Source organism: Lysinibacillus sp. NPDC096382, from assembly GCF_044762845.1.
Lineage (GTDB): Bacteria > Bacillota > Bacilli > Bacillales_A > Planococcaceae > Lysinibacillus.
Genome location: NZ_JBIWFC010000005.1, coordinates 1 through 230,686, shown reverse-complemented (window position 1 = coordinate 230,686; position 230,686 = coordinate 1). Strand labels below are relative to the sequence as shown.

At 36.6% G+C, this 230,686-nt stretch carries 222 protein-coding genes, 3 pseudogenes, 2 riboswitches and 2 other annotated features; of the genes and pseudogenes, 168 read left to right on the top strand and 57 right to left on the bottom strand.

The window, feature by feature from the left end:
* Positions 1–53 precede the first annotated feature (53 nt).
* From ACIQZA_RS10420 to ACIQZA_RS10410, 3 genes are read right to left on the bottom strand one after another with little or no spacing between them, the layout of a single operon-like run.
* A complete protein-coding gene (locus ACIQZA_RS10420; RefSeq protein WP_402881224.1) occupies positions 54–866 on the bottom strand; it encodes an ABC transporter ATP-binding protein in 813 nt (270 codons plus the stop codon).
* 15 nt (positions 867–881) lie between these two features.
* Positions 882–1,898: a FecCD family ABC transporter permease gene (locus ACIQZA_RS10415; RefSeq protein WP_400940301.1), complete on the bottom strand. Its 1,017-nt coding sequence runs from the start codon at positions 1,896–1,898 to the stop codon at positions 882–884.
* On the bottom strand, positions 1,895–2,950 hold the full coding sequence (locus ACIQZA_RS10410) for a FecCD family ABC transporter permease (protein ID WP_402881225.1): 1,056 nt from the start codon (positions 2,948–2,950) through the stop codon (positions 1,895–1,897). The genes ACIQZA_RS10415 and ACIQZA_RS10410 overlap by 4 nt, the downstream gene beginning before the upstream one ends.
* A gap of 654 nt (positions 2,951–3,604) precedes the next feature.
* Here ACIQZA_RS10410 and ACIQZA_RS10405 point away from each other — a divergent pair.
* Complete coding sequence (locus tag ACIQZA_RS10405) at positions 3,605–5,377, top strand: oleate hydratase (protein WP_402881227.1); 1,773 nt, start codon at positions 3,605–3,607, stop codon at positions 5,375–5,377.
* A 48-nt stretch (positions 5,378–5,425) separates the two neighbouring features.
* On the opposite strand, the gene ACIQZA_RS10400 is transcribed toward ACIQZA_RS10405, so the two are convergent.
* Entirely contained in the window at positions 5,426–7,090 is a 1,665-nt protein-coding gene (locus tag ACIQZA_RS10400; protein ID WP_400940295.1) for a methyl-accepting chemotaxis protein, read from the bottom strand.
* Between the two features lie 355 nt (positions 7,091–7,445).
* Here ACIQZA_RS10400 and ACIQZA_RS10395 point away from each other — a divergent pair, with 355 nt between their 5' ends.
* From ACIQZA_RS10395 to ACIQZA_RS10345, 11 genes are all read left to right on the top strand, one after another.
* On the top strand, positions 7,446–7,964 hold the full coding sequence (locus ACIQZA_RS10395; RefSeq protein ID WP_400940292.1) for an RNA polymerase sigma factor: 519 nt from the start codon (positions 7,446–7,448) through the stop codon (positions 7,962–7,964).
* A complete protein-coding gene (locus ACIQZA_RS10390; protein ID WP_400940290.1) occupies positions 7,961–8,977 on the top strand; it encodes a DUF4179 domain-containing protein in 1,017 nt (338 codons plus the stop codon). Before ACIQZA_RS10395 ends, ACIQZA_RS10390 begins: the two co-directional genes overlap by 4 nt.
* Positions 8,978–9,230: 253 nt before the next feature.
* Entirely contained in the window at positions 9,231–9,638 is a 408-nt protein-coding gene (locus ACIQZA_RS10385) for a GNAT family N-acetyltransferase (RefSeq protein ID WP_400940288.1), read from the top strand.
* A gap of 174 nt (positions 9,639–9,812) precedes the next feature.
* A complete protein-coding gene (locus ACIQZA_RS10380) occupies positions 9,813–10,277 on the top strand; it encodes a helix-turn-helix transcriptional regulator (RefSeq protein WP_400940286.1) in 465 nt (154 codons plus the stop codon).
* 78 nt (positions 10,278–10,355) lie between these two features.
* Positions 10,356–10,556 carry a helix-turn-helix domain-containing protein gene (locus ACIQZA_RS10375; protein WP_400940283.1) on the top strand — a complete coding sequence of 67 codons (201 nt, stop codon included), beginning with the start codon at positions 10,356–10,358 and terminating at the stop codon, positions 10,554–10,556.
* A gap of 154 nt (positions 10,557–10,710) precedes the next feature.
* On the top strand, positions 10,711–11,214 hold the full coding sequence (locus tag ACIQZA_RS10370; protein ID WP_400940280.1) for a GNAT family N-acetyltransferase: 504 nt from the start codon (positions 10,711–10,713) through the stop codon (positions 11,212–11,214).
* A gap of 221 nt (positions 11,215–11,435) precedes the next feature.
* Positions 11,436–11,741 carry a monooxygenase gene (locus tag ACIQZA_RS10365; RefSeq protein ID WP_402881230.1) on the top strand — a complete coding sequence of 102 codons (306 nt, stop codon included), beginning with the start codon at positions 11,436–11,438 and terminating at the stop codon, positions 11,739–11,741.
* Positions 11,742–11,989: 248 nt separating this feature from the next.
* The gene (locus ACIQZA_RS10360) at positions 11,990–12,847 is read left to right on the top strand and encodes an ABC transporter ATP-binding protein (protein ID WP_402881232.1); all 858 of its coding nucleotides are present in this window, start codon (positions 11,990–11,992) and stop codon (positions 12,845–12,847) included.
* Between the two features lie 4 nt (positions 12,848–12,851).
* The gene (locus ACIQZA_RS10355; RefSeq protein WP_402881235.1) at positions 12,852–13,466 is read left to right on the top strand and encodes an ABC-2 transporter permease; all 615 of its coding nucleotides are present in this window, start codon (positions 12,852–12,854) and stop codon (positions 13,464–13,466) included.
* A gap of 338 nt (positions 13,467–13,804) precedes the next feature.
* Positions 13,805–14,182 (top strand): GntR family transcriptional regulator, encoded by a 378-nt coding sequence (locus ACIQZA_RS10350; RefSeq protein WP_402881237.1) that lies wholly within the window; start codon positions 13,805–13,807, stop codon positions 14,180–14,182.
* Between the two features lie 110 nt (positions 14,183–14,292).
* Positions 14,293–14,907 carry an ABC-2 transporter permease gene (locus ACIQZA_RS10345; RefSeq protein WP_402881239.1) on the top strand — a complete coding sequence of 205 codons (615 nt, stop codon included), beginning with the start codon at positions 14,293–14,295 and terminating at the stop codon, positions 14,905–14,907.
* A gap of 23 nt (positions 14,908–14,930) precedes the next feature.
* On the opposite strand, the gene ACIQZA_RS10340 is transcribed toward ACIQZA_RS10345, so the two are convergent.
* Positions 14,931–16,565 (bottom strand): hypothetical protein, encoded by a 1,635-nt coding sequence (locus ACIQZA_RS10340; protein WP_402881240.1) that lies wholly within the window; start codon positions 16,563–16,565, stop codon positions 14,931–14,933.
* A 2-nt stretch (positions 16,566–16,567) separates the two neighbouring features.
* A complete protein-coding gene (locus tag ACIQZA_RS10335; protein WP_402881243.1) occupies positions 16,568–17,344 on the bottom strand; it encodes an ABC transporter ATP-binding protein in 777 nt (258 codons plus the stop codon).
* A 584-nt stretch (positions 17,345–17,928) separates the two neighbouring features.
* On the opposite strand from ACIQZA_RS10335, the gene ACIQZA_RS10330 reads away from it, so the two are divergent.
* From ACIQZA_RS10330 to ACIQZA_RS10280, 11 genes are all read left to right on the top strand, one after another.
* A complete protein-coding gene (locus tag ACIQZA_RS10330; RefSeq protein WP_402881246.1) occupies positions 17,929–19,080 on the top strand; it encodes a Gfo/Idh/MocA family protein in 1,152 nt (383 codons plus the stop codon).
* 18 nt (positions 19,081–19,098) lie between these two features.
* Entirely contained in the window at positions 19,099–20,091 is a 993-nt protein-coding gene (locus tag ACIQZA_RS10325) for an ABC transporter permease (RefSeq protein WP_402881248.1), read from the top strand.
* 13 nt (positions 20,092–20,104) lie between these two features.
* Positions 20,105–20,983 carry a carbohydrate ABC transporter permease gene (locus tag ACIQZA_RS10320; RefSeq protein WP_400940255.1) on the top strand — a complete coding sequence of 293 codons (879 nt, stop codon included), beginning with the start codon at positions 20,105–20,107 and terminating at the stop codon, positions 20,981–20,983.
* A 23-nt stretch (positions 20,984–21,006) separates the two neighbouring features.
* The gene (locus ACIQZA_RS10315; protein ID WP_400940325.1) at positions 21,007–22,620 is read left to right on the top strand and encodes an extracellular solute-binding protein; all 1,614 of its coding nucleotides are present in this window, start codon (positions 21,007–21,009) and stop codon (positions 22,618–22,620) included.
* A gap of 257 nt (positions 22,621–22,877) precedes the next feature.
* Entirely contained in the window at positions 22,878–23,543 is a 666-nt protein-coding gene (locus ACIQZA_RS10310; protein WP_400940252.1) for a YesL family protein, read from the top strand.
* Positions 23,540–24,718 (top strand): N-acetylglucosamine-6-phosphate deacetylase, encoded by a 1,179-nt coding sequence (gene nagA / locus ACIQZA_RS10305; RefSeq protein ID WP_400940250.1) that lies wholly within the window; start codon positions 23,540–23,542, stop codon positions 24,716–24,718. Before ACIQZA_RS10310 ends, nagA begins: the two co-directional genes overlap by 4 nt.
* A gap of 70 nt (positions 24,719–24,788) precedes the next feature.
* Positions 24,789–25,520: a GntR family transcriptional regulator gene (locus ACIQZA_RS10300; protein ID WP_402881253.1), complete on the top strand. Its 732-nt coding sequence runs from the start codon at positions 24,789–24,791 to the stop codon at positions 25,518–25,520.
* Between the two features lie 556 nt (positions 25,521–26,076).
* Positions 26,077–26,919, top strand: coding sequence for a class II fructose-bisphosphate aldolase (locus ACIQZA_RS10295; protein ID WP_400940245.1), 843 nt, complete (start codon positions 26,077–26,079; stop codon positions 26,917–26,919).
* Positions 26,916–27,854: a 1-phosphofructokinase gene (gene pfkB / locus ACIQZA_RS10290; protein WP_402881255.1), complete on the top strand. Its 939-nt coding sequence runs from the start codon at positions 26,916–26,918 to the stop codon at positions 27,852–27,854. The genes ACIQZA_RS10295 and pfkB overlap by 4 nt, the downstream gene beginning before the upstream one ends.
* Before the next feature lie 11 nt (positions 27,855–27,865).
* Complete coding sequence (locus ACIQZA_RS10285; RefSeq protein ID WP_402881257.1) at positions 27,866–28,879, top strand: SIS domain-containing protein; 1,014 nt, start codon at positions 27,866–27,868, stop codon at positions 28,877–28,879.
* A 128-nt stretch (positions 28,880–29,007) separates the two neighbouring features.
* The gene (locus ACIQZA_RS10280; protein WP_402881260.1) at positions 29,008–29,883 is read left to right on the top strand and encodes an ROK family protein; all 876 of its coding nucleotides are present in this window, start codon (positions 29,008–29,010) and stop codon (positions 29,881–29,883) included.
* 371 nt (positions 29,884–30,254) lie between these two features.
* Here the strand turns inward: ACIQZA_RS10280 and ACIQZA_RS10275 are convergent, their stop codons facing one another.
* Complete coding sequence (locus ACIQZA_RS10275; protein WP_402881262.1) at positions 30,255–31,352, bottom strand: ABC transporter ATP-binding protein; 1,098 nt, start codon at positions 31,350–31,352, stop codon at positions 30,255–30,257.
* 85 nt (positions 31,353–31,437) lie between these two features.
* Positions 31,438–32,343 (bottom strand): PucR family transcriptional regulator, encoded by a 906-nt coding sequence (locus tag ACIQZA_RS10270; RefSeq protein ID WP_402881264.1) that lies wholly within the window; start codon positions 32,341–32,343, stop codon positions 31,438–31,440.
* Positions 32,344–32,683: 340 nt separating this feature from the next.
* Here ACIQZA_RS10270 and ACIQZA_RS10265 point away from each other — a divergent pair, with 340 nt between their 5' ends.
* From ACIQZA_RS10265 to ACIQZA_RS10255, 3 genes are all read left to right on the top strand, one after another.
* Entirely contained in the window at positions 32,684–33,391 is a 708-nt protein-coding gene (locus ACIQZA_RS10265) for a class I SAM-dependent methyltransferase (RefSeq protein WP_402881266.1), read from the top strand.
* 237 nt (positions 33,392–33,628) lie between these two features.
* Entirely contained in the window at positions 33,629–35,077 is a 1,449-nt protein-coding gene (gene pdxR, locus ACIQZA_RS10260; protein ID WP_402881268.1) for a MocR-like pyridoxine biosynthesis transcription factor PdxR, read from the top strand.
* Positions 35,078–35,081: 4 nt separating this feature from the next.
* The gene (locus ACIQZA_RS10255; RefSeq protein ID WP_402881270.1) at positions 35,082–35,990 is read left to right on the top strand and encodes a D-alanine--D-alanine ligase; all 909 of its coding nucleotides are present in this window, start codon (positions 35,082–35,084) and stop codon (positions 35,988–35,990) included.
* Positions 35,991–36,123: 133 nt separating this feature from the next.
* On the opposite strand, the gene ACIQZA_RS10250 is transcribed toward ACIQZA_RS10255, so the two are convergent.
* Positions 36,124–36,963, bottom strand: a complete 840-nt coding sequence (locus ACIQZA_RS10250) for a YitT family protein (RefSeq protein WP_142508682.1) — start codon at positions 36,961–36,963, stop codon at positions 36,124–36,126.
* 935 nt (positions 36,964–37,898) lie between these two features.
* Here ACIQZA_RS10250 and ACIQZA_RS10245 point away from each other — a divergent pair.
* Positions 37,899–38,120 carry a helix-turn-helix domain-containing protein gene (locus tag ACIQZA_RS10245; RefSeq protein ID WP_132361243.1) on the top strand — a complete coding sequence of 74 codons (222 nt, stop codon included), beginning with the start codon at positions 37,899–37,901 and terminating at the stop codon, positions 38,118–38,120.
* A 100-nt stretch (positions 38,121–38,220) separates the two neighbouring features.
* Complete coding sequence (locus tag ACIQZA_RS10240; RefSeq protein ID WP_402881272.1) at positions 38,221–38,784, top strand: cupin domain-containing protein; 564 nt, start codon at positions 38,221–38,223, stop codon at positions 38,782–38,784.
* 66 nt (positions 38,785–38,850) lie between these two features.
* On the opposite strand, the gene ACIQZA_RS10235 is transcribed toward ACIQZA_RS10240, so the two are convergent.
* Genes ACIQZA_RS10235 through ACIQZA_RS10225 form a run of 3 tightly spaced genes read right to left on the bottom strand, consistent with a single transcriptional unit; the run spans position 38,851 to position 41,169 of the window.
* Entirely contained in the window at positions 38,851–40,326 is a 1,476-nt protein-coding gene (locus ACIQZA_RS10235; protein WP_400940219.1) for a serine hydrolase domain-containing protein, read from the bottom strand.
* A gap of 7 nt (positions 40,327–40,333) precedes the next feature.
* Positions 40,334–40,831: a hypothetical protein gene (locus tag ACIQZA_RS10230; RefSeq protein ID WP_400940216.1), complete on the bottom strand. Its 498-nt coding sequence runs from the start codon at positions 40,829–40,831 to the stop codon at positions 40,334–40,336.
* Positions 40,828–41,169, bottom strand: coding sequence for a PadR family transcriptional regulator (locus ACIQZA_RS10225; protein ID WP_400940213.1), 342 nt, complete (start codon positions 41,167–41,169; stop codon positions 40,828–40,830). The genes ACIQZA_RS10230 and ACIQZA_RS10225 overlap by 4 nt, the downstream gene beginning before the upstream one ends.
* Positions 41,170–41,496: 327 nt before the next feature.
* Here ACIQZA_RS10225 and ACIQZA_RS10220 point away from each other — a divergent pair, with 327 nt between their 5' ends.
* From ACIQZA_RS10220 to ACIQZA_RS10200, 5 genes and pseudogenes are all read left to right on the top strand, one after another.
* Positions 41,497–42,021: a GNAT family N-acetyltransferase gene (locus tag ACIQZA_RS10220; protein ID WP_142508675.1), complete on the top strand. Its 525-nt coding sequence runs from the start codon at positions 41,497–41,499 to the stop codon at positions 42,019–42,021.
* Positions 42,022–42,048: 27 nt separating this feature from the next.
* Positions 42,049–42,388: pseudogene (locus ACIQZA_RS10215) on the top strand (YunG family protein).
* A 521-nt stretch (positions 42,389–42,909) separates the two neighbouring features.
* The gene (locus ACIQZA_RS10210) at positions 42,910–43,503 is read left to right on the top strand and encodes an NADPH-dependent FMN reductase (RefSeq protein WP_400940208.1); all 594 of its coding nucleotides are present in this window, start codon (positions 42,910–42,912) and stop codon (positions 43,501–43,503) included.
* Positions 43,504–43,801: 298 nt separating this feature from the next.
* Positions 43,802–44,740 (top strand): ring-cleaving dioxygenase, encoded by a 939-nt coding sequence (locus ACIQZA_RS10205; RefSeq protein ID WP_400940205.1) that lies wholly within the window; start codon positions 43,802–43,804, stop codon positions 44,738–44,740.
* Positions 44,741–44,754: 14 nt separating this feature from the next.
* Entirely contained in the window at positions 44,755–45,363 is a 609-nt protein-coding gene (locus ACIQZA_RS10200) for a flavin reductase family protein (RefSeq protein ID WP_400940203.1), read from the top strand.
* A gap of 45 nt (positions 45,364–45,408) precedes the next feature.
* Here the strand turns inward: ACIQZA_RS10200 and ACIQZA_RS10195 are convergent, their stop codons facing one another.
* On the bottom strand, positions 45,409–46,344 hold the full coding sequence (locus ACIQZA_RS10195; RefSeq protein WP_402881276.1) for an aldo/keto reductase: 936 nt from the start codon (positions 46,342–46,344) through the stop codon (positions 45,409–45,411).
* Between the two features lie 284 nt (positions 46,345–46,628).
* The gene (locus ACIQZA_RS10190) at positions 46,629–47,381 is read right to left on the bottom strand and encodes an IclR family transcriptional regulator (RefSeq protein ID WP_402881278.1); all 753 of its coding nucleotides are present in this window, start codon (positions 47,379–47,381) and stop codon (positions 46,629–46,631) included.
* 612 nt (positions 47,382–47,993) lie between these two features.
* Here ACIQZA_RS10190 and ACIQZA_RS10185 point away from each other — a divergent pair.
* A complete protein-coding gene (locus ACIQZA_RS10185) occupies positions 47,994–49,394 on the top strand; it encodes an amino acid permease (RefSeq protein WP_142508669.1) in 1,401 nt (466 codons plus the stop codon).
* 170 nt (positions 49,395–49,564) lie between these two features.
* On the opposite strand, the gene ACIQZA_RS10180 is transcribed toward ACIQZA_RS10185, so the two are convergent.
* Entirely contained in the window at positions 49,565–49,960 is a 396-nt protein-coding gene (locus ACIQZA_RS10180; RefSeq protein WP_402881280.1) for a RidA family protein, read from the bottom strand.
* 436 nt (positions 49,961–50,396) lie between these two features.
* On the opposite strand from ACIQZA_RS10180, the gene ACIQZA_RS10175 reads away from it, so the two are divergent.
* Positions 50,397–51,440 (top strand): AI-2E family transporter, encoded by a 1,044-nt coding sequence (locus tag ACIQZA_RS10175; RefSeq protein ID WP_142508667.1) that lies wholly within the window; start codon positions 50,397–50,399, stop codon positions 51,438–51,440.
* Positions 51,441–51,595: 155 nt separating this feature from the next.
* Here the strand turns inward: ACIQZA_RS10175 and ACIQZA_RS10170 are convergent, their stop codons facing one another.
* Together ACIQZA_RS10170 and ACIQZA_RS10165 are read right to left on the bottom strand one after the other, a co-directional pair.
* Complete coding sequence (locus ACIQZA_RS10170; RefSeq protein ID WP_402881282.1) at positions 51,596–52,951, bottom strand: MATE family efflux transporter; 1,356 nt, start codon at positions 52,949–52,951, stop codon at positions 51,596–51,598.
* Positions 52,938–53,405 (bottom strand): GNAT family N-acetyltransferase, encoded by a 468-nt coding sequence (locus ACIQZA_RS10165; RefSeq protein WP_400940189.1) that lies wholly within the window; start codon positions 53,403–53,405, stop codon positions 52,938–52,940. Before ACIQZA_RS10165 ends, ACIQZA_RS10170 begins: the two co-directional genes overlap by 14 nt.
* Positions 53,406–53,581: 176 nt before the next feature.
* Here ACIQZA_RS10165 and ACIQZA_RS10160 point away from each other — a divergent pair, with 176 nt between their 5' ends.
* Complete coding sequence (locus ACIQZA_RS10160) at positions 53,582–54,412, top strand: MerR family transcriptional regulator (RefSeq protein WP_400940187.1); 831 nt, start codon at positions 53,582–53,584, stop codon at positions 54,410–54,412.
* 223 nt (positions 54,413–54,635) lie between these two features.
* A complete protein-coding gene (locus ACIQZA_RS10155; RefSeq protein WP_400940185.1) occupies positions 54,636–55,811 on the top strand; it encodes a DUF4272 domain-containing protein in 1,176 nt (391 codons plus the stop codon).
* Positions 55,812–55,866: 55 nt separating this feature from the next.
* Here ACIQZA_RS10155 and ACIQZA_RS10150 read toward each other — a convergent pair whose 3' ends face one another.
* The 3 genes from ACIQZA_RS10150 to ACIQZA_RS10140 form a co-directional block, all read right to left on the bottom strand.
* Positions 55,867–57,291, bottom strand: a complete 1,425-nt coding sequence (locus ACIQZA_RS10150; protein ID WP_400940182.1) for an erythromycin esterase family protein — start codon at positions 57,289–57,291, stop codon at positions 55,867–55,869.
* Positions 57,292–57,472: 181 nt separating this feature from the next.
* On the bottom strand, positions 57,473–57,826 hold the full coding sequence (locus ACIQZA_RS10145; protein WP_400940180.1) for a hypothetical protein: 354 nt from the start codon (positions 57,824–57,826) through the stop codon (positions 57,473–57,475).
* A 24-nt stretch (positions 57,827–57,850) separates the two neighbouring features.
* A complete protein-coding gene (locus tag ACIQZA_RS10140; protein ID WP_400940178.1) occupies positions 57,851–58,546 on the bottom strand; it encodes a DUF2225 domain-containing protein in 696 nt (231 codons plus the stop codon).
* A gap of 590 nt (positions 58,547–59,136) precedes the next feature.
* Between ACIQZA_RS10140 and ACIQZA_RS10135 the strand changes: the two genes are divergently transcribed.
* The 7 genes from ACIQZA_RS10135 (at position 59,137) to ACIQZA_RS10105 (ending at position 66,163) form a co-directional block, all read left to right on the top strand.
* The gene (locus ACIQZA_RS10135; protein WP_400940175.1) at positions 59,137–59,910 is read left to right on the top strand and encodes a Cof-type HAD-IIB family hydrolase; all 774 of its coding nucleotides are present in this window, start codon (positions 59,137–59,139) and stop codon (positions 59,908–59,910) included.
* 209 nt (positions 59,911–60,119) lie between these two features.
* Positions 60,120–60,716, top strand: coding sequence for a DedA family protein (locus ACIQZA_RS10130; RefSeq protein ID WP_400940172.1), 597 nt, complete (start codon positions 60,120–60,122; stop codon positions 60,714–60,716).
* A gap of 255 nt (positions 60,717–60,971) precedes the next feature.
* Entirely contained in the window at positions 60,972–62,459 is a 1,488-nt protein-coding gene (gene gmtY, locus ACIQZA_RS10125) for a gamma-mobile-trio recombinase GmtY (protein ID WP_400940170.1), read from the top strand.
* On the top strand, positions 62,460–63,005 hold the full coding sequence (locus tag ACIQZA_RS10120) for a hypothetical protein (protein ID WP_400940167.1): 546 nt from the start codon (positions 62,460–62,462) through the stop codon (positions 63,003–63,005). It abuts the gene before it with no gap.
* On the top strand, positions 63,006–63,575 hold the full coding sequence (locus ACIQZA_RS10115; protein ID WP_403009893.1) for a VPA1269 family protein: 570 nt from the start codon (positions 63,006–63,008) through the stop codon (positions 63,573–63,575).
* Between the two features lie 161 nt (positions 63,576–63,736).
* Complete coding sequence (gmtX, locus tag ACIQZA_RS10110; protein ID WP_400940163.1) at positions 63,737–64,384, top strand: gamma-mobile-trio protein GmtX; 648 nt, start codon at positions 63,737–63,739, stop codon at positions 64,382–64,384.
* A 351-nt stretch (positions 64,385–64,735) separates the two neighbouring features.
* Complete coding sequence (locus ACIQZA_RS10105; protein ID WP_328200671.1) at positions 64,736–66,163, top strand: serine hydrolase domain-containing protein; 1,428 nt, start codon at positions 64,736–64,738, stop codon at positions 66,161–66,163.
* 522 nt (positions 66,164–66,685) lie between these two features.
* Here the strand turns inward: ACIQZA_RS10105 and ACIQZA_RS10100 are convergent.
* From ACIQZA_RS10100 to ACIQZA_RS10090, 3 genes are all read right to left on the bottom strand, one after another.
* Entirely contained in the window at positions 66,686–67,423 is a 738-nt protein-coding gene (locus tag ACIQZA_RS10100; RefSeq protein WP_400940161.1) for a cyclase family protein, read from the bottom strand.
* 99 nt (positions 67,424–67,522) lie between these two features.
* A riboswitch (SAM riboswitch) is annotated at positions 67,523–67,628 on the bottom strand.
* A 147-nt stretch (positions 67,629–67,775) separates the two neighbouring features.
* A complete protein-coding gene (locus ACIQZA_RS10095) occupies positions 67,776–68,186 on the bottom strand; it encodes a YuzC family spore coat inner layer protein (RefSeq protein WP_402881290.1) in 411 nt (136 codons plus the stop codon).
* A gap of 269 nt (positions 68,187–68,455) precedes the next feature.
* Positions 68,456–69,640 (bottom strand): MFS transporter, encoded by a 1,185-nt coding sequence (locus tag ACIQZA_RS10090; protein WP_400940156.1) that lies wholly within the window; start codon positions 69,638–69,640, stop codon positions 68,456–68,458.
* A 110-nt stretch (positions 69,641–69,750) separates the two neighbouring features.
* Between ACIQZA_RS10090 and ACIQZA_RS10085 the strand changes: the two genes are divergently transcribed.
* Positions 69,751–70,134, top strand: coding sequence for a winged helix-turn-helix transcriptional regulator (locus ACIQZA_RS10085; RefSeq protein ID WP_132361292.1), 384 nt, complete (start codon positions 69,751–69,753; stop codon positions 70,132–70,134).
* Positions 70,135–70,215: 81 nt separating this feature from the next.
* On the opposite strand, the gene ACIQZA_RS10080 is transcribed toward ACIQZA_RS10085, so the two are convergent.
* Positions 70,216–71,061: an aldo/keto reductase gene (locus ACIQZA_RS10080; protein ID WP_402881294.1), complete on the bottom strand. Its 846-nt coding sequence runs from the start codon at positions 71,059–71,061 to the stop codon at positions 70,216–70,218.
* A gap of 285 nt (positions 71,062–71,346) precedes the next feature.
* Here ACIQZA_RS10080 and ACIQZA_RS10075 point away from each other — a divergent pair, with 285 nt between their 5' ends.
* From ACIQZA_RS10075 to ACIQZA_RS10040, 8 genes are all read left to right on the top strand, one after another.
* Complete coding sequence (locus ACIQZA_RS10075; RefSeq protein ID WP_400940149.1) at positions 71,347–71,793, top strand: VOC family protein; 447 nt, start codon at positions 71,347–71,349, stop codon at positions 71,791–71,793.
* Between the two features lie 286 nt (positions 71,794–72,079).
* On the top strand, positions 72,080–72,748 hold the full coding sequence (locus ACIQZA_RS10070; protein WP_400940147.1) for a response regulator transcription factor: 669 nt from the start codon (positions 72,080–72,082) through the stop codon (positions 72,746–72,748).
* Complete coding sequence (locus tag ACIQZA_RS10065) at positions 72,745–74,097, top strand: sensor histidine kinase (RefSeq protein ID WP_402881296.1); 1,353 nt, start codon at positions 72,745–72,747, stop codon at positions 74,095–74,097. The genes ACIQZA_RS10070 and ACIQZA_RS10065 overlap by 4 nt, the downstream gene beginning before the upstream one ends.
* 583 nt (positions 74,098–74,680) lie before the next feature.
* A complete protein-coding gene (locus ACIQZA_RS10060; RefSeq protein ID WP_400940142.1) occupies positions 74,681–75,592 on the top strand; it encodes an ABC transporter ATP-binding protein in 912 nt (303 codons plus the stop codon).
* Positions 75,589–76,299: an ABC transporter permease gene (locus tag ACIQZA_RS10055; RefSeq protein WP_142508649.1), complete on the top strand. Its 711-nt coding sequence runs from the start codon at positions 75,589–75,591 to the stop codon at positions 76,297–76,299. Before ACIQZA_RS10060 ends, ACIQZA_RS10055 begins: the two co-directional genes overlap by 4 nt.
* Entirely contained in the window at positions 76,299–77,033 is a 735-nt protein-coding gene (locus ACIQZA_RS10050; RefSeq protein ID WP_402881299.1) for an ABC transporter permease, read from the top strand. Before ACIQZA_RS10055 ends, ACIQZA_RS10050 begins: the two co-directional genes overlap by 1 nt.
* Positions 77,034–77,111: 78 nt before the next feature.
* Positions 77,112–78,374 (top strand): erythromycin esterase family protein, encoded by a 1,263-nt coding sequence (locus ACIQZA_RS10045; protein WP_402881302.1) that lies wholly within the window; start codon positions 77,112–77,114, stop codon positions 78,372–78,374.
* A 188-nt stretch (positions 78,375–78,562) separates the two neighbouring features.
* The gene (locus ACIQZA_RS10040; RefSeq protein WP_082172635.1) at positions 78,563–78,721 is read left to right on the top strand and encodes a DUF1540 domain-containing protein; all 159 of its coding nucleotides are present in this window, start codon (positions 78,563–78,565) and stop codon (positions 78,719–78,721) included.
* Positions 78,722–78,765: 44 nt separating this feature from the next.
* On the opposite strand, the gene ACIQZA_RS10035 is transcribed toward ACIQZA_RS10040, so the two are convergent.
* The 3 genes from ACIQZA_RS10035 to ACIQZA_RS10025 form a co-directional block, all read right to left on the bottom strand.
* On the bottom strand, positions 78,766–79,011 hold the full coding sequence (locus ACIQZA_RS10035; protein ID WP_400940117.1) for a group-specific protein: 246 nt from the start codon (positions 79,009–79,011) through the stop codon (positions 78,766–78,768).
* Positions 79,012–79,215: 204 nt separating this feature from the next.
* Positions 79,216–80,310, bottom strand: coding sequence for a sensor histidine kinase (locus tag ACIQZA_RS10030; protein ID WP_400940115.1), 1,095 nt, complete (start codon positions 80,308–80,310; stop codon positions 79,216–79,218).
* Positions 80,301–81,026 carry a response regulator transcription factor gene (locus ACIQZA_RS10025; protein WP_142508641.1) on the bottom strand — a complete coding sequence of 242 codons (726 nt, stop codon included), beginning with the start codon at positions 81,024–81,026 and terminating at the stop codon, positions 80,301–80,303. The genes ACIQZA_RS10030 and ACIQZA_RS10025 overlap by 10 nt, the downstream gene beginning before the upstream one ends.
* 157 nt (positions 81,027–81,183) lie before the next feature.
* Between ACIQZA_RS10025 and ACIQZA_RS10020 the strand changes: the two genes are divergently transcribed.
* From ACIQZA_RS10020 to ACIQZA_RS10000, 5 genes are all read left to right on the top strand, one after another.
* Positions 81,184–82,107 carry an ATP-binding cassette domain-containing protein gene (locus tag ACIQZA_RS10020; protein ID WP_400940112.1) on the top strand — a complete coding sequence of 308 codons (924 nt, stop codon included), beginning with the start codon at positions 81,184–81,186 and terminating at the stop codon, positions 82,105–82,107.
* Positions 82,100–82,798: an ABC transporter permease gene (locus ACIQZA_RS10015; RefSeq protein WP_402881306.1), complete on the top strand. Its 699-nt coding sequence runs from the start codon at positions 82,100–82,102 to the stop codon at positions 82,796–82,798. Before ACIQZA_RS10020 ends, ACIQZA_RS10015 begins: the two co-directional genes overlap by 8 nt.
* A gap of 22 nt (positions 82,799–82,820) precedes the next feature.
* Positions 82,821–83,693 carry a DUF4097 family beta strand repeat-containing protein gene (locus ACIQZA_RS10010; RefSeq protein ID WP_402881308.1) on the top strand — a complete coding sequence of 291 codons (873 nt, stop codon included), beginning with the start codon at positions 82,821–82,823 and terminating at the stop codon, positions 83,691–83,693.
* 22 nt (positions 83,694–83,715) lie between these two features.
* A complete protein-coding gene (locus tag ACIQZA_RS10005) occupies positions 83,716–84,048 on the top strand; it encodes a histidine phosphatase family protein (protein ID WP_400940105.1) in 333 nt (110 codons plus the stop codon).
* A 205-nt stretch (positions 84,049–84,253) separates the two neighbouring features.
* Entirely contained in the window at positions 84,254–84,901 is a 648-nt protein-coding gene (locus tag ACIQZA_RS10000) for a uridine kinase family protein (RefSeq protein WP_400940102.1), read from the top strand.
* A 198-nt stretch (positions 84,902–85,099) separates the two neighbouring features.
* Here ACIQZA_RS10000 and ACIQZA_RS09995 read toward each other — a convergent pair whose 3' ends face one another.
* Positions 85,100–85,723, bottom strand: coding sequence for a DUF2238 domain-containing protein (locus ACIQZA_RS09995; protein WP_400940099.1), 624 nt, complete (start codon positions 85,721–85,723; stop codon positions 85,100–85,102).
* Between the two features lie 118 nt (positions 85,724–85,841).
* On the bottom strand, positions 85,842–86,144 hold the full coding sequence (locus tag ACIQZA_RS09990) for a YunC family protein (protein WP_132361317.1): 303 nt from the start codon (positions 86,142–86,144) through the stop codon (positions 85,842–85,844).
* Positions 86,145–86,336: 192 nt separating this feature from the next.
* Between ACIQZA_RS09990 and ACIQZA_RS09985 the strand changes: the two genes are divergently transcribed.
* Both ACIQZA_RS09985 and sigJ read left to right on the top strand, forming a co-directional pair.
* Positions 86,337–87,521, top strand: a complete 1,185-nt coding sequence (locus tag ACIQZA_RS09985; RefSeq protein ID WP_400940097.1) for an NAD(P)/FAD-dependent oxidoreductase — start codon at positions 86,337–86,339, stop codon at positions 87,519–87,521.
* A 19-nt stretch (positions 87,522–87,540) separates the two neighbouring features.
* The gene (sigJ, locus tag ACIQZA_RS09980) at positions 87,541–88,428 is read left to right on the top strand and encodes an RNA polymerase sigma factor SigJ (protein WP_400940095.1); all 888 of its coding nucleotides are present in this window, start codon (positions 87,541–87,543) and stop codon (positions 88,426–88,428) included.
* Between the two features lie 61 nt (positions 88,429–88,489).
* On the opposite strand, the gene ACIQZA_RS09975 is transcribed toward sigJ, so the two are convergent.
* Positions 88,490–88,612: a hypothetical protein gene (locus ACIQZA_RS09975; protein ID WP_256469487.1), complete on the bottom strand. Its 123-nt coding sequence runs from the start codon at positions 88,610–88,612 to the stop codon at positions 88,490–88,492.
* Between the two features lie 292 nt (positions 88,613–88,904).
* On the opposite strand from ACIQZA_RS09975, the gene ACIQZA_RS09970 reads away from it, so the two are divergent.
* Positions 88,905–89,642, top strand: coding sequence for a polysaccharide deacetylase family protein (locus ACIQZA_RS09970; protein ID WP_400940092.1), 738 nt, complete (start codon positions 88,905–88,907; stop codon positions 89,640–89,642).
* A 102-nt stretch (positions 89,643–89,744) separates the two neighbouring features.
* Here the strand turns inward: ACIQZA_RS09970 and ACIQZA_RS09965 are convergent, their stop codons facing one another.
* A complete protein-coding gene (locus ACIQZA_RS09965; protein ID WP_142508634.1) occupies positions 89,745–90,002 on the bottom strand; it encodes a hypothetical protein in 258 nt (85 codons plus the stop codon).
* A 107-nt stretch (positions 90,003–90,109) separates the two neighbouring features.
* Between ACIQZA_RS09965 and ACIQZA_RS09960 the strand changes: the two genes are divergently transcribed.
* Positions 90,110–90,901, top strand: a complete 792-nt coding sequence (locus ACIQZA_RS09960; protein ID WP_402881309.1) for a DUF2268 domain-containing putative Zn-dependent protease — start codon at positions 90,110–90,112, stop codon at positions 90,899–90,901.
* 351 nt (positions 90,902–91,252) lie between these two features.
* Here ACIQZA_RS09960 and ACIQZA_RS09955 read toward each other — a convergent pair whose 3' ends face one another.
* The 3 genes from ACIQZA_RS09955 to ACIQZA_RS09945 all read right to left on the bottom strand — a co-directional run bounded on the left by ACIQZA_RS09955 (position 91,253) and on the right by ACIQZA_RS09945 (position 94,901).
* Entirely contained in the window at positions 91,253–92,575 is a 1,323-nt protein-coding gene (locus tag ACIQZA_RS09955) for a CitMHS family transporter (protein WP_142508632.1), read from the bottom strand.
* 105 nt (positions 92,576–92,680) lie between these two features.
* Entirely contained in the window at positions 92,681–93,394 is a 714-nt protein-coding gene (locus ACIQZA_RS09950) for a response regulator (protein WP_402881310.1), read from the bottom strand.
* Complete coding sequence (locus ACIQZA_RS09945; RefSeq protein ID WP_402881312.1) at positions 93,363–94,901, bottom strand: ATP-binding protein; 1,539 nt, start codon at positions 94,899–94,901, stop codon at positions 93,363–93,365. The genes ACIQZA_RS09950 and ACIQZA_RS09945 overlap by 32 nt, the downstream gene beginning before the upstream one ends.
* A 740-nt stretch (positions 94,902–95,641) precedes the next feature.
* On the opposite strand from ACIQZA_RS09945, the gene ACIQZA_RS09940 reads away from it, so the two are divergent.
* Both ACIQZA_RS09940 and ACIQZA_RS09935 read left to right on the top strand, forming a co-directional pair.
* The gene (locus tag ACIQZA_RS09940) at positions 95,642–96,154 is read left to right on the top strand and encodes a DNA-deoxyinosine glycosylase (RefSeq protein WP_400940082.1); all 513 of its coding nucleotides are present in this window, start codon (positions 95,642–95,644) and stop codon (positions 96,152–96,154) included.
* Positions 96,155–96,373: 219 nt separating this feature from the next.
* Complete coding sequence (locus tag ACIQZA_RS09935) at positions 96,374–96,850, top strand: hypothetical protein (protein ID WP_402881315.1); 477 nt, start codon at positions 96,374–96,376, stop codon at positions 96,848–96,850.
* A 255-nt stretch (positions 96,851–97,105) separates the two neighbouring features.
* On the opposite strand, the gene ACIQZA_RS09930 is transcribed toward ACIQZA_RS09935, so the two are convergent.
* Positions 97,106–97,597, bottom strand: coding sequence for an SRPBCC family protein (locus tag ACIQZA_RS09930; RefSeq protein WP_400940127.1), 492 nt, complete (start codon positions 97,595–97,597; stop codon positions 97,106–97,108).
* A 134-nt stretch (positions 97,598–97,731) separates the two neighbouring features.
* On the opposite strand from ACIQZA_RS09930, the gene ACIQZA_RS09925 reads away from it, so the two are divergent.
* A complete protein-coding gene (locus ACIQZA_RS09925; protein WP_400940077.1) occupies positions 97,732–98,091 on the top strand; it encodes a YybH family protein in 360 nt (119 codons plus the stop codon).
* On the opposite strand, the gene ACIQZA_RS09920 is transcribed toward ACIQZA_RS09925, so the two are convergent.
* Positions 98,088–98,882, bottom strand: coding sequence for a sulfite exporter TauE/SafE family protein (locus ACIQZA_RS09920; RefSeq protein ID WP_400940075.1), 795 nt, complete (start codon positions 98,880–98,882; stop codon positions 98,088–98,090). The genes ACIQZA_RS09925 and ACIQZA_RS09920 overlap by 4 nt on opposite strands.
* A gap of 398 nt (positions 98,883–99,280) precedes the next feature.
* On the opposite strand from ACIQZA_RS09920, the gene ACIQZA_RS09915 reads away from it, so the two are divergent.
* The 11 genes from ACIQZA_RS09915 to ACIQZA_RS09865 all read left to right on the top strand — a co-directional run bounded on the left by ACIQZA_RS09915 (position 99,281) and on the right by ACIQZA_RS09865 (position 108,250).
* Positions 99,281–99,790, top strand: a complete 510-nt coding sequence (locus tag ACIQZA_RS09915) for a nucleotidyltransferase family protein (protein WP_402881317.1) — start codon at positions 99,281–99,283, stop codon at positions 99,788–99,790.
* Positions 99,791–99,815: 25 nt separating this feature from the next.
* A complete protein-coding gene (locus ACIQZA_RS09910; protein WP_402881318.1) occupies positions 99,816–100,280 on the top strand; it encodes a DinB family protein in 465 nt (154 codons plus the stop codon).
* Positions 100,281–100,290: 10 nt separating this feature from the next.
* Positions 100,291–101,121 (top strand): helix-turn-helix domain-containing protein, encoded by an 831-nt coding sequence (locus ACIQZA_RS09905; RefSeq protein ID WP_400940069.1) that lies wholly within the window; start codon positions 100,291–100,293, stop codon positions 101,119–101,121.
* Positions 101,122–101,340: 219 nt separating this feature from the next.
* Positions 101,341–102,318, top strand: coding sequence for an ABC transporter substrate-binding protein (locus tag ACIQZA_RS09900; RefSeq protein ID WP_400940067.1), 978 nt, complete (start codon positions 101,341–101,343; stop codon positions 102,316–102,318).
* A gap of 265 nt (positions 102,319–102,583) precedes the next feature.
* Complete coding sequence (locus ACIQZA_RS09895) at positions 102,584–103,591, top strand: FecCD family ABC transporter permease (protein WP_402881321.1); 1,008 nt, start codon at positions 102,584–102,586, stop codon at positions 103,589–103,591.
* A 22-nt stretch (positions 103,592–103,613) separates the two neighbouring features.
* On the top strand, positions 103,614–104,615 hold the full coding sequence (locus tag ACIQZA_RS09890; protein ID WP_483869823.1) for a FecCD family ABC transporter permease: 1,002 nt from the start codon (positions 103,614–103,616) through the stop codon (positions 104,613–104,615).
* 11 nt (positions 104,616–104,626) lie between these two features.
* Positions 104,627–105,427, top strand: coding sequence for an ABC transporter ATP-binding protein (locus ACIQZA_RS09885; protein ID WP_400940060.1), 801 nt, complete (start codon positions 104,627–104,629; stop codon positions 105,425–105,427).
* Entirely contained in the window at positions 105,424–106,203 is a 780-nt protein-coding gene (locus ACIQZA_RS09880; RefSeq protein WP_400940057.1) for an alpha/beta hydrolase, read from the top strand. Before ACIQZA_RS09885 ends, ACIQZA_RS09880 begins: the two co-directional genes overlap by 4 nt.
* A 167-nt stretch (positions 106,204–106,370) precedes the next feature.
* Positions 106,371–107,015 carry a hypothetical protein gene (locus ACIQZA_RS09875; protein ID WP_400940054.1) on the top strand — a complete coding sequence of 215 codons (645 nt, stop codon included), beginning with the start codon at positions 106,371–106,373 and terminating at the stop codon, positions 107,013–107,015.
* 89 nt (positions 107,016–107,104) lie between these two features.
* Entirely contained in the window at positions 107,105–107,587 is a 483-nt protein-coding gene (locus tag ACIQZA_RS09870; RefSeq protein WP_400940052.1) for a hypothetical protein, read from the top strand.
* Positions 107,588–107,737: 150 nt separating this feature from the next.
* Positions 107,738–108,250, top strand: coding sequence for a YfiT family bacillithiol transferase (locus ACIQZA_RS09865; RefSeq protein ID WP_400940050.1), 513 nt, complete (start codon positions 107,738–107,740; stop codon positions 108,248–108,250).
* Between the two features lie 138 nt (positions 108,251–108,388).
* Here ACIQZA_RS09865 and ACIQZA_RS09860 read toward each other — a convergent pair whose 3' ends face one another.
* The gene (locus tag ACIQZA_RS09860) at positions 108,389–109,003 is read right to left on the bottom strand and encodes an exosporium glycoprotein BclB-related protein (protein WP_400940048.1); all 615 of its coding nucleotides are present in this window, start codon (positions 109,001–109,003) and stop codon (positions 108,389–108,391) included.
* Positions 109,004–109,264: 261 nt separating this feature from the next.
* A complete protein-coding gene (locus ACIQZA_RS09855; RefSeq protein WP_402881327.1) occupies positions 109,265–110,581 on the bottom strand; it encodes a hypothetical protein in 1,317 nt (438 codons plus the stop codon).
* Between the two features lie 458 nt (positions 110,582–111,039).
* On the opposite strand from ACIQZA_RS09855, the gene ACIQZA_RS09850 reads away from it, so the two are divergent.
* From ACIQZA_RS09850 to ACIQZA_RS09835, 4 genes are all read left to right on the top strand, one after another.
* Positions 111,040–111,678 carry a BMQ_0737 family morphogenetic spore coat protein gene (locus tag ACIQZA_RS09850; protein WP_132361363.1) on the top strand — a complete coding sequence of 213 codons (639 nt, stop codon included), beginning with the start codon at positions 111,040–111,042 and terminating at the stop codon, positions 111,676–111,678.
* 137 nt (positions 111,679–111,815) lie between these two features.
* The gene (locus ACIQZA_RS09845) at positions 111,816–112,391 is read left to right on the top strand and encodes a hypothetical protein (protein WP_400940043.1); all 576 of its coding nucleotides are present in this window, start codon (positions 111,816–111,818) and stop codon (positions 112,389–112,391) included.
* The gene (locus ACIQZA_RS09840) at positions 112,384–112,680 is read left to right on the top strand and encodes a hypothetical protein (protein ID WP_400940040.1); all 297 of its coding nucleotides are present in this window, start codon (positions 112,384–112,386) and stop codon (positions 112,678–112,680) included. Before ACIQZA_RS09845 ends, ACIQZA_RS09840 begins: the two co-directional genes overlap by 8 nt.
* A 14-nt stretch (positions 112,681–112,694) precedes the next feature.
* Entirely contained in the window at positions 112,695–113,498 is an 804-nt protein-coding gene (locus tag ACIQZA_RS09835) for a hypothetical protein (protein ID WP_400940037.1), read from the top strand.
* A gap of 91 nt (positions 113,499–113,589) precedes the next feature.
* Here the strand turns inward: ACIQZA_RS09835 and rpmG are convergent, their stop codons facing one another.
* The gene (rpmG, locus tag ACIQZA_RS09830; RefSeq protein WP_400940035.1) at positions 113,590–113,739 is read right to left on the bottom strand and encodes a 50S ribosomal protein L33; all 150 of its coding nucleotides are present in this window, start codon (positions 113,737–113,739) and stop codon (positions 113,590–113,592) included.
* Positions 113,740–113,908: 169 nt separating this feature from the next.
* Between rpmG and ACIQZA_RS09825 the strand changes: the two genes are divergently transcribed.
* The gene (locus ACIQZA_RS09825; RefSeq protein WP_402881331.1) at positions 113,909–115,102 is read left to right on the top strand and encodes a GTP-binding protein; all 1,194 of its coding nucleotides are present in this window, start codon (positions 113,909–113,911) and stop codon (positions 115,100–115,102) included.
* Positions 115,103–115,153: 51 nt separating this feature from the next.
* Here the strand turns inward: ACIQZA_RS09825 and ACIQZA_RS09820 are convergent, their stop codons facing one another.
* A complete protein-coding gene (locus ACIQZA_RS09820; RefSeq protein ID WP_400940029.1) occupies positions 115,154–115,696 on the bottom strand; it encodes an isoprenylcysteine carboxyl methyltransferase family protein in 543 nt (180 codons plus the stop codon).
* A gap of 1 nt (position 115,697) precedes the next feature.
* The gene (locus ACIQZA_RS09815; protein WP_400940027.1) at positions 115,698–116,780 is read right to left on the bottom strand and encodes a type III polyketide synthase; all 1,083 of its coding nucleotides are present in this window, start codon (positions 116,778–116,780) and stop codon (positions 115,698–115,700) included.
* 368 nt (positions 116,781–117,148) lie between these two features.
* On the opposite strand from ACIQZA_RS09815, the gene rsgA reads away from it, so the two are divergent.
* From rsgA to metG, 6 genes and pseudogenes are all read left to right on the top strand, one after another.
* Positions 117,149–118,225, top strand: coding sequence for a ribosome small subunit-dependent GTPase A (gene rsgA, locus ACIQZA_RS09810; RefSeq protein WP_400940024.1), 1,077 nt, complete (start codon positions 117,149–117,151; stop codon positions 118,223–118,225).
* 54 nt (positions 118,226–118,279) lie between these two features.
* Positions 118,280–118,701, top strand: a pseudogene (gene fosB, locus ACIQZA_RS09805) (metallothiol transferase FosB).
* Positions 118,702–118,803: 102 nt separating this feature from the next.
* Entirely contained in the window at positions 118,804–119,337 is a 534-nt protein-coding gene (locus tag ACIQZA_RS09800; protein WP_400940022.1) for a sigma-70 family RNA polymerase sigma factor, read from the top strand.
* Positions 119,330–120,343, top strand: coding sequence for a DUF4179 domain-containing protein (locus ACIQZA_RS09795; protein WP_400940020.1), 1,014 nt, complete (start codon positions 119,330–119,332; stop codon positions 120,341–120,343). The genes ACIQZA_RS09800 and ACIQZA_RS09795 overlap by 8 nt, the downstream gene beginning before the upstream one ends.
* Before the next feature lie 112 nt (positions 120,344–120,455).
* Positions 120,456–121,106: an NIF family HAD-type phosphatase gene (locus ACIQZA_RS09790; protein WP_402881335.1), complete on the top strand. Its 651-nt coding sequence runs from the start codon at positions 120,456–120,458 to the stop codon at positions 121,104–121,106.
* Between the two features lie 123 nt (positions 121,107–121,229).
* Positions 121,230–121,526 (top strand) — a binding site (T-box leader).
* Positions 121,527–121,770: 244 nt separating this feature from the next.
* The gene (gene metG / locus ACIQZA_RS09785; protein ID WP_402881337.1) at positions 121,771–123,405 is read left to right on the top strand and encodes a methionine--tRNA ligase; all 1,635 of its coding nucleotides are present in this window, start codon (positions 121,771–121,773) and stop codon (positions 123,403–123,405) included.
* Positions 123,406–123,565: 160 nt separating this feature from the next.
* Here the strand turns inward: metG and ACIQZA_RS09780 are convergent, their stop codons facing one another.
* Together ACIQZA_RS09780 and ACIQZA_RS09775 are read right to left on the bottom strand one after the other, a co-directional pair.
* Positions 123,566–125,137 (bottom strand): 2-isopropylmalate synthase, encoded by a 1,572-nt coding sequence (locus tag ACIQZA_RS09780; RefSeq protein WP_402881340.1) that lies wholly within the window; start codon positions 125,135–125,137, stop codon positions 123,566–123,568.
* A 137-nt stretch (positions 125,138–125,274) separates the two neighbouring features.
* Positions 125,275–125,512 (bottom strand) — a binding site (T-box leader).
* Positions 125,513–125,797: 285 nt separating this feature from the next.
* Complete coding sequence (locus ACIQZA_RS09775; RefSeq protein WP_402881342.1) at positions 125,798–127,492, bottom strand: methyl-accepting chemotaxis protein; 1,695 nt, start codon at positions 127,490–127,492, stop codon at positions 125,798–125,800.
* A 311-nt stretch (positions 127,493–127,803) separates the two neighbouring features.
* On the opposite strand from ACIQZA_RS09775, the gene ACIQZA_RS09770 reads away from it, so the two are divergent.
* The 5 genes from ACIQZA_RS09770 (at position 127,804) to ACIQZA_RS09750 (ending at position 131,173) form a co-directional block, all read left to right on the top strand.
* Positions 127,804–128,298: a DUF1648 domain-containing protein gene (locus ACIQZA_RS09770; protein WP_142508601.1), complete on the top strand. Its 495-nt coding sequence runs from the start codon at positions 127,804–127,806 to the stop codon at positions 128,296–128,298.
* A 124-nt stretch (positions 128,299–128,422) separates the two neighbouring features.
* Positions 128,423–129,079 (top strand): YdeI/OmpD-associated family protein, encoded by a 657-nt coding sequence (locus tag ACIQZA_RS09765; RefSeq protein ID WP_402881344.1) that lies wholly within the window; start codon positions 128,423–128,425, stop codon positions 129,077–129,079.
* Positions 129,080–129,289: 210 nt separating this feature from the next.
* A complete protein-coding gene (locus ACIQZA_RS09760; protein ID WP_402881347.1) occupies positions 129,290–129,727 on the top strand; it encodes a DUF1801 domain-containing protein in 438 nt (145 codons plus the stop codon).
* Positions 129,724–130,101, top strand: coding sequence for a VOC family protein (locus ACIQZA_RS09755; RefSeq protein ID WP_142508598.1), 378 nt, complete (start codon positions 129,724–129,726; stop codon positions 130,099–130,101). The genes ACIQZA_RS09760 and ACIQZA_RS09755 overlap by 4 nt, the downstream gene beginning before the upstream one ends.
* Before the next feature lie 91 nt (positions 130,102–130,192).
* Complete coding sequence (locus tag ACIQZA_RS09750; protein WP_402881349.1) at positions 130,193–131,173, top strand: GNAT family N-acetyltransferase; 981 nt, start codon at positions 130,193–130,195, stop codon at positions 131,171–131,173.
* A 51-nt stretch (positions 131,174–131,224) separates the two neighbouring features.
* Here the strand turns inward: ACIQZA_RS09750 and ACIQZA_RS09745 are convergent, their stop codons facing one another.
* Positions 131,225–131,662 (bottom strand): Rrf2 family transcriptional regulator, encoded by a 438-nt coding sequence (locus ACIQZA_RS09745; RefSeq protein WP_402881352.1) that lies wholly within the window; start codon positions 131,660–131,662, stop codon positions 131,225–131,227.
* Between the two features lie 190 nt (positions 131,663–131,852).
* Between ACIQZA_RS09745 and hmpA the strand changes: the two genes are divergently transcribed.
* Positions 131,853–133,019 carry an NO-inducible flavohemoprotein gene (hmpA, locus tag ACIQZA_RS09740; RefSeq protein ID WP_402881354.1) on the top strand — a complete coding sequence of 389 codons (1,167 nt, stop codon included), beginning with the start codon at positions 131,853–131,855 and terminating at the stop codon, positions 133,017–133,019.
* Between the two features lie 65 nt (positions 133,020–133,084).
* Here the strand turns inward: hmpA and ACIQZA_RS09735 are convergent, their stop codons facing one another.
* Positions 133,085–133,909 carry a MetQ/NlpA family ABC transporter substrate-binding protein gene (locus ACIQZA_RS09735; protein ID WP_402881356.1) on the bottom strand — a complete coding sequence of 275 codons (825 nt, stop codon included), beginning with the start codon at positions 133,907–133,909 and terminating at the stop codon, positions 133,085–133,087.
* A gap of 530 nt (positions 133,910–134,439) precedes the next feature.
* Here ACIQZA_RS09735 and ACIQZA_RS09730 point away from each other — a divergent pair.
* The 18 genes from ACIQZA_RS09730 (at position 134,440) to ACIQZA_RS09645 (ending at position 152,354) form a co-directional block, all read left to right on the top strand.
* The gene (locus ACIQZA_RS09730) at positions 134,440–135,909 is read left to right on the top strand and encodes a 4-hydroxyphenylacetate 3-hydroxylase family protein (RefSeq protein WP_402881357.1); all 1,470 of its coding nucleotides are present in this window, start codon (positions 134,440–134,442) and stop codon (positions 135,907–135,909) included.
* Positions 135,872–137,287: a 4-hydroxyphenylacetate 3-hydroxylase N-terminal domain-containing protein gene (locus ACIQZA_RS09725; RefSeq protein WP_402881359.1), complete on the top strand. Its 1,416-nt coding sequence runs from the start codon at positions 135,872–135,874 to the stop codon at positions 137,285–137,287. Before ACIQZA_RS09730 ends, ACIQZA_RS09725 begins: the two co-directional genes overlap by 38 nt.
* Positions 137,288–137,303: 16 nt before the next feature.
* Positions 137,304–138,347 carry an LLM class flavin-dependent oxidoreductase gene (locus ACIQZA_RS09720; RefSeq protein WP_402881361.1) on the top strand — a complete coding sequence of 348 codons (1,044 nt, stop codon included), beginning with the start codon at positions 137,304–137,306 and terminating at the stop codon, positions 138,345–138,347.
* A 16-nt stretch (positions 138,348–138,363) separates the two neighbouring features.
* A complete protein-coding gene (locus tag ACIQZA_RS09715) occupies positions 138,364–139,416 on the top strand; it encodes an LLM class flavin-dependent oxidoreductase (RefSeq protein ID WP_402881362.1) in 1,053 nt (350 codons plus the stop codon).
* Positions 139,417–140,261: 845 nt separating this feature from the next.
* Entirely contained in the window at positions 140,262–141,323 is a 1,062-nt protein-coding gene (locus ACIQZA_RS09710) for a YeeE/YedE thiosulfate transporter family protein (protein WP_402881365.1), read from the top strand.
* Positions 141,324–141,342: 19 nt separating this feature from the next.
* Positions 141,343–141,567, top strand: coding sequence for a sulfurtransferase TusA family protein (locus ACIQZA_RS09705; RefSeq protein ID WP_132361421.1), 225 nt, complete (start codon positions 141,343–141,345; stop codon positions 141,565–141,567).
* 250 nt (positions 141,568–141,817) lie between these two features.
* On the top strand, positions 141,818–142,078 hold the full coding sequence (locus tag ACIQZA_RS09700; RefSeq protein WP_402881367.1) for a metal-sensitive transcriptional regulator: 261 nt from the start codon (positions 141,818–141,820) through the stop codon (positions 142,076–142,078).
* 42 nt (positions 142,079–142,120) lie between these two features.
* Positions 142,121–142,462: a rhodanese-like domain-containing protein gene (locus ACIQZA_RS09695; RefSeq protein ID WP_402881368.1), complete on the top strand. Its 342-nt coding sequence runs from the start codon at positions 142,121–142,123 to the stop codon at positions 142,460–142,462.
* A 12-nt stretch (positions 142,463–142,474) separates the two neighbouring features.
* Positions 142,475–142,771 carry a rhodanese-like domain-containing protein gene (locus ACIQZA_RS09690; protein WP_400939972.1) on the top strand — a complete coding sequence of 99 codons (297 nt, stop codon included), beginning with the start codon at positions 142,475–142,477 and terminating at the stop codon, positions 142,769–142,771.
* A gap of 78 nt (positions 142,772–142,849) precedes the next feature.
* Positions 142,850–143,404, top strand: a complete 555-nt coding sequence (locus tag ACIQZA_RS09685) for a sulfurtransferase TusA family protein (RefSeq protein ID WP_402881370.1) — start codon at positions 142,850–142,852, stop codon at positions 143,402–143,404.
* Between the two features lie 12 nt (positions 143,405–143,416).
* Complete coding sequence (locus ACIQZA_RS09680) at positions 143,417–143,812, top strand: DsrE/DsrF/DrsH-like family protein (RefSeq protein WP_142508586.1); 396 nt, start codon at positions 143,417–143,419, stop codon at positions 143,810–143,812.
* 82 nt (positions 143,813–143,894) lie between these two features.
* Positions 143,895–145,022 (top strand): MBL fold metallo-hydrolase, encoded by a 1,128-nt coding sequence (locus tag ACIQZA_RS09675; protein ID WP_402881373.1) that lies wholly within the window; start codon positions 143,895–143,897, stop codon positions 145,020–145,022.
* A gap of 158 nt (positions 145,023–145,180) precedes the next feature.
* The gene (locus ACIQZA_RS09670) at positions 145,181–145,408 is read left to right on the top strand and encodes a sulfurtransferase TusA family protein (RefSeq protein WP_400940125.1); all 228 of its coding nucleotides are present in this window, start codon (positions 145,181–145,183) and stop codon (positions 145,406–145,408) included.
* Between the two features lie 104 nt (positions 145,409–145,512).
* Positions 145,513–146,289, top strand: coding sequence for a sulfite exporter TauE/SafE family protein (locus ACIQZA_RS09665; RefSeq protein ID WP_400939962.1), 777 nt, complete (start codon positions 145,513–145,515; stop codon positions 146,287–146,289).
* A 13-nt stretch (positions 146,290–146,302) separates the two neighbouring features.
* Positions 146,303–147,007: a DsbA family oxidoreductase gene (locus ACIQZA_RS09660; RefSeq protein WP_402881375.1), complete on the top strand. Its 705-nt coding sequence runs from the start codon at positions 146,303–146,305 to the stop codon at positions 147,005–147,007.
* Between the two features lie 279 nt (positions 147,008–147,286).
* A complete protein-coding gene (locus ACIQZA_RS09655) occupies positions 147,287–148,237 on the top strand; it encodes a c-type cytochrome (protein ID WP_402881378.1) in 951 nt (316 codons plus the stop codon).
* Positions 148,238–148,704: 467 nt separating this feature from the next.
* On the top strand, positions 148,705–150,693 hold the full coding sequence (locus ACIQZA_RS09650) for an ABC1 kinase family protein (RefSeq protein ID WP_402881381.1): 1,989 nt from the start codon (positions 148,705–148,707) through the stop codon (positions 150,691–150,693).
* Positions 150,694–151,160: 467 nt separating this feature from the next.
* Complete coding sequence (locus ACIQZA_RS09645; RefSeq protein WP_427494806.1) at positions 151,161–152,354, top strand: C40 family peptidase; 1,194 nt, start codon at positions 151,161–151,163, stop codon at positions 152,352–152,354.
* 111 nt (positions 152,355–152,465) lie between these two features.
* On the opposite strand, the gene ACIQZA_RS09640 is transcribed toward ACIQZA_RS09645, so the two are convergent.
* Positions 152,466–152,675, bottom strand: coding sequence for a hypothetical protein (locus tag ACIQZA_RS09640; RefSeq protein ID WP_402881384.1), 210 nt, complete (start codon positions 152,673–152,675; stop codon positions 152,466–152,468).
* Positions 152,676–152,891: 216 nt separating this feature from the next.
* Here ACIQZA_RS09640 and ACIQZA_RS09635 point away from each other — a divergent pair, with 216 nt between their 5' ends.
* From ACIQZA_RS09635 to ACIQZA_RS09550, 18 genes are all read left to right on the top strand, one after another.
* Positions 152,892–153,440, top strand: coding sequence for a hypothetical protein (locus tag ACIQZA_RS09635; protein WP_400939947.1), 549 nt, complete (start codon positions 152,892–152,894; stop codon positions 153,438–153,440).
* A 208-nt stretch (positions 153,441–153,648) separates the two neighbouring features.
* A riboswitch (cobalamin riboswitch) is annotated at positions 153,649–153,855 on the top strand.
* 199 nt (positions 153,856–154,054) lie between these two features.
* Positions 154,055–154,603 carry a hypothetical protein gene (locus ACIQZA_RS09630; RefSeq protein ID WP_402881442.1) on the top strand — a complete coding sequence of 183 codons (549 nt, stop codon included), beginning with the start codon at positions 154,055–154,057 and terminating at the stop codon, positions 154,601–154,603.
* A complete protein-coding gene (locus ACIQZA_RS09625) occupies positions 154,600–155,568 on the top strand; it encodes an ABC transporter substrate-binding protein (RefSeq protein WP_402881386.1) in 969 nt (322 codons plus the stop codon). The genes ACIQZA_RS09630 and ACIQZA_RS09625 overlap by 4 nt, the downstream gene beginning before the upstream one ends.
* A gap of 471 nt (positions 155,569–156,039) precedes the next feature.
* Complete coding sequence (locus tag ACIQZA_RS09620) at positions 156,040–156,807, top strand: tyrosine-protein phosphatase (protein ID WP_402881388.1); 768 nt, start codon at positions 156,040–156,042, stop codon at positions 156,805–156,807.
* A 254-nt stretch (positions 156,808–157,061) separates the two neighbouring features.
* Positions 157,062–158,447: an MATE family efflux transporter gene (locus ACIQZA_RS09615; RefSeq protein ID WP_402881389.1), complete on the top strand. Its 1,386-nt coding sequence runs from the start codon at positions 157,062–157,064 to the stop codon at positions 158,445–158,447.
* Positions 158,447–159,283 (top strand): putative RNA methyltransferase, encoded by an 837-nt coding sequence (locus tag ACIQZA_RS09610; protein ID WP_400939937.1) that lies wholly within the window; start codon positions 158,447–158,449, stop codon positions 159,281–159,283. The genes ACIQZA_RS09615 and ACIQZA_RS09610 overlap by 1 nt, the downstream gene beginning before the upstream one ends.
* Positions 159,284–159,362: 79 nt before the next feature.
* The gene (locus ACIQZA_RS09605) at positions 159,363–159,971 is read left to right on the top strand and encodes a lysophospholipid acyltransferase family protein (protein WP_400939934.1); all 609 of its coding nucleotides are present in this window, start codon (positions 159,363–159,365) and stop codon (positions 159,969–159,971) included.
* 250 nt (positions 159,972–160,221) lie between these two features.
* Positions 160,222–160,686 (top strand): low molecular weight protein-tyrosine-phosphatase, encoded by a 465-nt coding sequence (locus tag ACIQZA_RS09600; RefSeq protein ID WP_402881393.1) that lies wholly within the window; start codon positions 160,222–160,224, stop codon positions 160,684–160,686.
* A gap of 201 nt (positions 160,687–160,887) precedes the next feature.
* Positions 160,888–161,607 carry a YebC/PmpR family DNA-binding transcriptional regulator gene (locus tag ACIQZA_RS09595; protein WP_142508569.1) on the top strand — a complete coding sequence of 240 codons (720 nt, stop codon included), beginning with the start codon at positions 160,888–160,890 and terminating at the stop codon, positions 161,605–161,607.
* A 161-nt stretch (positions 161,608–161,768) separates the two neighbouring features.
* Positions 161,769–163,064: an arsenic transporter gene (locus tag ACIQZA_RS09590; RefSeq protein WP_402881396.1), complete on the top strand. Its 1,296-nt coding sequence runs from the start codon at positions 161,769–161,771 to the stop codon at positions 163,062–163,064.
* Positions 163,065–163,325: 261 nt separating this feature from the next.
* The gene (locus ACIQZA_RS09585; protein WP_402881398.1) at positions 163,326–165,068 is read left to right on the top strand and encodes a methyl-accepting chemotaxis protein; all 1,743 of its coding nucleotides are present in this window, start codon (positions 163,326–163,328) and stop codon (positions 165,066–165,068) included.
* 87 nt (positions 165,069–165,155) lie between these two features.
* The gene (locus tag ACIQZA_RS09580; RefSeq protein ID WP_400939923.1) at positions 165,156–165,731 is read left to right on the top strand and encodes a YdcF family protein; all 576 of its coding nucleotides are present in this window, start codon (positions 165,156–165,158) and stop codon (positions 165,729–165,731) included.
* 74 nt (positions 165,732–165,805) lie between these two features.
* Complete coding sequence (locus ACIQZA_RS09575; protein WP_402881401.1) at positions 165,806–167,503, top strand: M3 family oligoendopeptidase; 1,698 nt, start codon at positions 165,806–165,808, stop codon at positions 167,501–167,503.
* A gap of 235 nt (positions 167,504–167,738) precedes the next feature.
* Positions 167,739–168,827 carry an AI-2E family transporter gene (locus tag ACIQZA_RS09570; RefSeq protein ID WP_400939917.1) on the top strand — a complete coding sequence of 363 codons (1,089 nt, stop codon included), beginning with the start codon at positions 167,739–167,741 and terminating at the stop codon, positions 168,825–168,827.
* Between the two features lie 12 nt (positions 168,828–168,839).
* Entirely contained in the window at positions 168,840–169,451 is a 612-nt protein-coding gene (locus ACIQZA_RS09565) for an NUDIX hydrolase (RefSeq protein ID WP_142508564.1), read from the top strand.
* Between the two features lie 676 nt (positions 169,452–170,127).
* Positions 170,128–170,592, top strand: a complete 465-nt coding sequence (locus ACIQZA_RS09560) for a hypothetical protein (protein WP_400939914.1) — start codon at positions 170,128–170,130, stop codon at positions 170,590–170,592.
* Between the two features lie 40 nt (positions 170,593–170,632).
* Complete coding sequence (locus tag ACIQZA_RS09555; RefSeq protein WP_400939911.1) at positions 170,633–170,806, top strand: hypothetical protein; 174 nt, start codon at positions 170,633–170,635, stop codon at positions 170,804–170,806.
* 18 nt (positions 170,807–170,824) lie between these two features.
* On the top strand, positions 170,825–171,436 hold the full coding sequence (locus ACIQZA_RS09550) for an alpha/beta hydrolase (protein ID WP_400939908.1): 612 nt from the start codon (positions 170,825–170,827) through the stop codon (positions 171,434–171,436).
* 53 nt (positions 171,437–171,489) lie between these two features.
* On the opposite strand, the gene ACIQZA_RS09545 is transcribed toward ACIQZA_RS09550, so the two are convergent.
* From ACIQZA_RS09545 to ACIQZA_RS09535, 3 genes are all read right to left on the bottom strand, one after another.
* Positions 171,490–173,601 carry an MMPL family transporter gene (locus ACIQZA_RS09545; protein ID WP_402881405.1) on the bottom strand — a complete coding sequence of 704 codons (2,112 nt, stop codon included), beginning with the start codon at positions 173,599–173,601 and terminating at the stop codon, positions 171,490–171,492.
* Positions 173,602–173,940: 339 nt separating this feature from the next.
* Positions 173,941–174,957: an inorganic phosphate transporter gene (locus tag ACIQZA_RS09540; protein ID WP_402881408.1), complete on the bottom strand. Its 1,017-nt coding sequence runs from the start codon at positions 174,955–174,957 to the stop codon at positions 173,941–173,943.
* 19 nt (positions 174,958–174,976) lie between these two features.
* Positions 174,977–175,597, bottom strand: a complete 621-nt coding sequence (locus tag ACIQZA_RS09535; protein WP_079562474.1) for a DUF47 domain-containing protein — start codon at positions 175,595–175,597, stop codon at positions 174,977–174,979.
* A 500-nt stretch (positions 175,598–176,097) separates the two neighbouring features.
* Between ACIQZA_RS09535 and ACIQZA_RS09530 the strand changes: the two genes are divergently transcribed.
* Together ACIQZA_RS09530 and ACIQZA_RS09525 are read left to right on the top strand one after the other, a co-directional pair.
* On the top strand, positions 176,098–176,784 hold the full coding sequence (locus ACIQZA_RS09530) for an ABC transporter ATP-binding protein (protein WP_142508558.1): 687 nt from the start codon (positions 176,098–176,100) through the stop codon (positions 176,782–176,784).
* Between the two features lies 1 nt (position 176,785).
* Complete coding sequence (locus tag ACIQZA_RS09525; protein ID WP_400939897.1) at positions 176,786–178,105, top strand: ABC transporter permease; 1,320 nt, start codon at positions 176,786–176,788, stop codon at positions 178,103–178,105.
* Positions 178,106–178,200: 95 nt separating this feature from the next.
* Here the strand turns inward: ACIQZA_RS09525 and ACIQZA_RS09520 are convergent, their stop codons facing one another.
* Entirely contained in the window at positions 178,201–179,361 is a 1,161-nt protein-coding gene (locus tag ACIQZA_RS09520) for a class I SAM-dependent methyltransferase (protein WP_400942056.1), read from the bottom strand.
* A 183-nt stretch (positions 179,362–179,544) separates the two neighbouring features.
* On the opposite strand from ACIQZA_RS09520, the gene putP reads away from it, so the two are divergent.
* From putP to ACIQZA_RS09460, 12 genes are all read left to right on the top strand, one after another.
* Complete coding sequence (gene putP, locus ACIQZA_RS09515) at positions 179,545–181,032, top strand: sodium/proline symporter PutP (protein ID WP_402881412.1); 1,488 nt, start codon at positions 179,545–179,547, stop codon at positions 181,030–181,032.
* 133 nt (positions 181,033–181,165) lie between these two features.
* The gene (hflX, locus tag ACIQZA_RS09510) at positions 181,166–182,452 is read left to right on the top strand and encodes a GTPase HflX (RefSeq protein ID WP_402881414.1); all 1,287 of its coding nucleotides are present in this window, start codon (positions 181,166–181,168) and stop codon (positions 182,450–182,452) included.
* Positions 182,453–182,858: 406 nt separating this feature from the next.
* On the top strand, positions 182,859–184,346 hold the full coding sequence (locus ACIQZA_RS09505; protein ID WP_400941505.1) for a peptide MFS transporter: 1,488 nt from the start codon (positions 182,859–182,861) through the stop codon (positions 184,344–184,346).
* Positions 184,347–184,894: 548 nt separating this feature from the next.
* Complete coding sequence (locus ACIQZA_RS09500; protein ID WP_402881416.1) at positions 184,895–186,040, top strand: M20 peptidase aminoacylase family protein; 1,146 nt, start codon at positions 184,895–184,897, stop codon at positions 186,038–186,040.
* Positions 186,040–186,864: a GNAT family N-acetyltransferase gene (locus tag ACIQZA_RS09495; RefSeq protein ID WP_142508551.1), complete on the top strand. Its 825-nt coding sequence runs from the start codon at positions 186,040–186,042 to the stop codon at positions 186,862–186,864. The genes ACIQZA_RS09500 and ACIQZA_RS09495 overlap by 1 nt, the downstream gene beginning before the upstream one ends.
* Positions 186,865–186,886: 22 nt before the next feature.
* Complete coding sequence (gene menC, locus ACIQZA_RS09490; protein WP_402881418.1) at positions 186,887–187,993, top strand: o-succinylbenzoate synthase; 1,107 nt, start codon at positions 186,887–186,889, stop codon at positions 187,991–187,993.
* Between the two features lie 210 nt (positions 187,994–188,203).
* Positions 188,204–189,256, top strand: coding sequence for a YkvI family membrane protein (locus ACIQZA_RS09485; RefSeq protein WP_402881420.1), 1,053 nt, complete (start codon positions 188,204–188,206; stop codon positions 189,254–189,256).
* Between the two features lie 450 nt (positions 189,257–189,706).
* Positions 189,707–190,657, top strand: coding sequence for an ABC transporter permease (locus ACIQZA_RS09480; protein ID WP_142508548.1), 951 nt, complete (start codon positions 189,707–189,709; stop codon positions 190,655–190,657).
* Complete coding sequence (locus ACIQZA_RS09475; RefSeq protein WP_400941495.1) at positions 190,650–191,603, top strand: iron chelate uptake ABC transporter family permease subunit; 954 nt, start codon at positions 190,650–190,652, stop codon at positions 191,601–191,603. Before ACIQZA_RS09480 ends, ACIQZA_RS09475 begins: the two co-directional genes overlap by 8 nt.
* Positions 191,600–192,361 (top strand): iron ABC transporter ATP-binding protein, encoded by a 762-nt coding sequence (locus ACIQZA_RS09470; protein ID WP_142508546.1) that lies wholly within the window; start codon positions 191,600–191,602, stop codon positions 192,359–192,361. The genes ACIQZA_RS09475 and ACIQZA_RS09470 overlap by 4 nt, the downstream gene beginning before the upstream one ends.
* Positions 192,362–192,412: 51 nt before the next feature.
* The gene (locus ACIQZA_RS09465) at positions 192,413–193,420 is read left to right on the top strand and encodes a siderophore ABC transporter substrate-binding protein (protein WP_402881422.1); all 1,008 of its coding nucleotides are present in this window, start codon (positions 192,413–192,415) and stop codon (positions 193,418–193,420) included.
* Between the two features lies 1 nt (position 193,421).
* Positions 193,422–193,736: an antibiotic biosynthesis monooxygenase family protein gene (locus ACIQZA_RS09460; RefSeq protein WP_142508544.1), complete on the top strand. Its 315-nt coding sequence runs from the start codon at positions 193,422–193,424 to the stop codon at positions 193,734–193,736.
* A 240-nt stretch (positions 193,737–193,976) separates the two neighbouring features.
* Here ACIQZA_RS09460 and ACIQZA_RS09455 read toward each other — a convergent pair whose 3' ends face one another.
* Positions 193,977–194,621 (bottom strand): hypothetical protein, encoded by a 645-nt coding sequence (locus ACIQZA_RS09455; RefSeq protein ID WP_323654664.1) that lies wholly within the window; start codon positions 194,619–194,621, stop codon positions 193,977–193,979.
* A 477-nt stretch (positions 194,622–195,098) separates the two neighbouring features.
* On the opposite strand from ACIQZA_RS09455, the gene ACIQZA_RS09450 reads away from it, so the two are divergent.
* The 6 genes from ACIQZA_RS09450 (at position 195,099) to ACIQZA_RS09425 (ending at position 201,344) form a co-directional block, all read left to right on the top strand.
* Positions 195,099–196,001 carry a polyprenyl synthetase family protein gene (locus ACIQZA_RS09450; protein WP_400941488.1) on the top strand — a complete coding sequence of 301 codons (903 nt, stop codon included), beginning with the start codon at positions 195,099–195,101 and terminating at the stop codon, positions 195,999–196,001.
* 12 nt (positions 196,002–196,013) lie between these two features.
* A complete protein-coding gene (comX, locus tag ACIQZA_RS09445) occupies positions 196,014–196,172 on the top strand; it encodes a competence pheromone ComX (protein WP_400941486.1) in 159 nt (52 codons plus the stop codon).
* Between the two features lie 47 nt (positions 196,173–196,219).
* On the top strand, positions 196,220–198,469 hold the full coding sequence (locus ACIQZA_RS09440) for a sensor histidine kinase (protein WP_402881444.1): 2,250 nt from the start codon (positions 196,220–196,222) through the stop codon (positions 198,467–198,469).
* Positions 198,453–199,067, top strand: a complete 615-nt coding sequence (locus tag ACIQZA_RS09435) for a response regulator (RefSeq protein WP_400941508.1) — start codon at positions 198,453–198,455, stop codon at positions 199,065–199,067. Before ACIQZA_RS09440 ends, ACIQZA_RS09435 begins: the two co-directional genes overlap by 17 nt.
* Positions 199,068–199,501: 434 nt before the next feature.
* Entirely contained in the window at positions 199,502–200,401 is a 900-nt protein-coding gene (locus ACIQZA_RS09430; RefSeq protein WP_400941484.1) for a hypothetical protein, read from the top strand.
* A 334-nt stretch (positions 200,402–200,735) separates the two neighbouring features.
* The gene (locus ACIQZA_RS09425) at positions 200,736–201,344 is read left to right on the top strand and encodes a phosphatase PAP2 family protein (protein ID WP_400941481.1); all 609 of its coding nucleotides are present in this window, start codon (positions 200,736–200,738) and stop codon (positions 201,342–201,344) included.
* A gap of 261 nt (positions 201,345–201,605) precedes the next feature.
* Here the strand turns inward: ACIQZA_RS09425 and ACIQZA_RS09420 are convergent, their stop codons facing one another.
* From ACIQZA_RS09420 to thrC, 3 genes are read right to left on the bottom strand one after another with little or no spacing between them, the layout of a single operon-like run.
* Positions 201,606–202,289, bottom strand: a complete 684-nt coding sequence (locus tag ACIQZA_RS09420; protein WP_400941479.1) for a 2-hydroxy-3-keto-5-methylthiopentenyl-1-phosphate phosphatase — start codon at positions 202,287–202,289, stop codon at positions 201,606–201,608.
* A gap of 28 nt (positions 202,290–202,317) precedes the next feature.
* Positions 202,318–203,232, bottom strand: a complete 915-nt coding sequence (gene thrB / locus ACIQZA_RS09415) for a homoserine kinase (RefSeq protein WP_402881428.1) — start codon at positions 203,230–203,232, stop codon at positions 202,318–202,320.
* Positions 203,229–204,281 (bottom strand): threonine synthase, encoded by a 1,053-nt coding sequence (thrC, locus tag ACIQZA_RS09410; protein WP_142508535.1) that lies wholly within the window; start codon positions 204,279–204,281, stop codon positions 203,229–203,231. Before thrC ends, thrB begins: the two co-directional genes overlap by 4 nt.
* Positions 204,282–204,487: 206 nt before the next feature.
* Between thrC and ACIQZA_RS09405 the strand changes: the two genes are divergently transcribed.
* Positions 204,488–205,717, top strand: a complete 1,230-nt coding sequence (locus ACIQZA_RS09405; protein WP_400941473.1) for an MFS transporter — start codon at positions 204,488–204,490, stop codon at positions 205,715–205,717.
* 726 nt (positions 205,718–206,443) lie between these two features.
* On the top strand, positions 206,444–207,310 hold the full coding sequence (locus ACIQZA_RS09400; protein WP_402881431.1) for a MurR/RpiR family transcriptional regulator: 867 nt from the start codon (positions 206,444–206,446) through the stop codon (positions 207,308–207,310).
* Between the two features lie 93 nt (positions 207,311–207,403).
* On the opposite strand, the gene ACIQZA_RS09395 is transcribed toward ACIQZA_RS09400, so the two are convergent.
* Positions 207,404–208,204 carry a GNAT family N-acetyltransferase gene (locus ACIQZA_RS09395; RefSeq protein ID WP_400941468.1) on the bottom strand — a complete coding sequence of 267 codons (801 nt, stop codon included), beginning with the start codon at positions 208,202–208,204 and terminating at the stop codon, positions 207,404–207,406.
* A 650-nt stretch (positions 208,205–208,854) separates the two neighbouring features.
* Between ACIQZA_RS09395 and ACIQZA_RS09390 the strand changes: the two genes are divergently transcribed.
* Positions 208,855–209,781: a manganese-dependent inorganic pyrophosphatase gene (locus tag ACIQZA_RS09390; RefSeq protein WP_400941466.1), complete on the top strand. Its 927-nt coding sequence runs from the start codon at positions 208,855–208,857 to the stop codon at positions 209,779–209,781.
* A 38-nt stretch (positions 209,782–209,819) separates the two neighbouring features.
* On the opposite strand, the gene ACIQZA_RS09385 is transcribed toward ACIQZA_RS09390, so the two are convergent.
* Positions 209,820–211,199 carry an FAD-dependent oxidoreductase gene (locus tag ACIQZA_RS09385; protein WP_400941464.1) on the bottom strand — a complete coding sequence of 460 codons (1,380 nt, stop codon included), beginning with the start codon at positions 211,197–211,199 and terminating at the stop codon, positions 209,820–209,822.
* Positions 211,200–211,325: 126 nt separating this feature from the next.
* Between ACIQZA_RS09385 and ACIQZA_RS09380 the strand changes: the two genes are divergently transcribed.
* The 3 genes from ACIQZA_RS09380 to ACIQZA_RS09370 all read left to right on the top strand — a co-directional run bounded on the left by ACIQZA_RS09380 (position 211,326) and on the right by ACIQZA_RS09370 (position 215,555).
* A complete protein-coding gene (locus ACIQZA_RS09380; protein WP_400941462.1) occupies positions 211,326–212,033 on the top strand; it encodes a DsbA family oxidoreductase in 708 nt (235 codons plus the stop codon).
* Positions 212,034–212,270: 237 nt separating this feature from the next.
* Entirely contained in the window at positions 212,271–212,894 is a 624-nt protein-coding gene (locus ACIQZA_RS09375) for an FMN-dependent NADH-azoreductase (RefSeq protein WP_400941460.1), read from the top strand.
* A 306-nt stretch (positions 212,895–213,200) separates the two neighbouring features.
* The gene (locus ACIQZA_RS09370) at positions 213,201–215,555 is read left to right on the top strand and encodes a bifunctional 2',3'-cyclic-nucleotide 2'-phosphodiesterase/3'-nucleotidase (protein ID WP_402881434.1); all 2,355 of its coding nucleotides are present in this window, start codon (positions 213,201–213,203) and stop codon (positions 215,553–215,555) included.
* A 29-nt stretch (positions 215,556–215,584) separates the two neighbouring features.
* Here the strand turns inward: ACIQZA_RS09370 and ACIQZA_RS09365 are convergent, their stop codons facing one another.
* A complete protein-coding gene (locus tag ACIQZA_RS09365; RefSeq protein WP_400941455.1) occupies positions 215,585–215,953 on the bottom strand; it encodes a DUF2500 domain-containing protein in 369 nt (122 codons plus the stop codon).
* Between the two features lie 965 nt (positions 215,954–216,918).
* Between ACIQZA_RS09365 and ACIQZA_RS09360 the strand changes: the two genes are divergently transcribed.
* The 13 genes and pseudogenes from ACIQZA_RS09360 to ACIQZA_RS09300 all read left to right on the top strand — a co-directional run.
* On the top strand, positions 216,919–217,224 hold the full coding sequence (locus ACIQZA_RS09360; protein WP_142508525.1) for a winged helix-turn-helix transcriptional regulator: 306 nt from the start codon (positions 216,919–216,921) through the stop codon (positions 217,222–217,224).
* Between the two features lie 219 nt (positions 217,225–217,443).
* The gene (murB, locus tag ACIQZA_RS09355; protein ID WP_400941452.1) at positions 217,444–218,358 is read left to right on the top strand and encodes a UDP-N-acetylmuramate dehydrogenase; all 915 of its coding nucleotides are present in this window, start codon (positions 217,444–217,446) and stop codon (positions 218,356–218,358) included.
* Positions 218,359–218,414: 56 nt separating this feature from the next.
* Positions 218,415–219,170 (top strand): exodeoxyribonuclease III, encoded by a 756-nt coding sequence (locus tag ACIQZA_RS09350; protein ID WP_400941449.1) that lies wholly within the window; start codon positions 218,415–218,417, stop codon positions 219,168–219,170.
* A 138-nt stretch (positions 219,171–219,308) separates the two neighbouring features.
* The gene (locus tag ACIQZA_RS09345; protein ID WP_402881435.1) at positions 219,309–221,672 is read left to right on the top strand and encodes a penicillin acylase family protein; all 2,364 of its coding nucleotides are present in this window, start codon (positions 219,309–219,311) and stop codon (positions 221,670–221,672) included.
* 269 nt (positions 221,673–221,941) lie between these two features.
* The gene (locus ACIQZA_RS09340) at positions 221,942–222,313 is read left to right on the top strand and encodes an ArsR/SmtB family transcription factor (RefSeq protein WP_400941445.1); all 372 of its coding nucleotides are present in this window, start codon (positions 221,942–221,944) and stop codon (positions 222,311–222,313) included.
* On the top strand, positions 222,294–224,420 hold the full coding sequence (locus tag ACIQZA_RS09335; protein ID WP_400941442.1) for a heavy metal translocating P-type ATPase: 2,127 nt from the start codon (positions 222,294–222,296) through the stop codon (positions 224,418–224,420). Before ACIQZA_RS09340 ends, ACIQZA_RS09335 begins: the two co-directional genes overlap by 20 nt.
* A gap of 169 nt (positions 224,421–224,589) precedes the next feature.
* Positions 224,590–224,889 (top strand): late competence development ComFB family protein, encoded by a 300-nt coding sequence (locus tag ACIQZA_RS09330; RefSeq protein WP_366151264.1) that lies wholly within the window; start codon positions 224,590–224,592, stop codon positions 224,887–224,889.
* 757 nt (positions 224,890–225,646) lie between these two features.
* Positions 225,647–226,066: a transcriptional regulator MntR gene (gene mntR / locus ACIQZA_RS09325; RefSeq protein WP_132361580.1), complete on the top strand. Its 420-nt coding sequence runs from the start codon at positions 225,647–225,649 to the stop codon at positions 226,064–226,066.
* A 41-nt stretch (positions 226,067–226,107) separates the two neighbouring features.
* Positions 226,108–226,965 (top strand): CvfB family protein, encoded by an 858-nt coding sequence (locus ACIQZA_RS09320; RefSeq protein WP_142508518.1) that lies wholly within the window; start codon positions 226,108–226,110, stop codon positions 226,963–226,965.
* Positions 226,966–227,363: 398 nt separating this feature from the next.
* The gene (locus ACIQZA_RS09315; RefSeq protein WP_142508517.1) at positions 227,364–228,278 is read left to right on the top strand and encodes a DUF1002 domain-containing protein; all 915 of its coding nucleotides are present in this window, start codon (positions 227,364–227,366) and stop codon (positions 228,276–228,278) included.
* A 132-nt stretch (positions 228,279–228,410) separates the two neighbouring features.
* Positions 228,411–228,692 carry a GNAT family N-acetyltransferase gene (locus ACIQZA_RS09310; protein ID WP_142508516.1) on the top strand — a complete coding sequence of 94 codons (282 nt, stop codon included), beginning with the start codon at positions 228,411–228,413 and terminating at the stop codon, positions 228,690–228,692.
* Positions 228,693–229,470: 778 nt separating this feature from the next.
* Positions 229,471–229,776 (top strand): hypothetical protein, encoded by a 306-nt coding sequence (locus ACIQZA_RS09305; RefSeq protein WP_142508515.1) that lies wholly within the window; start codon positions 229,471–229,473, stop codon positions 229,774–229,776.
* Between the two features lie 73 nt (positions 229,777–229,849).
* Positions 229,850–230,686: pseudogene (locus ACIQZA_RS09300) on the top strand (IS3 family transposase); the annotation flags it as partial.

Here is a 230,686-nt window from a genome sequence, read left to right as displayed (position 1 = left end):
CATTAGAATGCTCCTTCTCTATCTATTTGAAGAAAGGAGGAGTGTTCCTTCCTTTATGCTTTTATTTGCTCTAGATTATTAATCGTTGTTAAATCGTAAGTTAAACAAATTGGCTTCCTGTTTACAGGGCATGAAACGATTAGTGCTTCAATTTCAAATACATTTCGAAGTGTCTTACTTGTCATCACTTCATCTGGAGTTCCCTGGTGAATCAGTTTACCAGCCTTTAAAGCAATCATATGATCAGAAAAACGAGAAGCATGGTTTAAATCATGAATGACCATAACGATTGTACGGCCTTCTTCTTGATTTAATTTTTTCAATAACGTTAAAATTTCTAGTTGGTGGGCCATATCTAAGTAAGTTGTCGGCTCATCTAATACAAGTAAGTCCGTTCCTTGAGCAAGTGCCATTGCAATCCATACTCGTTGACGTTGGCCACCTGATAAAGCTTCTGCCGAACGGTTTGCAAACTCTGTCAGCCCTGTCACTTCAAGTGCCCAATGGATGAAGCGATAATCTTCTTCTTTCAGTGTGCCAAATCCATTTTGGTGTGGAAAGCGACCATATGAAACAAGCTCAAACACAGTAAGACCCATCGGCACTTCTGCTGTCTGCGGTAAAATTGCCATTTTCTTGGCAATTTCTTTTGTTGACTGTTTGTCAATTGCTTTTCCATCAAGATAAACAGTCCCTTGTTTTGCCTTTAAAATACGAGAAGCTGTTTTTAACAATGTAGATTTCCCACATCCATTAGGTCCAATAATCGTTGTTATCTTTCCTTCGGGAATCGCCACTGATAATCCGTCTATTATTAATCCTTCATTGTAGCCAACGGATACCGTATCAACTGCTAAAGTTACCATCAAAAAAGACTCCTTTTACTTTGTCCTCATAAGTAAATAAATAAAATAGGGTGCACCAATAATAGAAATAACAAGACCGACTGGTATTTCTGAAGTTGTTAGTACACTTCTTGAAATTAAATCTGCAAATAGTAATAAAAAAGTACCAATTAATGCTGCTGTAGGTAACATAATTTGATGTTTTCCTCCAACAAGGCGCCTTGCGAGGTGAGGTGCCATTAATCCGATAAATCCAATGCCGCCAGCAACAGCTACCGATGCGCCAGCCAAACAAACGGCGATAAATAATAATTTACGTCTTTCCTTTTCTACATTTACACCAAGGCCAACCGCTGCTGCATCTCCTAAATTCATTACATTCAATATAGGTGCCTTGCAAAATGCAATTGGTAGAAATATGAGCATCCATGGGAGTGCACTTAATACAAACTTCCAATCTGTTCCCCATAAACTTCCTGCTAACCAAATGGTTGCAAAACGAAAATCATTTGAAGTCATTTTCATGGAGAAGATTAAACTAACAGCACTAAATCCTGCTGCGACTGCAATACCTACAAGAATTAAACGAGTGGATGAAACACCGTTCTTCCAAGCAAGTGTATAAATAATAACCGCTGCTAATAAAGCACCAACTAGCGCAAATAACGGAAGAATGAATACGGATATTAGCGTACCGGTCTCAACTTTCCCGAAGAAAAAATAGACGAAAACAACAACTGTTAATCCAGCACCAGCATTTATACCAATAATTCCAGGGTCAGCAAGTGGATTTCTAGATAAGCCTTGCATGATAGCCCCTGATATCGCTAGCGCTGAGCCAACTAAAATCGCGATAATCATTCGAGGCATACGAAACTCGAATAAAATGACAGATTGATCTTCAGCCCCTAACCCAATTAACGATTTTAATACATCTATTGGTGGTATTTTAAACGTTCCTGTATTTAAGCTAATTAAGAATACCGACACAATTAGGCAAGCTAAAATGGCTAAAACTGAAATATTCTTTTTTGTTAAGATGCTTTGCCTCATATTTTCCCTCTCCCTTCATTACGAGCTAAGTAAAGGAAGAATGGAACACCAATTAAAGCTGTAATTGCACCAATTGGTGTTTCAAATGGAGGATTGATAACACGAGATAACATATCTGCACTTTCTATTAACAAACCACCTAATACTGCTGAACATGGAATGACCCATCTATAATCGGATCCGACAAGAAAACGCGTCATATGTGGGATAACAAGTCCAACAAATCCAACAGAACCTGCCATAGATACTGCTGAACCCGTTAAAACAAGCACAAGTACAGTGCCAATAAATTTAATTAAGGTTGTATTTTGTCCAAGCCCAATCGCAATTTCTTCGCCGAAACTTAAGATGGTGATGTATCTCGACATTATAATTGCTATAACAAGACAAACAAGCCCTATCGGTAGCAACATATCAATACTTACCCATTTCACACCTGAAACGCCTCCTGCATTCCACATGCTTATCTCTTGGGCAAGATTGAAATAAAGTGCAATACTAGAAGATATGGCCCCAAGCAGTGCACTAATCGCTGCACCAGCTAACGCTAACTTCACAGGTGTGAGCCCTCCGGGTGAGGATGCACCCACACCATATACAATACTTGCGCCAAACGCGGCACCAATGAAAGAAGCAAGAACAAACATTATGTATGGGGAATTAGGGAAAAATGCATACGTAATTGCAATTCCAAATACCGCACCATCTGTAATACCCATTAAAGAAGGTGAGGCAAGAGGGTTTCGTGTCATACCTTGCATAATTGCTCCGGATACTGCTAGAAACGTACCAGCGACTACGCCTCCGATTGCTCTAGGAATACGAAGCTCCCAAATGACATTATGATGTGTAAGTGAATCATCGAATTGAAAAACAGCTTGCCAAACAGTTTTTAAGCTAATATCTGCAGCCCCAAATGAAATGGACATGCTCATACTTAAAGCTAATAAAATCGTACCTACTATTAAAATAATAGAAGCAATAAGCGGTCTGCTCTTAATCTTTTTCATATTCGTTTCTTGTTGTTCTATGCTCCTCGCGCTTGCTTCCATCCGTTACCATCCTAACTAACAACATATATTCGTTGAAATGAGATTCATTCTCAATCATCAATAAAAAAATAATGGTTCACCTTAATTGATAATGATTCTCATAATCACTTGTCCTATTCTACATAGCACCCTAAAAGATTGTCAAACATTATTTTTGAATATATATTAATTTTGTTTATTTTTACATATTTGAATTTGCTATAAGAGCTTACATTAAGCGAATCTCAAGAGGGAAGTGTAGATAGTTAAATTATTTAAATAATAATAAATTCGAATAGAAAATGTGGCCGTTGAATCATCAACTTTTTTATTTTCTTACTATAATAATTATGCGAGGCTACCTTTAAAAGTTTGTATACTTTTACAGCTTTATAGTTAATCTTATAGAAGGAAATCATACAATAATCCAAGTGCTTTATAGATTATCGCTACAAGGGCAATCTAATTTTCAAGTATTGCATAATCCCTTTGATATAAAGATATTGATGAATAATTTATAAAAATGCAATGAATTGTTATGTCAAATAATAGGGTATAGTATATTTAAAGTTTAACTTTAAAATTGAATTATTTGTTAATTTCTCTCTCATTTTACCATTACCGTGCAAAATAATGGTATGCTATATCACGATAATAGTTTATGGAGGCGGTATTATGTATTACAGTAATGGTAATTATGAGGCTTTTGCACGTCCTAAAAAACCAGAGGGTGTTGATGAGAAATCAGCGTATCTTGTTGGTTCGGGGTTAGCTTCACTTTCAGCCGCATGTTTTTTGATTCGTGATGGTCAAATGAAGGGAGAGAATATTCATATTCTCGAAGAACTAGATATCTCAGGTGGTAGCCTTGATGGTATTTTAAATCCGACAAGAGGCTTTATTATTCGCGGTGGTCGAGAAATGGAAGATCATTTTGAATGTCTATGGGATCTATTCCGTTCAATCCCATCATTAGAAATAGAAAACGCTTCTGTTTTAGATGAATTTTATTGGTTAAATAAAGAGGATCCTAACTATTCAAAATGTAGATTGATGGATAAAAGAGGACAAAGACTTGAGGATGATGGCAAGTTTACATTATCTGATAAAGCATCTGAAGAAATGATTAAATTATTCTTTACTCCTGAGGAGAAATTAGAGGATGTAAAAATTACAGATGTTTTCTCTGAAGAGTTCTTTGAATCGAATTTCTGGCTATATTGGTCTACGATGTTTGCTTTTGAAAAATGGCATTCTGCAATGGAAATGCGTCGTTATATTATGCGTTTCATTCATCATGTTGGGGGTCTACCTGATTTATCTGCTTTGAAATTTACAAAATATAATCAGTACGAATCTTTAGTACTTCCTATGATTAAATATTTGGAAGGTCATAATGTTGATTTCCAATTCAATACGGTTGTAGAGAATGTTTTAGTTGATAAAGTTGGCGATAAAAAAGTAGCCCATACTTTAGTGTTAAAACAAAATGGTGTGAAAAAGAATATTGAGCTAACAGAAAATGAATTAGTGTTTGTAACAAATGGTAGTATCACGGAGAGTACAACTTATGGTGACAATAATACACCAGCCCCTATAAGTACTGATTTAGGAGGAAGTTGGTCACTTTGGAAAAACATCGCTTCCCAAGATTCTGATTTTGGTAAACCAGAAAAATTCTGCGATAACCTTCCAGAAGAAAGTTGGTTTGTTTCAGCGACACTAACTACTTTGGATGATCGAGTTGCTCCGTATATTGAAAAAATTAGTAAAAGAGATCCGTATGCAGGCAAGGTAGTTACAGGTGGTATTGTAACGGCTACAGATTCTAATTGGATGCTAAGTTATACGTTGAACCGACAACCGCATTTTAAAAATCAACCAAAAGACCAATTAGTAGTTTGGATTTATGGTTTACTATCTAATAAACCAGGTGATTTTATTAAAAAGAGTATCACGGAATGTTCAGGAATTGAGATCGCACAAGAGTGGTTATACCATATGGGTGTGCCTGTAGACGAAATACCGGATATAGCACAAAATTCTTGTAATACAATTCCATGTTACATGCCTTATATAACATCTTACTTCATGCCTAGAGCAATGGGAGATCGTCCTTTAGTTGTCCCTAATGGATCTGCTAACCTAGCCTTCATTGGAAACTTTAGTGAAACAGAAAGAGACACTGTATTTACAACTGAGTATTCAGTGAGAACAGCGATGGAAGCAGTTTATCAATTATTAGATATTGATCGAGGCGTTCCAGAAGTATTTGCATCTACTTTTGACATTCGTACTTTATTATCTTCAACTGCTCGTTTACTTGATGGTAAAAAATTAACAGATGTAGATGCTCCATTTATGTTAAAACAAATAGGTAAATTTGGTATTCATAAAACGAAAGACACAATCATCTATGATTTACTGAAAGAAAGTAAATTGATATAGAGATATGTGCTAAAAAAGCTGATTCATAATTGAATCAGCTTTTTTATATTAAATAGTGAATTTTTTCATTTCGTCTCTTAAAGCATCGGAAATAGCATTTAGGTCTTTAGCTTTTTCAGAGACAGTCTCAATGCTTTTAAGTTGTTCATTTGCGGAAGCGGAAACTTGTTCTGTTCCAGCAGAGGTTTCTACTGCAGAAGCAGATATGTTTTGTACGGCACTAATGATTTGCTCCTTGCGTTCATCCATCTCATGAGATAAATGTTTCACCCCTTGTGCCACTTCACTCGTTTGATCTAGCGCTACCTTTATTGTATGAAAGATTTCGCTAGTATCCTTTGTAGCTTTTGCATTTTGTTCGACAATACTAAGACTTGTACTAATTTCCTGCACAGCACTTTTAGAAATATCCTGAATTGCGGAGATTTTATTCTTAATATCCTCAGTAGCATTAGATGTCTGTTCCGATAATTTTCGAATTTCATCAGCGACAACCGCGAAACCTTTACCGGCTTCACCGACGCGAGCGGACTCAATGGATGCATTCAGAGCTAATAAATTTGTTTGAGTTGCGATATCTGTAATTGTATTAACGATACTTGATATATCAGATGAAGTTTTATCTACTTCTTGAACGATGTTACTTACCTGTTGTGAAGATTCGCGATTTTTCTCTGACCAAACAGAGAGTTGGTTGACAGTTTCTACACCTTGATTACTTAAATGACCAATATCTTCTGTCATAGAAGCGATCTTCTCTGTATGCTCAATAACACGATCAATATTTCCAGATAGTTGATTTAATTGTTCTGCACTTTTTTCTGTATCATGAGCTTGCTCTTCTGTAGCTTTTGCCATTTCATTAATGGCTGAGCTAATTTCGTCAGTCGTACGTACCGTATCTTCTGCGATTTGAATAAGAATGTTAGAGGAATCTGATAACTCGGAACTAGTGTTATGTATGTTGACGGTAACATTCTTTAATGCAGAGCGCATGCTAGAGATGCCTTTTGCCATAAGACCAATTTCATCTTGATGATTTAATAGCTTATCTAACTCAGGATTTTCAGTAAAGTCTAAGCTTGCAGTTTGATGAATAACCTTTTCGAGATTCTTAATGGCAGCAACAATGCGACCAATAATCCACCACATTAAAGTACCTATAATGATAAAACTCACTATGCCTGTAACAATCTGATAGCCTAGTACAGAGTTTGTAATAGATTGAATGCCGCTTTCAGGCACCCCAATGTCAATTACGCCATAAAGTTCACCATCTTTATATATAGGCTCCATGATGTCGTATGTCCAAATATCTTGAACTTCAGCATACCATCTCTTAAATTGCTTTTTTCCGTGTTTAGCACCATCGATTGTATATGCATCCTCATATGTTTTTCCTAATTTCCCTTTATCACTATGCGCTACAGCTTTTACATTGTTATCAATGACAATAGCATAAGTCACATTCTCTTGTTGTTCTTTTGATTCCACAAAATCTTGTAAAGATGGGATGGGATCGTTCTCAGAATTTAATATAGTTTCAGCTTGCTTGGCGATTTCATAGACCTGTTCATTAGCTTTTTCAATTAAAACTTCTTTACTATTTTTTCCAACAATCCATACACCTAATACGGAATTAACTACGGATGACAATAACAGCAAACTTAATGTAAAAAACAATAATCGTCGCTTAATGCTTCTGGTTTTCAAATAGTTTCCTCCTTTGAGTTTTGTCGGAACTTTATACCTAAAAAAACTCAAATTTTAAGTATAGTATTATGGAATGAAGCAGGAATGTCAATAATATATTGAGAGACTTGTTACTTATTTTGTGACAAAATAGGGGCTTATAGTCCTTCAATTTTTCGACAACTTTATAAAACCTTGAACAGATCGGAAATACCTATTTCGGGAGAGTAAACAGTGTTAATCGTTTTAAATTAATAGCAGGCGGCAACCGACCTTTATTTCGTCGGTTTTTTAGTGTAATAAAATAATAAATCGATGCAACTAACTATCAATTAAAATGCTCTAACGGTATGTAAAGAGAAAAAGAGGTGATTATATGCGATCCGAGTTTCTTGTAAAAAAAGCAAAGAAGGGAGATGGAGAAGCGTTTATACAATTAATCCGTCAATACGAAATGACGCTTTACCGGACAGCAAAACGACTTGGTTTGAAAGATGAGGATATTGCAGATCTTTTACAGGACACAATACTGACTGCGTTTGAAAAAATAGATTCTCTAAAAGAAGCAAAATATTTTCATACATGGCTTTGTCGAATTCTTTTAAATAACTGCTATCGCTTTATGAAGCAGGGTCAGCGTACTGTACCACTAAATGTGACGACATTGCATGAACTACGACACCAAGATCAAATTTCACTTGAACTTGATGAGGCATTAGAAAGTCTAGATGAAAGCTATCGCATTGCTTTAACGCTTTATTATGTGAATGGACTCACGACAAAGGAAATTAGCGAATTTCTTCATGAATCAGAAGGGACGATTAAGTCAAGGATTTCTAGAGCAAAGCAATATTTGAAAAATAATTATTATGTTGAGGGGGCACAATTACTATGAAAAAATCATTAGACGACCGTTTACATGAGGAAATGAATAGAGAACAAGAAATACCGGATATTGTGCAAAAAGCTTTTGATCGTTCCTATATAGAGATTCGCTCTCAATCCAAGAAAAAGACAAAAAAAAGTTGGTTGAAGCCTATTTCAGCTGCGGCTGCATGTGCAGTGCTCGCTTTGGGTATGATTTTGTCTAATGATACAGCAATGGCCAAACTAAAAGCGTTTCTAGGGTTCGAGGACGCTGGGATTGAACTTGCTAGTCAAAACGGAGAGGTACAATATGTTAGTATATCGCAAAGTTCACAAGATGTTACGGTTACACTTAAAAATACATTTGCTGATGCCTATCGAGTAGGGTTGGCAATGGAAATTTTACCAAAAGATATTGATATAAAAGATATTTACGACGTATTCATCGAATATCGTATGTATGATTCTAAAGGAACAGAAATTGATTCCCTTATTTCAGATACAAAGCCTCTCGCTCCAACAGACATTTCGGCAAGCCCTTACAAGAATATGCTAAAAGAAAGCGATCAATCCATGATATTAGAACTTTTACTAGAGTCCAACGAAATGGCATGGCCTTCCTTAGAGAACGCTCAATTAATAATCGAAACGATCCATTTTTCGACGAAAAAGGAAGGTTTGGTCACTGTTAATGGAAAATGGTCGTTTACATTGACACCAACAACGATTGTAACGCAACCTTTTAAAGCAGAAAATGCTGTTGAGGGCATTCAACTTCAATCAGCAACCCTTACGAATGGCTCTATGCATGTATCTTTAATGGTCGACGCAGATCTTTCCGAGGATGAAAATCAATTTTTTGAATGGGCATTAACTAATGAAAAGGGAGAGTCTTTTTATGCACGAGGAGCCAATATAGAATTGAAAGATGGAAAAACCGTTGTTAGCTTAGTTTATCCTTATAGTATTTGGAATAAAGAAAAACAAATAAGCTTACATATAAAGGGCTATGAAGAATTAATATTAATAAGTAAAGAATAATAGATAATTTAAATATTTAGGAGTACATTGGCAGCTATATCGCTAATGTACTTTTTCGTTTGTTTATCAATAATAAAGCGAACGGGAATCTATAAAATCTCTTTGTGTTTTTGGATAATATGGGGATCATCACCAAAAGCAGTGGGTGACATTAGTTAAAACGTATGCTATGTATATAAGTTGATTGGAGTGGAGGCTGGGCGACTCCTCGGGGATTAGCGTCACAGATGAGACCCTGGAGCGAGCAACGCGAGTGAAGCGGCTCATCGGACGCCCCCAGGAAGCTTTGCTCTGTGCGAAAGCGAAGCGTCAGCAACAAAGCGCCCAGCCGGAACGGAAATCAACCACACGTTTTTTAAGTGAATTTGAAGGCAAACGAGCTGAAATTGGTTATGAATTATCTGAAGACTATTGGCATCGAGGTATTATGTCGGAAGCTGTTAAAGCAGTATTATCAATAGGATTTGATCAGTTAGGTTTAGTAAGAATACAGGCAATTGTTACAGAGGAAAATATAGCTTCAAAGAAACTATTGTCGAAATTCAACTTTAAGGAAGAAGGCTGCTTAAGACAATTTGAATGCCATAGTGTTACTGGAGAATGTAAAGATATGTTGATCTATAGCTTGTTGCATACGGAGTTTCCGAAAAATAATATATAAGGTTTAGGTAATTTCAGATAGATTTCCAATAAAAGGTGCGACGAAAACCTATTTAATGAGTTTTGTCGCACTTTTATATAGCGGTCTATTTTTCTCTATTTTCTAAAATTCCTGTAAATAGAATTCCCAGTATGTGATAATAACCATAAATTAAGGTAATGGGAGGGAAATAAAATGGAGAAAAATATTTTAAGTTTAAAACTAAAAAGATATCGAGAAGAAAAAGGAATCACCCAACAAGAACTAGCTGAAATTTTGGAAGTAAGTGATAAGTCTATATCCAAATGGGAACTTGGAAATGGTTATCCAAGTAAGAGAAATATGCTGAAAATATCGGAGATTCTTGATATCAGCGTGGAAACATTGCTATTAGAGGAAAAGAACGATGATAAAGAAAAAATAAAGTTAAGTATTAATTATAGCTTAATTAGTTATATCATTATTTTTGCTGTAACCTTAATGATTAAAGGTTTGACAGATGCAGAACAGTATCAAAATATTTTATCTAAAGATATTGTTGAGATTTTAAAACTACTTGCAAGTGCATTTGTCCAAAATATAGGAATTGCTTTACCACCCGCAATTATTATTGGTTTCGTTTTTTATTTTTATATTTTTCCTAAACAATCAAGAGAGTAGATATAGGTCTACTTTCTTTTTTATAAAGAGGCTATATAACTGATAATTTAGAGTTATGACGCATGAGAAGGTGAGAAAATGCTAGGGCAATTTTTGAGAAGTAAAAAGAAAAATAAGGAATGGCGAGGGGGAAATTCAAATGGACGGCCAAAAGTGGCCATAAACGAATCGAAGTTGCTACATTTAAAGGATGCTGGAAAAAGTAATCGGGAAATTGCACGAATACTTCGCGTTTCAGAAGCTACTATTCGGAGACGATTAAAAGATTTAGATGGTTGATTTTTCTCTTTATTCGAATGGTTATACATCTTCATTTCAAGATTCCAATAGATTAAAAACAAACTCTTAGGTATGATATCGTAAAGAGTTTGTTTTTTTGCTTTTATCTTCCAAATTTGGTTTTAAAGCATAAAAGATGAGGGGATGAATTAGCTTGGAAATTTCAATTATTTGCTTACAAGAACGCGACGCAGAAGAATTGTTTGAGTTTGAAAAGAATAATAGACTATTTTTTGAACAAATGGTACCTGGTCGTGGAGAAGACTATTATAATTTTGAGACATTTAAAATAAGACATAGGGAGCTTTTAACAGAACAACAAGAAAATAAATCGAAATTCTACTTAATAAGAGATAACTCAGGCAGTATTGTTGGAAGAATTAATTTAGTAGATATAGATACAACGAATGATATAGCAGAAGTCGGTTATAGAGTGGGACAAGAATATGGGGGCAAAGGAATAGCGGCTAGAGCCTTAAAACTACTATTAGAAACAGAAATCCGTGTCAAAAAGATTAAAGCAAAAACAACAACAAATAATATTGCATCTCAAAGGGTTCTTGAAAAGAATGGTTTTAAACAAGTGTCTATAAGTGATAATAAGTTCGAAATGAATGGCAAAAAGCTGCAGTTTATCGATTATATGTTGGAACGCTAGTAAAAATCCTTCAGAGGGGTAGTTGAAAGATAGTGTTTAAACGAATCATGATACTTTTTTCAATTATTACAGCGATACTTTTGTCGATCATTACGACAAGTTATATTAGGCGAAGCGGCAGCTATAAAGTGCCAGTCGGAACAGAAATCAACACCACACCTGGTGAAGAACCATAAAAATTACTAATTGTTATAGAAAAAATAAAAGTGGGAGTTTTAATCATGAAATATTTATTACAAGTTGATTTTACAATGGACGGGCCATTCGGTGAAGAAATGGCCGAGGCATTTGCTGATTTAGCAAAAAGTATTAACGAAGAGTCGGGTATTATTTGGAAGGTTTGGACTGAGAATGCTGCGACTAAAGAAGCTGGTGGGATATATTTATTTGAAACCAAAACAGCTGCTGAGAAATATTTAACTATGCATTCAGAACGATTAATAAGTTTCGGCATTACCGATATTCGTGGGAAGATCTTCGAGGTGAATGAAGTATTATCAACAATTAATAATGCCCCAATTAAATAGTTAGCTAAAGCTAATTAGGGGTCATAATTGGCAGTATTATCAACTAAATAATTAAAAACAGCAAACATGAGCTTGTGATTTAACAATCTCATGTTTTTGTTTTTTATTTTCAATCATAATTTATTACTTGCAAAATATGTCTAGTGTGTATATATTGTATATAGAGTATATACACATTATATGGAAAAGGGTATTTGCCTTAAAGAGTTCAAGGAAATGCTTACATTACTACATACGGAGGGTGAAAGATGGAAAATGTCATTGAATTACAGCATGTTCATAAATCTTTTAAGGGATTTCAGATAAAAGATTTCTCTATTAACGTAAAAAAGGGCTTTGTAACTGGATTTATCGGGGGCAATGGTGCAGGAAAGTCTACAACAATCAAATTGATTATGAACTTGCTAAAGCAAGATAGTGGTACTGTTTCAGTGTTTGGGATGGATTATAAGAAGCATGAAAAAGAAATAAAGGAACGTATTGGTTTTGTCTATGATGAAAACGTCTTTTATGAAAATGTAACGTTAAAAGATATGAAAAGGATTATTAAACCAGCCTATAAAAACTGGGATGATGACGCCTTTCAACGTTATGTTGATCAGTTTGAACTACCATTGAACAAATATATGAAGACCTTTTCAAAGGGAATGAAGATGAAAGCTTCGTTAGCTATAGCGCTAGCTCATCATGCAGAATTAATTATTATGGATGAATCAACTGCTGGGCTCGATCCGATATTTCGTAGAGAGCTACTAAATATTCTACATGAATTAATGCAAGATGAAGATAAAACGATTTTCTTCTCGACACATATAACAACAGATTTAGACCGAATTGCGGATTATATTACCTTTGTTCATAACGGTGAACATATATTCACTAAGGAGTTTTATAAGATTGAAGAGGAATATGCTATTGTCAAAGGGACATTGAATTTATTGGATCAGGAAACGGAACGAGAGTTTGTGGCGATTCGAAAATCGAACGCAGGCTTTGAGGCATTAACAGCGGATAAAAATCGTGTGGCAAACATATTTGGGGATTCTGTTATTGTGGAAAAACCAACGCTTGAAGATATTATGTACTATACGAAAAAAGGATGGTGATTGTATGGTTAACCTTATATTTAAAGATATTTTAATACAAAAGAAAATGATTTTGTTATACATTGCTACTATTATTCTTTATTTATTAATAAATGTGTCCCTAGTAAAAATAGGATTCTTATATAGTTTAGCGATTATTACCACGTCCTTTTCTTACGATGAAAAAGATAATGCTAATATTTTACTTAATTCGCTTCCATATACGAGAAAGCAAATTGTTAGTTCGAGATATATAGGTTCATTGATATATACATCACTAATTATAATCATTACTTATTTAGGTAATTTCTTCTTAAACGGAAAAGAGACATTGGTTTTATTGAAAGATATAGTGATAATTATCGGTCTTGTTATGGTCGCTATATCATTCATACTGCCAATCTGTTATAAATTTAAAACACAATCTTTAATGATTGCTTCAGGTACTTTATTTGGTATATATTTGGTGACCATTAAATATTTTTTCCCTAGTCTTAATGATACATTAAGAGAACTGATACAAAAATTTCTGACTTTACAAGAAACACAAATGTATTTTGTAGCTATCTTTACAATCATTATTTTATATGTTGGATCGTGGCTATTATCTATTCGAATATATGCGAAAAAAGTCTTTTGAAATAAAACAGCTTGAGCCCGTTGATGTAGGCTCAAGCTGTTTAAGTACGCTTAAACACAATGTCCTATCGCCGACCGTGGCTTCCGATGCCGATATAACAAATGACAGTATGTTAACATATTTAATAAATCTGAGATAATTTTCGTGAGGCAGAAAATTATACTCTAAACAATAGACAATGTAATCTTTACGGGAAAGACATTATAAATCTAATGGCTTTATATTTCCCTGAATGTCCAAACATAAGTACAATTGACGAATAATTAGCATTGCTCATGCTAACAGAATAACCAACGTCTTCTGTGCTGATCATATAAAAATAAAGAAGAGGTATTTGCATGCAAATTATTATTTCAAACAGCTCAAAAGAACCGATTTATGAGCAAATTTATAGTCAAATCAAAAAGCTAATTTTATCAGGTGAATTACAAGAGGGGCAGTCATTGCCGTCTATGCGACAGCTTGCAAAAGATTTAGAAATTAGCGTTATTACGACAAAACGCGCTTATGAAGAGCTAGAGAAAACTGGATTTATTTATTCTATTGTGGGGAAAGGTTCGTTCATTTCAGAGCAAAATACGGAAATGATGAGAGAAAGAAAAGTAAAGGTAATCGAAGAAAATCTATTGATTGCCATCCAAAATGCTAAAGAAATGAATATTGGCTTAGCAGAGCTCAAAGAAATGCTCACACTATTGTATTCAGAGGATGAGTGAAGGAGACAGCTGTTAAATTCGTGTGGTGAATATATTTGGAGATACGGTTATTGTGAAGAAGCCTAAGTTCAAAGATAGTATGTAATATAGGAAAAAAGGATGGTAATTGGATGATTAACCTTATACTTAAGGATGTTTTAATACAAAAGAAATTAATTTTATTTTACATTGCTACTATAATAATCTACTTATGGGCAGGTGTACCCTCCCTACTATTTTTGGGATTTCTTTATAGTGTAATATTTATACTAAATGCTTTCGCCTACGATGAAAAAGACAATGCTAATATTCTGCTTAATTCTCTACCATATACGAGAAAGGAAATTGTCAGTTCAAAATATATAGGTTCACTGATATTTACAACGATATTTGTCTTCATGATTTATGTGGGGGATTTCCTCATAAATGGAAAAGGGGATCTTTTTATATGGAAAGAAATGTTGCTTATTATTGGTCTAGTGATGGTCGCTATATCATTCATGTTTCCAATCTCCTATAAATTTAAAACGCAATATTTATTGATTGCTTTAAGTGTTTTATTTGGTATTTATATGTTAACAATTAGTTTACTAGTTCCTATAAATGATCTATTAAGAGAATTAGCACGAAAGTTCTTGACTTTACAAGAAACGCAAATGTATTTTGTAGCTAGCATTACGGTTATTATTTTATTTATTGGGTCATGGCTACTATCTATTCGTATATATGAGAGAAAAGCTTTTTAAAATAAAACGGCTTGAGCTCAGGCTCAAGCCGTTTTCGTAAGCTTAAAGGCAAGCTTCCATAGAACGAAATTCGTGATGACAAGCACGATTAAGTAAATGATTGCCCCATAAGTAGTATGAGAAGTCAGGAAGTAATGTAGTCCCGCCAAAGCACCTAATGGGATAAGCAATATAAGCGTTTTCCAACTTTGGGCATCGCCAACTTCATTATAGGGCTTTGTGAAAGGAATGTTGCTTCCCATGCCGATGTAACAAATGGCGGTGTACATGCAGCTTGTTACTAAAACAATTAGTAAATCTAAGATAATTCTCGTACCAAAAATGAAGCAGAAAATGATGCTTAGAAAAATATATAATGGAATGTACAACTTCATCAAAAATGCTTTTAAGCTTCCTTTTTTCAAGTTTGTATAGTCTTTGATTGGAAAGACTTTATAGATCCAAGCTGCTTTATATTTTCCTGAATGTCCAAGCATGAGTACAGCTGAAGGAATAATTAGCATGCTGAAATAAATATTTAAATAGCCCATGCTAACGGCATAATCAACACCTTCGTGCCTTGAAAAGGAAAACATAAAAATAAACGGAATGACAAAAGAAAACCCTAAAGATGGATATACTTTCAGTTTAAACTCTCGCTCCTGTTTCATCATAAGGGAAGCAAAGCGGTAGAAAGCTCTTTCTTCATTTGTTCTACAAATGATTGTTAACAAAAGGGTCTTAAGTCGATTGTTCTTATCTTTTTTCGATTTGCTTGTGTTTAATAGTTTTTGCAGATTTCGTTCAAAAGTTGGAATCAGTTTTAGATAAAGCCATATCGAGATGATTGGCATGACGACAGCAAACATACTGAACACCACTGTAAATAAAGAGTTGTCACCGTTTAGTAGTAGTTCATAAGGAGCGGCAAACCACATAGGGATTAGAAAAATACTCCACCAATGAAATGCTAGCGCCATATCATAATTAACGAATTCAAAGGATCTAATAAGAACTTGATAGCCAATCATCAACATTAATGATAAGCCGATTTGTACATAATTGATGATATCTTTCAGCTTTTCTCCATCAAAGAATCTTAAAATAGCAATATATAAAATAGCAGTTAATACAACAATAAAAATATTAATTAAAACTAGTAAGAGCACAGTTAAAATAAAGAATACAATCCCTTGATTATATAGGCCCACCATAAGGGGAATGGCAGTGAATGCAATAGTTAAATACGTCAAGTAAATGAAAATATGCATAAACTTGGCCGCATTGATCGTTTTAGCAGAGATAGGCTTAGTTGATAGGATACTTCTGTCCCGTACATCCAAAAGTACCGAAGAAAAATCAGAAATCAATGTTGTCATGATAATAAAAATAATCATTGCATAAGCAATACTCATTTGGAAAAGATAGTTTTGACCAAACCCCATAAAAGGAACTAGCATAAGTCCCATTAAAACATAAATCCATAAAGACTTGATGTAGCCATTCTTTTGCTCTTTGTTTTTTTTATTTGATGCTTGGTTAAATATTGTCGGTACTTTACGTTCATCCATTGTTAGTTTAATATGGAGGATTTTTCTCATTATTTCGTAATCGACGCCCATTTTCACAAAAACAAATTGTATCTTATCAAGCACTTGTAAAGTTTTGAAATCTTTCATGATCATACCTCTTGCACAATAGAAACGAATTTTTCACCAATTTCCTGATGATCATGGAAGCCTGTCAATTGGTTGAAAATCTTTTCCAGAGTTCCTTCGGTATTGTCTGCCTGTAGTTGGGCAAATGTCCCATCGGCAGCGATTTTCCCATCATTCAGCAGGATGATGCGACTACTGATTTTTTCGACAACATCCATAATATGAGAGGAATAAAATATAGTTTTTCCTTGGGCAGCCAGTTGAAGCAAAATTTCTTTAAAGATCATCACACTATTCGCATCTAAGCCATTGATCGGTTCATCTAAAAATAACAAATCGGGATTATGTATAAGGCTAGCGATAATTAATAGCTTTTGCCGCATCCCTTTTGAATAAGAAGATATCCTTGAATGATACGCTTCACCAACACCAAACAATTCCATTAAGGATTTTGATTTATCCGCAGCGATTTCTAATTCAAGGCCATAAAGCTGGGCGATGAAGGTTAAATACTCGTAACCAGTTAAATTATCGTAAACATCTGCTATTTCTGGTACATAGCCAATTCGCCGTCTATATTCAATGCTGTCTTTTCCGATATTCTCTCCGAAAAGCTTAATTTCTCCACCGTAATCACCTTCGATCCCCAAAATGATTTTGACAGTGGTACTTTTACCTGCACCGTTCGGGCCAATATAACCAATTATTTCCCCTCGCGAGACGTGCAAGTCGATCCCTTTTAATATTTCCTTACTACCATAACTCTTCGTCAAATTCGTAATCGTCAAGATTTCTTCCATGTTGTAACTCCTTTCTGTTTTAATCCTACATTAACGGACGGTAGTGTATCTGGTACCGTCTGTAAAAGCCAGATTGATGAAGACTAATAATCGGTGGAGGATGAAGAAAACCCCCTCCAATTAAAGCTTCACTTTAACTTATGTTTAGTGTGATTTATTTAGAGAAAATATCCATAAATATTATGTAACCTATAATAAACGGTGTAATATTCCTGCACCTATATTATATAATCTATATATTACCATTATAAGGTGGGAATTTTAGTTTATTGCGAGGGAATTATATCTTTTTTTACAGAGAGGGTTGAGCTTTTAGAGATGTATTGAATCTTCTGTATTCTCGGATGAGTCAACTTTTCTAGAAGAGATTATGACTAAATTTGGGGTATTGACATATTTATGGTTAGAATTATATATTTATTTCATCGTAATTTTTGGAATATTCGCTATACTATTTTGATCTAACTTGTACCTACAACGTGTTGACATGTAGTTGTGTTGTTGTGGATGATTGGGAAAATCAGTATTAAATGTAAACGTTTACTTAATACAATAGAATGCAGGATTTTAGAGGGGGAAAATCAATGAAGAAAGTACGCATTGGAGTAATCGGAGCTGGGTTAAGAGGAGGTTTAGCGCAATACTGGCATAAGCCTGATGGGGAATCAGAAATTGTTGCTTTAGCTGATATTTCTCAAGAACGTTTAGATAAATTTCAAGAAAAATTTGAAACACCTTTATTTTTAACGAAGGATTATAAAGAATTACTAACAAGAGACGATATTGATGCTATTGCAGTTTTATCACCGGATTATTTACATGAAGAGCATATTATTACTTGCTTAGAAGCAGGAAAGCACGTATATGCTGAAAAACCTTTAGCGATTACAGTGGAGGGCTGCGATCGAATTTTAGATATATGGAAAAAATCAGGGAAGCATCTAATGGTCGGTTTTAATATGCGATATATGAGTATGTATCAAACGATGAAAGGCTTAATCGATTCGGGCGCTATTGGAGAATTAAAAGCCATATGGGTTCGCCACTTTGTTGGCTTTGGCGGTTACTTCTATTATCATGATTGGCACGGTAATTCCAAAAATACAACATCCCTGTTGCTGCAAAAAGGCTCACATGATTTAGATGTGATTCATTGGATTTCTGGAAAACATGCGACGAAAGTATCTGCATTTGGTAGCTTAGATTATTACGGTGGAGATAAACCAAATACGTTAACATGTCCAACATGTGACCAGAAAACAACATGTCCAGAATATGTCCCACATACATTCACGGAATGTGCGTTCCGAGAAGAAATTGATGTTGAGGATAATAACATGCTCATTATGGAATTAGAAGGTGGTATAAAAGCTTCCTATTTACAATGTCACTTCACCCCAGATTATTCACGAAATTATACATTTATCGGTACGAAAGGGCGTATCGAAAATGATGATGTGAACAATAAAATTTATTTGAAGACACGTAAATCTAATTCCTGGGAAGAGCTTAGTGATGTTGTTTATGAAATGAAACCCGAGGAAGGAAGCCATGGGGGAGCAGATCCTAAAATTGCGCAAGATTTCGTAGAGTTAATACTTTACAATAAAGAGCCTTTAACAACTCCATTTGCTGGTCGTATGAGCGTAGCAGTTGGCTGTGCAGCAACGGAATCGCTCCGTAATGGGGGAAGAGTTGTTGAAATTTCACAGGAATCTACTATTCTACAGCATTGATAAATAGGGGGTGTATGTATGACGCTTTTGGATGAAACAACTGTTGAAGAAAAGCGATTTAAAACAAAGCGTTTGTTCAAAAAGCAATCAAAAGTAAAGAGGAATCACTGGATAGAGTGGAAGAAGTCTATCAGAAAAAATTGGGAGCTTTATTTATTATTAGTCCCTGTGATCCTTTATTTTTTGATTTTCCATTATTACCCGTTGTACGGTTTGCAAATTGCCTTTAAGGACTTTATTGCTACAAAGGGGATTACTGGTAGTCCATGGGTAGGTTTTAAGCATTTTGAACGCTTCTTTGACAGTTATTATTTTTGGAGATTAATTAAAAATACAATTGGTATTGGTGTATTTACGCTACTAGTATCTTTCCCTGTACCGATTATTATTGCGTTACTGTTAAATGAAGTGAAAAGTCTTCGTTTTAAAAAGTTTATACAGACAATTATTTATGCACCGCATTTTTTATCAACAGTAGTCGTTGTCGGTATGTTATTACTTTTCTTAAAGTCAGACGGGATGATTAACCAAATTATCACGTTGTTTGGTGGTACGCCGATTGATTTCATTTTAGAGCCAGCATGGTTTAAGTCAATCTATGTACTATCAGACGTATGGCAAACAATGGGGTGGAGTTCCATTATATATATTGCAGCTTTATCGGCGGTAGATCCAGCGCAGCATGAAGCAGCAATGATGGATGGGGCTTCAAAATTCCAGAGAATTATTCATATTAACATCCCAGCGATTATGCCAACAATTGTTATCTTATTTATCTTGAACGTAGGATCAGTTATGGCGATTGGATTTGAGAAAGTATTTTTATTGCAAAATGATTTAAATATGTCGACTTCGGACGTCATTTCAACCTTTGTTTATCGAAGTGGGATTTTAGAAGCGCAGTATAGCTTTTCAGCGGCTGTAGGTTTATTCAACTCTATCATTAACTTTATCCTTCTCATTATGGTAAACCAAATAGCGAAAAAAGTAAGTGATACAAGCCTATGGTAAGGGAGTGGTGAAATTGAAAGAATCGAAAGGCGATCGAGCGTTTACAATCTTTAATTATATTTTCTTAGCAATTGTTGCGATTATCGTTCTTTACCCATTGCTTTTTGTATTAAGTGCTTCATTAAGTAATCCGCAGTATGTTATCTCGGGTGATATGTGGTTATGGCCGAGGGAATTTACTGTTGAAGCATACAAAAAGGTATTTCAAAATCCAGATATTATTAATGGCTTTATCAATACATTGAAGTACACATTTTTCGGAACGGTATTGAATATTGTGATGACAATTTGTGCTGCCTATCCTCTTTCACGTAGAGATTTGAAAGGTAAAGGTTTCATTATGGCATTTATGGTATTCACGATGTTTTTCAGCGGAGGGTTAATACCAACATACTTATTAATTCGTGACTTAGGCATGATTAATACATTTTGGGTCATGATTATTCCGAATGCTGTTGCTGTATGGAACATTATTATTATGCGGACATTCTTCCAATCGATTCCTCATGAATTAGAGGAATCCGCAACGATTGATGGAGCGGGAAACTTTCGAATTTTATGGAGTATTGTACTACCGCTATCATTCCCTGTTATGGCAGTAATGGTTTTATTCTATGCAGTAGGACATTGGAACTCGTATTTTCAAGCTTTAATTTATTTACAAGACCAAAGCAAGTTTCCACTCCAACTTATACTTAGACAAATCTTAATTCAAGGACAAGCCGATGATATGATTCAAGCAACTTCAGAAAGCTTTCTAGCTCAAAAACTTAGCGTTGAAGGGTTGAAGTATGCTGTTTTAATCATTGCCAATCTACCAATGCTAATGCTTTATCCGTTCTTACAAAGATATTTTGTAAAAGGTGTCATGATTGGTTCATTAAAAGGTTAAGAATAGGAGCGATTTAAATGGCGATGAAAAAGAAACGTGTATATGGTTTGATGGCAACTATGATGTTAGCAGCTAGTATTTTAGGAGCTTGTTCAGATAATAAAGAAAATAAAGCAAGTACAAGCGGCAACGCCGACAATGTGAATGCTACGGGGATGCCTATTGCTAAAGAAAAAATTGAAGTAGATGGATTTGCAGCTAAGTTTTTTGCTTCACAAGATTGGAATAGCCTAATGCTATGGAAAGAATACGAAAAAATGTCTAACATCCATATTAATTGGACAACCGTTCAAACCGAAGTATTAGCAGATAAAAAGAACTTACTTTTAGCAGCAGGGAACTATCCAGAAATCTTCTTTGCATCGGCATTCTCAAGAACTGATTTACTGAAGTATGGTCAGCAAGGCGTATTCATACCATTAAATGATTATATTGATAAATATGCGCCGAATTTCAAAAAGCTTTTAGAAGAATACCCGACTGTAAAGCAAGGTATTACGATGGCAGATGGAAATATCTATGGTTTTCCAACAATCTATGATCCAAAGTTTGAGTCACTTCGTGTAGGAGCACCATGGATCAACCAGCAATGGCTAGATAAACTAAGCTTAAAATCACCTGAAACGACAGAAGATTTATATAAAGTGCTTAAAGCATTTAAAGAAAACGATCCAAACGGTAACGGTCAACAGGACGAGCAAGGCTGGGGATCTGGTTATGGAATTAAGCAATTTATTGATTATTTAAGGGGTTCATTCGGCTTGAACAAACAAGGAACGATGAATCCGAATTTAGACTTTAAAGAAGGAACTGAAGAATTCCGCTTCGTTCCAACAACAGACGAATACAAACAATTACTTGAATTTTTAAATAAACTATATAATGAAGATTTAATCAATAAAGATGTATTTACAACAGAGCCTCAAAAATTCGCTGCTGAAGCGGGTAAAGGAACTTTCGGTATGCTAAGTGAAGTAGATCCGCAAGAATTGTTCAAATTAGATGGTTATGTAGGTGCGCTTGTATTAGAAGGCCCTAATGGAGATCGTCAATATACGGCTATGTCTAACGGTCTTGGTAATTTAGGAATGTTTGTTGTAACCGATAAAGCGAAAAATCCTGAAGCAATGGTACGTTGGATTGACCATTTATATGGTGATGAGGGAACAAAAATGTTCTTCATGGGCTTTAAAGGTGTAACTTACGAGGAAGATGCAGCAGGTAATGTAAAGTATGTAGATAACATTACCAACAACCCTGATGGTAAAAACTTAGATCAAGCAATAAGTGACTACCTAACATGGCCAGGCGGTTACTACCCTGGAATCGTTACACAAAAGTATTTCCAAGGGGCAGAAGCGAAAGAAAATTCAATTAACAATGCTAAGCAAGTAATGCCATATGCATTGAAAGGTGAAGACATTATTCCAGGCTTGAACTTCACATTAGAGGAAAATGAACAAGTGTCAGCTATTTTAACAGACATTCAAACATATGTGGATGAGATGACAGCAAGCTTTATTACAGGTAAGACAAGCTTCGACAAATGGGATGATTATAAGAAAACAATTGAGAAGATGGGCTTAGAGAAATATATGGAAGTAGCTCAAGTAGCATATGACCGTACAAAAAAATAAAGTGTAACTTCATACAGTTGGTGTCACCTCGATGAATGATAAAAGAACACGGGCTAAAACGCTCACTTCCTATGAAAACGCTTGTGTGACCAACAACCTATTGTCTCGAACTAATCGAACATTTACTGGCAGTTGTGCTTCAACGTACTCATTCTTTTTTATGCGGATGCCTTACTGCCAGTTAATGTGAGATAAGAATGAGACATGCGCGGCGACTTTAGTCGTGCATGGATTTCTATTGTAGGGAGGCAAAGTAAATGAAATTTGAAGGATGGAAAGGGAAATTATACTGGACAGTTGAGTTAATAACATTGTTGGCAGTGTTACAGTTAATGTGGATTGGCTTAACCTTACTTGGACTTGTTTTATTCGGAATTACTCCCGCAACTGTTGCGATGTTTACAACATTACGTAAAAGGTTGCAAGGGGAGGACGATTTAAAACTACTTGCCAAAACATATTGGAAGACATATAAAATAGAGTTTATTTCATCGAATAAAATAGGCATTATCATTTTAGGTATCGGCTACTTTTTAACAATTAATTTCCAAATAATTTCATCGTTTCATGGGGTGACAGGTTTACTATTGCTTACCTTATTTGTGACGATTAGTAGTTTATTTTGCATTATGGTATTGAATATTTTTCAAATATACGCTCATTATGAGCTACCACCCATCCGTTACTTTGCTGTTTCGATATTATTTAGCGTAGCATATCCACTTCAAATGATTGGTTCTATTGTAGGGATTGCCATATTATATCGCATTTTTAGTTGGATTCCAGGATTATTGCCGTTTTTCGGCGTTAGTTTAACAGCTTTATTTTTATCTTGGATGTCATCGCATATTTTCAAAAAGAAAACGGAAGCTGAAGCACATATAAAAGCAGAACATTATCCCAATGAAGGGGTGATTTCATGAACAAAACATGGATCATTCATGCCAATATTGTCATGGAAGATGGCATTTTAACGAATGGTTTTTTACAAATGGTTGACGGGAAAATTGCAGTAATTGATGAAATGAATAATTGCCCTCCGTTAACATCTTCTGGCAATATTATTGATTGTCAGCAACAAGGCTATATTATCCCTGGGATGATTGATATACATGTACATGGTGCTTTAGGGCATGACTTTATGGATGGCGCCCCAGCTAATTATGCAAAAATCGCAAAATATTTAGCAAGCGAAGGTGTAACAGCCTTTTTAGCAACAACGACGACAAGCCCTATGTCAGAAATTGAAGCTGCTATCGAAGCACTTACGTTTTATAACAAAGAACAGCCTACTGCGGTAGCTGAAATGTTAGGAATTCACCTGGAAGGTCCATTTATTAATCGCTTAAAAAAGGGAGCGCAGCCAGAGGAATCCATCTTAAAACCAAATGCTAGGCAATTTAATGATTTATATGACAAGTCAAATCAATTAATTCGCCTGGTCACATTTGCACCAGAGGAAGATGTGAATTTTGAATTACTTCGGGCATTGAAAAGTAAAGATGTGATTGCATCTATTGGTCACTCCGATGCTAATTATGATACGACTATCGGTGCCATAAGAGCTGGTATTACACATGCAACCCATCTATTTAATGGAATGAGAGGCATTCATCATCGCGATCCAGGTGTTGTAGGGGCAGTGCTATTAGAAGATGATGTCTATGTTGAACTAATTCCAGACAATATACATTTTCATAAAGATTTGCTGTTGATGGTTCGTAAAATGAAAGGTTTGAATCGCATGCTTGTCATTACTGATGGTATGCGTGCAAAGGGAATGCCAGACGGTATTTATACATTAGGTGGCGAAGAAGTAGAAGTGTTTGATAATCGCTGTATTCAACGTAAAACAGGCTCCTTAGCAGGAAGTGTTTTGACTATGAATACAGCAAGAAAAAACATAGAAGAGTGGCTGACACTTTCACTAATCGAACAAGTTCGTCTTGTTTCTCTAAATCAAGCAATCCATTTAGGAGTTTCCAATCGTAAAGGCTCTCTTGCTGTAGGGAAAGATGCAGATGTTATTTGGCTTAATGCTGAGGGGGAAATAGAGAAAACCTTTTGCTTAGGGAATCTTGCCTTTGAAAAGAATTGATATATCGATAGGCATCCTTTTGATTAGATGATATATTGATAACAAAACCTAGGAGAAGGATGAGTAGAAGATGAAACCGTTAGATCAAGCTAGTGTAATCCCGCTATATCATCAATTGAAACAAAGATTATCTGCTAAGATTCAATCGGGTGAGTGGAAGCCAGAGGATAAAATTGATTCTGAAAATCAATTGATGGAGATGTTTCGCGTCAGTCGAAATACTGCAAAGAAAGCAATTGAAGAATTAGTACAAGAAGGAAAACTATACCGTATTCAAGGGAAAGGAACTTTTGTTGCGAAGCCAAGGTTTGAACAATCGCTTGGTGGTTTTTATAGTTTTAGTCGTGTGCTTCAAGAAAAAGGTCTAAACCCAAGAGATGAAGTGCTTGAGATTCAGGAAGTATTCCCTTCAACAAAGGTCCGGCACAGTCTTGAATTAGGTGAAGATGAACGAGTCATTGAAATGAAGCGCTTACGTTTTGCAGATAATGAACCAATTGTTTTAGAATCATCATTTTTACCAAAAAGTATCATCAAGGATAGTGAAATATTACATGAGGTTAGTTCCTCTTCCCTGTATAGCTTATTAGCACAACGTTTTGACATTATCGTTGTGAGGGCAAAAGAAGCTTTCGAGCCTGTTCTTATTAGTAGAGATGAGGCACATTTATTGAAAACGGAGGCAGGAAAACCTGCTTTATTACTAGAACGTACTGCATTTGATACTTCAGGAAAACCAGTCGAATTTTGCATTTCAATAGTAAGAGGCGATCGCTGCCGGTTTTATACAGAATTAAACTAAATTCATAGTTACTATCTATGAGTTTCAAAATATTAAAGAATAAAATGGCCAAGGTAAAGTAATCTTTGTGAATGTTGGCATTTTAAATGTGGGTGATTTCTGTTTCTCTGACTACTTACTGAGGGTCGAGTGCTTTTTCTGCTTACGTTGCTTCTGACACTTTGCTTTCGCACAGACGTGAAGAGTTCCGTTTATCGTTATAAAAATGGAGTATCATGCTAAGTGTAGTGTTTGATTGGCGTGCAAGACTGAGCGACTCCTTTGCAATCATAAAGATGATCTTGCAATAAACTTATAGAGGAGCAAAGGCTAAAAGTATCGTGTCCTGTGATAACGGCTTCGTGACCAACATCCTTTTGGCCCAAACTGCTAATCGGACACCTCTGGAAAGTGCTCAGTCAGAACGGAAATCCATCCATTTGTTTTGTCGGTGAGTTCCTACTGTATAGACATCTTAAACTCATTGACATAATTGCTTTTTAATAATGCCTCATCAGTTATCAGAATTTTCATACTATAAATTATACCAACAACCCATTGAGGGAGGAACTCGATTATGCCATTAGTGACGACGAATGAAATGTTAGAAGACGCTTATAGAAATAATTATGCAATTGGAGCTTTCGGAGCGCATAATTTGGAAATTATTAAAGCGGTTATTACAGGAGCAGAGAAGGTAGGTGTACCTGTTATTTTACAAACAACTTCAAGCACTTATAAATATGTAGAAATGCATTATATGATGGCGCTTGCTAAAACAGCCGCTGAACAAGCAAAAGTACCAGTAGCCCTACATTTGGATCACGGTGAGTCCTATAAAGTTGTAATGGAATGTTTACGAGCAGGCTATACGTCGGTGATGATTGATGGTTCTACGTTACCCTTTGAGGACAATATTAATCTTGTGAAAAGAGTTGTAGATGCTGCAAGTGCAATTAATGTGCCTGTCGAAGCAGAGCTTGGAACAATTGGTGGTGTAGAAGATGATGTAACGGTTGACGAGAAAATGGCCTTGTTCACTGATCCTAAATTAGCTGAACGCTTTGTGAAAGAAACAGGTATCCAATCGTTCGCGCCAGCTTTTGGCACAGCACACGGTAAGTATAAACAAGAACCACAGCTACAATTCGAACTACTGCAGGAAATTCATCGTGCTACAAATGTGCCATTAGTAATGCACGGTGCATCAGGTGTACCAGAAGAAAGCGTACGTAAATCTGTAAATTACGGTATTGCGAAAGTGAATTTTTCAACAGAGCTAAAAGATTTATTTGCCGAGCAATTAAGAGCCTTCTTTATAGAAAATCCGACAGAAAATGATCCAAGAAAGTATTTTCTTCCTGCACGAGAGGCATTAATTGAGTTAGTAGAGCAAAAGATTGTGATGCTACAAAAATGATTACGACGATAACTTTAAATGCAGCCATTGATCAAGTATATGAAATGAATTCTTTAATGCTTGGTAAGACAAATCGAGTATTGCAGAAACTGCAGCAAGGTGGAGGAAAAGGCATTAATGTCGCGCGTGTCATTCAAACGCTGGGTGGTGAAGTGTTCATTGGTGGTTTCGTTGGCGGACTAAATGGGGAAAAAATAAAGGCACTTTTAAAGGAAGAGAACATGCAAACAGGGTTTATTCAAATAGAGGGCGAAAGTCGAATTTGTCTAACCGTTTCAAATAAGCAAACGAAGGAAATGACCGAGCTTTTAGAAGACGGGCCAACGATTTACGAGCATGAATGGCAAGAAATGCTGAAATGGATTAAAACTCAAGCGGAGTGTTCTGAATATTTCGTGCTCTCAGGAAGTCTACCTAAGGGTATACCGATGGCTGCTTATGCAATGATTATTCGATTATTAAAACAAAAAGGTGTTCGGGTTGCTCTCGATACGAGCGGAGAAGCTTTGAAGCAAGGCGTTGAAGCAATACCTTTTATCATTAAACCTAATGAGGATGAAATTGTTCCATTAATCGGGAAACAGGTTGTAGCGCAAGACGACTTAATTCAAGCTGGTGAAAAAATACAGGATTTAGGAATTGAGCATGTATGTTTTTCGTTGGGCGAAAAAGGTGCTTTATTTGTTAATCGTTCAGGGGTTTACCAAGTAAATGCACCGAAAATTAATGTTATAAATACAGTTGGTAGCGGTGATGCGTTTTTAGGAGGCCTTGTCTATAAGCTTTCAGAAGGTGTGGACTGTACGGAGGCATATAAATGGGCTGTTGCATGTGGCTCTGCAAATGCAGGCGAAAAAGAAATTGCGAAAGTACAAAAGGAGACTGTTCAAAGTCTCATAAAAGAGCTACAAATAACTAAAATTAAAGAGAGATAGGGGTTTTATTTATGCACACGTATAATGAGATTATGAAACAAGCTCAACAATTAGGTAAAACAAAAGAGATTGTTCAGTCGCTTACATTCAATGAAGATGCTGTTGACATAGCTCTTTTCACAGGATGTGGGACATCATATTATTTAGCTATTGCAGCTGCACGTTATTACCAATCGGCTACAGGGGAAGTAGCAGTAGCAGTCCCAGCATCTGAGCTATTTTTACACACGGATACCCACATTCTATCAAATAAAAAGTATAATATTATCGGTATTTCACGCTCAGGAACAACTTCTGAAATTATTATGGCATTGGAGCATTTGAACGGAGCAGAGAATATACGTACAATGGCAGTTACGTGTAATGGTGATACACCAATGGCTGAAGTAGCAGATGAAGTGATTGCCTTAAACGATATTTCAGAGAAAAGTGTTGTCATGACGCAATCATTTTCTAATATGTTATATGCTCTGCAACTATACGCGGCCAAGATTAGTCAACGTGTTGAATTGATGAACCAATTAGAAAAAATTCCTGCACTTGTTAAAATAGCATTAGGCAATGGAGAGCAGTTAAAGCAAGTGACAGAGGATTTAACGAAAAAACGTTTTATTTTCTTAGGGTCAGGTGCTTATAACGGGTTAGCTAAAGAAGCGACATTAAAGCTAAAGGAAATGACACAAACAGAATGTGAAAGCTATTCGAATTTAGAATTCCGCCACGGTCCAATTTCTATTGTGGATAAAGAGACTGTCGTTATTTTATTTACACAAAAAGAAACGAAGGACTTCGATCAAGCATTAATAAAGGATATTCAAAAGCTTGGTGGTTTTGTTGGTGTAATTGGTATAGCTTCAGCAGACTTGGTAGCAGATTTAATCATTAGACTTTCAGAAGAAATAGATGACTTGAATCGCCTTGTTGAAGTAGTTCCATATTTCCAATTGTTAGCGTATCAACGTGCAATATTCAAAGGCTATGATCCAGATAAACCACGTAATTTAACGCAAGTCGTAAGCCTTTAAAAAATGAAACACTTCACTCAGTGAATAATAAAGAGGTAAAAGTTACTGTGTAATGAACACCCTGTTGTCCCGATTCAATCGGACACTACTGGTAGTTAATGCGGGATAAGAAAATTGGCGGTGAAAAAATGAGTTACATTTTAGCAGCAGACGTAGGTGGAACAAAATTAGCAGCGGCTTTGTTCGATATAAATCAGCAATTATTGAGCACAAAAGAAGTGGCTAGTGATAACACAAATCGAGAAACTTTATTTGCTTGTTTGATTGATAGCTTTGCAAAGCTATGTGCAGAAAAGGAAGTTACTTTTAATGAAATTTTAAAGGTATCTATTGGTGTGCCTGGTATCGTTGATATTGAAAAAGGTATCGCGGTTTATCAAAATAATATACCTTGGGAGAACTTTCCGATTTGTACGCGTTTAACTGAAGTGTTCCCACATGCGCATATTAAAATTGACAACGATGTGTATATAGCAACATGGGGAGAATATCGAGCTAGAAAGTTCTCCAAAGAAACAATGGTCTATGTTACATTAAGCACCGGTATTTCTTGCTGTACGGTTGTCAATAGTGAATTTTTAAGGGGAACCGGATTAGCTGGTGAAATTGGCTTTAGTATTGTCGATAATGACGGAACTACACTAGAAGAGAATGTTGCTGGCCCGGCAATTGAAACATTAGGGAGAAAGTTACTCGGTGATTCTGAGATAGTATTGAAGGATATGATGGAACTTTATTATAATGGGAATTCTATCGTCGATAAGATTTTGGAGCCATTAGTCCAATCGATAGAGAAACAGTTGCAGCAAATAATATTACTGCTTGATCCACATTGTATCGTTTTAGGAGGAGGCTTTTTTAATCATCATCCTAAAATCATTGACTATATTAAAGCAGCGATTCAGCAGCGTTTTGTAGGGACACCTTTTGCAGGGAAAGAACAAATCATTGAAAGCAGCATTCATAAAGGTGAAGCGGGTCTTTACGGAGCAGCGATAAAATAACAAAAGGCAGTAAACAAATGAACGTTTGTTTACTGCCTTTTTCTATTAATAATTTTAAAGGATACGAAGGTAAAATTTACGTAGGTTTCCCCAGGGAGGGAAGCGGATTTATCAAGTATGCCTCGGTATACTTGCATCCGGAATCGACTTTGTGCTTAGGCCTGCAGATGTTTTTTGTGCGAAACACAGTGCTAACGTAGCAGCAGCAACAGGATGGCCGACACGATATCGGTCATTCCAGTAATGCCCAGAATGTGACATTTGTATCGATGCAGGTAAGTTAGCCGTTATCGCATAGATGCGATGATTTTAGGCTAACATCCAATTTGAACACCTTTCCGATCCCGTGATATCCGCCGGATGCTTTAACCTTAGCGTATGCGTTGCTCTGTTTCTAAGTCAAAGAAATGAACGCGAGACATGTCAAATAGTAGATGCGCGACTTGACCTTGCGTAAATTTGGTATCGGAATTCACCCGCGCGATATAAGGCTGACCATTTAATTGGGCATGTAACATCAGCTCAGCACCTGTTAATTCTGATACTTCAATATTCGCGTCAACAGCTGTGAAGAACGGTTCGAGATTTACAGAAGATTTTTCATAAATATGCTCTGGTCGAATGCCAAGAAACAGTTCTTTTTGTAAATAACCTCGTTCTTTTAATAATTTACTTTTTTCTGCTGGAATAGTTAGTGTAATATTATCAATCTGAATCCCGTTTTCTTGGAATACGCCTTTAAAGAAGTTCATCGATGGTGAGCCGATAAAACCACCAACAAATTTGTTCTCTGGTGTTCCATATACTTCTTCAGGTGTACCGATTTGTTGAACTATACCATCCTTCATTACAACGAGACGAGTGGCCATTGTCATCGCTTCTGTTTGATCGTGTGTTACATAAATAGTAGTCGTTTTTAATCGTTGGTGAAGCTTTGTAATTTCAGCGCGCATTTGTACGCGAAGCTTTGCATCTAAATTGGACAGAGGCTCGTCCATTAAGAAAATATTTGCATCGCGGACGATTGCTCGACCGAGTGCTACACGTTGACGCTGGCCACCTGATAGAGCTTTCGGCTTGCGATCTAAATACTTTTCTAAATCGAGAATTGCAGCTGCATTGTGAACACGCTCTTTTATTTCCTGCTTAGAAAACTTGCGAAGCTTTAAGCCAAATGCCATATTATCGTATACTGTCATATGTGGATAGAGTGCGTAGTTTTGGAAAACCATCGCAATATCTCGATCCTTAGAAGGTACATTGTTCATTTTCTTGCCATCTATTAAAAAATCTCCAGACGAAATTTCTTCTAAGCCAGCAATCATTCGTAATGTTGTCGATTTCCCACAACCGGAAGGCCCAACAAGTGCAATAAACTCCTGATCTTGAATTGCTAAATTAAAGTCAGATACAGCTGTTACACCGCCATCATATGTTTTAATAATATTTTTAAGTATGATTTTTTCCATGTTTATAAGCCCCTTTGTTTGTTTTTTTTAGTGTATAAAAAGTGTAGGGGAAAACTAAATATTTAAAATGCATAATTTTCAGTTATTATTTTTGTGCATTTTGTAATTTTGATCGAAGAAAGCTAGCAATATAGACGAGTATAGCACCGTCTAGATTTTTTGTAGAAATATTTGTTGTTTCTTGAAATTTTGCTAAACGGTAATTAAGCGTATTACGATGAATATGTAGTTTCTTTGATGTCAAAGAAATATTTAACCCACATTCGTAAAATGTCTTGACTGTATCAAGCAACTCCATATCAGACTGCAAAGGTATTAAGATTTGTTCTTCTGTAAATTTCAATATGGAAGCAGGCATTTGTTGCGTTATTAAAACAGGGAATATCGTTTCAAATGAATAAAACTGTTCAGCATTTTTATAATGTAAGCATTCCTCAAACCATTGAGCTTCCCGTTGGAACTTACTTGGGAATTGCTTATTTATTTCATAAGTTTCGCCTTGATACAAATGAATTTGAACGAAAAAATCTGTTTCAATTGTGCGAATAAGTGCAATGAAATCTTCCTTTTTATTAATCGAATGATCCATAGCCTCAATTAATAGAAAGCGATTTGTGGCAACCTGAAGTACTACCGTATCTTGCTGAAAGAAATTTAAAGTAGCTTCTTTTAACTCTTCAGCAGGAGGATTATCATTTAAAAAGATGAGCTGAATAACGCGAGCTTTGCTAAATGATAGTTTAGATGGTATGTCACCGTTTAAATATAAAAATTCATACCAAATTTCTGATGGTTGAGATATTGTAGAAGTGATTTCGGTATAAAAAACAGTGAGCCATTGGTAGTCACGCTGTGAAATCTCTTGCTTTGAAACAGAAAACCATTCATTTGCTTGTCGATGGTAGAAATAAAAAAAGTCATACATTAATTCAGTTGGCTTTGTTCGATAATGATGGTAAGTAGAAAACAATGCTTTGAGATTTAAGTTCATTAGATAACTCCTTCCTTTGCTATTCAGGAACCAAATATGAATTGCTCCCTTACAAGCAGACAGTGGAAATAATTATGGGCTTAAGCCGTTTAGTCCTTTTGGGGGTAATGTTTTTGTTGACGTACGGTGAGCCATTTACGATAAGTAGCGTGAAAAATACTAGCCATTTCAAGTGTAACATTTTGTATTTCAATGAACATTAGGAAGTGTCAAAACTAATAGAAGGAGAGATAGTTATCTATATTCGGAAGAAAGATGGCTAACATCCTTGGAGGGTTATCCCATATAATGAAAATATAGAATATTTAGTTTTTGGATAGATGCAAAATGGAGGCGTAAAATGCAAATCAAATCAAATGAACAATTGCTAAGATTATTAGATAATTTATTACGTGAACCGCAAGGGTTTTGGGATGGGTTTTATGATCAAACATTTAAAACGGTACCTTTTTTTGTTAATAAACCTGATGAAAATCTAGTAAGCTATGTTGAAAAAAAGGTGATTCGACCAAATAGAGTTTTAGAGTTAGGTTGTGGCGCAGGACGGAATGCTATTTACTTAGCAAAACAAGGCTGTTCAGTTGTTGGTGTCGACTTATCGGATCATGCATTGCAATGGGCGCAAAAAAGGATTGATGAAGCAGACGTAAATGTAGATTTCATTTGCGCTAATATTTTTGAACTGAATCTACAAGAAGAGAGCTTTGATTTTATTTATGATTCAGGTTGTTTTCATCATATAGCACCTCATCGTCGTGTGACGTATATTGAATTGATTCATACATTATTAAAGCCTAATGGTTACTTTGCTTTATGCTCATTTGAGGAACATGGTACATATGGTGGTTCAGCCATCTCGGATGAAGAAGTATATATAAAACGTAGCTTAGAAGGCGGATTAGGATATACCGAAAATCAACTGAAAGAAATATTTCAATCATTAGAAGAAATAGAAATACGGAAAATGAAAGCCCTATCTAATGAACATCAATATTTCGGTCTAGAAGGATTTTTAGTAGGTTTATTTAAAAGGAATAGGAGGAGGTAAGAGAGGCTAGCTCCTTTCAATTATTCCCGGGAAATAAATACGATAATTCTTAAAGAACGAGCTGATAGAAAGGACTTCAAAATGTATTTTTATTAGCCTTTTATAGGTGCAATTCTTCGTTTTAAAGGGTTGCATTTTTCTGAATCAGACCATACCACAAGGAAGGGAAAATCCCTATACTGTGGACCTTTTGAGTTAGAAACAGTTATGCAAAAATAAAGCAAGGAGGTCAAGGAAGTGTTTAATGATTTTAAGCTTATAGGTAATCGTCCGGTTTATAGTCAATTAAAAGACTATTTAAAAGAAATGATTATGAAGGGACACTTGCTGGAGAATCAAAAGCTTCCATCTACCCGTGAACTTAGTAAATTATTATCGATCAGTAGAAATACGGTACTGAATGCATATGCAGATTTAGAGCAAGAGGGCATGATCTATGCAGTGAAAGGAAAAGGTAATTTTGTAGGGAAAGTCGAAACGTTGAAAGCTGCATCTGTCGAATTTAATTGGAAGGAGAGACTGAATAACGTTACCTTGTTGGCTGATGAGCTAGATTTAATGAAGCAAGATATTCATTGGGAAAAAGGAATGATTTCCTTCCATAGTGTTTCTCCCGATGAAAAGCTTTTTGATGTTGAAAATTTTAAAAGAGCTTTTCTGACTCGGATGTCCCTTGAAGGAGATATCGTTTTGAATTACGGGTATGCAAAGGGCTATAAACCTTTAATCGAGTACCTTCTTCACTATATGGAAATGAAGGGTGTAGATATTTCGAATAAGGATATTTTGATTACGAATGGCTTTACCGAGGGCTTAGATATTTTATTATCTTCCTTAGCGAAAAAATCTGGACGTGTTATTTGCGAAAACCCTACTCACCATGCGGCATTAAAGCTTTTTCGTTTACACGGATTTGACATACACGGAATCGACATGAAGGATGACGGTATCGATATTGAACAAGTTAAGAAAAGCTTATCGGAAAAGGAATTTGATTTTGCCTACTTAATCCCGTCCTATCATAATCCGACAGGTATTGTGACATCTTCTGAAAAAAGAGCTGAAATTATTAGGCTTTTTTCACAATATCAAATTCCAATTGTGGAGGATGGTTTTAATGAGGAATTACGTTATTCGGGCTCGCATTTAGCACCGCTAATGACTTTTATCGGTGAGGGCAACAATGTTATTTATATTAGTAGCTTTTCTAAAATTCTTTTTCCAGGCTTACGTGTTGGGTGGATATTAGCTGATAAGGAACTCATCCACTGTTTAGAAAGTATGAAAAGAGCACGTACTATTCATACATCGACACTAGATCAGGCTGTGCTTTATCAATATTTACAGGATGGTTATTTTGAAAAATATTTAAAAAAGGCTAAGTTTGTATATAAGAAAAAGTATGAATTAGCCCGTCAAGCTTGCCATCAATACATTCCTTTTAAAAGAATGACAGGAGATGGAGGACTTCATCTCTTTATTGAGTTAGAAGAAGGAATGAATGCTCGTACACTATTGAAGAAGTGCTATCAAAGGAGAGTTGTTTTTTATCCTGGTGACGTTTTTTACAGCAATGGTGAGGGCAGTAACACATTTCGATTAGGGTTTTCTCGGCTAAAAGAAGAGGATATTGTGCGTGGTATTAAGATTATTGGTGATACCTTAAAAAATGAAGTAGGGAGTTGAACATATGAAAATTGGCGTTATTATGGGGGGCGTTTCCTCGGAGAAGCAGGTCTCTATTATGACAGGGAAAGAAATGATCGCTCATATAGATACGAGTAAATACGAAGTGGTTGCTATTAAACTAAATGAAAATAACACATCAGAGCTTATTGAAAAGGTGAGAGATATTGATATTGCTTTATTAGCACTACATGGCAAATTTGGAGAGGATGGTACGATTCAAGGTGTACTAGAGGCTATGGGCGTTAAGTATACGGGGAGTGGAATACTTTCAAGCAGTATGTGTATGGATAAAAACGTTTCGAAAAAAATTCTACGTTATGAAGGCATTGAAACACCGGATTGGCTCCATCTTTCGAATATCGAGGAGCTTCAGTTCGATGAATTAAATAAGATGGGCTATCCGTTCGTCGTTAAACCTAATTCGGGTGGCTCCAGTGTAGGGGTGAAAATAGTTTATGATAAAAATTCTTTACTCACTTCCATTGAGGAAGTATTCAAATGGGATGCTGAAATCATTATTGAAAAATATATAGAAGGTGAAGAAATAACATGCTCCATTTTGGACGGGGAGCTATTACCGATTATTTCGATTCAACATACAGCGCAGTTCTTTGACTATAAGGCGAAATATGAGGATGCCGCTACGATAGAGGAAATTGTAGAGCTTCCATCTGCCATACATGAACGAGTTACCGAGGCAGCAAAAGCTTGCTATAAAGCATTAAAATGTGATGTTTACGCCAGGATCGATATGATGATCAAGGATGGAATCCCTTATGTCATGGAGGTTAACACATTGCCAGGGATGACAAAGAACAGCTTACTCCCAAAAAGCGCATCGTCGGCAGGAATTACCTATACAAAACTTTTAGATAGGATTATTGAAATTTCCTTACAGGTTAGGGGATAAAGGGTTCATCAGGAGTAGAGGCTGGGCGACTCCGTGGGGATTAGTATAAATAGTCAATAGAAAAACACCTCTATGTTGATTTTTAAAGGGATAATCCTCATTTTCAACAAAAGGTGTTTTCTCAGTTTCTTAATTACGCCTTAGATAATTCAATAAATCCATGTCCAAAAACATCTCGTACATCATGAATAGCAATAAAAGCATCCGTGTCTATTTCTTTGACGATTTTCTTTAGCTTTACAACTTCCTGTTTACTAATAACAATATACAGAATCTCTTTTTGTTCCTTCGTGTAATAGCCATGGCCTGATAGAACTGTCACGCCTCGGTTCATAAAACCATTCACATGACTGGCAATCTCCTCTGGCTTTTTCGAAATAATCGTAACTGCCTTTTTCGGATTTACACCTTCAATAACAAACTCCATTACCTTTGTTCCGACATAAAGCATAATGACAGTAAGCATTAATGCTTCTGCTCCGATAATAAAGTAAGATGAAAAAGCAACTATTAAATCAAAAAACAATAAACCGTAACTAATACTCCAGCCTAAATATTTGTTCGTCATTCTAGCTAAGATTGTTGAACCTGCTGTTGTTCCACCAACTCTTATAATTAAGCCTATACCAACTCCAGCAAACACCCCGCCAAAAATAGCGTTCACAATAATTTCATTCGAAGAAATCGACCACGATTCTGTTAAATGTAAAAACAGTGAATGGAGGGATACTGCAATAATCGTATAAATAGTCGTTTGCCTACTTAAAAATTTATAGCCAACTACTAATAAAGCTGCGTTTAGCAAAAAGCTCACAATACTTGGCGACCATCCAAACAAATAATAGGCAATGATTGTTAAACCTGTTACGCCACCTTCACCTAAATCATTAGGTATAACAAATAAGTTTACAGCCAGTGCAAAAAGCAACGCACCGATCGTAATCATTAAAAAATCCATCATGAACTTCTTCATATATACACCACCAAAACAAATTGTTTTTTTCTTAAATACATACTATATCAAGCTCTAGAAATTTTATATACTTTTTGGAATGTTCGTTTATGATAAATCTATACTTGTTAGTATGTCCTTTATTAGAGAAAAAGTCGAATTTAAAAAATAGTTCATGAAGCTGCTAATTAATTATGCCTTTAGCATAATAGCCCGCTGAAAGAAGTTAAATAGTTATGTGGAATCATGCTGAAATCAGCTTATAATATATATACTATATCCGAACTTAAAGTTTGAAGTTAGGGCTAGTTAAACGGGGGTGTGAAATAATATATGCTTTAATATGAAAATGAGCTTGGGAATATTAAATATATTATTAATAGCTACTTTAGTAATCATAGCATCATGTATCTTATTACTCTTTGGTTTATTAGTTGTAGCTTTAACAGTCTCTGGAGAGAAAGTTAGTAAACTAGTTTTAGATTCCAACATTGACATTTCTTTTAAATTTAATGGAATAACTGTTTTTTAAAATGAGGAATTTTGTTTATGATAAAAGTGAAACAATCGTTTTAATTTTACACTCGATTTATCTTTACTTTGATTGTTATGACAATTTTTATTTTATTATGGAAATTTGTTAGATCAGTCATTGTTGGGGAGTCTTTACTCTTAGAAATAGTAAAAGAATAGAGCTAATAGCATGCAGTTTATTCATTTTAAGTTTTTTAAGTAACACGGTTCAAGCATACTTGGTTTCAACGGTAGTACATATGTTTTTAAACAATAATGAATTAGACAATATTGAATGGATTCAATCCGTTTCTTTTAAATTTTTTGATATGAATTGGCGCATACTACTATGTAGTTTTATAGTTTGGACAATTGGTAGGATATTTAGATATGGCTCTTTTTTACAAGAAGAGTATGATGCAACAGTATAGGAAGTGAAGGAATTGACGATTATCGTAAGATTGGATCGTGTATTAGCTGATAGAAAAATGCAATTAAGTGAGCTTGCAGAAGCAGTGGATATATCGATTGTCAATTTATCGAATTTAAAGACGGGAAAGGTAAAGGCAATACGTTTTTCCACGTTAAATGCAATTTGTAAAGTCTTGCATTGCCAACCAGGGGATATTTTAGAGTATGCTGAAGATGAGGATACCTTTGAGTAAGAAAAATTTCTAAGCCGTACTATAGGATTGAATACGTATACGTACATTTCTGGAACAAGTTGCATAGGATAACCTTATAATGTGTGAGGGGATTGAGAAAATGTACTACATTCCTTATTACGGAAACATGCCTATGTATAACTATGGAGATCAGCTAGTTTATTGGACACCTCATTATCAGACGGGGTACGCGAACAGAGCTGAACCTTCTCGTTTTTCCAATGGCGAAAGTATTGTATTAAAAGATTATGGGCCTCTGCCACTTGTCATCAATCTTAAAGATGCAGCTAAGCAAAACGATACGTATCGTACTACTCTGTGGACGGGAAAGAACTCACAAATTACTTTAATGAGTATTAATGTTGGTGATAATATCGGTTTGGAAGTACACCCAAATGTGGATCAAACTTTATATATTGAACAGGGTGAGGGTTTTGCTCAAATGGGCCCGAGTAAAAACAATTTAAATTATGAAAGAAAAGTCTATGAAAATTATGCTGTAGTAGTGCCTGCTGGAACATGGCATAACGTCACAAATACAGGAAATGTGCCACTAAAGCTTTATTCAATATACGCTCCTCCAAACCATCCATTTGGTACGGTACATGTTACGAAAGCAGACGCTATGGCTTCGGAGGCAGGCTACGGTCAAGGCAATGAATGAATCAATTGTAAGATATGAAACTTTTTCCTTGATCATACAAGCATAACTATAAAAGACAACTCCTACTTAGAGAAGTTGTCTTTTTTGTCGTCGTTTAAATGAAATATATATAGATAATAAGCCATTCAATGTTAAAAGGGTAACTAGTGCTATAACCAAAAATGCAATATCAGGGGCAAAATATCTAATAGTGTGCCAAGGTGTTCCTGTATTATAGCTTAATAATGGAATGGAGATAATGGCCAAAACTAAAAGTATAAGACCGAATATACCCAACACGCCTCTTTTGTTCACATTTTTAGCTTTAACTTTTATTAGAAGATAAATAAACAGCACAAAAAGTAAACATAAAATAGCGATTGTTATGACTTGAGATGTAGGTTTATATTTAGGTGCGTCAACGGGCTCTTTTCCATTTAAAATGTTGATAATCCCTTCTTTCAAGTAAAGAAGTGACTTTTCCTCTAATATATGACTTTTGTTAGTGAGAATTACCCCGCCCCAATCGGTTTCTGGTAGATAAAATACTTCTGAGCGTGCGTCAGGATTTGAACCAGAATGCCATATCATTTCTTCTTTGGATTCTGGATATGAGATTCGTACACCAAGGCCGTAATATCGATATTTACTAGTTTGAACAAACGGCGATATATAAAGATTCATCGCATTTTTACTTAAAAAATTGTTATGCTCATGGCGACTAAGTAGTTTAATGTACTGCACCATATCTGTTGCACTTGCCGTTATATATCCATAGGGTGTCCCTCCATTATCAAATGTGACTGCACTTTTGACAGGGTGACCAAGCCATGATTGATAGCCAGATAAGTATCCTTTTTCATAGGCTATGTTGCTATTAGCGGCTGCATTTTTCATCCCTAATGGAGAAAAAACTTGTTCCTCCATATATTTAGAAAATGGTTGTTTGGTAACCTCTTCGATGAGAGCTCCAAGAATAGAAAAGTTAGCATTACTATATTGATGTTTTTCCCCAGGAGCAGCAGTCAGCTTCACATTCGATAAACTTTCCACATTTTCCTTTATAGCACTTAAATCTTTAGATTCCTTGTCTGATATAGCTAAGCCAGAATAAGTGCTTATCCCACTTGTTTGCGTAAGTAAATGTTTAATTGTTATTTGAGAAGCGGCTTGTTTGTCTTTTAGGGTAAACCATGGCATATATTTTTGAACTGGATCATCTAATTGAATAATGCCTGCATCAACCAATCTCATGATGGCTAAGCCTGTTAGTGATTTACTAATTGAGCCGACAACAAATGGAGTTTCAGCAGTTACCTTTTCTTCGGATTCGCCTGTTACACCCCACGATTTAGAATAAAAGATATCATTTTTATGAACAATAGTAATAGATGCCCCTGGAATTCGCTGCTCTTCTAAAAAGTTTCCAACATACTTATCTATAGTACTCTTAACGTCTTGTTCTGCGGCATCTGTGGAGATTGGTGAGACTAGTTGAAATAGATAAAGTGGAATTACTAATAAACAAACTAATATAGCTTTATATATTGGTTTTCTTTTCATTGTTATTTCACCTATTTCCTCCGAAAATTTTTATTGCAAGTAAAGCTATTAAAGAGGAAGTGGAAATACTGATTGAGATTAGCAAGAAGTTCCACCAAGCAACATCAGAAATCTGATAAACAATATTATAATCGAATGTTGCAATAGTCTTTTGCGGATTAAAGGAATCTGTCAAAAACATCGATAGTATTAGCTGACAAGCAAGATAGGTAAAAATAAAAGTACAAAACCCAATAACTAATGATATTCCAGGTCGACTTTTCCGCATTTGTTTTATTTCCGAATGAAGATCTATACCTTTAATCTCTAAAAAATCTTTAATAAATGTCGTAGTATCTCCCAGATCATTTATACTATCAATTCCATTATCACGAGATTCTTGAATATGCTCTAAAAGCTGTTGCTTTATATTCTTTCTTTCTTTTGAGCTGATACGATACTGTTTTAACTCTTTTAGAACTTCGGTTAAATATTGTTTTTCTGCTAAACTCAATTCCATACTCATTCAAAAAGTTCTCCTTCCAGACCGCTTTGAAGTAGGGATTTTATGTCTTGTTGCAACTCCAACCATTCATTGATTTTTTTTTGAAGATAAACTTCTCCTTTTTTATTGATTTCATAATAAACTCTAACTTTCCCGTTGTCTGTCATTTCACGGTAAGTATCAACCCATTCTTGATCTTTTAGCTTAGTCAAGATGGGATAAATGCTTCCTACTCCCTTCAATTTCAAATTGTGTTTTTCTAACTCTTTCATAATTTCATAGCCATAACTTTTTTTCTTAGACAATATAGACAATACACACATTTCTAAATGACCTTTTATTAAACTTGTTCTATCCATAGGATAAATTTAACAAAAATATATACTTCTTTCAAGTATATATTTTTGTTGTGAATACTTTCGAGAGGTAATGATGAAATATTCGATCACATATACTGCATGATGACCTACACATTAAATCTTATAGAAGAAATGTGAAATTTATGCCAATACCTTTTGCACATCCTAACAGCACTTGTTAAAGTAGGGTTAGTAGAATCTAGGGTTCAGTAGAGGTATATAATATTGCTTTCTAAGTGAGCATTCCCGGGAAAGCGCCTAGTGGAACGGAATTTCAACTCTACGTATGGTGATGAGCTCATTATTATTCATTGGAGGATAATATAAATGGAATATAAACTATTAGGAAATGAAATTGAAGATTTAGTGGAACTGTTAACTCAAAACAAGTGGATTTATCATACCGATCAACATTTAAAAGAGGAATCCGTTCGAAAAGCATATACAGAAGGATACTATCACAGCGATCGCGAAACGCATTGGATAGTTGATAATGAAAAAAAGGTCGGGATTATTATCATTCATGACATAAGTGATACGATCCCGTTATTCGATATCCGTTTAGATACTCGTTATAGAGGAAAAGGATACGGTGTAAAAACCCTCCTTTGGTTACAAGATTACCTGTTTGGAGAAAAAGATAAGATTCGTATCGAAGGTTATACGAGAGTTGATAATATGGGAATGAGGAAATGTTTTGCGAAAGCTGGTTTTGTAAAAGAGGGCTATTTAAGAAATGCTTGGGAAAATGCAGATGGTACTGTGACAGATAGTATCGTTTATGGTGCAATCAAAGATGATTGGATTTTAGGTAGAACAACGCCTATTAAAATCGATGACATACCATATTAAAACTAAGGTAGAAAAGGACGTTGAGGAATGTCTACAGAAAATGATCTGTTAAAAGCTTTTAAAAAATCCTGGTCCATTCAATCTAGCTCAAAATGGGGTTTAGATAATCCTGCAAAAGGCCAATGCGGAGTCACTTCATTAGTTGTTAATGATATCCTTGGGGGCGAAATTTATAAAACGTGGCTTGATGAAGGCTGGTATTTTTATAATATTCTCGACGAGGACAGAAAGGATTTTACACAAGAACAATTTCCGTACAACCTCGAATATCAGGATATTCGTTCACGTAGGGAAGAGGCTTTTCAAGATACGAACGCAATATAGCTATCTAAAATCACAGGTTCATGAGTATTTAGGAAAAAGCTAGGGTCAACTGTAGCTACTTTTTGTATGTTGATTTAAGCGTAAGATACTGATATTCATTTTGTTAGGAGCGACGAAACCTTCTGTGAGATGTATCTTGGATGAAAAGTAATCAAACACAGTCCATTATAATTTAGGCTAGACATTGTTACTATTTAATCGTAGTTATAATTCTCTTTTGGTTCAGCTTGTCTACCCATATAATGATGAGGAGCTGTTGATTTTTCACGGAGAGTGGCGACTCCTGCGGGATGAGCTTGCGCTGAAAGCCCCTACTCGGAGTGAAAATCAACCTTTGTTTATTGATACGCATTATTTTATATTTATCCTTGGGTCTACAAGCTTAAGCAGAGTGTTAACATCTCTGCTTTTTTTAATATTTAAACAAACATGTTGACGTAAATGAAACCATCGTGTTATTATTATCTCGAATTCAAGATAAATAAATTCAAGATAAATGAATTCGAACCTTTTAATCCATGTAGAAAGTAAAGCTTTACTTTTCATCAAAAGGAGGTAATCATAATGGGTTTTTTAAATAAATTATTTGCTTCAAAAAAAGAGGAGGAAAAAACAATGGCAGAATTAAATATCGGGATTATTATCGGATCAACACGTGAAGGTCGTGTAAGTCCACAAGTAGCACAATGGGTAAAAGAAATCGCAGATCAACGAGGAGATGCAAACTATACAATTATTGATATCGCAGATTACAAATTACCTTTACTAGGTGAACCAGGGCAAGACGCTTCAGGCGCTCAAGCTTGGTCAGAAATTGTTGCAAAACAAGATGGATTTGTATTTATCGTACAAGAGTATAATCACTCTATTACAGGTGCTTTAAAAAATGCACTAGATTATTTACGTGTAGAATGGAATAACAAAGCTGCAGGTATTGTATCGTATGGTTCTGTAGGTGGTGCACGTGCAGCTGAACATTTACGTGGTATTATGGGTGAGCTTTTAATTGCAGATGTCCGTGTACATCCAGCATTGTCACTATTCACAGACTTTGAAAATGGTACTGATTTTAAACCAAAAGAAGTACAAACAGATTCAGTTAACCAAATGTTAGATCAAATAATTCCTTGGTCAAAAGCTTTATATACAATTCGTTAATCATGTTTAACTTATTACACCCACTGAAATAGAGGAACTCAGCCTAAGAACGCCACATCCTGTGGCAACGACTGAGTGACCAACTTTGTGCTGTTGCTGACGCTTCGCTTTCGCACAAAAAACATCTGTTGGCCTAAAGCCTCCGGTGGATGTCACGGAATCGGAAAGGAGTTCTTTATGCAAGCAAAAAGCCGATTCCGGACGCAATTATGCCGAGGCATATTTGATAGATTGAGGTAGAACGTTATTGGATAAAGTATAGGTGAGCAATACATTTATCATGAAAGGGACTGTTAACATGAAAAAACATACTGCGGGTATTCACCATATCACAGCGATTGTAGGGCATCCACAAGAAAATATTGATTTTTATGCTGGTGTATTAGGTCTACGTTTAGTTAAACAAACAGTAAATTTCGATGACCCAGGCACATACCATCTTTACTTCGGGAACAAAGGTGGTAAACCGGGGACAATTATTACATTCTTCCCTTGGGCAGATGCTTATCAAGGCCGCATTGGTGATGGCCAAGTTGGTGTAACTACTTATGTTGTACCGGAGGGAGCACTACCTTTTTGGATTAATCGTCTTGCGAAATTCGCTATTCCATTCCAAAAAGCTGAACGCTTTGGTGAACAAGTAATACAATTTGATGATCCACACGGACTTCATATTGAATTGGTGGCACGTGCGGAAGGTGAATTAAATGAATGGACATTTGGTGAAGTAACTCCAAAGGTTGCGATTAAAGGATTTGGCGGTGCAACACTGTATTCGAGTCACCCTGAAGAAACAGCAAAAGTCTTAACTGAAGTCATGGGTCTTGAGAAAGTAGCAACGGAAGGTGAGTATACTCGTTTCAAATCCAGTGCAGATATTGGCAATACAGTAGATTTAAAAGTAGTTCCTGGTATGCGCGGTCAAATGGGAGTTGGAACAGTTCATCATATTGCTTGGAGAGCCCAGGATAATGCAGATCATCTAGAATGGCAAGAGTATGTAATGAATCATGGACAACATGTAACTGAAGTGAAAGATCGAAATTATTTTAATGCGATTTATTTCCGTGAACCTGGTGAGATTTTATTTGAAATTGCGACAGATCCGCCTGGATTCGCTCATGATGAAACACCTGAAACAATGGGTAGTCAATTAATGTTACCAGCTCAATACGAACAGCATCGTGAACAATTAGAAAGAACATTAATTCCGATTGAAGTGCGTGTGCTTGATTAAGGAGGATGAGTCGTTTGATTTCGATTGATCCTACAAAAAATACTGAGCGTGAAAACTATAAATTATTAATTGGCAGTATTATTCCGAGACCAATTGCCTTTGTCACGACGAAATCAGAGCAAGGAGTCATCAATGGCGCACCTTTTAGTTTCTTTAACATTATATCATCAAATCCACCGATGATTTCTCTAGCCATTCAAAAACCACAAGGGCGCTTAAAAGATACCGCTCGACATATTCATCATCAGCAACAATTTGTTGTGCATATTGTAGATGAGGATAATGTTAAGCAGGTGAATGAAACGGCGGCTTCATTACCTGTAAGTGAAAGTGAAATTGATAGAGTTCAATTTACATTAACCGATAGTGAGCTAATATCTGTACCAGGTATTCAAGAGGCGAAGGTTCGGATGGAATGTCGTTTAGTACAGACGATTCCTTTGATGAATGGCGACGAACAGACGGGTGATTTGTTCATTGGTCAGGTTGTTCAATTTCATATAGATGAGACTATTTATAATGAAGGGCGTATTGACCCAAGGAAATTAAAAGCAGTTAGCAGACTAGCTGGCTCGAATTATGCAAAAATTGGAGAAATATTTGCTTTAGAACGTCCTCAATAAAAAAATGCGAAAATGTTGATATAACAGCATTTTCGCATTTTTATGTTATGCTAAAATTCTTTCTATATTCACTAAATCTTCTTTAGTTAATAAGATATCGGTTGCTTTCACATTGGTAGCTACTTGGCTTTTATGTTTTCCACCTGGGATAACTGCATCAATACCGTCTTGAGCTAATAACCAAGCTAGCGCTAGATTTGGTAAGATCGTTTGCTTTTCCTCTGCAATTCCTTTTAACTCATCTATTTTTATTAATGTTTGTTCAAATAATTCACCTTGGAATAAAGGATCCGAAATTCGCCAGTCTCCAGTGCCTAACTTAAAGTCTTTTGTATACTTACCACCAAGTAGGCCATATGCAAGTGGACCGTATGGAATAAAGGAAATATCATTTTTTACACAGTATGGCAATAATTTTTGTTCTGCAGATCGGTTTAACATATTGTACGGAGATTGTAACACTGAAATATCATTGTGCACATTAGCGTCTATAAGCTGATCTAATGTTACGTTTGAAATGCCTATTGCTCCGATTTTTCCTTCTTCTTTTAAGCGTGATAATTCCCCAATCGACTCCACAAGAGGGGTCTCGTTGTCTGGGAAATGTAAATAGTAGAGGTCTACATAGTCCATTTGTAGCCGGTTCAGGCTATTTTCAAGTGCACTTCGTAAATATTGCGGATGATTATTTGTTTTTACTGAGCCATCCTCAAACCAATGTCTGCCTCCCTTTGTCGCTAAAACAAAATCTGCCCTAGGATATTTTTTTAATACTTCGCCAACAAGCTCTTCTGAACGCCCTTTTCCATAGATATCTGCTGTATCAAATAAAGTTATCCCTAGGTCAAGTGCAGCTGTGACTAGCTCCGTCCCGTCTTGTTCATTTAAGTTTTCATATAAGTTATGGCCACCTACAGCATTCGTCCCCAGACCAATTTCGGAAATCTTAATATTTGTTTTTTTTAATGTATGAAATTTCATATTCCTACCTCCTCTGTTTTCTGTAATCAGATTAGAGTAAAAAAAATATTTTACCAACATACTTAGTTATAGTTTCATATATAGAAACAAAAGCATTTTAATTGCAAATAGAAGATCGAATTAATTATGCCTCGACATAATTGCAAATTCGGAATCCGTGACATCCGCTGAAAAGTAACTTAAACATGCATTTATCTCACCACCTATAGGGGTGGGAGACCTTTGTAGCTGCCGTTACACTTTCGCTACGCAAAATAGTTGCTGAAGGGAGTTGAAATTTCCCTTTATGCTAACAGGTAATGGATTTCTTCCGTTAATTGCTGGCTTGCCTCTTCTAATTTTTTTGCAAATGACCGAATGGCCGTTTTCCTCATTTGATTCGTCGAACCGTGCAAAGCAATTGCACCGAAGACTTCTTCATTCACATAAATCGGAACTGCAATACAAATTTTACCTACATTCGTTTCTTCATTATCAACAGCATATCCCTGTGCTTTAATGACCTGTAAGTGAGGAATTAATAGGCCATAATCATAGAAGGTTTTTGTTGTAAATGTATTTAGTTCAATACTATTTAATATTTCACGTTGTTTTTTAGCTGACAGATGAGCTAATACTACTTTTCCGAGTGCGCTTGAATGCATAGGTGTCCGAGTATCGATTGCTTGATAAGTAGGATGTTCAAAAGGCTCCCTAATCACATTTTTTATTACCATCTCATAATCTTCCAAAATACCAATGTAAGTAGTTATTTCTTCTTGGCGGGCTAATTGATATGGCGCCACGAGAGACGTCCATTGGATATCTTTGTGCCAATATAAGTGCTCATCCCTAAAGATATGCGGATTTAATTGATAGTATTTATTATATTTAATGACATAATTCATTTTTTCGAGCGTATAAAGCATACGAAAAACGGATGTCTTATTCATTGATAATTCTTCCATAATTTCAGTTAATGTAAGAGAATGCTTTTGACGTAATACATCCAAAATCAAAAGGCCCTTTTTTAATGTCGATACTTCATAGGAATCCATTTTGCCCTCTCCTAACTTCTAAATTTCTAGCTTGTACAATACCATCTTTACTATTGATTTACTAGTTTGGATAGTTTCTTATAGAAATAAGTCTCTACAGGGGATTATGATAGGCGGTGGAATTTCAATTCTTTTTTGTCTCTCCTATCTGTAGAGATGCTTTCTATTTGCTTATGATTTTCTTTATTGACATCATATTTACAACATCTAATGTATAGTGAAAAAATGGCAAATGAAGTAATTGAGAGAAGGAAATAACCGAGCTTTTTATAAAGTTATGGATCAAGGAGTCGCCCAGTCTCCACTCTAATCAACCATTTACATAGTAGACGTTTTAACAAAAGTCATCCATAACTTTTGGTGATGAACCAAAGTTATTACAAGAAGAAAAAGTAAAGCAGCCGCCGTTATGATTCTAGTGAAATGGGAATTTAAAGATTGTTAAAAGTTTCATATAAAAGAACTTCTATTAACTCATTTTCAAGTAAAAAGATAAATTGTTATAATAATCTAATTGTTGACTCAATTCGAAAATGCGGATAATATACTGTTTATTGATAAAAATACATAAAAATGAAATTTATTTTCTTTTTTGAAAGTGGAGTGGTTATTATGGCGAATTTTTTACGAAAGAAATCAATCGAGCAAGCCAATAAAATAACTGAAGTCGAACGTTTTAAACTAAAGCGTGAACTAGGGTCGTTGCAATTATTGCTGTACGTACTAGGGGCTACAATAGGAGCTGGCATTTTTGTGTTGCCAGGAACTACAGCTGCTCTACATGCGGGTCCGGGTGTTGTTGTTTCATTCTTAATAGGTGGTCTTGTAACAATAGCAGTTGGGTTAGCCTATGTTGAATTCGCAGCGATGGCTCCTGTTGCCGGGAGTGCTTACACCTATTCTTATATTGCGTTAGGTGAAATGATTGCTTGGATAATCGGTTGGGATTTATTATTGGAATTTATCGTTATTTCTAGTACAGTCGCAGTTGGCTGGAGTGGCTACGTCAATTCGTTTTTACAATCTGTGGGAATTCACTTGCCAGAAGTTTTAACAAAGGATATTGCTCATGGTGGGATTGTGAATCTACCTGCTGTGGCTGGTTGGCTTATTGTAGCTTGGATTTCAATGAGTGGAATTAAAAATGTGGGTCGATCAAATATGTTATTTACAGCTGCAAAGGTTGGCGCGATTATCTTATTCCTTGCTATTGGGGCTTTTCACGTTAACCCTATAAACTGGACACCGTTTACACCGTTTGGCTGGTCAGGTGTAATGGCGGGAGCGGCACTAGTGTTCTTTGCCTTTACCGGATTTGATGGTGTAACAACAGTTCTTGAGGAAGTAAAAAATCCTCAAAAAACAATACCAAAAGCTTTAATCGGTGGTCTAAGTATACTAACGCTTATTTATGCAATTGTTGCACTAGTATTAACAGGTATTGTACCATCCCCTGAGTTGGATGTTCCAAATCCTACTGTATATGCACTAGAATCTGTTGGGATTCAATGGGGAGGTGCTATCATTGCAGTATCAGTTATTTTTGGATTGCTTGCTACGATGATTGCAAATACAACAAGTGCGACACGCGTGCTGTTTGCAATGAGCCGAGATGGACTTCTACCAGAACGTATTGCACAAACAAATAAAAAAACAGGCGTACCTGTATTGTCAACTTTAATTGTTGTTGTAACAGGCATTCTCTTATCAGGATTTTTATCGATCGGAGAATTAGCGGAATTTGCTAACATCGGCGGTTTAACTGCTTTTGCTTTAACAACAGTTAGTGTTGTTGTTCTTCGCTATACACGACCAGATCAACCACGTGTATTTAAAGTACCTGCGCTATGGCTTGTAGCAACTGTAGGTGTTGGAGGATGTATTGTATTAATTTTTAGTCTGCCGCCATTTACTATAGTGCGCTTTTTGATTTGGTTAGCGATAGGTTTAGTTATTTATATAGCCTATGGATACAAGCATGCTAAAATAAGCTCTAAAAATGAAGATCTATAAATGAGATGAAAAAAAGTGCGAGAAATCAATTTTAGAAACGTTGATTTCTCGCACTTTTCTAATTATGAAACTTTACTTTAAAATATACTTATGTCCCGGGCCTCGTTTTTATCACAAAATTTAATACAAATCTAGACGCACACCCTTGTTAGTTTCAACATATAATAATTTTACATTTCCTTACAAGCCCAGGCATCAATTTCAATCTTTAGGGAAGGGGCTGCAAGCGCAACTACATACATTAATGTCATACACGGAAGGTGATCACCAAGAAAGTCGTTCATTATTTTCTTTCTTTGATCTACATTAATTTCTATTTCTCCAACCAAATAAAGGGTTATCTTCGTTAAATCTTGAATTTCCATATTCGCACTTTCAAGATTCTTTCTGATATTTTCTAATGCCAATTTCATTTGAGTTAATGGCTCTTCAGGTATAGTCCCATCTTCTTCCACGCCTATTTGTCCAGATAGTGTTAACCATCTCTGTGGTCCTGTTACTTCTATTTGATGTACATAAGGAGCAACCGGTTGATGAATGTCCTTCGGGTTTCTAGCAATTTTCACATAATCAATCCTTTCTATATAATTTCAGTTTATAATTTCTGTAAGAATATCATCCTAAGACTAAAGATAAAAAATTTAATTTTAGTACTATCATAAAAGAACTTACATTGGCTATGATGGTGTTCAAAGGGTTATAATAGACTAATAAAATTAAGGCTTATAACGCTGATACAGCTTTCAAAAATATTGTTATTAATTTGATAAGGCATACTATTCTTTTCGCTCCTTGGATGCATTAATTTCTTATGAGACTTATAAAGCGCAAGTATTTAAGTCTTATTCTAAGTGTTAATGGAAATAATAATCCAATGAAGGGGGCATTTACATAAGAATGATACGTAATATTCTACATCAATTTATTAATTGTTTTTGTTCATTTGATGGCGAAATCCAGGCAGTAAAGGCCGCGAAGCCGTTTTGTAGAAGGAGTGAATACATGAGTAATTTCTTTCGAAGCCATGGATTTAAACGTTTTTTAATCCTAGCTGGGATCGCTATTGCATTATATATGATGCGGAGTATGATCAATCTAATTCTTCTTACGTTCATTATTACTTACTTGATGAATCAACTTACCACGAAGACAACAAAAGAGGTTAGAAAGTACGTACGGATGAACGAGAAGGCTGTAACAGTTACCCTCTATCTTTTGCTTGTTGCAGGTATTGTTGCAATTATCTACAAGTATTTGCCTGTCGTAACCCAACAAATTACACAGCTCTTTGATCTTATTGCTAGCTTTAGTCTTAACCCAAATGATAACGAGATTGCACGGTATTTAGCTCCAACCTTTGACAAGATTGAGCTGGGTAAATATTTAGAGCAAGGTGTAGACCTCACGCTGAAAAACCTTACGAATATTGGTAAAATCATTTTGCATATATTCATTGCACTAATTTTGAGCTTGTTTATTTTACTTGAAAAGAAACGTATTACGGAATTTACAGCGAAATTTAAAGATAGCAAAATGAGCCATCTCTACGATGAATTACATTATTTCTCAAGGATATTCATTCGTTCTTTCGGTAAAGTTATTGAGGCACAGTTCATTATTGCTGCTGTCAACTGTGTTTTATCTGTTATTGCTTTATACATTATGGGCTTCCCGCATTTAATTGCGCTGGGGATCATGCTCTTTATACTGGGGTTAGTGCCAGTTGCAGGGGTTATCATGTCCTTGATTCCTCTAGCTATAATCGCATACAGTATCGGTGGTCCTATGTACATTGTCTATATCTTAGTTATTGTTATGGTACTACATGCTATGGAGGCATACTTCTTAAATCCAAAGCTAATGTCTGCTAAGACAAATCTTCCAATTTTCTATACATTCATGGTCATTCTCTTCTCGGAGCATTTTCTTGGTGTATGGGGATTAATTATTGGTATTCCATTATTCATGTTCCTTCTCGATATTCTCGGAGTTACGTCATCAGAAGATGAACTGCAACAGGCAAGGGAAATACAAGAAGACAAATAAAGTGAATAAAGTTTCATTCAAGAAGGAATCAAATGTGTATGATTCCTTTTTTTTCTTGGCTTGGAAATTTTGAAGTCCATGGTTTGGCAGTATAGAGGATGGCCTAAACAGTTAACCCCCTTTCGATTATTGCATTGAGAGGGGGTTAACTTTATTTATAGTGCCTTTAAGGAACTTGCTTCTGAGAACATAGTATGTGTTTTTCTCTTTATAAATATAAAAATTAGTAATGCGGTAATGCCCTCTGCGGCGGGGAATGTCCACCAAATAGCTTGTGGGCCAAGTAATTTAGGCAATAGTACGAGAGCAGGGATAAATAATATAATACTGCGAAGTAACATTATGGTTGCTGCAAGACGTATTCTTTCAATTGATTGGAAGAATTCCGCAAAGACCATGTTCACGCCAAGGAATACATACCCAATTGCAAAGTGTACAAAGCCTTGCGCGGCCATATTACGAATTTCAAACGTACTATCACCGAATAATGCTATTAGCTGAGAAGGGAATAATGTAGCAATTATGACAGTAGTTAAACCTAGAATAAATGCAGTGGCTATACCGATTTTCAATAACGCTGTTAATCTCTCAATTAATCTCGCACCGTAGTGATAACTAACGAGGGGCTGTAGGGCCATACCGATACCAAGGAATACTGTTAATAGTACGGTATGAATATAGTTAATCATCGCGTAGGCGGTCACTCCATCTGAGCCCAAATAGTGTAAAAATGTCACATTATATAAAATAACCATAATAGCGACGGAGGCTTCAACAATAAAGCTTGGTAACCCAATAGCGAATATTTTCTTTAAATCAGATAGGTTGAAAAACTTACGCACAAACTTTAATTCGGATTGCTTTCGGAAGAAATGTAGGCAAAGCACCGACATACCGATTATTGTGGAAAGTGCTGTAGCCAGGGCACAGCCAGTTACGCCGTAGTGGAGTACGAAAATAAAAATGTAGTTTAAAATAATGTTTAACACAGATGTAGTAATTAAACCCATCATTGCAAGCTTTGGATTGCCATCATTTCGAATAAAAATGCTTAGTAAGTTTTCAATTGTGTAGAACACACCGAAAATCAAAATAACATGTAAGTACTCTTGTACATAAGGAAATGTAGCATCACTTGCGCCGAATATATAGGAGATTTCCTTTAAATTTAATAAAAGTATTAGAATCAGTGCCATAACGACAACGATCATGGTTGTAAATGCTAATGTAAAGAGCTGGTTCGCTCTTTTTTTATTGCCCTCACCGAGAGAAATTGAAAATAGTGTTGCCCCACCCATACCAATCCAAAGGGAAATAGATAGTAAAATCGAAAAAATAGGTACGGCGATATTTACGCCTGCTAAAGCGGTTGGTCCAACGCCGTGACTAACGAAAATACCATCCACTAAAATATTCACTGACATCAGTAACATACCAATCATGGCCGGGAATAAATATGATAAAAACAAGGGCCTAAGAGGCCTTGTTTCAATTGGGTTAAGGGTAGTCATCAGCATGTACCTCCTTTACCATCACCTTTTCACCTTTAGTATCTAGCTCACCGTTAAAGACGAAGCCAAACTTTTTATATAACTGAATAGCTACTGTATTGTTGTCATAAACACTTAAATATATATTTTGACAGCTGTATTTAGCTACTAAATATTGAATAAGTTGCTGTAAAAAGTATTTTCCCAAACCTTGGTGCTGGTAGAGCTCATCAATGAAATAGCGATCTAACCAAACACGTTGTGAATTGTCCTTATGTGGGAACACGCCATACATAGCGAAGCCAACTGCATTATCTTCCTTATACAATCCTATAGGGATAAAGCGTTTATCTGCTTTTGCCTCCGCTAAGCATTGTTGTGTACTTTCAATAAAATCTTGCTGATTATCAGCAATGCGTAGTGCTAATACTTCCTCTTTGTTTAAAGCTGTAATGTCACGAATTTCCGTGAACATAATTCCAAAACCTTTCTATTTTTAATTTCTTTCAGCAGATGTCACGGAAATCGGAAAGGGCTCTTTATGCAAGCACAAACCGATTCCGGACGAAATTATGTAGTGGCATAATTGATTGTGAATAGCTACAATTTAATGTATATAGTAACTATATAGTCAAGGAGGGAAACTTAAAAATGTTTAATAAAAATGTAAAATATTTTACAACTGGTGAGTTCGCTAAAATTTGTAAGGTTAATAAACAAACGTTAATCTACTACGATCAAATCGGTTTATTATCACCAATTATGAAGGATAGTAAAGACTATCGTTATTATTCCATTGCACAATATGAATTTTTTAGTGTGATTGAGCTATTAAAGGCGGTTGGTATGTCTTTAAAAGATATTCAAAAATATATGGCAGAAAAATCACCCGAAAATTTCTTAGATTTAATGTATCAGCAAAAGGAAATTGTAGCGAAAAAACGTCGAGAGCTGGAGATGATTGAAAGCATTATTGATGTAAAAATTGATTTAACAGAGGAAGCCTTACACCTTGATTTTGATAGTATTACGATTGAGCATCTGCCGGTGGCCACATTGTATTTAAGTAAAAATATCGAGGATTCGACGGAAGAACAATTTACGAAGGCTGTATCAGACTTTATAGATGAGTTAGATCGTTCTCAATTAGACACGGGTTATCCCATTGGAGGGATTACAAGAAGAGAGCAAGTATTAGCTGGAAACTATGACAATTATAGTTTCTTATATATAGAGCAACCACACCCGCGAGAAGGTCATCCTTATTTTGAAGCGATTGAAGGGGATTTTATTGTAGGATATCATGTAGGAAATTCCACTACACTTGGTGAATCTTACGAGCGATTATTTAAGGTCATGAGGGAAAAAGGCTTTGAACTAGGGGAATACGTATATGAGGAATACATTTATGACGCCGTTATTAAAAATCGGGAAGAGGATTATGTAACGAAAATTATGATAGAAATTAAAAAAGGTTGTTGATAAGTATAGAAGTAAAAAAAATACTTCCAACGTTATTTGAATGGTTGAGCGGCAGTAAAGTAGAAAGGCTTATAGTGATACGAGCGGTATGGCAAATGATGCAGCAAGAAATTGAAAGCAATTGCTTGCTTTTTGGAAGGGAAATGAAATACTACGAAAAAATAAACAGCCGTTTAGCCAAGCTCTTGCAGGCTATAGTTGGTGAATAAAAGGGGAGAGAAGAATGAACTATTTCACTATATTTGCATCTAAGAACAACATTGACGATATTGAAGTGAAAATTTCAGATGTTTTTGCAAAAGGCTTTGCTATCGAAAAAAATGACAATGAGTATGTAATAACATCAAAGGCGCTGTTTAAAAAATATAAATTAATAATTAGAGTGACGTCTGAAGATACGAATCCAGATTACTTCGCTAATAATATTCCTGGGATGATGGGGTATTACGACAATTTTCCTTTTGAAGATGACAATTTAAAAGAATTAGTTTTGACTCAAATAGCTGTTTTAAATACAGTGATTGCAATCGAATCGGAAAAAGAGATAAATGAAGAACAGATGCAGTTATTTACGAACCTATTATCAAGCATAGGCGGAATTGGCTTTTTAGCGAATGGCACTTTACTAGACGATGAAGGGAACGTTATTGTTTATCCTGACGGGCAATCAGGACCATCTGACTTTAGACCCCACGCTTGTACTCGAAAGGTAAGGGGACAAGAGATGTCATCAGAAGAAGGTGAACAAAGAAAAAATAAAACGCTAGCATATTTAAAAGAAGAAGCTATTCCATATACAGCTTCCCTTCCTCAACTCCCAACACTAGAGGCTTGTCAGTTTAAAACTCGAGAAGACATTGCTAGAAGAGCTGTAGCCCTGTTAATTGTCATTCAATTTGCCTGTGATGTGGCGCAAGGTGGAAATGTAGAAGAATCGCGAGACTTTTTCATCAATATGTTACGCACTTATAAAGTAGAAGACTATTTAACTAGCAACGAAAGAGACTTTTTACAAGCTTCTGAACCAGATGTGCAAGAAGCCATTAATATTTCATGGCAATACGAGGCTTATTGGACACTTATTTGGGCACTTGGATTTGTTGAGAAGCTCGATTTTCCTGATGAAGTATGTGATTGCGAGTATGCCATTCAAGTCGTTTCTAACTGTGAAACGTTTGAACAATTTTTCCTTCAAACTGTCATGCGTAGTCAGGAAGAGATATTGGATGAAGCCGACAAGATTTACAGATACCATTGGGCTTGTGTAGATAGTCGGATAAAAGACCAAGCGGCTCCTGCCGGGATGAATGAAAGCATCGTCATGGAAAGGAGAAGAGGCTTGTTCTGGATGATAGGGCATCGAAGTGAAGAATGGGCTAACATGTCGATGGATACTTAAATATAAAAGAAAAATAGCAAACTAGCAGAAAAACTAGTTTGCTATTTTTATATGCTTATTTTATATAATGAGGTTTACTTACTTTATCAATCAGCAGAAGGCCATCATATTGATCTCGTGGAACAAGACTTTCCTGAATCATTCCCCAGCTATACGATAAACGTGGCTCAAACATCCATGAGTTTCCACGCTCACTTTGACGGTTTCGTAAGTCGATAAATGTGTACGGTTTATTTGAAGATGAAGCAATATCCTCGATGGATCCTTTCACTGGCGGTAAAACGGCCATAGGCTCACCCATATTGTTTGCTGTTTCCCCACCAGCCATATAAAGACCAAGCACATAACTATATTTTTTGTAAATATCCGGTAGGCGTTCACCCATCAATTTTACTGGATAAGGAGAACCCATTACTTCGGATTGTGCTTTACGAATATGGTCATTATGCGCCCAGACGATAAATTTTTCAGTTGGATAAATCTCCTCTGCTAACCAAAGAAGGTTTTCCATCATTGATTGGTCGCGCCATTCCATTGTCTTTAAAAAAGAATCATATTTATTTTGCTCAAGTTCAATATTTGCTTGAATGGATAGTTCTACATATTCGTCTGCTAAACGGATACGGTCAGCTAAAGTACGTTCCATAAGCTTTACAATATGAGACTCTCCCGGATAAGCCGCTTTTAACTCGTTTTCTTTTAGCTGTACTTGTGATTTTACTTGTTTATACACTTCGATAATGCTTGGTTTCGCCTTTTGATAGCCTTTTAAATCCGTACCGAAACTCCAGTCAACAAGTTTCTCCTCTACTTCACTTAACTGTTTAGCAAGCATACTATTTTGTAGCCAGTTACCGTTTGTGAATGCACCTTGCTGTTGAATATCAAAGCCCGCTAATTTTAAAGGTTTATCGGTATTCTGTGTTTTTTTAGCATACTCAAATAACGGTAGTGTTTCTTTTGACCACCATACACCAAAAATAGCATCCTTCATCGTTTGTTGCGCTGTTTGTTTATCGATTTGTCCTTGAGCATTCATGGCATTCCCCATACCGCTTTCAAAGGCTAGGACATTGTAGCCCATTTCTTGGTGTAAAAATTGAATTAAACGTGTTTTTGCTAAGCTAAATTCTGCTGCGCCATGTGAACTTTCCCCTAAAAAAACAATGCGCTTATCATGCAATAAAGGCTTCAGCATCTCTAAATCTTCAAATTTAGTGGATGGGATGTTTTGTTGACCAACTGCTTCAGGTTGAATGGATGTTAAGCTGTAAGCATGGTCGTTTGTCCATTTTTTCCAATCTTGAAGAGTTTCACTGGATGTGCGAGCTTGCTTCACTTCTAACTTGTTATCTAAAGCTACACGTTCTTCTACCACCGGAACTGCTGCGGATGCATTTGAAACTCCGTTGAACGCTACAAAGCTTGTTAACGCAATACTTAATGATAATAAAACCTTACGTTTCTTACCTTTTGTCACTTTCTATCAGTCCTTCGCTTTATAGTAAGACCAATTATAGGTAGAAAAGGTTAAAGTAAAGGGGGTCTTTGTTTAAATTTTGTTTAAATTTGGTCGAATGCCATTATTTTGGATTATTTGAGCGGATGCAGATAAAAAAACATCTCCATAGCGTAAGTACACTATAGAGATGTTAGCTATTTTATTTATAGTGATATGTGCTAGCTCTTGGGTTATTCCGCTGTATTTGATTGAACCATGCACGATTCTTTTCCTCTTGTTTTAAAGTATTAACGATGGTTGATGAGCAGCTAACACAGATTTTTGCCTGAGTAATTTGTCCGCAGCGTTCACAGGGTGCGCCTAAATTAGGAAAAATCGATTTTTTTAATTTCCCTGCTTTTACCCATTTATAGAGTAGCTCAGATGAAACCCCGGTTAATGCAACTACCTCATCATTCGTTAAATAGCGATTATTTTTTCTTAGTAAAAAATGATGTAGTTCTGAAAAAATATCTTCTTCTCTTACATCAATCCTTTTGGTAAATAGCTGCATGATTATTACTCTCCTCGTTTTACTTTAATTGATGACTTCTTCTATAGTTTTATTTGCGTTGTTCGGTTGCTCATCATATTTATAGTTTTCCCAGCGATTACGTGCTAGTTTTCGATATTTATTGGAAATATTTCGATCTGCTATTAATCGAGAGAATCCTTTTTTCGCCTCGGCAATATCTCCAAGTCGGAGGCTTAATTCGGCATGTAAATATTGAATTCTCTCTCCGCCCTCTTGATTGGATGCAAAAGATTTGCTGTAAAAATCTCTAGCAGCAAAAAGGTAGCGCATTTCCGATTCCTCATCATTTTTTAAGCGATAAAGCCAGGCTATTTTTAAAGCGAAATTGGCCATAAGAAGTGACTCTTCCATTGATGCTCTTGATACAAGATAAGCTAATTTAAAGCTTACAATGGCATCATCAATCGTACGTTCCTTACAGATATCCATTGGTCTTTGTAGCTCTTTTATGTACAGCTCATCAATAAGAAGCATGAAAGGCCCATATGTTCTTGTCATAGACTTGTGGAAAGCATAGCCACAATGTGGACAAACGGCAACTTCATACAATAACGGGTTTAAACCTTCGTAAACTGGCATGAAGTCTGTTTGCTCTTCGATAATTTTATAACGATTAGGGCGTACTTTATATGTGGTAAAATGCTTTTTGCAAAACTTGCAATCCACACTACTTTCATAGTAGTAAATGTTAAATGCCATAAGAATCAACTCCTTTACATTCAGATGATTAATATTTCTTTTGTTCTATTTATATGATGGATAGTATCGTTCAATATATTTAATTTAATTACCTCTATATTAACAATTCTATGCTCTTTGGTATACTCCTTTAGAATTATTGAAATAAAAATGTTCATTACTTTCTTAGTTATTTGAAATTTCGATATGTACCCGTAATAGTGTTTATCGGTGTAGTTGGAGTAAGTTATACGGTTGGCTTAGCTTGTCATAAAACGTACAAATGTTTCATTAACTATTAATTTTTTTATTATCAAGCTGCTGTATAGATAATAAGACCTATATATAATTTTGATATAAAGATATTTCTTCATGTAAAATGACAAGTATATTGATTAGGGAAATATAGGATTATTGTTAAGCAACGAAGAGGAGTCACCCAGGCACTCGCCTGTAGTGGAAAATGACATTTATATCAGGTGATCGGAGTGGGGGTGGGCGACTTCTTGGAGATCATCGTCACAGGTATTACCCCGAAGTGGGCCATGTTATGGTGAGTTTCCCTAATCGATATATCTAATAAAATTATGTAAATCGGTAAGGAGAGAACGATGGATTATAAAATTGTATTCTTTGACGTAGATGGAACGCTTGTAAATTATGAAGATGGTCGTATTGAAGAAAGTACAATGATCGCTATTGAGCAATTAAAAAACAATGGAATTCATATTGTTGCAGCTACAGGAAGACCTTTATCAATGTGCCAAGGTTTAAGAAGCATAGGTATAGATACGTTTATTACCGCTAATGGTGCCCATGTTAAGCATCAAGATCAAGTAATACATAAAATTCCTATTGCAAAGGAAATTGTCCACGCAGTTAAGGCTTTTGCTGAAAACAATAAACAAAGTCTTTCGTTTTTTACAGAACAATTATCGATGAATAACGTCCAAGAACAAGAGACATTAAAAGCCATGCAAGAAACATTATCTTTGCAAGAGTTTCCCGTTATTAATGAAGATATTTTAACGCAAGAGGTTTACTTAATGTGTTTATATGGCAACGAGGATATTGAGAAAAGGTATACTTTAAAATTCCCGCATTTATTATTTAAGAGGTGGCACCCTTACATTACAAATGTTTTGCAACATGATGTTTCCAAATCTATTGCTGTGCAAGCTGTACTAGATTATTTCGACTTGAGTCCAGAGGAAGCACTTGCTTTTGGTGATGGAGATAATGATATCGACATGCTGGAGCAGGTTGGCTTTGGTATTGCAATGGGCAACGGTAGTGAAGCATTGAAAAGTGTCGCTAATTATGTAACGAAAAAATCAACAGAGGACGGTATTCATTATGCTCTACGTAAGCTGCAAATAATTTAATTATTTGAAAGTAAAATATGAATCAACCAGTCACTAAGCAGTCACTAAGAAAAAACTATAGTTATGAAGCGCATTTTTTTACGATCCAACATGGATGAATGTTTTCATGGAGAAAATGTATTTAATCCATAATACTCATAATGTTGTCTCCTTTGAGTTATTATAAAGCTAACTATTAAAAATTATTACGCTTTAGATGGGGTGGATTTATGGCGCATCACGTACAATCTCTTATTGAACATTTTGGATATTTTGGCATTATTCTTATCCTAGTTGGGGGAATTGTCGGTCTGCCACTTCCTGATGAAATATTTTTGACATATGTAGGGTATAGCGTATATCGTGAAACTCTTGCACATATTCCAGCTTTAATCAGCGCTATGATAGGCGCAGCCGGGGGAATTACCCTGAGTTACTATATAGGCTATAAATTCGGGCTACCTTTATTACGAAAATACGGTTCGAAAGTCCATATTACAGAACAGAAAATTGATTTTACTAAAAAATTATTTGAAAAAATTGGACCAATATTATTATTAATAGGGTATTTTATCCCTGGTGTACGTCATCTTACTGCATATATTGCAGCTATTAATAATTATCCTTATAAAAAATTTGCTTTCTTTGCTTATATGGGAGCAGCTTTATGGACATTTACTTTTATCACTTTAGGGAAGATACTTGGAGAGAAATGGCATTATGTTGAGTTATATTTATCCCGCTACAGTATTTATGCTATAGTATTGTTCATCATCATTATGTTCATCATTTATTTTGTTTTCAAAAGAAAGAATTCATCTAAATAAATTTAACTTCTTTCAGCGGGTGTCCAACATCCACTGGCCTAAGCACAGAGCCGATTCCGGACGTAATTATGCCGAGGCATAATTGATAAAAGGTCTGATTCAATATTTAGTTATCTATGGTGAAATATTTATAATCAAACCATTAAAAGGTATTACATTTTAATAATGTAGTACCTTTTTTATTGCAGTTATATATAAATATCTATGGTATTATAAGTAATATTATAATCAAAATATTAGTATGGGAGGATATATATGGGGTGTGTTCAGGTGTCTTCAAAAACATATAGGGATAATACAGGCAGGAGCATAAACTTTCCTACTCTTCTAGTTGAGTATAATGGAAAGACAATGTTTTTTGAGCAATTACACAGATATCAAATAAAGAATCATAGTAAAAGCAGAAGTTGGCATAAGAAGTTAGTACAAGCTGTTGGACTATTGCTTGATTATATGGAAGCTAATCAGGATTATTATACTTCCCCAAAAGAATTCTTTGATACATTTACGGAGTCTGTTTATTCAGGAACAATAAATGAAGAAGGGTTAGACCCATCGGGACTTTATTGGTTACCAAAAAGAGTTAAAACAGCGAATATGCTTTTATCTGCCTTAAATGGTTTTTCAGATTGGTTATATGAAGAATATGGAGCTGTTCAATTAAATCCTTGGAGAAAAGCCACAAGATATGAAGAACGACTTAACTGGATGGCACAGATAAACAAAAGTCACAACTCATTTCTAGGGCATTTAAATGATGTTCATAAAATCGCTGAAACTGCAAAATTAGCTCGTAATACTGTTAGAAGAAGAAGTCCATACTCACCAAAAGGAGATACAAAAGCCTTCCCCGAATATAAAACAAATGACCTCCTATGGGAAGGGTTTAAAAATACAAGAAAGAACTATGAATTAGACCTTGTTGACCGTTATAACTGGCGTGATATTGCCATTACTATCCTGATGCACGGCGGTGGACTTAGACATAGTGAAGTATTTCATCTATGGGTACAGGACGTCTTCCCTGATCCTGAAGACTCTAATCTTGCTGTGGTACGAATCTATCATCCAAGCGAAGGAAGACCTCCACAGGATTTCAAGAATCCTACTACTGGTAAATATATTACAGACAGAGAAAGCTATCTGCTATTAAAATATGGTTTACTCCCACGCAACATGTATTCTGGTCAGGACAAACGATTTGCAGGGTGGAAAGAGCCAAGGCTTGATAATGATAAAGATAAATATATGCAGATTTACTGGTTTTCAAAGGAATGGGGATACATTTTTATGTATGTATGGAAAATGTATATGGCAAAAAGGTTAAGAGATGGCATTAAGGATACTCACCCATTTGCCTTTGTCTCGCATTCTCCTAAAACACTAGGAGAAATGATGCCACTTAGGACTCAGAGGGAGTCTCACGAAAAAGCAGTTGAAAAGATTGATTTGACAGTCGGAAAAAAAGATGGAACTACTCCACACGGACATAGACACGCATATGGTCAAAGACTTAAAAATGCCAAAATACCTGAACGCATCATACAAATTGCTATGCACCATAAATCTATAGATTCTCAGAAAGTATACACAGAGCCAACAGTTGCAGATGTTACAACTTCACTAAATAATGCCACTGCTTCTTTGGATAATGGTTGTGTACTTCCAATGCAGACTGAAATTGATGAATGGATGAATGAAGAAACTAAACAGCAGAACAGATACAGATATAGGAGAAAATAAATGGGAAGAATAAGCTATGAGAATGATTTTAAGTATAAAATGATTGAAGAACTTTGCAACGGTAAATCAGCAAAGGATATTCAGCGAGAATATGGTGTTAAAAATTCTACTGTTATTATATGGCTCCGAGATTTCATTAAAAACGGAGCTTTTGGTGATAATACATTATCGCCAAAAGAAAATCTGATGCTTGAACAGTTAAAGGAAAAAGCTATAAAAAGAGAAATTGAATTAAGGCAACAAGGAACGTCTACTAGTGAAGATTTCGAATGGCTTTTAGAATATGATTCTAATTTACAGCAATGGAATGAATATGCCACGGAATGGATAAAAACAGTTGTAAGAAGCAAATCCGTAACACTTTCAGCTCTATCAAGCAGCTTCTTTAAAAAATATGTTATTCCCTATAACATCACTAGGTCTGTACAGGAGTTCATTTCAAAAGAATATGACACCCCAGATTTTTACGAGATTATTTTTGCAGAAAGAAAATCACGATCCTACGCTTTAGCAGAAGCAAAAAAGATTGTTGAATTTGTTGACTAGATTATTGAGGAAAAGTTTTCAGTTGAAGATGATTTAGGAAACAAACTTATTCCAGCAGAATTTAAAAATCCTCTAACAAAATACTTACCAGACTATGTAAAATCATCGCAACGTAATGAATCTGATAAGAATGTTCTGCCTTATAGGTACATAAAAGACCTTCGTAATATACTCTGCCCTCCAAATGCAACCTGTTTTAAAGACTTGAAATTTGCACAAAGTGTAGGTGATTCAAATACAGGCGGTGATTGGTTCATTGTTGATGAGTCTGTTATTGATAAAAATGACCCAGACTGTGTTTACAAATTCAGAAAAACTTCCAAGTATGAACAGAGAAAAAAGGGACTTTCTGAAGAAGTATATGAGATGTGGTTTCCGGGGACTACTGTGTCGCTTTTGACAAAGCTCCTTCTACCTTTAAGAACTTATCAGGTGCGTATGCTTGACAGTGGAGAAATGGATACTTATAAGTATGTGCAGTCTATTCGAAATGTGGCTGGAGAGTGGATCAAGAATGATTCACATTTAAGTCAGGGTACAGAAAAAAATCCTTTCGAAAGAGGTGTTTAAAAGATGCTATTCCTTATGCAATCGGGCGGAAGAAACTTGAAGAAATCGGGTTTGAGAATGAGTTTGTTGATGAACTTAAATCTGTGACTTTAAACAGTAATTTATTACCAATATAGATAGTTCTACTATTGATTAAGAATAATCTAAGCATTGGAGGATATATGATGGAAATGCAACCAGATGAACTGTTCTCAAAGCTTTACGAGAACGCTTCTACAAGGAAAAAGAAAACATTAGAACTCATACATAACGCCTGTAAAAAACAGTCCGAGTTTGACATAAAAGATTTTTCTATTGGCACTATAGCTAGACTGATAGCAGATGATGGCGGTCCAAGTGAACAGGCACTTAGAAACAAAAATGCCGAGGATTACAGAGTTTTGATAAGCCAGTGGGCTGAATACTATAAAACTACCACTAAAAAGCCTAAAAAAGAAAAGAGAACAACCGTAAACGATGATATCTTAGCAAGTATCTCCGAACCAACAACAAAGGCATTGGTTGGTATGCTTATGGCAGAGAATAAAAAGCTCAAAAGAGAAAACTCTTTGCTTAAAGAACAAACAACCTTTACGATTGATATGCGTCCTATAAACGATCTAAGCAAAAATAAGGATGTCGTTATAGTCGAGCCTTCTTATAATCTGACAGATACCGAAATAGATGCTCTTAGAAATGCCATATCAAACGAATTTATGAGCCATCAGGGATGGACTACCGATAATTATGGCAGAGTTAAAGAAGACGGGATTCAGATATATAAGGCTGGATATGTAACTGCCATACAAAAAATTCTTAATGGAATATAAAAGTAGCTTTAAAATAAAGTTTGAACAAAAACACCTCGTAAATCCTTACACTAAGATTAATAAGAAGCATCATTTTGAAAAAAGATTAATCAAAATGGATGCTTCTTTAGCATTTTTTAGTTTGCCTATTATAAAAAAGTTTGATCATTTTCTACAGCGGTACTTCATAATCGCGCCCGATTGTTGAAGATCGTTTTTCTTATTGAACTAACGCTCTATTCGTTAAGTGTAACTCTTCACAATTACTTGATATTATATAGGTGAATAGAAAGATAAATTAAAATTAGTTTAGTAGTTGTAAAAGTAGGTTATTTATATTATTCTCTTATAATTTTTCGAAAAGGAGAGTTTATGAAAAAGATTATTGTTTTTGTATTAACGATATTTATATTATTCTCAGGATTCGCAACACAAAGTTATGCGTTGTCAGATTCGAAATCTGCGGCAATACAAGCGTTGCTAGATGATGCCTCTCGTATATCAGGTGTGCCGGGAATGTCAATCTCAATACTTGCTGATGATGAAGTGTTCTACTTTTCTTCAGGGTATGCAGACCGTGAAAAGGGGTTGTCTGCAAGTGAAAATACACTCTATGAGTTAGCTTCGGTCAGTAAAGCTTTTACCGGTATGGGTATTATGCTGTTGGAAGAACAAGGGCTGCTCTCAATGACTGACCCTGTCCAAAAATATTTACCTTGGTTTACGTTAAAGTATCAAGGGAAACCTGTTGATATGCAAAGCCTTACACTAAATAACTTTCTTCACCATACCAGTGGTCTAACAAATATTAGGCATACTCAAAATATTCCACAAGGCAATACACCGGATATGTTGCAAAAGACTGTGGAAATGCTCGTAGATGCTGAATTGGCGTTCCCTCCCGGTGAACAGTATAACTATGGAACCGTTAATTATGACGTATTGGGTTTGGTTATTGAGATTGTGTCGCGACAAAGCTATGAAGACTTTATGAGGGAACAGGTATTTCAGCCGTTAGGTCTTCACCAGACGTATGCTTATAAAGAAGATGCTCAAGCCACTGGACAGTTGGCACAGGGCTACCGTACTTCCTTTTTTATGACAACTCCATTTAAAGCTCCGGATTATGCGGGGAATAAACCCGCAGGCTACATCATTTCTAATACAAAAGATATGGCGCGTTGGATGGGTATACAGATGGGTATTGTGCAGGACATACCCGAAATATTTCACACGGTTATCGAAAAATCACATAGGGGTGATATGTCTGTTTCGGCTGTCAACGATATGCATTATGCGGCAGGCTGGTCGGTAAACGCCGACCAAACGATTATAGAACACACTGGGGGCAATCCAAATTTCAGAACCGAAGTAGCCATACTGCTAAATGAACGAACAGCCGTCTGCTTGCTGAGCAACGGTGCAAATACCAATATAAACCTGGTACTAAAAGTTAAAGATATATTAGACGGCAATCTAACTCAGTCATATGAAATAAGCGGCACACAGCTTTTGGATATCACTTTGTCGTCTATCACAATTATTCTTTGCCTATTGGCCGTTTTGTTATTTCTCTTAGGATTACGCAGAAGGAAAACGAATGAGCGGCAGCCAATGACAAAAAAGAGAATAATCGTAACAATTATTTTCCTGATCGCTACGATTGCCCTGGGTATACTGTGCTGTGCTTTAGATTGGTCAACGATACTTATTTGGCGAACATATAGTGTTCTTACAGCTTTGATTTCGTCAGCATTATTAACAGCAAGCATTACATGGTTTGTATACACTCACCGATAAAATACATTGCTCCCAAGATAAGCAAAATGTTAAGTAATTAAATTTCAATTTATCGGTATGCTTAATTTGAAAAACATAAGACACTTCGGTGTCTTTTTTAATATCATCGACAATTTTCCCAGCCAAACCTAATTACTATTACTTCCACTAACTTGTTCGTTCGGAATAAGGATTTTTAAACAACTATATTATTTTTTAAATGACTTTATTGTAAATTAAACAACAATATTATTTTTGCACAAGCGTCGTTAGGTAACATTTCTTAAAAAGACTGTTATTCAACAATCTGGCCCGATTGTGGAATAAGAAAATTATCTATCTTTATTAAAAGACCACAATAAAAAATACATCCATTATCTCAATAAAGATTTAATGGATGTATTTTTATATACAAATAAAAGTTTGATTATAAAGTTTTATTATATATAATCAAACTCAAATCCTCTAAATATAAGGTCTAGTTTTATTTTATTATACTATTTACCCTATATTAAGCGTACTTGAATCAGACCTTTTGCTATATTACGGTAATATTGCAAATGAACGGACAGGGAATCCAGATGCTTTTTCAGGCTTTGGCACGATATTGAATATAGCAGCGCCTTTTGGAGGTAGCTTATCTAAATTTTTCATAAGCTCAATTTGGTAAGTATCTTGCTCTAGCACAAAATATTCGCCGTCTAATTTTCCATTTCTACGGAAATCTGCTGCTGAATCCGTGTCAAAAGTTTCGTGGCCAATAGCACTTACTTGTCGTTCGTTGAATAAAAATTGTAACGCTTCTAATCCCCAGCCAGGAATATGATTATTGCCATCAGCGTCTTTGTTGCTGAAAGATTCTTTATCTGGCCAACGTTTACTCCAATCGGTACGGAACGCAACAAAGGTACCTGCTTCAATTTCCCCATTTTCAGCTTCAAAGTCAAGAATATCTTGAACACTTAACGTGTAGTCGTTATTTACGTCGGCTTCCTTCGATTTATCAATAACGATTAGTGGTAGTACTAGTTCTTTTAGCTCCAATTCATCTAGATAGCGTGTATCTCGCACAAAATGGATAGGTGGGTCGATATGTGTTCCGTATTGCCCTGGGAAAGTGAATTGCTGTGCAAAGAAACCATCATCATGTGAAAATAATGTTTCAAATTTAGCATCATCAAACATAAAGAAATGTGGAGAATTTGGACCAAATGTATGCGTTAAGTCTACCCATTTTTTTGATTTCAATAGTTGAATTGCTTGTAAAAGTTCGTTTGCCATACTATTTCCCTGCTTTCTTTTAATTTTTTTGAATGCAACAATAAAAAAAGAGTCCTCCTTGAAGAAGAGGACTCTCGTGCAAAGCAACTGAAGTAAGTCTTCTCATCTTTCAAGGCAGAATTTTGCCAATTGGAATTAGCACCATACCTATAGGCTGGTTGCTGAGACTTCATAGGGCCAATCCCTCCGTCTCTCTTGATAAGAAAATGCGATATAAGAATTTTCAGAAATAATGTTTACAAACACTTTAGCATATTTTTTTATAGTTTACAAGTTTGATGGGGATACAAGGTTAAAATTCATAATGATGCTAAAGGTAAAAGAAAGAGGCCCTCTTCAAAGGGCCAACTCTTCACCAACCTAAAATTAGTGTTAGCTTACAACAGCTACTTTCAGTAAATGTTATACGAAATCCATCTGGTGTATAGGTAGTTTCGAATTTTACAGTAATGCCTGTTGAGGAAATTAACTTTTCAACTTCGGTTTTATTTGATTGTTGTGCTGCGTTCATAAGATCATGTGCAAATTGCTCGGATTCATCAATTTTATCCGTAAGTAACTGTGCTTGCTGCATAATAACCTTGATCCGATTCGCGGAAGTCTTTAATTTCTTTGTATTGACGATTGGAAATGGACTTCTATTCATTGGGGTTGTCGGCATTGCTAGATGGCTGGAAGGGTGTTGAATTGTTGGTTGATTTGCCATTACCCATGCCGGATAATAATTAGGATAGACAAAATACGGATAAGGATTGTAATACAACTAAATTCCTCCTATCCTATAGCTGATACAGTATCTTATGTGCAATATAGACTTTCGGTGTTAACAGCTGATGCTTTGAAAATCATGAGCAAAATGGGCTCGAGTGGAATGAAAAAGAGTATATATCAGGTTCTTTTGGGACTCAGTTCTCGGCATTAGAATTTTTCAAGGCCTATTTTGACGATAATTTCCTTAAAATGGGATAAAAACAAGAAGGAAGCCTTATGTATGGTTAAGGCTTCCTTTCATTAATGTTATTCTAGAGAAATCTATTGTTTATTTCTATCGAAGTGTAACGATAGGAAGGTAGTAACTGCGGCAATCATCACCATACCGAATCCATATATAGGAGTATGAGCTAATGATTGGTGGCTAACAATAATTCCTCCAATGTATGATCCTAGAAAAATACCAATGTTAAAGGCCGAAATATTTAATGCTGAAGCCATTGAAATAGCTGATGGTGTATATTTTTCTGAAAGCTGAACGGCATAAAGCTGTAATCCTGGTACATTCATAAACATAAATAGCCCCATCATAAAGACCATTATTAATCCTATGATTGATGATTCTAAAAAGAAGTTGATGCCGAGTAGTGCTAATGCTAATCCTATAAAGATAATAAAGATAGAGCGTAAAGGGTTACTATTCGCAAAATGACCACCTAATGTATTTCCGATGGCAACAAAAATACCGTATACAACTAAGATCACGACAATTGCCTTTGGTGAGTAGCCCATATACTGCTCTAAAATAGGAGAAACATAGGTGTATACGACGAATGCGCCACCATACCCAATTGCAGTAATAAAGAGGATTAATAACATTCGAATATTCCCTAATACTTTACCAATATCTCGAATGGATATTGGATTACCTTTCGATAAGTGACTTGGCACAAGCAAGGCATTACTAATTAATCCAATAATACCTATGATAACTATGAAAATAAACGACATCCGCCAATCAGTTACTTGTCCAATAAAAGTTCCTAGTGGGACACCAGTCACAGTTGCTAATGTTAGTCCTGTAAACATAAAAGCTATTGCACTTGCTCGTTTATTTGGTGCCACAACATCTGCAGCTATCACAGAGGCAATGGACATAAACACACCATGTGCCAATGCCGAAATAACACGCCCAGTTAGTAGTAATGAGAATGAGGGTGCTAAGGCTGCAAGTAAATTACCGATAATAAACAGCACCATAACGAGCAGTAACACTTTTTTGCGACTAAGGCGCGATGTTAATGCTGTTAAAAGCGGTGCACCAATAGTTACACCTAGTGCATATATGGATACGGTTAAACCTGCAGTACTTAATGTTATAGTAAAATCTTTTGTAATTAATGGTAGCAGTCCGATGCTTATAAATTCTGTAGAGCCGATACCAAATGCACTGATTGCAAGTGCGAGTAATGTGAATTTAGCATTTGGCGCTTTTGTATCATTCATTCTATTAATATCTCCTTTGATTTTTTGTATAGTGTATAGTAATATTCATGCATGCTAGAAAGTTACGTAGGGTACTTTTAGTTACTTTTGAATATAACAGGGGGTTTACAATGAAAAAAGTTTATAATATTGGTGTCGAAGCCACTCTTGAAGTAATTGGGGGTAAATGGAAACCTATTATTCTTTGTCATCTTAACCACCATGGTCAGATTCGTACGAATGAATTTCGCCGATTGATTCCAGGCATTTCTCAAAAAATGCTAACAAGCCAATTACGTGAATTAGAGCAGTCTGGATTAATTAATCGTAAGGTTTTCAATCAAGTACCGCCAAAAGTTGAATATTCGTTAACACCTTATGGTCAAGAGATGGACCCTGTGCTGAACATTCTTTGCACTTGGGGTGAAAAACATATCGAAATGCTACAAGATAAAGGTGAAGATGTACTGTTAATGCAACGTGACGAAGATATCGCAATAAAGCATACATCTTAAATAGATAGGAAAGAGACTGTCTAAAAAGTTTTCTATACTAAGAAAATAAGACAGTCTCTTTCACGTTTACATAGCTATCGTTTACATGACAAAATCAAAATTAACTGGGTTTGGTCCAACACGTTGATCTAGATTCATGGCGTTAATGATCGCCATCTCTTCATTAGTTAGTGTGAAATCAAAAATATTAGCGTTTTGAATCATACGTTCTTTGCGCACAGATTTTGGAATTGTGACGATACCATTTTGAATATCCCAGCGCAAAATAACTTGAGGATTTGATTTCCCGTATTTTTCTGCTATTTTTGAAATAGTTTCATTAGCAAGAAGTCCACCTTGCATTAATGGGGCCCAAGCTTCCAGTTGTATATTGTGCTCTTCACAGAATGAACGTAGCTCAGTTTGTTGTAATCGTGGATGAAGTTCCACTTGGTTAATAACGGGTTTGATACGAGCTGTTTTCAGAAGATCTTGTAAGTGTGATACATGGAAATTACATACCCCAATAGCTTTTATTTTCCCTTGCCCGTATAAATCTTCGAGTGCTCTCCAAGCTTCTGCAAATTTATTTTTACCTGGCCAATGAATAAGATAAAGGTCTAAATAATCTAGCCCTAATTTTTCTAAGCTATCCTCGTAAGCTGCAATTGTCTCTTCATAGCTCAGGCCATCGTTCCAGACTTTAGATGTAATAAATAAATCTTCACGTTGTAAACCAGTAGATGCTAGCGCCTGTCTAATACCTTCACCAACCCCGGCTTCATTGCCATAAATAGCGGCAGTATCGATACTACGGTAACCGACCTCGATAGCATTTCTCACCATTTCTGCTGTAGCTTCATTTTCTACTTTAAATACGCCTAAACCCATTCCTGGCATTTGTAAGCCATTATTTAATGTGATTGTATCTTGTAAATGATTTATCATTTTTTTGTCCTCCGATTTTTGTTAATGCTTTGGTTGCTTTCTTATTATGCTTTCATGCCAGAGCAAAAAAAAGTACGCACTTTTTGGTTTCATAGAAACGTGGAGGTAACTTTTGTGGAATATCAATGGTTCGCTGTAAGAAATTTTTTTTTTTATTAGTTCAAGTGGTTCAGCCTCTACGTTCGTTACAAATAATGGTATATTAGCGAATATACAGTTTGTGGAAGGGGATTCAATGCTTGAAATAGAATAAGTAATTGATACTTTTAAAAAGGAGAGAGTGGGATGAATCGTTTAAATTTACTTACATTGGGTGTAAAAGATATGGTTGAGTCTCTTAAATTTTATCGAGAGGGTCTGGGGTTTGAAGTGATGGTTTATGGTGAGGAAACAAACCCGGATGTTATTTTCTTTAATAATGGGGGGACAAAAATCTCACTATTTCCGATGGATCGTTTAGTAAAAGATATTAACGAAGCAAATCCACCTACGATAGGAGATGGCTTTAACGGAATTACACTCGCTTATAATGGAAAATCTAAAGATGAGGTAGATCAAGTATTTGATATAGCTAAAAAGGCAGGAGCTAAAATCGTCAAGGAGCCAGAAACTGTATTCTGGGGTGGCTATAGTGGCTATTTCCAAGATCCCAATGGCTACTATTGGGAAGTTGCCTATGGAGACATGTGGCAGTTTGATGATAATGATATGTTGATTATTACTAATAATTAAAGATATAGACGTATTTGGGGAATCCAAATACGTTTTTTAATATTAGCTTGTTTTATCCAAGGCATAATTGATTATCGCGCAACTTTTTAGTTTTATCATCTAACTTTTAAAATTTATCACTCAACTTTTCAATTTTATCGACATACCTAACCCTAGATAGGATGTTCGAGCATTTATAAAATGAATCTCTCACTTTACATACAACGATTGAGTACAAATCTATGAAGTCGTATAATACAGAATAACATTTATTTCTAAAATCTAGCTTAGATTGGGAGGACTACCATTGTATCGCATATTGTACATAGAAGACGAAAAAGAGATTGGTCAATGGGTTACAAAGGATTTAACAGAAAGAGGATATGAGGTTACATGGCTTGAATCTGGTGAAGAGGTCGATCAGCACATTGCCTCTAAGGATATTGCTATATTGGATGTAATGCTACCAGGCTTAGATGGCTTTTCGATTGGCAAAAGAATTAAGCGAGAAAATAAAGAAATCCCGATTTTAATGCTGTCAGCACGAACTGCTGTAGAGGATAAAATAGAGGGACTTAACTTCGCAGATGATTATTTGACAAAGCCATTTCACCCAGATGAACTTATAGCTCGTGTTGAGGTTTTACTAAGAAGATATCAAAAGAATGATGATGTGCTAGATCTTCAGCATCTAAAAGTCTATACGAAAGATATGCGGATTATCAATAAGCAGACCGATGAAGAAATTCAATTAACAGGTAAGCAGTTCTATTTATTACAATATTTTATTCGCCACTTAAATCAAATTTTAACGAAGGAACAGCTTTATGAAGGTGTTTGGGGAGAAAGCTACATAGAAGGCGATAAAACATTAATGGTACATATTCGATACTTAAGAGAAAAAATAGAAATTAATCCAGCCAAACCGACGATTATCGAAACCATTCGAGGTATTGGATATAGGGTGAAGCTATGAAATTTTTTCGATCATTATTAGCTAAGTATATGTTAATTATTTTTTTAGCCATCTCTATTGTTCAATTATCATACTTTGCTATTGCCGCTTTTATGTTTGGAATAGGAAAAACTGATTTTTCAAGTGAAGTTCTCAGAGAAAGCGAAGTAGAGGAAAAATGGCTTGTAGAAGCTAAGAATATAAAAAATGTCACAGAGGAAACCATTGCTCAACATTTTAAAAATTGGGAGGATCAGTACCCTAAGTCATCCATGTTCTGGGTAAGTGAGGACGGTACATTACTTACAACATTGAATGCGACAGAGCAACTACCATTAAAATGGACGCCAGCATTTACGACAAAATTTATAAAAGATCATTATGGGGAAGATCCGTTTACAGTTATAGCTTTTTTAGGACAGGACGAATCAAATGGGTTTATCGTCGTTGAGATTCCTAGAGAGGTTTTTAATCCACCTCTTAGAAATGTTTATGAACAGTATGGGAACCTTTTGATTGTTGGCGTTATTGTGATTATTTTATTTTTCATTGCTATATCTTTTTTATTCTTCAGAGGGATTCGAAAACGACTATTGCGCCTTCAGGAAGCGATGGAAATTCGTGATGTAGACGGCTTACCTATTGCAACAAAGGTCAAGAAGAAGGACGAAATTGGTCAGCTTGAACAAAGTTTTAATCGCATGGTATGTGAGCTTAGGGAAAGTAAGAATCGTGAACAGAAGGAAGAACAGCTAAGACGTGAATTGATTGCTAATTTATCACATGATTTACGAACACCATTAACGAAAATACGGGCACAATCATTTTCAATTAGTAAAGAGGTAATATCAGAGGATGGAAAGCAAGCGATTAAGGCAATGGAAACATCGATTGTTAATATCGACGCTTTAATAGAAAATTTAATGTCTTATACATTGCTGACGGCTAGTAAATATAAATTTGAGGCGAAAGAAATCAACGTTATACGTTTTGTGCGTGAGCAAATGACTACATGGTATCCAGTGTTTGAAAAGGAAGGTTTTGAAATCAATATTGAGCTACAGCCATTTGAGAAAAATGAATGGCAAATTGACCCGATTTGGCTTGGACGTATATTTGATAATTTATTTCAAAATATATTACGTCATGCGAGCAGCGGGAAATATATTGGCGTCCAAACCGAATCAACGGAGCGCTATGATGCATTTATTATAAAGGATCACGGAAATGGAATGAAAAATGAATCCAATGCGAAAGGTGCCGGTATCGGCTTATCGATTGTTGATATTATGGTGAAGGGCATGGATTTAGATTGGGATATCGAGTCTAGCGAATCCGGCACAAAGATTAAAATTAAACGCTACAAATAGAATGATTCGTGAAGCATGTTGCTTCATTTTTTGTACTTAGAGTGATTGTCCAAATAGTATTCCAGCAAATTTTGTGGCGTGCTATTTTTTGATTCATAATCGACACAGAATCCGTGGGAAAGCAGAACGGAGTAGTACTTTAAAGTAAGGGATTGGAATTGCTTTCATAAGATATCTTCTTTTTTGTTAAAACGTACGTTATGTAAATAAGTTGATTGGAGTGAAGACTGGGCGACTCCTCGGGGATCAGCGATAGAAGAACGAAGGCTAAGAGCATCACATCCTGTGATAACGCCTTCGTGACCAACCTCGTGTTGGCCCAAGCGGCTCATCGGGCGCCCCCAGGAAGCTCTGCTCTGCGCGAAAGCGAAGCGTCAGCGGCAAATGTTTTCTGTAGCGAAAGCAAAGCGTCAGCTACAAATGTTTTTTCTGTGCGAAAGCGAAGCGGCAGCAACAAAGCGGCCAGCCGGAACGGAAATCAACCTCACGTTATGGTAAATAGCCTTTTTTTAAACAAAATTTAAACTTGGGCCTTACCTGTTTTTAACCTTCATTTCTTATGATAAGTACAGAGGTGAGGACAATGGAATATATCGTACAAACAGAAAACTTATCAAAAAGCTTTGCTAAAGAGCAAGCTGTATCAAATATAAATTTAAAAATACGTAAAGGTGAAATATATGGATTTTTAGGACCTAATGGAGCGGGAAAAACTACGACGATTCGTATGCTTCTTGGTCTAATGAAGCCATCTTCTGGGACAATCAAAATCTTCCAAAAAGATTTAAAGAAAGAACGAATTAATATTTTAGCAAAGGTTGGTTCATTAGTAGAGAACCCTTCCTATTATCCACATTTAACGGCCTATGAAAATTTAGAAGCATTAAGAAAAATTTTAGGTGTACCGAAGTCACGCATCAATGAAGTATTAGAAATTGTTCGTTTGAAGGATGCTGCAAATAAAAAAGTAAAAGGCTTTTCTCTTGGGATGAAGCAACGTTTAGGTATTGCTGCATCATTGTTACATAATCCTGAAATACTTATTTTAGATGAACCAACGAATGGACTTGATCCATCTGGTATTATCGAAATTCGTAATTTGATTAAACGACTTCCTAAAGAATATGGAATGACAATTATTATTTCGAGCCATCTATTATCTGAAATAGATCAAATGGCAACGCAAGTGGGCATTGTGACAAAGGGGAAAATGATTTTCCAAGATTCAATTGAAGCAATGCGTAGATTTGCTCAGCCAAAGGTAGTAATTAAAGTGAGCGATAGTGAAAAGGGCTGGCGTTCACTAGTTGCCAATGGTATTAAAGCAGAACATAAGGATGACCTCATTTTATTCGATGAATGCTCAGATGAAAAAGTAGCACATATTGTACAAATCCTTGTACAAGAAGGTATTTCGGTTTATCGAGTAGAGGAAGAGAAACGATCTTTAGAGGAGATTTTCCTTCAAATGACAACAGGAGAGCAAGCGCTATGATAGGAAAACTATTAACTTCTGACTTTTTGAAAATTAAACGCAAAGGATTATGGTTTTTAACAGCTTTAGGACCAATCGGTGTTGTTGCCCTACAAATGGTGAATTACGGTATAAGGAAGGACTATTTGTTAGAGCAAAGCGAGGACGATTGGGGCTACTACTTATTAAATGTTCATGCATTTACCCCACTTGCTATCGTTTTAGGGATTGCTATTTTAACTTCATTTATAGCGAGCATTGAAAATGAAACCAATGCGTGGAAGCAACTAATTGCACTGCCTGTGTCTAAATTAACAGTGTATTTATCAAAATTCACTGTTCTAGCAATTTTATTGTTTATGTCTTCTACGATTTTAATGCTATTGTCAATGGCTTATGGCGTGTTTTTAGATTTAGGTGACAGCATACCATATGCGGAAATTGCTAAATTTGCTTACTATCCATATTTTGCTTCATTGCCAATATTGGCACTTCAACTTTGGATTGCAAGTGTTTGTCATAATCAGGGGATCCCAATTACAGTAGGCATTTTCGGCGTGATTTTTGCGTATTCCTCCTTTGTATTGCCTGATTGGATGATTTGGAAATGGCCATCTTTAATGAATCAATGGGATGAGCCCGTTATTAATGTCATGCTTGGAGTAGGCATTGGTATTTTACTGTATATTATCGGAATGATAGATTTTGCTAGAAGGGATGTAAAGTAATGGGGTCTATACTGAGCGCTGAATGGTTTAAATTACGCAAATCCAACATGGTGCCATTAATTTTTGCGGGGCCTATAATCGGACTTTTTATCGGATTAACATCAAATTTTAATGATATGTCAAATTCTGGGGTTAACGAATGGTATAGCTCATTAATTTCTATGAATTTATTGTATGCATTATTATTTCTACCTTTAATTTCAGGAGTATTTGCGAGTCTTATTTGTAGATATGAACATCAATCTGGTGGCTGGAAACAACTTTTAGCACTACCTGTGACAAGAGGGAAAGTGTTTGTTGCAAAGTATGTATTAATTATGCTTCTTGTGATGGCGATGCAAATACTATATTTATGTTCTATATATGTAGTTGGTATTATGAAAGGCTACTCAGATCCTTTCCCAATGGAAATTGTGTGGAAAAGTATTCTTGGCGGATGGCTAGCGACAATGCCATTAGTAGCGTTACAGCTATGGACGTCCATCATGTTTAAAAGTTTTGCTGCTCCATTTGCAGTAAACGTAACTTTTACTTTACCGTCTATATTAGCAGTCAATTCTGCACGTTTTGGACCTTACTATCCATGGGGACAGCCGTTCTTGATGATGAATGTAGGTGGCAATACAGGTGATGTATTCTTCGTGCCTTGGGATCAATTATTAACAGTTGTGGGAGGAGGATTCGTACTGTTTTTCCTTGGAGGATATTTATATTCCCAACGAAAAGCTGTATAAAGTGAAATGGGGATTTACTTCATCCACACTGATTATTAGTCTTCACCATTCAGGTAACTTTTAAGGAGATATTTATAAATGGTATTTGTTAAAAAGAGTTTTTTATTAATTTCAGCATTATTTCTTTTGGTATCTCTAGCGGGCTGTGGAAAGGGAGAAGCCATTAAGGATGCTGCAAAATATACATCAGCGATTGAAGATATCGATATTCCAAATGACGTGAAAGTAATAGGTTTTGGAGAAGCAACACATGGAAATGTTGAATTCCAAACATTAAAGAAGGCTGTATTTCAGGCTCTTATTAAAAATAAAAATGTTCACGTTTTTGTATTAGAAGGTGACTTTGGTGGTGCTCAGCAAATTAATCAATTTATTTTAAATGGTACTGGCACAGCTGAGGAAGCCGTAAAAGCGTTGGATTATGGTATTTATAAAACGGAGCAAATGATCGAGTTTGTTCAGTGGATGCATGATTATAACATGACAGCCGATGAGAAGGATAAAATTTATTTTTACGGAAACGATATGCAACGCTATGATGATAGTAAAAAAGGGTTATTAAACTATTACGAAGTGGTTAATAGTGAAGGTGCTAAGAAATATAAGGCACAGTTAAAAGATATGACGAATAAAACAATGAGAGATTTATCAACTAGTCAGCTAGAGGAGCTCGACAAAAATATTGATGCAATCATAAAAGATTTACAATCTAATAAAGATTCTTATGAAAAGCAATCATCGAAAGAAGCTTATTTATTTGCTGCTCAATATGCACAAATCATCAAGCAACGCACGCAATTATTTTTAAATGACAGCAATTATATGAGTCTTCGTGATGAGTATTTAGCGAAAAACTTACAATGGATCGTTGATTTTGAAGCGGCTCAAGGTCATGATAAAGTACTAATGTCTGCTCATAATGGGCATATAGAGAAAACTTCAGCGAATACGGCAGGATACAAATCTATGGGTCAACATTTAGACGAAGTGTATAAAGATGCGTACTTTGCTATTGGAACTGACTTTGTAAACAATACGTTTCAGGCACAAAATGGGTCTGGCGAAAGAAAAGATTATACAATTGAGCATCATAATGCATTAATAGATGCTTTCAGCGAAGTGAAGGAAAATATATTCTACGTAGACTTTAAAAAAGCTAATGAATCTCAGGATTTAGCTGACATCTTAGCAAAAAAACAAAGAATGGGTAATATCGGAGATGACTTTAGCTTTTGGTACAAGTTCACACAGATGCTTTATACAATTAAAATGACACCAACTGAGGCATATGATGGCATTATAATTGTTCAAGAGGCAACGCCAACAAAGGTTATTGAATAACGTGCGAAAAAAATGCTATTACCTATCTGAAGGCAATAGCATTTTTTATAATCATGGAGCTTAAATTTCTTTACCAGGAGCCAATAAACATTCATATAAGATGCATACCTCTGTTTCATTACACCATCTAAATAAGTATTGAATACCTCGATTTTGTTAATGATAAAAAAAGAGGAGGTGTGGAAACGATGGCACAAGAAATTCTTTGTGAAGTCAATAACTGTACATTTTGGAACTCTGGAAACAGATGTGGTGCAGAAAAAATCTATGTTGTAAGTCAAAAGGGACAACAGGCATCTAATAGTGAAGAAACAGATTGTAAGACATTTAATCCTGAAACGCATTAAATCTAAAGGGTAACCATATTAATGGTTACCCTTTTCCCATATCTTTATAAATAGACATCAATTTTTTCCTTGTTAAATAAAAGGGCATGAGCGTTTTTTACTTTTTCCTCTACATAATCTAATGAATACTGTCCATAGGAATCGGTTAAATCGCCAATTGCACGCGATAAATTATCAATAACAGGAATTATCGTTTCTGAGTGAGTAAGTTTTTCACCTTTATTCATTTTATCAGTAATTTCATGAGCAAGATGTTGAATCTTTCTTAGTCGCAATTTTTCAGATTGCATGGAATCCTCCTTATTGAGCCATTTTATGATGCTTAAATATATGTCAAACAGTATGATTTCATGAATGGTTCTGGCAGGCGTTCAAATTGCTCAGGTCCGTTCTTGGAAGTGATTAGGTATGACTCAAAAGTGATCGGGTAATCCTCAAAAACTGCTCAAGCCCAACAACCGACTGCTCAGGCGGAGTCCCAAAAATGTCTCATATTATTTTTTAGGTAATGTAATAATAAACGTTGTCCCATTAGAAGGTTCGCTCTGTACTGAGATAGAGCCATTATGAGCTTGAACGAGTTTATAAACAATCGCCATGCCCAGTCCAGTACCTTCAGAAGAAGATTCTGTAGTAGTACCACGATAATATTGTTGGAATATATTTTCCATCATGTGTTGAGACATACCTACGCCATTATCCACAATGTGGATTTCTACATGCTCTGTCCTATTAAAAATCTGTGTATAAATATCTGTATTAGGTGGATTGTGGATAACGGCATTCATCAGAATGTTTTGTAAAATGCGTTGCATGAATTTCGTATCAAAGTCAATGTTTATAACAGATGTATCAGTTTTAAAATGCAATATATAGTCATTGGACGGTGGATTGTTGCTTATATTAGCAACAATTCTTTTAGAGAAATCCACAATATCCTGCTTGGTTTTATGCAAGGGTAACTGACCATCTGTATGATTAAACTGAATGACGAGACTTAAATCTTGAATAAGTTCCTCCATATGCTTGCCTTTATCCGCAATCTCTTGAATAAAGGAACGAGCTTCCTCCTTGGACCAATCGTATTGATCGTTTAATAGTAAGGTAGAGTAGCCTGTAATATACGTTAATGGCGTTTTTAAATCATGTGATATACCGGCAATCCATTCTTGTTTTGCCTGTTCAACCTTGTTACGTTCTGTTTTAGCAGCTTTTAATTTTCCAGATAAAGATTGTAGATGTTGAAGTATCTCTTGATATAACATATAACGCATACGGAGCTTTTTTTTGCGTGTATAGATTTTTGATAGTCCAACAGGTTTTGTATAGTTTTCTTGTGATAGCTGATGGATCCAAGACATTATAAAACCAAGAGGGCCCCCGAAATACCAACCAAATACAGCAATACAAACAATAGTGCTAAATCCGAAAATCCATGCGACTAGTAGACTCTGATAAGCTTCACTAACAGATTTTTTTAGGAGTGGGAGAATACCTTCAAGCCCGATCACAATACAAATTCCACTCAATAGCATCCACAGAATAATCCCCAGTGCAAGGTGTAACGTAAATCGAGTGTTTATTCGCATAGTGAATCCTCTTTCGGTGGAATGAATTTATAGCCAATGCCCCTTAAATTCACAATTATTTTAGGTTTGCGCGTATCATCCCCAAGTTTTTTCCTTAGTTTTGAAATATGAATCGTGACGGTTTTCTCCTCACCATATACATCATTTCCCCACACGAATTCGTAAAGCTGTGAAGTTGTAAAAATACGATTTGGATTTTTACAAAAGAAGTGAAGCAACTCTAGCTCTTTAGCTGTACATTCGACGGGCTGATTGTTAACGGTTAATGTAGCAGATTCAGGATTAAGAGCAAAATAACCGAAATCAAATTTTGTAGTCTGCTGATGTTGAGAACTTTCATACATTTTTTGACGTCGAAGGATGACCTTTATTCGAGCGACGACCTCTAAAGGATTAAAAGGCTTTGTAATATAATCATCTCCGCCGATACCTAATCCCGTTAATTTATCAAAATCGGTAGAGCGAGCACTGACAAAAATAATGGGTGTATTTGTATGCTTGCGTATTTCTGTGCAAAGTTCAAAACCACTTATATCTGGTAGCATGATATCGAGCAAAATAATATCGTAATGATTGTCTTTGACAAGCTGTAGTGTACTTTTGCCTGTTGAAGCAGTATCAATATGGATAAAGTTTTCTTTCCGTAACGTAATTTCTAATAATTTTAATATACCAATCTCATCATCTACGATTAAGATTTTTTCAGCAGTTTCCATTTTTATCCCTCGTTTCAAACTCATCATATCAGCTTCTGATCCTTTTATCCTTACTCTCTTGAAAAAATTACTGTCATTTTCCATCGAATTTACTTTGATTTTACTTTCGTTTATTAAGCTGAATGTAATAAATTCAAAACGATAAGGAGTACATAACATGGAAACTGTTATTCAACTATATCAATTAAGTAAGAGCTTTAAAGGAGTCGAAACCGTCTCAAATGTCAATATGAACGTTAAGAAAGGGGAGATTTATGGGTTTCTAGGTCCGAATGGGGCTGGAAAAACAACGATTATGAAGATGATTTTAAACTTAGTAAAACCAACTTCAGGTGATATTAAAATATTGAATCAATCCATTTCTACTACTTCCTATCAATACTTGAGCAAAATAGGCAGTATTATCGAGTACCCGGAATTTTACGACAGGCTAACAGCGAAGGAGAATTTAGAGCTTCACTGTGAGTATATTGGAGTTTATGAAAAAGGAGCTACCGAAGAGGCATTAGAAATAGTAGGTCTTAATGGTGTTGAACATAAAAAAATACATGAATTTTCTCTAGGGATGAAGCAAAGATTAGGCATCGCACGTGCCATTGTTGCTAAACCGGAAATTCTTATTTTGGATGAGCCGATTAATGGTCTTGATCCAATCGGTATTAAAGATATTCGAGAGCTCTTGCTATATCTAAAGGAGAAGCTAGGAATCACCATTTTAATATCAAGTCATATCGTATCAGAAATTGAATCAATCGCAGATACAATTGGCATCCTTCATCATGGAAAATTATTAAAGGAAGTAAAAATGGACGATATTCGAAAAGAGAACATGGAATATCTGGAGATTAAAATAGACGATGTGGAAAAAGCGATTCATGTGCTAGAGAACAAGTTAGGAATTCGAAAATATGAAATTGTCAATCAGCATTGTATTCGAATTTTTGAACATGGCATTTCTCAATCTCAAATTAATAAAGAGCTTATATTCAATAACATTGCTGTCATTGGCATTGAAAAACAGCAACAGCATTTAGAAGAGTATTTCTTAAACCTTATTAATGGAGGGAATCAAATTGCTTAAACTTTTAAGACTTGAATGGAAAAAGAATAGTATGTCTAGCTATTTTAAAGGCTTAACCATTTGTATTATTGGAATTTTTGCGGCAGTTGCACTTATGGCAGTTGGTTCTGCAGATGAAAAGATGTTTCAAGATTATACAGATTTTATGTCTTTGACAACTATATTAATTCGCATTGTTTTTATCATTTTTTCGAGTGTGATTTTATCTCGTATAGTCATTGACGAATACAAAAATAAGACGGTTCAATTATTATTTACGTATCCGTTAAAAAGGAAAAAAATTATTTTTGCTAAGCTGTCTTTAGTTTGCGGATTTTGTTTCTTTAGCATTATCATTGCGACCTTAATGATGAATATCGCTGTTTATTTTTTAAATCCAATGATGAACTTCTTTGAATCTCCCGTTGAGATACAGGAGATGGTAGCTACTATACCTTCTACCTTGATCATTGCTTTTATGATGGCTGGGGTAAGTCTAATTCCTTTGTACTTTGGTATGCGGAAAAAATCAACAGCTGCGACAATTACATCCGCTGTTTTAATTGGATTTTTGATTAATGCAACGGTTTCAAATGGGGATACATCTACAAGTTTATCTCAATTTATCATTGTCCCAACAATAATGTGTCTATTAGGGCTTATTATCGGCTATCTGTCCTATTATAAAGTCGACAAAGTAGATTTAACCTAAAAATGAGAAATGAGGATGTAATGTGAAAAAAGCAATCATAGCATTGATATTCGTTATGGCGATAGGAGGAATATTCTTCACGCTGAAAATAAATGGAGAAAAGAGCATAACTGAAGAACAGTCCTTTGATGTTGAGCAAATTAAAGAACTAGAACTAAACATAGAGTCCTGGGATATAGCATTAGAAAATACAGAATCTGATAAACTAACAATTGAATTTGACAGTAAGCAACAACAAAAGCAGCAAAGTAATCCTGTTGAAATTAAGAAAGACGGAAATAAAGTAAAGGTTCTTCAACAAGACACTGAAAAAGGGGCTATGAAAAATTTTAGCTTTGGAAAAAAAGCTACTATTCATATTTCGATCCCTGAAAATGCAGTGAAGAAGATTGCATTAAAAAATAGCTATGGTGATATTAAAATTAACAACATTGAAACACAAGAACTTACAATCTCTACGAGTTCTGGCGCTAAAATCATTAAAGGACTATCGGCTGATAAAGGTACAATTACATCAAAAGATGGTGAATTAAGTATCGTAGACAGTTCTTTAAATGAATTAACGATAGCTGCTACAAATGGTGATAGCTACATTACTAGAGTTAACAGTCCGAAAACGAAAATTACTTCGACTAGCGGTGAAGTCTTAATGAAAGAAATTAGCGAAGGAAGAGCACTATTTGTAGAAACGGCTTCTGGAGATATTACGATCTCATATAAAGAGGCACCGAAATCATTAGAGCTTATAGCGAACAGTGATTCATCTGACATAAGCGTGAATTTAGAAGGTTACCAGAAAGAAGAACATACGGATCAATTAAAGAAAGGTAAGATTGGTGATGCGTCAAACAAATTGGAACTAATTAGCAATGGAGGTATAATTACTGTAAAATAAAAACTTACAATCTGTGAGGTAAATGCATCATGTTAAGACGAGAACTTGTTTCAAAAGTGATGTGCTCGATTGGTATGAAAAACTTCGAGCAACTTTTACCGATATGGAGTTAAAGTTTGAGGGTGGAGAGTCAAGTAATGAAGCGATGGAGCGTATCGTTAACGCAGTTGAGGAAACTTTCAAAAGTGAGTCCGAACATACAATTATCGTTAGTCATGGAAATACAATTACCTTACTGTTGAAAAATTACCATAATGATGTAGACTTTCAATTTTGGACTCAATTAAGAAATCCAGATGTTTTTAGGCTAAGTGTTAAGAATCATGAAATGACTTTAGAACGTATATGGGAATGACGAAAATTTCCTTCCTATTTAATAAAAGTTGGATGTCATTAGTTAAAACGTATTCCGTGTGTAAAGTTGATTTTCCGTTCCGACTGGGCCCAGTCGGAACGGAAATCAACCCTACATTAGGTGATGTGTTAAATTTTGAGTTGTAAAGTTAATTATAAAATTTTATGTAAATGTATTTTTTGGTAAAAGGAAGGGAGGGAGAAAGATGGATAGGTTATTGCAAGAGATCGTTACTTGGATCAAAAAGGAAGATAGATCAATTGTTATTGGTATTTCAGGACATGGTGCAGCAGGAAAAACAACATTTGCTAATAAACTTATCAACTGTTTAAACCAAAGTGAAGTGAATTATATTAATACAGACCCGTATATTGTTAGTTCGGATATACGCAAGCATACAATTATCAACTATACTTTTCGAAACGAACAGCATCATTTTAAAATGACCGCTTGCCATCCAGCTGCACATCATTTACCTTCTTTGGAAAGGGATGTTCAGATGGTTAGAGAAGGTCTGGATTTATTGACAATTGATACGCACTATATGAAAAGTGCGTTAATTTCTTCAAAAACTAAAATAACCATTGTTGAGGGAATGAGTGTAGCATTTATTAATCCGAGATTATTTGATTTAAAAATTTATTTTTATACAGATGGTGAGACGGAATTGAAGAGAAGGTCGAGTCGTGATGTAATTGAGAGGGGAACTGATATCAATTATTTAAAGCACTCCCATGAAGAACGTCGAATCCAATATGAATTGTTTATGCATTCGTATAGTCAGCATTTTGATATCATTTTTAAAACTTTTGATGAAACAGTATGTCTAGAAAAAAATACTTTTAAATTTTAACTATAGTAAAAGCCTTCATGTTATCCAGGCAGAATGCTCATTTAATATTGAAATTTCATCTTGTTCAATAGATTCTATATAGGACAGGAGTGCTTTCATGTTCCTCAATAATTCCGATCTGAGATAGGGTTGGTAAATGTATCGTTTTCAAAAGGCTCATACAGCTTTACTATGCTTACTTTAGAAGAAACTTGTTTTTTACTTTTTGAGTTTTTTTAATAATCTATCATGTAATTTTGTAAATAGCAGTAAAGTCAAAATTGTTCCAAGGAAGGCCGAAAGCATGTCCCATTGTGCATCCCAGCGATCGCCCTGCATACCTAAAAAATCTTTGGCTCCTTTACTACCTTTTGAAATTCTTGTACTGAGCCATTCAATAATTTCATAGAGAGCAGCAATAGCAAGCATAATGCTTATTGTTATGCCTGTTAACCAAGCACCTTTTACTAGTGGTGTTTTTCGTATTAATATTTCTCTTATGACAATGGCCATCAAACCTTTTAAGAAATGCCCAAATCGATCGTAGTCATTGCGTTTTAAGTGAAACTCCTCTTTAATCCAGTTGAAAAGTGGAACCTCCGAATAAGTATAGTGCCCACCAATAAATGTTAAAATAGACAAAAGGGCAATGATAAAATAAGAAAACGTTGTAAAGCGAAACTTGTTATAAATGGCGATTACAATAATAATGGCAACGACAGCAGGACTTACTTCTGCAACCCAGTCCAAATAGGATGCTGGTTTTATGACAGACCACACGAAAATGATAAGTACTATTAACAACAAGATTACATGTGTTTTCCGATGTTTATCTTTTTCCAAAACGAACACTCCTTTTGTCTAAAGTATAGGGATATAGTAAATAGCTTATACACCTTTACATAAGACAGGAGTAAAAAAGCGCCTAGTCATATTGCACTGACGCTTTGTAAAAAAATTGTTATACCATTTTTAATAACGCCTCTACGCCAGACATTCCTTCAGTAATACCAAGTTGATGCGCTTCATATGTCACGGATTCTAATGGAGCCGTCAATAGCTCATCAATTGTTTTCACACCAACTGCTCGACCAGCAATAATCTTGCGGTCTGCTAAACGATCATTTAATAGTCCAACATCTAAAGCTCCACACATAATGTAGCCCGTATCATTTGAAATTGTCAGCAGTGTTGTTTTAGGTAGTTGAACAATTATCGCAGTAAAAAAATTGCCTTTAATCATAATAGGCTCAATTGTTACCATCCGAAATCACTCCTTTTCTCTATATACATATGGCAATAGATAAAAAGGTGTTCGACATTTTCACTAAAAAATTATTTGTTATCTAAAACGAACGACGCAAATGTATTATCCTCGATCATAACTTTTAAAAACCTTATAAATGATGTCACAACTGATTAAGTGAATTCGTTATAAGGTAAAAAAGGAGGAGTTATGATGAAGAATATTGTCATTGTAGGCGGAGGTTATGCAGGAATAAATTTATTAGAGGGATTAAAAAAGGAATTTCAAGGTCAAATTGGGAAATCAGTAAGAGTTATTTTAATTGATAAAAATAGTTATCATTTTAAAAAAGTATTACTTGTTCGGGCTGCGATAAGGGATATAAATTTGAAAACACCTTTTAGCGAATACTGTCAGAACGGAATCGAATTTATTCAAGGGGAAGCATTAGCTCTTCAGAAGCAAAATCAACAAATTACTATTAAGATGGAAAACGAGAAAACTATAAATTTATATTATGATTACTTGGTGCTGGCATTTGGAAGTGTAATTAGAGAGGTATCTAAAGGTTTTGGTGGAATAGCTTTAAAAGATAAGCAGAGCTCCATAGAAATAAAAGAACAACTATTGTCACTGATGGAATCATTTAAAGCCCTTGAGAAATCACAACAAAACCAAAGTTTATTTAAGGTAGCTGTTGTAGGTGGAGGAATCGCAGGTATTGAAACAGCTGCTGAAATTGCTGTGTGGTCTAAAGAAAAGTTGGTAGAAGCAGGTGTTAACCCAAGTTTAGTGGAAGTTTTACTTTTTGATTCAAAGGATCGACTTTTACCAGAAGCACCTGTGAAAGTAAGTGAAAAACTCGTCAGTCATCTTAAAAATATTGGGGTAGTCATCAAAAATAAAATAAGGGTTTCTCATTGTAAAGATGGTCAGTTATCTACTAATGATGGCCAAAAATATTCTGTAGGAACTTGTATCTTTAATCCTGGGGTAGAAGCAAATCCAATTATTTCTAGATTAGGTTTACCCATCTCAGAAGAACATCGAATTATTGTTAATCATTCCTATCAGGTTAAAGATGAGGAACACATTTATTCCATTGGTGATTGCGCATTAGTAGTAGATTATAAAAATAATCATCCAGATGGTATGACATGTAAGGAAGCTATTCCACAAGCGGCAAGGCTAAGTAAAATATTGAAGGCATCAATAAACCAAACACCAGTGAACATATTACACGAATCATATCCCGTAAAATTCTTTTGTATTAGTTTAGGACCAAATAACGGGTTTATGTGGACACAAAAATGGGGGCTTGATTTTACGATAACTGGAAAAATAGGTGCAAGAATAAGAAACTATACTTGGGAATTAGCAAGTCTTCAAAAATAAACAGCATATGAGGTGAGCAATGGATAATGAGTTAATAAGTCAGCTGTATAAAGAGTATAAATCACTGCTTTTTTCAATTGCCTATCGCATGACAGGTAGTGCATCAGATGCCGAGGATGTCGTACAGGATGTATTTGCACAGATAGGGAAAAACGGAGTAAATCATATGGACAATATAAAAGCTCTTTTATGCAAAATGGTGACGAATCGTTGCTTGGATTTGTTAAAGTCTTCAAGGAAAAAGAGAGAATTATATACGGGAACATGGCTGCCTGAACCTCTAGGATTACATGAGGATGATCCTTTGCTTACTATATTAAATGATACGAGTATTTCACTAGCAATTATGATTTTGTTTGATGAACTAAATCCAATTGAGCGGGCTATTTTTATTCTGAGAGAAGTTCTTGAGTATGAGTATCCAACAATTGCTGCAATCGTTGATAAAAGTGAGATAAATTGCAGGAAAATTTTAAGCAGAATAAAAAAGAAATTACCTGAGCTAGTTAGAAAAAATAGTATTGTTACAGACAAATTGGGAATAAAAAATACAGTGACTGTTTTCATGTCTGCTTTTCAACAAGGAAAGGTCAGTGAACTTGTTCATATTTTAAAAGAAGATGTTGTTTATTATGCAGATGGTGGAGGAAAGGCTACAGCTGCATTACATCCTATTTACGGTCGTGAAAAAGTTTTCCGTTTATTATCTGCTCTTTTCTGTAAGTTTGAAAATAATGAAGATAATTATACATTAGAATTGATGAACATTAATGGGACAACGGGCTTAGCATTAATATTCGAAAATAAAATTCAGGCAGTAATTGGCTTCGAAGTTGGACATGGACAAATCGAAGCAATTTATTATATGGTAAATCCTGAAAAGTTAAGATATGTTGCTGAAAATTGATTTATGCGTAAAAAGTTAAAAAGAATCAACTCGTTTTATATGAGTTGATTCTTCTTTTAAATTATTTTGTATAAGAAAGCATAGCAGTTTGCTTGAAATTTTTTAATGCAACCGTTGCCTCGTTTTTAGTTTTATACTCGAACATACGGTAAGTATTTTGTTCAAAAACTGTAATAATCCACATAATGAAAGATCCCCTTTGTTTGGTTTTTTTGTACTATAACAGATGGTGAATAAATTGATTTTATCTGTCATTGTTATATATCAGTTATGTCTTTTATTTTACATCAATTAGTGAAAAAAGAAAGTACTTTGTGAGTGTTTTCACATTTCGTTCAAAATATGACTGGGAATTTAATTTTTTTTGAAATAGGTAAGAGGAGAAAACAGCCAAACCTTCGCAAGTATAATTCAATGTAATTCGTAAATAGTAAGTTGACGGAGTTATGTGAATTTGAACTTGGGAGGTGATGCTTATGACACGTAAATATGTATTGGTTTTATCCCTTTGTTTTTTAATCATATCGGTATTTTTTACAGGGCTGACAACTTATGCGGATAAAGGTCGACCTTATTATGAGGAGACAGGGGAAGTTGTCTGGGATATTAACACAAAAGACAAAATTATTGCTCTTACCTTTGACGATGGACCTCATCCTAAATATACGGCAGCTATTTTAGATTTATTGGCAAAGTATGATGCAAAGGCTACGTTTTTTATTATTGGTAAAAATGCAGAAAAATATCCAGACCTTGTTTTACGATCTTATTCTGAAGGGCATGAGCTGGCCAATCATACGTATTCACATCCGTTTAAAGCTTCCGTAGCTGAATTACAGGCACAACTACGTAAGACAAAGGAAATAATTTATGGTATTACTGGATTTGCACCAGTTTTGTTTCGTCCTGTAGGCGGATACTATAATGATCAAATGATCAATTCCGCTGTTAAGGATGGATATAAAGTAGTTATGTGGTCTTGGCATCAGGATACTCAAGATTGGAAACAGCCAGGGGTTAACAAAATTGTCCGAAAAGTGATGAAGGGGTCAAAGCCTGGAGATGTTATTTTGTTTCATGATGGAGGCGGCGATCGTACGCAGACCATTAAGGCACTGGAAGAAATCTTACCAGAACTAAAAAAACAAGGTTATACATTTGTCACAATATCCGAGTTGATTAAAAGTAAACAGCAACAAGAGCAAGTGCAATAAGGAAAAACAAGCCATCTCAGCAGCATGAAATGGCTTGTTTTTTTTCCCTATGACAGTAAGACTGTCATTGCGCAGCGGATAGTATAATTAGTCATTTCAAAATTACCAAAATAATAGTGGTGCTAGTGCAATTCCGGCAACCGCTCCAAGTGCGATTCCAACGCCGAAACCTGCTCCGGCTCCTCCCCAACCCCAATAACCTAAACCATAACCGCCAAATCGTCTATCAGGTTGAATCCACACTTGTCTTCTATCCACCCTAGTTATTTCTCCGTAATGTACTCTGCCACCTCGTTCTTCAATTCTTACACGTTTACCATGATATTGACAACAAAGATTATAAGTATTAGCTGGATTCACAAACTATCCCTCCTTTCGACTTCCTTACAAGCTAATATATGCGGTTGCAATCATTATCACTAGCCGATTGTCTACTTCGAACATAAGCTATAGTAAGGAGGGAATGTATGTCAGTAATACCAACAGATAAGTGGCTCAATGAATTAAAAGCTAGTCAAAGGCTTAATGATAGTAAAAATCTTGAGGACTTACAACGCTCTATCCTTTGCGATCGTTTGGTAGAGATTTTTATTGGTGGATCTCCAGATGAAATACAATTTGAACTACAGCAACAGGGGCTTTTTAAATCACATGAAAAAATAGACATTACCAAGTTGAAAAAGCAAAACGTTTGGGAAGTAGTACAGAAGGAATTTATATATTTAAAAGAGAGATGGAGCGGACCAACTATACCAATCTATATCTTTCCAATCACACAAGAGCAAACGATTACTAATAAAAACGGTGTTGCCTATCCAAATGCTTTGTTTTTATATATTGGAGAGCTTGAAAAGCAGGAGCTTAAAGCGTTATTTGCGCATGAGTATAATCACGTTTGTCGTCTGCAATATTTAGATAAATCTCTAGATGAGGTGACGTTGTTAGATTCTTTAATTTTAGAGGGATTAGCAGAATGTGCAGTGGAGGGGATTTACGGTGATAGATGGTTAGCGCCATGGTTGAGGTCCTACTCATTAGATAACATGCTAGAAATTTGGAAGGGGCATTTTTTACCTCAAATCAATATACAAGGGTTAAACAATCATGCTGAATTTTTATATGGCGGAAAGCTTCCTCAATGGATAGGGTATTGCATTGGTTATGAAATAGTAAGGTCATATATTAGAAATCATTCAGCCAATAAACTGCATGTAAAAAGTTCAAAGGAAATACTTGCTGGATCTGATTTTCCATTATAAGACGATATCTATATAAAAATAGCCAGTTGCCGATTCACCACTCGACAACTGGTCTTTATTTTCATTTATAGGATTATCACCATAACGGGTGGTTGATTTCCGTTCCGGCTGGGCGCTTTGTTGCTGCCGCTTCGCTTTCGCACAGAGCAAAGCTTCCTGGGGGCGTCCGATGAGCCGCTTCGCTGCAGGGTATCGGGCCAATAGGATGTTGGTCACGAAGGAGTTATCACAGGACGTGATGCTTTTAGCCTTCGTTCCTCTATATCGCTAATCCCCAAGGAGTCGCCCAGCCTCCACTCCAATCACATAGCATACGTTTTAAAAATATCATCTCCAACAATCGATGATGAGCTAGATAGCAATAATTCCTATTGCTACAGCAATGAATAGTAAAGTAATGCTCAATCCCCACATCCAGAAGAAAGAGTATTTTAAGTGTTTCCCCATTTCTAAGCCTGATAAGCCTAAAGCTAACCAAACAGCAGGGGCAAGTGGCGATACAAATGTACCTACAATATTACCAATAATCATTGCATAGGCAGTTGAAAGAGAATCAATATCGAAAGATAAGCCAATCTGTTCAACTACAGGGAATAAAGCGAAGTAATATGCATCCGTACTTAATAATAAATCAAATGGTACCCCTAAAACCCCGATAATGATATGTAAATAAGATGATAGGGCTGATGGTAGAATGTGTACGGCGTTGTTGGCAATTGCAGTTAACATCCCAGTACCATTAAGGATGCCTAAAAATAATCCAGCGGCAATAATGATAGACGCCATCGTTAAGGCATTCGGTGCATGTGCTTGTACACGTTCCATCTGTTCTTTAGGAGAACGATAGTTGATTGGTAAGGCGATGGCCACGCCAATTAAAAAGGCTAGTCCTGCTGGTAAAATACCTGCAACTAAAATTCCGATAACAAGAACCGTAACAATAGCATTAATCCACAATAGTTTTGGTCGTTGTAAGCTTGTGTCTACTTCTGATGAAACAACACCTTGTGTAATAGCATGATCATCATTTGTGAAGTCAAGGGTACCGTATTGTTTTAGAATACGGCGCTTTTCTCTAAAACCAAGGAACACCGCTAAAGTTATCATTAACACGACACCAATGATTTGAATAGTGATTAAAGGATACCAAAGTTCAGTGACATCCGTCTTTAAAACGGAAGCAACACGACCTAATGGACCACCCCAAGGAATCATATTTATAACTGCTGCAGCTCCCCCAACTAATAACAGCAATAGATATGGATTCATACGTAAACGTAAATATAAAGGCAATAATGCTGGGATTGTAATTAAAAATGTTGAAGCACCAGAACCATCTAGTTGCGCCACTACAGCAATTATTACTGTTATTACTGCAACAACAATAATGTTTCCTTTTGAAAGCGCAATCATTTTATTGATCAATGGTTCGAATAATCCTACATCCTGCATAATACCAAAGAAAATAATCGCAAAGATAAACATAACAGCTACGTTCATCACAGAGCTTAATCCAGAACTAAAGAATTCTCCTAATTCATCAAAATTAAAGCCAGCTATAAATGCTGCCACGATAGGTGGTATTACCATTGCTACAAGTGGTGATACACGACCACTAATAAGCAGAGCAACAATAATAATAATTGTTAAAAATCCGATTATACTTAAACTCAAAAATATTTCCTCCCTTTGTGATCAATCATTCAGATTATTTAAAAAATATCATAGTGCCAAAGAGAGGAAAATAATATAGTCATATGTTAAATAAAGAATATAATATTAGTTTTGTTCATAAGTTCCACGATATACATATTTTCGTTCAGGTCTTCCGACGGTGCCGTAAATCAATTTTGTCTGTAAAAACTGTTCCCCAACTAAGTATTCTAAATAACGGCGGGCTGTTGAACGACTTGAACCGATGAGTTCGCTTAATTGTGAGGCTGTAAGCTCCTGTGTTTTGAGACCTTCGAAAATGCTTTTAACAATTTGTAATGTGTGCAAATCTATACCTTTTACAAACGTTTCTTCATCTATTATTTTAGTGCTAGATTCCCTATAAAATAATGAATCAAGATCCTTTTGAGTGACATTTTTGCTATTTTGAAATAAATGATGTTCCTGTAAATATTTCTGAAATGCTCTTTGAAGTCGTTGCTCTTCAAAGGGTTTTATTAAGTAATCTGAAATGCCTAAGTCCAATATATCCTTTATTAAACTTATTTCAGTTGCTGCAGAGATTACGATGATTTTTATAGATGGATAAAGATGGCGTATATGGCTTACTAATGAGCTACCTTCAACATCAGGAATATACAAATCTGTTAATACAATTTCAGGTAAACTAGAGGGCGTCTTTAGCTTTTCAATCGTTTCTTTTCCCGTACGTAAATTTTCAGTAACGATAAATCCTTTTATATTATGAACATAATCTGCGTGAATTTTTGCTACTCTAAAGTCATCCTCAATAATCCATACACTTTTTGATATTGTCATTCTCAACGTCTCCTTTAGGAACTATTATTAAAAAACATGCTCCTGATAAATCACCTGAATCCAATAAAATGTCTCCATTTATCTCCTGAAGGGCTTTCTTGCTTATAGCTAGTCCATGTCCGCGATCTAACCCTTCTTTAGTGGATACACCTTTTGTAAAAATTTTATCGTAAATATTATTATCAATACCCGGGCCATTATCTTGAATCTCAAATAAGTAATGGTTTTTATAATTGTTGATAGATAGTTGAATCACTTTATTTGAGGATTCCCAGCATTTTAAAGTTTCAATAGCATTTTGAAGTACATTACCAAGAGCTGTTAAAATGGCATTTTCTTGCTGTTTGGATATTTCGATTGAGGGAGAAATTTCATTAAGCTCGAGTTTGATGCCTAGTTCTGCCGCTTCTGCAATTTTCCCCTGTATTAATGCAAGTAGAAGAGGGGTTGTTACATTGCTATTTAAAAAAGCCTGATTTTTAAGTTGTATGTTTCGTTCTTCTTTAATAAATTCAATAGCTTCGTTGTAATGCTTATGAACAAGCAAACCTAAAATGATATGGAGCTTATTAGCAAATTCATGAGTATATGCCCGTTGAACATTTGCATACTGCTTCATCTGTTTTAATTCATCAATGATTTTTTGAATATCTACTTTCTTTCTAAAGGTGTATAGTGAACCAATTTTCCTTTTCTTTTCAACTAAAGGCGTTTTATTTAAAATGATAATATGCTCATCAAGTGGTAGCTCTAAATTATGAATGTTTTTCTCTGCAACAATTTTAGGCGTAAAAATATGTTCAATTTTTGCACCCATCCAATCTGATAGAGACTTATTATGAGCGGAATCTAGCATTTCGTAAGCACTTCTATTAATAGTCGTAATTTGATTAAAGTGATCGACAGCTATTATACCCTCGGCTGTTGTTTCTAAAATGACCTTGTTTTGTTGATATAATTTAGCGATTTGAATAGGTTCCATATTAAACAATAATTTTTTAATATAAATGGAAATGGCTATTGCACCTAATATGCCTATTAAAAGAATAATTAAGGTGTATTTAATCCATTTGTGAATATAGCTTTCGATGATTGTGTCGATATTTTCTGTTAAAAATCCGACAGAAACAACACCAATAATTTTATTGTCTATTATGATGGGAGCTTTACCACGAATAGATTCGCCTAATGATCCCATGGTTTTAGAAATATAAGCTTGTCTATCTAGCAATGCGGCATCATTGTCTCCACCAACCATTTTCTCTCCAATTTTATCTTTTAAAGGATGTGAATAACGAATTCCTTGAGAATTTCCAACGACAATATATGCTGCGTCAGTTTCTTTTCTTAAAGGCTCGACAATTGGTTGGATAATTTCACTTGGATTTTCTTTATCAAATGCTGCAGTGATTTCTTCCATAGATGCGAGAGTTTTAGCAATATTTAATGCTTCCGCTCCCATCTGTTTTTCTGTCGTATCCCGGATATGCTCTTGCAATAGATACATGAACATGCCACATATTAAAAGGATTAGGATACTTATTAAAAAAATCATTCTAACCGTAAGAGATCGGAACCAATTTCTCATATTTCACCTCTATGTAGTTTGATACTCGTAACTGCTACCTTTACGGAAAAATAAAAATATCTCGAAAATAGCGCATTTGTCTGATGATTAGTCTATCATAAATATCCAATAAATAGAGGAGGCCCTCAAGCTAGATTTATTTGAAGATAGTGGGAAAACCATCACAAAAAGATGTGGATTACATTTGTTAATACGTATGCTTTGAATATAAGTTGATTGGAGTGGAGGCTGGGCGACTCCTTAGGGATTAGCGATATAGAGGAACGAATGCTAAAAGCATCACGTCCTGTGATAACGCCTTCGTGACCAACATCCTGCTGCTGCCGCTACGTTGCACTCACGCTTTCGCGCAAAAGACATCTGTTGGCCCGAGACCCTGGAGCGAGCAACGCGAGTGAAGCGGCTCATCGGACGCCCCCAGGAAGCTTTGCTCTGTGCGAAAGCGAAGCGGCAGCTACAAATGTTTTCTGTAGCGAAAGAAAAGCGACAGCTACAAATGTTTTTCTGTGCGAAAGCGAAGCGGCAGCAACAAAGCGCCCAGTCGGAACGGAAATCAACCCCACTGTATAGTGATGAACCTTTACTTTTGGTATTTGATACATGCCTTTAATAACATTAACACAAATTTTCCGCTACAATATTAGGAAGGATTGATTGTAATGTCGAATGAACTTAAAAATGTATTACCACCAGTTATTGATTTGTCAACGAAGGTGTTAATTGTCGGCTCAATGCCAGGAAAGCAATCATTAGAGAAACAACAATATTATGGTAACCCACGCAATCACTTTTGGCCGATTATTGGGGAAATATTAGAGATGGATGTACCTCAGGAGTATGGACAAAGATTAAAATGGCTAAAGGATCATCATATTGGTCTCTGGGATACAATAGAATCGTGTGAGCGTAAAGGGAGCTTAGATGCGGCTATTCGTAATGAAAAACCGAATGATTTTAAAACGCTTTTCGAACACTATCCTAATGTTGAGTTAGTGCTTTTTAATGGCGCAAAGTCATTCGAAGTTTTTAAAAAGCATATTGGCCTTGAAGTTTTAGATGGTCGAGCATATCAAAAAATGCCTTCGACTAGTCCAATACCAGGTAAAAATATTAAATCCTTTGAAGAGAAGCTTGAGGATTGGCGAGTGATGCACTCTTATTTGCCTAGATAATTACATGACAAAAAATTCCTGATGATTAGTGTTATTTGACGGAGAGGATTATAATAGGGCATTACTGCCGAAATTAGTAAGATTCTGCGGGGCAATAATACCATACCTTGTAAACACAAATACGGTTTAGAACGACTGAATACAAAGCTAATGGGCAATTTGCTCAACGGTTATTAGCCCTTTTACATATATTGAATTATGTAAAGGGAGGGGTTTATCATGTACAATCCATATGAAGAAATTGTGCCACTGCCAGAACCCGGTTTCGAACCATCATTTGGACTTCCTGGTTTTAGACCACCACCATCGTTTGGCCCGCCTAGTTTTGGTCCGTCACCGCCGTTTGGCCCGCCTAGTTTTGGTCCGTCACCGCCGTTTGGCCCGCCTAGTTTTGGTCCATCACCGCCGTTTGGACCACCTAGTTTCGGCCCGCCACCAGCAGGTCAAATGCCTCTTGGTCCACCGCCTAGCTTTGTGCCATCACTGCCACCTTTTGGGGTAGGTACAAGTGGTATTCAATCTTGCTTATTTAGAAATACGTATATATGGATGTTTAATGGAACAGGCTTTTGGTTCTTCCTAACTGCTGTAGGAAGAGAGTTTATTGCAGGGTTCCGTTGGAGTAACAGAAGTGGTTGGCGCTTCCAAACTATTGCAAGAAGAAATATTCGCTCGTATGAATGTTCGAGATGGTAATTAGGCGTATTAAGTAGCAATGTATATGAAATAAAGGTGTCATTAATAGGGAATTTTTATTGATTCATAGTGTTGAAAAAATGGCCAAGGAAATGTTCCTGAATTAGCATGTATCTTCTAGCATGTTATTCAGAAAGCGAGTAGCTTAAAACGTAAATCACCTAAAATGTCTGCATTGACCATTTTATTTTTCAACAATAATAAACCTCCTAAAGCATGTGTTTCTCTGCTTAGGGGGTTTATTCGTAATTCCACTTAAATTTTCTCTACGTCATCCACAAGCTGCGTATACTCTGCAAACCTATTTTGCCATTCGTCCATTGGAAATTCGTCATGTGCAGTTCCGTTTAATAAATCTGAGAGCATGTCTAGGCATATATGCCAGCCGGCTAAATCTTTAGGTGTATGCTCAGTTAGCTCGCTAATCGATTCAAGTAATATTAATATGGAGCCGCTGCTAGTAGGGGAGAGCTCAAACCTTACTGTATCTTTGCCCCACGCAAACTCGAGTACATTCTTCACGGTATAGTCAGTAATTGCTATTTCCTTATAAGCGTTTGTTCCATCATTCATATTAAAATGGATTGTGCCGTTCTTTCGAAGATCAATGATTTCTAAATTATTCATCCATTTTTGAAGCTTTTCATTCTCCGTTAATACTGCCCAAACAGCATCAACTGAATGTGACAGTGGTCGCTTAAATTTTACGACATAGTTATTTTGTTGTTGTTGAATAGTAGCAAGCATGGATACCCTCCTTGTTTCTTTTATTTCATCATAAACTGTTTGAAATAGTCTTGTCATGTTTTCTTCTATTTCATTCTTGTTATTTCTAAGTAGTAGAATTCCGATTAATATTAGTTAAGAAAGGAGGAATTACCATGCCATATCAACAAGCTTTAGACATTTATATTGCAGCGACAAATTCCCATGATTTTAATAACGTAAAGGCAATTTTGCATCCACAAGCGGTGTATTGGTTTTCGGATAAAACATGCATAACTTTAGAAGAAATAGGAGCTTATTTCAATAATGCATGGGATTTGATAAATGAAGAAGTTTATTCGGCCGCCGATGTTCAGTGGCTTACGGTTGATGAACAATCGGCTACCTGTATTTATACATACCATTATGAAGGCTATCATAACGGGAAATTTGTATCAGGTAGTGGAAGAGCAACGAATATTTTTACGGTCTTAAACAATGAATGGAAGTTAATTCATGAACATTTAAGCAGTTAAATTATTTTTATTGCTACTTGAATAAGTAGTAATGAAATGATGATTATTAATAGGATTTTAGCTATTTTTATCGGAATTTTTGGTAGAATTAAAAGTCCGAGCTGAGAGCCGATAATGGAGCCAACTGCCATCGCCATTGCATATTGCCATTGAATAAAGCCAGTTTGGTAAAATACGATAAATGCCCCTGTGCAGCTCCCGAAAATAAGTACGCGTGTGAGCTGTACAGCCTTTATGTAGGAGTAATGGTAGCGTAAAAAATGCAGTATGCTGAAGGTTGAAGAGCCAGGTCCAAAGCCGCCATCATAAACCGCTATTAAAAATGGCTGCCATAATTTATTGCTGTGTTTAGTGTCAATTTCTTCGGAGCTAACAGCCCATTTTTTATTTTTCAGCGTTATAAATAAGGCGAAGATAAGTAGCATACAGGCAATAATATTCATTGTTTTTTCTGAGATAGATACGGTTAGGAGTGCTCCACAAACCCCTCCAGCAATAGCTACAGCAACATATTTCATAATAGATACTAGACGAAGCTCTTTATGATAAAGAAGATAAAAGATGCTCGACAACGCTGCAACGCCCGATGAAAATTTATTCGTAGCAATGCCTGTTTGAATAGGTATACCAACAAGCATCATCGCAGGGATCGTAATTAGCCCAGCCCCCCCAGCAAGTGTACCGATAAAAGCAGCAATAATTCCAATACCGACGAGCGTCAGTGAAAGCTTTGTATAAAAAAGACTCATTACAATGGCAAACATCACAATCAAAATAAAAGGTTTTTTCATAAACGTCTCCTTTAGCGTTATTAGTTAAAGGGTACTGATAAATAATTTATAAATCTAATATATTATTTTTTGTTTTATATAAATGTGATTTATACAAAATACAATTGATTTTTTTTCACTATAAATACTTCTTTAAATACAGTCCCCTTAAAGCGCCAATCTCTCCTAATTGGCCCTTGCTTAGCCCCTATGAAATCGAGTTATAAATAGTTTGGGTCAATCGCTGACGCAGGTCATGATATTTTTCGTGAAGCACCTAAGGATGCTAACAAAATAAGAACAGGGTTGAGAATCATAATTCGTTAGCAGTGCAAACATTGGTATGACAAATTCAGAGGTGGATAAAACTGATAAAAACAGAACAAGAGCTAAAAAGCTTAATTGCCGCAGATAAATGGATGATGAACATTTTAAAAACTGTAGAAAAGTTACAATTACCTGATTCATGGGTATGTGCAGGATTTATTCGATCCAAGGTGTGGGATTATTTGCATGAAAAAGAATATAGAACACCATTAGCCGATATTGATGTGATATATTTTGATAAAGTAAATCTTTCCGAGAACTATGAAAAGCAGCATGAACAAGAATTGACGAAGTATTTACCGAATGAGCCTTGGTCTGTGAAAAATCAAGCAAGGATGCATGTAGTAAATAATAGTACACCTTATCAGTCATCTATAGATGGCATGGCACATTTTCCAGAAATCCCGACAGCTATTGGTGTGAGACTTACTAATGGAATACTTGAGATAGCTGCACCACATGGTATCAAACACTTAGTTTCCGGAACTGTCGCTCCTACACCATATTTTCAAAAAGACTCTCCGATGCATGAAGTTTATAAAAGCAGAATCCATAACAAACAGTGGAAATCAATTTGGCCGAAACTACAGATTTTCTACTAAAATGAAGCGAAGGAGCTAAGGGAATTTGTATCACGATAAACATCAAATAATCTCGCATTATGAAAAAGCTATCGTGTTTGTCGAAAGTTTAGCAAGCATAACAGAAGAACAATGGCGCACGTCTATAGTTCCTGGAAAATGGACGGTGGCAGAGGTAATTGGACATCTTACTCCATGGGATGAATTCGTGGTAAAACAACGTCTACCGTTTCTTTTTACAGAAGAAAGCTTACCAAAAGGACCGACTGTAGAAGAGATGAATACTAGTGCAGCAAAAGATAGTCGTGCACAAAGTAAAGAAGAAACGATAGCCAATTTTATTAAACAGAGACAGCAGCTAATTGACGCGCTTTATCAAATAGTTGATGAGCAATGGCGACAGCCTTTTACAATAGGTGATTTAGAATTAACACTTTCCGGTTATTTTGCAAGTTTAGTAGATCATGATTTGCATCATTTTTCACAAGTTCGAAAGTTCTTAAGAATGTAGAGGGTATAAAGTGGATATCAAGTATTTAATCGATTATTATGCACATGCATCTGTAAGTTTTACGGATGTTTTTACAAATAAAATGGAGCCGGGCCAAATAGATATTGGTCGAACAACAGCCCCTGGGAAGTGTGGATTGGTTGTGCCGCTTGCAGGTAGCGCTATATTTAGCTTTAACGGTGTCCCTTATGGAATGGAGCCGGGAATGGTCGTACATGCAGGACCACAAATGCCAATCGAAATTAAAGCTTCAGATGATAAAGGATGGGAGTATGCGGTTGTTCATTACCATATCCCTTCTGAAGAAATACCTCAATGTCCATTATCAACTCAGCATTTTTTAATTAATACAGGCTATCATACAAAAATTATTGACTATGTACAGCAGTTAATAGAATGCCAAGCAATGCCAGGTAATATGTCAATATTCAAAGCAAAGACTCTATTTATGAATCTTTTGGAAGCTATTCTTATATCGGCAAAAGTGAAGATACTCGATACAGCAAGTGACCAGATGGAGCAAGCTTTACAGTATATACATGAGAATTATGCTACTCAACTTTCTGTTTCGAAAATTGCTGAAGAATTTGGCGTGGAGCGTCGTAGATTTGCTTATCTGTTTGAACAGCACACAGGGATGACGCCTAGCGTCTACTTAACGGAATATCGTATCCGACGGTCGAAGGAATTACTGAAATATGACGATTCTCCAGTAGCAGAGATAGCAGAATGTGTAGGTTATGTAGATTGCTTTTATTTCAGTCGAGTATTTAAAAAATGTACTGGAATGTCCCCGACAACATATCGAAAAACAATGCTGGGGGAAGCTAAATACGTATAAAAAGTTGTTTCTTAAAAAAGAAGCGGCTTTTTTTGTGGTCGAAAATCGGCAAAAGTCCATGTGCTTCGCGAATTCGTCCATTCACAACTGGTTTTCTCTTTGTTAGGATAGTATCCGTAAATGATAATGAATATCAATTAAAAGGATCAATGCTATTGACTTATAAATGAAAATGATTATCATTATCAATATAATTATGTTCGTTAGGAGAGAAAATCTATGAATAAATATTTTAAAATGTGTGCACCTGCTCTATTAGCTCTATCCTTGGCTGCATGTGGAACGGATAAAGCAGAAGAATCTAAATCTACAAATAATGCAGCAGAAACTAGTGCATCAGAAACACAAGATCAAGCGAAAACACAAACGATTACATACTTAGGTGAAAAATACGAAATTGCCGCAGATGTCAAAAACATAGTAGCTGCAAGCTTAGAGTCTATGGAAGATGCGGCAATGCTCGGTATCAAGCCTGTTGGCGTGCTTGATATCGCTGGAAAAATTCCAGCATATCTTGCTTCTGAATTAGAAGGTGCTGAGCTTGTTGGAGATAAAATGACACCGAATAGTGAAGCCATTCTTAAACTTGATCCAGATGTTATTTTAGGTTCCACAAAATACCCTAAGGAAATGGCTGAAAAGCTCAATAAAATTCAAACGATGATTCCATATTCACATGTCTCTACAAATTGGAAAGAGAACTTAACATTACTTGCACAGCTTTCAGGTAAAGAAGACGAGGCTAAAAAAATTATTGCTGATTATGAAGCGAAGGTTGCTGATTCTCAAATGAAATCTAAAGAGCAATTAGCGGACAAGCAAGTTCTAGTTATTCGAGTACGTGGTGGCATCATGTATATCTATCCTGCGGGAGTTTATTTAAACCCTGTTCTATATGAAGATTTAGGGGCTCCAATACCAGAGGTTTTAAAAACTGCAAAGGCACAGGCTGAACTATCTCTTGAAACATTAGCAGAGGTTAATCCAGATGCTATTTTCCTTCAATTTGAGGAATCAGAAAATGCTGACGCACCAAAAGCATTAGAAGAGCTACAAAAGAATCCAATCTTTGCAAGCTTAAAGGCATCACAAAATAATCAAGTTTTCTTAAATGCCATTGAACCTTTAGCGCAAGGTGGTACTGCATGGTCTAAAGTTAAATTCTTAGATATCGCAGCTGAAAAATTACTTAAATAGTATAAAGAGGCTGGTAGTAGATTTGGTGGCATCACCAGGCTATTACCAGCCTTTTATAAGATAGAGTTCAACTTCTTTTATCGGATGTCCAAACATCCGCTGAAAAGAGGAACTTAGGCTAAGAACTTCACATCCTGTGAAAACGCCTGAGTGACCAACATCGTGTTGGGCCAAAGCCTTCGGACGCATTGTTTATCTGTAGCGAAAGCACAGCGACAGCTACAATGATGCCGAGGAATAATTGATATAGAAAAAGGTGTGGAAGTTGAAAAAAACAAACATTGTGGCATTTTCAATATTAGCAGCTGCTCCAATCCTAATTGCAATTGTGGCATTAGTATCCGTTATGTACGGCACAAAAGACATTAGTGCAATTACGGTGTGGCAGGCGATTACTGCATTTGATCCTTCGAATGTTGACCACCAAATTATACGAACAGGACGTATTCCTAGAATTGCCGCGGTATTACTAGTTGGGTCATTTTTAGCGGTGGCTGGGGCAGTAATGCAAGGTATTACACGAAATTATTTAGCATCCCCTTCGCTAATGGGAGTTAATGATGGTTCTGCATTTATGATTACGTTAGCAATAGTATTTTTCCCAGGGCTTCCTAATTACCAAATGATATTACTTTCAATGTTCGGTTCAGCATTAGGAGCAGGGATTGTATTTGGTTTTGGCTCTTTAATTCGAAATGGTTTATCACCAGTAAGGCTCGCTATTATTGGAACGGTCATTGGTACGTTTTTGAGCAGTATTGCTACAGCCATTGCGATGTATTTCCAAGTATCACAAACGGTAAGTGTTTGGTATAACACAAAGGTACATATGGTGGATATGGATATGCTCATGCTAGCTATTCCATTTGGGCTAGTCGGTTTAGTTCTTGCATTAGTATCAGCTAAGTCCATTACGATAACTTCATTAGGAGAAGATATAGCTATTGGACTCGGGCAAAAAACAAAAGCCGTGAAAATTATTAGTATGCTAGCCGTTGTCTGTTTAACAGGTACAGCTGTTGCACTTGTAGGAAAGATTGCCTTTGTAGGATTAGTCATTCCTCATATTACACGTTTCCTTGTTGGAGTGGATTACCGTTTTATCATTCCGTGTGCAGCTGCAGTAGGAGCATTTTTCTTAGCGCTTTGTGATGTACTCAGTCGCTTTGTTAATTACCCATTCGAAACGCCAATCGGTGTATTAACGGCATTTGTTGGTGTTCCGTTCTTCTTATATTTAGTACGTAAACACGGAGCTGAAAAACGTGCGTAAAAAAACCTCGAGTGTATTCGTTATGACTGTTTCGATACTCATATTATTTATTTTTGGTGCCAGCTATCTACATCTTACAAACGGTGTCTTTGATATGTCAGTGATGGATATCTTAAAAACATTGCTACGCATTGAACCAAATTCAAAATTTGATCTTGTCATTTTTGAATTTCGTTTACCACGTATTGTCATTGCAGCACTAGTAGGTGTTGGTTTAGGGATGGCAGGGGTTGTGCTACAAGGTATTACGCGTAATGGCCTAGCAGACCCTGGGATTTTAGGGATCAATGCTGGTGCTGGTGCAGCGGTAGTTATCTTTATGTTTTTCTTTCAATTACATCTCACATCTGCAGATATGAGTAGCTGGCTGTCCATTTTGATGATGCCGATCTTTGGATTCGTTGGTGGTGCGATGGCTGCTGTGTTAATTTACACGTTTGCCCTGAAAAATGGTCATTTAGATATGCAACGGCTAATTTTAACAGGGATTGCGATTAATAGTGGATTCGGGGCATTGTCACTGTTTTTATCATTGAAAATGAATGCTCAGGATTATGAAGCTGCTGCAGTTTGGATGGCTGGTTCTATTTATAATGCCAACTGGATTTTTGTTGTGACTATGCTACCATGGCTTATTTTAATAGGCTTTTATGTTTATCGGAAATCATATTTGCTCGATTATTTTCAATTAGAAGAGGACAGTATTACTAGCTTAGGGATAGCGGTAGAAAAAGAGAAGATGAAGCTGTTATTGGCAAGCGTCGGCTTAGTCAGTGCCTGCGTATCGGTGTCAGGTAGTATCGGTTTTATTGGTTTAATGGCACCACATATTGCTAAACAGCTTGTTGGGATACAACATCGTTATGTCATGCCAGTAAGTGCATTAATAGGTGCGGGATTGCTTATTTTTGCTGACTTTATAGGGAAAACAGTGTTTGCGCCTTCTGAACTGGCAGTTGGTATTGTTGTTTCGATTATCGGGATTCCATATTTCTTATATTTACTAGTGAAATCGAAGGCATAGGGGGAAATAGTATGCAAACTGCATTTAGAATGGAAAATTTGGCTTCTGGCTATGAGCAGGTTCGTGTGTTTGAAGGCTTAAATTTAACAATAGAAGAAGGAAAGGTTACGACTATTATTGGCCCAAATGGATGTGGAAAATCAACATTATTAAAAACAATTGGTCGTATATTAAAGAAGCAGCAAGGAACGGTCTATTTACAGGACCAAAATATGCAAAATTTATCGACGAAGGAAATTGCGAAAAAGCTAGCAATCTTGTCCCAGACGCCTATTGCCCCAGGTCAGTTAAAGGTTGAGGAGCTTATTGCTTATGGTCGTTATCCACATCGTAACAATGTTAATCGCATAACAAAAAAGGATGAGGAAATGATTGAATGGGCTTTAAATGTGACAAATACGATGGAGTATCGAAATCGGGAGCTTGCTCAGCTTTCTGGAGGGCAACGGCAACGTGTATGGCTTGCAATGGCCTTAGCCCAAGAAACGAATATCTTGTTATTAGATGAACCGACAACTTATTTAGATATGGCGCATCAGTTAGAAGTGCTAGAAATTGTGAAAGACTTAAACGAACAGCATCGTTGTACGATTGTTATGGTATTGCACGATATTAATCACGCGGCACGATATTCCGATCATTTAATCGCAATGCGGCAGGGAGCTGTAATGAAAACTGGCACGCCTGAGGAAATTTTATGTGCAGATGTTATGCGGAACGTATTCAATATTAATGCACGTATTATGCAAGATCCAGTTACGAAAACACCAGTATGTTATGGCTATGATGTTATGAAGGAGACCGACAAATGATGGAGGGAAAAATCGAGAAAGTACTTGATTATGAGACGCAGCAAATTGTATCGAAATTTACGGATTATACTTATACAGTAAATATCTATGTACCGAATGGAGAAGTACCGCAGGGGGGGGTTCCAGTTTTATACGTATTAGATGGATCGTCCTATTTCCATCTTGTAAAGGAAGCGGTCCGCCTACAAAGTCGTAATGCACCTAAAACGGGTGTTTTGCCAACTATTGTTGTAGGGATTGGACATGGTGCGGATATGCATGAACGGAGATTTTATGATTTTACAGGACAAGCCGAAACGTATACGTATCCCGCAAGATTTAAAGGTAATGGCTATGAGAAACATGGTGGAGCAGAGAACTTTAGTAGATTTTTAGAGGAGGAATTAAAGCCAAGTATTCAGGCTAAATTCCCAGTAAATGTGCAGCATGAAGCACTGTTTGGGCATTCATTAGCGGGTTACTATGTACTTTGGCAATTATTCTATCATCAAGCAAGCTTCCAACGTTATATAGCGATTAGCCCTTCTATTTGGTGGAATGAGCATGAACTAGTAGGTTATGCGTCAACTTTTTTAAAAGAACGTCCATTTGCTTATGAAAAACTATTCATCGGTGTGGGAGAACTAGAAACCTTTATGGTGGATGATGCACAACAAATCGCGAGTGAATTACAGAAAATCATGGATATCTCCTTCTATGAAGCGTTGGAGGAAAATCATGCTTCAATCGTCCCAACTGTTATGAGTAGAGCAATACGTTTTGTGAACAAAAAATAAATAGTGATGACCGCATTATTTTATGGTAATGCGGTTTATTTTTGTTTAAAATTTTATTACTCATTGGGATATATTGTTACAAAAGAAAGCAAGGAAGAAAATCGTAACGGTTTTTCGCTTTCTGTAGTGACAATGGAGAAACAGCTTACTAATTAGGGGGGCTAGCCTTGAAGAAAAAGCTTGGCTGTTTACATGCACATTATTCAAATATCGAGTATATAGAACAGGCATTTCAAAACATTGAGAAAGTAGAACTAGTACATTTTGTGGATCCAGGTCTTATACAGCAAGTATCAAAAGGGACTGAAGGGTTTGCTTTTAAGGTGAAAGAGCAACTTGAATGGATGGAAAGCTGTAACATGGATGCCATTTTAATAACGTGCACGAATTATATTGCATTGTTAGAGAAAGAACAGCTGGAGCTTTCTATTCCCATTATGAAAATAGATGAGCCCTTCTTTGAAACAGTATGTGAAGAAAAACAGCCTCAAACGATTCTTTTTACAAACCCTGAAACCGTTAAAGGTACGATGAACAGACTTCAACAATACGCTTTACTACATGAAAAAACCATTAATACTGAAATAATAATTATCGACAATACGTTTGAACTGATTATTCAGGGAAAAAAGGATGCATATAATAATGTTATTATACAAGCCCTTCATGATGTAGCAGGGGAACAGCAGTATATTTCAGTTGCACAGCTTTCAATGGTTGAGGCAGCACGGCAATTCGAAAAAGAGACAGCTTTAACGATCACTCATCCACTAAAGTCGTTAGTTAAATTTGTGATGAGATCTATAGAATAAAAGAATGTGTGTAATTTTCTAAATACTCTGTAACATTTGCGTGATACATTCGTTTAATGAAATAACTATGACTAGTAGGGAGTGTAGTAATGAGGCGATGGGTACTTATGGTAACAGTGTTGTTATTGTTGGTAGGTTGTACAATGCATGAGAAAGCGGTTACCCTGCCAAAGGATTTACCTGACTTTGTGCAAGAAAGTGACTTCAAATCGATTGATTGGGACAAAAAGGCTGTAGAGTTTGGAGAGAGAGGTATTATTGGTAATGAGGATAAATCAGGTGTTATCGGTGCTAATATGCCGAGTTTAAACACTCAAAAATGGATGTGGCATCTTTGGGGAATTGCAGAAGGTCGTGATACCAAGTTAACAATTGTCGGGTATCATAAAGATTCAAAAACAGTGCACCCTATCTTAGTAGATGGCTGGACTATAGGGCTTGGTGGTCCTGTTAATGGTGCAGATGCCCATAGACCATCAAGTGTAAAAATCCCAAAACCGGGGGAATGGGCGATTTTACTGTATATAAATGAAAGTTATTTTGATACGTTAATTTACGATATACATGAATAGAGAGTGAATATTTCACATAATGACCTTCGTTTTGTAAGCTGAGATTCTTATAAAATGAGGGTTTTGCTTAGCGGAATGAATGCGAATAGCGACAGAATTATAAAATTGGTAAAATAAAAAGTAAGAAAATAGAAATGGAGGATAGTTATTATGACCGATTTACGATATCCAATTGGACAATTTCAATTTCCGGAAGTAGTTACAGCACAGCAGGTACAGGAATGGGTGGAGGATATTCGTCTATTACCGAAACAACTAGCAGAGGCACTTAGTGGGGCAAGTGAGCAAGCATTAACGAAATCCTACCGAGAAAATGCTTGGACTGTTACGCAGCTTGTCCACCATATTGCAGATAGTCATATGAATAGCTACATCCGTTTTAAGCTAGCTTTGACGGAGGATATTCCGACAATTAAACCTTATAACGAAGTGGAATGGGCACAGCTTCCGGATTCGGAAATGCCTGCTTCAACATCTTATAAAATGATTGAGAGCTTACATGAACGCTGGGTTTATTTGCTAACAAACTTAACAGCAAAGCAATTACAACGAGCATTTAATCATCCTGATTCAGGATTAATGACACTTGAAAAAGCTGTAGCCTTATATGCTTGGCATGGGAAACATCATCTTGCTCATATTCATCTTGCTTTGGCTAAATAAAGAATTTTTCCAAAGTGAAAATAGGCGATTTCCAGATCTTGAAGAAAATCGCCTACTTTTGAAATTGTTTTCAAGTAAATATCGTATGTTACAAGGATAATGATATAGTAGCTTTATCTAACTTACGAACATAATTTTTTATACAATATTAATTCCTGCACTTGCGTTACCAGTAACAGTAGCAACAATCCCTGAGGAAGTAATGGAGAACACCATTAATAAGCGATCACCAGCAGCTACTGGCACTGGTGCAACGTTTGCAGTACCAAATGTAATAGTACCTACTGCTATTGTTGAGAGAGCTGGTGCTAAATCAACAAATGCTGTTGTAGGGCTGAAAACATTACTTCCCGCAACCGCGCGGTAAATTTGTGCTCTGACTGTTGCTGTTCCTGTAAGGGTTACGGCAACTGTTGCAGACAATGATGCAGAAATAGATGTAATAGTACCAGCACGTGGAACTGAAAAGGCTTCTGTTCCTGTAGCGGCAGTTAAATCTATATTTGTACCAGTAAGAGTTACCCCTGGAATAGACGTACCGAATCCTACAAGACTAACTGTACCGATAGCGCCACCAAGAACTGATGTTAAAACAACAGGAACTATTCCTGATGCGAATGGGATGATGGAGCCTGTTGCTGGTGGAGTCGTAATACATGCAGCTTCAATAGCTTCAAAAGGACCAAGTGCATTACACTGATTATTTTGATTTGCGCAGCCGCCGCACGTTGAATTCATACAATTCATACACATTTTTACACCCCCTTTCTTCATTATTCTATTCAGCTAAGATTATAGGGTTAGGGCAAATATCCACATTGTAGTTTTTATATGTGGATATTATGGAGGCCTTTTTAGAGGTTTTTTTGTCAATGGCAAGTATTCTATAATGAAATTGACTTTCTGCTTATTTGGTTAATTAAAAAAAGTCCAATATGTATTTTCATACGTATTGGACAAGTTTATCGTATAAATCTAGATTGATCCTATACTGTGTACACACCAACTTTAAAACTAACTCCATTTTCGAAAGAAATTGAAAAATAAAGAACCCTTCTCTTTTTTCTGGTTTTCCTCATGTGATTCGTTTATCTCTTCAATTTGTGCATGGGTTTCATATACTTCCCCTAATGTAGGTTCAACAATTTCACATTCATCACCTTTTAAAATAGGTGATTTATTTGCGTCCACTTGCTCGTTAACCACTTTATCTGTTCCTAGAATGACAGGCTCATTAACCATTTCAGTCGCTTCCGGAATGACAGGCTCATTAACCATTTCAGTCGCTTCCGGAATGACAGGCTCATTAACCATTTCAGTCGCTTCCGGAATGACAGGCTCAATAACGTTTTCGGCTACTGCCGGAATGACAGGCTCAATAACGTTTTCGGCTACTGCCGGAATGACAGGCTCAATAACGTTTTCGGCTACTGCCGGAATGACAGGTTCAATAACGTTTTCGGCCGCTTCCAGAATGACAGGCTCAATAACGGTTTCAAGTACTTCAAGATTGCTTGGCTCATTCGTTATGGCAGCGTTCATTTCAGCTACAGTGACAGCAGTATTTTTTTTTCTGTAATTTTCAGGAGTTGAGGCATCGTCAGGCGCTAAGGCAGGTCCATTGATACTAACTGGAATTTCCTGTGTGCTCGTAGCGTGTTTAAAATGGAAGGTGGATTCAGTGTTAGTATTTCTATATAAGCCATTATATATTTGGCTTGGATGAGTATTTATTGATTGAAAGTATTGCTGATTAAAATGGCGTTCCTCGGGTACATCTTTTTGATTTCCGTTGCGAGTAGAAGGTGTACCATTGTTTACATCTAATTGCGTATTTGTTGCTTTACCTGCCAGATTTTGTAGCATTTTATAAGAGGGCTGCTTAGATGTGTTCGCCGACGGGCTTGTTGTCTGTGTAATGATCGAATCCCCCTGAGCACCGTTAGCAATAAAATTAAATATTTTTTCAGTTTTAGGTGGAGTGGTTGGAGCTTCGGTATTTTCAATCGTCAGTAATTTGTTTAAAACCTTTAGTATATCTCGGTTCATTTCCTCAATTGTTTGATTCAAAGACTCAATTTGTGCTGATAGAAGTTTTATCTGCTCCTCATAGCCTCTGATTTGTGAATTTTTTTGCTTATCATCTATTGTTTCGTTTAGCTCTTCTAACAGTGCCATTTGCGATTTAATTTCATCAAAATCCATTTTCATAAATAGGTAATCTTCAATTGAAGTTCCCATTTTTAATGAAGTTAATGTATCCTTGTAGCCTTCTATTTTTTGCTTCAATTTTTCAATGTCTTGAGTGGAGTACAACTTTGAATCTTCCATTGCATTTCACCCCTTTCAGTCCATTTATATTTTATTAAAAATGTTTACTTTCTGTTACAAATATACCGGTCCTTTCAAACATTTTAGTTTCTCCTTAAGAAAGGGCGGTATAAGCAAAAACGATTCATACTGATACTTAAGTATTTTAACTTCTTTCAGTAATTATTTTTTGTAGCGAAAGTGAAGCATCAGTTACAGAAGTCTCTCGCCTTTATAGGTGATGTGATACATGCTGATTTAAGTTACTTTTCAGCAGGTGTCCAAACACCTGCTAATAATAGAGGAACTCAGTAAGAACGCAACGCCCTGTGGCAATTTATCTGTGCGACAGCGGCAATGTTGCTGAGGCATAATTGATTAATAAAAATCAGAACGAATTACTTTTTAGCCCATGCACTTTTAGTTAGAAAACATAAGATACAAACGAAAGGTAAAAAAATTATGGAGGTGTCAAAAGGATGCTAGAGAATATGCCATCCCAGGCGCAAGAACTTATTTGTATAAACGTCGATAAGGTATTTGACTGGATTGTAAAGGAAATGTCGTTTGATTTTTCCCCTACTGGACCAATTACTTTTCCAGGAGTAACGCCAACGACTGATTTAACAGGTGCAGTAGTTACATGTAAGGTAGTTCCATCAACAACTAATCCTATTGTTATCTTGAACCGTGAGAATCGCCAATTCTCAATTGATGGTGCAACTGTATGTCTTCAAAATTTAACTATTCAAAAGAATTTTATTCTTACAATAGTTGTTTGTTTACCGAACGGCACTATGTTCACAAGCAATACTATTCCACTTTCTCGTTGCGAACAAGTTACATTATGTGCGCCAACAGGGACAGATGTAGAAATTTTATTCACGGATTTAGATTGTTTCGTGTGTACAACTGGAACATTAACAGCTGGAGCAGGTACAATTACGTTTTCTGCATTAACGATTACTGTATCTGTTTGCCAAAGTATTCAATCTACATTCCCAGTAACTGTGGAATTCTTAGCGACTTTCTGCGAACCAAGAGCAGAATTACCGTTCGCATGTCCGGGTGTAGTACGCCCGCAGCAGTGCCCTGCTATATTCCCAACAGTTGGTTAATGGTACTAACACATAGAAGAAAATCATATTATAAAGAGAGGTTAATCCTCTCTTTTTTTTTATGAAATATTTCAGACAGTAGCTAGCGCTTAAAGTAGGTTGGTTAATTAAATACTATTGGTAAGGGGGTACTAATTATGACTACTCGTATCGATCATGTGGAAGAAAAGATAAATGAACTAAAAAAACAAACAGATTTTTATGTTCATGAAATTAAAAAAACGGTTGAGAAGCTTATTATTCCGGATAGTGTCAACATCATTAGTTATTTCACGTCCTCGTTCAATATTTCTTATAATCCTGATGAGGAAAGCTTATGCTTGGGCTCTTATCATATTCGCAATATAGGTAATCAGCCTATAACGAATCCGTATCTATGTATAAAACTGCCTGAAGACTCTCCATTCTCTTTCTCTGGAAGGTATGTTTATGAACATTTCGCACCAAATTTAAAAGGCAACAGTAGCTGGGAGCGAATCAATGATCAATCGAGCAAGGAGGAATTCTGGCTTAGACCTATAGGAAAAACAACGTTAGAGCCAAATGAAACATTATCATTTCCTAACTTTCAGATTAAGTGGGGTCATAATTTTTCTTATTCAGGAAGTATCATGGGTTTTACATATTGTGATGAGCTAAAAGATGGTGTCGTCGTCTTAAATCCAATTAATCTCAATGGAATTAGTCATACACAGGGGGATGAAAATGAGTGAGTCTGAAAATATAAATCAAAAAATAGATAGTGTTGTCCATCAACTAATAAAGGAACAGCTTACGAATCTATCTAACTATAATAATACGAAAAATAACAGCTTTGCTTATCTCGAAAAAGGCACATTGAATCTACTTCTTGCCTATTTAATGTCAGGAGAAAAGAGCAAAGCTGAAGAAATTGGTGATGAGGAAATAGAAATTAAGATTATCAAGCGGCTTGATGAGATATTAGAGGATAGCAAGGAGCAATTTGAAGAAGTGATTAGTTTACTTAAACAAATGTCGTGATAGGAGGCGCGAGTGTGGATAATGATATTGTTAAAAACAATGATCCTATTCAGTTGCAGCAAATGATCATTTTTTTAAGAGCCGAATTAGCGAAATATAAAAATGAAGTTAAAAGGCTCAGAGATAGTGATTATTATTCACTAGTACTGAGATTAGAGCGGGAAAATGTTCAATTAACAAAACAGAAAAAGGATCTTTCGATGGAGCTTTTAAAGCAGAAGAGAGACCATGAAAAAAAATTAAAGATTTACTATGAAGATATACAAGCAAGAGAAACCCAGAAAAAAAAACAACTTTCTTCGATAGAGGGTTTATTAAAGGAATTAGAAGAGCTGCGTGCAGAAAATAAGCTAATGAAGGAAACGTTAAAATCCACTAAAGATGAATTTCTTTCTGCGAATTCAGATGTTCATGATAAGACTATAGTGGATTGCATTGAAAAGAAGCTGAATGTTTTTACAAAGGATATAAGCCAACAAATGAATACTATCATTGAAGCCCTTGAAAGATCCCGATTAGAACAAGCCAATTCAGACAATCTTAATAAGTATTTAACTAAAGAAATAGAGGAGAAAAGCAGTGAGATAGCAAAATTAACGGAAGAATTAGCGGATGTAAAAAAATATAGCCTTTCCCCGAGTGGAAAAACGATGATGAATCCAGGGTTTTTTACACATATAGATGCCCAAGTAAATAAGGTGTTTGCTCAATCAATTGATTTTGAGAAGCAATTGAATCATAAATTACGCTTACTTGAGGATCTGGACCACAAATTGCACGAGCTGACTATAGAAATCAATACTGATAAAACTGTATAAAATTTGTGTTGCAGGCTGTTTCAAAAGTACGACAAGACACTTTTGAAACAGCCATTTTTATGTTACTAGTGGATTTTAGACGTAATACATATTATTTCGTTTCTCTGTGTAATGTAATTCTTTTCAAACGTGGTGAATATTTCTTAAGCTCCAGCCTTTCTGGATTAGTTCGTTTATTTTTTGTAGTGATATAGTTTTTATCACCTGTTTCTGTACAGGCTAATGTCACTTGTACACGCATAAAATAACCTCCTTTTAAATCGTAATAATTACGCTTTATACATTATTATTTTTAGTGAAATATGTCAATACCGTATTTCCGTAAAGTTTTTAGCGTTGCGTTTTGTAGGACTCTATGTTTTAATTATAAACTATAAATAGTAATGATTACGATTTAAGGAGTTGTAAAGATGACAAAGAAAATTCCCGTTACAGTGTTAAGTGGTTATTTAGGTTCTGGTAAGACAACAATGATGAATCACGTTTTACAAAATGAAAAAGATATGCGTGTTGCTGTAATCGTCAATGATATGAGTGAAATTAATATCGATGCAGAACTAATTGCAAATGGAAGCGGCATTTCACGAACAGAGGAAAAATTTGTGGAGTTATCGAATGGTTGTATTTGTTGCACGCTACGTGAGGATTTATTGCAGGAGGTGGAGCGTCTCGCAAGGCTCGGTACTATTGATTATATTTTAATTGAATCGACGGGGATTAGCGAACCAATACCTGTTGCTCAAACATTTAGCTATTTAGATGAGGAGCTTGGTATTGATTTAACAAAGTTTTGCCAACTTGATACGATGGTGACCGTTGTAGATGCGAATCGTTTTTGGCATGATTTTCAGTCGGGTGAAAGCCTTTTAGAGCGTAAGGAGGCAGTCGGCGAGTTAGATGAAAGGGATGTTGCCGACTTACTCATTGACCAAATCGAGTTTTGTGATGTCCTTGTATTAAACAAATGTGATTTAGTATCAGATGAAGAGCTTGAAAGATTAGAACGTATTTTACGTGCATTACAACCTGAAGCCAAGCTAATTCGTACAGTAAACGGTGTAATAGAGCCAGCTGAGATTTTAAATACTGGACGCTTTGACTTTGAACGGGTATCAGAATCTGCTGGCTGGTTAAAGGAATTAGAGCTTGGTCATGAAAATCATACACCGGAAACGGAGGAGTATGGCATTTCTTCTTTCATTTATAAGCGTAGTAGACCATTCCATCCAATGCGATTTGTAGAATGGTGTGATCATATGCCAGAATCGATTGTCCGAGCAAAGGGTATTATTTGGAGTGCGAAACATCAGAATGTTGCATTATTACTATCACAGGCAGGTTCTTCGGCAAAAATAGAACCAGTTTCTTATTGGGTAGCCGCTTTATCAAAGGAACAACAGCAGGATGTTTTCTTGCAAAGTCCTGAGGTAGTAGAGGATTGGGATGAGGAATTTGGAGATCGCATGACACAGCTCGTTATTATTGGTGTTGATTTAGATAAAGAGGCGATTATAAAAGAACTAGACAAGTGTTTATTAACGGAAGATGAGTTTAATAACTCATGGGAAGGTTTACAAGATCCCTTCAATTGGGAATGGCATTAACTTCTTTCAGCAAGTGTTTAGGTAGCGAAAGCGAAACAAAGAAGATTTCGGCTAAGACTCCGAAATCTTCTTGTGAAATACATGATTATAATTTGTCGCATCTCGCAAGGCTTTTTCCTCAAGTGGAATGCGTACGGACAGCATTGTCACATTTAAAAGTGTAAAACAAAATGCTGTAAAATATGCTTGAAACATTAAAGGTAGAAGCATAATTTCTAAGCAAACTACAGCGTAATTTGGATGACGCATAAATGTGTAAGGGCCTTTCCGTACAACTTCTGCATCCGGCAATATGAGTATTTTTGTGTTCCAAAAAGACCCTAATGAACGGATACACCAAATGCGTAATACTTGAACGGCAATAAATAATAAAAATAATAACGGAAATAAAGGTGATAAACTTTTATGATTAGTAACGACTTCAATAATTAAAAATAGGAAAAAACCGGCATGCAAAGAAACCATATATGGATAATGAGAAGAACCAACTTCATATGCTCCTTGTGAAAGCATCCATCTTTCATTGCGTTTTGCAATGAAAACTTCTGTCAATCTTTGTAGAATGACGAGGATCAAAATAATGTAAATTATCATGCTACTCCCTCCATTTAAGTAATACAGCTTCAGCGCAGAAGCCAGGGCCGAGAGCGACGAGCAAGCCAGTATCCTCTACTTGTCCTTCGTTTAACATAAATTGCTCCAATACATATAGCACCGTAGGAGATGACATATTTCCGTGATATTTCAATATTTCCCGAGAAATATCGGTTTTTTTGGAAGCTAGATACAGAGTATCTTCATAAGCTTTTAACACTTTTTTACCGCCGGGATGTGCGATGAAATGGGTAAGCTGTTCATTGTATAGTTCATGTTCCAATAAAAATTGTTCAATGAATGGGCCAAGCCAATTGGTGATGATGGCAGGAATACTTTTCTGAAAAACGACATGTAGACCGTTGTTTTTAATATTCCAACCCATAACATTTTCTGAATCTGGCATCCATTTAGAGCCAGTCCCGATAATAGCAGGTATTGTTTTTTTTACCGCGATATTCACGTCATCTCCACAGACGAGTATACATGCGGCTCCATCTGCAAAAAGAGACGCACCGATTAAGTTGCTTTTTGAAAAATCATTTGGTTGGAAGGTTAGACTACAAAGCTCGACACAAACGACAAGAACTTTTGCTTCTGGATGGGCACGACAAAAATCATAGGCTCTACTAACACCCGCCGCACCACCAGCACAGCCAAGTCCCCAAAGTGGAATACGTTTAAGTCTGTCTGAAAAAGGAAGTTTATTCATAACTCGTGCATCAATACTTGGTGTGGAAATACCAGTACTACTTACAAAAATAATGGCATCAATGTCTTTAGGAGAAACCGGTGATTGTAAAAACGTTTCATTTTGTAAACAGGCTTGAATGACATCAATGCTATATTGTGTAGCTAGTTCAATATATAAATCGTTTCGTTCCTCAAAGGAATGATCAGTACGATGCCATTCAGGTGGTACACAAAAATGGCGTGTTGCAATACCACCATTCTCAAAAACTTTTAAGTAACGTTCTAATTTAGGGATTTTCGCATGGAAAAGTTCCTTTGTTAGCTCCTCTGCGTTTATTTGTTGTAATGTGTACGGTGGTTGGTATGTACTGATAGAAATGATTTTTGACAATTCAACATCTCCTTCGCCAATAGTGGTCTTGATTATTGTATGCAGGGGGGGAGGGGATACATGCTTGTTAGAAGATAATTGACAATTTAGGGATATTCCGCTATATTGGAAATAATTAAATCGAAAGTAGGTGATGTGACATGATGAATAGATCCGTTTTTAACGAACTGCAATTCGGTTTGTTCAGTTTCACACGCCTAAAATATATAAATTGACCACGCCGTGTATTTAAATCACAATTGTGGTGATTTGTATATTCTCTTAAATGTGCCTGTGAACCTTGTAACTGCCGAATTGCGCAGAGACAAGGTTTTTTGTGTTTGTATCAATGGAGTACAAAGGATATTCACATTTAGGAGGAAAACAACTTGAATTTAACAACTTTAGGATTTTCAACATATTTTGAAGAGCAAATGACTGGATTTAAACAGGAGGCTAAGCTGGCGAATTGTGTGCCGGCTAGGGTTACTTTAGAGCATAAGCATTCCTACCGTGTACTAGCTGAAAAAGGAGAGTGGCTGGCAACGATTGCTGGACATTACGCCTATACATCATTAGCACGTGAAGATTTTCCCGCAGTAGGAGATTGGGTGCTAGTTGAGAAAATGCCTGGTGAGGAAAAGGCGATCATTCATAAATTGTTTACACGAAAATCAGTCTTTTCCCGCAAGACCGCGGGGCTGGAAATACAAGAGCAGATTGTAGCATCGAACGTTGATATCGTACTTCTTGTTATGAGCTTAAATGCAGACTTTAATATTCGTCGTTTAGAACGCTATTTAGTAGCTGCGTGGGATTCGGGTGCGAAGCCGATCGTTGTATTGACGAAGGCAGATCTTTGTGAAAATGTTTCTAGTAAAATACGTGAGGTTGAGTCTGTAACGTTTGGTATAGATGTTTTTGTGACTAGTGCGCTGTCAGGCGAGGGCTTAGAAGATATTCGTGCGCTATTTACGGAAGGTGTGACGGGCGCATTACTTGGCTCTTCTGGGGCAGGGAAATCCACATTGACAAATGCTCTTAGTGGTGTGGAGCTTATGAAAGTTTCAGATATTCGTGAAGATGATGCGAAGGGGCGCCATACAACAACACATCGTGAGTTAGTTTTATTGCCAGAAGGCGGCTGTTTAATTGATACACCTGGAATGCGGGAGCTACAATTATGGGATCAGAGTGATAGCTTATCCGCTAGTTTTCAGGATATTGAGGAACTTTCTGCGGCCTGTCGTTACAGGGATTGTACACATCAGAAGGAGCCACACTGTGCTGTACAGCAAGCAATTACAGATGGTGTACTTGAACGATCACGTCTCCAAAGCTACTTTAAATTGCAAAGAGAGCTTGCTTTTATCGAACGCAAAACAAATGCTCAAGCAAGACTAAATGAGCAACGCAAATCGAAGCAAATTGCGAAAGGCTTAAAGAAGGGCAAAAAATCAAATTGAACTTAATATAAGAGTGAGCGATTTATCAGCGATTTCATAGTTGGGGGTACGAAAATGACAATCCAAAACATAAATCATTTATTATTTACAGTGTCAAATTTAGAGAAATCCATCGCATTCTATGAAAAGGTTTTTGACGCAAAATTATTAGTGAAGGGTAGAAGTACAGCCTATTTAGATGTAAATGGGCTGTGGCTTGCCCTGAATGTAGAAAGGGATATCCCACGCGATGACATACATCAATCCTATACACATATAGCGTTTTCTATCCAGGAGGACGATTTTGACAAAATGTATGAAAAGCTAGTCCATCATAATGTCAACATTCTGGAAGGCAGACAAAGAGATGTACGAGATAAAAAATCGATTTACTTCACAGATCCAGACGGTCATAAATTCGAATTTCATACAGGACTTTACAGGACCGATTGGATTATTATAAGAAGGAAAAAATGCATATGGAGCTTTTTGATTAAAATTAAAAAATGGGTGTCTCTAAAAGGAGGACATCTATTTTTTTTTGCAACGTTTTCCTTTCTCAAAACGACTTTAAAGTGTAGCTAGAAGGAGGAGATTAGGTGGATATAAAAAAATTGGTTAAAAGCGCAAAAAAGGGGGATGATGAAGCCTTTGAACAGTTGATCGTTTTGATGCGTGAGAAATTATATCGCACGGCCTACTCGTATGTTCGAAATGAGCAGGATGCGCTTGATATTTATCAAGAATCTATTTATAAAGCCTATACAACATTGAAAACATTAAAGAATCCAAGCAGTTTTCCAGGGTGGATTGTTAAGATCGTTACTTTTAAATCTATTGATTTTATTAGAAAAGATTCAAGGAAATTCACTTCTGGAGATGCGGCGTTTTTTGCAGAGATAGCAGGAAATCAAAATATGGAGAATGTTACTTATTCAGTGGATTTAAAAGAGGCTATTGAAACATTAGATGACAAGTATAAAACGATTTTGTGGTTACGTTTTTATCATGATTTCTCTGTCAAAGAGATTGCAAAAATGCTGGGCTGTCCTGAAGGAACAGTGAAGTCCTATATTAATAGAGCTAAGAAAGAATTAAAACCAGTCTTAAGGGAGGGCTACTTGTATGAGTAAGGAAAATAATAATCAATCTATTGATCGTATCGATATTCCACTTCAACAATTGATGGCGCGAGAGCAGGCGGCAATGCGTGCTGCAAAAAAGAAGAAACGGAACATTAGAATTATAAAACCCCTTTTAGTAGCCTGTGGATTATGTATAGCGCTACTAGGTGCAGGGTTTTTATCCCCTACAATAGCGACTGCACTGGCCAATGTACCTTATATTGGGGTTATTTATGCTGAATTTGGGGATATTGCAGCTGAAAAGATTGAACAAAATCATTTGATGACAAAAATAGGAAAGGAGGATACACATGCAGGTCTTACAATGGCTGTTGAAGAAGCGGTATATGATGGTAATAGATTATTAGTTACGGTTGCTTATACAGGGCAGAATGGTGTTTCTTTAAAAGAAGAGGTAGTAGGTACGAATAAGCTTACTGTCAATGGGGAGCCAATAGATGTTGCGATCGGTTCTACAGGTCAAGATGATATAGATAAAAACACGATTATTGAACATCATGAATTAACTTTATCAAATGCAGATATATACGGAAATAACATTGAAGTCGCATTAGATGGAAGCGATTTATTTGGCTACAAAGGTAATTGGCATGTAGATTTTACTCTTGAAAAATTAAAGGAAGAAGTTGTTAAGATCCATCCAAATGTAATAGCTAGTACTAACAATGGGTTATACAAGTTAAACGTTGGGCAGGTTTCATTCACACCGCTATCGACACGTATAGATGTCCTAGTAGATTATCCAAACGAATTAGATAGAAATGATAAATGGCCATTTTTTGAGTTTGAGGTAACAGATAGTGAAGGAGAGTTATACGATGGGGAGAATATACAAATGGGTGCGACCAAGGATAATGGACATCATATTATTATAGTACTGCCTCCTATGGAGAAAATGCCGAAATCTTTTACACTTAAACCAGGTAAGACGAACGAGCAGGGTTATTGGGAGGAAATGAAGGAATTAGAAATAGTGGTACCCTTAGAACCTTAAAAATATGATCCCCCTTTAGTTTTAGGAACTATAGGGGGCATATTATTTAAATGGCATTAAAGAGAAACAATAAAAAGTAGAAAACGTTCATAACATTAGAAGGGGTGATTTTATGAAAAAAGCTATTATTTTTGATATGGATGGTACTTTATTTCAAACAAACCTAATATTAGAGCCAGCATTATCGGCAACGTTTAATGTGTTGCGTGCAAAGGGCTTGTGGCAGGGAGAAACACCAATAGAGAAATACCACGAAATTATGGGTGTTCCATTACCTGTTGTCTGGGCAACGTTATGTCCTATGCATACGCTAGAGACACGTGAAGAAAGCAACGTATTATTCCATGTTAAGCTTATTGAACAAATACGTAATCGCCAAGGCGCATTATATCCAAATGCAGAGCAAACACTTGCTACGTTGGCAGAAAACTATGATTTATTCATCGCCAGTAATGGGCAAACAGAGTATTTACAAGCAATAGTAGAAACCTATCAATTACAGCGTTTTATCAAAGATACATATAGTATTCAGTCCATTTCGAGCGGTCATAAATCTGATTTAGTGAAAAAGGTCATCGAGGAAAATGCCATTGAACGCGGCGCAGTAGTAGGTGACCGTTCTTCTGATATTCAGGCGGCTCATGACAATCAGTTACTCTCTGTTGGTGTACGTTTCGACTTTGCGCAGGACACAGAATTACAGAAAGCAGACATTATTATTGATGATTTAAATGAGCTACTTTATTTAAAGCTGCTAGGATAAAATTCATCGACTACATTCTTTGATTTATCACCTAACTTTTTCATATTATCGAGAACTTTCAGATATTTATCGACATGCAATTGCAATTCAAAAGAAGAAAGAGTAAAATGGTGGAAATCTATAGTGAAAGCATTGATAAGGAAAAGTAAATTGGAGAAGCATTATATAGAGAGCCTCTGTTGGTGGAAATGAGGTAAATGACCCCTTTTGAAAATGACCTTTGAGCTTCGTACCGAAAGCAAGTTTGCGAGTAGATTACGACGAGATGGGCACTCGTTACAACAGCGGCAGTATCTCTTGCTTCTTCCAGCAATTATGCAGAGGCATAATGGATTAAATAAGATGAGACGTACTGATGGAGGCAAATAGTGTGAGCTATTTGTAAATATAGGTGGTAACACGGGTATACTCGTCCTAATCAATTTTGATTAGGGCGTTTTTTTTATCTTCATTCAAGATTTACTTGAATGAAGATAAAGCCTCCGGCGGATGTCATGGATTTTAAAAGGAAGAATTGTGCTAGCACAATTCAAAATCCAGACGCATTGTTTATCGCGACAGCGGCAAATGTTTTCTGCGCGAAAGCGAAGCGACAGCAGCAATTACGCCGAGGTGTAATTTATTTGCACTTTTTTACAATTTTTTTCGAGGGGAGCAACTTAGGATGACAATTGTTATTGGAGGTGCGTGGCCATATGCAAATGGTTCTTTGCATTTAGGGCATGTTGCTGCATTATTACCGGGTGATATTTTGGCTAGATATTACCGACAAAAAGGCGAAAAGGTCTTGTATGTTTCGGGAAGTGACTGTAATGGCACGCCGATTTCTATTCGGGCTGCACAGGAAAACACGACAACGGAAGCAATTGCTGATCATTATCACGAGGAGTTTACAAGATGCTTCAATGATTTAGGATTTACTTATGATTTGTATACGAGAACAGATGCGCAGCACCATCATGAATCTGTTCAAACGATTTTTTTACAGCTACTAGCGAACAATTTTTTATACAAAAAGAAAATTGAACAAGCCTATTGTGAAACGGACAAGCAGTTTTTACCGGACCGATTTGTAGAGGGGATTTGTCCAAACTGTGGTGCGAAGGCGCGTGGTGATCAATGTGATAATTGCTCAACAATTTTAGACCCGCTCGATTTAATCGATAAACACTGTAAAATTTGTGGGAATGAGCCAATTATCAAGGGGACAGAGCATTTTTATTTTGCTTTTAGTCAGTTTCAAGGGAGATTGGAGACTTATTTAGCGGAGGCTAAGGCGGAAAAACGCTGGCGAGACAATGCTTTAGGTTTAACAGAACGTTACTTGGCAGAAGGGGTACCAGACCGCGCAGTAACAAGGGATTTACCAAATGGTATCGATGTGCCAGTACCAGGTTTTGAAGGCAAAAAAATATATGTGTGGATTGAAGCAGTAGCAGGTTACTTAACAGCGAGTATTGAATGGGCGAAGCAGCATCAAATAGCTATTGAAGATTTGTGGAATGAAGAAACGATTTCGTATTATGTGCATGGTAAAGACAATATTCCGTTCCATACAGTTATATGGCCAGCCATTCTTATGGGGATAGGGGCAAAGGCTTTACCTACACATATTGTATCAAACGAATATTTGACATTAGAAAAACGGAAATTATCGACGAGCCAAAACTGGGCGGTATGGGTGCCATATATTTTGAGTCGATACGAGGCAGATTCTGTTCGTTATTTTTTAACAATGAATGCGCCAGAAAATCGTGATACTGATTTCTCTTGGCGAGAATTTATTTATAGCCATAATGGCGAATTACTTGGCGCTTATGGTAATTTTGTCAATCGAACATTGAAGTTTTTAGAAAAATCGTTTGATCGTCAAGTGCCTCAAGCCGAGATAGATGCCATTATTCGAAAAAACACGATTCAGCTATTTAATGATGTTGGGATTCATATAGAAGCGGGTCATTTTAAACAAGCTTTAGAGGCTATTTTTGAATACATTCGTGCAGCTAATCGCTATTTTGACGAGCAGCAGCCGTGGCTACAGGTGAAAGAGAATGTAGAAGCTAGCAATCAAACACTTGCAACGTGTGTTTATATAATTGCTAATCTTGGACAGCTGTTACATCCATTTTTACCGTTTTCAGCTGAGAAGGTGAGAAAAATGTTAGAGATCAATGAAGTAATGTGGCATGAGCAAGTGGAATTACCAGCAAGCATTAGTGAAGTGACACCACTGTTTGAACGTCTTGATGTTGAATTAATTGAAGAGGAATATCAAAAGTTAGTAGAGGGTAGTCGATAGGAAAAATGAAAGCAGTATGACGCAATAATGTCATACTGCTTTTAGCTTTTTTCAGCGATGTTCAAACATCCATTGAAATAGAGGGACTCAGTCTAAGAACGCCAAGTCTAGTGGCAATTTATCTGTGAGACAGCGGCAATTATGCCGAGGCATAATTTATTTAGTTCATAACAGGCGTTAATTTAGCGACAACAATACTATTGATAGCATTAATATAAGCTAGCGCACTCGCTTTTAAAATATCTGTATCTGCCGCTTTTGCGATATATTTTTCACCTTCATGATCGATTGTAATTTTTACTTTTCCAAGCGCTTCTTTACCACGGGAAACGCTATTGATATTATATTCTACAAGTTTTACATCAATGTTTGTAATTTCTGCGATGGCAGAATATAGGGCATCAATCGGACCTGAGCCAATTGCACTTGCTTTAAATATCTGCCCTCCTTTACGTACTTTCACACTTGCTGAAGGGAAGCTTGCGTTGCTGACGACTTGTAAATCATCGAAGTCAAAGAACTGATCACTATAATGTGTGGCATTAGCATTGTTTGCGTCATGTTTTTCATAATAGCTTTCCACAATAACATATAAATCGTGATCGTAAACTTCTTTTTTTGCGTCCGCAAGCTTTAAGAAGCCTTCGAAAATTCCTTCAAACTCATCTGCTGAAAGATTGGAAAAGCCAAGTTTTTCAAGGGCATTTTTCACCGCGTGACGCCCAGAGCGAGCTGTCAGGACTAGCTCCATATCGTCAAGACCTACATCTTCTGGATGTACAATTTCATAAGCATCGCGAGATTTTAGAAGGCCGTCTTGATGAATACCAGAGGAATGGGCAAAAGCATTATCCCCAGTAATCGCTTTGTTTACTTGTACGTCTAAGCCCATAAAGCTTGAAACAAGACGAGATGTATTCATAATTTCTCTTGTGTTAATACGTGTCTCAGCATTGTATACAGAGCCACGTGTTTTCAATGCCATGACGACTTCTTCTAATGCTGCATTTCCTGCGCGTTCGCCAATGCCGTTAATTGTACATTCTACTTTATCCGCGCCGTTTTTAATCGCAGCAAGCGTGTTAGCAGTGGCCATACCAAGATCATTATGGCAATGAACACTCAACAAAACACTATCGTTTAGATTTTTCATACGCTCATTTAGTTTATAAATCATCGCTCCAAATTCTTCTGGTTCTGCAAAGCCGACTGTGTCAGGTACATTAATCATTGTTGCACCAGCCTTCATTACGGCTTCGATGGTTTTCCAAAGATACTCGAAATCTGAACGAGATGCGTCTTCTGTTGAATATTGGACTTGTGGAAGAAGAGTTTTCGCATATTTTACTGCATCAACACCAATCTGTAGAATTTGATCCTTGGATTTGCTAAATTTTTTCTCAACATGAATATCAGAAGTACCGAGCACCATATGAATCATAGGATTTTCAGCGTATTTTACAGCGTTATAAACAGCATCGATATCTGCCTGCACAGCACGTGCTAAAGCAGTAATCATAATGTCATTCGTATGACCAACTTTTTGTGCGACAGCTTTAACTGCATCAAAATCTCCTTGTGATGAAGCCGGGAAACCAGCCTCGATAATATCGACGCCTAATTTTTTGAGTTGCTGTGCAATCTCTACTTTTTCATATAAATTTAGTTTTGCACCAGGCACTTGCTCGCCGTCACGTAAAGTTGTATCAAACACCCAAATTTTTCTTCCCATTTTCAAACACTCCTTCTGTTGTAGTTGTCATTATATTGATATTGTCTCTGCTTTGAACCGTTAGCTCTAAGCTAGAGACAAAATTTACACATTGGTCATTTTTCAATAAAAATAAAAAACCCGTCTCTATGTAAAAATATAGAGACGAGTTTATGCTCGCGGTACCACTCTAATTGACCTTCTCTTTACAGAAAAAGTCCCCTTATCGACAGCAGTCACTGTCTATCCCGTTAACGGAGGAAACCGACGTCCCTTACTCAAAGTTCAGGGAGTGGCTCATGGACGAGTTCAAAATGTGTGCCTATCGGTTTGCACCAATCACCGACTCTCTACAAGTACACTTGCATTTCTACTATTTCCAATCTTGGCCTACAATAATGTGTTGTTGAAAGCAATGATACTTGGGTATTTTTAATTTGTCAATAAAATTCTAAAAATTATATTTTTTCTGTCTTATGTAAAAGCCTTAATGTTGTCTTATTACCAAAAGCGGAGGCTTTGTTTGTTAAAATATATGCCACGTAAATTGGAGGCTGGGGACTCCTAAAGGGCGTATTCTAGATTTCAAAGACATAGTAATCTCCCGAATCGTATTTAATTAACAAATATGATTCGGGAGATTGAACACCTTTAATAATACAAGCTTCTTGAAAAGACTTTTTACTCCACTTTAAAACGCGAAACCTGTGTTTGTAATTCCTCGGCCATGTTGGATAGTGTGGCAGCAGAAGCGGCAACTTCTTCAATAGTTGCTAGTTGTTCTTCAGAAGCAGAAGCTACATTTTGTAGATTTGAAGAAGACATCTGTGCGATTGTTGCAATTTCATCGAAGGATGCGTAAATTTGCTCAGCACTTGATGACATTTCCTCTGAAACTGTTGTTGCTTCTTGAATTTGTTGGGATACTTGTTCGATCAGTTTAACGATTGTTGAGAAGCCTTCCTCAGCTACCTTTACCACTTGCATACCGACTTTTACCTCTTGTGTTCCAGTTTCCATAACAGTTACGGCACGGTTTGTATCCTGTTGTATTTCTGAAATCAGACTTGCTATTTGTTCAGCTGATTGCTTGGATTGATCTGCTAATTTCTTCACTTCATCTGCAACTACTGCAAAGCCGCGACCATGATCCCCTGCACGAGCTGCCTCAATCGCAGCATTTAGTGCTAGTAAATTTGTTTGCTCTGCGATATCCGTGATGAGACCAATAATATTTCCGATTTCAAAGGAATGATTTCCTAAATTTTTCACAACGCTAGCAGATTCTAAAACCGCTGAATTAATTGTGTCCATCTGTGTAATAACACGGTGTAGTGATTCATTTCCTTTATTAGCTTCAGTATTTGTTTCTATAGCAAGCTCTGAAACGGCAGCTGTCGTCGTAGCCAATTGCTGAATGCCTTTTGTCATAGTTTTCATAGCTGCTGAACTTTCAGTAGCATTTTTCCCTTGGGCCTCGGAGCCACTTGCCACTTCTTGTATAGAGGAAGTAATTTGTTCTGTCGCTTGGATTGTTTGTTCAGCGCTTGCGGTTAATTCAGCAGCAGAACCACTTACTTGTACAGTATTATGCCGTACATTTGTAATAAGATCCTTTAAATTTACTGCCATTTGATTAAAGGCAATTGCTAAATCACCTACCTCATCACGATTCTTAATGTGAATTTGCTCAGCTGTTAAATCGCCATTAGTAATCTTTTTAGCGGTTTTTGCCATACTTTTGATAGGGCGGGAGATAAGGCTTCCCATGACCATAGCAATGATGAGACTAGTGACAACAGCGAAGATGCCAAGAATTATCATTTGGAATTTAATAGCTTGAATTTCTTTAGATGTAGCAGCGATTTTTTCTTTTATATAATCATCTTGGTAGTTAGCAAGGTTAGCTACACGGTTATCGAATTGTTTTATAAGTAGGCGACCTTGTGTACTATCGAGCTTTTCGTATTGCTCTGTTTCTCCAGCATCCTTTAATGAAAACATTCGATCTGCGAACTTTTGGACATCTTGCTCGCTTTTATTGATTGCCTCTAATAAATCGCTAGATTTTTGAGAATCGAATGAAGCCTTTAATTCATCATATTTCTTTTTAAACTCTTCACGTGAAGCCGTATTACTTTGAAAATTTTGCTCGCCCCCAAGTAATAGATAACCTCTAATATTTACAATTTCTTGTTTAGCAATTGCGCGTAGCTCTTGAATACTAATAGATTTAGTTGTTTGTTCTTCGAGTAACACACGATATGTTTTGTTTACTGAATTAAGCTGTTTGAAATTTAATCCGATTGTGCCAACTAATACTAAAATAACAATAAAAAAACCGAGTACTAACTTCTTGTAGATAGTAAATCGCATAGTTGTCGTTTCCTTTCTCAGTAATTTAGTAGAAATGTTACAAAAAAATGAAATGTGTTTATACCATTTATATCAGATTATATGAATTTTACAAAGTATTGCGAGTATTCCTACAATATACATTAGGAATAATAAGGTAAATAGTTGTAGGTAGAATGATAAAAAAGCTGAATAATTTGCTTTTTTACAGTAAGTGAAGGCGGATAGTTACCTGTATACCTCGAAAATTATGACAATTTACATAAATTTGAAACTAATTGAACTGTAGTAACGTAAATTGGATAAAGGAACAAGTAAGGATGTGGGAAGATATGTATAGGCCAATTTTGAAATTGCCGAAAACAAGATATGAAAAGATTGGGGACTTTATCGGTGGCGGGTTATTTATACTGTCCATTTTTTATATTGTTGTAATGTGGGGACAACTACCCGAGAAGATTCCAGGTCATTTTAATGGTGCAGGAGAAGTTAATCGGTGGGGTTCAAAAATAGAGTTACTCATCCTTCCGTTTATCGGAATATTGCTGTGGATATTACTAGGATTACTTGAAAAAATTCCGCATATTCATAATTATCCAGCACGCTTAAACGAAAGTAATGTAGAGGCGTTTTATTTAAATAGCCGAAAAATATTGAATGAAATAAAAAACCTTTGTCTAATTATATTTACAGCTATATCATTCCAAATGGTACGTATTGCACTTGGAGAGGCAGAGAGTCTTGGTTGGTGGTTCCTACCACTAGTGCTAATTGTAATGGCCATTCCGATTATTAGAGGAATAGTTGTGGCTACAAAAATTAAATAGCTTATCTCAATCTTAAACGCTCGAGAATAATCGAGCGTTTTTTTGTACGAAAATTGCACTAAATCAGCTATACTATCAAAACTAAGAGAAAATTGTATTGATCATTAGAAGAGGTGTCACAACTATGCTAAAGAAATTTAAAATGAAGGATGGACTGTCTATTGCCATTCATAATCAACCAGAGGAGATGCAATTAGAGGGAATAACCCAAACAGGGAATGCACCTCATGATCGAATAATTGCCTTTGTGTTTACTATTGATGAAATGGTAACGTATTTACAAAATGTACGAAAGTTAAACACGCTTACGGAACAAGGTTATTTATTTTTTGTTTATCCGAAAAAGGGTAATAAGAAGTATGAACAGTTTATCCACCGCGATGAAATCTTCCCAGCAATTCATGTGGACGAGGAAAAATACATTGTTGGCAGTGATTATAAATTTGCAAGTCTTATGTCGTTAGATGAGACATTTTCTATAGTAAGTATAAAGAGAGATGGCAAGGGACGCGGCAAGAAGAAGACAGCGAGTAGTCAATGCGTTAGTGACTATGAAGGTATGATTCCTCAATTGCGTGATTCACTTATGGAAAATCCGGATGATTTAATATTTTATAATGGATTAACACCGGGTTATCAAAAGGACTGGGCCCGATATATTTATAGTGCGAAAAAGGAAGAGACGCAAGTAGCACGTTTAGAGGAGATGCGTGAAATTATTAGATTGGGCTACAAAACAAAGGAATTATACCGAAAAGCAAAGGCGGAGGGTAAAGCATAATTTATAAAGAGGCTTTATTGATTCCTTTAAATGATGCTATATTTATTGTAATTAGCAAAATAAGACAGATGGTTAGCAACTTATTATGTAGCGGAGCGATTAAATATTAAGTCAGCACGGAGATCAATGCTACGTTATGGAATGAATGAGTCTTTTGATTAATAAAAATACACACCTAGCAATAATACTATGTTGAAAAGAGGGCAGGGCATGAAAAGCACATATATTGAGCAAGTGGATGAAAAATGGCGGGAGAGTTTTGGCAAACTTGTGGACGTGGTAGAAAACAATTTACCAGAGGGTTTTGAAGAAAGCATGTACTATGACATGGTAAGCTATGTGGTCCCACTAACTACTTATCCGAAGGGCTATCATGTCACACCCAATACTCCCTTGCCCTTTATAAGTCTTGCTGCACAAAAACGGCATATTGCAGTTTATCATATGGGCATTTATGCAGATCGAGCGTTACTCTCGTGGTTCCAAGAGGAATATGCGAAACGAGTACCGACGAAACTCAATATGGGGAAAAGTTGTATTCGGTTTACAAGCACTAAAAATATTCCGTTTGAATTAATAGGAGAGCTTGTTGCGAAAATGACACCAGCGCAATGGATTTCAAAATATGAAGGGGAGTTAAATAAATGAAAAGTGCCACTACATTTTTAATGTTTCAGGGACAAGCCAATGAAGCTATCCAGCAATATCAACAGTGGTTTTCAGAATTACAGGTGGAAAGCTTAACCTATATGGAAAACTCACAACAGATTGCGATGGCTGTTCTACATTTAAAAGGTTTGAAAATGATGGTGAATGATAGTGTAATACAGCATAACTTTACATTTACACCGTCAACTTCTATTTTTATGGAATGTGAGTCTGAAGAAGAAATCGATAGTCTAGTTGCTCAAATTTTAGAAGGTGGACAAGCTTTAATGCCACTTAATAATTATGGATTTTCTAAGAAATTTGCCTGGATTCAGGATCGTTTTGGTGTATCGTGGCAACTAACGTATAATTGATTTTCAGAAGAAATATATATAAATAAATGCATTATGTTAGTAGAGGATGATATTAAGTCCGTTGTTAATCATGTTAAAAGGAGAATAGCATATGGTAGTAAATTTAGTGAGACACGATATAAAGTATGCTGAAGCGATGCATGCACTATCTTCTATGCCACAGGTTCGAGATGCACTAGGGTTACCTGCTGGTAAAGTGGAAGATACGATTAATTTTATTAAACGTGAATGTGTGGACGAAGAGGCTGGAAAAACAGTCCCTCGTGTTGTACTGGATGAGGAAGGACAACTGATTGGTGTGACGGCATTAATGTTTATTGATCACAATAAAAAGAGCTGTCATATTGGCTCATGGCTTGGCTATGAATTTTGGGGAAAAGGCTATAATCTTCAATCAAAAGTTGCGATTTTAGATATTGCATTCTTTGAGTTAGGGCTAAAGCGTGTTTTTGCAGGAGCTAGAAAGGTTAATATACGCTCACAAAAGGCGCAGGAAAAGTTGTCGTTTATTCGATTAGGAGTTGAGAATGATTTTCCGCAGGAGCATTCATGGCTAGAGATCAAAGAAAAGCAGCCGTGTGTTTTAAATGTTTTTGAGCGCGAAGATTTTGTTCGATATCGTACATCCTTAAAGAAAGTGGAAGGTGCTCGGGAAGACTATTTACCTCAACTATTATTAGCTGATGAAAGTGAAGTCGCTGTTCGAGAATATTTAGATGACGGTGAGTTATACGAAATAAAATGTGGTGAGCAGTTAGCGGGTGTAGCGTTACTTCTTGAACAGTCTGATTCGACAGTTGAGTTAAAAAATATTGCGATTGTACCGAAGTATCAAGGTAAAGGACTTGGGAAAGAAGCACTGCGACAAATAACAACCATTTGTCAATCACAAGGATATCAAACGATAATAGTTGGAACTGCAAATTCTAGTATTGATAATATTGCCTTCTATCAAAAAGCAGGTTTTCGTATGGAAGCCATTGAAAAAGATTTTTTCAGTAATTACCCTGAGCCAATCTATGAAAATGGAATTCGTGCACTCGATATGATTTTCTTTTCAAAGGCATTGTAAAATAAAATAGACATAAAAAATACCCGTCCAACTTGAGTTGTGCGGGTATTTTTATTCGCCAAACAACAGTGCCATCAACTTTTCTTTTGAATGTAAAAAGTCATCTAGAGTATAGCGATCTAAGACGGTTAAATAGGCTTGCAATGCTTCGTATAATACGCCTTTTAGCTGGCATTCTGGAGCGATCTTACAAAGATTATTTTCTTTGTCAAAGCATTCGACGAGATGAAAATCCTCTTCTGTATGACGAACTATTTCACCAATTGTAATGGTCTTTGGATCAATTGCTAGGCGAATTCCTCCACCACGCCCTCGAATCGTTTCAATATAGCCCAATAATCCAAGCTGGTGTGTCACCTTCATTAAATGGTTTTTCGATATATTATAAGCATCTGAAATTTCTTGGATAGTTGATAATTGGCCATCTCCCTTTGCACCCAAATATATGAGTGTCCGGAGAGAATAATCTGTGTATAAAGTTAAGCGCATAAGAACACCCTACTTTCTATAGTTCAAAATAATTATAGCATTTTTACCTTGAAGTATTATAAATTCAATACTTTTTTAAAGATGTATTTAAAATACATCAATTATGTCCATTTTGTTAAAGATGTATTTTATATATTGCTTTTAAAAAATGAGAGCGTTATATTGTAATCATGAAAGGGTGGTAAGCGATATGTTAAAACAAGAAACAGTACAAATTATTAAAGCAACAGTTCCTGTATTAGAAGTTCATGGAGTAGAGATTACTAAAACATTTTATAAAAATTTGTTCCAAGCTCATCCCGAATTATTAAATATTTTTAACCATACAAATCAAGAAAAAGGTCGTCAGCAAACAGCATTAGCAAACACAGTTTATGCTGCGGCAGTTCATATTGAAAATTTAGAAGCTATTTTACCAGCGGTGATGTTAATTGCTCATAAACACCGTAGTCTAGGTATTTTACCTGAGCATTATCCAATAGTAGGAGAATACTTACTAAAAGCTATTAAAGAAGTGCTTGGTGATGCAGCAACAGATGATATCATTAATGCATGGGCTGAAGCATATGGCGTCATTGCAGATATCTTCATTCAAGTAGAAGAAGAGCTATATCAAAAAGCTGAGGGTAATGGCGGATGGCGCTTATTTAAACCATTGAAAGTAGCGAAAAAAGTAGTAGAAAGTGATCTTGTTACATCTATCTACTTTGAAAATGAAGATGGTTCCCCTCTACCAGCTTATGAGCCAGGTCAATATATCAGTATCCGTGTGAAAGTACCAGGTGAAGAATATTTAATGAACCGTCAATATACACTTTCACAAGCAAGTACAGAAGATGGCTATCGTATTTCTGTAAAACGTGAAAGTGATCATACGCCAAATGGTAAAGTATCTAACTTTATTCACGACGTATTAGAAGTCGGGGATTTAGTGGATGTAAGTGTTCCAGCAGGACTATTTGTCTTAGAAGAAACTGCTGCTCCAATTACATTTATAAGCGGTGGTATCGGTGTAACACCATTAAACAGTATGCTGCAATCACTAAAAGATAATGCGGCAAATGAAGTGAGCTTTATCCAATGTGCGCGCAATGAAAAAGTTGTAGCATTTAGCGATGACATTCAAAAGAAAGTAAATGTGCTTCCAAGTGCAACATACACAGCGTTATATTCGGATGAAGATAAGAAAATCACAAAAGAATTTTTAGCTGAAAAAGTAGCCAACAATGCAGATGTTTACGTATGTGGACCTGCTGGCTTTATGGAAGCGGTCATTAAAAATTTACATGAAATTGGCGTGAAAGACGAAAAAATTCATTATGAATTCTTTGGTCCAGCCATGCAATTAGTAAAATAAAATTCAAAATTGTGGATGACGTGCTCTTATTTAAAAGCACGTCATCTTTTTAATTTTATAAAGAATTAGTCTTTAAAATAATCTGGTCGGTGAAATCCTTCGTAGTCTTTATTAGATTCAATAAATTTTTGAAAATCCGCCGAATGATATGCTTCAATTAAATCATTTACAAATTTTTTATCTTTATCCTCAGTGCGAACTGCTAATAGATTTTGGTATTCGAAGGTTGGGTTCTCCAATGCCAAGGTCGATGATAGTTTTCTTCCAGAGGACAAAATAAAGTTACCGTTTACAAGTGCAAAATCTACGTCAGACAGTGAACGTGGCAATTGTGCTTGCTCCATTTCAACAAAATCAATAGTGTATACGTATTTCGTGATATCTTGTTTACTCACTGTAGTAGGTGAATAACCTTCTTTTAGTTCAATCCATCCAAGATCGTCTAAGATTCGTAGAGCACGTGCAATATTAGCTGGATCATTAGGAATTGCTACTGTATATTCTTTATTTTTTTTAAAACTGTCGATAGAATCAAAACGATCTGAATAGACCCCCATCGGTGCAGTAGGAACTTTAAGTATTTCTGTCAAATCTAAATGCTTCTCTTTTTTAAAGTTTTCCAAATAGGCAGTGTGCTGAAAAATATTAGCATCAATTGAGCCATCACCTAAAGCGATATTAGGCTGGACGATATTACTGAATACAATTGTTTCAATTGTGTATCCCTTTTCTTTTAGTATCGGTGCAATGCCAAGTTGAAATTGGTCGCTGTATGGACCGGGTGTAAAACCTATTTTAATTGTTTTATTTGATGTTTCTTGTGCAGTTCCGTTTGAATTACAAGCTCCTAACATTGATATCAATAGCAAAAGGAAAAGAAATTTTTTCATTATTTTATCCTCCGTTATCTAAAAAAGTAATATTGACACTGACTACTAAATATAAGCAATAAAAAAACGCGTAAACGACAATTGTTTACACGCCTCCGGTGATTCCGGTCAGTAATTATTTTATACCAATTGGATTAGTAGGATTATAGCAAACGCATTTTTATAAATCAATAAGTTTTTAACTTCCTTCAGCAAGTGTTATGGTAGCGAAAGGTAACAACTTCTAAAGGTAGTGAGATGAATACGGCGGATGCAATTATGCCGAGGCATAATTGATTAATTGATTTTTTAAAATATACTTGACTTATCGGTTTTGTTTGGTTTAATATGTAAATTAATTTATATAATGTGGCGACTGAAAAAATCGGAGCTTTGGTTTTAGAACTAAAAGCTCCGATTTTGCTTTTTAGCCATAAAAAATACTCATAGTGACCATAAAAATGGAGCTTTCATTGATGTCTTAAGCGAAGATTTGCGCAGGAGATTTGGTGGGAGTTTTTTTGTTCATGAAAAGGAGTTGGAGATAATAAATGTCTTTTAGTGGAAGTTTGAAAGATGGAAGAAGTGTGTGGCTGGACGGAGTAAAAGTGGACGTAACCACTCATCCAGCCTTTACGGGAACATTAGAGACTATCACAAATTTATTAGCACTTCTAGATGATGAGAACAATCAAAGCATTGCAGGTTTTAAAAGTCCAAAAAGTAATCGATTTGTTCATAGTGCATTTTATATTCCGCGTAGCTATGAGGATTTAATAAAGCGTAAAAAAGCATTTGCTCTTTGGTCGAATAAAACCTATGGAGTGATGAGTCGTTTATCAGATTATGCTAATTCTCTAATTACCGGATACTATTTGGATCGTCAACAGTTTGCGCAATATGATGTTGGATTCGTTGAAAAAATAACGAAATATTATGAGCTAGCTAGAGATGAACGGCGAATTGTTACTACTGCAATTTTGGATCCTCAAATTGATCGTTCGAAACCAGCAGAAGAGCAAGATGAAGATGCATTATTGCGTATTATACGGGAGACCAAGGAAGGGGTAGTTGTACGAGGGGCTAAAATGATTGCGACTGGTGCTCCTTATGCACATGATGTCATTGTCACCTCTCCGCAAAAATTATCATCAAATCAAATCGCGCAAGCAAATATGTTTATTGTGCCATTAAATTTACCTGGGCTACAAATAGTTTGTCGAGAATCATTTGCTTCAAATAAAGAGCATCATAAATTAAGTTCAAGATTCGATGAAATGGACGCTGTTTTATTATTTGACGATGTTTTAATCCCGTGGGATAGGGTGCTTATTAAGGGTTCACCTGAGGGTGTGTTGAAAGCACATCGGCATCAGCAACTCGATGCACTAGCGCAGCATCAAACTGTGGTTCGTTTACTATCAAAATTAGAATTTGCTGCTGGAGTTACAACGGCAATAGCTCAATCAATTGGTGCAGATTACTTTTTACATGTTCAGGAAAAAATAGGGGAGCTTTATACACAAATTGATAGTATTGAAGCTTTATTAATTTCATCAGAAAAAGAAGGGCATCTAAATGAGCAGAATGTTTATTTACCTAATATTTCGCCACTACAAACAGCAAGAAATTTAGGTACACATTTCTATGGCCGTGCTCTAGATATTTTAAAGGAGATTGGTGCAGGAGGCTTTATTCAATTATCGTCATCTCCGATTCTAGAAAATCATGAATTATTCCCATTGTTTTCTAAGTACTATAAAGGGGCAAAGGTAGATGCACGAACAAAAGAAAAGCTATTTAGAATTGGGTGGGAACTTATTGGCAGTCAACTCGGCTCACGTCATGATTTATACGAACGGTTTTATACAGGTGATCCAATTCGTGTTCATGCCTTGCAGTATGAAACTTATGATAAATCCTATTTGAAAAATAAGTTAAACCATTTTTTGGATAATTTAATTGAAAGGGAGGTAAATGAAGATGAATACGCAGATTCCATATTTGCGGAGGTTGAATAATGGGCGAACAGTTTGGTTAGATGGAGGGATTGTTAATAATTTAGAAAACCATCAATCCTTTAAAGGGACTGTTCGTACAATCCAGCATTTATTATATTTACAAACCGTGGAGCCGACAAAATCGATTTTAACGTATGAAACGGCAGAAGGTACAAATGCCCATTTATCTTTTTTAGTGCCAACATCAATCGATGATTTGAAAAGGAAAAGTTTAGCTTATAAATGCTGGGCAGATGAAACATTTGGCGTAATGAGCCGCTTATCCGAATATTCTCGTTCGCAGTTAGTAGGTTGGTATGCAAGTAGACAACAATTAGATGTTTTGTCACCAGGCATTGCAACAAAGCTTGAAAAACTATACACAGCGGCACGTGATTTAGATTTATTATCAACGGTAGCAGCACATGACCCGCAAAAAAACCGTTCTAAATCTGCTGAAGAGATAGAGCATGGGAAATTACGTGTAGTTACTAAAAATGAAGAAGGTATTTTTGTGAGCGGTGCCAAAACAATTGCTACAGCAGCACCATATGTAGATGAACTGCTCATAACCTCTTATCATAAGCGAGGGTTAGAGGAAGCACCAATGGCAAATGTATTTTATGTTCCAACCTCAGCTCAAGGGTTACATATGGTATGTCGAGAATCGTTTGCTTCCACTGATTCACACAACCACCCTTTAAGCTCTCGTTTTGATGAAATGGATGCTGTCTTAATTTTTGATAATGTTCTAATCCCTTGGGAAAGGGTGTTGGTAGCAGAAGATCCTGAATTAGCTTGGAAGCTACGAACTGAAACGGCATCATCTTTGTTAAGTCAGCATCAAACGGTTGTACGCCTAATTAGTAAATTAGAATCGGTAGTAGCAATTGGCAACGAACTAGCGGAAACAGCTGGAGCGACGGAGTTTTTACATGTAAAAGAGAAGTTAAGTGAGTTAATCATACAGTTAGAAACTATAAAGGGTTTATTAACTGCGGCTGAATATGAAGCTATCGAACATAATGGAATTTATCTACCTAAACAACGATTTTTAACGACTGCCCGAAATTTAGGTACACGTTATTATCCACGTGCTTTGGAAATATTACAGCAAATTGGAGCAAGCGGATTATTGCAAGTGCCGTCTACTATTGAAGAAATCAATGGGCCAATAGGTGACAAGTTACAGGCGTATTATGGAGGTACACATACAAGTGCATTTGCAAGAACCAAATTTATTAAACTAGCTTGGGATTTAATAGGTAGTCAGCTTGGAGCGCGTCACGAATTATATGAACGTTTTTATTCAGGTGATCCTGTTCGTACCTTTGCAGCGCAATATCAAAACTATAGTGAAAAGGATCGATTGTTAAAGCTAGTTGAAGAATTTAATTAGGTAAGGAGAGAGAACGATGAAACCACATTTTTATTGGTTTGCTCCTACAAGTGGAGACGGAAGGTATTTAGGGTTAAAGCAGCCTGAAAGAGAGCCAACTTTTGAGTACTTAGTAGATGTAGCTCAAACGGCAGAAAAAGCAGGATTTGAAGGGATTTTGATTCCTACTGGTATTCCTTATTTAGATTCATGGCTCGTAGGGTCTGCTATCATTCATCAGACAAAGCATATAAAGCCGTTAATTGCATTTAGACCCGGCTTTGTTTCACCGACAGTTGCATCTAAAATGGCGGCAACTTTAGATCAATTTTCGAAGGGAAGAGTGTTGGTCAATGTTGTAACGGGCGGTTCAGAAAAAGAGCTAGCACAAGACGGTGACTATTTATCACATCAACAACGCTATGAACGTACAGATGAATTTTTAACTGTAGTGAAAGAAACCTGGCAAGAAGAATCATTTCATTATGATGGCGAGTTTTTTAAGGTAACTGAAGGAAAGTTGATTCCTACTCTTTATCAAGAAAGAGGTATTCCTATTTATTTTGGAGGTTCTTCCGATGTGGCTAAGGAAATAGCTGCAAAAGCTGCAGATGTTTATTTGCAATGGGGAGAGCCTATAGCAAGCATTCAGGAGCAAATTCAAAATGTTGAAAGTCGAGCTAAAAAGTATAATCGTCGATTAGAGTACGGTATTCGAATTCATATAGTTGTACGTGATACAGAACAAGAGGCTTGGGATGCTGCTTATAACATTATTAGTAAAATTGAAAACCCTGTACAATCGAATCTGAATCAATATTATGAAACGGTAGATTCAGTAGCTCAAAAAAGAATGAACGTCCTTACTGCTGAAAACGAGCGATTTGATCGATACAGTTGGGCTGGTATAGGTAAAATTCGAAAAGGTGCAGGAACGGCTATTGTTGGTACGCCAGAGCAAGTAAAAGCAGGATTGCAAGCGTATATTGATATCGGTGTAACGCACTTTATTTTATCAGGCTTCCCACATAAAGAGGAAGCGGAAATTTTCGGAGAAAAGGTATTGCCATTATTTGAATAAATGGAGTGATCATTGAATGGAATTTGTTATTTGGGGCTCAAATTTAGCAGGTGGATTTTTACGTTCTAGAATAGAGCAAAATACAGAAGGAAGCTTTGAGTACAATAAAACATTGATAAAATTAGCTGAAAAGTTAAATATAAATGCTGTTTTATTTCCGATTCGATATATGGGGAATATTGGTGGTAATGGTAGTGCTGAAGAAGGACAGCTGGATGCCCTAACGCTTGCAGCAGCATTATTTGCTGAAACGAAAAATATTCACTTTATAGCAGCTGTTTTGCCTGGGTTCATCCATCCAGCAACTTTAGCCAAAATAGGTTCAACAATAGACGTCATTTCAAATGGTAGATTTCATATTAATTTAGTGAGTGGCTGGTTTAAAAAAGAACAAGAAACCTTTGGTATTGAGTGGATCAACCATGAAGATCGCTATCGACGTTCAACTGAGTATTTAGAGGTATTGAAAGGTCTTTGGTCACAAGACAACTTTAGCTATGAGGGCGATTTCTATACAATAAAAAATGCTACGCTTACACCAAAACCAATTCAAAAGCCATATCCTTCGATTTATCAAGGTGGTAATTCAGAGGACGCTCAAGTTATGGCAGGCGTGCACAGTGATGTTTATTTTATGAACGGAGCTCCGATTGAAGAGTTGCAAAAACAAATTGAAAATGTAAATGAAATTGCGAAAAGAAAGGGGCGGACGATAAAATTTGCTGTTAACGCATTTGTGATTGCCCGTAAAACTTCTGAAGAAGCGTTCCGAGAATTTCAATCAATTATTGATCATGCCGATGAAGAAGCAATCTTGCAGTTCCGGAATCGCAAAGAAACGTTAGGGATGTGGAAAAATGCTACTCAGTTAAGTGATTTTGTAGCTAATAATGAAGGTTTTCGTACAGGGTTAATCGGTAGTTATGATGAGGTAGTTACTAAATTACAAAAATTAAGTAGCATTGGTATAGAAAAAGTGCTAGTTACTTTTAAAGAACCGTTAAAAGAATTACCTGAATTTCATAAACATATTAGTACAAAACTAAATCACAGTATTTTTAATCCTTAAAACATTGTAATTCTATAGGTTAAATACAAAAAGGGGTGTAATAAAGCAAACTTTTATTTGTGCAGAGCATACAATTCCTTGGTAATCATACTGCAAAAAAACTGAAAACAGTCATTATAAAAAACCTTTACAAAAAAATATGGTTCATCACCAAAAGTTGTGGATGACTTTTGTTAAAACTTCTACTATGTAAATAGTTGATTGGAGTGGAAACTGGGCGACTCCTCGGGGATCCAGCAATAGAGGAACGAAGGCTAAAAGCATCACATCCTGTGATAACGCCTTCGTGACCAACATCGTGTTGGCCCGAGACCCTGCAGCGCAGCGGATGTTTTCTGTGCGAAAGCGTAGTGTTAACGTAGCGGCAGCACCAAATGTTTTCTGTAGCGAAAGCGAAGCGTCAGCTACAAATGTTTTGACTGTGCGAAAGCGAAGCGACAGCAACACCAAAAGCGGCTCATCGGACGCCCCCAGGAAGCTTTGCTCTGTGCGAAAGCGAAGCGTCAGCAACAAAGCGCCCAGTCGGAACGGAAATCAACCACACGATTTGGTGATAATCCAAAAATATTAGCTGAAAGAAGTTAAAGATTTACATGAGATTGGTGTGAAAGACGAAAAAATTCATTATGAATTCTTTGGTTCAGCCATGCAATTAACAAAATAAACAAATGATGAACCCTTGTTATAAGAAGCAGCTATCTGCACTTGTAGCAAGGGTTTTTGTGTGAATATGCATAAAAAGTTATTAGATTTTTCACAGTTATGAAAAAAAGTGATTGAATTCATAGTAAAATAAGTGGTAATATACCTTATAAGAATACTTGGTATTGGAAGGGGAATGGTAGATGGGTCAAATGATTATTACAGGACTTATTTGTGGAGCTTTACTTGGATTTGTTATGCAACGTGGTCGTTTTTGCTTAACTGGCGGCTTCCGCGATATGTATTTGACAAAAGATAATCGTATGTTTTACGCATTACTTATTGCGATAGCAATTCAAAGTGTAGGTGTATATACCTTAATTAGTTTGAAGGTATTTGAATTTAGTGCTGGTTCTTTACCGATCGTAGCTGTTATAGTTGGTTCATTTATTTTTGGAATTGGCATTATTTTTGCTGGTGGTTGTGCAACGGGGACTTGGTATCGGGCAGGAGAAGGTTTAATTGGCAGTTGGATTGCATTAGCTGGTTATATGCTTGTAGCAGCAATGGTGAAATCAGGCGTATTGTTGCCATTGGATAAGACTATTAAAGAAACGAGCATTGAAAGTAATTCTATTGCCGAGACAATTGGCGTAAACAACTGGTTGATTATAACTATTTTTGTAATAGTTGTAGCATATATCGTATACCGTGAGCTCAAGAAGCCTCGATTGAAAATCCCGGGGTTAAAGCCGAAAAAAACGGGATTAGCACATATTTTATTTGAAAAACGTTGGCATCCATTTATAACTGCAACAATTATTGGCGTGATTGCAACTTTAGCATGGCCATTAAGTGTTGCTACTGGTCGCATAGGAGGGTTAGGCGTTACAACACCTTCTGCTAATATTTTGCAATTTTTGGTGACTGGACAAATAAATTTCATCAACTGGGGCGTTTTCCTAGTACTAGGGATTTTCTTAGGATCATTATTCGCAGCAAAAATGAGTGGTGAATTTAGATTCCGTATTCCAGATACAAAAACGGCGATTAACAGCTTTTGTGGTGGACTTTTGATGGGATTCGGCGCTGGTTTAGCAGGAGGTTGCTCAATTGGTAATGGATTGGTGATGACAGCGATGATGACTTGGCAAGGCTGGATTTCATTAGGGTTTATGATTTTAGGTACATGGACAGCATCTTACTTTGTATTCGTTCGACCAAGTAAAAAAGCTAAGCGAACTGCGCAAGTAATAACAGCGTAAAAAAGGAGTGTATATTCATATGAAAAAAACATTAGAAGTAATGGGGATGGTTTGTCCATTTCCTTTAGTAGAAGCAAAAGAAGCTATAAAAGACTTACATTCAGGCGATGAATTAGAAGTGCAATTTGATTGTACACAAGGTACCGAATCCATTCCTCGTTGGGCTGCTGAAGAAGGGCACGAGGTAACGGAGTATGAACAAGTTGGCGAAGCTGCTTGGACAATAACTATTAAAAAGAAGTAAGTCTTCATAGCAATGCGAGAAATTCGATGATAGAATCGTCGGATTTCTCGCTTTTTTTTTGTAACTGAAAGATAAGAAAATAAGGGAACAACCTGAAAGGGATGGATAAAACGTTGGTACAAGAGGGAACTGACATTGTAACGATGATTAAGAAAAATTCGAGCTTGCATGTTGACATCATACCTAATGGGGTATATTATGAATCACGTAAGCAAGTTCAATCGATCGTTTTGAAAGGAGACGTGATAGTATGGCTTACGGTATAAAAACAGCTAATCGAGTGAAGCGAATAGAAGGTCAATTGCGTGGTGTTTTACGCATGATGGAAGAAGAAAAAAACTGTAAAGATGTAATTACGCAGCTATCTGCCGTGCGTTCTGCGGTTGATCGGACTATTGGAGTAATTGTTAGTGAAAATTTATTGGAATGTGTAACGACTGCTGAAGGGGATGCGGGAAAAGTGAATACAGCCATCCAAGAAGCGATGGATTTAGTCGTGAAAAGCAGATGAATTTATATACCCTAAATAGTATGTGGAAGGAGGCAATGTTACTTGGGAACATGGATTTTACTTGCTGTTGTTATAGCGTTTTTCATTTGGCGAATGAAGCCAACGAAAGGGGTGCAGTCAATTTCGGCAGCGCAATTGAAAAGTATTTTGAATGATAAAGATAAAGTTTTTATCGATGTACGTACACCGGCTGAATATAAGGGGCGAAATATCCCACAATTTAAAAATATTCCACTTGGTTCGAGTTTTGATAAATTACCGAAAGATAAAGAGCTAGTGGTCATTTGTCAAAGTGGGATGCGTAGTAGTCAGGCGTGTAAGCAATTAAAAAAACAAGGATTTGAACGTGTCACAAATGTCCGTGGAGGCATGAGCGCATATTAGGAGGAGAATGGCATGAAGGAAATTTCAACAAAGGAAGTACAACAAGCTTTAGAACAAGGTCAGGCACTAAAGTTAATTGATGTACGTGAAGTGGATGAAGTGGAGTCAGGACACATTCCGGGAATTAATCATATCCCACTTGGCTTACTCGAATTTCGTATGCATGAGTTAAATAAAAATGAATCATATGTTATAGTTTGTCGATCGGGTGGCCGTAGTGGTCGTGCTACTCAATTTTTAGAAAGTCAAGGCTTCGATGTATCCAATATGGTTGGTGGTATGCTTGCTTGGGATGGTGAAGTACAGTAAGGAGATGCGGGGAACCTGTAGCGCTTGCTATATTTTTTTAACAAAAATAATACCCGCATAGGTATGAAGGAGGAAGTTATGAGTATTAAGGTAGATTTTCAGCTAGATGCCAAGGGGCTTTCTTGTCCTATGCCGATTGTTAAAACGAAAAAGGCGATGGCTGATTTAGTAGATGGTCAAATTTTAGAAGTATCAGCAACAGATAAGGGTTCGAAAGCAGATATTGCTGCATGGGCTGAATCTGTGGGTCATCAATATATTGGGACTGTGGAAGAAGAAAATGTGCTTAAACATTATATTCGCAAATGCTCAGACGACACAATGGATGAGAAAATATTTGAACGTACAATGACGTTAGAAGTGGCGATGGAAAGGGAAGGTCTTATTCTCGATGTTCGCGAAGAGGCAGAGTTTGCTTTTGGACACATCGAGGGAGCGAAGTCTATTCCGATGGGTGAACTAGAAGTACGTCTTTCAGAACTTGATAAAGAGCAAGAGGTTTATGTCGTATGTCGAACAGGGAAGCGTAGTGATTTAGCTGCTCAAAAGCTTGTGGCTCAAGGCTTTACAAAGGTATTTAACGTTCTGCCGGGTATGACATCCTGGACGGGACATTTAACAAAACATATTTAGGAGGAATTTATTATGTCAAATAAAGTAGCGATAATTGCAAGTAACGGTGGTCTTTTCGATGCGTATAAAGTATTCAATATTGCAACGGCAGCGGCGGCTACAGAGAAAGAAGTAGCGATCTTCTTTACATTCGAAGGATTAAATTTAATTCATAAACAAGGGATGCATGCATTACCTATGCCTGCTGGAGCGGAGCATTTTGCAGAAGGGTTTGCTAAAGCTAATGTACCAGCAATTCCACAATTGGTGGAAATGGCACAAGAATTAGGTGTGAAATTGATTGCGTGTCAAATGACTATGGATGTAATGGGTTTAACGATAGCTGATTTTATTGAAGGTATTGAGGTTGGGGGAGCTGTGACATTTTTAGAGTTTGCTAAAGATGCAGCACCGTCATTAACATTCTAATTTATTTGTAACTATACAAGCGGAGAGGACAGTCCTTTCCGCTAAAAAATTCGATAAAATAATACCTTAGGGGGTAACGATAGTGTCAGTTCTAAAATGGAGCGCAGCACAAGTAGCGAAAAAAGTAATTAACGATGAAGAACTATTTATTTTAGATGTTCGAAATGCGGATGCGTTCGAAGATTGGAAAATTGATGGCCATAAATTTGAATACCTCAATATTCCGTATTTTGAGCTACTAGATGGCGTCGAGGATATTTTACCGAAGATTCCAACGGATAAAGATGTATTAGTCGTTTGTGCGAAAGAAGGATCATCGCTGATGGTAGCTGAGATGTTATCAGAAGCAGGACGTAAGATCGCTTATTTAGAAGGTGGAATGAAAACGTGGAGTGAATATTTAGAACCGATTAAAGTTGGAGATTTAACAGATGGGGGTGAGCTTTATCAGTTTGTACGTTTAGGGAAGGGTTGCCTTTCTTATATGGTCATCTCTGAGGGTGAAGCAGCGATTATCGATGCTGTGCGTTTTACTGACGCATTCACAAGCTTTGCGGAAGAGAAAAACGTAAAAATTAAATATGTGTTCGATACACATTTGCATGCGGATCATATTTCTGGTGGGCGACATATAGCAGCTACTACTGGTGCGACGTATTATTTACCGCCAAAAGATGCAGAGGAGGTTGTGTTTGACTATACACCTTTACTTGATGGAACAACTGTACAAGTTGGCGCCTCTCAAGTTGATGTAGGAGCGATTTATTCGCCTGGTCATACAATTGGTTCAACGTCCTTTGTTGTGGACAACAAGTATTTATTAACTGGAGATATTTTGTTTATTGATTCAATTGGACGCCCTGATTTAGCGGGTCTAGCAGAAGATTGGGTTGGTGATTTACGTGAAACACTTTACAAACGATACAGAGAATTATCGGATGATTTAATTGTTTTACCGGCTCACTTTATGATTATTGATGAACTAAATGAAGATGGAACTGTGGCAAAACATCTTGGACAATTATTTGCCGAAAATCATGGCTTAAATATTAAAGATGAAGCTGAATTCCGAAGTGTTGTTACAGAGCATTTGCCTCCACAGCCAAATGCATATCAAGAAATTCGTCAAGTAAATATGGGTAAGGTTACTCCGACGCAGGATGAGCAGACAGAGATGGAAATTGGTCCAAATCGCTGCGCAGTTCGATAGTCCGTTTATAAAAAATGGTTAAATGCAATGAGTACGCATGCATGGTTATAGCATGTAAATACCGCGAAGCGAAGGCGCTCATCCTTCGTAAATTCGTGAAAAAACAAATAGAACCGGCAAAATCGCTTACAACGTTTGCTGTTCCAAAGGAGAAAAATATGAAATCAAACTTACAACTAGATGCAAAGGGTTTATCTTGTCCAATGCCTATAGTGAAAACAAAAAAAGCGATAGATACATTGGCTCCGGGTGAAATTTTAGAGGTTCAAGTAACGGATAAGGGAGCTTTAGCGGATATCCCTGCTTGGGCAAAAGCTGGCGGTCATATGATTTTAGACAAAGCTGAAGACGCTGGTGTCATTACATTCTATATTCAAAAAGCTTAAAACTGGTGAGGGTTGTCTCTTCTATTAGAAGTTTAGAACAACCCTCCTTTCAATTGATATGACAATGCCATTAAGGCGCAAGTAACCAGAAAGAAGGAAAAAAGATGGATTTAGCATGGATTATTACAATATTTTTGATTGGCTTTGTAGGTTCATATGTATCGGGAATGCTAGGCATTGGCGGATCGATTATAAAATATCCAATGTTATTATATATCCCGCCTTTACTTGGTTTTGCAGCATTTTCAGCACATGAGGTATCGGGGATTAGTGCGGTACAAGTGTTTTTTGCCTCTATTGCTGGGGTATGGGCATATCGTAAAGGTGGTTATTTAAATAAATCACTGATTATTTATATGGGTGGTGCCATATTAACAGGAAGCTTCGTTGGTAGTTATGGCTCCCAATTTTTATCTGAAGAAGGGGTTAACGTCGTTTATGGTGTATTGGCGTTGATTGCTGCAGTGATGATGTTTATTCCTAAGAAACAAATTGACGATAAGCCGTTGGATGAGGTAACGTTCAATAAACCGATAGCGGCCATATTAGCATTCGTTGTTGGTATTGGATCGGGAATTGTTGGGGCAGCTGGTGGCTTTTTGTTAGTACCTATCATGCTAGTAGTATTAGGCATACCAACACGTATGACAATCGCTACAAGCCTTGCTATTACTTTTATATCCTCAATAGGCGGTACAATTGGAAAATTGATGACGGGACAAGTTGATTATTATCCTGCATTCATTATGATTGTAGCAAGCCTAATAGCAGCTCCATTAGGTGCAAAAGCAGGGAAAAAATTAAATACAAAAGTTTTGCAAGCTATTTTAGCGGTGCTCATTTTAGCAACTGCCATTAAAATTTGGATGGATATATTGTAGGGGGCTGTAGTAAATGAAAATTGAGATTTTCTCGGATTTTACATGTCCGTTCTGCTATATTGGCAAAAAAGAATTGGAACGTGCTATTGGCTTAGCGGGTTATTCAGGGCAGGTAGAAATTGAATATAAAGCATATCAAATTGGGCCAGATACGCCTAAGGAGGATGCACCAACTGTATATGAGGATAAGGCTGAAAAATTTGACTCCTCGATAGAAGAAGTGAAGGAAATTACTAAGGGTATAGCAAAGCGGGCCGAAGAGGTTGGATTGCATTACAATTTTGAAAATATGAAAACGGCGCATACGGAAAAAGCTCATCGATTAGCAAAATGGACACGACAGTTTGGTAAAGAGTCGGTCTATACGGAAGAGCTTATGAGTGGTTATTTTACGGAAGGAAAAGACTTAAACGATGAGAGGTTCTTGTTAAAAGTCATTGAAAATTTAGACTTAGATGTTGGAGTTGCAAAGGGTGTACTAACATCAAACGACTTCAGTGAATCTTTAGACAAAGATCGATATGATGCCCAACAACTAGGTGTACAAAGTGTTCCGTTCTTTGTTTTCGAAAATCGTTACGGTATTAAAGGTGCGGAGCCAACTGATGTTTTTGTACGGACGTTACATCAAGCTGCAGAGATAGCGGGTATTCAGCCGGTATTAAAGATGATAGGTGATGGTGAAGCTATTTGTGCTGATGGTGAATGCAAATTATAAGAGAACACTAAAATGCCGGGCGTAATCTGTACTCGGCATTTTTATCTTCATTCAGCAATTTTTACTGTGCGAAAGCGGTAATTACGCCAAGGTGAAATTGATTAGGAAAAAGTGCATACTGCGAGAGGTATTAAGTCTCGTTTGATGTGTTATAGAACAAAAGAATTCATAATTTTATCCTCTAAATGGTTCTATTTACGTAAGGTGTGAGGAAAATCACATCGAAAAACATGCTACTTTGCTAAAATATAGGTGATTATACAAAGGGGGGTATTGTAGATGAAACCTATAGTAGCAGGAGTAGCGGGGACAGTACTGTTAGCAGGTACACTTTTTGTGGGGGCAGTCATTAGCGACAAAATTTTAGGGGATGCTAAAGGAGAAAGTAAAGAAACTGCTGTACAAACAAAAATACCAACGACAGCGGCTGCTCAGTCAGTTGTCTATGCGCCACCAAGTATTGAAGAAGTACCAGATGGACCTATGAGGGAAGCAATATTATACGGCTATGAGCTTGTAAATAATACACATGTTGCTGCAGAAGAATATGTTGGGAATCAGTTGTCTTGCACAAGCTGTCATGCGGGTGCGGGTTATGATGAGCAAGTTTCGTCATTGGTAGGTGTTATGGCGAATTATCCTCAATATATTGCACGCTCAGGTGATATTGTAACGATTGAGGAGCGTATTAACGGTTGTATGGTTCGCAGTATGAACGGAAAGAAATTTGATATGAATAGTAAAGAGTTAGAAGCGATGGTCTCATACTTCGCCTATATTTCAGAAGGTGTACCTATTGGGGCAGAGCGTGAATGGGTAGGTACAAGTACTTTGAAGAACATTCCTATACCGAATGTTACGAATGGTGAAGAAGTATATGCCCAGTCTTGTATTACTTGTCACGCAGCTGATGGCTCAGGTACTGGTGCTAATACAGGTCCGGCATTATGGGGTAAAAACTCATTCAATGATGGAGCGGGTATGGCGAGAATGTCGAAAATGGCTGGCTACATCAAACATAATATGCCGATTGGTGCAGCAGGTACTTTGACAGATCAAAATGCCGCTGATTTAGCAGCCTTTATCTTATCGCAGGATCGACCTGAATGGGCAAATCACGATAAAGATTGGCCAAAAGGCGAACGTCCTAATGATGTTATGAATAAAGAAAAACGGGAACAAGTTAAAAATGGCACAATAAATTGGGAGCAAATACTTTCTGCTAACTAAAATGAAGAGAGAACATCCCTTGCGAGTAGAAATAATATTCGTTTCATCTACCTTTAGATAATTTATGTCTAAAGGTATTTTTTTATCTAAAGATGGAAATCTACATCTTGAGGCTGTATATGTGCACTTTCTATATTTAATAATTATTACAGATTTTCTGCTTATCCAAAAAATTATGGATGACATTATATAAGTTGATTGGAGTGGGGACTGGGGACTCCTTGGGGATCAGCAATAAAGGAACGAAGGCTAAAAGCATCACGTCCTGTGATAACGCCTTCGTGACCAACATCGTGTTGGCCCGAGACCCTGGAGCGCAGTAGATGTTTTCTGTGCGAAAGCCGCTTAAAACCATATCCTTTATTAAAGAACTATTTCTCGGGTCAACCGTTCTATACATTAAAAGAAGTACAGATCTTAATTTGTTATACTAGCAGTATTAGGAAGTAGCATCGGAGGTGACGCTGTTGATTTTTTTGAAATTTTTAATCGAACTCATTGTTGTATCAGTACTTATTTACTTTGTAAGTGGTCGATTAATTGGTTCAAATATTAATTTTATACGTAGGGTTCTTTCTGTAGTTATTAGTGTGACGCTTACGTCCTTTGTTTATTGGTATACCTATTTACGTCATACAGATTTTTTATACGAGCCAATGATGCAAACAGTGACAGAGGTCAGTACACTTGTTTGGATTGGCTGCATGCTACTAATTTCGATGCTGCTCTATCTCGTTTTTGAGCTTTTTGATCCAAGTGGTATGACAGCTAGAGATCGTCGGAATGGCAAAAAAAATTTATTATTGCGCCTTCGTAGTTACTGGCGACAGCAAAAGCGTTTGCGTCAGGTGTTAAAAATAGCAGTGACAAATGGCGTTGTTCAAACGATTAAATACGCAAGGCAACGAGAAAATGAAAAGGAGCTTGCTATTGCTTTAAGGATTACTTTGGAGCAATGTGGTGGGATATTTATTAAATTTGGTCAGGTACTTTCTACTCGTAAGGAACTGTTTTCGCCTATTTTTATTGACGAGTTAGAGAAGCTACAACATAATGTGAAGTCTTTATCGTCAGAGCAAGTAACCCAAATTTTAGAAGATTCACTTCCTAAGCCTATGAATGAAATATTTGCAAGCTTTCAAATGGAGCCTATTGCGGCAGCATCTATTGGACAAGTACATAAGGCACGATTGAAAAATTTTGATGAAGTCGTGGTGAAGCTGCTACGTCCAGAAGTGAAGGGAATCATGCGAGACGATCTCGATATTTTAGAGGAATTTGCCAATTGGCTTTCAAACAAATCTACATGGGCTGAGTCGCTTGGGTTTCGAGAGCTAGCTAAAGGATTTGGCGATGGGTTACGTGAGGAAATTCATTTAGATATTGAAGCTCGTAATACATTGCAGGTGACGAATGCTCTTACAAAAAGCGATTATAAGGTGAAAATTCCTAAAATCTATACAGAATATTGTAATGAAAATATTATCGTCATGGAATATGTACGGGGAAAAAGCGTTGCAAATGCTGCGGCTGAATTTAATCGATTAGAAAATGATCGTAGACAGTTTGCGCGGACTGTTTTATGTTCTTTCATTGAACAGATGCTTGTTTCGGGTATATTTCATGCGGATCCACATCCGGGAAATATTCAGATTGATGAGACGGATGGCACACCGATCCTTCTTGATTTTGGGGCTGTTGGTCGTTTGGGAGCTACACAACAAGAAGGCTTAAAGCTAATTTTAATGGGGATTCATCTAAGTGATTCAAATACTTTATTTGACGGCATAACGTTATTGGTTGAAAATGCAGATCATGCAGAGCGTGCAAAAATAGAGCAAGCAATTGATCAAATTCTCTTGAAAATTTCTTACGTTGATCGAATTCCGACAGAAGAATTAATACATGCGTTATTTACGGTTGTTCGTGATTTCGGTCTTACTTTCTATCCAGCAGTAGGTTTAGCGCTGCGTTCATTAGTAACATTGGAAGGGACATTACGGGTAATTGACCCGAATTTTGATATTTTCACGGAAGCGAAAGATTTTTCATCTGCATATATGCGAGCATCCTTCCTTAAGCCATTTAAAGAACCGATGGCAACGAAGGAACGTTTACAAGAAGAATTAGCAATGCTTATTCCGGCATTGCACAAAATGCCAAGACGAGTTAATCAGCTCATTCAACGGGTGGAGAGCGGAAAAATTACGTTACATCACGATGTTTTTTCGGATGAGGATAATGCTCGTTTTATTACAAATTTGTTTTCCCGTTTAGTCTTACTTCTCGTAGGTATTACCTTTGGGATTATTTCTGTAGCACTTTTAGCAATCTCGCAATTTATTCGTGAAGCGTACGCTGTTTACTTAAATACAGCTGCATACTTGGGATTGTTTTTATGTGCCATTCTTTTGGTACGCCTTTCTATCCAAGCGCTACGTTCTATGAGGCAATAGGAAGCACCAGCTTGGAGTGGAAATCAATCTTTGTTTATTGAAACACATTATTTATATCTATTCTTTTGCGACAAGATGAGGTAGGGGAAATGCTCCCTTACCTTTTTTATTTTAACTTCTTTCAGCAGATTCCGGATGCAATTATGTCGAGCCATAATGGATAAATGTTCTCGTGAAATATTACAAAAACATTACAAAACAGAAATTGGGTCTAATGGTAAAGTAGTTAAAAACGTTGTTATGTAGAATAAAACGTAGTTTTGTAGAATTTAATAGAATTTACATGAATATTACAAGAATGTTGCGAGTTTTACTAAACGATTAAAAAGCCGTGAAATAGTATAAAAGTTATGCTAATAATGCTAAACTTTAAAAGGCTAATAAAATATAAGAGAAATAAAACAATCGTTCCAGTGATTACATTAAAATACTAAGAGCGAAATTGACTAGTGAAGGGAAAGAATAACGTGGGTAAGCGCAATAAATGGCGTAAGTCGATGGTGCTAGCATTAGCACTAGCTGGCGGCTTATTATTTAATACAGTTCAACCAACCGTAGTGCACGCGGAAGAAACATCTCAACAAATGATTGATAAGAAAGCTAAAATAGATACAGAGGTTAAAAAGCTACAAGAAGAATTAACTAAACTACAAAAAGAGATCGATGAAAAAGTAAAAGTATTTAACAAAGTACAAGCAGATATTAAAGAAGTGGATGCAGATATTGTAGATACTAAAAAACGTATTGAGCAACGTTCAGCGATTTTAAATGATCGTATGGCTGCATACCAAGCTCAAGATAATACTGTGGGCGTTTATTTAAATGCTGTTCTTGAAGCAAAAAGCTTTGCAGATTTAATGGACCGTGTCGTAGCGGTAAAAACATTAATGGATGCTGACCAAGATTTAGTAGATCAACAAGAAGCGGATAAGGCTAACTTAGAGAAACAAAAAGCAACATTAGATGAAAAACAAAAAGAGCTTCAAAAGCAATTCCAAGAGCTTCAACAAAAGGAAAGCGAAATGGAAGTGAAAAAAGCTGAAAATGAAGCGAAATCTCTTGCGTTAAAGGCACAAATTGCAACGAAACAAGAAGAAGAACGTTTAGAAGCAGAACGTAAAGCAGCAGAGGAAGAAGCAGCTCGTTTACGTGCACTTCAAGCAGCTACTCCAGTAGTACAAGCAACAAATAACAACGTTAACGATAATACTAGTAACAGTAATACTAGCAATGCTAACAATAGTGGTAAAGCGAACAATGAAAAATCACCACAAAAAGTCGTTGTTGGTTCTGGTTCAGGTACTGCATCTTCAGGTGATGCAATTTCAACTGCAAAGCAATTCTTAGGCCGTAGCTATGTTTGGGGCGGCAGCAACCCATCAACAGGATTTGACTGTTCAGGTCTTGTACAATGGTCTTACAAACAAGCAGGCGTATCTTTACCACGTACAGCATCACAACAATATTTAGCAACACAACGTATTTCAGCAAGTGAAGCACGTGTAGGTGACCTAGTATTCTTCAGCTATGGTTCAGGCATAGCGCATGTAGGTATTTACTTAGGAAATAACACGATGATTGATGCTCAAAATAAAGGTGTTGTCATTGAATCACTTGATTGGTGGAATCAATATTTAGTAGGCTTCGGTCGTATTCAATAAGCCCTACTATTATATAGACGATTTAAATAGCGAAAAGGTCATCCTTGTAAAAAAAATTACAAAGATGACCTTTTTTTTATTTGACGGTATTTAAGGCCCTCCGAGTAAAAATCATACAGCCAGATATAGATCCATTAATTTAGGCTCGACTACTCGATGAATAATGAGTAAAATAGCATCTAAGATGAATAAATTTACATAAATAGATATATTTACTACAATATTACCTGTTACTAAAATGAAAATAGAGCCGATGTAAGGTATAGCATCAATTATCCATATAATGATTGTCATCGTTATAGCGTATTTCGCTGGATTCATAGAAGGCTAATTCCAATTATAAAGCTAACATGTAAAATGTGTCTTTATAGCCGAAAGAATTGTTTTCTTGCATATTGATACTCATTTCTGATAATTTTGAAATATAGTTAAACTGTTTGTGACTTTAGTTTCGTAGTAATAAAGTAACGAATGATAGAAATTATTACAATACTTACAAGTTTGTCATTTTTGCGTTCATAAAGGTAGGGATGAATCATGGAAAAAGAGATTTTGCAACTTTTTAGTAATTTAACAGAGCGTGACCTTGATATTCAATACAAATCATACGAAGAATTAATGAAAATTATGCAGGAACCAGTTGATTGGACATATTCAGTTTGGGAACAACTTGTTCAAGCTCTTACATATAGAAATGGACATGTACGTGCAAGTGCTGCACAATTTTTATGCGCATTGGCAGCAAAAAGTGATCCTGAAGAAAGAGTATTAGAGGACTTCTTAAAGATTTGGGCAGTAACGTATGATGAAAAAATAGAAACTGCTAGGCATACTTTGCAGGCGATTTGGAAAATAGGTTTAGCAGGGCAGGTACAAAGAGATTTAGTCGTGTCATATTTGGCGAAAAGATTTCAAATATGCTTAGACGAAAAGCACCCGACATCGATACGCTATGATATTATTGTATCTTTTAAAAAGCTATTCGATGAAACGAAAGACCCGAAACTACTAGAGATTGCACAGCGATTGATTGAAGAAGAAGAAGATGGTAAATGCAAAAAGAAATATAAGAATGCCATCCGTTAAAAGATGTAAAATAGCTGTTTTTACGCAAATGCTTTCGTTGAGAGATAGCTTTTATAATATCGATCTATGAAATATAATACTGCACGAGCAAATGAAAACACCCACGTGCATATGGTGATACCTGCATGATCTTTCCCATCGTTTTTGTTTATTCTAATTCCACATCTATTTTTTCCTATTAATCTATGATAAACTGCTTTACAAGTGAATAATTCTTGCAGAATAAGGGTGCTGAACTATAGCATAATCGGGAATTCGGTGAAAAACCGAAGCTGTTTCCGCAACTGTAAGTACAGGAATCATAAAGATATACCACTGTCGAATGATCTGATGGGAAGGTTTTTTATGACGCACAACATGATTGAATGTAGTGAACTGTACAAGCCAGGAGACCGACCTTTGTTTGAACGTATGATAACTCTTCGGAAGCTAGGAGAATATGCGGCAAATACATAGGCTATGCTGTGTCTATATGACACTATTTATGTTATTTTCGTTGTTTCCTTAGGAATGGGAACAACGTTTTTTTATGTACACTTATCTTTCACCGGAAGAAATCCTAAGAAGGTGTGAATAAAGTAGAATTTTTCACGATGGAAAGCGGGGACTTAGATTTGAAAAAAGATGCACGTTATTCTTGTTATCCATTTATGCGTGAAAAGGCATCAACGGTAGATTTTGAAATTCGAACGGATAGCCTTACAACACATATTGGCGTCGCTTTAGCGGTGGTACAAAAGGAAACAGTGGAGGTAATATCAGATGATTTACTAGCTATTTTACCAATGGCTTACCATGTAAATGGGTCAGTTCGAGGTAAATTGGCGGTAACCGAAGATGATTTGACTTGGCTAAGTGATCGCTATGATTTCTATGTTAGTCATGTTCAGGATGAAATACAAAACTTTGTATTACCTCAAGGGACAGGGGCTGCTACTGCATTACATGTATGCCGTAGTGAGGCGAAAAAATCATACCGTGTTTTGCACAAAGTATCTGAAGAACGGGAAGTACCTGCTATTCTCTTTGATTATTTAGGATTGCTAGCCAATGTGTTTTTTGTAATGGCTGTTTATATGAATCAGCATGCTGGTATTGCTGAAATACCGTTTATTAGTAAGTCATACCCGATGAAAAAGAAAAAAGGAGAATCAATGAAATGAAGAAAATGTTTAAGCTACAATGGCTTTCTGTGTTGATGCTGGCCCTCGTATTAGTGGGCTGTGGCACGAAAGAGGATGCAAATAAAGAGATTGTTTCTAAAGAAGATCAACAAGTTGAGAAAACTACTAGCTATAAAGTTAAGGATGACCGTGGTGTAGAAGTAGAGTTTAATGCAGTACCTAAAACTATTGTTTCATTACAACCGAGTAATACAGAGATTTTATTTGCGCTAGGCGTTGGCGATAAAATCGTAGGTGCAACTGAGTATGATACGTATCCAGAAGAAGCGCAAAAAATTGAGCGTGTTTCTACTTCTACAACATTCAATAGCGAGCGTATTTTAGCTCTAAAGCCAGATGTCGTTATTGCCTATACAACTGGAGGCAAAGATGAAGAAAATTTAAATGCATTAAAAGGCCTTGAGGATGCGGGTATTAAAGTGTTTGCCATTCAATCAGCTAAATCATTTGATGATGTTTACGGGGATATCGAACAAGTCGCAACGGTTATGGGCATCAAAGATAAAGGCGACAAGTTAAATGAAGATATTAAAGGTAAAATTGCAGATGTCCAAGCGAAAGTTAAAGATGTGAAAGAACTAAAAAATATCTATTTAGAAATTAGTCCAAAGCCAGACATCTATACAGCTGGTTCTGGTACATTCCAACAAGAAATTTTAAATGCTGCAAATGTTAACAACGTTTTTGCTGACCTTAAAAGCTGGGGAAAGGTATCTGAGGAAGATATTATTGCGAAAAATCCAGCTGTCATTTTAACAACAGTAAACTATGTGAAAGACCCAGCGGCAGAAATTCTTTCTCGTGATGGATGGAATTCAATCACTGCTATTCAAAATAAAGCGGTTTATTCTATAGATACTGATATTTCAAACCGTCCGGGTCCGCGTATTGGCGAAGCAGTTGAGTTAATCGCAAAAGCAGTATACCCTGAGTTATTTAAATAGTTTATATTGAAAAAGTGTATTTTGAAGCTGTCCTTTATGGGCAGCTTTTTTGATGATCGGATAAGGTGGATAACTGCTCCGCTATGATGAAAAAGTGAACAGGTGAAGTGGATAACTGCTCCGCTATGATGAAAAAGTGAACAGGTGAAGTGGATAACTGCTCAGCAATGAAGAAAAAGTGAACAGGTGAAGTGGATAACTGCTCCACTATGATGAAAAAGTGAACAGGTGAGGTGGATAACTGCTCCATTATGATGAAAAAGTGAACAGGTGAGGTGGATAACTGCTCCGCTATGATGAAAAGTGATTAGGTAATACGGCCATATTCTCCTATTCAATAAAGCATCGCTTAAATCCCCTCATCGCTTTTGAAGTAGTGTATGACATTTCCTAGTCTGAAAATTGGTATTATATCGGATTGTTTTATAATATAGAAGTAAGAATGCTTGCTAACAGAGAGAGGTGCAGTGAGTGAAACAGTTTGATATGAAGATTGTTCCGTTTGAAGCAGTTTATAATTTTCGTGATATGGGTGGTTATAAGTCGAGAGATGGACGTGCCGTTAAGAATGGTTTGATTTATCGTTCAGCAGCACTTGGTAAAATGACGAATGCAGATAAGGAGCTATTTAAAACGCTTGGTGTGAAAACAATTTTTGATTATCGAGACGACCATGAGGCTCAAAATAATCCTAATCCGGTATTCCCATATGCCGAGTATCTTCAAATACCAGCAAAGGGAAATCATGCTTTTGAGATGCCTACAAACACTGGTGGAAAAGATTTTTATAAGGTTGTAAGCCTAGAGATGTTCCGAGAGTTTTATGCGCAAATGCCTTTTAATAATGACTCGTTTAAAAAGTTAATAGCAACGATTCAGCATCCTGAAAATTTAGGGCTTGTTCATCATTGTGCGGTCGGAAAGGATCGAACAGGTATTGGTAGCGCACTTATTTTACTTGCTTTAGATGTACCTGAGGAAACAATTATGGAGGACTATTTAGATACAAATGTACATCTACGTCCCTTAGTAGAACGAATGGCTCAGACAATTCAGCCAGGTTATAGCGATCAAGAATTGCAGCAATTTTATGCTTTAATGTCGGCCCGTGAGGACTATTTACAAGCGGCATTTGATGCAATGGATAACCGATATGGCTCTAAGACCACTTTTTTAGAGCAAGAGTTTGGTTTAACAACAGAAAAACGTAAGCAATTGCAGGATCATTACTTAATATGATATGAAACCCTTTCGCATAAAATTATGAGAGGGGTTTTTACGTATTATACTAGCTTTACAATATTTCATTATAAAAACTCTTTACACCTTAAAAATCTATGATAAGATACTATATATTTTTATCCCGCTGTAACGAGTAGTCATTTAACTGTACCGAAAGCGAAGCGTTAGGTACAAAACTCTCATCACAAAATTGGTAGCGGGAAAATTAACCGCACGTAAAATCTTTATGAAGCGTATAGGAGAAGTTGAAATTGTCAGATACAGTAAGAGAAAGTGATTTAAAAGAGACAAGTAAGTTAAGCTTGTTCCATTTAACGTGGCCGATATTTTTAGAAGTATTTTTATTTATGTTAATGGGACTAGCCGATACTTTTATGCTCAGTGCTTTATCAGATAATGCAGTATCAGGGGTTGGTGCAGCCAATCAGTATATTCATATTGCAATTTTAATACTTGAAGTAGTTGGTAATGGTGCTTCCATTGTTGTATCTCAATACTTAGGTTCAAGGCGCTTTTTTGAAGCTGCGAAAATTTCCGCTTTAGCAGTAACGATGAATTTGATCGTTGGACTAATGATGAGTGTCTTATTTTTCTTCTTTTCGAGTCATTTAATGACCATGATGAACTTGCAAGGGGAAGTGCTTAAATATGCCCAAAGCTATTTAGTGATCATAGGAAGCTTTATTTTTTTACAGGCAATTATAAATGCATTAGCAGCGATTATCCGTGTACATGGATGGACAAAGCAAACGATGTATGTATCACTAGGTATGAATGTGTTACACGTTGTATTAAACTACGGTTTAATCTTTGGTAACCTAGGATTACCGGAGTTAGGTGTAAAAGGAGCGGCAATTTCCTCGGTTGTAAGTCGGGGATTAGCGGTTCTTGTGTTTTTCTGGCTGTTGTATCAAGTCATGGAAGTAAGAGTAAAGCTAGAGTATTATTTCGAGTATTCAAAGGAATATGTTCGAAAAATATTAAATATAGGCTTACCGTCAGCATTTGAGCAGGTGCTTTATCAGTTTTGTCAGATTGTCTTCCTTTATTATGCAACGTATTTAGGCTCAGAGACACTTGCTGCAAGACAATATGCTATGAATATTTCGATGTTTACATATTTATTTGCGATTGCAATCGGGACGGGCACAGCTATAATTATTGGGCGAAATGTCGGTGCTGGTAAAAAAGATCAAGCTTATCATCAGCTTTGGTTAAGTGTACGAGCAGCTTTTGCCTTTACGATAACTATGGTTGTAGTTGTGACGATATTCCGTAAGCAACTTATGCACGTTTTCACTGATAATTCAGAGATAATAGCTATCGGAGCATCTGTCTTAGCATTAAGCATTCTACTTGAAACAGGGCGTACAATGAATATTGTTGTTATTAACTCGTTGCGTGCCTCAGGGGATGCAAGATTCCCGGTGAAAATCGGTTTCTTATCAATGGTATGTATGAGTCTTCCACTCGGGTACTTGTTCGTATTCGTTTTACATTGGGGGTTAGTAGGTATTTGGCTAGCGATTTCAGCAGATGAATGGATGCGAGCCATTATTGTATACTTTAGATGGAGAAGTCGTAAGTGGGAGCGTTTTGCACTTGTTTCACCTACAGAACAACAGGAGGCGAATTAATGGGAGCACTTTCTAAAAGAGCTGCAGGGGCAGCCTTAATGGATAAAAATATAACACTTTTTGCTTGTCCAATTTGTCAGGAGTCAATGAGTGTATTTGAGCAAGGGAGATTAGTATGTTCCTCAAATCATTCTTTTGATATTGCCAAGCAGGGCTACGTCAATATGCTGACACATGGTGCGATTTCTAAGTACAGTAAAGACCTCTTTGAATCTCGAAAAGCGGTTATTGATAGTGGCATCTATGATTTAATAGAAGAAAAAATCAGAGAGCTAATTGCAAGTGCAGAAACCGTGCTTGATACAGGGTGTGGTGAGGGTTCGCATTTAGCCCGTATTATGAAAGATAAAAAAGGTAACAGTATTGGCATAGGTATTGATATAGCGAAAGAAGGCATACTTGCTGCATCCCGACATTATCCAGAGCAAATTTGGTGTGTTGGTGATTTAGCGAAAAGTCCATTTGCAAAATCAAGCTTCGATGCCATATTAAATATTTTATCACCTGCCAATTACGAAGAGTTTAAACGTTTATTAACCGAGAATGGTTGTGTTGTTAAGGTTGTACCTCAAAGCGGGTACTTACATGAGCTTCGATCACAATTATATGCGGATTCTACTAAAGAGTCCTATTCGAATGAACAAATCGTTGCTCGCTTTAAAGAAAGCTTTGCCGATGTTTATGTAGAACGTATTACGTATACGGTACCACTAGCTACAGAGCTTGTACCAGCACTGCTTGAAATGACACCGATGGGCTGGCATAAAAAAGAAGGAGTCAATATCCGGTTAACTGAAATTACGATTGATGTTGATGTATTAGTGGGAAGAGTCTAGTTATTTCACATGCAATTGCGATATACTGGTCTTTTCGATTACAATGGATATAACTATTGAATAAGGTAGGAATGAAACAGTGTATAAATTTATAGCAAATGTTGTTAAAGTGATATTAAAATTAACGGGTTCAAAGGCGCGTGTATATGAGGAGCAAAACTTACCGAAAGAAGGTGGGTTTATTATTGCATGTACACACACAGGCTATGTTGATATTTTAAACCTTGGAGTTTCAATGGCTCCTCGAGAAATTCACTTTATGGCTAAAAAGCAATTGTTTGATACAAAAGGCATTGGCTGGCTTATAGAGCGTTTAAATGCCTTTCCCGTTGACCGTGACAATCCAGGACCAAGTGTTATTAAAATCCCTTCACAGTTATTGAAAGAGGGTAAAATCGTAGGTATTTTCCCATCTGGTACACGAAATGCTGAGGGTTCGGATTTAAAGCAAGGTGCGATTACAATTGCACAGCTATCTAAAGCTCAAATTGTACCAGCCGCTTACATTGGTGCTCGTAATGCTGGGGATGTTTTTAAGCGTGGAAAAGGTTATCTAATTTATGGAGAGCCGTTTTATGTAACTGGAAAAGGTAAAGAGGGACGCGAGGAATTTACTCATCGTCTTGAACATGAATTAGTAGCGTTAACTAAAGAGTTAGAGAAGCGTGTTGCGGCAGAAAAGAGATAAAGTGAAACATATTTAAAGGAGGACTCCCTGTGAAGATACAAGCCTTCACAACCTTTTGAAGTGGGGTAGCTTCCTAACGGTTATATGCTGGACAACTTAGAAGGCACTCAGAATCATTGATTTTGAGTGCTTTATCTTCATTTAGCAAATGTTTTCTGCGCGAAAGCGAAGCGACAGCAGCAAATGTTTTCTGCGCGAAAGCGACAGCCACAGTTACGCGAGTGCGAAATTGATTGAGGAGGATATAAAAATGATTCGAGTACTTTTTGTATGTTTGGGGAATATATGCCGATCACCAATGGCTGAAGCGGTCATGCGTGATTTAGTAGAAAAAGAGCATTTGAGTCATAAAGTCGAAGTAGATTCGGCTGCAACAAGCTCTTGGCATATTGGTGAACCTCCTCACAGAGGAACACAAGAAAAGCTAAAAGAGTATGGCATCTCAACGAAAGGGATGCAGGGCCGACAATTACAAAAGGCTGATTTTGAAAATTTTGATTACATTATTGGCATGGATGAAAGCAATATACGTAACATCCGAACGATGCTTGGTAATCCTGATTCTCCAAAGATTTTCCGCTTTTTAGATTTAACCGACCATCAAAAAGACGTGCCGGATCCATACTATACAGGAGATTTTCAAGAAACCTATGATTTAGCCTTAGAAGGCTGTCATGCACTTTTAAAAAAAATCAAAGTAGAAAACCAATTATAAAGTGGCTCTAAGTGAAATAATTTTTTACAATTAATGACTTAATAAAGTCACCTTAAACATTGGGATATCTAGCTTTGCAAGCATATTTTGTGTTATTATTTGCAGAGTAAAGATACATTAAGTATTGAATCACCATTTACAGATGTGCCAGTGTGCATCTATTATTTTGATAAACTTATAATTTGAAAGAGAGTGGAAACTATGGGTCGTAAGTGGAACAATATTAAAGAAAAGAAAGCGTCTAAAGACCAAAGCACAAGCCGTATCAATGCAAAATTTGGACGTGAAATTTATGTAGCAGCTAAATCAGGTGAGCCAGATCCTGAATCAAACCGTGCCCTTAAAGTTGTTCTTGAACGAGCAAAAACATACAGTGTTCCTAAACATATTATTGAAAAAGCAATTGATAAAGCGAAGGGTGGCGGCGATGAAAACTTCGACGAATTACGTTATGAAGGTTTCGGACCAGCTGGTACTATGTTAATCGTTGATGCTTTAACGAATAATGTTAACCGTACTGCTTCTGATGTACGTGCTGCATTTGGTAAAAATAATGGGAATATGGGTGTCAGTGGATCTGTTGCCTACATGTTTGATTCAACAGCAGTAGTCGGTTTAGAAGGTAAATCAGCAGACGAAGTTCTTGAAATTTTAATGGAAGCAGATATTGATGCTCGTGATATTCTAGAAGAAGATGAGGCTGTCATTATTTATGCAGAGCCAGACCAATTCTTTGCTACACAAGAAGCTTTAAAAGCAGCTGGTGTTCAAGAGTTTACAGTAGCAGAGCTTTCAATGATTCCACAAACAGAAGTAGCATTAACTGGTGACGACGTTGCGAAATTTGAAAAATTAATTGATGCATTAGAAGATTTAGAGGATGTCCAAAACGTTTACCATAATGCTGATTTAGGCGAATAATATAAACAATAAAACCAGTAGCTAAAGCTACTGGTTTTCAACTTCTTTCAGAGGGTGTCAAAAGGCGCTTCGCTTTCGCGCAAAAACATCTACAGGCCTAAGTACAAAGCCGATTTCAGACGTAATTAGGTCGAGGCATAATTGATTTAGGGAGGAAAACGGTGCAAGCTTTATTAGCGATTGCTATATTTTTAGTAACTTTATTTTTTGTAATAGTGCAGCCACGAAAAATATCGATCGGCTGGTCTGCTTGTATTGGTGCTGCAATTGCATTGACGCTCGGGGTTGTTACTTGGCAAGATGTTGTTGAGGTAACAAGAATTGTTTGGAATGCAACGTTATCGTTTATAGGGATTATTTTTATTTCACTTATTTTAGACGAAATAGGATTCTTTGAATGGGCTGCCCTCCATATGGCACGCATCGCAAAGGGGAATGGTATCCGCTTATTCATTTATCTTTCCTGTCTAGGTGCTGTTGTTTCAGCGTTATTTGCAAATGATGGTGCAGCTCTAATACTAACACCAATCGTTCTAGCGATGATCCGTAAGTTAAATTTAACCGATAAAATGGTCTTTCCATTTATTATTGCAAGTGGCTTTATTGCAGATACAACATCATTACCGTTAGTCATTAGTAATTTAACAAATATTGTGTCGGCAGACTATTTCGGTATTGGATTTATGGAATATTTCTTACATATGCTGATACCGAACTTAGTTTCTTTACTGGCAAGCATTGCTGTACTTTATATAGTCTTTCGTCGTTCGATTCCAAAAGAATATTCACTTGAGGCAGTTGATAATCCAAAGCTGGCAATTCGTGATACGAGATTATTTTTATTATCATGGTATGTAATAGGGATATTATTAGTTGGTTTCTTGACGAGTGAGTTTTTCAAAATTCCTGTGTCATTTATTTTATGTGGTGTAGCAGCTATTTTTTTCTTGCTTGCGCGACGTAGTCATATAGTAGATACAAAGAGAGTTGTGAAAGGGGCACCGTGGAATATTGTGTTCTTTTCTATCGGTATGTATGTGGTTGTTTACGGCTTGAAAAATGTAGGGATGACAGGATTGTTAGCAAATTTATTTGAGCACGCGATACAGCAAGGGTTGATGGTATCGACAATAACGATGGGGTTTGTAGCAGCGATTTTGTCAGCTATTATGAATAACCTACCAACTGTCATGATTGATGCATTAGCTATTGCTGAAACTAGTGCAACTGGCGTTATTAAAGATGGGCTTATTTATGCAAACGTCATTGGAACTAATTTAGGTCCTAAAATGACACCGATTGGCTCACTCGCAACATTGTTATGGCTCCATATATTGGCGCAAAAAGGAATAAAAATTGGCTGGGTTCAGTATTTAAAGATAGGTATTATTTTAACAATCCCAACTCTTTCAGCTACTTTAATAGCTTTAGTGGCTTGGATAATCATCCTATCATAGGTAAATACGATAAAATCAAAAAACTATTTTTCTATCAGGCATATCTCTATAGAAAGATAGTTTTTTCTATGTTTCCAGCTCATCGGTTGGCCTCAGGAAAGTGCCCAGCCTACCCATCAGCGTTCTGATGAAAAAGCATATCTGGGTAAAAGGGCGAATAATTCATACATAAATTACGTTTTACCCATTGTGAAAAAATTCAAATCATAACATAATATAGATTAATAGTCATGGTGACAAAGAGGAAAGGGGGGCTAAAGCATGAAGTTTTTACATTCGATACAGGGGAAACTAATTATTATTTCATTAGCACTATTAATTATTCCTAGCTTAGTTATAGGTTTAGCTAGCTATAATAAAGCCAAAAAAGGTATGGATGATATTGGTGAACAAGTTATTAAAAATAGTGTTGAATCTTCTTTGCAATTAATTGAGCTTGCGAATGAGAGTGTTAAGAGGGGCGACATTCCTTTAGAAGTTGCACAGGAGCAAGTGCGTGAGGCACTTCTAGGACCAAAGGATAATGAAGGGAAGAGGCCAAGTAAATATCCTGGAGACTTAGGGGAGTATGGTTATATATATGCTTTAGATGAAAAAGGGACATTTCTAGCCCATCCGACTCGAGAAGGGGAAAACCTATGGGACGGTAAAGATAGTAACGGCAATTACTTTATTCAGGAAGTAACCAAAAAAGCACTTGCTGGTGGGGGATTTACACAATATGAGTTTGAGCTACCGGGTCAAGATGTATTAGCTGATAAAATAATTTATTCTGCAAAGGATCCTAATTGGGGCTGGATCATTGCATCGGGTACATATATGCAAGACTTTAATAAAGAGGCTAATTCATTATTACTCGTTATTGGTATTACATTATTAGGTGCCATCATTATAGGTACTGCTGTTGTCATATTGGTTTCAAGACATTTAGCTTTACCGGTGCGAAAGTTATCTAAACGTGTACGTGAGGTAGCCAAGGGGAATTTAACTGTAGAAATTGAAAACCTACAACGTTCAGATGAGATTGGTCAATTAAATGAAGGATTTAATGAAATGGTTGATCAACTGAAAACATTAATTACAGATGTAGAGGAAGCTATTGTAGAAATTCAATCGACATCGTCAAATTTAACATCTGTGGCAGAGGAAACAAACGCTTATGGAGATGAAATAGTAAAAGCGATAAATGAGGTCTCGGACGGTGCGGTAAAGCAAGCTTCAGATGCTGAGGATACGAATAGAACTGCCATTGATTTTGCCCAGCAGATTGAGGTTTTGCATGACAAAAATGAAGTAATGCTTGATGCATCTCAACATATGAAGCGATCAAATCAAGAGGGGCTCTTAAATTTAACTAGTTTAAAAGAGAGGTCACACGAGTCTTCGGAATTGATTAATAATGTTTATGCAGTATTTAATAGCTTAATTGTGAAAGTAAGAGAAATTGAAGGCATTGTCGGTACCATTACCGAGATTTCTGATCAGACGAATCTACTTGCATTGAATGCATCAATAGAGGCGGCTAGAGCTGGGGAGCATGGCAAGGGCTTTGCGGTAGTTGCTGAGGAGGTACGTAAGCTAGCGGACCAAACATCTGTAGCAACTGAGCTAGTGCGCACAACTTTAAAGGGAATCGAAAGTGAAACTAATTTAGTGAACGATGAGATGAAGAAAACAAATGTCATTGTTCATCAGCAAAATGATTCGGTTGCTATCACAGAGTCGTCCTTTAAGGAAATTGAATTGGCCGTAGAGAAAATTATTTCTGTCATTGGAGAAATGACTGCGGGAGTAGAATATTTGAATGGCTCAAAGGATAACATTATGCAATCCATCGAAAGTATTGCAATGATTAGTGAGAAAAATGCTGCTGCATCTGAGGAAGTAACAGCATCTGTTGATGAACAACAGCGTGCCATTCAGCTTGTTAGTGAATCTTCCAGTGACTTAACAGATGAAATAACGGCGTTACAGGAATCTATTAAGCGCTTTATATTAAGATAATTAATCAGGATGTTTGTACAGTAATTCTAGTACAAGCATCCTTTTTCTTTGTTTAAACGTTAGTAAAAGGTAAGGGGGGGAATAAATGTGAGAAAATGGGTAATTAGATTAGGGGTCGTACTGCTTGCTATTTGTATAGCTGTTTATATTTGGCTTGGTGAGGAGATGAAACAAGGTTTCCAGCCGGCTGCAAACGGAACAGCTACATACATGATTGTCCTGGGAGCGAAGGTAAAAACGGGTGGAATCCCATCGCTTTCATTGAAAAATAGATTAGAAGAGGCTGTAAAGTATTTAAACAAATATCCTCATGTAAAAGTAATTGTTTCAGGTGGGCAAGGGGCGGATGAAGATAGGACAGAGGCTTCAGTAATGTTTAAATATTTACAGGACAAGGGTATAGATACTAACAGAATATTAGTAGAAGACCAATCTACTTCAACTTATGAGAATTTACTATTTTCTAAAGAACTGTTGCCTAAAGGAACTAAGAAAATCACGATTCTCTCTAATGATTTTCATTTAAAGCGTGCAAAGTATTTAGCTGAGTCTTTAGGTTTTGAAGTAGATGTTGTTGCGGCAAAAACGCCAAAATCAGTGGAAATAAAGTTAAATTTACGTGAAAGGGCAGCATTATTAAAAACCTATATAATTGGCTATTAATTTGTTTCTTAATAGTATAGATTTGGCATATAATAGAAATATCACGGGGTAAATGACAGAAAGAGGGGACTTCTATGAAAATGTTTAAAGACTATGAATACAGCCGTCCAAAAATCGAGGCTATGAAAGAGCAACAATTATCCTTAATTGGTGAATTTAAAAATGCTCAAACGATGGACGAGCAAAGTGAAATAATTGAGAAATTAAATGGATTGAGCAATGACTACGCTACAATGGCAAACCTAGTATACATTCGTGCTTCGATTGATACAAATGATGAATTTTATCATGCAGAACGCGATTATTTTGATGAGGTTGGACCAGAGTTGGAAGAGGTAACAACAGAATATTATAAAGCGCTAATCGTTTCACCATTCCGTGAGCAGTTAGAAGAAAAATGGGGTCAGCAATTATTTGATTTAGCAACCTATCAAATTAAAGGCTTTGCACCAGTAGTCATTGATCTAATGCAAAAGGAGAACAAACTCGTTTCAGAATACAATAAACTTGTTGCTTCTGCGCAAATTGACTTTAATGGTGAAACATTAACGCTTGCTCAGCTTGGACCATATGCAGAGTCTACTGATCGTGTAGTGCGTAAGGCGGCAACGGATGCACGCTTTGGCTTTTTTGCGGATCATGAAGAGGAATTTGATCGACTTTATGATGAGCTTGTTAAGGTGCGCCATGAAATCGCTGTTAAATTAGGCTATAAAAACTATGTCGAGCTAGGTTATATTCGAATGAATCGCATTGATTACAATGCAGATATGGTAAAGAAGTTCCGCGATCAAGTTCGTGATTTAATCGTACCTATTGCCACAAAATTATATGAACGTCAGGCAAAGCGTATTGGTATTTCTGATTTTAAGTTCTATGATGAAGCATTCAACTTTGTATCAGGAAATGCTACACCAAAAGGCGATCCTGAATGGATTGTAGCGAACGGTAAAAAAATGTATGAAGAGTTATCACCCGAGACTGGTGAATTTTTCAACTTTATGATTGACCATGAATTAATGGACTTAGTGGCGAAGAAAGGAAAAGAGAGTGGCGGTTATTGTACATTTATCGAAAACTATCACTCACCATTTATCTTCTCGAACTTTAATGGTACTTCAGGCGATATCGATGTGTTAACACATGAAGCTGGACATGCTTTCCAAGTCTATTCAAGTCGTAACATCGGAATCCCAGAATATTTATGGCCAACATATGAATCTTGTGAAATTCATTCGATGAGTATGGAATTTTTCACATGGCCATGGATGGAGCTATTCTTTAAGGAAGACACAGAAAAATATAAGTTCACACACTTAAGTAGTAGCTTATTATTCCTTCCTTACGGTGTTGCAGTTGATGAGTTCCAGCATGTGATTTATGAAAATCCGAATATGACACCAGCTGAACGGAAAGCTGCGTGGAAAAAAATTGAGGAGACCTATTTACCACATCGTGACTATGATCATAACAGCTATCTAGAAGCAGGCGGTATATGGCAACGTCAAGGACATATTTATTCAAGTCCGTTCTATTACATTGACTACACGTTAGCGCAAATTTGTGCATTCCAATTCTGGAAACGTTCACGTGATGAATTTGAAGCTGCTTGGAAGGACTATGTTCATTTATGTGGTTTAGGTGGCTCTATGTCCTTTACGAAGCTTGTGAAAGAAGCAGGCTTAATTTCACCATTTGAGGACGGCTGTGTTGAATCGGTCATTGGTGATATTGAAGATTACTTAAATTCAGTAGAAGATATAAAATTATAAACTGTTACATTATAGAGCATTAGTGAAAATTTGCGACACTCCTGTTGAAGGCAAGCCATGCGAGCCACCTCAGATGCTTTAGCATTTGAGGGGCTCGCTAAAATAGCCTGTTGGAGGGTTGCGAATTTTTTAGTTTCAAAAACTCTTTTGTTTTGACAATAAATAATAGAATACTTGCGAAATGGTTAATATATAAGTAGTATTTTCAGTAACTGTGATAAAGGAAGTGAAGAAAGTGACGAGGAAAGTTTGGTTTCAAGTAGGGGTAGGGATTTTACTTGCTCTACTAGTCATTAAATATTTTATAGAGATTCAATGGATTTTTTCGCCGCTAGTAATTATTTTAAAGGCTATTTTTATACCTTTGTTACTTGGCGGTGTTTTGTATTATGTTACGGAGCCGATTCAAAGATTTTTAGAGAAGCGTAAATTTCCAAGATGGGCAAGTATATTAACGATAGTCATTGGACTAATAGCGCTTGTTGGTGGCTTTGGTTGGATCGTTGGTAATCCGATTGCAGTGCAGGTAAATAATTTAATGAAAAATGTACCACAGATTAGTGCTAGTATTCAAGATGCAGCTGATTATGTGTTAAAAATGTTTGAAAACAAGGATAACTTCCCGCCACAGTTAAAAGATTTTATCGACAATATGGCGAATTCTGTGCAGGATATTGCTGTTGTGGCAAGTAAGGGATTAGTATCGTTTTTACAATCAGTTGTTTCTGTTTCTTTATTAGCTATTTTAATTCCTTTCTTCTTTATATTTATGTTGAAGGATCATGAAAAATTTGCACCATCCATTTATAAATATTTTAGTGGTGAACGTCGTGAATGGGTGAAGAAAACATTAAGTGAAATTGATGGTGTTTTACGTAGCTATATACAAGGACAACTGCAAATTAGTTTTTTACTAGCACTCATTATGTATGTCGGGTATTTAATTATAGGTCTAGAGTATTCGTTGCTTCTTGTTATATTTGCTTTCTTTATGAATATGATTCCGTTTATTGGACCATGGATCGCCTTTACACCTGCACTGATTGTGGCTGTTATGCAGGATCCAGTGTTAGTTATATGGGTGTCTGTTGTCACGCTCGTGGCGCAGCAAATTGATAGTAACTTTATCACGCCTAATGTAATGGGGAAATCGCTCGATATCCACCCGTTAACAGTTATTACAGTTATTTTAGCAGCAGGTAATATTGCAGGCTTCATTGGGATTATTATTGCTGTACCATTTTATGCAGTATTAAAAGTGATTGCATCCAATATTTATGATGAACGTAACGTGATTAAGAAAAAGGCTACGAAGTCGGTATAGGAGTCGGAAAAAATGGAACAAGAAATTGTGAAAGTTTTTAATGAGCAACATGAACAGATTGGGATAGCAACGAGAGCTGAGGTACATGAAAAAGGACTATGGCATGAAACATTCCACTGTTGGCTTGTCAATGAGGACTATATTTATTTCCAAATCCGTAGTTCACAAAAAAAGGACTACCCGGGCTTGCTTGATATTACAGCGGCAGGGCATCTATTAGCTGAAGAGACAGTAGAATCAGGAGTTCGTGAAGTGAAGGAAGAGCTAGGACTCGATGTCGACGTACATGAAGTTGTTAAAATGGGCATGACATCTTGTAGCATCGTTTCGGAAAACATGATAGACAATGAATTTTGTCATGTTTATATATATCCATTCAAACATGATTGGGAATCATTTGAACTGCAGTATGAGGAAGTGTCAGGAGTCGTAAGAGCAAAGCTCGATGAGGCAGAAGCATTCTTTTTAGGAGAAACAGCTACTCTGAATATAGAAGGCTATGAATATTTCCCTGATGGTCAACGAGTGAAAATTGTACGCCCAGTAAGTACAGCACAATTTGTCCCTTACCGTGAACTATACGTTGCCCATGTTATTCAGTTTGTAAAAGATAAAATGTTATGAATTGTGAAGGATAGATAAATTCTTCCATAAAATTCAAACATAATTGTAAAAGGTAAAATCCGCTTCGCTTTCCGTGGATAAGGTATGAGTCGCATCGGTGCGCTCTTGCTCTATCCGCAGGAGTCTAAGTGGATTTTTACCTTTATAGTAGAATGGTTAGGCTTTGACTTCTTGTCTAATCATCAATTTTGTTAAAGAGTATGCCGTATATAAGTTGATCTTTGTTCCTACTGGGTGACTCCTTTGGGATTAGCAATAGAGGAAAGAAGGCTAAAAGCGTCATGCCCTGTGATAACGCCTTCTACGATATAGTGATGTGATTTTCTAATTTGGGTCTCTCATCGTAATTTAGGGATGGCATTTTGTTAAAAACCTATGCTATGCGAATAAGTTGATTGGAGTGGAGATTGGGCGACTCCTCGGGGATTAGCAATAGAGGAACGAAGGCTAAAAGCATCACATCCTGTGATAACGCCTTCGTGACCAACATCGTGTTGGCCCGAGACCCTGCAGCGAAGCGAAGCGGCTCATCGGACGCCCCCAGGAAAGCGCCCAATCGGAACGGAAATCAACCCACACCTTATGGACATTTTTAGTACTGCCTATTTTACTTCAATATAACAGGAAGAATAAGTTATACTAAAAGAGATATTAAATAGAAAAGGAGCATTTTTATATGCTAACATTTGAACAAAAGCAAGCAATCATCGACTCATTTCCGGAACTTACGAAGAAGGAAATTTCATTAAAACGCTTAAATTATCACTTTATGGATAGCCTTTACGAAAAGACTATTGTTGTGGAAAAGCTGCATCCAAATGGCAACGGCTTCGTCTTTGTTGGTGATCTATTGCGCTACGAGAAAGAAGCAAGCGATAAAGGTCTAGTCAATATTCGTGACTACGATGAACAACAACTTCGTGAAATTATTGAAGATGCCATTCAATATTTATCGGAAGAAGAGGAAGATCAAGAGCCGATTGAAGAGATTTGGCAAAATCGTGAAGGTATTCAATTAAAGATAGCCTTTGAACAACGTTCTTGGAATGTTTATCATGGTGAAAATTTAGAGGAAGCCTTTGGTACACAAGAAGCTGTGAAAGAATATTTACTAGAAGAAGGTTTTCGTAAAAAGAAATAAGTAATTCGGGGGATAAGAACGAATGAATGGGAAAAAAATAGTGGGAATAGTTATTGTTGTTGTTATAGCTGTTTGTTTATTTTCTGTATTTACGATTACGAAATTTTATAAAGACCATGAGGAACAGCCAAACCGTGAAAATCGAGAAATTAATAAGTCAAAGAGCTTGAATTTAATTTTGCCACAGGCTACAATTATCTCGAATTCAAGATAATCGAGAGGTGGACTGTAAATGCAGCACGTTTTTCATAAAGGAACAGATGAAACAAAACCGATTTTACTACTGTTACATGGTACAGGTGGAAATGAACAAAGCTTAATAGGCCTTGCAAAGGAAATTGATGATACAGCAAGCATTTTAAGTGTCCGTGGAAATGTCCTTGAAAATGGTATGCCACGCTTTTTCCGTCGTTTAGCGGAAGGTGTTTTTGATAGAGAGGATTTAATTTTCCGTACGAAGGAATTAAATGACTTTTTATTAGAAGCAGCACAGCAGTATGGATTTGACCGTAATCGAGTGGTTGCTATCGGCTACTCTAATGGCGCCAATATTGCTGCTAGCCTATTATTCCATTATGAGGATGCTCTGGCAGGTGCAATACTGCATCATCCAATGGTGCCTAGACGTGATATTGAGTTGCCTACACTTTCTTCAATCCCTGTCTTTATCGGTGCTGGAACGAATGATCCAATGTGTACGGCTCAGGAATCTGAGGATTTAGAGGCACTTTTATCGTCGGCTGGGGCAGATGTGACAACTGTATGGTTTAATTATGGTCATCAGCTAACGATGCCTGAGGTAGAAGCCGCAAAAGAATGGTACGACCGTATTTATTCAAAATAAAAAATCCGCAACCTTTGAGTGAGGGAGAGCTCACGGAAGGTTGCGGATTTTTTTTATTTTTGCTTCTTCGCGAAGGGTAGCCACCAATTCCAGTCCCCAAAGAGCTTCATAAGACTTGGAACGAACATGAGACGAATAATAGTTGCATCGATAGCGACGGCAATAGCTATACCAACCCCAATTTGCTTCACAGGCATTACATCTGTAAATGCGAACGCCCCTGTTATCACAATCATAATAAGCGCTGCTGACGTAATGATACGACTTGTAGAGGTTAGACCGTCAATCGTAGCACGTGTATTATCTGCCCCTTTTAGATATGCCTCTTGAATACGTGATATTAAAAAGACTTCATAATCCATACTTAAGCCGAATACAAGACAAAATACAATTACCGGAATAATAAGGACAATCGTACCGGCTTCAATCCCCAAATGTCCATATTGGAAAATGTAGACGAGAATACCGAAGGCTGAAGAAAGTCCAATAATATTCATAATAATCGCTTTCAGTGGGATTAAAATAGAGCGGAAAGCGAGCATTAAAATAAAGAACGTTGAAACGATAATAATGGATACAGCCAAGAAAATTTTACTAGAGATTTCATCGAAAATTTCTTGATTGAATTTCGCATGACCTCCAAGAGCAAAATCGACACCTAAATCTTTATCTTGCCATGTTCGAGCGAATTGTTGGGCGGTAGTTGATGAACCTGCTGCATCCAATGTAATGGGGATAAAGAGTTGCTTATCTTTAGAAAATGTATTTAGTATTGGTTTTAATTGTTCTGCTGCTTGAGGAATTGTCAAAGAGGCCGTCAGTTCCTCAGGGGACTTAATGTTTGCTGTCGTATAAATGGTTGATACATGACTCACTAAAGGGTCATCAAGTAATTGTTCTTGAATATTGAAAATAAGCTCTCTTGCCTCAAAGTCTTCCCAGCCTTCCTTACGTTCTGCTAGCAAATATAAAGTTGAGGTATCGCCAAGTCCGAACGTTTTATCTAACTGATCATAAGCTGCACGTGCATCATATTTTGTTGGTAATGAATCCACCTGGGGAATTGTAAGTTTAATATCCTTCAACGGAATCATACCAATACCTAGTAATAATAATGCCACAATTACGATAGTTACTGGATGTTTCATGACAAAGCCAGCAAAGCCATGCCAACGATTCGCTCCACCAGGCTTTACACGTAATAAGCGCCATTTATTTAGGTTATCTCCTATTAGCATCATTGTAGCAGGGAGCAAGGTTAAGCCAGAAAGTACTGCAAGAAATACAACGATTGTGCCTCCTAAAGCGATATTGTGAAAAATTTCGACGTCAATGACAATCATGGCACCTAAGCCGATCATGACACAAACAGCAGAAAAAATGATAGAACGGCCAGCTGTCTCTATCGCTGTTTGAATAGCCTGTACAATGGATGTATGGGCACGTTCTTCGCGATATCGATTAATAAACAACAAGGCAAAATCTATGCTTAATGCAAGTCCAAGCATTGGTACTATATTTAACACAAAAATTGATAAATTGATATGACCACTAAACAAAGTCAAAATTCCAAACGCAGTTACAACAGTGACAATGCCGATAATGATAGGTAAGATTGAGGCTGCGACAGTACCGAAAGCAAGTAATAGCACTATGATAGCGATTGGTAAGCCTATAGCTTCCGCTGATGCTAAATCCTTTTGACTTGCTGTATTGATGTCTGCTGAAATAACAGGCCCGCCTGTAATGCTCACACCGTCATCCTCTATTAAGGAACGGATGTCTTTCACAACATCAGGTAGATGATCCACATTATTTTTCATATGAACCATGGCATAAGCTATACCATTCTTTTGTAAAGAAGCATCATCAAGTGGTGACTGGATGGAATGAATCTCCTTAACGTTCTCTAATTTTTTTAATGTATCTTGAATTTTCTTATCGTCAGCTGGATTGAAGACGACCAAAATTGTATCGGAAGGCAAATCAAATGTTTTTGCAAGCTCATTTGTTACGTAAGTATGATCGCCTTTAACAAAAAAACCATCTCCATGAAGCTTATTTGGAAGCTGTATGGCAAACATAGCCATGGTAATAAAAATGACGAACCATAAGGCTACAATAGCTTTAGCGTGGGCTGTTATAAAAGCTGAAAAAGTTTTCATTGTAGGTACTATCCTCCTTTTAGAATAGTGTAAAGGATGTGTCACATTTTGTCGTGTGACAATGTAAAGACTCCTGTCCAACAAGGAACAGGAGTCTTAGTATGCGATCAAATTCAATTATACCTTGGCGTAATTCCGTGACATCCGCCGTAGGATTTGGGCCAACGTGATGTTGGTCACTCAGTCGTCGCCACAGGACGTGGCGATGACTGAGTTCTTCTGTTTCAGCGGATGTCTTTTGTACCGAAAGTGTAGCGACAGGTACAGATGTTTGGACACCACTGATAAGTAACTTAAATCCGCATTCATCCCACCATCTATCGAGGTGGGATGAAGAAGTTAAAGGAATAACGATAACAATAAGTAAATAATAGCTGCCATAACTGCAGAAATTGGCATTGTAATAACCCAAGTAGTGACGATTTTACGCGCCATCCCCCAGTTCACACCACGTACACGTTGTGCAGAGCCAACACCCATGATAGAGGAAGAAATAACATGTGTTGTAGATACTGGTAGGTGAATTAATGTAGCACCGAAGATTACTGATGCAGATGCTAAATCTGCTGCAACTCCGTTTACAGGACGGATTTTCATAATTTTACCGCCGACCGTTTTAATAATTTTATAGCCGCCGATAGAAGTACCAAGCCCCATTGCAGTTGCCGCTGCAGCTCGTATCCAGAACGGAATTTCATCTCCTGAATGCAAACCCCCAGCGATTAACGCCATCGTCATAATCCCCATTGCCTTTTGTGCATCGTTAGTACCATGTGTAAAAGATTGAATTGCGGCAGTGAAAATTTGCATTGTACGGAAACCTTTATTCGTACGATATAAATTTAAGTTTTTAAACCATAATTTAAACAGTGTCATCATAATAAAGCCGGCGCAAATCGCAAGAATTGGTGATAGCACTAAGGCCATAATGATTTTAGTAAAACCGCCATAGTTTAGAACGCTGAAGCCAGCAGAAGCAACTGCTGCACCAGCAATGGACCCAATTAGAGTATGTGAAGAACTCGATGGAATACCGAAATACCATGTTAGTAAGTTCCAGATAATAGCAGAGATTAGTGCTGCTAAAATAACGATTGAGCCGGTCGTGTCTCCCTCAAATGCATTTAAAGAGAAAGGATCTACAATGTCTTTTGTTAAAGCCTTTGCAACACCGACAAAGGTAATAGCTCCGATAAAGTTCATCGTCGCAGCCATCATGATAGCTACACGAGGTTTCAATGCTCTAGTGGAAACTGAGGTTGCGATAGCATTTGCTGTATCATGGAAGCCATTGATAAAGTCAAATGTTAGGGCAAAGATAACGACCAGTACAGTTAGTATAATGATTGTGTTCATTGTAAGTGCCCTCTCCTAATTACGCGTTACGCATGATAATTGTTTCCATAGTATTTGCAACGTTTTGGCAATGATCAGCGATGTCTTCAAGTTGTTCATATATATCTTTATATTTAATAAGTCGAATTGGATCTTTTTCATTTAAAAATAGTTGTTTAATAGACGAACGTTGCACCTCATCACATTCACGTTCATAGTCCTTAATAAGAATTGCGTGTGGGCGCATGCCAATAAGATTCTTTTTCTTTAACTCTTCTGTTGCTTTTACAATTTCATCAGCACTTTTTGAAATATAGCCTAAGAAAGTACGCATTGATTCATCAACCTCAGTTAGAGAGAACATCTCAAAATGAGCGATACAATGCTCCGTACCATCTAATACGTCGTCCATACGAATGGCGAATTCTAGAATGTCTTCGCGTTCGATAGGTGTCATAAATGATTTATTTAGCATCACGATTAGTTCATGAATGAGCTTATCACCAGCTGTTTCGTAATTTTTCATAGTAATGCTAATCTCTTTTAGGTCAGCCACACTGTTAATACGAAAATCATTTGCGTAATGTACGGCCTCTCTCATATTCTCAGCAATTTTATGCAAAGCTATAAAGAAAGGGTCTTGTTTTTTTGAGTTAAGCATGTAAATCGAATCCTCCTGGATATAAATAAATTGGCCTCTAAACTTTACTATCATAACAAAATCTTTAAATTATCTACATAAAATTCTTCAATTCTACAGAAAACTTTACAATTTTGTAATATACAATTTGTTCACAAAATAATAAAGGTATTGCTGTATTTGTTTTTATTAATACAGAAAAATGCCTTAAAGATAGGTTTTATAAAGAAATTTCCCTCTGTTTAATACAAAAAGATACTATTTGGACATAAAGTTTTGAAAAATTTCCGAATGAATTGTAAAGCGAATGTAAAGAAAATGTTTTGCTTGTCGTTTTCCATTTTCTTAAGAATATCTTCATTTTTATCCTTCAACTTTATTAAGAATTATATTCTACAATGGAGAAGTAAAGGCTCATAACCTAAAATTTAGGATGACTTTTGTAGGGAAGCAACCAGCAGGAACGTAAATCAACCCTACGTTATGAGTCAGAAGAAGGTGAAAGGGGAGTATATTTAAAAATGATTCAAGTCGAGAACTTACAACATACATTTTTAATTGGAAAGAAAGGTAAGGAAAAACAGGTTCCGGTATTAAAGGGTGTCAATTTTGAGGTAAAAAAAGGAGAGATTGTCGCAATCGTTGGGAAAAGTGGCTCTGGGAAATCAACCTTATTACAAATATTAGCTGGATATATGAAATCTGAACAAGGATCTATTAAGGTAAACGGAATGGAAACAGCTCATCTCACTGAAGCAGAAAGTGCTGCTTTTCGCTTGCAACAGTTCGGATTTATCTTTCAAAACTTTCAACTGATGCCAGGCTTAACGGCATTTGAAAACATTGAGCTACCTTTGAAGTTACAGGGTATCAAGGGAGCTATGCGTATAGAAAAGGTAAAAAAATTAATGGACAAGGTTGGGTTAACAGAGGTGGCAGACCATTACCCAAATGAATTATCCGGTGGTCAGCAACAGCGTGTAAGTATTGCAAGAGCCTTAATTACAAATCCTCCTATTTTGTTGGCGGATGAGCCGACAGGAAGCCTTGATTCGGAAACAGAGCAAGATATATTGCTGCTCATTCAAAGTCTAAACCGTGAGCTTGGCTTAACATTTGTCATCATTACTCACGACGAGGAAGTAGCGACGATAGCACATCGACGTTTCCGCATGTACGATGGGGAACTTGTAAAGGAGGAAGCATAATATGTTATTTAAAGATCAATTAGATTTTGTTAAACAGCATATAAAGAAAAATAAATTACGTGTGTTTATGACCGTGCTAGCGGCAACAATGGGCTGTGCATTTTTGATTGTCCTCGCATCAGTTGGGTTTGGGCTGCAGGATTCCTTACGTAATGAAATATTATCGGATGAAAAAGTGACGAAAATTCAAGTGCATGGGAATGATCAAATTACAAAGGAACAAATTAATGAAATAAAAAGTATAGATCATGTGAAAACAGTACTCGAAACGATTACTGTCAATGCATCCGCACATTCATTTTTTGAGGGTCGTGATACACAATCTGATTTATACGTTGCAAATATGCATGATTTTGAGCAAGTAAATGGCAAGCTTGCAGAAGGAAAGTATCCAACAAAGCCAAACGAAATCGTTGTAGGCTACCATTTTGCTCAAACATTAGTCAATGATGCTGAGCGCAAAATTATTGAAGAAAAGAGTAAAAAAGCTGAATTAGAAGGCACGTTTTATAATGGTAGTGAGGAAGGTTATAAGGACTCATTAATTGGTAAAGAGATCGAATTATTATTAACGCCACATACTGATGGGGCAAAAGAGACAGAGAAAATGAAATATACGATTGTCGGTGTTATGAAGAAGCCTTCATATGACTGGATGGTCAACAACTCAGTTTATATGGATACAGAGCAAAAGCCGATGCTAGCTACAAAGTTAGCAGCAACAGGTAATGTTAAAGAGGATGACATGTTTTATTCGGAGTTTAATATTTTTGCTGACAGCATGGAAAATGTAAAGCCGATATTAGACAAACTAAAAGACAAAGGTTATAGCGTTTATTCAATTACTGAGCAATTGGATCAAATGAATGTATTTTTCCTAGTTTTAAAAATCGGTTTAATATTTGTAGGAACAATTGCTGTATTGATTGCCTCGATTGGTATTTTTAATACAATGACTATGGCGGTTACAGAGCGTACTCGTGAAATCGGTGTTTTAAAGGCGATCGGAGCAAGTCCAAAGCTTATTCAACGATTGTTCTTAATGGAAAGTACGTTCATCGGTATTATTGGGACTTTGGTAGCTGTAGCTATTTCATATGTTATTAGCTTTGTAGCAAATGCTGCATTACCTTTAATTCTAGAAGCAGCAACAGGGGAAGATGCATTTAGTAAAAATGACATTACATTTTCACTTATTCCTTGGCAGCTCGTTCTTATTGCATCAGCGATTAGTATTGGTGTAGCGATGGTATCAGGCTATCGTCCAGCACGTAAGGCCACGAAAATTGACGTTATTCAAGCATTACGACAAGAACTATAATAGACAGGGCGGTCCAAAAGTTATTGGACCGCCCTTTTCATTTGCTTAAGTGAATTCAGAAATACTCGCGCTTCACTCACAAATAACGCGGCATTTTATAGGTAAGCTTGTAATTCATTCGCTAAAAACGGCTTGGCATTTAGCAGCTTCAAAAACGCATCATAGCTAGCCCGCTGTTCAGAGCTTGGCTTTTTACCTGTATGATAGGCTCGTATTAAAATGTTTTTCGGTGTATTTTCCATATCTATGAACTCTAGCAATTGTGCCTCATAGCCAACGAGTGATAAGATTTCTGCTCGGACTGCGTCTGTTGCGAGCGCTGCAAAACGTTCGCGTACGAGACCGTGTTGAAGCATGATATCCAGTGCTGGTGTGTTAAGCTGACGATTTAGCTCATGCTGGCAGCAAGGGACACTTAAAATTACGCTTGCTCCCCATTTCACAGCACGGGCTAATGCCATATCAGTGGCAACATCACAAGCGTGTAGAGTCACCACCATGTCCACAGCAGACTCCTCATTATAATCATTAATATCTCCTACTAGAAATTCAAGCTGCTCATAGCCTAAATCCTGTGCAATTCGTGAGCATTCTTCAATAACTTCCTTCTTTAAATCCAAACCAGTGACACGAATGTCTAAGCCCTTTTCGATTTTTAAGTAATGGTATAGGGCGAATGTTAAATAGGATTTGCCTGAACCAAAATCTAAAATACGAACCTGACGATCCTTTGGCAAATAGGTTAATGCATCATCAATAAATTCGATGAAGCGGTTGATTTGTTTAAACTTATCGTATTTTTGTTTCTTTATTTTTCCTTCTTCTGTTTGCACCCCGAGACGAATTAAAAACGGGTATGGCTTATCCTCTGCCAGTAAATAGTTTTTCTTACGATTATGCGCTAAATTAACTTGCTTTGGCGTTGAGGATTTATCAGATTTCCATAGTACTTTGTTCTTTTTTGATAGCTGTACTTGTATATTTTCATCAATAAAATCAATATGCGCTTGACGGTAATCGTTAAAAAATGCTTCTAGTTTCTCAGGAAAATTTTCTAATAGAACATTTTCGTGTTTTAAAATACGTTCAAATTGATATTCAACTTGTATATGGTAAGTTTCCTTCAGTAATAAAGGTTTTAGCTTTATACGTTTTACTTCGTTTGATTTCATACGAGGTTGACTGATCGTAGCAGTAACGAGTTGCTGCTGTATAATCCGCTCCATAAGCTGAGTTTTCATTTCTTCAAATGTCATACATTTCGCCTTCTTTATCGTGTTATAGATGGCACTAGTTTAACACATTTTATGAATTGCTTTGCTATTATAAATTTTAGAAGTTGCTCTTTGAATAATTATAGGTTATCTTGTATATTTGTGGTATTTTAAATATAGGGAATTTTTAATAAAAAGACTAAAGGGGAAATAAGGGGGAAAAGTATGTCTGAAAACATGTATCAATTACTTGCGATTATTATTTATATGATCGCCATGCTAGGAATCGGTTGGTATGCATTTAGGAAAACATCAAATTTAACGGATTATATGCTTGGGGGGCGTTCGTTAGGCCCTGCTGTTACGGCGCTGAGCGCAGGTGCAGCAGATATGTCTGGTTGGCTATTAATGGGTTTACCAGGCGCGATCTATTTAGCCGGACTTTCCAAGGCTTGGATTGCCATCGGCTTAACAATTGGCGCCTATTTGAATTGGCTATTGGTAGCACCGAGGCTACGTGTATATACACAAGTTGCTAATGACTCAATTACTATTCCGAGTTATTTAGATAATCGTTTACGTGACAACACTAAGCTAATAAGAATTGCGTCAGGTATCATTATTTTAATCTTCTTTACATTTTATGTTTCTTCAGGAATGGTTGCAGGGGGTAAGTTTTTTGATAGCTCATTTGGCTATGAATACCATACTGGCTTATTAATTGTATCTGCTGTAGTTGTAGCATACACATTATTTGGAGGGTTTTTAGCGGTTAGTTATACAGACTTTTTACAGGGTCTCATTATGTTTATAGCACTTATTTCTGTACCGTTATTTGGATTGTTTTTAACAGGTGGAATTGGAGACACGATAGCATCTATAAAAGCTGTAAATCCTGATCATCTGAACTTATTATCTTCAAATGCAACTGCTGCAGTAATTATTTCATCACTTGCATGGGGACTTGGTTATTTTGGACAACCACATATTATCGTACGCTTTATGGCGATAAGCTCAGTAAAAGAAACAACGCAGGCTCGTCGCATCGGAATTGGCTGGATGATGTTAAGTTTATTCGGAGCGATTGCAACAGCTTTAGTAGGTGTGGCTTATTATGAACAAAATGCAGGTGAATTAAAGGACGCTGAGACAGTATTTATTGTACTTGGCCAAATTTTATTCCATCCATTTATTGCAGGTATAATGCTAGCTGCCATTTTAGCCGCAGTAATGAGTACCATTTCATCGCAATTAATTGTTACTTCGTCAGCGCTTGTTGAAGACATTTACAAAGCTTTATTTAATAAAACGGCTGATGATAAGCATTATGTCTTTGTTGGTCGTGTCGCTGTTTTAGTTGTAGCTATCGTCGCAGGGATTTTAGCATGGAATCCAGATAGTTCTATTTTAGACTTAGTGGGCTTTGCTTGGGCTGGCTTCGGTGCAGCGTTCGGTCCTGTAATATTGCTGTCGCTGTATTGGAGAAAATTAACGAATTACGGAGCGCTAAGTGGGATGGTAGCTGGTGCTGCAACTGCCTTTGTTTGGGGGAAAATAAAGTTCTTAGCTGATACATTATATGAGATTGTTCCAGGTTTCTTTGTATGCTTAATCGTTGCGATTATTGTTAGTGTTTTGACATATAGACCGAATAAAGATATTGAAGACGAATTCAATCGCACGGAAGTATTACTAAAAGAAGAACGTAAGTAAAAATGAAATGCGCCTTTTGCATAAAGGCGCCTTTTTTACGATATATATGTTAAACGACACGAATTAGGACATTATATGGTAAGATGAAGAAAATTTGTCGTAGTAGCACCAAAGTTTGGTGGGAGGTTTGTGGATGGATAGAATTAAAGAAGTAGATATATTGTTGGAAAAAGCTGTTATAGTTGGTGTAAATCTACGGAATGATGAGCATTTTGATTATTCAATGGAGGAGCTAAAAAATTTAGCTGAAGCGTTGAATGTTGAAGTTGCCGGCATCGTCACACAAAATTTAGAGCGCATTACGCCATCTCATTATGTTGGTACTGGAAAAATTGAAGAAATAAAAAACTTTTATGATGAAGCACAAGCAAATTTAGTAATCTTTAATGATGAATTATCACCTTCGCAAATCCGTAATTTAGAACGCGATTTAGAGACGAAGGTTATTGATAGAACGATGTTGATTTTAGATATTTTTGGACGTCGTGCTAAAACACGTGAAGCACAGATGCAAGTCGAGTTAGCGCAATTGCAATATATGCTACCTCGTTTAGTCGGCTTACATGCATCTCTCAGCCGTCAAGGTGGTGGCACAGGGGGTGGCTTTAAAAACCGTGGTGCTGGTGAGACAAAGCTCGAGCTCGATCGTCGGAAAATTGAGGATCAGATTTCGAAAATAAAGAAGGAGCTAGAGCATGTAAAGGAGCAACGAGAGACGCAGCGTAAACAACGACGTAAAAATGCGATCCCTGTCGTTTCCATTGTCGGCTATACGAATGCTGGTAAGTCAACTATTATGAATCAGCTACTTTCGAAAATAGGGCAAGAAGATCATAAACAGGTGTTTGAGAAGGACATGCTTTTTGCCACACTTGAAACATCTGTCCGTCAAATAGAATTATCTGATAAAAAGACATTCCTATTAACAGATACAGTTGGTTTCGTTAGTAAATTACCGCATCATTTAGTAAAGGCATTCCGCTCAACATTGGAAGAGGCTCGTGACGCCGACTTACTGCTCCATGTTGTAGATGTTTCCAATTCTGAGCACGGCTTTATGATGGATGTAACAAATGAAACGCTTAAGGCAGTTGGCGTTGAAGGGATTCCGACAATTTATGTGTATAATAAAGCGGATATAGCAAACGTTCCTTATCCTGTTATTAGTGGTGATAATATTTGGATTTCTGCGAAGCAAGGGATAGGGTTAGAAGAATTATTGCAAATGGTACGTCAGCATATTTTCTCTGCTTATGTAACATGTAATATGCTTATTCCATATGAACAGGGGAATATTGTCTCTTATTTAAATGAACATGCTTCTGTCTATGAAACAGCGTATGAAGAAAATGGTACGCTTCTAACAATAGAGGTAAAAGAAGCGGATTACGCAAAATTCCAACAATATGTCATTAAATAAGCAATCACATCATTGTTCTAAAAGCATGCTAGAAGCGCTCCTTGTTTCTAGCGTGCTTTTTTGTAATCGTAAAGCGAATTTATATCGTTGTGAATGAAATTATAGATAATGCTAGCTTATTTGTTAATAAAATAAATAATCTGACTATAAAGTATTTTAGAATAATTTTGTGGTAGTTTGTAATTTAGTAGATATCAAAAAGTGAGAAAACTTAGGAATAGCAACAGGTTTGCTATAATTCTACAAAAATCATTCTGAATTTAGAGAAAAGGTGTAATATTTCAACATTTTTTAAAACTCTTGAAAAAGTTTTTTAAACACTTTAGTATGGTGAAATAAAGTTTTTATCCTTACTTTTGGGTAATAATATTATTATTGAATAATGAAATCGGGAGAGGATATTTTTATGTCTACTAAAGATGAAATTGTAAAATCCGTCCCTCAAAATGGCTTTGTCGGACACCCTAAAGGGCTCTTTACATTATTTTTCACTGAATTTTGGGAACGATTCTCATACTACGGTATGCGAGCAATTCTGATTTTCTTTATGTATTATGAATTGCATGAAGGCGGCTTAGGTCTAGATCGTGGACTAGCAAACTCCATTATGGCCATCTACGGATCACTGGTTTACATGTCAGGGATTATCGGTGGTTGGATTGCTGACCGAATACTAGGTACACGTAGAACCATTTTCTATGGTGGCGTGTTCATTATGTTTGGACATTTCCTGCTAGCGTTACCTGGTGGCGTAAGCATGTTATTTGTTTCAATGTTCTTTATTGTCATTGGGACAGGCTTATTAAAACCGAACGTTTCAAGCATTGTCGGAGATATGTATGCTGATACAGATAGTCGTCGTGATGCAGGTTTTTCAATTTTCTATATGAGCATTAACATGGGATCATTCATTGCACCATTAATTGTCGGAACAATTGGACAACAGTATAATTTCCACCTAGGCTTTGGTGCAGCAGGGATCGGAATGCTGGCTGGTTTAATTATTTTTAAATTAACAGAAAAAAAATATTTAGGGTTAGCAGGGTTACAGGTAAACAACCCGTTACTGCCTGAAGAACGAAAAAAAGTCTTTACACGATTTGGGATTATAGCGCTACTTATTATTATTGCTGGGGCAATTGGTATCAAAACTGGCGTACTAACAGTGAATGTTTTTGGTTTAATTATTACGATACTAGGTATTGTAATTCCAACGGTGTACTTTATTTATATGTATCGCAGTGAGAAAACAACTAAGGATGAGAAGTCTCGCATACTCGCTTATATTCCTTTGTTTTTATCGGCTGTAATGTTTTGGGCAATCCAAGAACAAGGGGCGACTATTTTAGCAACGTATGCAGATAGCCGTACACGATTGGATATTGGTAGTTTTCATATTCCATCTTCTTGGTTCCAATCGTTAAACCCTTTATTCGTCGTTACAATGGCTCCTTTGTTTGCCGTTTTATGGATGAAGTGGGGAGATAAGCAACCATCTACACCGCGTAAATTCGCTTATGCATTATTCTTTTCAGGATTGTCATTCTTAGTGATGATGCTTCCAGCGTATTTATCTGGTGGTACAGATTTAGTAAGTCCATGGTGGTTAGTATTATCATTCTTTTTAGTTGTAGTTGGGGAGTTATTATTATCGCCAGTAGGGTTGTCAGTTACTACAAAATTGGCTCCAAAGGCTTTTGCTGCACAAACGATGTCACTTTGGTTTTTAACAAGCGCAGCAGCGCAAGCAATCAACGCACAACTTGTAAAAGTCTATGAAGTGGTAAGTGAATTCACATACTTCGGTTTCTTAGGCTCATTATCAATTGTTTTCGGGATCATAATATTAGTACTTTCGCCATTCATTTCAAAAGCTATGCGAGGTATTAACTAATCAAAAGATGTGAGTACAGTTATTCAAATAACTGTACTTGCATCTTTTTTGTATGAAGAGAAATCTTGTTGATACTTTGCACATCACATAACGTGTAGTTGATTTCCGTTCCGGTTGGCACTTTGCCGCTGCCGCTTCGCTTTCGCGCAGAAAAAAACATTTGCCGCTGCCGCTACGTTAGCACTGCGCTTTCGCACAAAAAACATCTGCAGGCCTAAGCACAAAGCCGATTTCGGACGCAATTATGTCGAGGCATAATTAATCAAATATCATCCCTAATCTTCGATGATGAGCCTTAAATTTAACTTATGTAGGCATATTATTATAGCCTTTAGCGAAAATCAGCATCTTCTAATTATTAAAAGTGGATAAAAGATGATTAATCAATGTACTTTATGACTCGATATAATAAATTATCTACAGTCTGAACGTAATAAACTGTATCATGTAGGTAATTTTCTGAATGCGGGAATATGTTTTTTGTGTGAAAAGATTTCATTTTCGTTATAATAATCTTAATAGTATGATAATTTAAGGAGTTGGATGCTATGAAGGAAGCTTTAAGTCGTTTGAGGCCAAGATTAATGGAGATTTTCACGTATTTGCACGCGAATCCAGAAATAAGCTGGCATGAGGTAGAAACAACAAATTATATTGTTGATTTACTAACGCGTGAAGGTTTTTCACCAATACGCTTTAAAAACAGTACTGGACTTTATGTTGACGTAGGAAGTGGTAGTCCTAAAGTCGGTTTGCGTACGGACATTGATGCGTTATGGCAGGAAGTAGATGGTGAATTTCGTGCGAACCACTCCTGTGGCCATGACGGACATATGACGATGGTAATTGGTGCTCTATTACTTTTGAAAGAGCTTGCTCCTTCATTCAACGGTACAATTCGTGTGATTTTTCAACCAGCTGAAGAAAAAGGAACTGGTGCTTTATCGGTTTTAAAAGAAGGAATCATTGATGATTTAGACTTTTTATTTGGTGTCCATGTAAGACCTGTTCATGAGCTTGAAGACGGTACTTATTGTGCCGCATTGCATCATGGAGCCTCTCGATTGCTTGAGGGGGAAATCATTGGAGAAGATGCCCACGCAGCAAGACCGCATCTCGGCGTGAATGCCATTGAAGTAGGAGCAACTATTATTGAAGATTTAAGAACACTTCATACAGATCCAATGGTTCCTGTATCAATTAAGATGACCAAATTCCATGCTGGAGGAGAATCCGGCAATATTATTCCTGGAAGTGCAGCGTTTACCATCGATATACGAGCTCAGCAAAATGATGTAATGGATGCCCTTGCACAGGGAATAAAAAGGGTTATTGATTCTTCCAAGATCTTGCATAAAGTGCAGATTGAATTACGTACAGTAGCAAATGTAGTAGCAGCTGAAGTAGATCCAACTGCTCAATATATTATGGAGCAGGCAATCGTGCAAGCAACTGGGTTGTCGAATTTAAGAAAGCCAGTTCATACACCTGGAGGAGAAGATTTTCATCACTATACTGTTCAACGCCCGCATTTAAAATCTACGATGTTAGGCTTAGGTTGTGGGGTGACACCAGGCCTACATCATCCAAAGATGAAATTTAAGCAGGCGAGGCTTGTGACGGGAGTTGAAATTCTTACAAGAGCGGTATTGTTAGCATTGGAGTCGGGGAACTCAAAGGAGGGATCAGCATAATGTTAGAGAAAGTACGTATTCAAAAAATAATTGCACCTACTGAAATTGCAGAAGTACAAATTTTGAACGAAAGTATATGGGGGAGTCAGGCTATTCCCTCACATCAATTGTTAGCAGCTGTACAAAATGGTGGATTAATCCTTGGAGCATATTTAGAAGAAAAGCTGATTGGCTTTAACTACTGCTTTGTTGGCTATCGACATGGAAAAATGTATTTACACTCACACATGATTGGCGTGGAGGAAACATATCGTGAACAAGGTGTAGGTGAATTATTAAAGCATGCCCAACAGGAATATGCAAAAGAACATGGGTTTCAGCTTGTGATTTGGCTATTTGATCCGCTAGAAGCGTGTATGGCTAATTTATCATTTTTAAAGCTCAATGCCTTTAGTTTTCAGTACGAAAATGATTACTATGGTCCGCTCGAGGATGACTTTAACGATGGGCTACCTTCAGATCGAATCGTTGTTGAATGGTGGATTGAACGCGATCGAGTGGAGGATTCCCTAGATGAACTGGAAGAAGAAGCTGACGAAATTGTACCGTGGTCTTTAACGGTAGATGGCTTACCGGTGCTCGATGTTGATGGTGAATTTCAGCAAGAGCAATCGTATTATAAGGACGCCTATTTATTACCCATTCCTCAATTTTTACAAAAGATGAAAGTGGAAAGTCCTAGGCTTGCGGAGGACTGGCGTTATAAAGTACGTACTATTTTAACGACATTGTTTGAACAAAATTATGCAATTGTTCGAGTGAAAAAGAATAAGGAATATGTTCACAGCTATCTATTAGTCAGACGCTCCTTATTAGCTTTATAATAAGGATAAGGAGTGAAATCGTGTGAAACTAGAACAGATTACAGTGAGACATATAAAAATGCCTATGAAAGCACCGTTTACAACGAGTTTTGGCACAATTGATGAAAAAGAGCTCTTACTAATAGAAGCGATAGATCAATCAGGAACTGTAGGATGGGGAGAAGCTGTTGCCTTTGTAGCGCCGTGGTATACAGAGGAGACGTTAAAAACAACATGGCATGTGCTTGAAGACTTCTTAATCCCCATCTTGTTACATAAAGAGGTCGGGCATCCAGATGAAGTCAGTGCTTTGTTCTCTGCTATTCGTCGTAATTGCATGGCGAAATCCTCTATTGAAGGGGCTATTTGGGATATTTACGCTCAACAAACGAAGCAATCACTTGCTCAAGCGTTAGGCGGAGTTAAGGAACAAATAGAGGTAGGTGTTAGCGTAGGTATTCAATCTTCCACAGAGGCATTAATTGATTTATTAAAAGGCCATGTCAATAAAGGCTATAAACGAGTAAAAGTGAAAATTAAGCCCGGTCACGATGTAGGAGTTATTCGTGCTATTCGTGCTGAAATGCCAGAACTGCCATTGATGGTAGATGCTAATTCTGCGTATACATTGAACGATATGGATGTATTGCAGCAACTGGATGCATTTAATCTATTAATGATTGAGCAGCCGTTAGCAGTTGATGATATTGTCGATCATGCTAAGCTACAGCGAAAGTTAAAAACGCCTATTTGCTTAGATGAAAGCATCACCTCCTACGAAGATGCTCGAAAAGCTATAGAGCTAGGTAGTTGTGGTGTTATTAATATAAAAATAGGACGTGTAGGCGGTTTAACGGAAGCAAGAAGAATTCATGATTTATGTAAAGAAAATAATATCCCTGTTTGGTGTGGCGGTATGTTAGAGGCAGGAATCGGACGAGCACATAATATTGCATTAACAGCGCTCTCTAATTTTGTGTTGCCTGGGGATACTGCAGGCTCTAGTCATTATTGGTATGAGGATATCATTACACCTGAAGTAATTGTAGAAGATGGTTATATTCGTGTGCCACAAACGGCTGGAATTGGATATACACCTAATATGAAGGTAATTGATAAGCAAACAATCAGTAAGAAGGTCTATCAATAATAGGTTCATCACCAAAGCGAGCATCGTGAATGAAGCGGCTCATCGGACGCCCCCAGGAAGTTCTGCTCTGTGTGAAAGCGAAGCGTCAGCGGCAAATGTTTTTTTCTTCGCGAAAGCGAAGCGTCAGCGGCAAAGCGCCCAGTCGGAACGGAAATCAACCACACGTTTTGGTGATGACCCCAATAATAGGATAAACAGGGAGAGAACTGATTGAAAAAAAGTTTGCAAATCGGTGGTGCCTATGTAGGGATTATTGTCGGTGCGGGATTTGCATCAGGACAGGAAATCGTACTATATTTTACGAGCTATGGCTTTCAAGGGATTTATGGTGCACTTATTGCTACAGTTGGGTTTGCCTTAGTAGGAATGTGCATTGCTCAAATTAGCTCAAGATTACGTACGACATCGCACAAGGATTTAATTTATCAAATTTCAGGTAATGCTGTAGGTTTGGTGATGGATTATTTACTGTCGCTTTTCTTATTCGGTGTAGCAGTAATCATGTTTGCAGGAGCGGGTGCTACGTTTCATCAAATGTTTGGACTACCCGTTTGGCTTGGGAGCATTTGTATGATTGTACTTACTATAGCGACAGTTATGATGGATGTGAAGAGCATTATAAACGTTATTGCAATTGCTACGCCCTATCTGCTAGCAATTGTCTCGATAATAGCGATCTATTCATTAGCTACGATGGATTTAACCTTTGTCGAACAAGCTGTTATTGCACAACAAGCACAGGTAAGTTCTAAAAGCTGGTGGGTTACTGCTTTACTGTATTTGTCTTTTAATATCGGTGTATGTTTTTCTCTTTTAACTGTTATGTGTGGGTCTATTCGCAATGAAAAAGTGGCAGGGCTGGGAGGTATTATTGGTGGGATTTTGCTTGGAGCTTTAATTCTACTTATTAACCTGTCTCTTCTTGCAAAAATGAATGTTATCGTTGGCATTGATATACCAATGTTAGCTTTGGCAAATGAAATTCATCCTCTTATTGGTCTATTGATGTCCTTTTCTTTATTAGGGATGATTTATAATACAGCAGTGGGGATGTTCTATTCATTTATGGTGAGATTTTTAAACCCTAATAAGGCCAGTTTTAAGGTAACTGCCGTTTTTATCGGTAGTTTGGCCTTTTTAGCAAGTCTCGCGGGTTTTACAACGCTTGTAGCTAAGCTATATGCTGTGATGGGATATGTCGGTTTTGTATTAATCGTGTTAATTATTTTTGCGTGGCTAAAAGGCGGTCGACGAATAACTTAACTTCTTTGGAGCACATCTCCCGCTTCTATGGTGGTGAGATGAATGGGGTTTTAAGTCACTTTTTAATGGTGTCCAAACATCCGCTTAAATAGAAGAACTCAGTCTAAAAACGCCACGTCACCTGTGGCAATACATCCATTGGCCGAAATCCTCCGAACGCAATTATGCCGAGGTATAATTGCTTTGATAAGGTAATTGAGAAGGAATTAGTATTTTATTCTCAATTACCTTTTTATTTGTGTGAAAAATGTGGAAATTTTTAACTTTAGAAATGACGCTGAAGGCAAATTTTCCGTTGAGAATTCTTGTTTCTAAGGATTCTCAAATAAAGCGAGAATAATTCTCAGTTGTAGGTTGACTGAGAATGGAAACACGCTTATAATGAGAATCGTGAGTAATGATAATCATTTTCAATGATTACGAGCAAAAATGAATCTACCGGGGATTACAATGAAAAAAAGATATCTTTTTACAGCAACTGTTGTTCTGTCTATAGTTTCACTATTTATCGGTGTAGTTGATATAAAACCGAGTGATCTATTAGATTTTGAATCAGAAGAAACTAGACTATTTTTTATCAGTCGTATACCGAGGCTTGTAGCAATTTTGTTAGCAGGTGCAGGTATGAGTATTGCTGGTTTAATTATGCAAAGCTTAAGTAGGAATAAGTTCGTGTCACCAACGACAGCAGGTACATTAGATGCTACAAAGTTGGGGGTACTAATTTCGATGATGTTTTTCACAAATGTCACGTACTTTCAAAAAATTTCCTTCGCTTTCATATTTGCTTTAGCCGGCACATTATTGTTTATGCAAATATTAAATCGAATAAAGTTTACAGATGCGATCTTTATACCGCTTATTGGCTTAATGTTTGGGAATATCCTTTCGTCAATTACGACGTTCTTTGCGTATAAGGCGGATATTATCCAAAACATTTCTGCATGGTTACAGGGAGATTTCTCATTAATGATGAAAGGTCGTTATGAGCTTTTATACATAAGTGTACCCGTGCTGATTTTAGCTTACATTTATGCGAACCGCTTCACAGTGGCAGGAATGGGTGAGGATTTTGCAAAAAACCTTGGTCTTTCTTATAAATTCGTTGTGAACTTAGGTTTAGTGTTAGTAGCACTTATTTCGACGACAGTGGTGCTAACAGTTGGTATGATACCGTTCCTTGGTTTAATCATTCCAAATATAGTTTCACTGTTCAAAGGGGATAACCTCTCTAAGACATTGCCTCATACAGCATTACTAGGTATGTCGTTCTTATTATTCTGCGACATTGTAGGGCGTGTACTGATTTTCCCTTATGAAATTCCGATTAGTATGACTGTCGGTGTCATCGGAAGTGCGATCTTCCTAATTATGTTGTTTAGGGGGAGAGCATATGCGTAGCCGTACAAAAATGTTGATTTTATTAGGTTTGGCTGTAGCATCTATTTTACTGTATGTATTTTATGAGCTTAATGGTAACTATCATTATGCGTTTCCACGCCGCCTTATTAAAGTGGTAGCGATGTCGTTAACAGGAATTGCGATTGCATATTCAACTGTAGTATTCCAAACGATTACACATAACCGTATTTTAACGCCAAGTGTAATGGGACTTGATGCATTATATATGATGGTTCAAACGTTCATCTATTTCTTCTTTGGCTCTATGTCGATATTCGTTATTAACGCCAAATACAATTTCTTACTAGCTGTTTTAGCGATGGTTGTCTTTGCGGTAATATTTTATCGAGTATTGTTCAAGGAAGGAAAACGTCCGATTTATTTCTTGCTGCTTGTCGGTATGATTGTCGGAACGTTTTTAGGAAGCGTAACTACGTTCTTCCAAGTTCTAATAGACCCGAATGAGTTTTTAAGCTTACAAAGTAAAATGTTTGCAAGCTTCAACAATGTCAATTCGGATTTAGTATGGCTTGCTGGTGTTGTCATAATCATTACCTTTGTTTATGGCTGGCGTCACATGAACCAATTAGATGTAATGTCTCTTGGACGTGATACAGCAATTAATTTAGGGGTACCGTATGACAAGCTTGTGCAGCGTATGCTCATATTATCTTCAGTATTAATTGCCGTTTCTACAGCTCTTGTTGGGCCTATTACTTTCTTTGGCTTAATCGTGGCAAATTTATCGTATCAATTTTTCAAGACGTACAAGCACTCTGTGATAATCGCAGGTTCTTGTGTAATGAGTATTGTAGCTTTGGTCGGTGGACAGTGGGTGGTCGAACGTATTTTTAATTTCGATACAACACTAAGCGTTATTATAAACTTCGTAGGTGGCGTGTACTTCATCTACTTATTATTGAAGGAAAGTAGGTCAGCGGGATGATCCAAGTAAAAGAAATCTCTAAGTTTTTTGGGAAAAAACCGGTCATTCAAGATGTCAGTGTGGACGTTGCACCAGGAAAAATTACGTCTTTTATTGGACCGAATGGCGCAGGTAAATCAACATTGCTTTCAATGGTAAGCCGTTTACTTAATGCAGACACTGGAGAAGTATTACTCGATAAATCCGATGTACGTCGTTGGAAATCGGATGATTTTGCGAAGCGAGTATCCATTTTAAAACAGTCAAACTATATGAATGTTCGCCTAACAATTCGTGAGCTTGTTTCATTTGGGCGTTTCCCTTATTCGAAAGGGAATTTGAAGCCTGAGGATGAGCTAAAGATAGATGAAGCAATTCAATATATGAATTTAAAGGATATTCAGCACAATTATTTGGATGAATTATCTGGTGGTCAACGTCAACGTGCATTTATTGCAATGGTTATTGCGCAGGATACAGACTATATTTTGCTTGATGAGCCGCTTAACAATTTAGACATGAAGCACTCTGTGCAAATCATGAAAATTTTGCGAAAGCTCGTTGATGAGCTAGGGAAAACAGTTGTCATTGTATTACACGATATTAACTTTGCTTCCGTATACTCTGATCATATTGTCGCATTAAAAAATGGACGTGTTGTCAAAGACGGTCCAACAAATGACATCATCAACTCTGATGCGCTTAAGGAAATTTATGATATGGATATCCCGGTTCAAGAACAGAATGGTTGTCGCATTTGTGTATATTTTAACTCTTAAAAAAATAATAGATGGAAATGTCCATCTGAAAAATAAAGGAGCAATTTTACAATGAAAAATTGGAAATTACTTACTGTGTTAATGGCAATGATGCTATTAGTACTAGCTGCTTGCGGTTCTAAAGACGAAGCAAAAAAAGAAGATAAAGGTTCTTCAACTGATAAGCCAGCTGAAGAGCAAAAGGAAGAAGCTACATCTTACCCACTTACGATCCCAGCTATCAAAGATGGTGAAGATACTTTTAAAGAAGTAACGCTTAAAGAGCAACCAAAGAATGTTGTTGTATTTGACTATGGTTTCCTTGATACTTTAGATGCTTTAGGTGTTAAAGTTGCAGGTGTTCCACAAAAATCAGTTCCAAAATACTTAAGTAAATATGCTGGTAAAGATTATGTTAATGTTGGTGCTTTAAAAGAGCCTGACTTTGAAGCAATCTCTTCTATGAATCCAGACATTATTTTCATCTCTGGTCGTCAAGCATCTGCTTACGATGAATTATCTAAAATTGCGCCAACTGTATATGTAGGTGTAGATGATCAAAATTTCGTGGAATCATTCAAAGAAAAAACTGAATTAGCTGGTAAGATTTTTGGTAAAGAAAAAGAAGCTGCTGATGCATTTGCTGCATACGAAGCAAAAGTAGAGGAAGTTAAAGCTAAAACAGCTTCAGCTAAAGAAAAAGCTTTAATCGTTCTAGGTTCTGAAGGTTCATTATCTGCATATGGTCCTGGTTCACGTTTCGGTGTGATCCATGATGTATTTGGTGTAAAACCTGCTGATGAAAAAATTGAAGTTTCTACACATGGTTCTAACGCATCATTTGAATATGTACGCGACACAAACCCAGATATTTTATTCGTAGTTGACCGTGATGCTGCTGTAAATCCAGAAGGCGAGTCTGGTACAAAAGCTGCAATTGAAAACGAAATCGTTGGTGCTACTAACGCTGCGAAAAATGGTAAAATCTTTTATCTAGATCCACAAGTTTGGTATTTATCTGGTGGCGGTTTAACTTCTGAAACTCAAAAAGCTGAAGACGTTTTAAAGGCGTTTAAATAATATGTTTGTACAAATTAAACGTATTGTCGTAACGGAAGGGAATTCGGATAAAGTTGTTGAGCGTTTTGGCGCCAAAAAAGATGGTCCGTCATTGCTTGAACAACAGCCAGGCTTTATCGATAAGCAAGTACTTGTAAAAAAAGTACGACGTGGTGATGAGGAAGTGCTAATTATGGTTCGATGGGAATCAGAAGAAGCGTGGAAAAACTGGGAGAAGAGTCCCGAACATATTGCTGGTCATAAAGCAAATGCGGGTAAACCTAAGCCAGATCATATCATCGAAAGCGGCCAAGAAGTTTATTATGTAAAAGGTTAATAATTAGAGGTGTCTCAAAGTTCATTTGAGGCACCTTTTTCTTATGAATAGTAGAATCATTGCATTGTCCGATAGAAATGCAATGATAGATAGTCGAAGCGACGGAAAGGAAGGCTGGAGCGACGGAAAGAACCGCCAGATCGTCGGAAAAAGTCAAAGAACTATAAAATGGCATAAAGAACGATATTAAGGAAGAAGGGCGAGGCACATAACTATATCTGTGCCATACCCAGTCTAATATTAATGCTTAATGGACGTTCTATTCCATGAATTTAATGTTGTAGTAATATTTAGAGAAAAACCATTGTCATTAATGGAAACCCCGGTGAAAGTGGCAGTCGATTGTTGTGGTGCCCATTTTGCTTTTTTTACAGCAGTAATGTCCCTTAAGGAGGACATTGCCATTTCTGAATTAAAAAGATAAGTAGGTAAACCGACTGTTTCCCCAATTTTAATAGCATTTCCAATGGACGAAGTGCTAGAGCAATTGCCTCTTGCATTTATAATACTAAAGCTTGGTGACATATAGAGTACAGGTGTATGTATGTTTAATTCGGAGGTAAATGGACTTACTAAAGGCAATATAGACAGGCTTTCTTCGGATACTCTTATAATTCCGTATTGTTCTATAAAACTGTCCAGCCTTTGCTGAAAAGTATCTTCAAATCCAGGAATATTGCAAATAAAATTTGAAAATGTAGATTTGCTTTTATACTCTGCTAATGTTTCTTTAAAAACCTGTTGCTCAGCATCAATAATAATTTGCTCAATATATTGTTGTTCTTTCGAAGGTTTTTTAATAGTGATTTCTTCTTCAGAGATTAAAATTGTACAGGAAAAATTAGCTGTAAGTAATAAAACGTTTTCATTTACTTCATTTTTCATTTCAATCACTCCCAGTGTTTCGAGAATTTCCTTGTTAATAGATTATGCGAAATGGAGGGGATTTCCATTCTGAGTAGGCGTTCAATGTAACTCTAAGCCCGAGAAGCGGCCGTCTTCTCCCCAATCAACTTATATACATAGTATACAATCTAGTTTCTCATGAGCTTTATAATTCAAAGATTAGTGTACGAACAGAATACAAATTGATCTTAGCTTACTATAAGCGTATCATCAGTGAGGACGCCATTTCAATGGTGAGTTTACGCCAAAAAATGGCGGGCAATAATATAACTCCGCCATTTATTTTACTATTCCTAAATAAAGAAATGGCGTGCTTTCCACGAATACCGCCACTTTTTGGCGGTATTTTGTGTTAATGATATATTGTAAAATATTACCTCGTGATTTCGGTGTCTAGTATTATTTCCCATTAATCTGTATAATATTTATTAATATACTTAAGGGAGGAGAGGACTATTGCAGGAGCTTGACGAACAAATTAATGAAGCATTGGACATTCTAATTGAAAACGAGATATTGATAAGTCATGAACTACGGTCGATGCTAAAAAAATTTAAAGAAGAAAAAAAGGCAGTTGGCTATTCATTTGGCAAGCTTTGTTATTGGCATTATGAAGCATTTACAGATTGTCTGAACGAAGACATTTATAAAGTTGCCGCAGCTATCGAACTTTTAATTTTATCGTTTGATATAATCGACGACTTGCAGGACAAGGATTCAGACTACAGTTGGACTAAAACACCTGAACTATCATTAAATGCTGCTTTAGCTATGCTAGTTATGGCTTCTAGAACTATACGTGAGTCTACCTTTGAACATAAAAGTACTGCTATTCAAATACTAGAGGATTATGCATTACGAAGTATAAACGGTCAGCAACTAGATTTACTCAATACTTGTAGGGATGAGCAATCCTATATACAAATGATTGAACAAAAGTCGGGTTCTTTAACAGCAATGGGTTGCTTAATTGGCGAAGTGCTTGCAAAAGGAGAGAAATCTTCTGAGATTGAGGAGTATGGGAAATATATAGGTATTATCCAACAAATTAAAAACGATATTCAAAGTTTAAAAACTTGGGGACCTAAAAATGATTTACTAAATAAAAGATACTCATTGCCTATTATTTATCTTTTATCGCAGGGAAATGATGTTTCAAATTCTGTTGTAAACTATTATAATGATGATATAGTTGCATTTTTGGATAATAATGCTACGGAAAATGAGTTGACAAATGGTGGCGCAATACGTTATGCAATTACTATTAAGAATGTTTACAAGTTTAGAGCATTAGATACTCTTGAAAATGTAGCTATAAATGAAGTATGTAAAGATTACCTAAAAAAACTAATACATTGAGGAGAGGTTAATATGATTAATGTCATTCAACATCTAGAAAAAAACCCTGACTTAGTTGCACTCTTAAAAGAACAAAAAGCTTCATTAATTGGAGTTTCAGCTATGGAGCAAAGAGCGATACTTGACTCGTTTGAAGAAGACGTACGCTTAGAAAATGGATTTTGGAATTAAAAATATTTAAACGTATATGGTTTCTGCTTGCTGTAAGTACTTACATATTGCTGGGATCTTACCTACTGTATATTACTTACAGCAAGCATTATTTGGGTATAGATTTAAAAGAAGCGAATGGGGAATGGGTAGTAACTAGTTCGTACAATAAACAATTAGAGGATGGAATTCGAATTTCTGAAGGAGATGTAATTTTAAGTGTAAATAACCTTCATACCGAGGATATCCCTAATATAAAACATGATCATTTATTACGTACGGCAAGCTTGCTAACAATCATGAAGCCTAACGGACAAATAATGGATGTGAGCGTTAGTAGATTTGATTTACCAGAGCAATATTTTCATTACATATTGGTAATACCTTCTTGTTACTTTTTTTTAACATTAATTATTGTGTTTTACTTATATTTAAAACAAAAAAATACATCTCTTTTATGTTTACTTATATTATTTATGCTCACTGTTTCTCTGGCTTATGTTAGCATTGGTGCATCCGGCAGTCTAAACAGTATTGGTGTAATCGTTAATCGTGGTAGCATGTTACTATGCTTAGTGTTATTACTCCACTTCTTAAGGAATTATTACACATTTTTAAAAACAAATTGGTTGCTTTCTAATAATATAAAATTATTTTATATACTTCCTGTGATAGCGATGATATTGGGCGGTATTGGTATTATATACCCTGCTGTTAATAATTTACTTTCGAATATTGTACTAGCTATGTTCTTCGTTTTCCTTATTATCATACTTAGTATTTTATTGCTAAGCTATTTCAAATATAAATCGCCTCAGTTAAAAATTTTATTAATTAGTATAATGATTCCGTTTCTGCCATTCCTTTTTCTATATGCGCTCCCTTACATTTTATTTCATCAATATATACTTTCTGCTGAAATTAGTGCTCTTTTTTTATTGTTAATTCCGTTTAGTTTTATTTTTACGCAGTTAGCAGAGCGGCTATTTGATATCGAATATCATATTACTAGATTACGTTATTATGTAATCTTTTCATTGATTTTTACTTTGTGGTTTATAGTTGGATTGTATTGGATTGCAGGAAAATATTTAACGATGACCGTCATATCAGGTGTTTCATTTTTTACTTTTACATCGTTAGTTGTTCTTTTTTACATAAAAGAGAAAGTCGATTATCGAAAACGAAAAATCTTATTTTCGACAAAAGGGGATTATATACATCAGTTATATACAGCTGTAGATAAGATTGGTAAAACAATAAAAATAGATAATCTTCTAGAAAAATTTGTGCAAGAGGTTTCTCTCCATCTTGAGCTCGAACATGTATTTGTATTAACTTATGACTATGACACAAAGCAATTTACATCAACGGTTGAGGGTAATCTTCCGATTAATCCAATGTTAATGGAAGATTTAAAATTAGGGGAAATTAAAAAATTTGATCAAGTCTATCTAGCTTTCCTCCATCAAGATGCTCATTATAAAAGAGCGTTAGTATTGCGACATAATAATTCAATTTATTTGAAAGATGAAGAGCTTCTATGGCTTGAATTGCTCTTATTATATGTAAATAATTTTATTGAAAATACAAAGATGGTAGAAGAGCTGTTAGAGGAATTAAAGCATATGAGGCAAGCAGATGATAGTCAATTACCTTGGTTAAGCAAATTATTATGGTTAAGGTTTGAAGAGGAAAAATATCAATTAGCTCAAGAATTACATGATACAAATTTGCAAGAGCAGCTCCATATTGCCCGGGAGGTTGATGTCCTAGTCAATATGAAGGATGCAACAGATATCCAGCCAAAACTTGCGAAAATTCATCAACAGATGGTTACATCTTTACATGATTTAAGAGCTTATTGCGAAAATTTGAAGCCCCCATTATTAGACACATTAGGATTGAATGCCGCATTAGAAAAGCTTATTCGCAAAGTAATAGAAAGAGCTAGTTTTATGTTAATTTATACGATCGATCGCCTTTATTTAGAAGATGAGCGTATGAATTTAATGATTTATCGACTATTTCAAGAATTACTCAATAACGCGTTAAAACATTCCTATGCAACAACAGTTGAAATTCATTTGCGGGAAATGGACGATGGTTTCGAAATTATTTACAGGGATGATGGTGTAGGCTGTAATATTGGGGATATAATTGTCGCAGAATCGATGGGAATTCAAGGTATGCAAGAGCGTGTAAAGGCCTTTAACGGGCAGTTTTACATCGATTCACAGGTTAGTGAAGGAATGTCTATTAGAATTACAGTAAAAGAAGGAAGTGATACACTTGATTACGATGCTCATAGTGGATGATCACCCTATTGTGTTAGAGGGAACGAAAAACCTATTTCAAGAAAATGAAGATATTATAGTTGATACAGAAAGCGATGCAACTCGTGTCATACAGAGAATTAAAAACAAGCCATATGATATCTACTTAATTGATATAAATATGCCGTTAGAAAATGGCATTAATGTAGGACGTAACATTAAAGCTATCCAGTCAAATGCTTCAATTATTCTTTATACTGGTGATGATATAACTGATTATTATCCACTTATTTTAGAAAGGAAAATAGAAGGTATTTTAGCTAAAACAGCATCTAAGGAGCAAATTTTACGAACTGTTCGAGCCATTGCAAATGGTGAAATTGTTTTACCTCAAAATTTCTTGGATTTTCTGGATAATAAATTTCAATTGCAGGATGCCAAACTCGATATTCACTTAAATGAAAAAGAAAAGAAAATTTTAAGATTGATTGCGGAAGGGCATACAAATAAAGCAATTGCGATAGAGTTAAATATTCCTCAGCGAACAACCGAAAGATATTTAACTCAGCTGTTCTCTTTATTGAATGTAGATTCACGGACAGAGGCTGTAAATCTTGCAGAAAGAATGAATTTACTATAGATTGTCTGTATGTTATACTAAACTTTCGTTGGTATATTTTCCAATAAAAAGGGAAAGTTTGGGTAGTTTCGCAACACTATATATTTACCTAGTTAATTACACCTGAATTTCAATTCTAAATACCTATATTTTTTAATAACACCGCCAAATTATGGCGGTGTTTTTTCTATGTCCGCCAAATCACGCCGAAAATTGGGCTAAAAACCGCCAAAAAATTGGCGTAAACCCAACGTTGAAATGTCGGTGTAAGTACTGGTACGCTTAAGATAATCGTGGTTAAGTAGATTTGCTATAGTAGGTAATACTATATAAGATTTCGTTTAAAATAAGAGCCTGGCTATCTATGAAGAAAGTAGAGATTGTAGATTTTTTTAAAGTTACTAGCTAGTCAACGTACTTCACCATAAAACTTTATATAAAGGTAGGCGTGTATTTTGAAAGTAGAACTTGAAAATTTATTTTCTATAGATGAATCTAGTCAAGATCAAGTTATTAATGTTTATAATCGCTATGGTATTTTTATAGGTGCACCTAAAATAAGAAAAAGAAATTTAAAGGCATCTTTTAATCCTATTTTTACATTAAATGAAGACGTAACATATGAACATGTAGCAGCACTCTACAAATCATTGGAACACGAATTAGGAATTGTTTCAATCGGAGAACGTTTTTACTTTGACTTTTCGGATAGCGAATATGAGCAAGCACCATTGTTCACACTAAACTCAACTGGTAACTCACCTGAAATGTTTATAGATGATAGAGGAACTTTATTTTCTATAAACACCCATTGCCAGCATTGTGGACTAATGGAAAAAGAGCAGCTTTCTCCATTAGTGATAGATACAACAGAAATGAAAGGCCGTCATCTAGTTCATGTGAGCGGATATTGGGTTGCTTCACAGGAATTAGCGACATTAATGAAGCAAGAGGATATGAAAGGCTATGAACTGTTAGAAGTTATTCATCAAGGACCGAAAGAAGGGAAGCAAAAAGCTTTTCAAATTATACCTACACAAGTATTACCGGAGAGTAGTGCTGAAAGAGTTAAGTTGTATTTTGCGACCGAGCAACCTCCATGTCGTTGTGGATTAAGTGGGGTAATCAATGGTCCGGATATTTATAATCGTAAAGATATAACCAATATAGAAAATGATGTTTTCTTATCAGCAGAATGGAGTCATGACGGTAGATATTTATATCGAAAGACTTTGTTCAGTAGAAAGTTTAGAGAATTAATTTATAAAAACAATATATCTCGTGAAGTAAGAGGAGAGAAGGATAAAAACTTTGGGCCGAAGGATTGGTTATTCGATCCAGTATTATTAAAATAATTTAAACTGAAGATGAGGAAGTGTATATTTTGTTTAGAAAAATAATACCTATCGTTGCAATCTTATTTATCGTTGCATTAGCTCTTTCAAATTATTTTAATAGGGCAGAAGAAAAAACATTTGTCCTACCCCAAGAAAGAGGGGGCACATTGGGTTAGATAAAGATTTACCAATCTGACATTTACGGGGAGATAATCTTGTACCTAACTTCTTGGTGTTATCTTTGCATTGGGAATTGTACACGGGATAAAAAGCCAAATTCACCTCTAGTTAACGTAAATATGATATGATGTGAAAAATATAACAGCATATTGTTCTTGAGGTGAAGTATTATATGAAAAAGTGGGCTTATCCTTTAGCGGTATTAACGCTCATTATCTTTTTTGTGTTACGAGTTACTTTTCAAAGTGAATTCATCAATACTTTTGATACAAAAATGGCAGATTTATTTTTCAGTAATCGTTTTATAGAATTTTTCCACTATATAGGAGAACCGATATTTGTAGTATCCGTAGCTATAGTCTTAATCGTGTATTTAGCGTGGAAAGCAAAAAATAACCGAGGTATATTATTTGTTTTGTTAACGGTTGCAGGTGGAAATGTACTTAACCAATTATTGAAAAAATGGGTGCAGCGGCCAAGACCTGAGATTGAAGAACAATTAACATCCTTTAGTTTTCCTTCTGGACATGCTATGACCGGTATCTTGTATTTATTTACAATAGCTTATATTTTTTCGGAGAACAATAGCAAGGGACGTAAGACATTGCTTTGGCTTGGGGCAATTGTTTTAACTGTACTTATTGGTTTGTCTCGAGTTGCTGGAGCCCGTCATTTTGCTTCAGATGTATTGGCCGGATGGAGTATGGGCTATACGTGGTTTATCATTTGTGTTATTTGGTATGAACGTCGGAAGAGAATTATCAATAATGCCTCAGCATAATTGCGTCCGGATTCCGTGATATCCGCCGGAGGAGCGGATGTTTGGACACCCACTGAAAAGTAACTTAAACCCGCATTCATCTCACCGCCTATAGAGGTGGGAGACTTCTGTACCTGTCGCTACGCTTTCGGTACAGAAATTAAAGAGAAAAATAAATCATGAACATGAAATGGGAGCCATCTAATTGTAGGTGGTTCCCTTTGTTATGTAGAAATAAGAGCGATCCGTATTAACAGACCGCTCTTATTGCTCTGATCTCAATTACATGGAAACAGCCTTTTCTGCTTCCATAAGCTTTTTTACAGCTTCTAAGCAATCATAGAATGTTTCAAACGGCTTATAAGGAAGATGAAGGTCTTTACAGCGTTTAATAAGATGATCCCTGGCAAGTACTAAATCTGCCTGTTTTGCTGCCTCAAAATCAGAAAGTGAGTCTCCAATTACGATTTTAAAATGATTACTCTGTGCAACTTTTCGCATAACGCTTGGCTTGCAGCAACCGCAACCCTGTACATCAAATTTCGCACATTCTTCATCACAGCTATTTGGAAAAACGAGCTTAATTTGCTGTTCGGAAAAATCAGCACTGTTACAATATATCCCGGAAAATGGACCGTATTTTTTTAATAGTGGCTCAATGAAAAAATCGACACCTCCGCTAACAATATAAAACGGAATATGGTTCTCTTGTGCATAACGAACGAAATCACCAAAGCCCTCACGTATAATGGCCGAATCTAATAAATATTGGATCACAGCATTCTTTTGTTTAGTTGAAAATAGCGCGAACATTGCTGAAACGCCATCTTTAAAGGTTATAGTTTGTTCCATCATTGCTTTAGCAATTTTCTCAGATTCCTCTGGAACGAATTGAGTCATTAGAGAGACGATATTATCTGTTTCTGTTATAGTGCCATCAAAATCACAGAAAATAATCGGTTTCAAGCTACTTCCCCCCTTCAAGAAAAAACGTCTACTTTTGCAGTAGACGTTCAAATTTTACTTGTACTCCGTTTTCATCGGCTTTTGTTAAGATAATTTCATGCTCTGGAAATTGATTTTTCATGGCATTTACGAAATTTTGTGCAATAGCAGTAGGAATGATAGAAATCAGTGTTGGTCCTGCGCCGCTTAAAGCTGTTCCAAATGCCCCATTAGCCTTTGCTGCTTCATGAATCTCTTTATATTGTGGAATTAAATTGGCGCGGAAAGGTTCATGGAATAAATCAACCTCCATATAACGACCTGCACGCTCGAAATCACGAACCATTAATGATGCAGCTAGCATATTTGCATTTGCAGAGGCCCTCACTGCATATGTTCGATCAAATTGTTCTGGTAAAACAGAACGGGATTCACTTGTTTTTAGTTCGACATCGGGCACATACACAACGAAGGAAGCATCTAGATCATTAACATGAAATGTATCAACAACGCCATTATCATCCATTGAAGAAATTGTTAATCCTCCTAATACCGAGGCTGTTGCATTGTCAGGATGTCCTTCGATTTGTGAGGACAAATTGAGTTTATCCTGTAAAGTTAAGCCTAAGTCACAGACTTGATTAGCTAGTTCAATTCCTGCAACGATGACCGCTGCACTGCTCCCTAAACCACGGGCTAATGGAAGTTCACTTGCCATTTCAACACGGCAGGCAGGTAGTTGCTTCCCGTATTGCTCCACAATTTTTTTTGCAATGACGTATAGTAAATGCTCTTCCAGTTCAAACTCTTTAGGACCATTATCATCGAGGTGGATAATTTCCCAACTATCCTGTAAAGACACGGTTAACTTTAAGTAAAGGGATAAGCCAAGCCCTATTGAATCAAAGCCTGGACCTAGATTTGCTGTGCTCCCAGGAACCGTGATCTCCCACATGTTACTCATAGTACGCCCTCGATATATTTTCGAATTTCTTCTTCATCGTTTTTAAGTGAAACAACATCTACAGTCGAGACATTCATGGCAGTATCAGGATCTTTCAATCCATTACCCGTAAAAATTGTCACAACTTTAGAGCCCTTCGCAATTTTGCCATTTTCAACTGATTTAATAACGCCAGCTAATGATGCAGCTGAACCTGGTTCAACGAAGATTCCTTCAGTGCCAGCAATTAATTTGTAAGCAGCTAAAATTTCTTCGTCTGTAACTGAGTCAATAATACCACCAGACTCATCGCGAGCTGCTTCTGCAAATTTCCAACTTGCAGGATTACCGATACGAATAGCTGTTGCCACTGTCTCAGGATTAGCAATAGGTTCACCTTTTACAATTGCTGCTGCACCTTCAGCTTCAAAGCCGAACATTTTTGGTAAACCAGAGCCTTTTGCTGCATCGTATTCTTTAAAGCCTTTCCAGTATGCAGTAATGTTACCTGCGTTACCAACAGGGATGCAAAGATAGTCTGGAGCTTTTCCTAAAGCATCTACAATTTCAAATGATGCCGTTTTTTGCCCCTCGATGCGGAATGGATTTACAGAGTTTACAAGTGCCACTGGAGTTGTTTCACTTACTTGACGAACAATATTTAATGCATCATCAAAATTACCGTCGATTTCGATAATCTTTGCACCATACATTGTTGCTTGGGCTAGTTTACCTAGGGCTACTTTTCCTTTAGGGATAACGACTATGGACTGGATTCCAGCGCGAGTTGCATAAGCTGCTGCTGCGGCTGATGTGTTACCAGTTGAAGCACAAATAACACATTTGCTACCTTCTTCAATCGCTTTTGCAACGGCAAACACCATACCACGGTCTTTAAAGGAACCAGTTGGATTTGCACCTTCAATTTTTCCATAAAGCTCAATGCCTAGTTTTTTAGATAGATTTACTAAATGTATAAGAGGCGTATTGCCTTCGTTTAAAGTTAGAGCAGGTGTATTTTCTGTTACGGGTAAAAATTGTTTATATTCCTCAATTAGGCCTTTCCACATAACGTTTACGATCTCCTTTTGTTCTCATAGGAAGAACAGTTGTTTTTGTATAAAAGACATTTTAACGCAAATTGCCCCATGTTTTCAATAGAATTTCATAAATTGTCTAAACAATTCGGTAATTTGAATTTTTGCTTGTCACTTTCTTGAAACAACTGTATAGTAAACTTACGATGTAAAGTCAGGTGTAAAGACAGGTGGTTAAAATGACGATAAATACAGTATCAACGGATAAATTTCAACAATCTATTTCTCGCAATAAGCTTTTAGGGGTAGCGGGGGTAGGCTGGCTTTTCGATGCAATGGACGTAGGAATATTATCGTTCGTTATCGCAGCATTAGCAGTTGATTGGGGATTAACACCAAGTCAGTCGGGTTGGATTGGTAGCATAAACTCAATTGGTATGGCTGTAGGTGCTCTTGTTTTCGGCGTGCTTGCCGATAAAGTGGGACGTAAACAAATTTTTATGTGGACGCTTGTATTATTTTCGATTGCGAGTGGCTTGTCAGCATTTACCACTACATTAGCTGCTTTTATGACACTACGCTTTTTAGTAGGCATGGGGCTAGGGGGAGAATTGCCAGTGGCGTCGACGTTAGTTTCTGAGAGTGTAGAAGCTAAAGAGCGTGGGCGAGTAGTTGTTTTGCTAGAAAGTTTTTGGGCGGCGGGATGGTTAATCGCTGCACTGATATCGTATTTTGTTATTCCTTCATGGGGATGGCGTAGTGCTTTATTGTTAACGGCAATTCCAGCAATATATGCAATTTATCTTCGTTGGAACCTGCCAGATTCACCGCAATTTACTGTAAAGGCTGCGTCTAAGAAACGTAGTGTTATGCAAAATATTCGAGAAGTATGGTCGAAAAAATATGTACGCTCGACACTTATGTTATGGGTGCTATGGTTTACGGTTGTTTTCTCGTATTACGGTATGTTTTTATGGCTACCGAGTGTTCTGGTTGGTAAAGGCTTTGATATGATTACGAGCTTTAAATATGTTCTCATTATGACGCTTGCGCAGCTACCAGGTTATTTTACAGCTGCTTGGTTTATAGAAAAATTTGGGAGAAAGTTTGTACTTGTTTCTTATTTAATTGGTACAGCAGTAAGTGCGTTCATTTTTGGTAATGCGGAAACACTAGTAGTGCTATTAACATCTGGGATGTTTTTATCGTTCTTTAACTTAGGAGCATGGGGTGCGCTTTATGCTTATACACCAGAGCAGTATCCTGCAATTATTCGTGGAACGGGTGCAGGAATGGCAGCAGCTGTTGGGCGCATCGGTGGTATTTTTGGACCTTTGTTAGTAGGCTCTTTATTAACTGCAGGTTATGATATTGGTTTTATCTTTGCTATTTTCTGTGGAGCAATTATTATCGGTGTTGTTGGGGTAATATTCTTAGGTCGAGAAACGAAACAAATTGAATTAGAATAACAAAAATAATCATGTCTTGGATGAACTATAATCCAAGACATTTTTATCAATTGATTTACATAAAAATTAGAGGTTATTAATTTTTATACAAATATTTTTAAAAATCTGTTAAAATCACACAATAAGGTTCGTCACTGAAAATGGGGATGACATTTGGTTAAAACGTATAGTACATGGATCAATTGATTGCAGGCTAGGATTTATTGGTGATCACCATGGCTACAGATGTAACCTTGGAGCGAGCTTCGTTAGGAAAGCTTACAGTCGCAACTGAAATCAACGCTTGTCTTATAAGGTTGATTCAGCGATAAACTTTGATAATGGAAATAGAACGATTTTTTGTCTTTCCTACATTAGCGAGTTAAAGCATTGAAGATTTTTCAGAAAAGTCGTTGTATTCAGATTGTAATCGTGATACTGTATTTTTAACTTCTTTCAGCAATTATTTTCTGTACCGAAAGCGTAGCGACAGATACAGGTATCTAAACGTCCGATGAAAGAAGTTAAAGCCTCCAGCCGATTACGGATGCATTGTTTATCTGTGCGAAAGCGAAGCGACAGCAACAAATGTTTTCTGTGCGAAAGCGAAGCGACAGCAACAAATGTTTTCTGTGCGAAAGCGAAGCGACAGCAACAATTATGTTGAGGCATAATTGATCCGAATTTAGAGTCAGTAGGAAACAATCTCCGTTCGTGATAATTTCATTGAAAGAAAGGTTGTTAGAAATGAGCATTAATGAAGAAATAGAAAGAAGATTTGTTAGGCTGTCAAAAGGCCAGCGTAAAGTTGCGCAATTTGTTATGAGTAACCCTACAGTTGTAATAGGTAATGGAGCAGCAGAAGTTGGTAGACAGGCGAATGTTAGTGAATCAACAGTTATTCGTTTTTGTTATGCGATGGATTTGATGGGCTATGTCGAGCTTCAAGACAAGGTCAGAAGCTATGTAATGACTCAAAATGGTGGTGAGAGTCCTCAACCTACATATTTTTCAAGTAAGCGGAATATTCCAAGTTTCGGTAAGGTGATGCAACGCGATATTCAAAATATTCAAGAGACGATTCATTTGATTAACGATAATATGCTTCAAAAAAGCTCAAAGTGGATGCATGAAGCAGAGAACGTTTATATTTTAGGTACTCGTCAAGCTGCGTCCATTGCAAATTGGTTATCGTATACAATGAAAACTTTACGTCCAAATGTAAAACAGCTTCGCTCAGAATCCGACGATATCGTACAACAAATTAACAGTATAGGGGAACAGACGACATTAATAGTTTTTGCAGGGGACAAGTATTCAAACGACATTCAAACGATTGTAGAAATTGCCAAGAAGAAAAAAGCTAAAATTATTGCTATTACTGGTTCGGCATTGTCTTCTATTCGGGAATATGCAAGTGCATTATTTACACTAAGTCTGAAAAAGCAATCTTCATTGGATGTTATTCCAGTAGTATTTTCGTTTTTACATGCGCTAATTGAGGAAATGGTTAATCAGGATAAAGCGCAATATGAGAAATACCAGCAATCATATGAGCAATTAGAAAATAATTTGTTATTCTTAGATGCAGCAAGAGAGAAGCAAGTTTTCTAAACATTTTACAACGCATAGAAAACGTAAAATCTGATTTATGCTACAAATAAAAAAGATGTCCAAATAAGTTTTAGACATCCTTGAAAAAGAAGCTTATAAAATTTTACTTAAGCTATATTCGTTAATAAAGGTATCATTTAATTTAATAGCATTTTGTCGGATACCTTCTTGCTGAAAATCTAATTTTTTAAACAGCTGTAAAGCACAATCATTATGTTCCATAACAGATGCTTCTAAGCGTGAAATATCCCGCTGTTTAGACCATTGTTCAACTGCTTTCATCAGCTCTGAACCAATACCTTGTCGTTGATGCTCTTCCTTAACAGCTAGGCGGACTGATGCAACATGCTTAGTTTTAGAATGTTTATAGCCATGGATAACGGCATAACCAGCAAAATTACCATTTAATATACAAAGTAAAATTGTACGGTTTTTTAATTGTTTCCAATTGCTTAAATCTTTACGAAGCTGTTGAACTGTGAGGTCTAATTCATTTTCCCTGTTATACATGAAGTCAGTTTGTTGGAAAATTTCTTCTTGCAAATGAATAAATGATCTGGCATCTGATGCTTCAATTGCTCGAATTATGTATGCAGATGGGTTTTCGTCATCTTTAGAAATATTACTCGTAGTCTTCATTTGTGTACGCGAGAAAGATACACTGGTACCGAGTTTAACATCAATGACATAGTAGCCTGCATTTGTCCATGACAAATAGTGAGAGAGAGGGGGCTTTGTTTTCTTCCACCAGCTCCTATTCAAGTAAGCTGCATTTGGCAAGGCTTGTCCCATAATGTTTTCGAGTTCGCTAAATGATAAAGTAATTTCTTGTTGTAAAGCTACTTCAAAATAATTTGCTAAAGGAATATACTTTTTTTCCATCTTCTTTGTCATCGTGATCCCCATTTCCTGTATATCCTAATATATATATAGACTACCTGATAATAGCATAAAATTATGGTTTCTTAAATACGAAAACACAACTATATATCTATTTATAGTAAAAAATTTTTATAAACTACGTATTATTACTATTAAGTGTTATAAATAGGATGTTATTAACAGATAAATATATTAAATTCAATAATAACCCATAATTAGTTTTAATGGGTGATTTTTGGACTACCACCGTGAAGTGAGGTTGATTTTCCGTTCAGACTGTGCGCTTTCCTCGGGGCGTCCATTCTTCACCTCAATTAACTAATTCACATGACATAGATTTCAACAAGTAGTCTCCTAGAGTTTCCGACTTTTGTAGCTTCCTTTATGGTAGGGAAAGTAAGTAAGAGATCAACTATTTTATAATAGTAAATCTTAACTTCTTTCAGCGGTTGTCCAAACATTCGCTGCCGCTACGCTTTCAAGCGATAAACATTTGTTGACCTAAAGGCGTCACTCCTTTCCGATTCCGAACGCAACTATGCCGAGGCATAATATTGGTAGTAGATCCTTTATAGATAAACTTTCACTTTATATCATGTTTGCTCATAAGGTATGGTAAAATAAAATATAAATGTTATTGCCATTTAGGAGGATTAATTTCAATGAGTAAAGTTTTAGTTTTTGGTCATAAAAATCCAGATACAGACACAATTACATCTGCAATTGTATATGCATATTTAAAACAGCAAATTGGCGTTGATGCTGAAGCGGTACGCCTTGGAGAAGTAAATAACGAAACTCAATTTGCTTTAGATAAATTTGGCTTTGAGGCACCTCGTTTAATTTCATCAGTAGTTGGAGAAGCAGAAAAAGTAATCCTTGTAGACCACAATGAATTCCAGCAATCTGCTGATGGCATTGAAGAGGTACAAATTACGGAGGTTATTGATCATCACCGTATTGCCAACTTCCAAACGGCTGATCCACTATACTACCGTGCAGAACCTGTAGGCTGTACTGCAACGATTTTAAACAAAATCTTCAAAGAGCATGGCGTAGCAATTCCTGCAAACATTGCTGGATTAATGCTTTCTGCTATCGTTTCTGATACATTATTATTCAAATCACCAACTTGCACTGAGCAAGATGTAAAAGCTGCTGAGGAGCTAGCAAAACTTGCAGGTGTTGATGCCGCTGAATACGGTTTAGCAATGCTTAAAGCAGGTGCTGATCTTTCAGATAAATCATTAGAAGATCTTTTATCATTAGATGCAAAAGAATTCCAATTCGGTGAATATAAATCTGTAGTAGCTCAAGTAAACGCTGTCGATATTAACGATGTACTTGGTCGCCAAGAGGACTTAGAAATTTTATTAAATAAAAATGTTGCGGAAAATGGTTTAGATTTATTCTTCTTTGTTGTAACAGATATTTTAAACAATGATTCAACAGCAGTTGCAGTTGGACAAGTAGCAGAGGCTGCAGCAAAAGGATTTGGTGCGGAGCTTGTGAATAATCGCGTTCTTTTACCAGGTGTTGTATCTCGTAAAAAACAAATCGTTCCAGTTTTAACTGAGGCATTGAAATAATGAGGAAGAGGTTGCCCTGAAAAAGGCAGCCTCTTTTTTTAATCTAGTTTTAATGGGTGTACAGCAGGACCTTCAAGAACTTCTCCTTTGGCATTAAAACGCGAGCCGTGACACGGGCAATCCCATGTTTCGTCGGCTTCATTCCATTTTGTTTTACAACCTAAATGCGTGCAAGTTGGTGTATTTGCGTGTTTCACATAACCCGCCACGAACTCCTTGGCTACAAAGCCTCCTACCTTTAGCATTTGCATAAACTGAGCCCCGAATTTTGTACGTGCTGGAGAATAAAGAGGCACTGCACCATCCTCATTCCTTGCTCCTGTTATTAGGGATGATAAGATATCCCCCGCTACAAAAGAATTGGAAATTCCCCATTTTCGATAGCCAGTTGCAATGAAAACATTAGGCAAGGATGGTGTAATTCTGCCAACATAAGGGACCATATCAGGTGTTTCAATGTCCTGCGCGGACCAGCGATAGATTGCCTCCTGATCGAAATGTGCCTTCATTTCATTTTGAATGGCCTCATAATAGGGCTCCGTATTAGTCGTTTCACCTGCAATATGATTAGCTCCGCCTAACACTAGATAGTGCTCGTCGTTAATAGTAGCTGTCCGAATAGAGCGAGTAGGATTATCTACGCATAAATATTGACCTTGTAGTGTATCGGTAATTTTACTAGCAACCATATAGGAGCGACTATTAGAAAGTTTAAAAAGCTGAAGTCCTCTAAAGGCTTCGATTGGATAGTGTGTGCACAAAATAAGCTTGTTGTATTGAACCGACATATTGTTTGCGGTATGTAAGCTATTCTGAGGTATATTTAATTGCTGAACACGGGTATTTGTGTAGATTTTTGCGCCCATTGATAATGCTTCTTTCACAAGGAAATTACAAGCTTCTACAGGGTGTATTTGAGCCTGTTGGGACATACTAAGTGCTTTTGTAACTGGGAAGGGAAGCTCTGTATCAGAAGTGATTTTCGCCTTAATATTTAATACTTTATAGGCATTCCATTCTTTTAATAATTGGGCATAGCCTTCTTTTGTTTGACAATAAAGCAAGGAATCTACTTGTTGAATACTTTCTTTAGGGAGTAACTGTAATGCTTTCTCTACAGCTATTTGGTTGAGCTGATAATAGAGTCGTGCCTCATCTACAGAAAGTTTTTCAATAAGGTTGGCATAAACTAAGCTATGCTGTGCAGTTAATTTTCCTGTTGAATTACCAGTTGTACCATGACCGATATGGGAATTTGCTTCAAGCAAGACCACATCTACTCCTGATTTTGCTAAGACATATGCTGTATATAGTCCAGTCAATCCTCCACCAATTATACATACATCACAAGTTGTTGATGCAGGGAGCGATGGTAGCGAAATGGGATTAATTGTTCCGAGCCAAAGAGATTGTGTCATACATAACCCTCACATTGTTTTTACGTACAGTATGTAGATTGATTTGAAAATTTATGCAATCAAGCTTAAAAATTGCCTTGCTGTATTTACTATCGCTACAATGTAGCAAAAGGAGCGTGACTACTTATGAAAATTGAAATCTGGTCAGATTATGTATGTCCATTTTGTTATATTGGTAAAAAGCAACTAGAGCAGGCGATTCAGGATACGGGTTTTGCAGGGCAGGTAGAGCTCGTTTATAAAAGCTATCAACTTGACTCAACAACACCCGTGGATACGAATGTGTCTACGTATGAAGCATTGGCGAAAAAGTATGGAATGTCGCTAGAAAAAGCGAAGGAAATGACGCAAGGTGTTGCTGCTCGCGCTAAAGAAGTTGGTCTAGATTTTAACTTTGATAATTCAATGGAGGAAAATACATTAAAAGCGCATCGTCTAGTAAAATGGGCACAACAACAAGGCGATATTACAGCACTTGTCGAAGCACTATTATACAGTTATTTTATTGAAGAAAAGCGTATTGGTCAGGATGATGTATTAATCGATATTGCTGAGCAAGTAGGTCTGAACCGTGAAGAAGTTGCAAAGGTTCTATCTAACGATGATTTTGAAATAGACGTAGAGACTGATATACAAGAAGGGCTACAGCTTGGCGTAAGGGGGGTACCGTTCTTTGTGTTAAATCGTAAGTATGGTATTTCTGGGGCACAACCTCAAGAAGTATTTGAAGAAACTTTACGTAAAGTTGCTGAGGAAGAGGGCTTACTACCAGGATTAAAGATGGCAGGCTCAGAAGATGGGGGAGTATGTACCGATGATAGTTGTAAGTTTTAATTCTGATGGAGAAAGGTAACAACAAATGTTTTTTTCTGTGCGAAAGCGAAGCGATAGCACAAAGCGCCCAGTTGGAATGGAAATCAACTTTACGTTATGGTGTAAATATTGAATCAACTATATTTCGGTCAAAAGTCTGAGTTTACTAACGTTGACTTTTTTCGTAAATTTTTTTAATATACTTATATATCTTGAATTCGAGATATTAAACTTTGGTTTTAAGGGAGAATTTATATAATGAATGTATTAGTAGTAAAAGCTAACAACCGACCAGATGGTATTTCAACAAAAATGTTTGACACATTTATGGAAAATGTAGAAGGTGTAAATGTAACGACTTTTGACGTATTTGCAGAAGATATGCCTTATTTCGGTCAAGATCTTTTCAATGCTTTTGGTAAAGTTCAAAGCGGTGAAGCGTTAACTGACATTGAATCACGTCTTTTAGCAGCAAAACAAAAAGCTATGGATGCTTTAACTGCAGCTGATGTTGTTGTATTTGCTTTCCCACTTTGGAACTTAACAATCCCAGCGAAATTACAAACTTTCATTGACTATGTATTCCAAGCTGGTTATACATTTAAATATAATGAAAACGGTCAATTAGAAGGCTTAATGACTGACAAAAAAGTAGTTATTTTAAATGCTCGTGGTGGTTACTATTCTGCACCTGAAGCACAACCAATGGAAATGTCAGTTAACTACATTAAAAATGTTGTTGGCATGTTCGGTATGGAAATTATCGAAGAGGTTATCATTGAAGGTCATAACGCGTCACAAGATAAAGCACAAGAAATTATTGCAAATGGCCTAGAAGCGGTTAAAAAAGTAGCTCAATCTTTACAAACTGTAAATGCATAATAAAGTAATTTTTAATAAAAGTTCTCTCTAAATTGAGAGGACTTTTTTTATTGCTTTCTTAGAGGTATGGTAATGATGAAGAGGTCTAAAATATTGATAGTATGCGCTTATTGTAGATTTACATTTAATAACATCACATTGTGTGAAATAAAAATGAAATGATATTAATCTATCGTTTTTGAGTAAAGTGTTTTGTTATTTGGTTAAAAATACATACAATTAGGACTATTCGTTCAGTTAATAAAGTAATTAGTATAATATAATAGGAATCGTAGGAAAATATTAGAGTTTTAAGGAGGGTTTTTCATGAATAAGAAATTAATTACTAAATTCTTGGCTATGTTACTTGTTCTATTCACGGTCTTACCATTTGGACTATCCGCAAATGCTGCATCAAACGATGTAACACGCGGGGATTATGTGAAAGAATTAGTAGAAAGCTTAAATGTAGAGCTAGGTGATGGTTCCAAAATTGCCTTTACTGACGTCTCTAAGGATTTAGCCCCGTATGTAGAAAAAGCAGTAGAATTGAAGCTTATTAAAGGTAAAACTGCGACATTGTTTGGTCCAAATGATAAATTGACACGTCAACAAGCATTTGTTATTTCTGCTCGTGGATTAGTCAATGAAAACGCTCCGCTTCCTGTATTAGATCAGTTTAAAGATGCAGATCAAGTTGCAACAACACATAAGCAAGATATAGCAAATGCCGTTGCTGCAAACATATTACAAGGCTTTGAAGATAACACAATTCGTCCTGATGATTATGTAACAACTGAGCAAATGCAAAGTATTATTGAACGCTTTGTAGCCGAATACAAATTACCTACAACTAAAGTAGATCTTCAAATTTTAGGAACAACAGATATTCATACAAACCTTGCAAATTATAATTATTTCTTAGATACTGAATCAGCTGATATAGGTTTAGCAAACACAGCAACATTAATTGAACAAGCCCGTGCTGAGAATCCAAACACATTATTATTTGATAATGGCGATTTAATTCAAGGAACGCCACTAGGATCTTATAAAGCGTTGGAGAGCGTTTTAAAGCCAGGTGAAGTTCATCCAGCGATTGCAGCACTAAATGCACTGAAATATGATGGTGGAACTTTAGGGAACCATGAGTTCAACTATGGTTTAGAGTTTTTAGATGAAGTATTAAATGATGCAAAATATCCAGTCGTAAATGCAAACACCTACGACGCTAAAACAAAAGAGCGTATGTATACACCTTATGTAATTCTTGATAAAGAGGTTGTCGACAATAAAGGTAAAAAGCACACACTTAAAGTTGGCGTTACAGGTATCGTACCTACTAAAATTGTTGAATGGGATGCTATTCATTTAGCAGGCAAAGTTGAAATGCAAGAACCAGTTGAAGCGGTGAAAGAGGTTGTACCAGCAATGCAAAAAGCAGGTGCAGACGTAATTGTGGTACTTTCACACTCAGGTATTGGTGAGGATACTTACGTAAAAGGTAACGAGAACGTAGGATACCAAATTTCTGAGATTGAAGGGGTAGACGCTTTAATTACAGGTCACTCTCATTTAACATTCCCAGGTGACTATAAAAATCTTAAAAATGTTGATCAAGAAAAAGGGACAATTAACGGAGTACCTACTGTAATGGCAGGAAGCTATGGTAGCTATCTTGGAGTCATTGATTTAAAACTAGAACAACAAGGCTCTAAATGGGGTGTAGTGAATGGGCAAGGCTCTATCCGTTCTATTAAACAAGAAGGCTTACAACCATCTAAAACAGTTTTAAATGTAATTAAAGAAGCGCATGAAGGTACGTTGAAGTATATACGTCAGCCTGTTGGTGAGACAACTGCACCAATCCAAAGCTACTTCTCGATGGTTCAAGATGATCCTTCTATTCAAATTGTGACACAAGCTCAAAAATGGTTTATTGAAAAAGAGTTAAAAGGTACTGTTGATGAAAACACACCAATACTTTCTGCTGGTGCCCCTTTCAAGGCAGGCTCTCGTAATAACCCTACAGATTACACAAACATTCCTGTAGGTCCGCTTGCGATTAAAAATATGGCAGACATCTATTATTACGATAATACTGTTGCAACGATTAAAGTAACAGGTGCACAAGCAATTGAATGGTTAGAAATGGCTGCTGGTATTTTTGCAACAATTGATCCAAATAAAACGGAAGAGCAAAATATTATTGACCCAGAAGCACGTTCTTACAATTTTGACGTATTAGATGGTTTAACCTATCAAATCGATATAACATCTCCGGCGAAATATGATAGTCGAGGTATTCTGGTAGATAAAAAAGCAAATCGTATTAAAAATGTACAATACAACGGTAAACCAATCGATTTAAATCAAGAATTTATCATCATTACGAACAATTACCGCGTGGGTGGTTCTTATGGTACCACATTTAAAAATACAGATGGCTCTAACATAACAAACTATGCTTATGAAAACCGTCAAGCTGTCATTGATTACGTTATGGAAAATAAAACAATTAATCCTGCTGCGGATAACAACTGGTCATTTGTACCATTCCCAGCCAATACAAAAATAATTTACAACTCTGCTAAGGATGCACAAAAAGCCATTCCTGCAGGTAGTAATATCGAATATTTAGGAGATACAGAAGGCGGCTTTGGTAAATATTTAATTAAGTAATAATGAAATGTTAAAAGGAGAGTGCGTTGTTAAACGCTACTCTCCTTTTTTTGTCGCTCAAATGCATGATAACGTGTTCCTTGAAATGATAATAAGCCAAAATCATCTTCTGCAAGCTGTCCATAATCACGACCATTCATTTTTAATTCTAGACGATCGCCACTTTGTACTTCGAACGTTACATAGTACGATGTATAGGCACTAGAGTTACCAGAACCTCCACTAGTATTCGAACGTTTTGTTACGACTTTAGCGGGTACTGTTAATAATGGTTCATTGTTGTTTTTCGTCCATTGTAAGATATTTTTAATAATAGTAAATGCTATAATACCGAAAACGATAAAAAACATTATTGAAATAATACTAGGTACAAAAGTGAATTCATCAAACCCAACCATAAAATGGCCTCCAATCTATGAAATATTGTGCCTGAAGTCGTTATAAAGGCGGATGTCACGGAATTCAGAAAGGAATCAAGCATAAAGCCGATTCCGGACGAATTGTTTATCTGTAGCGAAAGCAAAGCGACAGCTACAATTATGCCGAGGCATAATTGATTAGTTAAATCTCCATATATAGCAAACTTCTTATCTTCTAGTTTTTCAATATATGTAGACGTAAATAAAGTTTTTGGATAAATGTCAGCGTCAAAAAAATCAGGGAGATACAAGATGCACATCACGATTAAAGTTTTTTGGCGAAACATTAGCAACAGCGGTGTAAATGAAATATTTGCACCTTTGTTTAATGTCTGAAGAAGCTATTTCTGCATCAAGATATCCTCATATGTCGTACAGAAAAGCCAATAGTTGAATGACTAAGATCATCGTTAGAAAAGACGGTTAAACCAATATCTTACAAGAATAATAAAATAAACAATTCGGATATTCAATGAGTTTTTAGAAAAAATGAGAGAATATTACATTGATAAAAGTTCATTTTGTGAATGTTTAAAATGAAACCTTAAACCGTATGACAGTTTTGTTAATATAACATCTGAACCGTACGTTACCTTTTCTTTACAAAGGGTTACAACAATGGAAGGAGTCATAATAATAAAATCATGCGCATCTATATAGAAGTAAGTTGCCATTTTCAATGCAAATATTAAACGACCCTTACTCTCCTCTAATCGAACGGTCATGGCTAATTTCTATGGCATCATTAGTTATAAGGACAAAGTTAGATAAGGTAGTAGTTACCTACTTTAACGTTGAATCTAGATCAAATCCAAAAATGCCTATAGGTTACATTTAGTAATTTAATTAAAAAAAGTAAACAAATTATTGTTAGTAAATAAGTTACTTTAAATTTACTTTTTTTAAAATAATCGTTACAATAGAGTACATAAGAGGTGAAAAAAATGAATGAGTCAAATTTATGTCCGCGTTTAGCTAAAGCAATGGATTTAATTGGGAAGCGCTGGACAGGGCTAATTTTATATCAATTATTAGACGGACCACAGCGCTTCAATGAGATAGAGTCTTCATTACCTGTAAGCGGTCGTTTATTATCCGAACGTTTAAAAGAGCTAGAAAAAGAAGGGCTTGTAGAACGAAAAGTATATTCAGAGGTACCGGTACGTGTTGAGTATTCTTTGACGGATAAAGGTTGGGCATTAGAAGGAGCAATTCGTAATATCGAATCATGGGCATCTAGTTGGCTTTAAATTGTGAAGTCAATCTCGAAATTTCTGATGGATAGATAAACATTGGACATATGTAATACTAATGACTATGAATTTTCTTTATCCTATTCATCATCTCTGCTGGGACTCTCGCTACCCGTTAAGGCGAGAAAAAAATAACCTTCATTTTACTTGTCAAATTGGGGTTCTAAATCCATACTAGTGTAGAGTAAGAAGGACGTTAGAAAGGAATTAGCTCTCATGACAAAAGAACAATGGGCAGCGGATTTAGCACAGAGCGTTAATCCGGCCAATATTAAGTTAGATGAATCATTACAACAATATACTATGACAAAATTAGGCGGTAAAGCGGATGTTTTCGTTCTCGTTGAAACAGAGGAAGAGGCAGCGACAGTTATTCGCTATGCCCATAAGAATAATATACCTTTATTAATGTTAGGTAATGGATCTAATATGGTCGTTCGTGATGGCGGTCAACGAGGGATCGTTGTAACATTTTCATTTTTAGATGAGATTCGCATTAATGGCGACCATGTTTACGCGCAAAGCGGTGCGCTTATTAAGGATGTATCGAAACTGGCTGCGGCAGCATCTTTAACAGGTTTTGAATTTGCATGTGGTATTCCTGGTTCAGTTGGTGGAGCTATGGCAATGAATGCAGGTGCATATGGCGGTGAAATTAAGGATATTATTATTTCTTCGAAAGTATTAACAAAAGAAGGCGAAATTTTAATATTATCGAAAGATGAACTTGAACTTAGTTATCGTCGTAGTATCATTGCCAAGAAGGGGTATTATGTAATATCATCCGAATTTCAATTAGCAAAAGGTGTACAGGAAGAAATTGATGCAAAAATTGCTGATTTAACGTTTCAGCGAGAATCTAAGCAACCGTTAGAATACCCATCTGCAGGAAGTGTTTTTAAGCGCCCACCAGGTCACTTTGCTGGCAAGCTTATTCAAGATAGTGGCTTACAAGGAAAAGGCGTAGGTGATGCAGAAGTATCAACGAAGCATGCAGGCTTTATTGTTAATAAAGGTAATGCGACGGCTACTGACTATATTGCAACAATCCAAATGGTACAACGAGTAGTGAAAGAAAAGTTTGGCATCGACTTAGAAACAGAAGTAAAAATCGTTGGTGACGACTTATAGGATACTACGCCCTTCGCTAATGGTGGAGGGCGTTTTTATGAGGAGTGAAACAGAAAATGAAGTTTATATCATGGAATGTTAATGGAATTAGAGCCTGCTTAGGTAAAGGGTTTTTAGATTTCTTCAATCATGTAGATGCAGATTTTTTCTGTATTCAAGAAACAAAGTGTCAGGCTGAACAAGTGGAGATTCCTCTTGAGGGATATGAGCAATATTGGAATTATGCAGAGAAGAAAGGTTATTCAGGTACAGCCATCTTTACAAAACATACCCCACTTGCAGTACGTTATGGTGTTGGTGACGATGAATCGCAGGGAGAGGGGAGAATTATTACACTAGAGTATGAAGATTTTTACTTAGTGAATGTTTATACCCCGAATTCACAGCGTGATTTAGCTAGACTACCTCTTCGTTTAGAATGGGAGGATCGATTAGCGTTATATTTAAAAGAGTTAGATTCTAAGAAGCCTATAGTCTACTGCGGTGATTTAAACGTTGCACATATGGACATTGATTTAAAAAATGCGAAGTCTAATGTTGGTAATTCAGGTTTTACATATGAAGAACGTGAAAAAATGACGGAGCTATTGGCAAGTGGTTTTGTAGATTCATTCCGCTACATGTATCCAGATACAACGGATCACTATACATGGTGGTCTTATATGAATAAAGTACGCGAGCGTAATATCGGATGGCGTATTGACTACTTTATTGTTTCTGAGAGACTAAAGAACAACATAAATGAGGCTAGCATTCATTCACATATTATGGGTAGTGATCATTGTCCGATTGAATTACAGCTAAATAACTAGTTTTTAAGAATCGTATTTTCTAAAAGGAGATACGATTTTTTTATACTGCAACGCAATTAATGACACCCGCTGAAAGAAGTTATTTTAAAAGGATTTGAAAGCGGCCAAAAGAATATATTGCAAAAAGGGGGTCGGGATATGAGAAAGTTTACGTGGAAAAAGTGGCTACTGGCTATAGCGGGATTTTTAGCTGTAGTAGCTATTGTCGCATTTATTGGATTTACATGGTTTATGAATAAATCAAAACCAGTAATTGCTGGAGAGCTTTCGTTGAACGTGCTAGATGAAGATGTAACTGTCACAAGGGATGACAAGGGTATCCCTCATATTTTTGCAAAGACAGATGCAGATTTGTATCGTGCACAAGGCTATGTTCAAGCGCAAGATCGACTGTTTCAAATGGATTTAGCGCGAAGACAAGCAAGTGGTCGTTTGTCGGAAATAATCGGTGAGGCAACTATTGATACTGACAAACATTTCCGAACGTTTAGCTTGCGTGAGGCAGCTGAAAAATCATTATCTATCTATGATACAGAAAGTAGACAGGTACTTGAGTGGTTTGCAGATGGCGTCAATGCTTTTATTACACAGGCTAAGAAAAATAATACATTAAGCTATGAATTTGCATTACTAGGCTACGAACCGGAGGAATGGTCCGTTGTGGACTCTCTTACTATTGGTAAATATATGGCCTATGACTTAGGCGGTAATTGGAATACGCTTGCGTTCCGTCATTGGGCTTTACAAAACTTTGGTGAAGAAAAAGCTAAAGAATTATTTATAAAGTATCCTGAAAACGCTTCATCTATTATCAAGGCAAATAAAGAAAATCCCGTAGCCGTGGCAGGGCATTTTAAGACAGAGCTGTTGCCAAATGAATTTAACGGCAGTAATAACTGGGTTGTATCGGGGAAGAAAACAAAAAACGGTACGCCAATTTTAGCAGATGATCCACATTTAGGGTTAAGTACACCATCTATTTGGTATCAAATGCATCTGCAATCTCCTGAGCAAAATGTGAGTGGCGTAATCTTTGCGGGTGTCCCGGGCATTATTTTAGGTCACAACGATAACATTGCATGGGGTGTAACAAATGTTGGACCTGATGTACAGGATTTATATATTGAAATACCAAATCCGAATAATCTGACACAGTTCCGCTATGATGGCAAGTGGGAGCAAGCAGAGGTGCGTAATGAACCGATAAAGGTAAAGGACGGAGAAACGGTAGATTTTAATGTCGTTGTCACACGTCACGGCCCAATCATGACAGGTTTAGCTTTTAAAGATACTGAGCCTACAGCACAGTTTTCGATGCAGTGGACGGCACTGCAACCAACGCCAGAACTTCGTGCAGTGTTAGGCTTTAATAAGTCAAAATCCTGGAGTGAATTTGAAAAAGCATTAGAGGATTTTAAGGCACCAGCTCAAAATTTCGTTTTTGCATCAAAGGATGGCACAATTGCGTATAAAGCGAATGGTCAAATTCCGATTCGAAAACAAGGGGACGGGCAATTGCCGGTACCGGGTGATTCTAGTGACTATGGGTGGGAGGGCTTTATCCCGTGGGATGAGCTTCCGACTGTAGTAAACCCAGATGAAGGCTTTATTGCAACAGCGAATAATGAAGTTATTGGGGAAGAATATCCTTATCATATAACAGATTTCTGGGCACAGCCTTATCGTTATGAACGGATTAAGGAAGTTTTAGCGGCGAATGACTCTTTAACAGTGGAAGACATAATGAAATTACAAATGGATCAGCATAACCTATATGCTCGTGAGTTTTTACCATATTTATTAACATCAATAAAAACACAAGATCAGGATGAAAAATATAAAGATGTTATTAAATTATTAGAGAATTGGGACATGGTAGATGCAAAGGATTCAGGGGCGCCATTAGTGTTCCATACATTAATGGAAAAGTTACAGGAAGTGTTATTTAAGGATCAGATGCCAGAAGATATGTATGACTTAATGTATGGGAAATTTAATATTACAGACCAGCTTTTACGGACAGCTTATGCCGGTAAGAATAGCATATGGTTTGATGAGCAGGGTGGAGTGGATGCAACAGTTTACAAGGCGTTAGAGCTCACTGTCGCACAAATAGAAAATCACTTCGGCAAAAACGTATCGAAATGGAAATGGGGTAACTTCCATCAGCTTACCTTTGACCATACATTAGGTAAAGCTTCACCGATTTTTGCAGCATATTTTAATGCTAAAAAGGTTCCTATTGGTGGTTCAAAGGTTACTGTTCAGGCTGCTGATAATGACTTAGCTGGAAATGTTAATCATGGAGCATCATGGCGCTTTGTTGTTGATGTTGGAGATTTAAGTTCAGCCTATCATATTGTTGGTCCCGGACAGAGTGGACATGTAAAATCAGCTTGGTATCAAGATCAAGTAATGGATTGGGCTAATGGAGATTATCATCAAACGTTTGTGAGAAAAGAAGATATTAAAGGTAAAACGTTGCGATTAAAAGCCAAATAGGATGAAAGGCTATAAGAATCTAATGCGTTTTTATATTATGACAATAAAAATTCCTTTCTATTTTCGAGTAGAAAGGAATTTTTTTTGTTTTAAATGGGTTTGAAACTATTTATTTTTCACATTGAAGTGATAGATTTTTTGCTTGTATATAAAGATATTTTTTAAAGCTGTGATATAAATCATTTACATTCAAATATTCGTTTGAATATGATGGAATATTATGTTATATTGAAAACAATCAAACAAACATTTGAATGAGGTGATGAAAAATGGCAAAAGAAGTATGTGAAATAACACATGTTGATGAAGAAGCTGTCATTAAGGTACAACAGCAAATGCCAGATCTATCAAGAGTAGCAAAATTTTTAAAGGCATTATCCGATGAAACAAGACTTAAAATTGCGTATGCCTTAACGGTCAAAGATGAATTATGTGTTTGCGATGTTGCTTCCATTATCGGCTCTTCAGTAGCAACAGCATCGCATCATTTACGATATTTGAAAGATAATAATTTAGCGAAATCATATCGTAAAGGAAAGCAAGTGTACTACTCTTTAGCTGATGAGCATGTGTATCAAATTGTAACGATTGCCTACGAACATGTGAAAGAGGGGATTGTAAATGACAGCGACACCAACTAAACAAGAATACAGGCTACAAAACTTATCCTGTGCAAGCTGTGCAGCAAAATTCGAAAAAAACGTGAAGGCTATTCCCGAAGTCCAGGATGCACAAGTGAATTTTGGTGCTTCTAAAATAATGGTTATTGGTAATATTGACGTTGACCAGCTTGAAGAAGCAGGTGCCTTCGACGGCATAAAAGTATCCCAATCAACAGTAAGAACAATTGAAAAATCAACACCTTTTTATCGAAAAACGGAAAATATATTAGCTGGAATCTCCTTGCTATTCATAGTGCTTGGGTATGTGTTTGGAGCAATGCGAAGTGAAACTGAGCCACTCACTATTGGGATGTTTATTATCGCGATTCTAGTTGGGGGAATTGGCATTTTTAAAACAGGTTTCCGCAATCTAGCGCGCTTTGAATTTGATATGAAGACGCTGATGACCATTGCGGTAATCGGTGCAGCCATTATAGGAGAATGGGAAGAAGCGGCTGTAGTTGTCTTTTTATTCGCTGTAAGTGAAGCACTTGAAGCGTATTCAATGGATAAGGCGCGTCAATCAATTCGTCAGCTAATGGATATAGCTCCACCAACAGCAACGATAAAGCGAGCACATGGCGAACATTTCCATGAGATGGAGTTACCAACGGAGGAGATTGAGATTGGTGACATTTTAATCGTTAAACCTGGTCAGAAGATTGCTATGGACGGAATTGTAGTTAGTGGATTGTCAGCAGTGAATCAGGCAGCGATTACAGGTGAATCTATTCCGGTCAGTAAAACAGTCGATGACGAAGTATTTGCAGGAACATTAAATGAAGAAGGTGCCCTAGAGGTTCGTGTGACAAAGCGAGTAGAGGACACAACAATTTCAAAAATCATTCATCTTGTTGAAGAAGCTCAGGCAGAAAAAGCACCTTCGCAGCAATTCGTTGATCGCTTTGCGAAATACTACACGCCTGCAATTATGATTGTGGCTTTACTTGTAGCGGTTATCCCTCCTTTATTTATAGGTGATTGGCAACATTGGATTTACCAAGGATTAGCTGTCCTTGTTGTAGGCTGTCCATGTGCATTAGTCGTTTCTACACCAGTTGCTATTGTTACGGCAATCGGGAATGCAGCTAGACAAGGTGTTCTTATTAAAGGCGGAATTCATTTAGAGCAACTTGGTCATATAGAAGCAATAGCATTTGACAAGACAGGAACACTTACAAAAGGTCAACCTGCTGTAACGGATATTTTTACATCGCAAAATATGTCTAAGGATTATGTTTTACAGCTAGTAGCGGCCGTTGAAAAGCAATCACAGCATCCATTAGCTAAAGCAATTTTACAGGCATTGCATGAGGAAAATTTAACAGAGTTTATACCAACAGACTTTCAATCCGTAACAGGAAAGGGTGCCTACGCAACAGTAGACGGTCAAATAATCTATGTAGGAAGCTTAAAATGGATTGCTACATTAACGACTGTTGATGAAATGATAAAAGAACAGGTTGAAAAACTTCAACAACAGGGGAAAACAGTTGTAGCAGCTGTTAGTAATAATCAGTTTATAGGGATGATTGGTATTGCTGATCAATTACGTCAAGAAAGTAAAGAAGTGTTGAATAAATTAAATGGTTTAAAAGTGAAACATAAAGTTATGCTAACAGGTGATGCAAAGCCAACAGCACAGGCAATTGCAACTTCCTTAAATATGACAGATGTGAGAGCAAGTTTATTACCAGCAGAAAAATTAATGGCCATTAAAGATTTACGTGCACAGTATGGTGCAGTAGCGATGGTAGGAGATGGTGTTAATGATGCACCTGCACTTGCCTCAGCCGATGTCGGTATTGCAATGGGAGGTGCTGGCACTGATGCAGCACTAGAAACGGCGGATATCGCATTAATGGGCGATGATTTAACGAAGCTTCCTTATACGATTGGCTTAAGTAGGAAAACATTACGCATCATAAAAGAGAACATTATATTTGCCTTAGCCCTAAAATTAGTTGCTTTGTTACTCGTTATCCCGGGATGGCTAACATTATGGATTGCTATCTTTGCAGATATGGGTGCTACGTTACTAGTTGTGTTTAACTCATTGCGATTAATCAAAACTAAGAAATGGTGAATAAGATATAACCTGAAGGAAGGGTGCAGGAAATGAAATCATTCAAAGGAGCTAGTAATATGTTTTGAACTAGATGCTACTAGCGTTTCTTGAAAAAAAGCTTCGTTAACGTTATTATGGTTTCAGGAATAATGTAACAATTAAATATAAATGAGGCGAAGGTTTGAATATGTCAGATCCTATTTTAGTAAATGTTACAGAGGAAATTGTACGTGGTTTAGTAAGTTTTCTACTACGAGGACCGGAATATCAAACATTTTGTAAATGTGAAATCTGTGAACTTGACACAGTGGCACTTACACTAAATGCATTGCCTAGCAAGTATGTTACATCTATGGAAACCCGAGATGAAGCATTTAGAATGATGAATACTCCTGAAAATATTGAACGAATCAATAAAGAGATTATTCATGCATTACATGTGGTAAATAAGCATCCTCGACATAAGGAAGAGCCAACTTCTAAATGAAGTTGGTTCTTCATGTTTTTGAAAAACTATTGGGTCAATGAGATGTCAATAGAGTATGTTTTTCGGCAAAGCGAGGGTTGATTTCCGTTCCGACTGGGCGCTTTGTCGCTGACGCTTCGCTTTCGCACAGTTCAAACATTTGCCGCTGACGCTTCGCTTTCGCTTTCGCGCAGAGCAGAGCTTCCTGGGGGCGTCCGATGAGCCGCTTCACTCGCGATGCTCGCTCCAGGGTCTCATCTGTGACGCTAATCCCCAAGGAGTCGCCCAGTCTCCACTCCAATCAACCCATTCAATTACGTGTATCCCCTGGCATGACACTCTAATTTATAATGATAAAATGAAAATTCAGCAACAAATGTTTTATGTGTGAAAGCGAAGTGGTAGCAACATCAGATACAAATAAGTTTATTCAGTTCGAAAATGATGAGTAGCCAAAGTGTTCACTTTTGAAATGCAAGAAATTTATAATAGCGCTAAGCTATTGTTGATTGGAGTGGAAGGCTACTCGACTCCCGTGGGAAAGCGAGTAGCCTGGAACGGAAATCACCCCCTTGCTTTGCATAAAGCTACTTTATTTTAAAACGATACCTTAATTTCATCTGCACAAATTTTCCAAATAAACGGGAGCCAACATATGAAGTTGGTTCTTTTTAGGTTGCGCATGTATTGTTTTTCTGGCATATGTATTTTCAGTTAACTTTTAAGGCAAGCTTGTAGTAAACTAGAGAGTAAGAAAAGGAAAGAGAGGGAAAAGGATATGCCAACACCTAGTATGGAGGACCATATCGAACAAATATACTTATTAATTACAAATAAAGGGTATGCTCGTGTGTCTGACATTGCTGAAGCATTATCTGTTCTTCCTTCTTCTGTTACAAAAATGGTTCAAAAATTAGATAAAGATGGTTATTTAGTTTATGAAAAATACCGTGGCCTTACATTGACGCCTAAAGGAGAAAAGCTTGGAAAACGTCTTGTACTGCGCCATGAGCTTCTAGAGCAATTTTTGCGAATCATTGGTGTAGATGAAGAGCGAATTTACGATGATGTTGAAGGAATTGAACATCATTTAAGTTGGAACTCAATCGATCGAATTGCGGATCTTGTGCAAGTAATGGAAGAAAATCCGGACATCGTTAAAAAACTAGAGGCATCTAGAACACATCATAATTTCTAAAGTTTTTGTGAAAATGATGGTAAGAGGGAAAGGAAGACAATATGAACGAATTAAAATCAGGTGAAGTTGTTACGTTAACTGTTTTAGAACAACAAGCATCGAAATGGATCTTAACAAATGGAGTTGACGAACTACCCTTAAATGCTTCAGAGGTAACAGAGCCACTTGCAATAGGTGACCGCCTTGAAGTATTTTTATTTGCGGATCGTCGTGGCGATTTAGCGGCTACAACAGCTATTCCGGCTTTCGTACAAGGGGAATATGGCTGGGCTCGTGTGCTAAAAGTAGTCGAGCACGAAGGGGCTTTTGTAGATATCGGTACTTCACGCGAGGTGCTAGTAAAAGCTGAAGATTTACCTGCAGTAAAAGAGCTTTGGCCAGCACCAGGCGACCATTTATTTATGACATTACGCACAGATCGCAATGGTGATTTATTTGGACGTTTAGCAACTGAAGAAAAAATTTCGGAATTATATGAAGGTGCATTTGAAGAATTGCACAATAAAAACATTAAGGCGCGTCCATATCGTTTATTACCAGTGGGCTCATTTTTATTAGGTGTGGAGACCCCGTACCGTATTTTTGTTCATGAGTCAGAGCGTAATGCAGAACCTCGTCTTGGACAAGACGTAGAAGTTCGTATTATTGATGTGAAAGATGATGGTTCAATGAATGGTTCACTTTTACCACGTAAACATGAGCGTCTGTCAGATGATGCACAAAGAATTTTAAATTATCTACAAGAGGTAGGGGGCAAAATGCCATTTGGCGATAAATCCTCACCTGATGAAGTGCAAGAAATGTTTAAAATGAGTAAAGGTGCATTTAAACGAGCGTTAGGTACGCTTATGAAAGCTGGTAAGGTGAAACAGCAGGACGGTTGGACAGAGGAAATTTAATTTCTTTCAGCAATTATTATGTAGCAAAAGCAAAGCGTCAGCTATAGATGTTTTATGTGACGGGCAGTTACAATTGTTTTTTTGTTATAAGATGAAATTAAAGAAAATGACGAGAGCTGCTTTGAAACCTTCTCGTCTTTTTTTCGTACTAATTATTACTTACCTTCTTTTAGTGTGAGGTCAAACATCTGCTGAAAGAAGGTCAAGCCTCGGGCAGATGTCGCGGAATCGGAAAGAAATTCTTTTTGCAAGCATAAAGCTGAATCCGGACGCATTGTTTATCTGTAGCAACAGCGGCAAATGTTTACTGCGCGACAGCGGTAAGTATGCCGAGGCAGAATTGATTGGCAAACATTATACAGGCCAAATGAGTTATCTAACGAAAGGGGTCACACAATTTGAAAAACACGTGGATAAAAATACTAACGGCGACTATGTTAGTATTTGGCGTGATGGCACCAGCAACAAGTTTTGCAGCTGATAATACGCCACCTAAAGCAATTGATGAAAAACTAGGAGCACCAATCGTCGTATACGGTGCAAACTTATCCGAGACTGAAAAAGAGTCTGTTAAAAAGTCATTAAAAGTCAATGAAGAGCCTGAAGTTGAAGAAATAACAGTTTCAGGTCAAGACTTAACTAAATATATTAAAGATAGTAATTCTAGCTCTCGTATGTATTCTTCTGCCAAAATTACGCGCAAAAATGCAGGAGAAGGCTTAGTTATTGAAATTGTTACACCGTCAAATATTACACAGGTTACTTCTGAAATGTATGCCAATGCCATGCTAACTGCAGGTATTGAAGATGCAATAGTACAGGTGGCTGCGCCTAAGGCAGTAACAGGCCATTCAGCGCTAGTGGGAATATATAAAGCTTACGAAGTAACAACAGGTGAAAAGCTAGATACTGATCGTACAGATGTTGCAAATGATGAACTATCAGTAGCAACTACTCTAACGCAATCGGCAGGCGTGGACGATGCTAAGGTTGCGGAATTACTAACGGAAATCAAAAAAGAAATTGCAGAATCGAAGCCAGCAAGTAAAGAAGAAGTTGAAAAGATTGTGCAAGAGCAATTAAACAAGCTTGAAATTAATTTAAGTGACAAGGACCGTCAATTGCTAGTTGATTTGATGAATAAAATTAGTAAACTAGACATTGATTTTGGTAAATGGTCTAAACAATTAGATGATATTAGCAATACGATTAAAGATAAATTTGGATCACTGATGGAAGATAAAGGATTCTGGGAAAGTGTGAAAAATTTCTTTGCTAATTTAAAGGATACAATTGCATCATGGTTTAATTAATTCAGAAAAGAATCTGTAACACTTTCTCTTGATTACTAGAGAAAGGTAACAGATTCTTTTATTTTCATAGGGGGCTTTTTTAGTGTTACGTGTAAAGAGCTATGTTACTATGATAAAAAGGAGTGGTGAGAAATGGAATTTCAATTACAACAGCTGGCAGAAAATAAGCTTGCTTTTGTTTATGAGCAAGAAGGGGAAAGATTAGCGGAAATTACATGGCAACAAAAGGGGCAAGTAATGATAATGGATCACACATATGTATCAGATAAACTCCGTGGCCAAGGTGTGGCAAAAAAATTGTTGGATCATGCTGCAGCTTATGCGCGTGAGAAAGGTTATAAAATGGAAGCTGTTTGCTCGTATGTAGTTGCTGCATTTGAAAAATCTAATGATTATAATGATGTAAAACGATAAAGTGAAACTCTAATCAGTGGAGATTTTTTTATCCCCGCTGCCAATCGAGCGTTAACGGGCAGTTTAATCTCATCTATTTGCAAAATTGTATGGTGAAACTTACTGCCCGTTAATGCGGGATAAAAAATAAGGCAATTTGCTTGTTAAATAAAGCAGTTAGAGCTTGCGGCGGATGTACAGGACCCTTTTTCGATTCCGGACGCATTGTGTTTATCTGTAGCAAAAGCGCAAAGCGCCAGCTATACATGTTTTTTTTGTGCGACAGCGGAGATTATGCCGAGCCATAATTGATTTTTGCAAATCATCTATGCTATTCCTTACAGTAAAATACTATAAATTAGTACTGTTAAGATGCCTGCCCCACCTACTAATGAAGCCATGTCTACCCAATCATATACTGAGTCCAAATCTTTCATGATAATCACTCTCCAATTATTAGTGTTAATACATTATTTCCCTTTAACTGCCCTTTGTAATCATAAATATTTACCATAACGTGGGGTTTAATTTAGTTTCAATTGGGTACTTTAAATAGCATTCCTTATTTTTGGTGATAAACAAGAAATACCTGTAATAGAATTTAGTAGGAGGTTTATTAACGATGTCTGAGAACATACAGACTTACTATGAATTTTGTTTATATGGTGAGACGAAGGATTATAGATGATCTCTCTTTTTATATATGCTGTAACGTATATAAAAATTATGTTTAGTCCTCAAATAATAAGGAAAAGATATAATATAGAGCCAGTTTCTATATTTTTGGGAGGGATTTATAATGGCAAAAGGAAAAAGAACAGGTGTTTTAATTGCAGGGTTAGCTGTAGCAGCATCTTATTTAAGTAAAAAAGAAAATCGTGATAAAGCATTAAGTATGCTCAATAGTACAAAATCTAAATTAGCATCTTATTTGAATACAACGAATATGGAGATGCACAAAGACATATCAGAGCGTATATCGACTGAAGTAGCGACAGAAGCTGGAACGTCCCCAACAAAAATAGCTTCAAACGAAATGGTTGCTGAAGGTGGAGGACATACAGGTATCCATTACTACAATGGAGAAATTCAGAAAGATAAATAATAACAAAACCTTCTCATTTTGAACTGCGCCCCAATTGTTAGACACATCTAACAATTGGAGGTGCAGTTTTTGTATGGTCAAAAAATATACTGCCAAAGATAAATTACAAGCTGTTGAGCGTTACTTAAATGGAAAGGAAAGTTCCTATGATATAGCTAAATCTATGGAGACTGATAATAAAGCAATCCTTAAATGGGTTAAGCAATATGAATACAATGGTGTTGAAGCTTTTATTCAGCCATATACAAATTACACACTAGAGTTTAAAATGGATGTACTAAATTTTATGATTGAAAATGGTACGTCCTTAAACGAAACGGCAGCGATTTTTAAGATACCTGCCCCTTCAACAATTAGTGTTTGGAGAAAGCAATATGAAACACAAGGATTAGATGCCCTTCAATCAAAGAAAAAGGGGCGTCCATCCATGAAAAAAGAATTCAATAAACAATCGAAACAAGCACCAGTTGAAGGCTCTACCGAAGCACTTGAAGCACGTATTAAACAACTAGAAATGGAAAATGAGTATTTAAAAAAGTTGAATGCCTTAGTTCAAAACAAGGAAAAATCACCAAACAGGACAAAGCGCAAGTAGTCTATGAGTTAAGGCATAAATATCCGGTGAAAGCACTCGTAAAATTCGCTGGCATTCCACGAAGTACGTACTATGATTTAGTAAAACGTATGAATCGACCAGATTTAGATGCCGATTTAAAAGAGGAAATTAAGGCGATTTATGAAGAACATGAAGGGCGTTATGGCTATCGTCGTATTCGTGACGAGCTAGCGAATCGTGGGCAAAAAGTGAATCATAAAAAAGTGCAACGTATCATGAAAGAACTGGGTTTAAAGTGTGTTGTACGTATGAAAAAATATAAATCCTATAAAGGAAACGTTGGCAAAATTGCGC

What these genes read in the sequence shown, in the direction of transcription:
- ACIQZA_RS10420 (WP_402881224.1), bottom strand. Translation starts at nt 866, where the DNA reads ATGGTAACTTTAGCAGTTGATACGGTATCCGTTGGCTACAATGAAGGA.
- ACIQZA_RS10415 (WP_400940301.1), bottom strand. Translation starts at nt 1,898, where the DNA reads ATGAGGCAAAGCATCTTAACAAAAAAGAATATTTCAGTTTTAGCCATT.
- ACIQZA_RS10410 (WP_402881225.1), bottom strand. Translation starts at nt 2,950, where the DNA reads ATGGAAGCAAGCGCGAGGAGCATAGAACAACAAGAAACGAATATGAAA.
- ACIQZA_RS10405 (WP_402881227.1), top strand. Translation starts at nt 3,605, where the DNA reads ATGTATTACAGTAATGGTAATTATGAGGCTTTTGCACGTCCTAAAAAA.
- ACIQZA_RS10395 (WP_400940292.1), top strand. Translation starts at nt 7,446, where the DNA reads ATGCGATCCGAGTTTCTTGTAAAAAAAGCAAAGAAGGGAGATGGAGAA.
- ACIQZA_RS10390 (WP_400940290.1), top strand. Translation starts at nt 7,961, where the DNA reads ATGAAAAAATCATTAGACGACCGTTTACATGAGGAAATGAATAGAGAA.
- ACIQZA_RS10380 (WP_400940286.1), top strand. Translation starts at nt 9,813, where the DNA reads ATGGAGAAAAATATTTTAAGTTTAAAACTAAAAAGATATCGAGAAGAA.
- ACIQZA_RS10375 (WP_400940283.1), top strand. Translation starts at nt 10,356, where the DNA reads ATGCTAGGGCAATTTTTGAGAAGTAAAAAGAAAAATAAGGAATGGCGA.
- ACIQZA_RS10365 (WP_402881230.1), top strand. Translation starts at nt 11,436, where the DNA reads ATGAAATATTTATTACAAGTTGATTTTACAATGGACGGGCCATTCGGT.
- ACIQZA_RS10360 (WP_402881232.1), top strand. Translation starts at nt 11,990, where the DNA reads ATGGAAAATGTCATTGAATTACAGCATGTTCATAAATCTTTTAAGGGA.
- ACIQZA_RS10355 (WP_402881235.1), top strand. Translation starts at nt 12,852, where the DNA reads ATGGTTAACCTTATATTTAAAGATATTTTAATACAAAAGAAAATGATT.
- ACIQZA_RS10350 (WP_402881237.1), top strand. Translation starts at nt 13,805, where the DNA reads ATGCAAATTATTATTTCAAACAGCTCAAAAGAACCGATTTATGAGCAA.
- ACIQZA_RS10345 (WP_402881239.1), top strand. Translation starts at nt 14,293, where the DNA reads ATGATTAACCTTATACTTAAGGATGTTTTAATACAAAAGAAATTAATT.
- ACIQZA_RS10340 (WP_402881240.1), bottom strand. Translation starts at nt 16,565, where the DNA reads ATGAAAGATTTCAAAACTTTACAAGTGCTTGATAAGATACAATTTGTT.
- ACIQZA_RS10335 (WP_402881243.1), bottom strand. Translation starts at nt 17,344, where the DNA reads ATGGAAGAAATCTTGACGATTACGAATTTGACGAAGAGTTATGGTAGT.
- ACIQZA_RS10330 (WP_402881246.1), top strand. Translation starts at nt 17,929, where the DNA reads ATGAAGAAAGTACGCATTGGAGTAATCGGAGCTGGGTTAAGAGGAGGT.
- ACIQZA_RS10325 (WP_402881248.1), top strand. Translation starts at nt 19,099, where the DNA reads ATGACGCTTTTGGATGAAACAACTGTTGAAGAAAAGCGATTTAAAACA.
- ACIQZA_RS10315 (WP_400940325.1), top strand. Translation starts at nt 21,007, where the DNA reads ATGAAAAAGAAACGTGTATATGGTTTGATGGCAACTATGATGTTAGCA.
- ACIQZA_RS10310 (WP_400940252.1), top strand. Translation starts at nt 22,878, where the DNA reads ATGAAATTTGAAGGATGGAAAGGGAAATTATACTGGACAGTTGAGTTA.
- nagA (WP_400940250.1), top strand. Translation starts at nt 23,540, where the DNA reads ATGAACAAAACATGGATCATTCATGCCAATATTGTCATGGAAGATGGC.
- ACIQZA_RS10300 (WP_402881253.1), top strand. Translation starts at nt 24,789, where the DNA reads ATGAAACCGTTAGATCAAGCTAGTGTAATCCCGCTATATCATCAATTG.
- ACIQZA_RS10295 (WP_400940245.1), top strand. Translation starts at nt 26,077, where the DNA reads ATGCCATTAGTGACGACGAATGAAATGTTAGAAGACGCTTATAGAAAT.
- pfkB (WP_402881255.1), top strand. Translation starts at nt 26,916, where the DNA reads ATGATTACGACGATAACTTTAAATGCAGCCATTGATCAAGTATATGAA.
- ACIQZA_RS10285 (WP_402881257.1), top strand. Translation starts at nt 27,866, where the DNA reads ATGCACACGTATAATGAGATTATGAAACAAGCTCAACAATTAGGTAAA.
- ACIQZA_RS10280 (WP_402881260.1), top strand. Translation starts at nt 29,008, where the DNA reads ATGAGTTACATTTTAGCAGCAGACGTAGGTGGAACAAAATTAGCAGCG.
- ACIQZA_RS10275 (WP_402881262.1), bottom strand. Translation starts at nt 31,352, where the DNA reads ATGGAAAAAATCATACTTAAAAATATTATTAAAACATATGATGGCGGT.
- ACIQZA_RS10270 (WP_402881264.1), bottom strand. Translation starts at nt 32,343, where the DNA reads ATGAACTTAAATCTCAAAGCATTGTTTTCTACTTACCATCATTATCGA.
- ACIQZA_RS10265 (WP_402881266.1), top strand. Translation starts at nt 32,684, where the DNA reads ATGCAAATCAAATCAAATGAACAATTGCTAAGATTATTAGATAATTTA.
- ACIQZA_RS10255 (WP_402881270.1), top strand. Translation starts at nt 35,082, where the DNA reads ATGAAAATTGGCGTTATTATGGGGGGCGTTTCCTCGGAGAAGCAGGTC.
- ACIQZA_RS10250 (WP_142508682.1), bottom strand. Translation starts at nt 36,963, where the DNA reads ATGAAGAAGTTCATGATGGATTTTTTAATGATTACGATCGGTGCGTTG.
- ACIQZA_RS10240 (WP_402881272.1), top strand. Translation starts at nt 38,221, where the DNA reads ATGTACTACATTCCTTATTACGGAAACATGCCTATGTATAACTATGGA.
- ACIQZA_RS10235 (WP_400940219.1), bottom strand. Translation starts at nt 40,326, where the DNA reads ATGAAAAGAAAACCAATATATAAAGCTATATTAGTTTGTTTATTAGTA.
- ACIQZA_RS10230 (WP_400940216.1), bottom strand. Translation starts at nt 40,831, where the DNA reads ATGAGTATGGAATTGAGTTTAGCAGAAAAACAATATTTAACCGAAGTT.
- ACIQZA_RS10225 (WP_400940213.1), bottom strand. Translation starts at nt 41,169, where the DNA reads ATGGATAGAACAAGTTTAATAAAAGGTCATTTAGAAATGTGTGTATTG.
- ACIQZA_RS10220 (WP_142508675.1), top strand. Translation starts at nt 41,497, where the DNA reads ATGGAATATAAACTATTAGGAAATGAAATTGAAGATTTAGTGGAACTG.
- ACIQZA_RS10210 (WP_400940208.1), top strand. Translation starts at nt 42,910, where the DNA reads ATGGGTTTTTTAAATAAATTATTTGCTTCAAAAAAAGAGGAGGAAAAA.
- ACIQZA_RS10205 (WP_400940205.1), top strand. Translation starts at nt 43,802, where the DNA reads ATGAAAAAACATACTGCGGGTATTCACCATATCACAGCGATTGTAGGG.
- ACIQZA_RS10195 (WP_402881276.1), bottom strand. Translation starts at nt 46,344, where the DNA reads ATGAAATTTCATACATTAAAAAAAACAAATATTAAGATTTCCGAAATT.
- ACIQZA_RS10190 (WP_402881278.1), bottom strand. Translation starts at nt 47,381, where the DNA reads ATGGATTCCTATGAAGTATCGACATTAAAAAAGGGCCTTTTGATTTTG.
- ACIQZA_RS10185 (WP_142508669.1), top strand. Translation starts at nt 47,994, where the DNA reads ATGGCGAATTTTTTACGAAAGAAATCAATCGAGCAAGCCAATAAAATA.
- ACIQZA_RS10175 (WP_142508667.1), top strand. Translation starts at nt 50,397, where the DNA reads ATGAGTAATTTCTTTCGAAGCCATGGATTTAAACGTTTTTTAATCCTA.
- ACIQZA_RS10170 (WP_402881282.1), bottom strand. Translation starts at nt 52,951, where the DNA reads ATGACTACCCTTAACCCAATTGAAACAAGGCCTCTTAGGCCCTTGTTT.
- ACIQZA_RS10165 (WP_400940189.1), bottom strand. Translation starts at nt 53,405, where the DNA reads ATGTTCACGGAAATTCGTGACATTACAGCTTTAAACAAAGAGGAAGTA.
- ACIQZA_RS10160 (WP_400940187.1), top strand. Translation starts at nt 53,582, where the DNA reads ATGTTTAATAAAAATGTAAAATATTTTACAACTGGTGAGTTCGCTAAA.
- ACIQZA_RS10155 (WP_400940185.1), top strand. Translation starts at nt 54,636, where the DNA reads ATGAACTATTTCACTATATTTGCATCTAAGAACAACATTGACGATATT.
- ACIQZA_RS10145 (WP_400940180.1), bottom strand. Translation starts at nt 57,826, where the DNA reads ATGCAGCTATTTACCAAAAGGATTGATGTAAGAGAAGAAGATATTTTT.
- ACIQZA_RS10140 (WP_400940178.1), bottom strand. Translation starts at nt 58,546, where the DNA reads ATGGCATTTAACATTTACTACTATGAAAGTAGTGTGGATTGCAAGTTT.
- ACIQZA_RS10135 (WP_400940175.1), top strand. Translation starts at nt 59,137, where the DNA reads ATGGATTATAAAATTGTATTCTTTGACGTAGATGGAACGCTTGTAAAT.
- ACIQZA_RS10130 (WP_400940172.1), top strand. Translation starts at nt 60,120, where the DNA reads ATGGCGCATCACGTACAATCTCTTATTGAACATTTTGGATATTTTGGC.
- gmtY (WP_400940170.1), top strand. Translation starts at nt 60,972, where the DNA reads ATGGGGTGTGTTCAGGTGTCTTCAAAAACATATAGGGATAATACAGGC.
- ACIQZA_RS10120 (WP_400940167.1), top strand. Translation starts at nt 62,460, where the DNA reads ATGGGAAGAATAAGCTATGAGAATGATTTTAAGTATAAAATGATTGAA.
- gmtX (WP_400940163.1), top strand. Translation starts at nt 63,737, where the DNA reads ATGATGGAAATGCAACCAGATGAACTGTTCTCAAAGCTTTACGAGAAC.
- ACIQZA_RS10105 (WP_328200671.1), top strand. Translation starts at nt 64,736, where the DNA reads ATGAAAAAGATTATTGTTTTTGTATTAACGATATTTATATTATTCTCA.
- ACIQZA_RS10100 (WP_400940161.1), bottom strand. Translation starts at nt 67,423, where the DNA reads ATGGCAAACGAACTTTTACAAGCAATTCAACTATTGAAATCAAAAAAA.
- ACIQZA_RS10090 (WP_400940156.1), bottom strand. Translation starts at nt 69,640, where the DNA reads ATGAATGATACAAAAGCGCCAAATGCTAAATTCACATTACTCGCACTT.
- ACIQZA_RS10085 (WP_132361292.1), top strand. Translation starts at nt 69,751, where the DNA reads ATGAAAAAAGTTTATAATATTGGTGTCGAAGCCACTCTTGAAGTAATT.
- ACIQZA_RS10080 (WP_402881294.1), bottom strand. Translation starts at nt 71,061, where the DNA reads ATGATAAATCATTTACAAGATACAATCACATTAAATAATGGCTTACAA.
- ACIQZA_RS10075 (WP_400940149.1), top strand. Translation starts at nt 71,347, where the DNA reads ATGAATCGTTTAAATTTACTTACATTGGGTGTAAAAGATATGGTTGAG.
- ACIQZA_RS10065 (WP_402881296.1), top strand. Translation starts at nt 72,745, where the DNA reads ATGAAATTTTTTCGATCATTATTAGCTAAGTATATGTTAATTATTTTT.
- ACIQZA_RS10060 (WP_400940142.1), top strand. Translation starts at nt 74,681, where the DNA reads ATGGAATATATCGTACAAACAGAAAACTTATCAAAAAGCTTTGCTAAA.
- ACIQZA_RS10055 (WP_142508649.1), top strand. Translation starts at nt 75,589, where the DNA reads ATGATAGGAAAACTATTAACTTCTGACTTTTTGAAAATTAAACGCAAA.
- ACIQZA_RS10050 (WP_402881299.1), top strand. Translation starts at nt 76,299, where the DNA reads ATGGGGTCTATACTGAGCGCTGAATGGTTTAAATTACGCAAATCCAAC.
- ACIQZA_RS10045 (WP_402881302.1), top strand. Translation starts at nt 77,112, where the DNA reads ATGGTATTTGTTAAAAAGAGTTTTTTATTAATTTCAGCATTATTTCTT.
- ACIQZA_RS10040 (WP_082172635.1), top strand. Translation starts at nt 78,563, where the DNA reads ATGGCACAAGAAATTCTTTGTGAAGTCAATAACTGTACATTTTGGAAC.
- ACIQZA_RS10035 (WP_400940117.1), bottom strand. Translation starts at nt 79,011, where the DNA reads ATGCAATCTGAAAAATTGCGACTAAGAAAGATTCAACATCTTGCTCAT.
- ACIQZA_RS10030 (WP_400940115.1), bottom strand. Translation starts at nt 80,310, where the DNA reads ATGCGAATAAACACTCGATTTACGTTACACCTTGCACTGGGGATTATT.
- ACIQZA_RS10025 (WP_142508641.1), bottom strand. Translation starts at nt 81,026, where the DNA reads ATGGAAACTGCTGAAAAAATCTTAATCGTAGATGATGAGATTGGTATA.
- ACIQZA_RS10020 (WP_400940112.1), top strand. Translation starts at nt 81,184, where the DNA reads ATGGAAACTGTTATTCAACTATATCAATTAAGTAAGAGCTTTAAAGGA.
- ACIQZA_RS10005 (WP_400940105.1), top strand. Translation starts at nt 83,716, where the DNA reads ATGCATCATGTTAAGACGAGAACTTGTTTCAAAAGTGATGTGCTCGAT.
- ACIQZA_RS10000 (WP_400940102.1), top strand. Translation starts at nt 84,254, where the DNA reads ATGGATAGGTTATTGCAAGAGATCGTTACTTGGATCAAAAAGGAAGAT.
- ACIQZA_RS09990 (WP_132361317.1), bottom strand. Translation starts at nt 86,144, where the DNA reads ATGGTAACAATTGAGCCTATTATGATTAAAGGCAATTTTTTTACTGCG.
- ACIQZA_RS09985 (WP_400940097.1), top strand. Translation starts at nt 86,337, where the DNA reads ATGATGAAGAATATTGTCATTGTAGGCGGAGGTTATGCAGGAATAAAT.
- sigJ (WP_400940095.1), top strand. Translation starts at nt 87,541, where the DNA reads ATGGATAATGAGTTAATAAGTCAGCTGTATAAAGAGTATAAATCACTG.
- ACIQZA_RS09975 (WP_256469487.1), bottom strand. Translation starts at nt 88,612, where the DNA reads ATGTGGATTATTACAGTTTTTGAACAAAATACTTACCGTATGTTCGAG.
- ACIQZA_RS09970 (WP_400940092.1), top strand. Translation starts at nt 88,905, where the DNA reads ATGACACGTAAATATGTATTGGTTTTATCCCTTTGTTTTTTAATCATA.
- ACIQZA_RS09960 (WP_402881309.1), top strand. Translation starts at nt 90,110, where the DNA reads ATGTCAGTAATACCAACAGATAAGTGGCTCAATGAATTAAAAGCTAGT.
- ACIQZA_RS09950 (WP_402881310.1), bottom strand. Translation starts at nt 93,394, where the DNA reads ATGACAATATCAAAAAGTGTATGGATTATTGAGGATGACTTTAGAGTA.
- ACIQZA_RS09945 (WP_402881312.1), bottom strand. Translation starts at nt 94,901, where the DNA reads ATGTATCTATTGCAAGAGCATATCCGGGATACGACAGAAAAACAGATG.
- ACIQZA_RS09940 (WP_400940082.1), top strand. Translation starts at nt 95,642, where the DNA reads ATGTCGAATGAACTTAAAAATGTATTACCACCAGTTATTGATTTGTCA.
- ACIQZA_RS09935 (WP_402881315.1), top strand. Translation starts at nt 96,374, where the DNA reads ATGTACAATCCATATGAAGAAATTGTGCCACTGCCAGAACCCGGTTTC.
- ACIQZA_RS09930 (WP_400940127.1), bottom strand. Translation starts at nt 97,597, where the DNA reads ATGCTTGCTACTATTCAACAACAACAAAATAACTATGTCGTAAAATTT.
- ACIQZA_RS09925 (WP_400940077.1), top strand. Translation starts at nt 97,732, where the DNA reads ATGCCATATCAACAAGCTTTAGACATTTATATTGCAGCGACAAATTCC.
- ACIQZA_RS09920 (WP_400940075.1), bottom strand. Translation starts at nt 98,882, where the DNA reads ATGAAAAAACCTTTTATTTTGATTGTGATGTTTGCCATTGTAATGAGT.
- ACIQZA_RS09915 (WP_402881317.1), top strand. Translation starts at nt 99,281, where the DNA reads ATGATGAACATTTTAAAAACTGTAGAAAAGTTACAATTACCTGATTCA.
- ACIQZA_RS09900 (WP_400940067.1), top strand. Translation starts at nt 101,341, where the DNA reads ATGAATAAATATTTTAAAATGTGTGCACCTGCTCTATTAGCTCTATCC.
- ACIQZA_RS09890 (WP_483869823.1), top strand. Translation starts at nt 103,614, where the DNA reads ATGACTGTTTCGATACTCATATTATTTATTTTTGGTGCCAGCTATCTA.
- ACIQZA_RS09885 (WP_400940060.1), top strand. Translation starts at nt 104,627, where the DNA reads ATGCAAACTGCATTTAGAATGGAAAATTTGGCTTCTGGCTATGAGCAG.
- ACIQZA_RS09880 (WP_400940057.1), top strand. Translation starts at nt 105,424, where the DNA reads ATGATGGAGGGAAAAATCGAGAAAGTACTTGATTATGAGACGCAGCAA.
- ACIQZA_RS09870 (WP_400940052.1), top strand. Translation starts at nt 107,105, where the DNA reads ATGAGGCGATGGGTACTTATGGTAACAGTGTTGTTATTGTTGGTAGGT.
- ACIQZA_RS09865 (WP_400940050.1), top strand. Translation starts at nt 107,738, where the DNA reads ATGACCGATTTACGATATCCAATTGGACAATTTCAATTTCCGGAAGTA.
- ACIQZA_RS09860 (WP_400940048.1), bottom strand. Translation starts at nt 109,003, where the DNA reads ATGTGTATGAATTGTATGAATTCAACGTGCGGCGGCTGCGCAAATCAA.
- ACIQZA_RS09855 (WP_402881327.1), bottom strand. Translation starts at nt 110,581, where the DNA reads ATGGAAGATTCAAAGTTGTACTCCACTCAAGACATTGAAAAATTGAAG.
- ACIQZA_RS09850 (WP_132361363.1), top strand. Translation starts at nt 111,040, where the DNA reads ATGCTAGAGAATATGCCATCCCAGGCGCAAGAACTTATTTGTATAAAC.
- ACIQZA_RS09845 (WP_400940043.1), top strand. Translation starts at nt 111,816, where the DNA reads ATGACTACTCGTATCGATCATGTGGAAGAAAAGATAAATGAACTAAAA.
- ACIQZA_RS09840 (WP_400940040.1), top strand. Translation starts at nt 112,384, where the DNA reads ATGAGTGAGTCTGAAAATATAAATCAAAAAATAGATAGTGTTGTCCAT.
- rpmG (WP_400940035.1), bottom strand. Translation starts at nt 113,739, where the DNA reads ATGCGTGTACAAGTGACATTAGCCTGTACAGAAACAGGTGATAAAAAC.
- ACIQZA_RS09825 (WP_402881331.1), top strand. Translation starts at nt 113,909, where the DNA reads ATGACAAAGAAAATTCCCGTTACAGTGTTAAGTGGTTATTTAGGTTCT.
- ACIQZA_RS09820 (WP_400940029.1), bottom strand. Translation starts at nt 115,696, where the DNA reads ATGATAATTTACATTATTTTGATCCTCGTCATTCTACAAAGATTGACA.
- ACIQZA_RS09795 (WP_400940020.1), top strand. Translation starts at nt 119,330, where the DNA reads ATGAGTAAGGAAAATAATAATCAATCTATTGATCGTATCGATATTCCA.
- ACIQZA_RS09790 (WP_402881335.1), top strand. Translation starts at nt 120,456, where the DNA reads ATGAAAAAAGCTATTATTTTTGATATGGATGGTACTTTATTTCAAACA.
- metG (WP_402881337.1), top strand. Translation starts at nt 121,771, where the DNA reads ATGACAATTGTTATTGGAGGTGCGTGGCCATATGCAAATGGTTCTTTG.
- ACIQZA_RS09780 (WP_402881340.1), bottom strand. Translation starts at nt 125,137, where the DNA reads ATGGGAAGAAAAATTTGGGTGTTTGATACAACTTTACGTGACGGCGAG.
- ACIQZA_RS09775 (WP_402881342.1), bottom strand. Translation starts at nt 127,492, where the DNA reads ATGCGATTTACTATCTACAAGAAGTTAGTACTCGGTTTTTTTATTGTT.
- ACIQZA_RS09770 (WP_142508601.1), top strand. Translation starts at nt 127,804, where the DNA reads ATGTATAGGCCAATTTTGAAATTGCCGAAAACAAGATATGAAAAGATT.
- ACIQZA_RS09765 (WP_402881344.1), top strand. Translation starts at nt 128,423, where the DNA reads ATGCTAAAGAAATTTAAAATGAAGGATGGACTGTCTATTGCCATTCAT.
- ACIQZA_RS09760 (WP_402881347.1), top strand. Translation starts at nt 129,290, where the DNA reads ATGAAAAGCACATATATTGAGCAAGTGGATGAAAAATGGCGGGAGAGT.
- ACIQZA_RS09755 (WP_142508598.1), top strand. Translation starts at nt 129,724, where the DNA reads ATGAAAAGTGCCACTACATTTTTAATGTTTCAGGGACAAGCCAATGAA.
- ACIQZA_RS09750 (WP_402881349.1), top strand. Translation starts at nt 130,193, where the DNA reads ATGGTAGTAAATTTAGTGAGACACGATATAAAGTATGCTGAAGCGATG.
- ACIQZA_RS09745 (WP_402881352.1), bottom strand. Translation starts at nt 131,662, where the DNA reads ATGCGCTTAACTTTATACACAGATTATTCTCTCCGGACACTCATATAT.
- hmpA (WP_402881354.1), top strand. Translation starts at nt 131,853, where the DNA reads ATGTTAAAACAAGAAACAGTACAAATTATTAAAGCAACAGTTCCTGTA.
- ACIQZA_RS09735 (WP_402881356.1), bottom strand. Translation starts at nt 133,909, where the DNA reads ATGAAAAAATTTCTTTTCCTTTTGCTATTGATATCAATGTTAGGAGCT.
- ACIQZA_RS09730 (WP_402881357.1), top strand. Translation starts at nt 134,440, where the DNA reads ATGTCTTTTAGTGGAAGTTTGAAAGATGGAAGAAGTGTGTGGCTGGAC.
- ACIQZA_RS09725 (WP_402881359.1), top strand. Translation starts at nt 135,872, where the DNA reads ATGAATACGCAGATTCCATATTTGCGGAGGTTGAATAATGGGCGAACA.
- ACIQZA_RS09720 (WP_402881361.1), top strand. Translation starts at nt 137,304, where the DNA reads ATGAAACCACATTTTTATTGGTTTGCTCCTACAAGTGGAGACGGAAGG.
- ACIQZA_RS09715 (WP_402881362.1), top strand. Translation starts at nt 138,364, where the DNA reads ATGGAATTTGTTATTTGGGGCTCAAATTTAGCAGGTGGATTTTTACGT.
- ACIQZA_RS09710 (WP_402881365.1), top strand. Translation starts at nt 140,262, where the DNA reads ATGGGTCAAATGATTATTACAGGACTTATTTGTGGAGCTTTACTTGGA.
- ACIQZA_RS09705 (WP_132361421.1), top strand. Translation starts at nt 141,343, where the DNA reads ATGAAAAAAACATTAGAAGTAATGGGGATGGTTTGTCCATTTCCTTTA.
- ACIQZA_RS09700 (WP_402881367.1), top strand. Translation starts at nt 141,818, where the DNA reads ATGGCTTACGGTATAAAAACAGCTAATCGAGTGAAGCGAATAGAAGGT.
- ACIQZA_RS09690 (WP_400939972.1), top strand. Translation starts at nt 142,475, where the DNA reads ATGAAGGAAATTTCAACAAAGGAAGTACAACAAGCTTTAGAACAAGGT.
- ACIQZA_RS09685 (WP_402881370.1), top strand. Translation starts at nt 142,850, where the DNA reads ATGAGTATTAAGGTAGATTTTCAGCTAGATGCCAAGGGGCTTTCTTGT.
- ACIQZA_RS09680 (WP_142508586.1), top strand. Translation starts at nt 143,417, where the DNA reads ATGTCAAATAAAGTAGCGATAATTGCAAGTAACGGTGGTCTTTTCGAT.
- ACIQZA_RS09670 (WP_400940125.1), top strand. Translation starts at nt 145,181, where the DNA reads ATGAAATCAAACTTACAACTAGATGCAAAGGGTTTATCTTGTCCAATG.
- ACIQZA_RS09665 (WP_400939962.1), top strand. Translation starts at nt 145,513, where the DNA reads ATGGATTTAGCATGGATTATTACAATATTTTTGATTGGCTTTGTAGGT.
- ACIQZA_RS09660 (WP_402881375.1), top strand. Translation starts at nt 146,303, where the DNA reads ATGAAAATTGAGATTTTCTCGGATTTTACATGTCCGTTCTGCTATATT.
- ACIQZA_RS09655 (WP_402881378.1), top strand. Translation starts at nt 147,287, where the DNA reads ATGAAACCTATAGTAGCAGGAGTAGCGGGGACAGTACTGTTAGCAGGT.
- ACIQZA_RS09640 (WP_402881384.1), bottom strand. Translation starts at nt 152,675, where the DNA reads ATGAATCCAGCGAAATACGCTATAACGATGACAATCATTATATGGATA.
- ACIQZA_RS09635 (WP_400939947.1), top strand. Translation starts at nt 152,892, where the DNA reads ATGGAAAAAGAGATTTTGCAACTTTTTAGTAATTTAACAGAGCGTGAC.
- ACIQZA_RS09625 (WP_402881386.1), top strand. Translation starts at nt 154,600, where the DNA reads ATGAAGAAAATGTTTAAGCTACAATGGCTTTCTGTGTTGATGCTGGCC.
- ACIQZA_RS09610 (WP_400939937.1), top strand. Translation starts at nt 158,447, where the DNA reads ATGGGAGCACTTTCTAAAAGAGCTGCAGGGGCAGCCTTAATGGATAAA.
- ACIQZA_RS09600 (WP_402881393.1), top strand. Translation starts at nt 160,222, where the DNA reads ATGATTCGAGTACTTTTTGTATGTTTGGGGAATATATGCCGATCACCA.
- ACIQZA_RS09595 (WP_142508569.1), top strand. Translation starts at nt 160,888, where the DNA reads ATGGGTCGTAAGTGGAACAATATTAAAGAAAAGAAAGCGTCTAAAGAC.
- ACIQZA_RS09585 (WP_402881398.1), top strand. Translation starts at nt 163,326, where the DNA reads ATGAAGTTTTTACATTCGATACAGGGGAAACTAATTATTATTTCATTA.
- ACIQZA_RS09575 (WP_402881401.1), top strand. Translation starts at nt 165,806, where the DNA reads ATGAAAATGTTTAAAGACTATGAATACAGCCGTCCAAAAATCGAGGCT.
- ACIQZA_RS09565 (WP_142508564.1), top strand. Translation starts at nt 168,840, where the DNA reads ATGGAACAAGAAATTGTGAAAGTTTTTAATGAGCAACATGAACAGATT.
- ACIQZA_RS09560 (WP_400939914.1), top strand. Translation starts at nt 170,128, where the DNA reads ATGCTAACATTTGAACAAAAGCAAGCAATCATCGACTCATTTCCGGAA.
- ACIQZA_RS09550 (WP_400939908.1), top strand. Translation starts at nt 170,825, where the DNA reads ATGCAGCACGTTTTTCATAAAGGAACAGATGAAACAAAACCGATTTTA.
- ACIQZA_RS09545 (WP_402881405.1), bottom strand. Translation starts at nt 173,601, where the DNA reads ATGAAAACTTTTTCAGCTTTTATAACAGCCCACGCTAAAGCTATTGTA.
- ACIQZA_RS09540 (WP_402881408.1), bottom strand. Translation starts at nt 174,957, where the DNA reads ATGAACACAATCATTATACTAACTGTACTGGTCGTTATCTTTGCCCTA.
- ACIQZA_RS09535 (WP_079562474.1), bottom strand. Translation starts at nt 175,597, where the DNA reads ATGCTTAACTCAAAAAAACAAGACCCTTTCTTTATAGCTTTGCATAAA.
- ACIQZA_RS09530 (WP_142508558.1), top strand. Translation starts at nt 176,098, where the DNA reads ATGATTCAAGTCGAGAACTTACAACATACATTTTTAATTGGAAAGAAA.
- ACIQZA_RS09525 (WP_400939897.1), top strand. Translation starts at nt 176,786, where the DNA reads ATGTTATTTAAAGATCAATTAGATTTTGTTAAACAGCATATAAAGAAA.
- ACIQZA_RS09520 (WP_400942056.1), bottom strand. Translation starts at nt 179,361, where the DNA reads ATGACATTTGAAGAAATGAAAACTCAGCTTATGGAGCGGATTATACAG.
- putP (WP_402881412.1), top strand. Translation starts at nt 179,545, where the DNA reads ATGTCTGAAAACATGTATCAATTACTTGCGATTATTATTTATATGATC.
- hflX (WP_402881414.1), top strand. Translation starts at nt 181,166, where the DNA reads ATGGATAGAATTAAAGAAGTAGATATATTGTTGGAAAAAGCTGTTATA.
- ACIQZA_RS09505 (WP_400941505.1), top strand. Translation starts at nt 182,859, where the DNA reads ATGTCTACTAAAGATGAAATTGTAAAATCCGTCCCTCAAAATGGCTTT.
- ACIQZA_RS09500 (WP_402881416.1), top strand. Translation starts at nt 184,895, where the DNA reads ATGAAGGAAGCTTTAAGTCGTTTGAGGCCAAGATTAATGGAGATTTTC.
- ACIQZA_RS09495 (WP_142508551.1), top strand. Translation starts at nt 186,040, where the DNA reads ATGTTAGAGAAAGTACGTATTCAAAAAATAATTGCACCTACTGAAATT.
- ACIQZA_RS09480 (WP_142508548.1), top strand. Translation starts at nt 189,707, where the DNA reads ATGAAAAAAAGATATCTTTTTACAGCAACTGTTGTTCTGTCTATAGTT.
- ACIQZA_RS09475 (WP_400941495.1), top strand. Translation starts at nt 190,650, where the DNA reads ATGCGTAGCCGTACAAAAATGTTGATTTTATTAGGTTTGGCTGTAGCA.
- ACIQZA_RS09470 (WP_142508546.1), top strand. Translation starts at nt 191,600, where the DNA reads ATGATCCAAGTAAAAGAAATCTCTAAGTTTTTTGGGAAAAAACCGGTC.
- ACIQZA_RS09465 (WP_402881422.1), top strand. Translation starts at nt 192,413, where the DNA reads ATGAAAAATTGGAAATTACTTACTGTGTTAATGGCAATGATGCTATTA.
- ACIQZA_RS09460 (WP_142508544.1), top strand. Translation starts at nt 193,422, where the DNA reads ATGTTTGTACAAATTAAACGTATTGTCGTAACGGAAGGGAATTCGGAT.
- ACIQZA_RS09455 (WP_323654664.1), bottom strand. Translation starts at nt 194,621, where the DNA reads ATGAAAAATGAAGTAAATGAAAACGTTTTATTACTTACAGCTAATTTT.
- comX (WP_400941486.1), top strand. Translation starts at nt 196,014, where the DNA reads ATGATTAATGTCATTCAACATCTAGAAAAAAACCCTGACTTAGTTGCA.
- ACIQZA_RS09435 (WP_400941508.1), top strand. Translation starts at nt 198,453, where the DNA reads ATGCTCATAGTGGATGATCACCCTATTGTGTTAGAGGGAACGAAAAAC.
- ACIQZA_RS09425 (WP_400941481.1), top strand. Translation starts at nt 200,736, where the DNA reads ATGAAAAAGTGGGCTTATCCTTTAGCGGTATTAACGCTCATTATCTTT.
- thrB (WP_402881428.1), bottom strand. Translation starts at nt 203,232, where the DNA reads ATGAGTAACATGTGGGAGATCACGGTTCCTGGGAGCACAGCAAATCTA.
- thrC (WP_142508535.1), bottom strand. Translation starts at nt 204,281, where the DNA reads ATGTGGAAAGGCCTAATTGAGGAATATAAACAATTTTTACCCGTAACA.
- ACIQZA_RS09405 (WP_400941473.1), top strand. Translation starts at nt 204,488, where the DNA reads ATGACGATAAATACAGTATCAACGGATAAATTTCAACAATCTATTTCT.
- ACIQZA_RS09400 (WP_402881431.1), top strand. Translation starts at nt 206,444, where the DNA reads ATGAGCATTAATGAAGAAATAGAAAGAAGATTTGTTAGGCTGTCAAAA.
- ACIQZA_RS09395 (WP_400941468.1), bottom strand. Translation starts at nt 208,204, where the DNA reads ATGACAAAGAAGATGGAAAAAAAGTATATTCCTTTAGCAAATTATTTT.
- ACIQZA_RS09390 (WP_400941466.1), top strand. Translation starts at nt 208,855, where the DNA reads ATGAGTAAAGTTTTAGTTTTTGGTCATAAAAATCCAGATACAGACACA.
- ACIQZA_RS09385 (WP_400941464.1), bottom strand. Translation starts at nt 211,199, where the DNA reads ATGACACAATCTCTTTGGCTCGGAACAATTAATCCCATTTCGCTACCA.
- ACIQZA_RS09380 (WP_400941462.1), top strand. Translation starts at nt 211,326, where the DNA reads ATGAAAATTGAAATCTGGTCAGATTATGTATGTCCATTTTGTTATATT.
- ACIQZA_RS09375 (WP_400941460.1), top strand. Translation starts at nt 212,271, where the DNA reads ATGAATGTATTAGTAGTAAAAGCTAACAACCGACCAGATGGTATTTCA.
- ACIQZA_RS09370 (WP_402881434.1), top strand. Translation starts at nt 213,201, where the DNA reads ATGAATAAGAAATTAATTACTAAATTCTTGGCTATGTTACTTGTTCTA.
- ACIQZA_RS09365 (WP_400941455.1), bottom strand. Translation starts at nt 215,953, where the DNA reads ATGGTTGGGTTTGATGAATTCACTTTTGTACCTAGTATTATTTCAATA.
- ACIQZA_RS09360 (WP_142508525.1), top strand. Translation starts at nt 216,919, where the DNA reads ATGAATGAGTCAAATTTATGTCCGCGTTTAGCTAAAGCAATGGATTTA.
- murB (WP_400941452.1), top strand. Translation starts at nt 217,444, where the DNA reads ATGACAAAAGAACAATGGGCAGCGGATTTAGCACAGAGCGTTAATCCG.
- ACIQZA_RS09350 (WP_400941449.1), top strand. Translation starts at nt 218,415, where the DNA reads ATGAAGTTTATATCATGGAATGTTAATGGAATTAGAGCCTGCTTAGGT.
- ACIQZA_RS09345 (WP_402881435.1), top strand. Translation starts at nt 219,309, where the DNA reads ATGAGAAAGTTTACGTGGAAAAAGTGGCTACTGGCTATAGCGGGATTT.
- ACIQZA_RS09340 (WP_400941445.1), top strand. Translation starts at nt 221,942, where the DNA reads ATGGCAAAAGAAGTATGTGAAATAACACATGTTGATGAAGAAGCTGTC.
- ACIQZA_RS09335 (WP_400941442.1), top strand. Translation starts at nt 222,294, where the DNA reads ATGACAGCGACACCAACTAAACAAGAATACAGGCTACAAAACTTATCC.
- ACIQZA_RS09330 (WP_366151264.1), top strand. Translation starts at nt 224,590, where the DNA reads ATGTCAGATCCTATTTTAGTAAATGTTACAGAGGAAATTGTACGTGGT.
- mntR (WP_132361580.1), top strand. Translation starts at nt 225,647, where the DNA reads ATGCCAACACCTAGTATGGAGGACCATATCGAACAAATATACTTATTA.
- ACIQZA_RS09320 (WP_142508518.1), top strand. Translation starts at nt 226,108, where the DNA reads ATGAACGAATTAAAATCAGGTGAAGTTGTTACGTTAACTGTTTTAGAA.
- ACIQZA_RS09310 (WP_142508516.1), top strand. Translation starts at nt 228,411, where the DNA reads ATGGAATTTCAATTACAACAGCTGGCAGAAAATAAGCTTGCTTTTGTT.
- ACIQZA_RS09305 (WP_142508515.1), top strand. Translation starts at nt 229,471, where the DNA reads ATGGCAAAAGGAAAAAGAACAGGTGTTTTAATTGCAGGGTTAGCTGTA.